181 protein-coding genes and 8 tRNA genes (1 of these 189 cut by a window edge) are annotated in these 230,686 nt (G+C 59.6%); 62 read left to right on the top strand and 127 right to left on the bottom strand.

The window, feature by feature from the left end; genetic code table 11:
• Together DXD39_RS06540 and pyrE are read right to left on the bottom strand one after the other, a co-directional pair.
• A protein-coding gene (locus tag DXD39_RS06540) for a helix-turn-helix domain-containing protein (protein ID WP_055250846.1) crosses the window boundary here: on the bottom strand, positions 1 to 555 show its 5' portion. 66 nt of this gene lie to the left of the window's left edge; only the first 555 of its 621 coding nucleotides appear in the window; the start codon lies at positions 553 to 555; its stop codon lies beyond the left edge, outside the window.
• Positions 556 to 962: 407 nt separating this feature from the next.
• Positions 963 to 1,643 carry an orotate phosphoribosyltransferase gene (gene pyrE, locus DXD39_RS06530; RefSeq protein ID WP_089573524.1) on the bottom strand — a complete coding sequence of 227 codons (681 nt, stop codon included), beginning with the start codon at positions 1,641 to 1,643 and terminating at the stop codon, positions 963 to 965.
• A gap of 435 nt (positions 1,644 to 2,078) precedes the next feature.
• On the opposite strand from pyrE, the gene mgtA reads away from it, so the two are divergent.
• Positions 2,079 to 4,847, top strand: a complete 2,769-nt coding sequence (gene mgtA / locus DXD39_RS06525; protein WP_117803541.1) for a magnesium-translocating P-type ATPase — start codon at positions 2,079 to 2,081, stop codon at positions 4,845 to 4,847.
• Positions 4,848 to 4,928: 81 nt separating this feature from the next.
• Here the strand turns inward: mgtA and DXD39_RS06520 are convergent, their stop codons facing one another.
• From DXD39_RS06520 to DXD39_RS06490, 7 genes are all read right to left on the bottom strand, one after another.
• Positions 4,929 to 5,615, bottom strand: a complete 687-nt coding sequence (locus tag DXD39_RS06520; RefSeq protein ID WP_117634529.1) for a hypothetical protein — start codon at positions 5,613 to 5,615, stop codon at positions 4,929 to 4,931.
• 35 nt (positions 5,616 to 5,650) lie between these two features.
• Entirely contained in the window at positions 5,651 to 6,388 is a 738-nt protein-coding gene (locus tag DXD39_RS06515) for a hypothetical protein (RefSeq protein ID WP_117803540.1), read from the bottom strand.
• A 76-nt stretch (positions 6,389 to 6,464) separates the two neighbouring features.
• Positions 6,465 to 8,024, bottom strand: a complete 1,560-nt coding sequence (locus DXD39_RS06510) for a zinc ribbon domain-containing protein (RefSeq protein ID WP_147347899.1) — start codon at positions 8,022 to 8,024, stop codon at positions 6,465 to 6,467.
• Between the two features lie 20 nt (positions 8,025 to 8,044).
• On the bottom strand, positions 8,045 to 8,494 hold the full coding sequence (locus DXD39_RS06505; RefSeq protein WP_117803538.1) for a hypothetical protein: 450 nt from the start codon (positions 8,492 to 8,494) through the stop codon (positions 8,045 to 8,047).
• Between the two features lie 145 nt (positions 8,495 to 8,639).
• A complete protein-coding gene (locus DXD39_RS06500; RefSeq protein WP_158565466.1) occupies positions 8,640 to 10,142 on the bottom strand; it encodes a helix-turn-helix transcriptional regulator in 1,503 nt (500 codons plus the stop codon).
• A 381-nt stretch (positions 10,143 to 10,523) separates the two neighbouring features.
• Complete coding sequence (locus DXD39_RS06495) at positions 10,524 to 11,837, bottom strand: DUF4038 domain-containing protein (RefSeq protein ID WP_117803536.1); 1,314 nt, start codon at positions 11,835 to 11,837, stop codon at positions 10,524 to 10,526.
• A gap of 209 nt (positions 11,838 to 12,046) precedes the next feature.
• Entirely contained in the window at positions 12,047 to 13,474 is a 1,428-nt protein-coding gene (locus DXD39_RS06490) for a PTS transporter subunit EIIC (RefSeq protein WP_117803535.1), read from the bottom strand.
• Between the two features lie 490 nt (positions 13,475 to 13,964).
• Here DXD39_RS06490 and DXD39_RS06485 point away from each other — a divergent pair, with 490 nt between their 5' ends.
• Positions 13,965 to 15,302, top strand: a complete 1,338-nt coding sequence (locus DXD39_RS06485) for a prolyl oligopeptidase family serine peptidase (RefSeq protein WP_117803534.1) — start codon at positions 13,965 to 13,967, stop codon at positions 15,300 to 15,302.
• A gap of 79 nt (positions 15,303 to 15,381) precedes the next feature.
• Positions 15,382 to 16,893, top strand: a complete 1,512-nt coding sequence (locus DXD39_RS06480; protein WP_117803533.1) for a nucleoside hydrolase-like domain-containing protein — start codon at positions 15,382 to 15,384, stop codon at positions 16,891 to 16,893.
• A gap of 285 nt (positions 16,894 to 17,178) precedes the next feature.
• On the opposite strand, the gene DXD39_RS06475 is transcribed toward DXD39_RS06480, so the two are convergent.
• Complete coding sequence (locus DXD39_RS06475; RefSeq protein ID WP_117803532.1) at positions 17,179 to 18,600, bottom strand: PTS transporter subunit EIIC; 1,422 nt, start codon at positions 18,598 to 18,600, stop codon at positions 17,179 to 17,181.
• A 158-nt stretch (positions 18,601 to 18,758) separates the two neighbouring features.
• The gene (locus tag DXD39_RS06470) at positions 18,759 to 19,601 is read right to left on the bottom strand and encodes a PRD domain-containing protein (protein ID WP_158565464.1); all 843 of its coding nucleotides are present in this window, start codon (positions 19,599 to 19,601) and stop codon (positions 18,759 to 18,761) included.
• Positions 19,602 to 20,188: 587 nt separating this feature from the next.
• Here DXD39_RS06470 and DXD39_RS06465 point away from each other — a divergent pair.
• From DXD39_RS06465 to DXD39_RS06450, 4 genes are all read left to right on the top strand, one after another.
• Positions 20,189 to 20,926 carry a DUF4428 domain-containing protein gene (locus tag DXD39_RS06465; RefSeq protein ID WP_117758603.1) on the top strand — a complete coding sequence of 246 codons (738 nt, stop codon included), beginning with the start codon at positions 20,189 to 20,191 and terminating at the stop codon, positions 20,924 to 20,926.
• Positions 20,927 to 20,950: 24 nt separating this feature from the next.
• On the top strand, positions 20,951 to 22,273 hold the full coding sequence (locus DXD39_RS06460; protein ID WP_117803530.1) for a hypothetical protein: 1,323 nt from the start codon (positions 20,951 to 20,953) through the stop codon (positions 22,271 to 22,273).
• 48 nt (positions 22,274 to 22,321) lie between these two features.
• Positions 22,322 to 23,563 carry an SPFH domain-containing protein gene (locus DXD39_RS06455; RefSeq protein WP_089573532.1) on the top strand — a complete coding sequence of 414 codons (1,242 nt, stop codon included), beginning with the start codon at positions 22,322 to 22,324 and terminating at the stop codon, positions 23,561 to 23,563.
• Positions 23,564 to 23,643: 80 nt separating this feature from the next.
• The gene (locus tag DXD39_RS06450; protein ID WP_117803529.1) at positions 23,644 to 24,483 is read left to right on the top strand and encodes a hypothetical protein; all 840 of its coding nucleotides are present in this window, start codon (positions 23,644 to 23,646) and stop codon (positions 24,481 to 24,483) included.
• A 111-nt stretch (positions 24,484 to 24,594) separates the two neighbouring features.
• On the opposite strand, the gene DXD39_RS06445 is transcribed toward DXD39_RS06450, so the two are convergent.
• The 16 genes from DXD39_RS06445 to DXD39_RS06370 all read right to left on the bottom strand — a co-directional run bounded on the left by DXD39_RS06445 (position 24,595) and on the right by DXD39_RS06370 (position 43,936).
• Positions 24,595 to 25,215 (bottom strand): response regulator transcription factor, encoded by a 621-nt coding sequence (locus tag DXD39_RS06445; protein ID WP_117803528.1) that lies wholly within the window; start codon positions 25,213 to 25,215, stop codon positions 24,595 to 24,597.
• The gene (locus DXD39_RS06440) at positions 25,212 to 26,705 is read right to left on the bottom strand and encodes a sensor histidine kinase (protein ID WP_117803527.1); all 1,494 of its coding nucleotides are present in this window, start codon (positions 26,703 to 26,705) and stop codon (positions 25,212 to 25,214) included. Before DXD39_RS06440 ends, DXD39_RS06445 begins: the two co-directional genes overlap by 4 nt.
• 2 nt (positions 26,706 to 26,707) lie before the next feature.
• Positions 26,708 to 28,591: a histidine kinase N-terminal 7TM domain-containing protein gene (locus DXD39_RS06435; protein ID WP_117803526.1), complete on the bottom strand. Its 1,884-nt coding sequence runs from the start codon at positions 28,589 to 28,591 to the stop codon at positions 26,708 to 26,710.
• Positions 28,592 to 28,930: 339 nt separating this feature from the next.
• On the bottom strand, positions 28,931 to 30,361 hold the full coding sequence (locus DXD39_RS06430) for a 6-phospho-beta-glucosidase (protein WP_117803525.1): 1,431 nt from the start codon (positions 30,359 to 30,361) through the stop codon (positions 28,931 to 28,933).
• A gap of 349 nt (positions 30,362 to 30,710) precedes the next feature.
• Positions 30,711 to 31,355, bottom strand: a complete 645-nt coding sequence (locus DXD39_RS06425) for a DUF4867 family protein (RefSeq protein WP_117803524.1) — start codon at positions 31,353 to 31,355, stop codon at positions 30,711 to 30,713.
• A 123-nt stretch (positions 31,356 to 31,478) separates the two neighbouring features.
• Positions 31,479 to 32,459, bottom strand: coding sequence for an alpha/beta hydrolase (locus DXD39_RS06420; RefSeq protein WP_117803523.1), 981 nt, complete (start codon positions 32,457 to 32,459; stop codon positions 31,479 to 31,481).
• Between the two features lie 105 nt (positions 32,460 to 32,564).
• A complete protein-coding gene (locus tag DXD39_RS06415) occupies positions 32,565 to 33,935 on the bottom strand; it encodes a PTS transporter subunit EIIC (protein ID WP_158565462.1) in 1,371 nt (456 codons plus the stop codon).
• A 68-nt stretch (positions 33,936 to 34,003) separates the two neighbouring features.
• Positions 34,004 to 34,843 carry a PRD domain-containing protein gene (locus DXD39_RS06410; protein WP_117646431.1) on the bottom strand — a complete coding sequence of 280 codons (840 nt, stop codon included), beginning with the start codon at positions 34,841 to 34,843 and terminating at the stop codon, positions 34,004 to 34,006.
• 200 nt (positions 34,844 to 35,043) lie between these two features.
• Positions 35,044 to 35,532, bottom strand: a complete 489-nt coding sequence (locus tag DXD39_RS06405; RefSeq protein ID WP_117640520.1) for an S-ribosylhomocysteine lyase — start codon at positions 35,530 to 35,532, stop codon at positions 35,044 to 35,046.
• 152 nt (positions 35,533 to 35,684) lie between these two features.
• The gene (locus DXD39_RS06400) at positions 35,685 to 37,175 is read right to left on the bottom strand and encodes a glycerol kinase GlpK (RefSeq protein WP_117803521.1); all 1,491 of its coding nucleotides are present in this window, start codon (positions 37,173 to 37,175) and stop codon (positions 35,685 to 35,687) included.
• 142 nt (positions 37,176 to 37,317) lie between these two features.
• A complete protein-coding gene (locus tag DXD39_RS06395; protein ID WP_117803520.1) occupies positions 37,318 to 38,259 on the bottom strand; it encodes a transketolase family protein in 942 nt (313 codons plus the stop codon).
• Positions 38,252 to 39,088: a transketolase gene (locus DXD39_RS06390; RefSeq protein ID WP_197736868.1), complete on the bottom strand. Its 837-nt coding sequence runs from the start codon at positions 39,086 to 39,088 to the stop codon at positions 38,252 to 38,254. The genes DXD39_RS06395 and DXD39_RS06390 overlap by 8 nt, the downstream gene beginning before the upstream one ends.
• A 2-nt stretch (positions 39,089 to 39,090) precedes the next feature.
• Positions 39,091 to 40,491: an L-fucose/L-arabinose isomerase family protein gene (locus DXD39_RS06385; protein WP_117646434.1), complete on the bottom strand. Its 1,401-nt coding sequence runs from the start codon at positions 40,489 to 40,491 to the stop codon at positions 39,091 to 39,093.
• Between the two features lie 257 nt (positions 40,492 to 40,748).
• Positions 40,749 to 41,759: a LacI family DNA-binding transcriptional regulator gene (locus tag DXD39_RS06380; RefSeq protein WP_117803519.1), complete on the bottom strand. Its 1,011-nt coding sequence runs from the start codon at positions 41,757 to 41,759 to the stop codon at positions 40,749 to 40,751.
• A gap of 203 nt (positions 41,760 to 41,962) precedes the next feature.
• Positions 41,963 to 42,937, bottom strand: a complete 975-nt coding sequence (locus tag DXD39_RS06375) for a nucleoside hydrolase (RefSeq protein WP_117803518.1) — start codon at positions 42,935 to 42,937, stop codon at positions 41,963 to 41,965.
• A 27-nt stretch (positions 42,938 to 42,964) separates the two neighbouring features.
• Positions 42,965 to 43,936: a ribokinase gene (locus DXD39_RS06370; protein WP_117803517.1), complete on the bottom strand. Its 972-nt coding sequence runs from the start codon at positions 43,934 to 43,936 to the stop codon at positions 42,965 to 42,967.
• A 186-nt stretch (positions 43,937 to 44,122) separates the two neighbouring features.
• Here DXD39_RS06370 and DXD39_RS06365 point away from each other — a divergent pair, with 186 nt between their 5' ends.
• A complete protein-coding gene (locus tag DXD39_RS06365; RefSeq protein WP_117803516.1) occupies positions 44,123 to 46,339 on the top strand; it encodes an acyltransferase family protein in 2,217 nt (738 codons plus the stop codon).
• A gap of 546 nt (positions 46,340 to 46,885) precedes the next feature.
• Here DXD39_RS06365 and DXD39_RS06360 read toward each other — a convergent pair.
• From DXD39_RS06360 to DXD39_RS06325, 8 genes are all read right to left on the bottom strand, one after another.
• A complete protein-coding gene (locus DXD39_RS06360; RefSeq protein WP_117637211.1) occupies positions 46,886 to 48,082 on the bottom strand; it encodes an Nramp family divalent metal transporter in 1,197 nt (398 codons plus the stop codon).
• A 74-nt stretch (positions 48,083 to 48,156) separates the two neighbouring features.
• A complete protein-coding gene (locus DXD39_RS06355; protein ID WP_117803515.1) occupies positions 48,157 to 50,001 on the bottom strand; it encodes a magnesium transporter in 1,845 nt (614 codons plus the stop codon).
• 328 nt (positions 50,002 to 50,329) lie between these two features.
• Complete coding sequence (locus DXD39_RS06350; RefSeq protein WP_233502635.1) at positions 50,330 to 51,736, bottom strand: polysaccharide deacetylase family protein; 1,407 nt, start codon at positions 51,734 to 51,736, stop codon at positions 50,330 to 50,332.
• 72 nt (positions 51,737 to 51,808) lie between these two features.
• Complete coding sequence (locus DXD39_RS06345; protein ID WP_117803514.1) at positions 51,809 to 52,564, bottom strand: PRC-barrel domain containing protein; 756 nt, start codon at positions 52,562 to 52,564, stop codon at positions 51,809 to 51,811.
• Positions 52,564 to 52,953 (bottom strand): YtxH domain-containing protein, encoded by a 390-nt coding sequence (locus DXD39_RS06340; RefSeq protein WP_117803579.1) that lies wholly within the window; start codon positions 52,951 to 52,953, stop codon positions 52,564 to 52,566. The genes DXD39_RS06345 and DXD39_RS06340 overlap by 1 nt, the downstream gene beginning before the upstream one ends.
• A gap of 136 nt (positions 52,954 to 53,089) precedes the next feature.
• Positions 53,090 to 53,929, bottom strand: coding sequence for a hypothetical protein (locus tag DXD39_RS06335; RefSeq protein ID WP_233541127.1), 840 nt, complete (start codon positions 53,927 to 53,929; stop codon positions 53,090 to 53,092).
• 24 nt (positions 53,930 to 53,953) lie between these two features.
• Positions 53,954 to 55,327 carry a hemolysin family protein gene (locus DXD39_RS06330; RefSeq protein ID WP_117803513.1) on the bottom strand — a complete coding sequence of 458 codons (1,374 nt, stop codon included), beginning with the start codon at positions 55,325 to 55,327 and terminating at the stop codon, positions 53,954 to 53,956.
• Between the two features lie 110 nt (positions 55,328 to 55,437).
• On the bottom strand, positions 55,438 to 56,121 hold the full coding sequence (locus tag DXD39_RS06325) for a hemolysin III family protein (protein WP_199572137.1): 684 nt from the start codon (positions 56,119 to 56,121) through the stop codon (positions 55,438 to 55,440).
• Positions 56,122 to 56,307: 186 nt separating this feature from the next.
• Between DXD39_RS06325 and DXD39_RS06320 the strand changes: the two genes are divergently transcribed.
• A complete protein-coding gene (locus DXD39_RS06320; RefSeq protein WP_117803512.1) occupies positions 56,308 to 57,273 on the top strand; it encodes an alpha/beta hydrolase in 966 nt (321 codons plus the stop codon).
• Positions 57,274 to 57,524: 251 nt separating this feature from the next.
• Here DXD39_RS06320 and DXD39_RS06315 read toward each other — a convergent pair whose 3' ends face one another.
• From DXD39_RS06315 to DXD39_RS06290, 6 genes are all read right to left on the bottom strand, one after another.
• Positions 57,525 to 58,730 carry a DUF362 domain-containing protein gene (locus tag DXD39_RS06315; RefSeq protein ID WP_117803511.1) on the bottom strand — a complete coding sequence of 402 codons (1,206 nt, stop codon included), beginning with the start codon at positions 58,728 to 58,730 and terminating at the stop codon, positions 57,525 to 57,527.
• 201 nt (positions 58,731 to 58,931) lie between these two features.
• The gene (locus DXD39_RS06310) at positions 58,932 to 61,598 is read right to left on the bottom strand and encodes an ABC transporter permease (protein WP_117803510.1); all 2,667 of its coding nucleotides are present in this window, start codon (positions 61,596 to 61,598) and stop codon (positions 58,932 to 58,934) included.
• 8 nt (positions 61,599 to 61,606) lie between these two features.
• Positions 61,607 to 62,320, bottom strand: coding sequence for an ABC transporter ATP-binding protein (locus tag DXD39_RS06305; protein ID WP_117803509.1), 714 nt, complete (start codon positions 62,318 to 62,320; stop codon positions 61,607 to 61,609).
• A 255-nt stretch (positions 62,321 to 62,575) separates the two neighbouring features.
• A complete protein-coding gene (locus DXD39_RS06300) occupies positions 62,576 to 63,781 on the bottom strand; it encodes an ABC transporter permease (RefSeq protein ID WP_117803508.1) in 1,206 nt (401 codons plus the stop codon).
• Positions 63,768 to 64,955, bottom strand: coding sequence for an ABC transporter permease (locus tag DXD39_RS06295; RefSeq protein WP_117803507.1), 1,188 nt, complete (start codon positions 64,953 to 64,955; stop codon positions 63,768 to 63,770). Before DXD39_RS06295 ends, DXD39_RS06300 begins: the two co-directional genes overlap by 14 nt.
• Positions 64,956 to 64,964: 9 nt before the next feature.
• Positions 64,965 to 65,903, bottom strand: coding sequence for an ABC transporter ATP-binding protein (locus DXD39_RS06290; RefSeq protein ID WP_055251488.1), 939 nt, complete (start codon positions 65,901 to 65,903; stop codon positions 64,965 to 64,967).
• A 196-nt stretch (positions 65,904 to 66,099) separates the two neighbouring features.
• Between DXD39_RS06290 and DXD39_RS06285 the strand changes: the two genes are divergently transcribed.
• Together DXD39_RS06285 and DXD39_RS06280 are read left to right on the top strand one after the other, a co-directional pair.
• Entirely contained in the window at positions 66,100 to 67,245 is a 1,146-nt protein-coding gene (locus tag DXD39_RS06285; protein ID WP_117803506.1) for a sensor histidine kinase, read from the top strand.
• Positions 67,242 to 67,871: a response regulator transcription factor gene (locus DXD39_RS06280; protein WP_117803505.1), complete on the top strand. Its 630-nt coding sequence runs from the start codon at positions 67,242 to 67,244 to the stop codon at positions 67,869 to 67,871. Before DXD39_RS06285 ends, DXD39_RS06280 begins: the two co-directional genes overlap by 4 nt.
• A 798-nt stretch (positions 67,872 to 68,669) precedes the next feature.
• Here DXD39_RS06280 and DXD39_RS06275 read toward each other — a convergent pair.
• The 12 genes from DXD39_RS06275 to bilR all read right to left on the bottom strand — a co-directional run bounded on the left by DXD39_RS06275 (position 68,670) and on the right by bilR (position 93,220).
• Positions 68,670 to 69,011, bottom strand: a complete 342-nt coding sequence (locus DXD39_RS06275) for a 4Fe-4S dicluster domain-containing protein (protein ID WP_117630030.1) — start codon at positions 69,009 to 69,011, stop codon at positions 68,670 to 68,672.
• Between the two features lie 7 nt (positions 69,012 to 69,018).
• Positions 69,019 to 70,107 (bottom strand): nickel-dependent hydrogenase large subunit, encoded by a 1,089-nt coding sequence (locus DXD39_RS06270; protein WP_117803504.1) that lies wholly within the window; start codon positions 70,105 to 70,107, stop codon positions 69,019 to 69,021.
• A 5-nt stretch (positions 70,108 to 70,112) separates the two neighbouring features.
• On the bottom strand, positions 70,113 to 70,826 hold the full coding sequence (locus DXD39_RS06265) for an NADH-quinone oxidoreductase subunit C (protein WP_117803503.1): 714 nt from the start codon (positions 70,824 to 70,826) through the stop codon (positions 70,113 to 70,115).
• Positions 70,826 to 71,413 carry an NADH-quinone oxidoreductase subunit B family protein gene (locus tag DXD39_RS06260; protein ID WP_117803502.1) on the bottom strand — a complete coding sequence of 196 codons (588 nt, stop codon included), beginning with the start codon at positions 71,411 to 71,413 and terminating at the stop codon, positions 70,826 to 70,828. The genes DXD39_RS06265 and DXD39_RS06260 overlap by 1 nt, the downstream gene beginning before the upstream one ends.
• A 12-nt stretch (positions 71,414 to 71,425) precedes the next feature.
• On the bottom strand, positions 71,426 to 74,308 hold the full coding sequence (locus DXD39_RS06255; protein WP_117803501.1) for a proton-conducting transporter membrane subunit: 2,883 nt from the start codon (positions 74,306 to 74,308) through the stop codon (positions 71,426 to 71,428).
• Positions 74,309 to 74,595: 287 nt separating this feature from the next.
• Positions 74,596 to 74,991, bottom strand: a complete 396-nt coding sequence (locus DXD39_RS06250; protein ID WP_089573462.1) for a helix-turn-helix domain-containing protein — start codon at positions 74,989 to 74,991, stop codon at positions 74,596 to 74,598.
• A gap of 729 nt (positions 74,992 to 75,720) precedes the next feature.
• Entirely contained in the window at positions 75,721 to 86,454 is a 10,734-nt protein-coding gene (locus DXD39_RS06245; protein ID WP_117803500.1) for a hypothetical protein, read from the bottom strand.
• 40 nt (positions 86,455 to 86,494) lie between these two features.
• Entirely contained in the window at positions 86,495 to 87,439 is a 945-nt protein-coding gene (locus tag DXD39_RS06240; RefSeq protein WP_117803499.1) for a hypothetical protein, read from the bottom strand.
• Positions 87,440 to 87,453: 14 nt separating this feature from the next.
• Positions 87,454 to 88,293: a hypothetical protein gene (locus DXD39_RS06235; protein WP_117803498.1), complete on the bottom strand. Its 840-nt coding sequence runs from the start codon at positions 88,291 to 88,293 to the stop codon at positions 87,454 to 87,456.
• Positions 88,294 to 89,352 (bottom strand): hypothetical protein, encoded by a 1,059-nt coding sequence (locus DXD39_RS06230; protein WP_117803497.1) that lies wholly within the window; start codon positions 89,350 to 89,352, stop codon positions 88,294 to 88,296. It abuts the gene before it with no gap.
• Positions 89,353 to 89,628: 276 nt separating this feature from the next.
• Positions 89,629 to 90,933: an ATP-binding protein gene (locus DXD39_RS06225; protein ID WP_117803496.1), complete on the bottom strand. Its 1,305-nt coding sequence runs from the start codon at positions 90,931 to 90,933 to the stop codon at positions 89,629 to 89,631.
• A 256-nt stretch (positions 90,934 to 91,189) separates the two neighbouring features.
• Entirely contained in the window at positions 91,190 to 93,220 is a 2,031-nt protein-coding gene (bilR, locus tag DXD39_RS06220; protein WP_233541126.1) for a bilirubin reductase, long form, read from the bottom strand.
• A 735-nt stretch (positions 93,221 to 93,955) separates the two neighbouring features.
• Here bilR and DXD39_RS06215 point away from each other — a divergent pair.
• From DXD39_RS06215 to DXD39_RS06185, 7 genes are all read left to right on the top strand, one after another.
• Positions 93,956 to 95,212, top strand: a complete 1,257-nt coding sequence (locus tag DXD39_RS06215; RefSeq protein ID WP_117646182.1) for a site-specific integrase — start codon at positions 93,956 to 93,958, stop codon at positions 95,210 to 95,212.
• Between the two features lie 1,596 nt (positions 95,213 to 96,808).
• The gene (locus DXD39_RS06210; protein ID WP_117646180.1) at positions 96,809 to 97,018 is read left to right on the top strand and encodes a hypothetical protein; all 210 of its coding nucleotides are present in this window, start codon (positions 96,809 to 96,811) and stop codon (positions 97,016 to 97,018) included.
• Positions 97,011 to 97,877, top strand: a complete 867-nt coding sequence (locus tag DXD39_RS06205) for a DnaB-like helicase C-terminal domain-containing protein (protein ID WP_117646179.1) — start codon at positions 97,011 to 97,013, stop codon at positions 97,875 to 97,877. Before DXD39_RS06210 ends, DXD39_RS06205 begins: the two co-directional genes overlap by 8 nt.
• A 48-nt stretch (positions 97,878 to 97,925) precedes the next feature.
• Positions 97,926 to 98,408 (top strand): hypothetical protein, encoded by a 483-nt coding sequence (locus DXD39_RS06200; protein WP_117646178.1) that lies wholly within the window; start codon positions 97,926 to 97,928, stop codon positions 98,406 to 98,408.
• Between the two features lie 58 nt (positions 98,409 to 98,466).
• Complete coding sequence (locus DXD39_RS06195; RefSeq protein ID WP_117803494.1) at positions 98,467 to 98,925, top strand: hypothetical protein; 459 nt, start codon at positions 98,467 to 98,469, stop codon at positions 98,923 to 98,925.
• Positions 98,918 to 100,273 carry a hypothetical protein gene (locus tag DXD39_RS06190; RefSeq protein WP_117803493.1) on the top strand — a complete coding sequence of 452 codons (1,356 nt, stop codon included), beginning with the start codon at positions 98,918 to 98,920 and terminating at the stop codon, positions 100,271 to 100,273. Before DXD39_RS06195 ends, DXD39_RS06190 begins: the two co-directional genes overlap by 8 nt.
• Positions 100,270 to 102,228 (top strand): type IV secretory system conjugative DNA transfer family protein, encoded by a 1,959-nt coding sequence (locus DXD39_RS06185; protein ID WP_117803492.1) that lies wholly within the window; start codon positions 100,270 to 100,272, stop codon positions 102,226 to 102,228. Before DXD39_RS06190 ends, DXD39_RS06185 begins: the two co-directional genes overlap by 4 nt.
• A 177-nt stretch (positions 102,229 to 102,405) precedes the next feature.
• Here the strand turns inward: DXD39_RS06185 and DXD39_RS06180 are convergent, their stop codons facing one another.
• The 3 genes from DXD39_RS06180 to DXD39_RS10170 form a co-directional block, all read right to left on the bottom strand.
• Entirely contained in the window at positions 102,406 to 103,005 is a 600-nt protein-coding gene (locus tag DXD39_RS06180; protein ID WP_255413572.1) for a DUF1648 domain-containing protein, read from the bottom strand.
• Positions 103,006 to 103,488: 483 nt separating this feature from the next.
• Positions 103,489 to 104,085 (bottom strand): hypothetical protein, encoded by a 597-nt coding sequence (locus tag DXD39_RS06175; RefSeq protein WP_117776610.1) that lies wholly within the window; start codon positions 104,083 to 104,085, stop codon positions 103,489 to 103,491.
• A gap of 4 nt (positions 104,086 to 104,089) precedes the next feature.
• Positions 104,090 to 104,389 (bottom strand): DUF2958 domain-containing protein, encoded by a 300-nt coding sequence (locus DXD39_RS10170; RefSeq protein WP_158549349.1) that lies wholly within the window; start codon positions 104,387 to 104,389, stop codon positions 104,090 to 104,092.
• Between the two features lie 318 nt (positions 104,390 to 104,707).
• Here DXD39_RS10170 and DXD39_RS06165 point away from each other — a divergent pair, with 318 nt between their 5' ends.
• Positions 104,708 to 104,902, top strand: coding sequence for a hypothetical protein (locus DXD39_RS06165; RefSeq protein WP_117776608.1), 195 nt, complete (start codon positions 104,708 to 104,710; stop codon positions 104,900 to 104,902).
• A gap of 34 nt (positions 104,903 to 104,936) precedes the next feature.
• Here DXD39_RS06165 and DXD39_RS06160 read toward each other — a convergent pair whose 3' ends face one another.
• The 5 genes from DXD39_RS06160 to DXD39_RS06140 all read right to left on the bottom strand — a co-directional run bounded on the left by DXD39_RS06160 (position 104,937) and on the right by DXD39_RS06140 (position 108,004).
• Complete coding sequence (locus DXD39_RS06160; RefSeq protein ID WP_117641068.1) at positions 104,937 to 105,869, bottom strand: DUF4268 domain-containing protein; 933 nt, start codon at positions 105,867 to 105,869, stop codon at positions 104,937 to 104,939.
• On the bottom strand, positions 105,856 to 106,560 hold the full coding sequence (locus DXD39_RS06155; protein ID WP_117641069.1) for a hypothetical protein: 705 nt from the start codon (positions 106,558 to 106,560) through the stop codon (positions 105,856 to 105,858). The genes DXD39_RS06160 and DXD39_RS06155 overlap by 14 nt, the downstream gene beginning before the upstream one ends.
• Positions 106,561 to 106,575: 15 nt before the next feature.
• Positions 106,576 to 107,499, bottom strand: a complete 924-nt coding sequence (locus tag DXD39_RS06150) for an exonuclease domain-containing protein (RefSeq protein WP_117776606.1) — start codon at positions 107,497 to 107,499, stop codon at positions 106,576 to 106,578.
• Between the two features lie 15 nt (positions 107,500 to 107,514).
• Positions 107,515 to 107,697, bottom strand: a complete 183-nt coding sequence (locus DXD39_RS06145) for a hypothetical protein (protein WP_117803490.1) — start codon at positions 107,695 to 107,697, stop codon at positions 107,515 to 107,517.
• Between the two features lie 230 nt (positions 107,698 to 107,927).
• Positions 107,928 to 108,004 (bottom strand) — tRNA-Met (locus tag DXD39_RS06140).
• Positions 108,005 to 108,200: 196 nt separating this feature from the next.
• Here DXD39_RS06140 and DXD39_RS06135 point away from each other — a divergent pair.
• Positions 108,201 to 108,974 carry a type III pantothenate kinase gene (locus DXD39_RS06135; RefSeq protein WP_158565460.1) on the top strand — a complete coding sequence of 258 codons (774 nt, stop codon included), beginning with the start codon at positions 108,201 to 108,203 and terminating at the stop codon, positions 108,972 to 108,974.
• A gap of 197 nt (positions 108,975 to 109,171) precedes the next feature.
• Here DXD39_RS06135 and DXD39_RS06130 read toward each other — a convergent pair whose 3' ends face one another.
• From DXD39_RS06130 to DXD39_RS06120, 3 genes are all read right to left on the bottom strand, one after another.
• Positions 109,172 to 109,873: a hypothetical protein gene (locus tag DXD39_RS06130; protein WP_117759348.1), complete on the bottom strand. Its 702-nt coding sequence runs from the start codon at positions 109,871 to 109,873 to the stop codon at positions 109,172 to 109,174.
• Positions 109,874 to 111,604 carry a dihydropteroate synthase gene (gene folP / locus DXD39_RS06125; RefSeq protein ID WP_117803488.1) on the bottom strand — a complete coding sequence of 577 codons (1,731 nt, stop codon included), beginning with the start codon at positions 111,602 to 111,604 and terminating at the stop codon, positions 109,874 to 109,876.
• Positions 111,605 to 111,699: 95 nt separating this feature from the next.
• The gene (locus DXD39_RS06120; RefSeq protein ID WP_117803487.1) at positions 111,700 to 112,452 is read right to left on the bottom strand and encodes an NAD-dependent protein deacylase; all 753 of its coding nucleotides are present in this window, start codon (positions 112,450 to 112,452) and stop codon (positions 111,700 to 111,702) included.
• Between the two features lie 135 nt (positions 112,453 to 112,587).
• Between DXD39_RS06120 and DXD39_RS06115 the strand changes: the two genes are divergently transcribed.
• Positions 112,588 to 113,406 (top strand): exodeoxyribonuclease III, encoded by an 819-nt coding sequence (locus DXD39_RS06115; protein WP_117803486.1) that lies wholly within the window; start codon positions 112,588 to 112,590, stop codon positions 113,404 to 113,406.
• Between the two features lie 535 nt (positions 113,407 to 113,941).
• On the opposite strand, the gene DXD39_RS06110 is transcribed toward DXD39_RS06115, so the two are convergent.
• Genes DXD39_RS06110 through DXD39_RS06100 form a run of 3 tightly spaced genes read right to left on the bottom strand, consistent with a single transcriptional unit; the run spans position 113,942 to position 117,259 of the window.
• The gene (locus DXD39_RS06110; protein ID WP_117803485.1) at positions 113,942 to 114,655 is read right to left on the bottom strand and encodes a DUF6580 family putative transport protein; all 714 of its coding nucleotides are present in this window, start codon (positions 114,653 to 114,655) and stop codon (positions 113,942 to 113,944) included.
• A 4-nt stretch (positions 114,656 to 114,659) separates the two neighbouring features.
• Positions 114,660 to 116,303, bottom strand: a complete 1,644-nt coding sequence (locus tag DXD39_RS06105; protein ID WP_117803484.1) for an ABC transporter ATP-binding protein — start codon at positions 116,301 to 116,303, stop codon at positions 114,660 to 114,662.
• Positions 116,303 to 117,259 (bottom strand): energy-coupling factor transporter transmembrane component T, encoded by a 957-nt coding sequence (locus tag DXD39_RS06100; RefSeq protein ID WP_233541124.1) that lies wholly within the window; start codon positions 117,257 to 117,259, stop codon positions 116,303 to 116,305. Before DXD39_RS06100 ends, DXD39_RS06105 begins: the two co-directional genes overlap by 1 nt.
• A 126-nt stretch (positions 117,260 to 117,385) precedes the next feature.
• On the opposite strand from DXD39_RS06100, the gene glmU reads away from it, so the two are divergent.
• From glmU to gltA, 6 genes are all read left to right on the top strand, one after another.
• The gene (glmU, locus tag DXD39_RS06095; RefSeq protein ID WP_117803483.1) at positions 117,386 to 118,798 is read left to right on the top strand and encodes a bifunctional UDP-N-acetylglucosamine diphosphorylase/glucosamine-1-phosphate N-acetyltransferase GlmU; all 1,413 of its coding nucleotides are present in this window, start codon (positions 117,386 to 117,388) and stop codon (positions 118,796 to 118,798) included.
• Positions 118,799 to 118,989: 191 nt separating this feature from the next.
• The gene (locus DXD39_RS06090; protein ID WP_089573682.1) at positions 118,990 to 119,976 is read left to right on the top strand and encodes a ribose-phosphate pyrophosphokinase; all 987 of its coding nucleotides are present in this window, start codon (positions 118,990 to 118,992) and stop codon (positions 119,974 to 119,976) included.
• Positions 119,977 to 120,432: 456 nt separating this feature from the next.
• On the top strand, positions 120,433 to 121,560 hold the full coding sequence (locus DXD39_RS06085) for a hypothetical protein (protein WP_117803482.1): 1,128 nt from the start codon (positions 120,433 to 120,435) through the stop codon (positions 121,558 to 121,560).
• 371 nt (positions 121,561 to 121,931) lie between these two features.
• Positions 121,932 to 122,561 (top strand): aminoacyl-tRNA hydrolase, encoded by a 630-nt coding sequence (pth, locus tag DXD39_RS06080; protein WP_187364989.1) that lies wholly within the window; start codon positions 121,932 to 121,934, stop codon positions 122,559 to 122,561.
• 361 nt (positions 122,562 to 122,922) lie between these two features.
• The gene (locus tag DXD39_RS06075; protein WP_117803481.1) at positions 122,923 to 123,762 is read left to right on the top strand and encodes a sulfide/dihydroorotate dehydrogenase-like FAD/NAD-binding protein; all 840 of its coding nucleotides are present in this window, start codon (positions 122,923 to 122,925) and stop codon (positions 123,760 to 123,762) included.
• Positions 123,753 to 125,162 carry an NADPH-dependent glutamate synthase gene (gene gltA, locus DXD39_RS06070; RefSeq protein WP_022094914.1) on the top strand — a complete coding sequence of 470 codons (1,410 nt, stop codon included), beginning with the start codon at positions 123,753 to 123,755 and terminating at the stop codon, positions 125,160 to 125,162. The genes DXD39_RS06075 and gltA overlap by 10 nt, the downstream gene beginning before the upstream one ends.
• A 393-nt stretch (positions 125,163 to 125,555) precedes the next feature.
• Here gltA and DXD39_RS06065 read toward each other — a convergent pair whose 3' ends face one another.
• Positions 125,556 to 126,728, bottom strand: coding sequence for an LPXTG cell wall anchor domain-containing protein (locus DXD39_RS06065; RefSeq protein ID WP_117803480.1), 1,173 nt, complete (start codon positions 126,726 to 126,728; stop codon positions 125,556 to 125,558).
• A gap of 205 nt (positions 126,729 to 126,933) precedes the next feature.
• Entirely contained in the window at positions 126,934 to 128,550 is a 1,617-nt protein-coding gene (locus DXD39_RS06060; protein ID WP_147327463.1) for an LPXTG cell wall anchor domain-containing protein, read from the bottom strand.
• 215 nt (positions 128,551 to 128,765) lie between these two features.
• Here DXD39_RS06060 and DXD39_RS06055 point away from each other — a divergent pair, with 215 nt between their 5' ends.
• A complete protein-coding gene (locus DXD39_RS06055; protein WP_158565458.1) occupies positions 128,766 to 130,172 on the top strand; it encodes a LuxR C-terminal-related transcriptional regulator in 1,407 nt (468 codons plus the stop codon).
• Positions 130,173 to 130,224: 52 nt separating this feature from the next.
• Here DXD39_RS06055 and DXD39_RS06050 read toward each other — a convergent pair whose 3' ends face one another.
• The 11 genes from DXD39_RS06050 to DXD39_RS06000 all read right to left on the bottom strand — a co-directional run bounded on the left by DXD39_RS06050 (position 130,225) and on the right by DXD39_RS06000 (position 139,157).
• On the bottom strand, positions 130,225 to 130,848 hold the full coding sequence (locus DXD39_RS06050) for an AAA family ATPase (protein ID WP_055251542.1): 624 nt from the start codon (positions 130,846 to 130,848) through the stop codon (positions 130,225 to 130,227).
• A 48-nt stretch (positions 130,849 to 130,896) separates the two neighbouring features.
• Entirely contained in the window at positions 130,897 to 131,535 is a 639-nt protein-coding gene (locus DXD39_RS06045) for an amino acid ABC transporter permease (RefSeq protein ID WP_117803477.1), read from the bottom strand.
• Between the two features lie 3 nt (positions 131,536 to 131,538).
• Positions 131,539 to 132,285, bottom strand: coding sequence for an amino acid ABC transporter permease (locus DXD39_RS06040; protein WP_035136546.1), 747 nt, complete (start codon positions 132,283 to 132,285; stop codon positions 131,539 to 131,541).
• A gap of 25 nt (positions 132,286 to 132,310) precedes the next feature.
• Positions 132,311 to 133,186 carry a transporter substrate-binding domain-containing protein gene (locus DXD39_RS06035; protein ID WP_082435536.1) on the bottom strand — a complete coding sequence of 292 codons (876 nt, stop codon included), beginning with the start codon at positions 133,184 to 133,186 and terminating at the stop codon, positions 132,311 to 132,313.
• Positions 133,187 to 133,194: 8 nt separating this feature from the next.
• The gene (locus tag DXD39_RS06030; RefSeq protein ID WP_117803476.1) at positions 133,195 to 133,926 is read right to left on the bottom strand and encodes an amino acid ABC transporter ATP-binding protein; all 732 of its coding nucleotides are present in this window, start codon (positions 133,924 to 133,926) and stop codon (positions 133,195 to 133,197) included.
• A 247-nt stretch (positions 133,927 to 134,173) separates the two neighbouring features.
• Positions 134,174 to 134,617: a GatB/YqeY domain-containing protein gene (locus DXD39_RS06025; protein ID WP_006235801.1), complete on the bottom strand. Its 444-nt coding sequence runs from the start codon at positions 134,615 to 134,617 to the stop codon at positions 134,174 to 134,176.
• 54 nt (positions 134,618 to 134,671) lie between these two features.
• Positions 134,672 to 135,895: a peptidylprolyl isomerase gene (locus tag DXD39_RS06020; RefSeq protein WP_117803475.1), complete on the bottom strand. Its 1,224-nt coding sequence runs from the start codon at positions 135,893 to 135,895 to the stop codon at positions 134,672 to 134,674.
• A gap of 187 nt (positions 135,896 to 136,082) precedes the next feature.
• Positions 136,083 to 136,550: a PTS sugar transporter subunit IIA gene (locus DXD39_RS06015; RefSeq protein ID WP_117803474.1), complete on the bottom strand. Its 468-nt coding sequence runs from the start codon at positions 136,548 to 136,550 to the stop codon at positions 136,083 to 136,085.
• 65 nt (positions 136,551 to 136,615) lie between these two features.
• A complete protein-coding gene (locus tag DXD39_RS06010) occupies positions 136,616 to 137,083 on the bottom strand; it encodes a PIN domain-containing protein (protein ID WP_199572139.1) in 468 nt (155 codons plus the stop codon).
• Positions 137,080 to 137,424 (bottom strand): type II toxin-antitoxin system RelB/DinJ family antitoxin, encoded by a 345-nt coding sequence (locus tag DXD39_RS06005; protein WP_117803472.1) that lies wholly within the window; start codon positions 137,422 to 137,424, stop codon positions 137,080 to 137,082. The genes DXD39_RS06010 and DXD39_RS06005 overlap by 4 nt, the downstream gene beginning before the upstream one ends.
• 266 nt (positions 137,425 to 137,690) lie before the next feature.
• The gene (locus DXD39_RS06000; protein WP_117803471.1) at positions 137,691 to 139,157 is read right to left on the bottom strand and encodes an ATP-binding protein; all 1,467 of its coding nucleotides are present in this window, start codon (positions 139,155 to 139,157) and stop codon (positions 137,691 to 137,693) included.
• A gap of 479 nt (positions 139,158 to 139,636) precedes the next feature.
• Between DXD39_RS06000 and DXD39_RS05995 the strand changes: the two genes are divergently transcribed.
• Complete coding sequence (locus DXD39_RS05995; RefSeq protein WP_117803470.1) at positions 139,637 to 140,203, top strand: Crp/Fnr family transcriptional regulator; 567 nt, start codon at positions 139,637 to 139,639, stop codon at positions 140,201 to 140,203.
• 10 nt (positions 140,204 to 140,213) lie between these two features.
• Here the strand turns inward: DXD39_RS05995 and DXD39_RS05990 are convergent, their stop codons facing one another.
• The 7 genes from DXD39_RS05990 to purF all read right to left on the bottom strand — a co-directional run bounded on the left by DXD39_RS05990 (position 140,214) and on the right by purF (position 147,229).
• Positions 140,214 to 140,732 carry a zinc ribbon domain-containing protein gene (locus tag DXD39_RS05990; protein WP_117803469.1) on the bottom strand — a complete coding sequence of 173 codons (519 nt, stop codon included), beginning with the start codon at positions 140,730 to 140,732 and terminating at the stop codon, positions 140,214 to 140,216.
• A gap of 597 nt (positions 140,733 to 141,329) precedes the next feature.
• Positions 141,330 to 141,692, bottom strand: coding sequence for a hypothetical protein (locus DXD39_RS05985; protein ID WP_158565456.1), 363 nt, complete (start codon positions 141,690 to 141,692; stop codon positions 141,330 to 141,332).
• Entirely contained in the window at positions 141,670 to 142,005 is a 336-nt protein-coding gene (locus DXD39_RS10085) for a zinc-ribbon domain-containing protein (RefSeq protein WP_147347894.1), read from the bottom strand. The genes DXD39_RS05985 and DXD39_RS10085 overlap by 23 nt, the downstream gene beginning before the upstream one ends.
• A gap of 928 nt (positions 142,006 to 142,933) precedes the next feature.
• On the bottom strand, positions 142,934 to 143,320 hold the full coding sequence (locus DXD39_RS05980; RefSeq protein ID WP_117803467.1) for a hypothetical protein: 387 nt from the start codon (positions 143,318 to 143,320) through the stop codon (positions 142,934 to 142,936).
• 289 nt (positions 143,321 to 143,609) lie between these two features.
• Positions 143,610 to 144,308: a phosphoribosylglycinamide formyltransferase gene (gene purN, locus DXD39_RS05975; RefSeq protein ID WP_117803466.1), complete on the bottom strand. Its 699-nt coding sequence runs from the start codon at positions 144,306 to 144,308 to the stop codon at positions 143,610 to 143,612.
• Positions 144,298 to 145,401: a phosphoribosylformylglycinamidine cyclo-ligase gene (gene purM, locus DXD39_RS05970; RefSeq protein WP_055251557.1), complete on the bottom strand. Its 1,104-nt coding sequence runs from the start codon at positions 145,399 to 145,401 to the stop codon at positions 144,298 to 144,300. The genes purN and purM overlap by 11 nt, the downstream gene beginning before the upstream one ends.
• A 157-nt stretch (positions 145,402 to 145,558) precedes the next feature.
• Positions 145,559 to 147,229 (bottom strand): amidophosphoribosyltransferase, encoded by a 1,671-nt coding sequence (gene purF / locus DXD39_RS05965; protein WP_117803465.1) that lies wholly within the window; start codon positions 147,227 to 147,229, stop codon positions 145,559 to 145,561.
• 285 nt (positions 147,230 to 147,514) lie between these two features.
• On the opposite strand from purF, the gene DXD39_RS05960 reads away from it, so the two are divergent.
• Entirely contained in the window at positions 147,515 to 148,744 is a 1,230-nt protein-coding gene (locus tag DXD39_RS05960; protein WP_117803464.1) for a putative ABC transporter permease, read from the top strand.
• Positions 148,745 to 148,834: 90 nt separating this feature from the next.
• Here the strand turns inward: DXD39_RS05960 and DXD39_RS05955 are convergent, their stop codons facing one another.
• The 10 genes from DXD39_RS05955 to DXD39_RS05910 all read right to left on the bottom strand — a co-directional run bounded on the left by DXD39_RS05955 (position 148,835) and on the right by DXD39_RS05910 (position 161,795).
• Positions 148,835 to 149,251: a molybdenum cofactor biosynthesis protein MoaE gene (locus DXD39_RS05955; RefSeq protein ID WP_117564036.1), complete on the bottom strand. Its 417-nt coding sequence runs from the start codon at positions 149,249 to 149,251 to the stop codon at positions 148,835 to 148,837.
• Positions 149,252 to 149,317: 66 nt separating this feature from the next.
• A complete protein-coding gene (locus DXD39_RS05950; RefSeq protein WP_117803463.1) occupies positions 149,318 to 150,322 on the bottom strand; it encodes a class B sortase in 1,005 nt (334 codons plus the stop codon).
• 35 nt (positions 150,323 to 150,357) lie between these two features.
• Entirely contained in the window at positions 150,358 to 150,822 is a 465-nt protein-coding gene (gene purE, locus DXD39_RS05945; protein WP_006235810.1) for a 5-(carboxyamino)imidazole ribonucleotide mutase, read from the bottom strand.
• A gap of 217 nt (positions 150,823 to 151,039) precedes the next feature.
• Positions 151,040 to 157,453: a discoidin domain-containing protein gene (locus DXD39_RS05940; RefSeq protein WP_158565455.1), complete on the bottom strand. Its 6,414-nt coding sequence runs from the start codon at positions 157,451 to 157,453 to the stop codon at positions 151,040 to 151,042.
• Positions 157,454 to 157,967: 514 nt separating this feature from the next.
• A complete protein-coding gene (locus tag DXD39_RS05935) occupies positions 157,968 to 158,408 on the bottom strand; it encodes a MarR family winged helix-turn-helix transcriptional regulator (RefSeq protein WP_158550938.1) in 441 nt (146 codons plus the stop codon).
• 104 nt (positions 158,409 to 158,512) lie between these two features.
• Positions 158,513 to 158,839, bottom strand: coding sequence for a hypothetical protein (locus DXD39_RS05930; protein WP_117803461.1), 327 nt, complete (start codon positions 158,837 to 158,839; stop codon positions 158,513 to 158,515).
• Positions 158,840 to 159,035: 196 nt separating this feature from the next.
• Positions 159,036 to 159,863, bottom strand: a complete 828-nt coding sequence (locus DXD39_RS05925) for a PTS system mannose/fructose/sorbose family transporter subunit IID (protein ID WP_117646152.1) — start codon at positions 159,861 to 159,863, stop codon at positions 159,036 to 159,038.
• Complete coding sequence (locus tag DXD39_RS05920) at positions 159,863 to 160,720, bottom strand: PTS sugar transporter subunit IIC (protein ID WP_089572605.1); 858 nt, start codon at positions 160,718 to 160,720, stop codon at positions 159,863 to 159,865. The genes DXD39_RS05925 and DXD39_RS05920 overlap by 1 nt, the downstream gene beginning before the upstream one ends.
• 72 nt (positions 160,721 to 160,792) lie before the next feature.
• Positions 160,793 to 161,281, bottom strand: coding sequence for a PTS sugar transporter subunit IIB (locus DXD39_RS05915; RefSeq protein ID WP_117803460.1), 489 nt, complete (start codon positions 161,279 to 161,281; stop codon positions 160,793 to 160,795).
• A 79-nt stretch (positions 161,282 to 161,360) separates the two neighbouring features.
• Complete coding sequence (locus DXD39_RS05910; protein ID WP_089572603.1) at positions 161,361 to 161,795, bottom strand: PTS sugar transporter subunit IIA; 435 nt, start codon at positions 161,793 to 161,795, stop codon at positions 161,361 to 161,363.
• Positions 161,796 to 162,103: 308 nt separating this feature from the next.
• Between DXD39_RS05910 and DXD39_RS05905 the strand changes: the two genes are divergently transcribed.
• Entirely contained in the window at positions 162,104 to 162,886 is a 783-nt protein-coding gene (locus DXD39_RS05905; RefSeq protein WP_158565453.1) for a GntR family transcriptional regulator, read from the top strand.
• A 219-nt stretch (positions 162,887 to 163,105) separates the two neighbouring features.
• Here DXD39_RS05905 and carB read toward each other — a convergent pair whose 3' ends face one another.
• The 12 genes from carB to rpsF all read right to left on the bottom strand — a co-directional run bounded on the left by carB (position 163,106) and on the right by rpsF (position 177,877).
• The gene (gene carB / locus DXD39_RS05900) at positions 163,106 to 166,420 is read right to left on the bottom strand and encodes a carbamoyl-phosphate synthase large subunit (RefSeq protein WP_117803458.1); all 3,315 of its coding nucleotides are present in this window, start codon (positions 166,418 to 166,420) and stop codon (positions 163,106 to 163,108) included.
• A 1-nt stretch (position 166,421) separates the two neighbouring features.
• Positions 166,422 to 167,861 carry a glutamine-hydrolyzing carbamoyl-phosphate synthase small subunit gene (gene carA / locus DXD39_RS05895; RefSeq protein ID WP_117803457.1) on the bottom strand — a complete coding sequence of 480 codons (1,440 nt, stop codon included), beginning with the start codon at positions 167,859 to 167,861 and terminating at the stop codon, positions 166,422 to 166,424.
• Between the two features lie 207 nt (positions 167,862 to 168,068).
• Positions 168,069 to 169,034, bottom strand: coding sequence for a hypothetical protein (locus DXD39_RS05890; RefSeq protein WP_117803456.1), 966 nt, complete (start codon positions 169,032 to 169,034; stop codon positions 168,069 to 168,071).
• A 19-nt stretch (positions 169,035 to 169,053) separates the two neighbouring features.
• A complete protein-coding gene (locus DXD39_RS05885) occupies positions 169,054 to 170,826 on the bottom strand; it encodes an ABC transporter ATP-binding protein (RefSeq protein WP_117803455.1) in 1,773 nt (590 codons plus the stop codon).
• A 225-nt stretch (positions 170,827 to 171,051) separates the two neighbouring features.
• A complete protein-coding gene (locus DXD39_RS05880; RefSeq protein ID WP_199570719.1) occupies positions 171,052 to 171,747 on the bottom strand; it encodes an NUDIX domain-containing protein in 696 nt (231 codons plus the stop codon).
• A gap of 21 nt (positions 171,748 to 171,768) precedes the next feature.
• The gene (purD, locus tag DXD39_RS05875; protein WP_117803454.1) at positions 171,769 to 173,073 is read right to left on the bottom strand and encodes a phosphoribosylamine--glycine ligase; all 1,305 of its coding nucleotides are present in this window, start codon (positions 173,071 to 173,073) and stop codon (positions 171,769 to 171,771) included.
• A gap of 118 nt (positions 173,074 to 173,191) precedes the next feature.
• Complete coding sequence (locus DXD39_RS05870) at positions 173,192 to 174,478, bottom strand: adenylosuccinate synthase (RefSeq protein WP_117803453.1); 1,287 nt, start codon at positions 174,476 to 174,478, stop codon at positions 173,192 to 173,194.
• A gap of 93 nt (positions 174,479 to 174,571) precedes the next feature.
• Entirely contained in the window at positions 174,572 to 175,969 is a 1,398-nt protein-coding gene (gene dnaB, locus DXD39_RS05865; protein WP_117803452.1) for a replicative DNA helicase, read from the bottom strand.
• A gap of 219 nt (positions 175,970 to 176,188) precedes the next feature.
• The gene (gene rplI / locus DXD39_RS05860) at positions 176,189 to 176,728 is read right to left on the bottom strand and encodes a 50S ribosomal protein L9 (RefSeq protein ID WP_089572584.1); all 540 of its coding nucleotides are present in this window, start codon (positions 176,726 to 176,728) and stop codon (positions 176,189 to 176,191) included.
• Positions 176,729 to 176,743: 15 nt separating this feature from the next.
• Positions 176,744 to 177,010: a 30S ribosomal protein S18 gene (gene rpsR / locus DXD39_RS05855; protein ID WP_006235829.1), complete on the bottom strand. Its 267-nt coding sequence runs from the start codon at positions 177,008 to 177,010 to the stop codon at positions 176,744 to 176,746.
• A 72-nt stretch (positions 177,011 to 177,082) separates the two neighbouring features.
• Entirely contained in the window at positions 177,083 to 177,535 is a 453-nt protein-coding gene (locus tag DXD39_RS05850; RefSeq protein WP_006235830.1) for a single-stranded DNA-binding protein, read from the bottom strand.
• A gap of 48 nt (positions 177,536 to 177,583) precedes the next feature.
• Positions 177,584 to 177,877, bottom strand: a complete 294-nt coding sequence (gene rpsF, locus DXD39_RS05845) for a 30S ribosomal protein S6 (RefSeq protein WP_006235831.1) — start codon at positions 177,875 to 177,877, stop codon at positions 177,584 to 177,586.
• Between the two features lie 505 nt (positions 177,878 to 178,382).
• Between rpsF and DXD39_RS05840 the strand changes: the two genes are divergently transcribed.
• From DXD39_RS05840 to DXD39_RS05820, 5 genes are all read left to right on the top strand, one after another.
• Positions 178,383 to 178,473, top strand: a tRNA-Ser gene (locus tag DXD39_RS05840).
• Positions 178,474 to 178,521: 48 nt separating this feature from the next.
• Positions 178,522 to 178,612: transfer RNA gene (locus tag DXD39_RS05835), tRNA-Ser, on the top strand.
• A 273-nt stretch (positions 178,613 to 178,885) separates the two neighbouring features.
• On the top strand, positions 178,886 to 179,893 hold the full coding sequence (locus DXD39_RS05830; protein WP_117803451.1) for a hypothetical protein: 1,008 nt from the start codon (positions 178,886 to 178,888) through the stop codon (positions 179,891 to 179,893).
• Between the two features lie 221 nt (positions 179,894 to 180,114).
• On the top strand, positions 180,115 to 180,786 hold the full coding sequence (locus DXD39_RS05825; RefSeq protein ID WP_117803575.1) for a trimeric intracellular cation channel family protein: 672 nt from the start codon (positions 180,115 to 180,117) through the stop codon (positions 180,784 to 180,786).
• Between the two features lie 106 nt (positions 180,787 to 180,892).
• Positions 180,893 to 182,038 carry a polymer-forming cytoskeletal protein gene (locus DXD39_RS05820; RefSeq protein ID WP_117803450.1) on the top strand — a complete coding sequence of 382 codons (1,146 nt, stop codon included), beginning with the start codon at positions 180,893 to 180,895 and terminating at the stop codon, positions 182,036 to 182,038.
• Positions 182,039 to 182,167: 129 nt separating this feature from the next.
• On the opposite strand, the gene typA is transcribed toward DXD39_RS05820, so the two are convergent.
• The 14 genes from typA to DXD39_RS05750 form a co-directional block, all read right to left on the bottom strand.
• Positions 182,168 to 184,006 carry a translational GTPase TypA gene (typA, locus tag DXD39_RS05815; protein ID WP_117803449.1) on the bottom strand — a complete coding sequence of 613 codons (1,839 nt, stop codon included), beginning with the start codon at positions 184,004 to 184,006 and terminating at the stop codon, positions 182,168 to 182,170.
• Between the two features lie 117 nt (positions 184,007 to 184,123).
• Positions 184,124 to 184,573, bottom strand: a complete 450-nt coding sequence (locus DXD39_RS05810) for a hypothetical protein (RefSeq protein WP_089572580.1) — start codon at positions 184,571 to 184,573, stop codon at positions 184,124 to 184,126.
• Between the two features lie 30 nt (positions 184,574 to 184,603).
• Entirely contained in the window at positions 184,604 to 184,960 is a 357-nt protein-coding gene (locus DXD39_RS05805; protein WP_117638157.1) for a hypothetical protein, read from the bottom strand.
• 30 nt (positions 184,961 to 184,990) lie between these two features.
• Positions 184,991 to 185,491, bottom strand: a complete 501-nt coding sequence (locus DXD39_RS05800; RefSeq protein WP_117769724.1) for a bifunctional nuclease family protein — start codon at positions 185,489 to 185,491, stop codon at positions 184,991 to 184,993.
• 184 nt (positions 185,492 to 185,675) lie between these two features.
• Positions 185,676 to 185,752: transfer RNA gene (locus DXD39_RS05795), tRNA-Ile, on the bottom strand.
• 4 nt (positions 185,753 to 185,756) lie between these two features.
• Positions 185,757 to 185,832: transfer RNA gene (locus DXD39_RS05790), tRNA-Ala, on the bottom strand.
• A 67-nt stretch (positions 185,833 to 185,899) separates the two neighbouring features.
• Positions 185,900 to 185,976, bottom strand: a tRNA-Ile gene (locus DXD39_RS05785).
• 298 nt (positions 185,977 to 186,274) lie between these two features.
• Entirely contained in the window at positions 186,275 to 188,986 is a 2,712-nt protein-coding gene (gyrA, locus tag DXD39_RS05780; protein WP_117803574.1) for a DNA gyrase subunit A, read from the bottom strand.
• 208 nt (positions 188,987 to 189,194) lie between these two features.
• Positions 189,195 to 191,225, bottom strand: coding sequence for a DNA topoisomerase (ATP-hydrolyzing) subunit B (gene gyrB, locus DXD39_RS05775; RefSeq protein WP_117803448.1), 2,031 nt, complete (start codon positions 191,223 to 191,225; stop codon positions 189,195 to 189,197).
• A 105-nt stretch (positions 191,226 to 191,330) separates the two neighbouring features.
• Positions 191,331 to 191,894, bottom strand: a complete 564-nt coding sequence (locus DXD39_RS05770; protein WP_117803447.1) for a DciA family protein — start codon at positions 191,892 to 191,894, stop codon at positions 191,331 to 191,333.
• A complete protein-coding gene (locus DXD39_RS05765; protein WP_117803446.1) occupies positions 191,881 to 192,987 on the bottom strand; it encodes a DNA replication/repair protein RecF in 1,107 nt (368 codons plus the stop codon). The genes DXD39_RS05770 and DXD39_RS05765 overlap by 14 nt, the downstream gene beginning before the upstream one ends.
• Positions 192,988 to 192,995: 8 nt before the next feature.
• Positions 192,996 to 194,099 (bottom strand): DNA polymerase III subunit beta, encoded by a 1,104-nt coding sequence (gene dnaN / locus DXD39_RS05760; RefSeq protein ID WP_117647803.1) that lies wholly within the window; start codon positions 194,097 to 194,099, stop codon positions 192,996 to 192,998.
• 238 nt (positions 194,100 to 194,337) lie between these two features.
• On the bottom strand, positions 194,338 to 196,062 hold the full coding sequence (locus DXD39_RS05755; protein WP_117803445.1) for a DnaA ATPase domain-containing protein: 1,725 nt from the start codon (positions 196,060 to 196,062) through the stop codon (positions 194,338 to 194,340).
• A gap of 15 nt (positions 196,063 to 196,077) precedes the next feature.
• Complete coding sequence (locus tag DXD39_RS05750) at positions 196,078 to 197,406, bottom strand: ATP-binding protein (RefSeq protein WP_117803444.1); 1,329 nt, start codon at positions 197,404 to 197,406, stop codon at positions 196,078 to 196,080.
• A 345-nt stretch (positions 197,407 to 197,751) separates the two neighbouring features.
• On the opposite strand from DXD39_RS05750, the gene rpmH reads away from it, so the two are divergent.
• The 9 genes from rpmH to DXD39_RS05705 all read left to right on the top strand — a co-directional run bounded on the left by rpmH (position 197,752) and on the right by DXD39_RS05705 (position 202,792).
• Positions 197,752 to 197,886, top strand: a complete 135-nt coding sequence (gene rpmH, locus DXD39_RS05745) for a 50S ribosomal protein L34 (RefSeq protein ID WP_019127408.1) — start codon at positions 197,752 to 197,754, stop codon at positions 197,884 to 197,886.
• Positions 197,887 to 197,906: 20 nt separating this feature from the next.
• Positions 197,907 to 198,245, top strand: a complete 339-nt coding sequence (rnpA, locus tag DXD39_RS05740) for a ribonuclease P protein component (protein ID WP_006236191.1) — start codon at positions 197,907 to 197,909, stop codon at positions 198,243 to 198,245.
• On the top strand, positions 198,242 to 198,466 hold the full coding sequence (gene yidD, locus DXD39_RS05735; protein WP_117584026.1) for a membrane protein insertion efficiency factor YidD: 225 nt from the start codon (positions 198,242 to 198,244) through the stop codon (positions 198,464 to 198,466). The genes rnpA and yidD overlap by 4 nt, the downstream gene beginning before the upstream one ends.
• Before the next feature lie 29 nt (positions 198,467 to 198,495).
• The gene (locus tag DXD39_RS05730; RefSeq protein WP_117803443.1) at positions 198,496 to 199,266 is read left to right on the top strand and encodes a YidC/Oxa1 family membrane protein insertase; all 771 of its coding nucleotides are present in this window, start codon (positions 198,496 to 198,498) and stop codon (positions 199,264 to 199,266) included.
• 45 nt (positions 199,267 to 199,311) lie between these two features.
• Complete coding sequence (locus tag DXD39_RS05725; RefSeq protein ID WP_117786710.1) at positions 199,312 to 199,881, top strand: R3H domain-containing nucleic acid-binding protein; 570 nt, start codon at positions 199,312 to 199,314, stop codon at positions 199,879 to 199,881.
• Between the two features lie 96 nt (positions 199,882 to 199,977).
• Positions 199,978 to 200,715, top strand: a complete 738-nt coding sequence (gene rsmG / locus DXD39_RS05720; protein WP_233541123.1) for a 16S rRNA (guanine(527)-N(7))-methyltransferase RsmG — start codon at positions 199,978 to 199,980, stop codon at positions 200,713 to 200,715.
• 134 nt (positions 200,716 to 200,849) lie between these two features.
• A complete protein-coding gene (locus tag DXD39_RS05715; RefSeq protein WP_117803441.1) occupies positions 200,850 to 201,650 on the top strand; it encodes a ParA family protein in 801 nt (266 codons plus the stop codon).
• Complete coding sequence (locus DXD39_RS05710) at positions 201,643 to 202,548, top strand: ParB/RepB/Spo0J family partition protein (protein ID WP_199572141.1); 906 nt, start codon at positions 201,643 to 201,645, stop codon at positions 202,546 to 202,548. Before DXD39_RS05715 ends, DXD39_RS05710 begins: the two co-directional genes overlap by 8 nt.
• Positions 202,538 to 202,792, top strand: a complete 255-nt coding sequence (locus DXD39_RS05705) for a hypothetical protein (protein WP_117716217.1) — start codon at positions 202,538 to 202,540, stop codon at positions 202,790 to 202,792. The genes DXD39_RS05710 and DXD39_RS05705 overlap by 11 nt, the downstream gene beginning before the upstream one ends.
• 198 nt (positions 202,793 to 202,990) lie before the next feature.
• Here the strand turns inward: DXD39_RS05705 and rlmN are convergent, their stop codons facing one another.
• A complete protein-coding gene (gene rlmN, locus DXD39_RS05700; protein ID WP_117803440.1) occupies positions 202,991 to 204,043 on the bottom strand; it encodes a 23S rRNA (adenine(2503)-C(2))-methyltransferase RlmN in 1,053 nt (350 codons plus the stop codon).
• Positions 204,044 to 204,128: 85 nt separating this feature from the next.
• On the opposite strand from rlmN, the gene DXD39_RS05695 reads away from it, so the two are divergent.
• Positions 204,129 to 205,094: a D-alanine--D-alanine ligase gene (locus DXD39_RS05695; protein ID WP_117803439.1), complete on the top strand. Its 966-nt coding sequence runs from the start codon at positions 204,129 to 204,131 to the stop codon at positions 205,092 to 205,094.
• Positions 205,088 to 207,982, top strand: a complete 2,895-nt coding sequence (locus DXD39_RS05690; protein ID WP_117803438.1) for a helicase C-terminal domain-containing protein — start codon at positions 205,088 to 205,090, stop codon at positions 207,980 to 207,982. Before DXD39_RS05695 ends, DXD39_RS05690 begins: the two co-directional genes overlap by 7 nt.
• Here DXD39_RS05690 and DXD39_RS05685 read toward each other — a convergent pair.
• Together DXD39_RS05685 and DXD39_RS05680 are read right to left on the bottom strand one after the other, a co-directional pair.
• On the bottom strand, positions 207,979 to 208,902 hold the full coding sequence (locus DXD39_RS05685; protein ID WP_117803437.1) for a YafY family protein: 924 nt from the start codon (positions 208,900 to 208,902) through the stop codon (positions 207,979 to 207,981). The genes DXD39_RS05690 and DXD39_RS05685 overlap by 4 nt on opposite strands.
• Positions 208,883 to 209,905 (bottom strand): YafY family protein, encoded by a 1,023-nt coding sequence (locus DXD39_RS05680; RefSeq protein ID WP_117803436.1) that lies wholly within the window; start codon positions 209,903 to 209,905, stop codon positions 208,883 to 208,885. The genes DXD39_RS05685 and DXD39_RS05680 overlap by 20 nt, the downstream gene beginning before the upstream one ends.
• 198 nt (positions 209,906 to 210,103) lie before the next feature.
• Here DXD39_RS05680 and DXD39_RS05675 point away from each other — a divergent pair, with 198 nt between their 5' ends.
• Together DXD39_RS05675 and DXD39_RS05670 are read left to right on the top strand one after the other, a co-directional pair.
• Positions 210,104 to 213,187 carry a hypothetical protein gene (locus tag DXD39_RS05675; protein ID WP_117803435.1) on the top strand — a complete coding sequence of 1,028 codons (3,084 nt, stop codon included), beginning with the start codon at positions 210,104 to 210,106 and terminating at the stop codon, positions 213,185 to 213,187.
• Between the two features lie 22 nt (positions 213,188 to 213,209).
• On the top strand, positions 213,210 to 213,428 hold the full coding sequence (locus DXD39_RS05670) for a hypothetical protein (RefSeq protein ID WP_117803434.1): 219 nt from the start codon (positions 213,210 to 213,212) through the stop codon (positions 213,426 to 213,428).
• Positions 213,429 to 213,493: 65 nt separating this feature from the next.
• Here the strand turns inward: DXD39_RS05670 and DXD39_RS05665 are convergent, their stop codons facing one another.
• Positions 213,494 to 216,925 (bottom strand): SpaA isopeptide-forming pilin-related protein, encoded by a 3,432-nt coding sequence (locus DXD39_RS05665; RefSeq protein WP_117803433.1) that lies wholly within the window; start codon positions 216,923 to 216,925, stop codon positions 213,494 to 213,496.
• 297 nt (positions 216,926 to 217,222) lie between these two features.
• On the opposite strand from DXD39_RS05665, the gene DXD39_RS05660 reads away from it, so the two are divergent.
• The 13 genes from DXD39_RS05660 (at position 217,223) to DXD39_RS05600 (ending at position 230,054) form a co-directional block, all read left to right on the top strand.
• Positions 217,223 to 217,297 (top strand) — tRNA-Gly (locus DXD39_RS05660).
• A gap of 555 nt (positions 217,298 to 217,852) precedes the next feature.
• Complete coding sequence (purB, locus tag DXD39_RS05655; RefSeq protein WP_117803432.1) at positions 217,853 to 219,199, top strand: adenylosuccinate lyase; 1,347 nt, start codon at positions 217,853 to 217,855, stop codon at positions 219,197 to 219,199.
• A 180-nt stretch (positions 219,200 to 219,379) separates the two neighbouring features.
• Entirely contained in the window at positions 219,380 to 220,177 is a 798-nt protein-coding gene (locus tag DXD39_RS05650; protein WP_158565451.1) for an ABC transporter substrate-binding protein, read from the top strand.
• Positions 220,174 to 221,973, top strand: a complete 1,800-nt coding sequence (locus tag DXD39_RS05645) for a diguanylate cyclase (RefSeq protein WP_117803430.1) — start codon at positions 220,174 to 220,176, stop codon at positions 221,971 to 221,973. Before DXD39_RS05650 ends, DXD39_RS05645 begins: the two co-directional genes overlap by 4 nt.
• Before the next feature lie 113 nt (positions 221,974 to 222,086).
• Positions 222,087 to 222,350: a TIGR03905 family TSCPD domain-containing protein gene (locus DXD39_RS05640; protein ID WP_117803429.1), complete on the top strand. Its 264-nt coding sequence runs from the start codon at positions 222,087 to 222,089 to the stop codon at positions 222,348 to 222,350.
• Entirely contained in the window at positions 222,350 to 223,561 is a 1,212-nt protein-coding gene (locus tag DXD39_RS05635) for a twin-arginine translocation signal domain-containing protein (RefSeq protein WP_117803428.1), read from the top strand. The genes DXD39_RS05640 and DXD39_RS05635 overlap by 1 nt, the downstream gene beginning before the upstream one ends.
• Before the next feature lie 153 nt (positions 223,562 to 223,714).
• Positions 223,715 to 224,437 (top strand): response regulator transcription factor, encoded by a 723-nt coding sequence (locus tag DXD39_RS05630; RefSeq protein WP_117735814.1) that lies wholly within the window; start codon positions 223,715 to 223,717, stop codon positions 224,435 to 224,437.
• 12 nt (positions 224,438 to 224,449) lie between these two features.
• Complete coding sequence (locus DXD39_RS05625) at positions 224,450 to 226,015, top strand: HAMP domain-containing sensor histidine kinase (RefSeq protein WP_117803427.1); 1,566 nt, start codon at positions 224,450 to 224,452, stop codon at positions 226,013 to 226,015.
• A gap of 118 nt (positions 226,016 to 226,133) precedes the next feature.
• The gene (locus DXD39_RS05620) at positions 226,134 to 227,012 is read left to right on the top strand and encodes a phosphoribosylaminoimidazolesuccinocarboxamide synthase (RefSeq protein WP_035136481.1); all 879 of its coding nucleotides are present in this window, start codon (positions 226,134 to 226,136) and stop codon (positions 227,010 to 227,012) included.
• Positions 227,013 to 227,588 carry a hypothetical protein gene (locus DXD39_RS05615; protein WP_117803426.1) on the top strand — a complete coding sequence of 192 codons (576 nt, stop codon included), beginning with the start codon at positions 227,013 to 227,015 and terminating at the stop codon, positions 227,586 to 227,588. It begins immediately after the preceding gene.
• 89 nt (positions 227,589 to 227,677) lie between these two features.
• Complete coding sequence (locus tag DXD39_RS05610) at positions 227,678 to 228,958, top strand: aminopeptidase (protein ID WP_117803425.1); 1,281 nt, start codon at positions 227,678 to 227,680, stop codon at positions 228,956 to 228,958.
• Positions 228,959 to 228,986: 28 nt separating this feature from the next.
• Positions 228,987 to 229,062, top strand: a tRNA-Lys gene (locus tag DXD39_RS05605).
• 194 nt (positions 229,063 to 229,256) lie between these two features.
• A complete protein-coding gene (locus tag DXD39_RS05600) occupies positions 229,257 to 230,054 on the top strand; it encodes a TraX family protein (RefSeq protein ID WP_117803424.1) in 798 nt (265 codons plus the stop codon).
• The last annotated feature ends 632 nt before the right edge of the window (positions 230,055 to 230,686 follow it).

Raw genomic sequence — 230,686 nt, 5'->3', positions numbered from 1 at the left:
CCCGGTAATATGGAAGCGCGGCTGCACCGATTGCTCTGGATAGAGCTTCTTAAAGCAGATACCGTCCATAGTCGCATATGCCACAAAGCTAATGTAGTGATCCTTGGTCATGGGATGATCGAGCGTGACGTACCAATCGTCCTCGATGCGCTCGATGGAAAAGGCGTGGTCCGCGTCCGGCTCTTCGGCCTCCTGGGGAAACATCGTGGAGCCACAGCAGCTAAAGCTGCCTTCTCCGAGCGCGTGCACAACGTTTCCGCAGATAGGGCAAACGTAAAAGACGCCTTTGAGCATATTGCCTGCACGGTTGGCGTTGGCCCGAATGTCACCAGCCAAAAGCTCGGCCACGCTTATGCCGAGTCTCTGGGCCAAAGGCTCAACGAGGGAAATGTCGGGAAGGCCGCGGCCGGATTCCCACTTGCTGACGGCTTTATCGGTCACGCCAAGGCTTTCCGCCAGGGCGCGCTGGGTGAGGCCGCGCTCTTCGCGCAGCTGCTTGATGGCATGCGCTGCCAAAAAAGTATGGGAGGCATTGGTTTGCCGTGTCTGGTTCATGGGCTGTCCAATCAAATTGAAGAAATGGAGTGAACCGGTTCGACAGTCAGTATCCATTTGAAGGCCAGGCTCGACAACCTACGCTGCGTAGACATGCGCCAATCGAACGAGCGCGGATTTTTGGACGCTCATCTCGAGCAGTCATTTAAGAACGTCCCCAATGACCACCCCAACAAGGAGTGTCCCAAACTGCCGGCAGAAAAGGAACGTCCCCAAGTGCCGCCCCTTGCCAGCAACGGGAGTGCCGATGTCTTGGCAACGACAGCGAGCGGGTCGCATTTGAGACAAGGTGACGTGAAACGAAAGGGCGCTGACCTTCTGGTCGCGCCCTTGAAGTTGAACGTCAGATTGTCCAAATGCGGCCCGCGCAGCGTCGAGCCGTTACGGCGTTTGGTAAAACGCCGTAACTAACGAGCTCCGTACTGCTCGTAGTAGGCGTCGATAGCGGCCTTGAGCTCGTCATCGATGACGACCTTGCCGTCGATCTCGTGGTTGTAGAGGGTCTCGACGACCTCGGCCATGGAGACGATGCTCGCGACGGGGAAACCGTACTTGGCCTCGATCTCCTTCTGCGCGGTGGTCACGCCACCCTTGCCGACCTCCATGCGGTTGAGGGACACGATGAGGCCCTTGATCTCGACATCGGCAGCAGCCTTGACCTTGGGATAAGTCTCGTCGATGGACTTACCGCTGGTGGTGACGTCCTCGACCATGACCACGCGGTCGCCGTCCTGGGGCTCGTAGCCCAGCAGGTTGCCCTTGTCGGCGCCGTGGTCCTTGGCCTCCTTGCGATCGCAGCAGTACTTGACCTCCTTGCCGTACAGCTCGTGGTAGGCAATTGCGGTCACGACGGCCAGCGGAATACCCTTGTAGGCCGGTCCAAACAGCACGTCAAAGTCGTCGCCAAAGTTATCGTGGATGGCCTGGGCGTAATACTCGCCCAGCTTTTTGAGCTGATAGCCCGTCACATAGGCGCCGGCGTTCATAAAGAACGGGGACTGACGGCCGCTCTTGAGCGTAAAGCTGCCGAATTTAAGAACGTCGGACTCAACCATGAACTTGATGAACTCTTGCTTGTAAGCCTCCATGCGGGCTCCTCTCGTAATCGCGTACGTGCCTTCCAGTTTAGCGCAGGCAGGGCGCGTTGCGGGCGCGCTTTGGGGCCTCGGCATTCTGTAAAGGCTTTGTCAGGGGCAATGGTTTTCCAAACATTGGGGTTGACACGGCAAACCCCCTCATCAAGAATACGGGCGGATTGTAACGGGTACGAGATACCCAAAGCGCGCCGCGCCCGGCCTTAAGGAGGTGTGCCATGGAAGGCAGTCATAGTCGAAAAACCTGCATGTCGCCCTCGGCACGCCGCGAGGATTCCGCGCACGCATAAGCGCCAACAGCCGATCGTCAAAACCACCACAAAGGTGCCTGTCCCTTTGTGGCGGTTCGAAAGCATGACGTGAGCGACATCTAGGTTTTTTGAAGCACATACGACACGTACGCTAACTCCCTTCAACAAGGAGGACCCTATGCTGATGCTCAAAACCGCCACGGTACTCGAAGCCATCTCCAAGCGCCGCCACACGGCGCGCCCCGCCGCTCATACCGGCATGTCCAAGAACACCATATTCGCCGCCACCCATAGCGCCGAGGATGCCCTCGTGCTGCTCGACGCCATAGCCGACGGCCTCACCGCCGAGCACGCCGCCGAGCGCCTGAGCGCCGTCGGCCCCAACACCATCGAAGCGCCGACCAAGACGCTCGCCCGCCGCATCGCCGACGCGTTCGTCGATCCCTTCGCTGGTATCCTCGCCGCCCTCGCACTGGTCTCGCTCTACATCGACGTGCTCGCCGTGCCCGAGCTGCAGCGTGACCCCTCCACGGTCATCGTCATCGGCATCATGCTGCTGGTATCGGGCGGCATGAAGTTTATCCAGGAAGCCCGCAGCGGCAATGCGGCCGAGGCCCTTAAGGACCTGGTCTCCAACACCTGCTGTGCCCTGCGCGACGGCGAGCGCGTCGAGATCCCCTTCGACGAGCTCGTCCCCGGCGATGTGATCCGCCTCTCTGCCGGCGACATGGTGCCGGCAGATGCCCGTATCATCACCGCGCGCGACCTGTTTGTGATCGAGTCCGCACTCACCGGCGAGAGCGAGGCCGTCGAGAAGACCGCTGCCATCACCGTCGTCGAGGGTGCCGACGGCTCCGCGCTACCACTCTCTGCCTGCAAGAACATCGTCTTTACCGGCACCTCCGTGCAAAACGGCACCGCCATGGCGCTTGTCGTTGCCACCGGCTCGGACACCTACCTGGGCGGCATCGCCAAGATGCTCAACGGGCGCGGCGAGAAGAGCGCGTTTGACCGCGGCGTCTCGAGCGTCTCCATGCTGCTCGTGCGCCTCATGCTCGTTATGGCGCCGGCGGTCTTTGCCATCAACGCCGCCACCAAGGGCAACGTCATCGATGCGCTGTTGTTCGCCACGAGCGTGGCCGTGGGCATCACGCCGCAGATGCTTCCCGTCATCGTGACCACGAGCCTGTCGCAGGGCGCCAAGGACCTCGCCCGCCGCCAGGTTATCGTCAAGGAGCTGCCGGCGATCCAAAACCTCGGCGCGATGGACGTCCTGTGCTGCGACAAGACCGGCACCCTCACCGAAGACCGTATCGTGCTCGAGCGCTACCTCAACACCGACGGCAACGAGGACGTGCGCGTACTGCGCCATGCGTTTTTGAACAGCTTCTTCCAGACCGGCCTCAAGAACCTTATCGACCTGGCCGTCATCGACCGCGCCGACGTGACGCCCTCGGCCACAGCACCCGGCTCCATGCTGGGCCAGAGCCTGCGCGACCGCTATACCAAGATCGACGAGGTGCCCTTCGATTTCTCGCGCCGTCGCCTGAGCGTCGTTGTCGCCGACGCCCAGGGCAAAACCCAGATGGTTACCAAGGGAGCTGCCGAGGAAATGCTCGAGATCTGCTCCTTTATCGAGGTCGATGGCGCCGCCCAGCCGCTCACCGAAGACAAGCTCGCCCAGATTCGCAAGCAGGTCGCCGGGCTCAACGCCGAGGGCCTGCGCGTGATTGCCGTGGCGCAGAAGACCAATCCGCGCTGCGTGGGCGAGTTTGGCATCGCTGACGAGTGCGACATGGTGCTGATGGGCTTTTTGGCCTTCCTCGATCCGCCCAAAGCAAGTGCCGCGGGCGCCGTCGCTACCCTCGAAGCCAAGGGCGTGGCGGTCAAGGTTCTGACCGGCGACAACGACCGTGTCGCCGCCACCGTTTGCGAGCAGATCGGCATCGACGCGAGCAACGTCTTGCTCGGCTCCGAGATCGATGCGCTCGACGACGCCGAGCTTGCCGAACGCGCCGAGAACACCCACCTCTTCGCCAAGCTCTCGCCGCTGCAGAAGGCGCGTCTGGTGCGCGTCATGCGTGAGCCGCTCGACCACACCGTGGGCTTTATGGGCGACGGCATCAACGACGCCGCCGCCATGCGTGCGAGCGACTGCGGCATCTCGGTCGATTCGGCCGTCGACATCGCCAAGGAATCCGCCGATATCATCTTGCTCCAGAAAGACCTGGGCGTGCTCGAGCGCGGCATCATCGAAGGCCGCCGCACCTACGGCAACCTGCTCAAGTACCTCAAGACCACGGTGAGCTCCAACTTTGGCAACGTGCTATCCGTGACCGTCGCGAGCCTGTTCTTGCCATTCTTGCCCATGAGCGCTCTGCAGTTGGTGCTGCTGTCGCTGGTCTACGAGATCGTGTGCATCGCGCTGCCGTGGGACACCGTCGACGACGCCTGGACTGCCCGTCCGCGTGCTTGGGACGCCGCGTCCATCAAGGGCTTTATGCTCGAGCTGGGCCCCGTGAGCTCACTGTTTGATATCGCGACTTTCGCCGCGCTCTTCTTTGTGGTGTGCCCCGCCGCCGTGGGCGCAAGCTGGGCAGAGCTTGCCGCTATAGGCGACGTCGCAGGCATGGCGGCCTTTACGGCGCTCTTCCAGAGCGGTTGGTTTGTCGAGTCCATGTGGTCGCAGACGCTCGTGATCCATATGCTGCGCTCCCCGTGCCTGCCGAGCCCGCGCGACCACGCCGCGCCCGCGCTGTGCGTCCTCACCGTGCTGGGCCTGGCGCTCGTCACCTGGCTGCCGGCAAGCCCCATCGCCGATGCGCTGGGTCTCATGCCGCTGCCGCCAATCTTCTTCGCGCTGCTCATCGGCATTGTCGCTGCCTACATCGCGCTCACCCAGCTGGCCAAGCGCCGCTACATCGCCCGCCACGGTGAGCTGCTTTAGCACGGTGAGCCGCCACAGTAGACAGCCCAAGGGCAAAACCACCACAAAGGCGCCTGCCCCCTTTATGGTGGTTTTGGTGCGCTACGAGGCATTGGTCAGGCGGCTCCAGAGTTCGTCAATATCGATTTGGTCGCCGCCGCTCAGATAACCGGTGTGAATAAAAGACTCACTATAGATATAGATGTCATGCGCGCTGTCGCCATCATCTTCGGTGTCGTAGGCCGAAATCACGTAACGGCTGCCGTCGAGTGCCTTGACCAGCCAATACACGGAATCGTCGATTGTGCACTTCTCCTGCACTATCGCCGCATCGCCGATTGCGCCGGTGAGCGCACGATTGCCCGTCGTATAGCCGCCCACCGAGAGCAAAATCGCCACGCTATCGTCTCCGCCGCCCGGCTCAAGTTCCTCGTACTCGGACTCCGAAAGCGGTATCGCGCTGTTCGCAAGTTCGTCCACGTCATCCGAAATCTTAGAAAAGGTAAAAGCGAAAAGTCCCGCGTCATCGGCGGCACCGTAGCCCACGCTCTCGCCTTGCCACTCATAGTTTTGATGCTTGAGCAGGCGCACCAGGTCGGCGCCGTCCAAGTTGATCGCAGCATAGACCGTCACGTTGGCGTTGTCGTCTACACAGGCGGCGTCCGCCGTGGTCGCCTTCTTGGCACCGCCCGCGCCGCCCAATCCGCCCGAGCAGCCAGCCAGCGCACAAGCCAGCGCACCCGCGCCTGCCACAAAGGCCGCACGGTTCATCGTCACTTCATTCATCATGTTCGTTCCTCGCTATGGTATTGGCCACGTCGCACCTAGCCGAGCGCGCGTCCAGTCTTTTCCTGCCAAAATTCGTCTATCGTCGGAGCACCGCCGCCCTGGGTAAACCTACCGGTCTTGATAGCCTCCTCGGTAATGAGATCCAAGCGGTAGTCACCGTTTTCCATCGGACTCGCCATGGCAACGTGCCGCGCCATGTTGGAACCGTATACGCACGCGATCCATGAGCCCGAAGTAATCTGCGCCCGGTCCTCGACCGGCACGGAAAAGCCCGCGATAACATCCTCGCAGCTCGAATAGCCCGAAAGTTGCAGCGTGAACATCACGGTGCTTCCGGTGCCGCCCTTGTCGAGCTTTCCGATTTCGTCCTCGCCGAGCCATTCGGTCGCGCCGTCCTTGCTGATATTGCAGACGCTGAGCACGTGTCCCGCCTCGTCCTCGTACATCTCGAGCGCGTCTTGCCAGGCATAGCCCTGCTGCGAGGCAAACTCCTGCAACTGCCAGCCCTTAAGCTCGAGGAGCGCCGCGATGCTGATGTTGCGGTGCGCATCCCAGCAATCATCCGACCACGTATCGAACGCATCCGCCGAGCCGCTGTCCGCGTCGCCGGAATCGCCCGACGTCGCACCCGCATCCATCTTGTCCTTTACCGGGCGGTCGTCGTTAAAACCCGTCGCATCCTGCGTCCGCTGTCCGCCGCACCCCACAAGCGTCAGCAGCGCCGTTCCCGCCGCCGCGACAAATGCCGTGCGCGAAAGTACCGTCTCCCTCATCATTGTTCCTTTCCCGTTCTTTATCACCATGCCGAGAAACACATCCGGCATCGATTCACACATAACCCGCCTCACGCTATTGACGAGGCAGCTCCGTCCAGCCAAAACCGGGTTCAAAACCATCGCGTGTACCGATCACATCGCCCGAACCGTTGACCCAGGCCTGGTCGGCCATCACCGAGACCTCGACATCGGTGCCGTCGGGTCTGGCGTAATGGTTGACCCCGCGAATGGCATCGGAATACGAGGCGGCGCCCGTCCCCACGCCCGCGCTGGAAAAATTGGCGGCGCTGGCAGCCATATTCGCGGCGTGCTGACGGTCGCTGCGATCGAACCACGCCTGCTGGTAGCTGTCGAACGCCGCCTGTTGCCAGGCATGCATCTGTTGCCAGGCTGCAAACTGCTGTTGCTGCTGGGCAATGTTCATCTGCGTGCGTTGGCGCTGCTCAAGCACCATCTGTTGCTTTTGAGCTGACGCCTCGCGTGCAATCGCCGGATTGAGCCGCAGAGTCGACGCCATTGATGCAAGCGCCGTGGAGGCCGCCTCGTCCAGGCGACCTTCTGGCGCAACCAAACAGAAGCTGTCCCTGATACGCCACTGCAGCAGGTCGGCCGCACCCAGCTCGAACGACGCTCCGTCCGGGCAACCGCCTCGACCCGTGGGCTGTTCTTGCGCGACGCCCTGTCCCGCCGCTGCCGCCGCCTGGCGCTCGCGCAGGCGCTTGCCCAAAACACCGCCGATCAGCCCACTCGAAAGGCCCGCGCCCAGCAGCGCCTCGGCCCCAGCGGCAACACCTTTACCCATAGAACCCGCGACGCCGCCGATTGAAAACATATAGCCCTCGACTTTGGCCGCCACCGCGAGCTCGGTGGGCACTGGAGCGCCCGTGAGCCGATATCGACGCATGCGGCACTCATAGACCACATCACTCGGTTCCATCGAAAAGCCCTGGATTGCAAAGTCGTTTGCCGCCTCGCGCTTTACGCGGGCACGCTCGCGCTCGATATCGACCGCCGCGCTCGATGGGTACGGTTGCTCGGCAACAACCTCTGCCCGCGCGCCCAGCCGTGCTGCACAGGCCTGAGCCAGCTCGTCGCAAGCTGCCTCCACGTGCACAAACACCTTGCGTTCGGTTTGCGTGGGGATACGCTTGGCAACGGCGCCCGCATCCACGTAGCAGAGCTCGGAGCGGTACATAATCCGCTCACCCATCGGACCCGCCGCCGTCACGCCAACCGAAATCGGGCAGTCGAAACTGCCGCTGCGCTCAAGATGCGCTTCTTCGATATGCCAGTCCCGCGGCAGCACCACCTGCGCGAGTGCCTGGCCGCCAGAGGTATCGCATGCGGCATGAAGCTCAAGGTCACCGATGTGAGGCGCATCCGTCGTGGCTGCGTCACGAGACGACGCGACGCCGGCAGTCTCCACCGGCGCATCGGCCGGCGCGTCCACACTCGGGTCGCCGCCTTCGTCCGCATCGTCATCGGCAGTCGCCCCATCTGTAGCCCCCACGGCGCCCGAGTAGCCCACAACGCCCTCAAGTCTGACGCCGCACCCCGGGCAAAATCGCACCGGCACGCCGGCGACCCGAGGCAGCTGCGCCCCGCACGCCGGGCAGAATCTCAAGTCACTCATCCCGTACATCCCTAATTTCGTTAGCTGTTTTTGATTGCGGCAAGCTGCCGCCATAACTCATCGGCACCGTTAAGTCGATACGCCGTCTTATCGAGCACGATGTTTTTGCCCTCAAGTTCTACCGATTGCTCCGAGCCATCCGCATAGACAAAGACGAGCGTTCGGCCGGCATCGCTCGTCCGCTCATCCACCGCATCCCCCACGGTGCAGCCATCGAGCGCGGCAAAAGTCGATGCGACCAGTTCGGCATCGTCGGTCTCATAGGCCGTCCGCGCCTCCCCGTCCTCGATAAGCTTGACCGCCACCGGAACGACAGCGCAATCGTTGAGCGACACTTGCGCGGCAGTCTTTCCCTGAGCGCCATGGTCGCCGGCAACGTAAACTCGCATGAGTGTCACCGCCGCGGCAAAGACCACCACGGCGATAAGCGCGCCCGCAATTTTATTAGACGCGCAACCCCGAGACGCCATAGGTGCACCCCCTCCGTTCTGCTCTGCTCAGCATCACATTCATATGCCTTTGAGCACCAAAACGGCAGGTGACAAATGTCTCATATTCATATTTTTGCAGGTAAAAAACCACCACAAAGGTGCCTGTCCCCTTTGTGGTGGTTAGCTAGTCTTGGGGTGTCCAGGACCAGAAGAAGTTGATGAGGGCTACGCGCGAGGAGGCACCTGTCTTTTTGTTAATCGAAGCGATGTGGCGATAGAGCGTGGAACGCGAAAGGAAGAGTGCCGCCGCCACGTCCTGCACGCTGTCGTCCGAAACGACCAGTGCCTCCAGAACATCGCGCTCGCGCTTGGTGAGCCCAAAGGCGGCAACGAAGCCATCGAGCCGATCGTCAAACGAAAGCTCCGGCGCCTCCAGGGGCACCGTGTCGGCCTGGCCGGGCTCACAGCTCACGCCAAGATCGTCGGTGGCAAGCGCCAGCCTGCCGCGCGTCGCCTCGCCCTCACCGTCTTGTCCAAACTGTCCCAACAGCGAAATCGCGATGCCGACAAACAGCACGAGCACGACGCTCACTGCCGCCAGCACGTTTTGACTCGAGATAATCGCCACTGCCGGAGCCGTCACGAGCATCGAGCAAACGTTGTTGATAACACGGCCCATGCACGGCCACAGATACGCCCAGCGGGCATACATCGAAATCGCGGCGAACTTCGCGGTGAAGAACACCACGAAAAAGCCCGTGCCAAGGTAAAAGATAATCGTGGCGGCAAGCGTGTTGCCACCGTTGCCATCGGTGATAAGTACAAAGAACGAGAGCGTGGACAGCATGGCGGCGCACGTCATGATGATATTCATATACGAACGCCCACGCAGGTCATACAGGACGCCGGCGGCAAGGGCGCTCACAACCAGCAGCAAGCGCGGCCAGTCGCCCAGATCGATAGCGCCAGCGGCATGCGAGGTCGTAAGGCCGGCATTGAGGGCCGCGAACACGCCGGTGAGGCAAGCGGTCGCCACCGTCAGACGCACCACGGCACCCTGAAAGGCCGCCTTTGCCTCGGGGTCATCGTGCCACCTGGCGCCACGCTCCGACGCATCGACCGATAGCTCGGCAATCTCGACCTCGAACTCGGGCGCAGGCTCATCACGCAATTTAGCGCGGCGGACACCGTGAAGCAGCCCCACCAGCGCAATCGCACAGGCAATGAGAACAGACTGCTGGGGAATGCCCGCAGGCATCACCATATGGTTGAGCACCTGCACCAAAATGCCCACAGCATAGGAAACCGCCACGGTGCGCGCCAGGCAGGGCGTCTGCGCAAAACGCCGCGCAAGATTGGCATGGGCGGTCGATCCGCAATAGCCCAGGGCGCAGCACGCCACCAGGCCGCCGGCAATTACTACCTCAAACCGCACTGCCATAATCATCAGCAGCAACGCCGATACCAACAGCACGCCCGTAATATCGCTCGTCGCATCGATCGTCTGGGGACGGCGATAGTACAGAAATGGGCGCACGAAAAAGCCAATCACGCTCGCGCCGACAACGATGCTCTCGTAGATGACGACCTCACTCGATGGCACGAACTCGGCCATGCGCGCATCAAAGAAATACTCGCACGCCAAAAACGTGAAGAAGAACAGCGCTAGGCACAGAATCTCCCGCATGCCCCGGCGCAAATATGCGGTTGTGTCTCCCAGGTCCCTCATGGTAACCCCCACCCGCTTTGTTGTCCGGAACACCATTTTAATAAAGAACCAATCTCAATATCGAAGCCAAGTTCGAAATGTTGCAAATTCGACCCCAGCCGTCCGCATGACGCCGCGATTTTGAGCCGCATGACCCAGAAGGGGCGCGCGCAAGCTCCAACTCGGCAAGGAGTATCCCCCAACTGCCACTCATTTAAGTACGTCCCCAATGAGTACCCAATGAGTAAGCAAAGGGTGCGACGGAATGGCTCCCCCTTGGCAGCTTGAAGCCGTCATGCAGGAACCATTCCGTCGCAGCCTAATGAAAGGGACTGGGTTGTAAATGTTGGAGAAGAGCCGTTAGCGCCCGGGGGCCAGGATCACCAGCGCGTCGTGCTCAAAGGGATGCTGAGCCACGCGCACGGTGCCGTCACCGTTGTCACGGACGGGCAGCTTTGCGATGCGCTTGTCCTCCATGTCGAGGACCGTCGCCGTCCAGCCACGCGCGCCGTCGAGCTTAAACTTGAGCGCCGTGGTACGCGGCAGGTACGCGACGATGCGATCGCCAGCGCGCGCCACACGGATGGACTCGCGCGCGTCGTCGAGGAGCTCCTGCGCCGGAACCACGGCAAGTGCATCGTCGGCAGCCGTAGCGCCCAGGGCGGCAAGCACGTGCTCGATCGCGCCAAAGTCCCACACACCCGCAAACTGCAGGCACTCTTGCCAGCGGAAGGGCATGTCAAAGCCCTCGCCCAGGACCGAACCCTGGCTGCGCGATGTCTGCCAGTTCCACACGCCGTGTGCGCCATAGGTCACGCCGGCACTGGCGCCGGCAAGAATCGACGACCATACGCTCGCGCGGCAATCCTGCGCGGTAAAACGCCAGTACACGTTGCGCGACGCGCCCATCTGCTCGTAGCAAGGCTCGGAGTTGACCATCGGCTTTTTGGGATAGTTGGCGATAAAGTCCTGCGGCAGACGCCATGCCTCGGGCTGGCCCTCGTAGTTGTGGCCGGGCTGGAACATATAAAAGTCCAGACGGTCCAGATACTGCGCCGGAATGGTGCGGTTACCGCGGTTGATATGCATGGTGCGCAGTGCCTCGGGCGCGCGCTTGACGACCTCGTCGAGGGCGTCCTCGTAATAGGCGATCGCCTCGTCGCCGGCAAAGTCGGTATCGCCCGTCACCACGTAGACGGGGTCGAACTCGCCCAGGTTCTCGACGACGCGGGCAACGTGGGCGCGGACCTCCTCACGCGGCATAACCTCGGCACCGCAACGCTCGGCGATCTTGGCACCCCAGGTACCGGGCACGTAGTTGCACCACATGAGCACGAGCGCCGGGCGGATGCCGTGCTCGACGGCCGCGCGGCACATGGCGGCGGCGCGGTCCCAATATGCCTGGTTGGGACGGGACCAATCAAAGTGCACGCCGTCCTCGCTGGCATAGGGCCAAATGCCCAGGTCGGGGCAGCAGCGATCCCACTGCGGCAGCGTGTTGATCTGCAGTGCGTTCATGCCCTGCTCGGCACGGCGGGTCAGGTAGTAATCCCAGTCGTCCTCGGCGATGCTCGTAAAAGCGCTCCAGCACGTATCGGCAAACCAGAAGAACGGTTTGCCCTCGCACAAAAAGCCGTCCTGGCGACCGTTGACGGTCAGCTTTCCCAAACTCATCTGCATGTCCTTTCATTTGATAAAGGATTTGCGAACCGCCGGGGGCTTTCGCGGTAGCCCCGCGCGAAAGCCCCCGCCGCTTGGCAAACCCTTGCGGGCGAATCTCGCCCGCCTCCATCAGTCTACCTTGCAAGAAGGGCCCCGCCGGGCTTACGCCTGACGGGGCCCTGTCGTGTAGGTGAGGTCATATGTGACCGAACGGTTTGGCCTTAGGCCTCCATCTCGGCGAGTTCCTCCTTGGAGAAGCCGCAGGCAAAGACGACGGCAGCGGCGATGACAAAGGAGATTGCCATACCAACGATAGCCCAGACGGTGTTCATCTGGCCACCCTGCAGGTAGTTGGTGAAGACCAGGAAGTTGGAGGCACCGCCTGCGAGGTAGTAGGTAACACCCATGAGGCCGGAGAACACAGCGCCGATAGCACCGCCGATGAACATGCCAAACATGGTGCGACGGAAGCGCATGAGGATGCCGAAGAGCGCGGGCTCGGTGACGCCGCCGGCGATGGCGGAGATGACGTAACCGATGGCGAGAGACTTCTCGTCGGGGTTCTTCATCTTGAGGAAGGCACCGAAGGCGCAGCCCCAGACAGCGGCCATAGCGCAGTTGGTGGAAACGAAGACGAAGGGATCGTAACCGGCAGCGATGATCTGAACCTGGGCGAGCAGGATGACGGGCATGTGCATGCCGCAGACCACGAAGAGCTGCCAGAAGGCGCCGAGGACGGCCATGACGATCAGAATACCGATGCCGCCAAGATCAGCAAGGCCGAAGAGCGCGTTAGCGATCAGCGTACCGATCTCGTTGCCGATGGGGGCGAGGACGATGAAGGCGATGGGGATGGTAACGATCATGGTGCAAAACGGCGTGAAGACCGTGGAGAGCACGTCGGGCATGACCTTCTTAAAGAACTTCTCGACGAAGTAGAGGACAGGCACCGAAAGGATGATCGGCAGGACGGACTGCTGATAGTTGGCAGCAGCGATCTGGATGCCGTAGACGGAGATGATGCCGCCACCCTCCTGCGTGGCAGCCGTCACTACGGACGGAGCCATGAGGGCGCCACCGAGCAGCATGCCGAGCACGGGGCTGGCGCCGAGCTTCTTAGCCGCGGCATAACCCAGGTAGATGGGGATAAAGGTGAACGTGGCCTCGTACAGCGTGGTGTAGAGGAACGTATAGGTCGGGTCGTCGGCCGAGAGCACACCGAGCATGGTGGGGCCGAGGACGGCCGCGATGGTACGGAACAGACCGCCGGCCATGAGCAGCGGGATGAGCTGGGTCATGGAGCCCGACAGATAGTCGAGGATGATATTGGGCAGGTTCTTGAGCTCGAACTTCTCCTTGGGAGCATCGAGGTTCTCGTTGACGGCCTCACCCTGCTTGACGCCGGAGATGGCGACGAACTCGGCGAGCACCTTGGGCACGTTCTGGCCGATGATGACCTGGAGCTGGCTGCCGGCGAACTGGCAACCCAGAACACCCTTGACCTTCTTGATCTTCTCCACGTCAACCTTGTTGTTATCCTTGAGCGTCAGACGCAGGCGCGTCATGCAGTTGGTGGCGACGGTGACATTCTCCGCACCGCCCACGAGCTCGAGGACATCGGTGGCAATCTGCTTGTTATCTACTGCCATGGGACCCCTCCCCATATCTTCGTGTGCCAGCCCCCTTGGGCTTAGGCACGCCTTTGGCCCGGCGACTATAACCCCTTACGGTTGCCGGACCCTTGGATACGCTGTCGTAAACAAAGTGTTTACTGAACGTTTACGAGCTTTAGTTTACACGGAGCGCCTCATTTGTGGCAATTTTACCGTGCAGAGTCCGGCGAACGGTAGGAAATCGGGGGTGAACGTATTCCAATGGTGGGAGATGGTCTCTTTGACTGTCTATTGATATATGGCTCTTTACGTGGGCTTTTATTTTGATTAACACCTCTATGACCTGTTAACTCATCAACAGAAGCCCTGCTAGAAGCTAATAAACATATGTTTAGTAGTTCATGGCGTGTTCAATTTTGCCGTTTACCGAGTTCATCTGGTTATTCTTCAATTCTAGATTACACTAAACATGTTTAGATTGTATTGCCGCTTTTGTTTCCCACTAGCGGCGCAAGGGAGGCAGCTCATGGAACTCAAATTGTGTACCTACGCAACCGTCACCACCTTGGGCGACTTTGGCCCCTGGATCAGCAAGGTCTTACTCGACCTGCCCTGCACCGTGCGCGCCAACGACATCGACACGAACACCTTCCATATATATGTAGAGCGTCACGAGCGCTCGGGCGAGGTTCTGATGCGCAAGGAGCGCGGCGCCGACCATGCCGCGCCCTCCGTGGGTTACATCGACATTCTCGCCGCATATCCGTGCGACGAGAACGGACGTAAGCTCGCCGTGGGCACCCATGTGGCACTCGAGGTCGCCGAGCAGCGCCTGACCAAAAAGATCGAAGGCGGCGTCATGGGCTCGCGCATGCTCGATGACCAGCTGCACATCACGCAGCTCGCGGCTCTTCCCGGCAATGACGGCGACGATCCCACCTGCGGCCTGGTCTTCGACACCTGCCGTGGCGATATCTGCCCCGCGCTCAAAGGCTGGAGCAACGCCACGCAAAAGACCGCCGTCGACGGTATCGCGCTCGAATACGGCTTCTTTGAGCCCAGCTTTAAGGCCGAGGACTCGGCATGCTTCAACCCCTTTGCGCCCGAGGCCACGGCCATGCCCCAAAAGGCACCGCTCGTGGTGTATCTGCACGGCGCCGGCGAGGGCAAGGGCGCCACGCAGGGCGAAGGCGCCACGCGCGCCTATATCGGCAACCGCGTGACGGCCATCAGCCAGGCGCAGATCCAGCGCTACTTTGGCGGCTTTGCCTGGGTGCTCGTGCCGCAGTCGCCCACGTTTTGGATGGACAACGGCGTCGAGCAACTCGGTCGCTCCAACCAGAGCATCTACTCCTCCGTGCTCAAGGCGCTTATCGACGAGTTTGTCGCCGAGCATGCCGACCGCATCGACACCGACCGCATCGTGGTCGCCGGTCTTTCCAACGGCGGCTTTATGACCCTGCGCCTGTGCGCCGACTACCCCGATTTCTTCGCCGCGGGCCTTCCCTGCTGCGCCCCGTGGTACAACGCCACGGACGAGGACGTAGCCGCGCTCGCCAAGACGCCGCTGTGGTTTACGCACTCCAAGGGCGACGAGCTTGTGTCACCGCAACAGACCGTGCTGCCGCTCACGGCGCGCCTGCGCGATGCCGGCGCCAACGTGCACCTCACCTACTTTAGCCATGTCGAGGACCTGACCGGCGTGTATCGCGAGGCCGACGGCTCGGCCAAGAAGACGTTCAACCACGGCGTGTGGATCCACCAATTCAACGACCTGTGTTATCAAGACTTCGACGGGGGCAACGTACTCATCGACGGCGAGCCGGTGGGCTGCTGGGAGTGGTCGGCCAGGGTCGACCGCTAAGCCCTCCCATCGCGGGGACCGGGGTTTAGTCTTGCCTTGCGCGTAACTGGCTGAATTGATTTTGATTGGAGCTGTTCCTATGTCCCAGAAGTTGACTCGGGTGATTGTTACCACTGATATGGAAGTCGATGATATGAACTCACTTGTTCATTTGGCTCTGTATCTCAACTTGCTTGATGTTCAGGCTGTGGTGTATACGGCTTCGCAGTATCACTTTCTTGGGGATGGGGTTCATACGCTCGGCGAGGTGAATTCGCATTGGCGGACCAAAGGGCGGCGCTCTTATGAGTGGGCTGTTGTGCCTCATGAGCCCGATCCGCTAGCCGGCGAGCTTCGTGAGTATCGGCCGTTTCCCGAGCATTGGATTGAGAGTCTCTGGAGTAATGAATATGCCCAGGCTTGGCCGCAGTTGCAGGCAAATGCGGCCGCTGCCGGTGAGCCGCCGTTTCCCACGCCCGCCCAGATGATCGAGCGCACCTTTGTGGGAAATGTTGCCTTTGAGGGTGATGTGACTGAGGAAACTGAGGGGTCTCGCGTAATTGCGCAGGCGATTCTGGATGATGATCCGCGTACGTTATGGTTGCTCAGCTGGGGTGGTATGAATACGATCGTTCGCGCCCTCATGAGTATTGCCGAGCGCTATCGCGCCACGCCCGAGTGGCCCGCCGTGCAGCAGCAGGTCTATCAGAAGGTGCGCGTGATGGGCGTTGCCGATGGCGTGGGACAGGACAACTCGTGGCTCGACCATGGGCGCGAGCTCTTTCCCGAGCTCATCTTTTGGCGTACGCCCTATATGTATGGCAACTATTTCGACGCCAAAACAGCTCAGCCCGATACGCTGCCGCTGTTTAAGGCTCCCTGGCCCGAGCAGAATCTCACGCAGGGCAACGGCCCCCTCATGGCACGCTATATGCTCTATGGCGATGGTAAGGTCTACGAAAACGAGCCTGAGCGCTTTCAGTTTGGCAAGCATGCCCGTCTGGATTGGGGCCTGGAAGGCATGCCCGCGATGCAGTTTGAGCGCGGCGATTTTATGGCCGAAGGCGACAGCATGACCTATATTCCGCTGCTGCCGTTTGGCCTGCGCGGTATCGACGACCGCGGCTTCGATACGCTGCTGGGACGCATGTTTTTTGATGGGCATCCCGATGCGAACGCGCCCGCCGGTTTTGCCTCCATCGGCACGCCCGCAGACGACAATCTCAATCCCTATCTGCGTGCCTATCAGGAAGACTTTGCCGCCCGCGCGCAATGGTGTGCCCATGATCCGGCCATCTGCTCGCATCCGGCGCATGTTGTCGAGGTCACTGCCGACCGCAGCGCCACAGCCGGCGAGCGCGTCAACCTTACAGCGACCATCGTCGACCCCGACGGCAAGGGCTTCGATGCACATTGGGATGTGGCCGTAGACCCATCGAGCTATGCAGGCGTCCAGGATCTGTCGATGTGGCAAGAATGCACGGTAGACACCGCTTTCATCGTGCCCGCCGACGCGCGACCCGGCGACCGCCTTGTGCTCACCCTCACCGTCCAGACGCGCGCCGAGCGCCCCTGCAGCCGCTACGCCCAGGTCGCCGTGACTGTGGCATAGCAAGGGCGACGCCCACATTCGACAAAGAGTGTCCCCAGGCGCCAAACGAGCGGGGATTTTTGGACACCCAAATGACGAGAGTGGAAATCTCCCACTTTGAGCCCACAAGCAGGCCAAAAACGGGAGATTATCCACTCTCATTCTACGGGTACTCATTGGGGACGTACTTAAATGACTAGTCAGACAAGAACGTCCAAGTGCCAAAAAGGAGCACCGTCGGAATATCCCGGCGGTGCCCCTTGCGCTGAACTGTCCCCCAGAGGAGAAAAATACCTGTAGGAAGCGTTACTCCTCGTCAAGCTCGGCCTGGTCGGCCTCGGTGATGCCAAAGAAGAAGGCGAGCACGGCGGAGACGATAAAGGCCACGGCAAAGCAGATGCCAAAGTTGATGAGGTTGCCCATGCCCGGGGTGAGGTAGCCCAAGAACACCAGGAAGTTGGAGTTAGCACCAGGCATGCCCAGCGTCACGCCCAGAATGCCGGCGAGCAGACCAGAGATGGCGCCGCCGATAACCATGCAGGGAATCATACGCTTAAAGAGCATGATGCAGCCAAACAACGCGGGCTCGGTCACGCCACCGAGGATAGCCGAGATGACATAACCAAAGGTCAGGGCCTTCTCCTCCTTGTTGCGAATGCGCAACGCGGCTCCAAACACAGCACCCCACACAGCAATCATGGCAAAGTTGGACGCAACAAAGATGAACTTGTCCTCGCCCAACGCCATAAAGGTGGCGAGAGCCGGCATGATCACGGCGATGTGCATACCGGTCAGGACAAACAGCTGCCACAGGCCGCCGACGATGGCCATGGCGATGTAGAAGCCGATACCGGTGCCCGCCATACCAAAGAGGACGGCGGAGAGCAGGTTACCGAGCTCGTTGCCGATAGGGCCAAGCACGATAAGCTCGATGGGCACCATAACGACCATCGTAAAGAACGGCGTAAAGACGGTAGACAGAACGTCCGGCACAATCTTCTTAAAAAACTTCTCGACCCAGTAGAGTGCGGAGACCGAAAGCAAGATCGGCAGGACGGTCTGCTGGTAGTTCTGCAGCGGAGCGCTGATGCCATAGACCGTGAGCGAGGTCTCGCCGCTCTGGGCGAGCGCCACGATGTCGGGGCAGATGAGGATACCGCCGCAGAACATGCCGAGCACCGGACTCGCACCGATCTTCTTGGCCGCGCTGTAGCCCAGATAGACCGGCAGCAGGTACATGGCCGCGTCAAACAGGTAGGTGTAGAACAGCAGGTAGGTGGGATCGGTCTCGGGCACCAGGTTAAAGACCTGCGGACCGATGAGCGTGCCGATACACTTGAACAGACCACCGGCCATCAAGATGGGGATCAACGCCACCATGGAGCCGGACAGGTAGTTGAGGATGTTGTTGCCGATCACCTTGGGCGTGAGCTTTTGCTTAGGTGCATCGAGGTTCTCGTCGATTGCGGCGCTCTTGGCAAAGCCGCCCATTGCACACACCTCGTCATAGACCTTGGGCACGTTCTGGCCGATGATGACCTGGTACTGGCCGCCCGACTCCTGGGCGCCGATGACACCCTTGATCTTCTTGACCTTATTGGTATCGGGGATACCGTTGTCCTTGAGCGTGAAACGCAGACGCGTCATGCAGTGCGTCACACCCGAGACGTTCTCCTTGCCGCCGACGGCTGCAAGCACGTCCTCGGCAATCTTCTTGTTGTCGGCCATAATGACCTCCTTTTCTCGCGGGACCCGCCCGCCGGCACCTCTACGGCGCCCTCAACAACCCGTCGCCCGGCTGCCGCGATTTGTAAGGGGTATGGGGAGCTTCGCGGCGGCCTCAGGCCGGTTTACCTGCAGCGATAACCGACGCTGCTGCGGTATATCTACACCCGGGGGTGCGAGATACGATGAATGTGCATGAGCACGTATAGCTTCTCGGAGTCGCTGATCTGGCATCCAAAATGTTCCTCGATAAGCACGCAGGCGTAGTCGAGAACCTCAGCCGAACGGCCCATCTCGCCGCGCACGGTTCCGTAAAGCTCCGCGCCGTCGGTGTTCATGGGCTCACCGGTACGAATGCGCCCAAACAAATAGTGGATATGGGTAGCGAAGCGTGCAAACTCAAAGCCGTGGCGGTCGACCTCGATTCCGTAGGTCTTCTCGATCCTTGCGATGATGGCGCCAATGAGACGTTCATCGTCGCGGGCCTCGGCGTCGGTTTCGGCCTCGTTCTCGGGCGCCAGACGCGCGTTGAGCAGGCACATGGCGATCCCCACGCCCTCGCTCTCTGCAAGCTCCACATTGAGGCCATCGAAGATACGCCTGAGGGCAAAAACGCCCACCTTGTACTCGATGGGATACATCTGCGCCACGTCATAGGCGAGCGGCATCTGCACGGTAATGCCGCGCTTGGCGCGCTGCAGGGCAAAAGTAATGTGGTCTGCAAGGGCGAGCACGGCGTTGTGACTGAGTTCGTAGGGGAGCTCCAGGTCGGCGGCTTGAATGATTTCGGCAGAGACCGCGAGCACGCGGGGCGATAGCTCTTCGAGAAGCGCCAGGTAATGTTCGTCCACGTTGTAGAAGGTGCGCTCGATAGCGGCGAGCGGCAGGTCGCCCGTCTCCTTGTCGATAGCGAAGGCGATTCCCTTGCCAAATGCAACGACGCTTCGACCCTTTGAGTCGGTGCACATAACTGCGTTGTTGTTGATTCGCTTGACGACCTTCACAGTTCTTCCCTTCGGCAACGGCGTTCTACGGCGGCGCATGGCGTGCATGCGCGGGCGCAAATCGACGAGCCGCCCGATCATGCCTCGAAGGGAGTCGCACTCAAGCTGAGCTCTTTATAGTATTTAAGCGTCATTGAATCGCTTTAATAGCGGAATTGTGGCCGCGCTTGGCGAACGGTCGGCATTAATCGGTGAACGGTCGGCCCCCTGCGCGGCCGACACCGTCTCCCGTTTAGAGGTAGCCCCCAGGCAAGGAGTGTCCCCAGGTGCCGGCACAAAAGGAACGTCCCCAAGTGCCAAACGAGCGGGGATTTTTGGACACCCAAACAACGAGAGTGGACAATCTCCCACTTTGAGCCCACAAGCAGGCCAAAAATGGGAGATTATCCACTCTCGTTCTGCGAGCACTCATTGGGGACGTACTTAAATGAGTAGTTTCACTCATTTAAGTACGTCCCCAATGAGTAGGAAAAATGGGCCATGTGTCCCAGTTGTGGAGACTCGTTGAGCCGTCTGGGTATCGTGAAAGGCTGCGCACTCCCCCATCATCAAAAGTGACACACGCTACCAGTTGATGGGAGGCAGCCATGGGCTTCTTTGACAAGATGTTCGAGAAGAAAGAGTGCGCGATTTGCGGTACCGAGCTGGGACTTCTAGGTAAGACAAAAATCAATGAAGGCTACCTGTGCAAAGAGTGCGCCGGCAAGCTCTCCCCCTACTTTCACGGCTATCGCTCCAGCACCGCGGACGATATCCGTGAGCAACTCGCCTACCGCGAGGCCAACGCCGAGCGCCTGGCGTCGTTCAACCCCACGCGCACGCTTTCTGCCGGGCGCACCAACATCATGCTCGATGAGGACGCGGGCCTGCTGATCATCACCTCGCAGAGCCGCTGGCGCGACGCCAATCCCGACATCATCGAGTTCTCGCAGGTACTCGGCTGCGATATGGATATCGACGAGCATCGCACCGAGATCTATCGCGAGACCGAGGACGGCGAGCGCGAGAGCTACAACCCGCCGCGCTACGACCTGGATTACGACTTTAATCTGACCATTCACGTCAACACGCCGTACTTTACCGAGATCAACCTGCGCGTAAACGACTCCACCATCGATCAGCGCGGCTCCATCGAATACCGCGAGGCCAAGCGCCAGGCAACCGAGGTCCGCGACGCGCTGGTGCAGCTGCGCCAGGAGACACGCGACAGCGTCGTGGCCGCCAAGGCCCCCAAGACCGCGGTGACCTGCCCCTTCTGCGGAGCCACCACCATTCCCGATGCCAGTGGGCGCTGCGAATACTGCGGCGGCGCCATCGGCGCATAGCCTCCGGCACGGAAAGGACCGATCATGGCCTTCGAGAGCGTCAACTATCAGTGCCCCGCGTGTGGCGGCCCCCTTCACTTTGCCAGTGCCGAGCAAAAGCTCGTCTGCGACTACTGCGATTCGCGTTTTGAAGTCGAAGAAGTCGAGGCCCTCTATCGCGAGCGCCAGGACAAGGCAGATGCCAAAGCCGATGCGGCAGCCGCAACGCCCAAGCCCGTCGCCGACGACGCGGTGCAGGAGCTCGCCCAAAACGCCGGCTACATCTGCTCGTCGTGCGGCGCCGAGCTCGTGTCCGACGGCACCGTCGCCGTCACCACCTGCCCGTACTGCGGCAACTCTGCCGTGGCGCCCGGCCAGCTCTCGGGCGACTTCTCGCCCGACCTGGTGATTCCGTTTAAGCTCGGGCGCGACGACGTCACGGCCGCACTCAAGGAACACTACAAGGGCAAAATCTTGCTGCCCAAGAGCTTTGTCACCGGCAACCACATCGACGAGGTCCAAGGTGTCTACGTGCCGTTTTGGCTCTACGGCGCCCGCGTTGACGGCGAAGTGTACTTTGACGCGACCAACGAGACCGTGACCGAGGAATCCGACCGCACCGTCACGACCACCGACCACTACGACGCCTATCGCAAGGGCAATATCTCGTTTAAGCGCGTGCCCGTCGACGGATCGTCCAAGATGCCCGACGGCCACATGGACGCCATCGAGCCGTTTGACTACGACGCACTGCGTCCGTTCTCGGTCGCATATATGCCCGGCTACATCGCCAACCGTTACGACGAGGACTGCGAGACCTGCAAGGCGCGCGCCGAGCGCCGTATGGAGGAGAGCACGATCTCGGCCCTGCGCGAGACCGTCGTCGACGAATATGACGATGCCACGGTCGAAAGCAAGCAGCTCGACTACACCTGGGAAGACAGCGACTACGCCCTGTTCCCCGTCTGGATGCTCTCCACCTCGTGGAACGGCAAGAGCTACCTGTTTGCCATGAACGGCCAAACCGGCCGCTTGGTCGGCGAGCTCCCCTGCTCCAAGCCCAAGCTCGCTATTGCCTCGGTGCTGTTCTTTGTGATCGGATTTATCCTCTCCCAGATTCTCTTTATGGGTGAGAACGCCTTCGATCCGGATTACCTCGCCTTTGATATCGAGGGCATCCTCATCAACATCGTCGCGCCGCTGATCATCGTGATTATCGGAGACGTGCTACTGGTAGGCCAGCTCAAGACGGCCAACGAGGCCACCCACGCCGACGAGTACTGCGGCGAGCTCGACCTGACCGAGAAGCACGACACCTTCAACCACACCGAGACCACCGTTGTCATGAAAGACGACAAGGACGACTAAGCAATCCGACCAATACCACCCGGCCTTTGACGAGAAAGGAAGATCACCATGGGACTCTTGAAAGCTGGATTGGGAGCTGCCGGCGGCGTCATGGCCGACCAGTGGAAGGAATTTATCTACTGCGAATCGATGCCTGCTGACGTCTTGGCCTGCAAGGGCAGCAAACGCACCGGTGGCCGCAGCTCCAACACGCGCGGCGAGGACAACGTCATCTCCAACGGCTCGGTCATCGCCGTCAACGACGGCCAGGGCATGCTCGTGGTGCAAAACGGCAAGATCATCGAAGTCGCGCTGGAGCCTGGTGAGTTCGTCTTCGATACCGGCAGCGAGCCGAGCGTCTTTAGCGGCAACCTGGGCGATTCCATCAAGGAGACCTTCGCCAATATCGGCAGCCGCTTTACCTTTGGCGGCGACGCGGGCAAGGACCAGCGCGTCTACTTCATCAACACCAAGGAGATCATCGGCAACAAGTACGGCACCGCCTCGCCCGTGCCCTTCCGCGTGGTCGATAACAACATTGGCCTGGACGTTGACATCTCCGTGCGCTGCAACGGCGAGTACTCGTACCGCATCACCAACCCGCTGCTGTTCTACACCAACGTGTGCGGCAACGTGACCGATAGCTACACGCGCGACAAGATCGACAGCCAGCTTAAGTCCGAGCTGCTCACCGCCCTGCAGCCCGCCTTTGCCAAGATCTCGGAAATGGGCATCCGCTACAGCGCCATCCCCGGCCACACCACCGAGCTCGCCCGCGCGCTCAACGAGGTCCTCTCTGCCGACTGGCGTGACCTGCGCGGCGTCGAGATCGTGAGCTTTGGCGTCAACTCCATCGCTGCCTCGCAAGAGGACGAGCAGATGATCAAGGACCTGCAGAAAGCCGCCGTCATGCGCGATCCCACTATGGCGGCAGCCAACATTGCCAGCGCCCAGAGCGACGCAATGCGCGCGGCAGCCGCCAATCCCAACGGCGCGATGGCAGGCTTTATGGGCATGGGCATGGCAGGTGGCATGGGCGGCATGAACGCCAGCCAGCTGTTCGCCGCCGGCCAGGCACAGCAGCAGGCCGCCCCGCAGCCGGCTCCGGCACCCGCTCCCGCACCGGCTCCTGCCGCTGCCCCCGCGGCCGGCACATGGACCTGCAGCTGCGGCGCCACCAACACCGGCAAGTTCTGCTCCGAGTGCGGCAGTCCCGCACCCGCCCCGGCACCGGCCAAGTGGTTCTGCCCCAACTGCGGCAGCGAAAACGGCGGCAAGTTCTGCAGCAACTGCGGAACGCCCCGGCCCTAGCCCCTCTATCTGGTAATTGACGGGGGGTCCGCCACCCCCGCATTTGCTTCTATGGGTTTTCACACAAGAAGGAGGACACCATGAAGACAACGTTCAAAAAGTCCGCGCTCGCATTTCTGACATGCGTCTTGGCGCTCGCCTTTGCCCTCACGGGCTGCAGCGGCGGCAAAGACCCCAAGGCCAACTTTGTCGGCAGCTGGAAGCTCTCGGGTGGAACCACGGAGGGCGAAGAGCTGACCGATGAGTATATGGATATGTTCGAGGAATGGGGCATCAGCTGCATCTTGGTCCTGGACGAAGACGGCACGGGCAGCCTCGATTTGTTCTCCGAAGTTTCCGACCTAAAGTGGGAGGCCAAGGACGCTACCACCGCGAGTATCACCGTCGACAAGGAGACGACCGACGTGAAGCTCGAGGACGGCAAGCTTGTCCTTGAGGACGGCGAGGACAAGCTCATCTTTAGCAAGTCCGATAAGGACCTATCCGGTACCGTGAAGAAGGATCGCGAGGCCGCCGAGAAGGAAGAGGAAGTCGAGGAGGCCGTCGAAGACGGCGATGTCCAGAGCGTCGAAATATCCCCCGCCGTCACCGTCGCCGATGACGATCTGTGCACCATCACCATCACCGAGAAGTTCCAGGACGACTGGGGCGACATCGGCTTTGTCGTCAACATCGTCAACAAGAGCGACAAGGACCTGACCTTCTACGCTCCCACCGGCAAGACAAACGTCAACGGCACCATGAAGGAAGCCTGGTTCTCGGCCCACCTGATGCCCGGCACCAACGCCACCGAAGAGTTCACCTTCTCGAAGGGCACGCTTGACAGCTTCGACAGCCTGGTCAACACGACCATCGGTATCGACGCCTACCTGACCGATTCCTACGAGGACGTTGCCTCCTACAGCGCAACCATCGCGTAACGGCACGTAACATCAGCCGCGGATTGGCGGACACATCCGCGCACATGTCAGGCGGGGCCGCAGGAGATAATCCTGCGGCCCCGTCGCTTTTATGCCGATGCGTAGCGAGCGTTAGCGCTCCATGTTGGGAACGATGCTACCCTCGGTCACCGCATGCACGGCCAGGCGCATGATGTTGTCGTAGCCGGTCTTGCTCAGGATCTCCGAGATGCGGCGCTTGATGGTGCCCTCACTCATAAACAGCTCGGCCGCGATCTCGCGACGACTTTTGCCCTCGCAGGCAAGGCGCAAAATCGATAGCTCGACATCGTCGAGGGCTGCTGTACCCGAAAAAATGCTCTCGGGCGGCTTGGGAAACGTGCAGTAACCCGCCAGCGTGGAGCGCATCACGGCGAACAGCTCGTCGATACCGACGTTCTTGTACACAAAGCTATCGACGCCCGCCTCGCGGGCCTGATCGACAAAGGTGATCTCGGGCATGCCTGTCATGATAATGATGCGACACTCGGGCAGCTGCTCCTTGATGCGTGCCGCCGCCACGATGCCGTTGGAATCGTGCTCGGTGCACACGTCCATCAGTATCATGTCCGGGCGCTCCTTGAGTACGACATCGAGGGCTTCGGAAGCATCGGCGATTGCGGCGACAACGGTCATATCGGGCTGGTCGCCAACGGAACGCGCGAGGCTCTCGCGCAGAATGGCCTGGTCTTCGACAATTAACACGCGGATCATGAGCTTCTCCTTTGGGAGGTGTCGTTGGCGTTAAGCGGAATGGACACCGTAAGCGTAAAGGGCGGGGCGGCGTGGACCTCTAGGCTGCCACCCAGATCTTGCGCGACATGCCTCATACCTGGGATACCCGTTCCCTCGCGATACGATACGGGGGCCGGGGACCCGTCGTTAGAAATCGTCATGTGCGCGACGGCGTCAGCATCCGTCCTCTCCTGCCACAAGCGCACATGGACCCGATGCGCCTGCGCATGCTTGGTGGCGTTGGTCGAGGCCTCGCGGATAATCTGCAAAAAGGCGGCGGCGACACGCGCGTCCTCAGGCAGCGCACCCTCAACATCGATCTGCACGCTCACCAGGCCAAAAGCATGGACGATATCGCCCAGTTGCTCTGCCGGTTCGGTGTCGCCCCCGCTGCGCAGATCGGCAGCGATTGAGCGCAGCAGCGGGTCGATCTGCTCGAGCGACTCGTCGTCCAAGCGCCCCTCCTCCAAATAGCGATGGAGGATGGACAGACGCTGCCCGATCACGTCGTGCACGCGAGCGCGCATACGCAGATAGGCCGCATTGTCAGCAACCTTTTTGACTTCTTCGATCTGGGCCTGGAGCTCTTGGCCCGCAAGCTCAAGCAGGTGGTTGGCCTGCGCCAGGCGGTCATGCGCATGCGCATACTCTGTCACATCCAGACCGATTATGCGCTCGAACGAACGGCCCGAGACCATAACGCCATCGCACACAAACAGGCGAATCTCGGCGGGAGAAACCTCGACCACCGCACGCGCCTCACCAAAGCGGTCCAGGTTGATCCGCACGCGGTTCTTACCGCCTTCGGGCATTTGCATGCTGAGCTTGCGCAGGTCGTTCCATGTACCGCTCATATCGCCTAGGTCGGTGGGCATATGAAGCTCCACCAGGTTTTTACGCATGCAGCGGTTCATGAGCAGTGGACGGCCCCTCGAGTCCAGATACAGGATGCCCACGGGAATCACGTTGATGGTTTCGATCGTCGAGAACGCGGTGATATCCTCCTGGCGGTTACGGACGTCCATCAAGAGCGCCGCGACGGAACGGAACAGGAAGAACGCTCCCTCTGCGATAAGGACAACGGCCCACACCGAGCCCATGGCAAAAACCACCGGCGGTGTCACGGCGCCAACAAGCAGCAGCTCGGCCAGCATGACAGGGCGACGATAGTGCACCATAAGGACCACGCCATAGGCAAAGATCGCGGCATTGAGCCACAGCACTCCGCCCATTGCCCTGGCGCAAACGTCAAGCGGCGCCACCAGATACGAGCCAGACGACGCGAATAAGATGAGCGCCGAAATCATCAGGTGAAGCACAAGGCTCGTCTCGTAGGCGCAAATCACCTTACGGTTATAGGACGAGCGGCGCGATGCGATGAGCGGGAAGTGGATCATCTGCAGACACGCAGCCAGGGCAAAGACAACATCGAGCGCAACGATTTGGGGAAGGATGAACGAAATCTGCATCGTCACTCACCCGCCCTCGGCATCAAGACGATCATACGCAGCTGGCCGGGCTCGCCCTCAAGGCGGTATGCCACGTTGCGCCCTTGCAGAGCGCTTTCGAGCTCTTGCGCAGCGGGCGTCTGCGAAAGATCTTCATCATCGTTGGAAAATAGCGTGGCGCGCAGCTCGACACTGCACCGGTCATGGTCGCCCAAGTGATACATAAGCGCCGGATGGTCGGTGGTGTAGGCAAAAAACGCAAAGTCATACACGCAGTCGTACAGGGCGCTTACCGTACTGGCGTGCATCGGGCGCCGTATGGCGATAATCGAGGCGCAATCGACATCGATGGTGCGCAGGTCACTTGCAAGCTCGTTGGCGATGAGCTGAATGCGGTCGCGGTCAAAACCGCTCTCCCCGTGCTGTGCCAACGTGAGCGACCCCTTGCGTTTGCAATAGGCGACGAGCATCTTGGCGCGCTGCAGCATGCGGTAACGCTCGTGCGAAGATGCCTCATCGGTCAACGGCGGCAGCGAGCTCAGCAGGTCGTACATCCCTTCGAGCGCACGGGCAAGCGCTTGGTCCACGTCTTGGACCAGTAAGGTCTCGGCCTCTTGGTCTGCCAAATGTGTCTTAAGGTCGTAGTCGGCGGCAAGCAGCTCATTTTGGCGTTGCAGCTCCATGCGACGATGCGCCAGTTCGCGATTGAGTTCGTTGAGCTCCGAGACGTCCTGGGCAAGGAGAGCCGATCCACCCAGCAGCGGAAAGGCGCGATACATTACATCGGGATCGGACGCCACGGCAAAGGCGTGAGCGTGCCCGTGCTCTTGGGCCCGCAACTCCTCACGCACGCCTACCGGCATTGGCTTTGACACCGGCGTGACATAGACTTCCTGCAGGTCACGCGTTAGAACTTTGAGGTCAAGCGGCAAGGTGCCGAAAATACCGGCGATATCGTGGTACGACGGGATGACACCGCAATCGAGACAGATTTCCATCGCCACCACGCACAGGACGCAGTAGACAAGTGAAAAATTAAGCCTCCATGCCCAGGGCACACGCAGCGCATATGAAATGGCAAAGAACGCGCCGCCCAATAGGACAAGCGCGGCCGTGCCCGAGAAACGCTGAATACGAAAAGACGAGGACCGTCCTACCAAGATAAAAAAGGCAACGAAGTTAAAGGCTGTCCATACCAGAACGGTACCGTAGCCCCAACCATATGTGTAATCGTTGCTCCAGGTTCCACTCGATCGATCGAAATGGAAGACCTGCTGATGAACATCGTTAGTAAGCACAAAGCCGATAAGCAGGACAGCCATGACCCACAAAACGGTGCGGTACCGACGCCCCATACGATGCTGTTCCAAACCCGCGAGGCGCAGACCGCACAGCTGGTAGATCAGCGGAATGAGCGTCATGGGCACGTAGTACAGGTACCACAGCACGGTGGCATAGAACGGCGTGAACGACTTATATTTGAGGATGACCTCGATCATCCACAGGGCACAAATGGCGGCGATGGCAACAAGGCGGCGGCGCAAGACGTAGTCCAAGCAGCGTAGGTACGCCAACACACCCCAGATTGAAAATGCAATTGCAGCGACAAGCAGCGGGAGAGAGCTCGAGTGGACGAGCGCATCCACGACCTCTTCGGACACCTCGCTATAGGCGGGCACGGTGTTGGAAAGCTTGGGGTCGGAGGCGAACAGTGCCGGCAAGACTGCCAAAAGCATGAGGAACAGCACGGTGATGGCGCCGGCGATAGCAAAGACGCGGTGACGGTACACCTGATGTGTTATACCAACAAGGAATCGCGGCATGGCGAAGAGCCTGCCGCCCTTGGGATCCGCCACGGGTGCGGATCGGGCGGCCGCGTGGCCGATATGTCGCTCGCGGGTACCCATAGTGCTTTTAGTGTACCGACAGGCGGGCCCAAAAAGCGGGCCACATGTCCCAAAATCCGCAGACGGCAAAGGGTGTCCCCAGCGACTAGCCGTTTAAGAACGTCCCCAATGACTAAGACAAAACGAGCGAGGATTTTTGGACGCCCAAATGGCGAGAGTGGATAATCTCCCACTTTGAGCCCACAAACAGGCTAAAAACGGGAGATTATCCACTCTCATTCTGCGGGTACTCATTTAAGTACGTCCCCAATGAGTGCTTTCACTTCTTAACAAAACGCCCGGCGGGCATTAACTGCTCGCCGGGCGTTTTGGTTAGGAGGCTATGGTTGTTGGGAAGCCTTAGGCCAGGTCCTCGCCGTTCGTCTCGATGACGTGTTTGTACCAGTCGAAGCTCTTCTTTTTGGAACGCTTGAGGGTGCCGTTGCCCGCATCATCGCGGTCGACATAGATAAAGCCGTAGCGCTTGGACATCTCGCCCGTGCCGGCAGACACCAGGTCGATCGGACCCCAGGTAGTGTAGCCCAGCAGGTCAACGCCGTCCTCGGTCACCGCATCGCGCATCGCGGCGATATGCTGGCGCAGGTAGTCGATACGGTAGTCGTCGTTGATGGAGCCATCCTCCTCGACAACATCCTTGGCGCCCAGACCGTTCTCGACCACAAACAGCGGCTTCTGATAACGGTCGTACAGGTCGTTGAGGGTGATGCGGAAGCCCAGCGGATCGATGGCCCAGCCCCACTGGCTCTCCTGCAGGTAGGGGTTCTTGGCGCCGGCGAAGGCGTTGCCCTGGGTGCGCTCGACATCGGGGTTATCGGCACCGGCGGAGCAACGGGTGCTGTAATAGCTAAAGCTGATGAAGTCGACGGTGTTGGCGGCCAGGATCTCGCGGTCCTCATCCGTCATGCCCACATCGATGCCCAAACGCTCGAGCTTCTTGACGGCATAGGCCGGGTAGTAGCCGCGGCTCTGAACGTCGACGAAGAAATAGTTGCTCTGGTTGTCAATCTGCGCCTGGCGCACATCGCCCGGACGGCAGCTGTAGGGGTAGTAGCTACCTGCGGCAAGCATGCAACCGATCTTGACCTCAGGGTCGATCTCGTGAGCGATCTTGGTTGCCCAAGCGCTGGCGACGAGCTCGTTGTGGGCGGCCAGGTACTCGACGGCCTCCTTGTTCTCGCCCTCCTCAAAGACCAGACCGGCACCCATAAACGGCAGGTGCAGGATCATATTGATCTCGTTGAAGGTAAGCCAGTACTTTACCAGGCCCTTGTAGCGGATGAAGATCGTGGCCGCGAGGTTCTTGTAGAAGTCGATGAGCTTGCGGTTGCGCCAGCCGCCGTACTCCTTGATGAGGTGGACGGGGCAGTCGAAGTGCGTGATGGTCACGAGCGGCTCGATGCCGTGCGCCTGGCACTCGCGGAACACGTCCTCGTAAAAGGCCAGGCCGGCCTCGTTGGGCTCGGCCTCGTCACCGTTGGGGAAGATACGGGTCCAGGCCAGGCTCATGCGAAAGGTCTTAAAGCCCATCTCGGCAAAGAGGGCAATGTCCTCCTTGTAGTGATGGTAGAAATCGATGCCGGTCTGCGCGGGATAGTAATAGCCGTCCTCGAAGTCGAGCATCTTGCGCTGGCCGGAGACCACCGCGTAACGCTCCGGGCCGTGCGGTGCCACATCCACGTTGGCCAGGCCGCGACCGTCAACGTTGTACGCGCCCTCGCACTGGTTGGCAGCCGTCGCGCCGCCCCACAGGAAGTCATTACGGAAAGCCATGCATCGATCCTTTCACACGCTGTTTGTCGTGGCTTCAGTATCCCCGTAAGCAGCGCGCCACTCAACGGCAACGGCGCAGGTCGGCACTTCTTTTCGCGCACAGGCGCCCCGCAGCCGCCCCCGTCTGACACTTTCTGATACCGCCGCCCCACACCACCACAAAGGGGACAGGCACCTTTGTGGTGGTTGGGGACGGTTTGTCTCGATCTGTAACAGGTAGGCAGCCAAAACCGGGCTTGGTGTTACAGATCGAGATTTTCGGGCAGCCCCCCGCAGTTTGTCTAAATCTGTAACAGGTAGAGACGATTTAGCCCGCTAGATGTTACAGATCGAGACAAACAGGAAGCCCCTAGTCGCAGGTGATGTCGAGGTTTTTGCCGATGAGGCCCACGTAACCGCCCTCGGCCGCCTTGGGGCTGTCGGCGTGGCAGAGGACCCACTTGTCGGCCTTCCAGTAGCAGTAGCTGTCACCGGCGGCAGGCATGTCGGCTGCAGCCTCGGGGCGCGGGCCGTTGGTGCCCGCCGGCAGCGCCACCATCACCTGAAAGCCGCCGTCGTCGACCATGCAGGGCGTGTAGTGAAGCGTGGTGGCGTAAACCTCGACGAGCGTGCCGGCGGGCGCGCGAAAGGCCTTGACCTGAGCGGTGTCGAGCTTGCCGTCGACAATTTGCTCGCGCTTGGCCAGCAGCAGAATAAAGTCGCGCGCACCCAAATTAAACTCACTGGCACGGTGATACTCCAGACAGTTGAGGCGCGTGTTGTGGCCGTTGCACCAGCCCGGCTGGAACGGACGGCCGCCGTACATGAGCAGGCCGAGCGTGTCGACACCCTCAACCTGCTCGAGCTCGGGTGCGGAGGCCACGTACTTGGTGCCCTCGGGAATGGGAGTAGCCGCAAGCGCCTCGACAAGCGGGGCGGTCAGGTTGGACGGCACGTCGTCCCACACGCGACCATAGGATTTGAACTCGGGATCTGATACAGAGTAGATATGCATGTTCGCTCCTGTTCGTTTATGTGACAGTATGAACATTCTAGAACATCATTCATCCACGACCACGATCAATACCGAAAACATTGCATGACGAAATCACCCGCTCAAAAAGCGACATGCAGCTTCCTAGTCGAGATAATCTTTAAGAAACTCAATAACGCTCATACACCAGTAGTCGGTCTCCGGCGCATGGGGCTTCATCAATGCGTGCCCCCCTTCTGAATACATGACTCCCTCATGGTGTACTCCAGCTGCATCCAGAGCATCGACCATCTTTTCATAATTGTCGGGCGATACAATATCATCGTCAGCGCATTGCCAAAGATATGTCGGAGGATACTGCTCCCACACATGCTGATTAATACAGAAATCATCGAGCGAGTCGCGACCAGCCCCGCCGCACACCGAATCAAGAAATCTATTGTCTGATGCGTTCTCAAAGCCACGAAGATCAATCGGTGCATAACACAGGACCAAGGCTTTGGGTGCCTCGCATCCGTAGGACGCAAATCCCTTGTTGTCCGTCCCCCACTCGGCAGTTAAATGCGCACCAGCAGAAAAGCCGATAACTGCATAACTTTTTGCGACATTAAATTTCGCTGAATTATCGAAGACAAAACGGACAGCTCGATTTAAATCGTCGATTGGACGCGGCATCAAAGGCTCGACCCTCACCCTGTATGACAGCACGAACACGTTATAGCCCGCATCGTTGAGCTCGGGGGCAACGGGAAAGCCTTCCATTTGATGACAAACGCTCTGATAACCTCCGCCCGAAACCGCAATGATAAAGGGAGCCCCGGGTCTCCCGGGAAAGAAGAACAGTTTCGTGTTGCGTCGAGTCGGATCACGGATGCAGTCGGCTTCATCCCATATATCGTAGGCAACTTGCCTCCCGTCATCCACGAGCTCGACAATCCGATTCAATCCACGCAAAACGCGAGTAGTTTCATATGGATTAGCATCAGAATTCATATGAGACCCGATGGGTTTATTCCACATGCGCTCCCAAGTTGAAGGCCGGCAAAGCATAAGGTGCTCGCCAAAGCCAGCGAACTCAGGAAGGAGCGCGATTTCGCCAAACGTCATATCGGCTGTAATTGTCATAGCTAGTCACTCCAAAAATGAGGGTGGGCTCGCGTGAATCAACGGCAAGCCCACCACATGCAATCTGCCGCGGGGTTTTCGGCAGCTTACATCCCAAATAATTGTCTACTCCACTACTGCCTCTTCATCAGGGCGATACAGGATGTAAACGAGAACGAAGTTAAGAATTAAACCGACGACATTGCAAAGAATTGCGCCGATGAGGCTGCTCATATCACCAGAAGGATCCATATAACCGGGGAAGCTAAAAATGCCGCTCGACGTCATAACGAACGTACAGGTGTTGAAAATCGCCGGGATAACAGCACTGATTGCTCCGGCGACCATGGAAGCGATAATGATCTTCTTGTGCTCCAAGATGATGCCGTACAGCGCCGGTTCCGTAATCCCGAAAAAGCCCGTAATGGCACAGCTGAACCCAAGACTCTTTTCACTCGGGTCCTTCGAGCGGAGGGCAAACGCCAAACAAGCGCCGACAACGCCCATGCTGCAGCAGAGAAGTCCAAGGATAGGATCGGAGCCGACGGTCATAATATTGTTGATGGAAAGCACGATCAGGGCCCAATGGAGTCCAAGGGGGATCATAACGAGACCGAATATCGGCCCGAGAATAACGCCGCAAAGGACAGGGCTGAACTGATAGACCGCCAGCACTGCAGTCGCAAGCAAAGAGCTCGCCTGCTGAATAACGGGGCCGATCACAAGGAGCGAGACGGGGGCGGCAACAGCAACCGTCAGGAACGGGACGAGCGCAAATGCCACAACATCGGGAAGAACCGCCCGCAGCCACTTATTAAGAACGGATGCGAACCAAGCCGCCACGATAGCAGGAAACACCGTGGAGGAATAGCTCACCATTGTGAACTTCATGCCGAGCAAATCCAGCGCATCGCCCGCTCCGGCCGCAGCAACGAAAGTCGGATAAATCAGGATTGCACCGAGTACCGCACCGATATATCGATCGGTTCCAAAGAACTGAGCAGCAGATGATCCGACAAGAACGGGCAGAAAATACATGCAGGCATTTCCCATGCCGTACAGCAGAGTGTATATTCCGCTCTCGGCGGAAACAGCACCCGCCGTCGTCAGAATACTAAGGACGGCGTTTATCATTCCGCATGCGATCAAGGCAGGAAGAACGGGCATCATGATGCCGCTGATGAGCTTCATTAGCTTTCCCAGAAAGCCCTTAGTCTCTCCTTCGCTTGCCTCGGAATCTCCGGCATCAATCCCGGTTTCCTTGGCAACGATTTCATAGACCTTATCGACCTTAGGTCCCACAATCACCTGATATTGCCCCGCGGAATGGCGAATGTCGATCACGCCATCAATCGCCTTGACTTTTGCATCGTCTACGATGCTTTCGTCCTTAAGGTTGAACCTTAAACGAGTCATGCAGTGAGCTACAAATGTAACGTTGTCTGCGCCGCCCACCATCTCGAGAATCTCGGCAGCGAGCTTGGTTGTATCTGCCATAAATACCATTTCTCCCATGTTGAGTTTTATATGTAACCATCAGCAAAGCGCGCGCCTTTGCCAACTAATTACCTTGTTTTCGATGCAATTCGATTGATGTGCATCATGAGGTAGAGTCTTTCTTCGTCTATAAGTTCCCGCCCCGTCAGTCGGCTGAGAACAGAAGCAATATCATCGGCGCACATTGATGCCACCGGATATTCTTTTTTGAGCGAGAGGTACATCTTGCGGTTGTCGCTCACGATGCTTTCGCCAGAGTTCAACCTATTGAATAAGTACTGAAGATGGGTTGCGAACCTTGCGTAATCGAAACCTTCCCGATCAACTTGAATGCCAAGCCGATTTTCAACAGCAACGGTTGACTCCTCCAGAACACGATCGTAGATATCCGCGCTAAACTCTTTAACTACTTCGCATGAGTCCGAATCGGCCATGTTATTGATAAACGCCATGGCAATTCCAACTGCCTCATGAGCTGGAAGCCTAACGTTAAGACGTTTCCTGATTATCTTAAGTGCATACTCGCCGATTCTAAATTCGACGGGATATTGTTGGCGGACATCAAACGATAAAGGCATGCGGACAACGATATTTTGCTCTTTGCGCTTAACCGCATACGCGATATGGTCCGCAAGGATAAACGGCAAATTAGGGCTCACCTCATAAGACAGCAAACCTGTCGACATATCAATAACATCCGAGGTAAGCTCGAGAAGCTCGTCGGGGACCTCGTCAACGAGAGCGATGTAGCGAGAGCTAACGTTATAAAACGTTCGTTGAATCTCCGAAAGAGGGACCTCGTCTCCGACATTCTTAAACCCCAGACCACGGCCGAATGCAACCAACTGTCTGCCATTTCCATCGACGCAGAGGACAGCGCTGGTATTAATTCGTTTAACAATTTCCATGCGTCCCCCCCTAAACAGAACAAGGCTCCCGAAGCAGAATCCGACAATCAATGTCGACAGATGCTGCTTCAGGAGCCTTGCCTGAATATCACTCTGAGGACTAGTTTAAGCGAGCTAGTGCTAATGACCTCGAATAAACACTTCTAAACAGTTAAACGGTCGATATCTCCGTGTGAACGGTTTGGAGGCAGAGGGCGGCCCTATGCCTGCTGATAGTGCAGGTGCTTCTCGTCGATATCGGCCAGGTCGCGGTCGAGATAACGACGCGCAAGCCAGTTGGCCATGGGGAGGTTCTGGTCCAGGTAGTTGCCGCACTCCTCGGGAGCAGCGCCGGGGATATCGCCCTCAAAGCCAGCAACAAACTCGAACAGCTCACGCACAAGCGGCAAGATTTCCTCGCTCGTCAGCTCACCAAAAACGACGAGGTAAAAGCCCGTGCGGCAGCCCATGGGCCCAAAGTAGACGATACGGCTCGACCACTCGGCATGGTTGCGAAGGAAGGTGGCGCCCAGATGCTCAATGGTGTGGCACTCGGCCGTGTTCATGACTGGCTCCTTGTTGGGCGTGGTCAGGCGCAGGTCAAAGGTGGTGACGGCGGCGCCGGTCGCCGGATCGCGGTCGATGCGGCTCACATACACGCCGGGCTCAAGCAGCAGATGGTCAACGGAAAAACTTGCAATGCGCTCCATGGCAGTTCCTCTCGGTAGTCAATTTGGGACGGGGCTCTTTTAGCTGGTTCGAATGGTCGCACCAATCATACCAGTCAAAAAAGCCCCGTCCCAAATGAGCTGCCCGGGACGGGGATCAATGAGTTTTTAATCCCCGTCTCAGAATAATCATGCTAGGCGGTGTACGCGATTGTAGATTTCACGGCATGGCGCCAGCCGGCGATCTTTTTGGCGCGCTCGTCGGCGGACATGGTGGACTCCACGATGCCGCGGGCGCCGTAGACGTCGACGACGTCGCGCGTGTACATGCCCAGCGCAATGCCGCAGGCCCAGGCCGCGCCCAGACCGCTCATCTCGTCGTTGCTCGCGATGCGAATGGGCGAGCCAACCAAGTCGCTCTCAAACTGCATCAGGTACGCGTCGCGCGTGGGACCGCCGTCAACACGAAGCTCGGCCAACGCCGCGCCCGAATCCTCGACCATCGCATCAATCACGTCGAAGATCTGATAGGCGATCGACTCGTCAGCGGCCTTTACGAACTCCGCACGGCCCGTGGTGCGCGTCATGCCAAAGATGCAGCCCTCGGCATCGCTCGCCCAGTGCGGCGCGCCCAGGCCAGTGAACGCCGGCACAAAGTAGACACGGCTTGCCGGATTGGCGGCGTAGCACAGGTCGGTGACTTCCTCGGGATTGTTGATGAGTTCCAGGTCGTCGCGCAGCCACGTCTTGACGGCGCCGGCGTAGCTCACGTTGCCCTCGAGAACATACTCGGTCACACCGTCCATACGCCATGCGAGCGAGCTCGAAAGCCCATGCGAGCTGGCGACGAACTCGTCGCCGACGTTCATCATGACCGAGCTTCCGGTGCCATAGGTCGCCTTGGCCATGCCGCGGCTATGGCAGCCCTGGGCAAACAAGGCGGCATGGCTGTCGCCGAGCACGCCGTGAATGGGCACGGGCGCCGGCAAAAAGCCGCCCAGGTCCGTTGTACCGAACAGGCCATCGGAATCGGTCACCTGCGGCAGACACGCCGGATTGACACCAAAGGCCTCGCACACCGGCTCGCTCCAGCAGCCACGGCGCAGGTCAAAAAGCTGCGTGCGGCTGGCATTGGACCAGTCGCAGCGGAACTCCGCGCCGCCCGTGAGCGTCCAGACCACCCAGGCATCGATGGTGCCCAGGCACAGCTCGCCCGCCGCCGCGGCCTCGGCAGCCGCGGGAACGTTCGCGAGGATCCAGGCCATCTTGCCCGCCGGATAGTAGGGCGAGAGCACCAGACCCGTCGTGTCACGCACCAGCTCGGCCACGCCTTCGCGCGCAGCCAGCTCGTCGCACAGCTCGCGGGCGCGGGCGCACTGCCACACCACGGCATCGCACAGCGGCTCGCCCGTCGTGCGATTCCAGGCAACGGTAGTCTCGCGCTGGTTGGAGATGCCGATGCCGGCGACGTCGGCCGGATCGACCCCGGTCTCCTCCACCACGGCGCGCGCCACGGCCAGCACGTTGGCGGCGATCTCGGCTGGATCATGGCTCACCCAGCCGGCCTCGTTGACAATCTGGCGATGCGAGCGGTCGGCGCGATGGATCAGATGGCCGCCCTCGTCCACCAGCAGCGCCTTAGTACCCTGTGTGGACTGATCGATTCCGATGATGTATTTGCTCATGTACTCTCCTGTCTCCCCCGTCGATTCAAAACTAAAACCCGACGGACAAGGAGCGAGTGGCCGACCGGCTCATGAGAGCGCAGCCGGCCTGCTCAAAATTCAACCTAAAAGAATTGGTGCAAACCTGTCCCCGATGCACCAATTACTCTGCGGGAAGGAACTCGACGACCGTCTTGGCGATTCCCTCGCCCGTCAGGCCGTAGTGCGCAAAGACCTCGGGGCTCGTACCGGTGATGGCCGGCGCATCGGGTAGACTCAGGCACTTGACCGGACGCGGGCAGTGCTCACCCACGACCTGCGCGACCATGGAACCCAGGCCACCGAAGGGACTGTGCTCCTCGACGGTCACGACGGCTCGCGTGGCACCGGCGGCCTCGATCACGGCCTCGGCGTCGAGCGGCTTGACGCAGTACATATCGAGCACCGTTGCCGAGATACCCTGCTCGGCCAAAAGGTCGGCGGCGTCCACGGCGTGGCGGACCATCTCACCGGTGGCGACGATCGCCACATCGGTGCCGCGGCGCACCCAGGTGGCGCGGTCCATCTGGAACGGGCACTCGTCCTCGGTGTACACGTCCTCCACCGGGTTGCGGCCCACGCGGATGTAGGCCGGCTTGTTGTCGGCAACCAGGGCGCGCACGAGCTCGGCGGTCTGGAAGCGATCGCTCGGCAGATACACGCGCATGTTGGGAATCGCGCTCATGGCAGCGATATCCTGTGCGGAGTGATGGCTCATACCGAGGGCGCCATAGGAAACGCCGCCCGAGATGCCGATGAGCTTGACGTTGGTGTTGGAGTACGAAACGTCGACCTTGCACTGCTCATACGAGCGCGTGGTCACAAAGGACGCCGGCGAGGCGGCCCAGGCCTTCTTGCCGCACGAGGCCATACCGGCGGCGATACTCACCAGGTCCTGCTCGGCGATGCCGACCTCAATGGACTGCTGGGGATACTGATCGAAGAACGGCGTGAGCGATGCGGAGCCGCGGGAGTCGGAGCACAAGACGACGATGTCTTTATCGGTTGCGGCGGCCTCGAGCAGCGTGTCGCAGATAGCCTTGCGGTTGGCGATCTTGTTAGCCATTGATAGCCTCCTTATGGGCAGCGAAATCGGCGATGATCTGGGCATATTCCTCATCGTTGGGCAGGTGATGATGCCAGGCGGCCTTGTCCTCCATAACCGGCGAGCCGTAGCCCTTCACCGTGTTGAGGATGATGACCGTGGGCTTACCCTTGGTCTCGGCGGCCAGCGTCAGCGCGGCGTCGATGGCCTGGACGTCGTTGCCCGGAATGGACAGCACGTTCCAACCGAAGGCGGCCCAGCGCTCCTCCTGCGAATCCTGCTTCATGACGTCCTCGGTGCTGCCGCTGATCTGCAGGCGGTTGCGGTCCACGAGCGCGCACAGGTTATCGAGCTGGTAGTTGCCGCCGCTCATGGCGCCCTCCCAGACCGAGCCCTCGGCAAGCTCGCCGTCGCCCATGATGGTGTAGACGCGGTAGTCGCGGCCATCCATCTTGCCGGCAAGCGCCATCCCGACGGCCACGGGCAGGCCATGACCCAGCGAGCCCGAGTTCATCTCGATGCCCTTGAGCTTGTTGTTGGGGTGGCCGATGTAGGGGCTGCCGAACTTAGAGAAGCGGGCCTTGACGTCGTCGAGGTCCAGATAGCCCTCGTGGCAGAGCACCGCGTAGTAGGCCTCCATGGCGTGGCCCTTGGAGAGCACGAAGCGATCGCGGTTGGGATCGTCGACGGTCTCGGGAGAAATGTTGAGGTGATTGGCGTAGAGGGTCATCAGCGCATCGATGACCGACATGTCGCCGCCGATGTGCCCGCCGGCGCCAGCCATGATGATATCGACGCAATCGCGGCGAAGGTCCCAACGCAGGGATTCAAGCTCTTCGATAGTTGCCATTTCTACTCTCCTCGCAGGTAAGCTTTGACGTCTTCTTCGATGGGGTCGTACAGGTCGGGGACAATGCCGATGTACTTGCACGCCTCGTAGAGCACCGGCACCACGTTGGCGTGAATGGCGACGCAGTGGTGGATGTAGGGACCCTCGACGATCTTGGCCTCGAGGCGCTTGAGGTTGTCGACCTCGACCCACAGGTAGGTGCCCATGCCGGCCGGGCCGTCGATGCCGCGGGCGTTGCCCAGCAGCAGCGAGTACTCGCCGTTGTCGCCGTCAAAGCGGGCAAGGGTGAGGTCGCCGTGCTTGGCCTCGGCCGTCAGCGCGCCGGGGTGATCGAAGGCCAGCGGGTAGGTGAGCTTGGGCTTGACGGCCGCGCAGCTGCAGGGCCAGGGGCCGCAGTGCTGCAGCAGCTCGCCGTTCTCGTTATCGGGATGACGCACGGTCCAGTCGGCGAACATGCCGCGGTGACGGCCCAGGTCGGCGGCCTCGACCATCAGCGCGGTGATAGCGCCATGGATGTCGGTCTCGCAGACGATGGGGATGCCCATCTCGTTGAGGATTGCGTTGGCGGCGCAGGGCATAATGCCCAACTCGTCCTGCAGGGCGTTCCAGCACTGGATGGCGCCGGCGTTGCAGCCGTACTTCTCGACCAGGCGCTTCATGGCAATGGCGAGTCCTGCGACCGCAGGAACCTTGTCCTCGGGGATGCAGATCTCAAAGCTGTCACCAATGTGGGCGAGCATGGCTGCCATGGCCTGCTCGTCAGCCTGGGCGTCGCGCACGGCCTGGACAAGCTCGGTCATGGGGATGGGCGAAAGCTGGATGTTGAACTTCTCGAGCAGCTCGCCCTCGTTGCACATGGTCGACCAGAAATCGAACGGACGGGTGGCCATCTGCAGGATGCGGGTGTGCTTGAAAGTCTTGACCACGTTGCACACGGCCAAAAAGTCCCAGACACCGCGCTCGAACTCGGGATCGGTCAGACGGCAGTTGGTCATGTAGGTGAAGGGAACCTGGAAGCGGCGCAGGACCTTGCCGGTGGCGAACAGACCGCACTGGCTATCACGCAGACGGGTGCCGTCGGGCTCGGGGCGCTCGTCGCGCGGCCCCCACAGCAGCACGGGCAAGCCGAGCTCGCGGGCAAGGCGGGCGCAGACATACTCGGTACCAAAGTTGGCGTGGCAGAGCATGATGCCGTCGACGCCCTCGGCGCGGAACTTCTCGACGATAGGCGCGATATGGCTGTCGTCGAACAGCAGGCCCTCGTCGTTGATGTCGTCGATATCCACAATCTCGACGCCGATCTCGCGCAGGCGATCAGCCGTCAGACCGCGATACTTGATCGCGTCCGGCGCGCTAAAGATACTGCGGCGCGTGGGCACAAAGCCGAGCTTGATCTTGTCCATGTACGTCCTCCCCTAGTCACATGTTCAGTAAACAGACGCATGTTTCGTTTTGTTCTGTTTACTAAATGTTTTACTCTTTTGTTTAAAAGTTTAGCGCGAAAGTCTCGTAAACGGTAGAGAAATCAGCCTAAACGGTATGTAAACAATCTGAACATACAAGGGCAACAAAAAGAGGGCCCCGAAGGACCCTCTTTTGAATAGCGCTATGTTTACTGCCCTAGCGAGCTTTGGCACGCTGCAGGCGATGCCGTCTCTGCCTAGATTTCGCGCACGCTCTGGCGCTCGACAAAATAGGTCGACACGGCCGTTTTGCAGGTGTAGCTCTTGGGATTGCGGATGTTGCCCACCAGGCGGCGCACCGCGATCTCGCCCACCTCGTGCTTGGGAACGTGAACCGTGGTGAGCGGCGGGTTGGAGAAAGCGCCCAACGATAGGTCGTCAAAGCCGATGATCGAGACATCCTCGGGCACGCGAATGCCGTGCTCGTTGAGCGCGCGCATGGCACCCACGGCGAGCACGTCGTTCTCGGCAAAGAAAGCCGTCGGCAGGTCGTCGCGTGAGACGCTGTCGAGCCATGCACCCATATCGCGATAGGCACCTTCGAGCGTGGTGCCCAGCGTGACGCGCCATACCGGGTTTGCCTCGAGGTCCGCATCCTCAAGCGCCTGGCGATAGCCGCGCTCGCGATCCTTAAAGTTGCGGATGCGAAGGTCGCCTGCCAGATAGCCGATTTGCTTGTGGCCTTTCTCGATAAGGTAGTCCACGGCACGCAGCACCGAATCGGTGTTGGCAATGACCACGGCATCAAAGTATTGACGATCGCTCCAGCCATCGAGCACAATCAGGTGGGCGGCAGCGTTGGCGAACAGGGCGTAATCTTCCTCACCCAGCTCGGTGCCCATCAGCACGATGGCGGCAGACGGGTCGGCGATCAGGCCCTCGACCTGCGGACGCACGGCGTCTAGGTCGCTAAAGTCGAGCGAGACAAAGCTCGTGCTCATGCCGTGGCGACGCGCCTGGCGCTCCACGCCCTCGATGACCGCGGGGTGGAAGGTGCTCTCGTCCAGGATGGCGCCCGTCTTGCGCGCGAGCACAAACTGGATGCTCTCGAGCTGCGTCGACTGCTGATAGCCGAGCGACTGCGCGCACTCCAGGATGACTTTGGCGGTCTCCTCGCTCACGCTGCGCTTGCGGTTGAGCGCGTTGGACACGGTCGCAGGCGAAAAACCGGTGATGCGGCTGATCTCGCGAACACTTGCTTTGGCCATTGTTCCCCCTAGTAACGGTCGCGGTCGAGCATCGTGGCCTGACCGCCCCGTGACTCGACAACTAAACGACCGCAAATTCAATCTAAACAGAATAGTAAATGTTTAATAGATAGTTTAGCCTGTTGTCAAGCGAAGCGACGCGACTATTCCCCCAACGGGCGTATTTACTCGGTAGCTAATCTGGAACGGGGCACAGAAACCGTTTAGCCAAGGATGCGAGCCATGCGTGCCTTAAACTCCACGAGGAAACGTGGGGCGTCCACGGTGAGCGCCACGAGCGCGCTCTTATCCGGATCGGACAGACGGTGCTCGTCACAGATAGTGCGGCCGCGGTACTCGCCCAGCAGGTCGACACGAAGATTGCAGCCGAGCGCACCCACGAGCGTGGGATCAATCGCCACGGCAACCGCCAGCGGATCGTGCAGTGCGCAGCCGCCCAGGTAGGGTGCGTTCATCTCGTACGAGCCAATGTAGTGCTCGACCATGCTCGCAAATGCGCAGCCCGCCATGGTGCCCGAGCCCGTCCAGTCGGCAACATCGCGGCGCGTGAGCACCACGCGATGCGTCACGTCCAGGCCCACCATGGTGAGCTTGCGACCCGAGCGCAGCACGGCGTCGGCGGCCTCGGGGTCGCTTGCCATGTTGGCCTCGGCACCCGCGCTCACGTTGCCGGGCACGGTCAGGGCGCCGCCCATCACCACCACGCGGCCGATAGACATCATCGCCGCCGCATCACGCTCCAGGGCAAGCGCCAGATTGGTGAGCGGGCCGGTCGCCACGTAGACCAAATCGGGGCCATAAGTACGCGCGGCATCGATCAGATAATCGACCGCAGCGTTGCCATCGGCCGACGTCGCCCCCACCGGCTCGTAGGGCGACGCGGGTACGCTCGCACCGCCGATGCCGTTCTTACCGTGGATGAGCGTGGTGGACGCCGGCGGCGTGTAGGGTTCGGTCGCCTTCATGGGACGATCGGCGCCCAGGTACACCGGCACCTCGGGACGACCCAACAGGTCGAGCACCGCCAGGCAGTTGTGCGCCGATTGCTCGACGCGCACGTTGCCAAAGCACGTGGTGATGCCCACGAGCTCCACCTCGGGGCTTGCGATGGCATAGGCAAGCGCCATCGCATCGTCCACACCCATATCCAGATCAAGGATCAGCTTCTTAATCGCCATAGTTCTACTCCGCTTCTCCGTCTTGTACTAATCGTCTAAACCAAACATGCGCTCAACTTCGGCATGCGTGGGAATCGACTGCTGCGCGCCCAAACGTGACACCGTCACCGCCGAGGCGCGTGCGCCCGCCGCCATGCACTCAAAGAGCGGCAGGCCCTCCAGACGAGCCGCCGCAAGCGCGCCGATAAACGTATCGCCCGCAGCCGTGGTGTCGACCACCTCGCTCGAAAGCGCCGGCATGCGCAGCAGCTCACCGTCATCACCAAGTGCAACTGAGCCGGCGCCGCCTAGCGTGATGACCGCAGCCCCGGCGCCCTTGTCGAGCAGCGCATTGAGCGCGGCGGCGCAACTCGCGTCATCCGTGGGCAGAATGCCCGTCAGCACCTGGCACTCGGTCTCGTTGGGGCAGACCAGGTCGACCGCAGGCCACGCTCCTGCCGGCAGGTCGCAGGCGGGTGCCGGGTTAAAGATCGTATAGAATCCCAGCTCGTGAGCGCAAAAGAGCGCCGCGGCCGTTGCCATCAGATCACATTCGCCCTGGACGATAAAGACGCTTCCGGCAGCCGGGGCAATCTCGCTGGCGTCGCCGTCGAGCTCGTCGCACACCAGGCGCCTCAGTGCGCGGGCAACGTCCTCGCCCGCAAGTGCATGGTTGGCGCCCGGCGACAGCACGATGCGGTTGTCGCTCTCGCAGCGAATGATAGTCGCGGTACCGGTCTCCACGCCATCGAGACGTGTCACAAACTCAACGCCCACGCCGGCATCCTGAAGCCCCGCCACGAGCACATCGCCAAATGCGTCGCGCCCAACAGCGCCAATCATGCACGTGTGCGCACCCATGCGCGCGGCGGCGACGGCCTGGTTGGCGCCCTTACCGCCGGCGTTGGTGATAAAACCGCTGCCACCGACGGTCTCGCCCGCGCGCGGCATGCGCTCGCACGCCACCGAAAGGTCCATGTTCATGCTGCCGAACACCGAAACGATGCAGTGATCCGCCATGGAAACCTCCTCGTCCGTGGGCTCTGCACCCGCTGTCGGCCGTCAATCGCGTGCTCTCGCACCTCTATAACTTTAGTTCACTTTGATGTGAACACGCGCTTGAGCTTGCGCCAGCAGCAAGCATTCACAGGAGCAGGCAGCTACAATGAATGTGTGCTGATTATTCTCGTCATTGGATGATGTTTTATGGAACAATTCTCGCAATCGGGCTCGCGCGGTCGACGCCGCACGGGCAACGAGCCGGCACCGCACGAACGCGTGAAGGACGAATGCCGTGCCAACGAGCCGCAACGCACCGCGAGCCCCCATCGCGCTTCCGCCAACAGCGCGGGCCGTGCCAACACTCCCGCCACGGAGCAGACGCCTGCTCGCCCCAAGTCCCGCTACATCCCTGCCCTTGACGGCCTGCGCACGCTTGCCGTCGTCGCGGTGGTGCTCTATCACCTCAACCTCACGTGGGCGCAGGGCGGTCTGCTCGGCGTCACGATCTTCTTTGTGCTTTCGGGCTATCTGATCACACGCCTGCTACTCAACGAAGTCGCTAAGACCGGCCGCATCGACCTCAAGAGCTTCTGGATCCGCCGTATCCGTCGCCTGGTCCCCGCCGTGGTAACGGTAGTGTTCGTGACCTGCGCTCTGTGCACCATCTTCAACCACGTGATGCTCACCAAGATGCGCCCCGACATCCTGCCATCGTTGCTGTTCTTTAACAACTGGTGGCAGATTATGCAGGACGTCTCGTACTTCAACGCCCTGGGCGACCCCTCGCCGCTTACGCACTTTTGGTCGCTCGCCATTGAGGAACAGTTCTACCTGGTTTGGCCCCCGCTGCTGCTCGCTATGGTATCCATGCACATGAGCAAGCCCAACACGCGCCGCGTGGTTCTGGGCCTGGCTGCTGTCTCCGCCATCGCCATGATGGTGCTCTATAACCCTGCCGCCGACCCCAGCCGCGTGTACTACGGCACCGACACCCGCGTCTTCTCGCTGCTGCTGGGCGCCTGGATGGCCTTTATCCCCGATCGCGACCTAGCTCCGGTGCGTCTCGCTCGTCGTTTGGGGCTCAATCGCCTGGCTGGCGCCTCCAAGCACGGCAAGAACGCCGAGAGCAAGCCTGGCGAGAAGGCCGACGAAGCAGCCGAGACCGCCCCGGCACAGCCGAGCGCCCTCGTGCGTTTTTGGTCCTCGCCCGCATCCATCGATGTGTTGGGCGTCGTGGGTCTGGTTGGCCTTGCCGCCATGGTCGCGCTCACCAACGGCTACACCGCGTTCCAGTATCGCGGCGGCACACTGCTGTGCTCGATCCTCACGCTCATGGTCATCGCAGCCTGCGTGCAGCCCCAGGGAATGGTTGCCCGCGCGCTGTCCGCCGAACCGCTCGTGTGGGTCGGCAAGCGCTCGTACAGCATCTACCTGTGGCACTATCCGCTGCTGTTGCTCATGAACCCGGTCGCCAACATCAACGATACGCCGTGGTGGCAGTACATTTTGCAGGTGTTGTTGGTGGTCGCCGTGGCCGAATGTTCGTATCGCTTTATCGAGACGCCGTTTAGAAAGGGCGCCTTCGGCCGCACCGTCGCCGAGTTCCGCGACGGTACCACCACGCCCGCCAACTGGGTGCGCGCGCATATTCCTGTGTGCGCCACTTGCGGGATCGTGCTTGTCATCGCGCTGGGCGGCCTGGTCTTTGTGCCGGAGACCTCCGCGCTGAGCGGTGAGGGCGCCGAAGTCCTCAACAAGGAAGCCAAAAATACCGCGCCCACCGACCAGCAGGCAGCCGACGACACCGACAAGGACAACGACGGCTTCCCCGATGGCTCCTACGACCTGCTGATGATCGGTGACTCCGTGTCGCTGCGCGCCGTCGATTCCTTTGACGGCGTGTTCCCCCACAGTCACATCGATGCCGAAAAGGGCCGCCAGTTTGATGCGGGCCGCGCGACATTTGAGGGCTATCTCCAACAGAACCTTGCCGGCAAGATCGTGGTCTTTGCGCTGGGAACCAATGGCTTGGTAACCGACGACCAGATCGACGCCATCATGGCCGATGCAGGAGATAAGCGTATTGTGGTGTTTGTGAACACGCGCAGCCCGCAGCCGTGGGTTGGCTCTACCAACCAGGCCATCGCCAACGCCGCCACGCGCTACAAGAACGTGCGCGTTATCGACTGGTACGGATACAGTGCCAATCGCAACGACCTGTTCGATGGCGATGGCACGCACCTGTCGACCACTGGCGTGACCGAGTACCTCAACTTGATCCACGATGCAGTCAAGAAGGACCTGCCCGTGCATCCCGAGGATCACGTCAACGATCCGCAGCCGGCGGCCGTCAAGTCTGCCACCGACGCGCTCGTCAATGCGCTCGCTCTCAAGCCGCACAAGCTGGGCACCGACAAGTAACCTGCAGCGCAAACTTCCCACATCCGGAGGGGGTGCCTGCCACGGCAGGCACCCCCTCCGGCAGTTAGGGACGTTCCTTATGTGCCGGCACCTAGGGACACTCCTGGCACAGCCGAGGAACGCCCTCCTTGCGACCGAATTCTGGGCGCCTCGCCACCCCGAGCGTTGTTTCCAAGCCCCACATCCGCAGCAAACAACCCAAAATCACTCTTTTCGAGCCGACTCCAAGAGGTCGTGGACAAAAAGTGGCAAATATGAGTACTGTTACAATTTTAGTAGCAGGCAAAACCACCCAAAATGGCGCCCCTGCGGTAGCGCGCGACCCTTCCAGTTGACCAGAATGGCCGGCTTAGGACTTGGAGACCCGCTTTTAATAAACAGATTCTTAACTATGTTCATTATTTTCTTGGTCGTAAATGCTATCGGCAAGGCAACAGTACTCATATTTGGCATTTTTTGTCCACTGCCATATAACTAACGCCCTATAGCGGGCAAAAAACAGGCCGCAGTCCATCGCTGCGGCCTGTTTGGAGTCCAAAAGAGGCGCTAAGCGCTGTAACCCATCGCCTGCAGAACAAACATGACGACCGTCAGCACCGTAATCACACCGATAGTCGCCCAAGTGAGCACATTCCACACGCGGCCGTTGCGGTTAGTGCCCATAATGTGACGGTCAGCGGCAATAACTACCTGGAACACCAGAACCACGGGCAGCAGCACGCCATTGATGACCTGCGAGGTCATCATAATCTGGAACAGATCGACGCCGGGCATAAGCACCAGCACGGCAGAGATACCGATGATGGCCGTAATGATGCCGCGATAGACCGGGGCCTCGTCCCAGCTGCGGTCGGCACCGCGCTCCCAGCCAAATGCCTCGCAGATAGCGCTCGACGTAACGCCCGGCAGCACGCAGGCGGCCAAGAAGCTCGCCGCGACCAAGCCCGAGGCAAACAGTACCGTGGACCACTGACCCGCAATAGGCTCCAGCGCGCGGGCAGCATCGGCGGCATCGCTAATCTGAATACCCGCCGGGAACAACACCGTACCGGTCGTGATGATAATAAAGCCGGCAATGACATCGGCAGCAAGCGAGCCGCTCACGGTATCAATACGCTGCAGCACGATGTCGTCCTCGCCCGCGTTCTTATCGACCACGTTGTTCTGCGCCAAAAAGATCATCCACGGTGCGATGGTGGTACCGATCGTTGCGACCACGAGCGACACGTAGCTGGGGTCGTTTTGAATATTGGGCACGACCAGGTCGACCGCGACCTCACCCCAGTTGGGGCCAGCCATAAACGCGGCGACAATATAGGTCACGAAGACGCAGCTTACCAGCAGCAGGATCTTCTCGATGCGCTGGAAACTACCCGACATGGTAAGCATCCACACCAGCAGCGCCACCAACGGCACCGAGATGCTCGCCGGCACGCCAAAGAGAGCAAGGCCGCTGGCGATGCCCGCAAACTCCGAAATGGTCACAGCCGTGTTGGCGATCAACAGCGCCGCCATAGCAAGTACACTCTTGCGCACGCCAAAGCGCTCGCGAATGAGCGATGCCAGGCCCTTGCCCGTGACGCAGCCGCAGCGCGCCGCGGTCTCCTGCGTCACGATGAGCAGCACAGTCATGACGGGAAGCATCCAGAGCATCTTATAGCCATAGCTGGCGCCCGCGCTGGAATACGTTGCAATGCCGCCGGCGTCATTGCCCGAAAGCGCCGCCAGCAGACCGGGACCCATAGCGCCAAAGATGGCCGCGATGGTCAACTTTTGCTTGGTGCCCGACTTTTGCTTGGTATTTTGCACGCGACCACCTAACCCATGACCGACATGGTGAGCAGCACCGCAGCGACGCAGTACGCTACGCACGAGATCATGACGGCAATAACGTTCATGGCGGTGCCCGACGTGTTGAGGTCATGCTCGTCACGCCAGAACAGCACCATCAGGTAAATCACGGCGCTCATGTTGCCAATCAGACAGACGATGGCCGCGATGTTAAAGCACCCGGTAAAGAGTTGCTCCTCAAACATGGACGCATCGGGGAACGCAGCGGTGCGCACCAGCTGGGCGCACAGGTAGGTCACGAGTGACAGAATCAGGCCCATGCCCGTGCTCTGGAAGAAGAACCCCAGATACGGCTTGGGCTCATCGTCGTGACCGTCATACTCCAGGAAGTAGTTCTTGACGAACGACACCATGCGCGAGGCCGCCAGCAGCACGAGCGGCATGGCGCACATGGGGAACACCACCAGATGCGCGGAGCCGAGCGCCGTTCCCAGCACGGTCGCCATGATGCACGACGCGATGCCCCATACAACAACCCAGTACTGGCGATGCACGAACCAGCTGAGCACGTTCGTCGAGTCGTCCGACGCGCTATCGCCCGAGCCGACACCGGCGATCTGCAGGTCCTCCTGATGCTCCTCGGCAATAACGTCCATGGCGTCGTCGAAGGTTACGATACCCAGGATATGACGGTTCTCGTCGCAGACAGGGATGGCAACCAGGTCGTACTTGGTCATCTCGTCCGTTACGTCTTCCTGGTCCTCGTCGGGCGACACATAGACCAGGTCGCGATAGGCCAGCTGACCCAGCGTGGCGTCGCGGTCGGCTACGATCAGCGTGCGCAGCGAAAGCACGCCGGTCAGCATGCCGCTCGGATCCTCGGTATAGACGTAGTAGACGCTCTCGAAGTCCTCGTCGAGCTCGCGAATCGCCTCGATGGCGTCACCGACCGTTGCCGTGGCGGGCAGGGAGACAAACTCCGAGGTCATGATGCGGCCGGCGGTGTTGTCTTCATACCCTAGCAGGTTACGAATCGCCTTCTCCTCCTTGACGCCCATCAGGCGCAGGAGCTTCTCGGCCTTCTCGTAATCGAGCTCGTCGATCAGGTCGGCTGCATCGTCCGGGTCCATCATGGCCAGCATCGACGATGCGTCCGTATCGGACAGGCCCTCGAGCATCTCGGTCATAAGCTCGTCGTCATCGAACTCCGAGATGGCCTCGGCGGCCTGGGCAGTATCGAGCTGCGCAAACACCTGCGCACGTAGACGCGGGTCGAGCTGCTCGATAATGTCGGCGATGTCGGCAGGGTGCAGCTCGCCGAGCGTCTTGTGCGACACCGAGAGTTGAATGTTCTTGGTCGAGCGGTCGAGCAGGTCCATGTAGGACCAAGCGATGATATCCTCACTGAGCGGCTTGCCCAGGTGCTTCATAAAGCCTTCAACGATATGCTCGAGCGCGGGGCTGATGGCGCGTAGCAGACCGCGGGCACCGACCTCGGCGCCCAGCAGGCGCAGCTGGTTTTCGCCCGACATGGAAAACTTGATGTCGTTTACGCGCACGACCTTCATGCCCTGCGTGTCGACAATCTGCTTGTTGAGCACGTCGCGGGCAAGCAAGAGTTCGGTCGGCTGCAGGTACGAAAAACGGATTTCGGTGGCCGACGCCTTAAGGTACACGCCCGTCTCGTCGATACGGTCGACCCATTTGCGCCAGCTGATCATAAACGGCGTCTTGCCGGGGCCGCGGAACGCGAGCGACGTCACGTGCGGAAAAACTTCGCCGGTAGCAATGCCAAAATCGTTGACCACGCCGAGCTTTTCGCCGTCGACGTCCAAGACCGGCAATTTGAGCATCTCACTCAGATAATTCAATGGTGCTCCCCATCATTATTCCTCCGGACGCGGCCGCGCGTGCGGCGTCCGGGGGCTTCTGGATATGTATACGCATGCGCGGGCGGCACGCCGCTCGACGCTTACACCCCGTGCATGCGCAAAAAGCACCTGCATGGGGTCATCGACTGTATGGTCGAGGTTTGGATTTCACCTGTAACCTTTCTCTTGACCCTCATTAACCGCAGTAACTATAGCATCAGCATCGCCCTGCGGCATCGAATTTATGCGCTGCACATTGCAGGCATACCAAACGCTGACGTATCCGTGACATAGCCCTTGGGGACGTTCTTAAACGACTACCCAATGACTACTCTGTGGTGTCATCGTCCTCGGCAAGTTGGGGGAACACGGCGTCCTTGGGCATGGTGACCTTCGTCAGCGAGGTGAGCTTTTTGCTGAGCGATGTGTCCGTCTTGACCAGGTCGCTGAGCGTCACGATCTTGTATCCGTCGGCGACAAGACCGTCGATAATCTGCGGCAGCGCCTCGAGCGTCTGCTCGGCGCATTCGTCTCTATCGGTGAGCAGCACGATATTGCCCGGCGTCACCGAATCGAGCACCGTTGAGACCTGCTCGTCGGCACCGTTGAGCAGCCAGTCGCCCGAGTCAATATTCCACGAGACCACGGCGGAGACCAGGTCCATCGCATCAATCCAGTTTTGCTCGTCAAAGGCAGCGTAGGGAGCACGCAGCAGCATCGTCTTCACGCCGGTCGCCGACTTAATCGCATCGGTGCCTTTCGTGATCTGTTCGCGTACCGTCTCACGGTCCTGACCCTTGAGCGAATCGTCGCTGTAGCTGTTGGATCCGATCTCGCACCCGGCATCGACAATCGCTTTGGCAGTAGCGGGCGAGGCTTCCGCGGCATCGCCCGAAAGGAAGAACGTCGCGGTAACGCCCTTTTCCTTGAGCACCTGCAAGATCTGTTTGGTGGCGCCGCTCGGACCCTCGTCAAACGTCAGCGCCACGTACTTTTTGTTGCCCTTGGGCGCCACGCTGGCGCACGCAACGACGCAATCGGTGGCGGGCACAACCTCGCCGCGGTCCTGCGTCTTGCCCGACTGCTCACCAACCCACACCTCGGAGCGGCCCTGGACACCCCATGTCTGCACATACTCGATAGCGCCCGTGCCCTCGACCTTGAGCTTGGGCTCGATAACCGTAGCCTGAACCTCGTGCTTCTCGTAGGTGTTACGGCCATCCTTGACCGTCACCTTCTCGCCGCCCTCAAGTTCGCGGCTATCCCATTTGCCCTGTTTTATGCGCTTGCCGTCCACCTTAACCGACAGCTTTTCGCCGCCATGGCGCTTGAGCACGCTGTCATCGACGGCCAGCAGGTCGCCTGCGTCGTAGGTATCGGTCAACTCCTGGTCGTCGATGAGATTCTGCAGCGTAGAGCCCACGCGCACCGCGGTCTTTTGCCCGTTAAGTTCCACGTCCACGCTGCGGTTGACGTAGCCCACGACGGCAGCGATAAACAGCACGAGCGCACAGCCCACGGCAATGAGCGCATAGGGCAGACGGGACGGTCGGCGCGGCGAGCGCCCGTTGCCGATGCGCGCGCTGCGGTCGCTAAACCCGCGGCTATGGTTGAGGTACATCGCGCCGGGCTTACGGCGGCGACGGCGCTGACCGCTGGGCAGCTGCCCCAGGTCGCGGCGCGCCGTCGGACGCGCACCCGAACGCCCGTTTAAGTTGGATCCGTTTTGGCGCATGTGCCCTCCCCCATAAACACAGCAAGCCGGAGCAACAGGTCTCCGGCTTGCCTCCCATCATTTGGTACGTCGCTATTTTGTAGCTTTTGACGAGCCCCCGCTCGCCTTTTGATATTCGTCCTTAAAGGCCTTGAACATACCGCGCGTCTTGCCGAGCTGCTTGCCCAGTGCGCGGCTGCCTTTGTCCACGGCGACCGATCCCTTGTCATCGAGCACCTTGGCGCCCTTCTTGACCTTATCGCCCACCACGACACTGGCCTCGGCAGCCTTGGCGGCCGCGCCGCCCGAATACCCGAGCGTCTTGACCTCGTCCGAGACAATCATCGCGCCGTTCTCGTAGCCGCGCAGCATCGTCGGCGGCACCTGCGTGTCGCCCACCAGCACACTCGAAGCGGCACCGGCGGTCACGTAGAACATCTGCACAATACCCGAGCGCGGCTTGAACTCAACGTCCGAGCAGTAGCCCACGACATCGCCCGATTCCGTGCGCACGTCCATGCCAACCCAGATGATGCAATCGTCCAGGTTGATATCGAGGCGCTTGGCCGCGGCGGCATCGTAGGTGCCCTTGACGTCCTCGACCGCGACAGCACCCTCATAGACGCCGATGGCATCGAGCGCCACAAAGCGGTCGGGACGCTCGATCATACCCGCGATATCGGACTGGCGGACCATAAAGCCCACCACGCGCGTGCCGCCCGGGGTAAAGACGGGAAAGTGAATCTTGCCGAGCTTTTTAGGGCTGCGCGGCGTGCCGTCCTTTTTGGTGCGCTTGTCTTCGGCAGGCTTACGATAAACCTTGACGCCGACAAAATCCCCTGCGCGCATTATGCCTCGGTCGAGGGCTCCGTGGCCTCGGTGTCGGCCTCGGCGACGTTCTCGACCACGACGTCGGCAGCGGGCGTCACGTTGCCGCCCGAGATGGCATCGTTGAGCTGCTCGCGAAGCTGGTCCATGCGCTCGCGGGCCAGGTCGACCTTGGCGCGCAGGTCATCGGTCTTGGCGTCGACCATCGGACCAAAGTCGTTGACCGCGGCACGAGCCTCCTCGGCACCGTGCTCGTAGGTGTCACGCATGTTGTCCCAGGCATCGTTGGCGATATCGGCGGCCATGGCGCGGGTCTCGGCACCCGAGCGCGGGGCCAGAGCAACGCCGATGATAGCGCCGGCAGCAGCACCAAAGAGCGCACCGGAGACAAAGCTGAAAGTCTTTCCCATGATCATTCCTCTCCTGCGGGCACCTCGATGCCCACCGTTTGAATGCTGTCCATTATACCCGCAGCGCAACACTTGCCGTCGCGCTCATCTGCGTACGGTAAAAGCGCAGGTACATGATGGTGATAAGCGAGTGAGCCTACTCCTGAGGCGCAGCCGGCATGGCGACCGTGGCGGCCGGATCCTCGCCGGCGCCATCGACGAGCGGCAGGTTGCCCTCGTGCGCCGAGCCGGACGGAGCCGTTGCCGCACCGCCAAAGACGGCCGCGGGGGCCTCGTGGTTCTCGGCGACCGCACCCTCGGTATCGATTGCCTCCTGCGGCTCGTCGTCAAAGCTCGGGACACCTTGGGGCTCCGCAGACTCGGGCTCAGCAGGCGCGTCGGCAACGGGCTCGGCGTCGGCGTCGGCCTCGGCAGGAGCGTCGCCCTCGGGCGCATCCTCGGCCACGTCCTCGCCGTTCGCAGCGGCAACGGCCTCGTGCGGGTCCTTGCCCTCGGCCTCGGCACGCATGCCCAGCACCAGGTTGCGCAGGCCCGCGACCGTGCCGTCCACATCGGGGGCGGGCTGGTCGGCGTGCAGATAGGCCCAATCCATCATAAAGGTGGCCGAAGACAGCGCGCCGATAGCCAGCGCGTCGTCGGGGCACGAAAGCTCAACCTCAAAGACGCGCTCGTCGTGCTCGCTTACGCGCGTGCGGCCGCACGAGATGCTGCCGGCAAGACCGGTCTCGTTCATGAGCTCGACCGTCACGTGCTCCAGCAGGTGGCAAAGCTCGGTCTGGCCCATGCAGTCCTGGAACTCGCGGCCGGAATCGCCCAGGCACAGGTGCTTGGCAATCGCGGGCACCAGGTAGTACACGCGCGCCGTGGCCTCGATATCCTCCGAGGTCATGAGCGGCATGCCGGGGTTCACCAGCACGTGCGCGCAAATCTTGTCCTCGCTGACGGTGACCTTAAGGATGTTGAACAGGCCTGCCATAACTCTCCCCTACTCGTCCTTGCCCTACTCGTCGCCGTCGTGCGGGTCCGCAGAGCCCGCACCCGACGCCGCCGGCTTCTCTGCCGAGGACTCGGAATCCTTCTTATCGGTTTCGGCCGGAGCGATCACGCGAATGAGCGAGATGCGCTGGCCACGCATCGACTGCACCTTGAACTTGTACCCCGCGACCTCAAACACCTCTCCGATGTCGGGCACCGAGTCGCAAAGCTCCAAAATCCAGCCGGCGATAGTCTCATAATCATCGCTTTCCTCGAGCGGCCAACCAAGCTCAATCGCGTCATCGCACGAAAAACGCCCATCGACAAGCCACTCGCGGCGCGAAAGGCGTGTGAGGTACTTGTTGTCGGGGTCGAACTCGTCCTCGATCTCGCCGACGATCTCCTCGACGATATCTTCGATGGTGATGATGCCGGCCGTGCCGCCGTACTCGTCCACGACGACCACAATCTGGTCGTGCGAAGTCTGCATCTCGGACAGCAGCGGCAGGATGTCCTTGGTGTCGGGCACAAAGGTGGCATCGCGCAAAAAGTCGGCAATGGGCTGGTCGCCCTTGCCGTCGAGCGCGGGCTGGATCAGGTCCTTGATGTGCGCGATGCCCGCGACGTTGTCGGGGTCCTCGTGATAGACGGGGATGCGACTGAAGCCGGTCTGGCGCATGGTGGACAGCACGTCGGCGACTGTCTCGTCGTCCTCGCACATGGTGGTGTCCACGCGCGGCACCATGACCTCGCGAGCCACGGTGTCGCCCAGGTCGAAGATCTCGTGGATCATGCGCTTTTCCTCGTCGAGCAGGTCGTCCTGCTCCGAGACCATGTACTTGATCTCTTCTTCCGAGACGTTCTGACGGTCGTCGGCGCTCTTGATGCGCAGGATGCGGGCCAGGCCGTCGGAGCAGGCACCGGTCAGCCACACGAGCGGGCGGGCGATCTTTTGGAACACGGAAAGCGGTCCCACGACCTGCTTGGATACGCCCTCGGCGTTTGCGAGGCCGATGCGCTTGGGCACAAGCTCGCCGATCACGATGGACACAAAGGCGACCGCGACGGTGATGATGACCGGCGCCAGGCCGCGCGCGATGGCGGAAAGCGGCGCGATGCCAAAGCTCATGAGCCATGTGGCGAGCGGGTCGGACAGGCTCGTCGAGGCGACGGCGGACGAGGCGAAGCCCACGAGCGTGATGGCGACCTGAATGGTGGCGAGCAGCTGGTCGGAATCGGCAGCCAGCTTAATGGCACGCTCGGCGCGCTTGTCGCCTTCCTCGGCCTCATGCTCCAGCACGGCGCGCTTGGCCGTGGTGAGCGCCATCTCGGACATAGAGAAGTAGCCGTTGATGAGGGTCAAAACGAGGGTGGTGATAAGGGAGATGGTTATGTCCATCGGGAGTTTCTCGAACCTCCAAGATTCGGGACGTCAGGTCAAAACGTTGATGACGGATACGGCAATTGCACCGGCGCCCAAACGAGGACGCGGGCGCGCAGGCGCGGTCGCTAGATTACGAAGAGAATCACCGCCATGAACTGGAAGATGCTGCCGGCGAGCACCCACAAGTGAAACACACTGTGCAGGTAACGCACGTTTTTGGCGATGTAGAACGGCACGCCCACGGTGTAGCACACGCCGCCGACAGCGAGCAGAGCAAGTGCCACGGGGTTGAGCAGCGACACGAGCTCGGGCAGCTTAAAGACGACGAGCCAGCCCATCAGCAGGTAGACCAGGCCGCTTACCCAGTGCGGCTGGCGCTCGCGCATAAAGCATTCGAGGGCAATGCCGATAATGGCGATGGCCCATACGGCAAAGAACAGCGCAGGGCCGCCGTCGTTTGCGAGCGTGATGAGGCAAAACGGCGTATAGCTACCGGCAATGAGCAGGTAGATGCAGCTGTGGTCGATGATGCGAAACACGCGCTTGGCGCGCGCGGGCTGAATCGCGTGGTAGAGCGTAGAGGCTAGGTATTCGAGGATAATGCTGACACCATAGACAATCGCCGCGGCCATGTGGGCCGGGCCTCCGCCGCGCAAGGCAGCGAATACGATCAGGAGCACCAGGCCCGCGATACCCAGCAGGCAGCCGACACCATGGGTGACGGAGTTCATGATCTCCTCGCCCACCGTGTAGTGTGGAACGGCCGCGGTCTTGGGTCGCGGCTTAGAACTGTCGCTCGAATCGGACATGCCGGTTACATCCTCCAACGTAAAGAGTTCTCAACACTATATCAAAGCGTCTGGGTGCGTGCGAAATTTGCACCATACGTGACCCTTTGTTTACCCATTCTTTGCCTGTTGACGCATCAACGGTGAACGTCCATAATGCGCTTGCATTAAATGTTGATGTATTAACATCTTATAGGAAAGCTTCTTATGTCTCAAAACGCACGTTCCCATCGAAAGCTTAAGGTAGCCGGTGTTGTTGCGCTGGTGCTCGTTGTCGCGCTGCTGGGGTTTGCCGGCAACTTCTTGTTCGACTTTGCCCTGAATCCCCAAGCGCCCTACACCATGAAGATGATGCAGGACGGCAAGGACGGCAAAAAGGGCGAGCAGATGGATGCCGAGGCAGTCGAGGCGCGGGCATGGTTTATAGAAAACCGCGAGAGTAGCAGCCTCACCGCAGATGACGGAACCGAACTTGCCGCCTGGTATTTTGCCGCCCCAGAGAGCACGCACAATTACGCTATCTGCCTACACGGATACACCGATGAGCCCATCGGTATGGCCCGATACGCCAAGAGATTCCACGACCGCGGCATGAACGTGCTCGCACCTGCCGCCCGCGCCCACGAGCGTTCCGGCGGTGACTACATCGGCATGGGCTGGCCCGAGCGACTCGATGCCGTCGCGTGGATCGGGCGGATCGTTGCGGCCGATCCCAAGGCGCGCATCCTGGTCTTTGGCGAGTCGATGGGCGCGGCGACGGCCATGAATGTCGCGGGGGAATCTCTGCCCGCAAATGTGAAATGCATTATCGAGGACTGCGGCTACACGAGCGTCTGGGACGAGTTTTCTCTGCAGCTCAAGGACGTGTTCGGCCTGCCCAGCTTTCCCTTGCTCGATGTAGCAAACTTGGTGTGCAACGTGCGCGCGGGCTACGACTTCCATAAGGCAAGCAGCGTGGATCAACTCAAACGTGCAACAGTTCCCATGCTTTTTATCCACGGTGACCAAGACACCTTTGTACCGTACAGCATGCTCGACCAAAACTACGAGGCGTGCGCCAGCAAGGTTAAACAGAAGCTCACTATCCACGGCGCCACCCACGCCAAGAGCGCGCAAGTCGACCCCGAGCTCTACTGGAAGACGGTCGACGACTTCCTCGGAAAGAATTTTTAGGCAAAAAGCAACGTCCGGGGCTTTATCTGACCCCCTATTTTCGGAAGTATGCGGCAAAATCTGGAACTGCCGACCAGACCGCAGTTTTATCAACAATTTATCAGGGGTTTTGTTGCCAAAAAACGTCGTGTGCTCGGCGGTCTCGAAATTTGCCGCATACTTCCGGAAATCCGCCCGCGAGCGCTGTGCTCGCGGGCGGCTTTTGCTCGACTTACGCCACAGAGGCGCTTGTTTTGTCCAATAGCTAGGTGTTACTTGACCTCGATGAGCTCATACTTGCTCGTGCCCAGGCCGATCTTCTCGGCATGCGCGATGCAGGAGCGCCAGTCGGTGTCGGGGTGCGTGATGCAGAAGGGGTCCTTAGCCTGCTCGCCCTTCAAATGCTCGTGATTGTGCTCCATTTTGGCCGCGCTGTCGGTAAGCACGGTGTTGGGCAGCGGCTCGGATGCCAGGACGGCATCGGCACAGGCCTGATCGATGGCGACCGGGTCGAAGCTCGCGAACATGCCGATATCGTTGACGATAGGCGTGTCGTTTTCGGGATGGCAGTCGCAGTTGGGGCTGATATCCATGGCAAGCGAGATGTGGAAGCTCGGGCGGCCGTCGACGACGGCTTTGGTGTACTCGGCGATCTTGTAGTTGAGTACGTCGGCCGCGGCATCATAGTCGGGCTTGATGCAGTCCTGGTTGCACGCCGCAATGCAGCGTCCGCAGCCCACGCAGCGATCGTGGTCGATAGCGGCAACGTGAACCGTACGGGTTTTGCCGTTGGCAAGCTCGCGCTCACGCGTACCGTCAAACGTGATGGCGCTGTGCGCGCATATCTTCTCGCAGGCACGGCAGCCAACGCAGTTGGTGGTATCGACGCTCGGCTTGCCAGCGGCGTGCTGCTCCATCTTGCCGGCACGGCTACCGCCGCCCATACCCAGGTTCTTCATGGCACCGCCAAAGCCGGCCTGCTCATGGCCCTTAAAGTGGGTGAGGCTGATCACGATGTCGGCATCCATGAGCGCCTGACCGATCTTGGCCTCGCGCACGTACTCGCCACCCTCGACCGGGACGAGCGCCTCGTCGGTACCTTTGAGACCGTCGGCGATGATGATCTGGCAGCCCGTGGCATACGGGGTAAAGCCGTTCTGGTAGGCGGTATCGATGTGCTCGAGCGCATTTTTGCGGCTGCCCACATAGAGCGTGTTGCAGTCGGTGAGGAAGGGCTTGCCGCCCAGCTCCTTCACCACGTCGGCGACGGCGCGGGCGTAGTTTGGGCGCAAAAAGCTCAGGTTGCCCAGCTCGCCAAAGTGAATCTTGATGGCGACAAACTTGTTCTCAAAGTCGATCTGCTCAATGCCGGCGCGGCGAATGAGGCGCTTGAGTTTGTCGAGCTGGCTCTCGCGAGCATGCGTGCGCAGGTTGGTGAAGTACACCTTTGCCGGTGCTGCGGGTGCGGTTGCGGTCATAGATATATCCCCTCGGTCTATATGGCGTTACAGACATAGAGGATGGTACCCGTTGAAGTGGGGTTGAAGTCAAGCGCAACGCCGAGTCGCTAGGCACTCATTGGGGACAGACTTAAATGAGTGCTTGCCGCCCGGCCAGCGAGCCGGCGATCCGGCAAAGACTGTCCCCAACGACTAGTCGTTTAAGAACGTCCCCAATGACTACTCCTGCACCTTGAGGGCTTCGGCCAGGCTGACGCGCTTGATAGAGCGCGTGTGTAGCAGCGCCACGACCAGGTAGGTCGCAAAGCCGATGCCGACGCATGCAGCCATGGACCAAGCGGGCACGTAGATCTCGATATTGCCGTTGTAGGCGAGCAGCATCGAGCGAAAAATCGCGGTCAGCGAACCAATGATCACGGGCAGGCTCAGCACGAGTGACACCGCCACGCACAGCGTGATCGAGCGGATGTACAGATGCGAGATCTCGCCATCGCGATAGCCAAAGACCTTCATGTAGCTGATCGACCGGGCGCTATGGTCGATAACAGCCTTGGTCAGCAGATACATAAACAGCAGGAAGATAAACACCGCGAGCCCGACCATCATGCCGATCAATTTGCTCATCATGCCGATGAACTGGTCGCCCACGGCGCGCATGTCGTCGGGCGTGGTGTCGCCGGCAAAGTAGCGCGCATCGAGGTCGAGCTTCTCGTCGCTCACATAGCCGTTAAAGTAGGCGGCGTCGTTGCCGAACAGCTCGTTAAAGTCGTCGATGCTCATATAGACATTCATATCCGACTTAGAGCCCCAAACGCAGTCCTTGCCCGCGTACTTAAAGGAATGATTCTCGCCTTCATACTTGTCGCTGAGCGTGACCTTCTGACCCTCGCTCCAGCCAAACTTATCGAGCAGACCGCCGCCAAAGACGACGCGCCCATCGCCGACGTTGAGGTCTTTCCAATAACGCGAATCGGATGAAATACCGTAGACGGAAATCGTCTCCTCGCCATTACCATCGCCGCGGTCGCATTGCAGCTGGTAGACGGCATATTTCTCGGCCTGCGCGATTGCGCCCGCGCCGTTGTCGGTCGAATTGACCGGGTGGATATCGTCGTTGTCAGTGTCGATCTTAGAGGCCTTGTCGATCAGGTCGATAGCCTCGTCGCGGTTGCAGCCGAGGGCATCGGCAAGGTCATCGAGGCGCGCATAAAGCACATCTTTCTTGTCCTGGACCTTGGCAAGCGCATCCTGCGCTGCGGTCAGGCTCTCGGCAGACGGAGATGCGGTCGCGGCATCGGCTGCCGTCTGCGCCGCATCGGCCGCGCCGTCAAGCTCGTCATCGGCATCCTGGGCGGCAGAAAGCAGCGCGCCGTCAACCGACTGCAAGCGCTCGAGTGCCGACCACTGCTCGCGCTCCTCGGTAGTGCCCTCGAGCTCCAGCGGCGCCTTGAGTGTGTACTGATGCTCGGCGACCAGGCTCGTCTCGAGGTTGTCGGCGTAGTGCGTCATCGTGGGCAAAATCGCCAGGCCAAAGAGCAGCAGCAGCGAGGCGAATGCAATGCCCACGAAGAGCGTGGCGAAGTTGCCCAGGTTGCGCAGGAAGACGCGCAGGCGGAAGCGCGAGACAAAGCCCATGCACTCCGGCAGCTGCAGGCCGCGCTTGGTGCCCGATTTGCCGCTCGCCTCGTGACGAAGGAACTGCAACGGCGTCTTGCCCATCTTGCGAAGCAGGCCCACCAGCGTGATGAGGATGAGCGCAGCGGCGGGGACCACGGCACACTTCACGAAGATCTCCCAGCTCCAGTACACCTGGAAGGGCGGCAGGCTGTACGAGCCGTAGTAGAGACCGCGCATGGGCTCGGTAAAGAACGCAACGCCGAGCGCGGTTCCCAAAAGTGCCGCGAGCACGCCCACGATGGCGGGAAGTGCCAGGTAATGCAGCACGATCTCGCGACGGCGATAGCCGCTGGCGAGCAGCGTGCCGATAATGGCGCTCTCCTCCTCGATGGTGGCGTCGGTAAGGACCACAAAGACAAACGCCATGATCACGATGATAATGTCGAGCAGCGTCATCCACATCATGGAGTCGCCGTCGACGTCGTCGCGCGCATAGCCAATGCCCTGATTGGAATCGGCATCGATCAGATCGTCCACGCGCGCATCGGCATCGGCCAGCGCCTCGACCATATCCTGCTCCGTATCGATGCGATCCGCGGTGGGGAGGTCGCGATCGGTAAAGGTAAAGGAGTAGGTGTAGGCAGGCGCGCCGCCGGCGTCCTCAAGCGCGGCAAAGCCGGCGTCGGTGACCTCGGCCACGCCGTACGTGATGGTGTTCACCGTAAAGTCCGAATTGTCGAGGAACAACGCCTGGCTATCGGGCTGGGTCATGATGCCGCAGATGGTGTAGGTGCGGCCCTCAAGCTCGACCTTATCGCCCACGGCGAGGTCGTTGTTGGTGGCGAAGACACGGTCGATTGCCACCTCATCGTCCGTCTTGGGCTGCCTGCCTTCGCAGTAGGACGCAATGTCAACCTTGGAGCGATGCGCGTAGGTGCGCAGGGTGCGCTTGGTGCCGTCGTCGCCAGCCGCCTTTTTGATGATGGCGTCGATAGAGAAGTTCTTGTAGAACGTAACGCCGCCGACGTCGCCGGCTGCATCCTCGGCGGCCTTGAGCTGGTCTTTGGTAGCCTCGAAGGAGGTGGTCACGCGGCCGTCCTCGATCGTGTACTCGTCGCGCATGTCGTCGATGAGGCAGCCGATGGAATGCGCCGCGAGCAAAAAGCCCGAGGTAAGGGCGATGCTTCCGCACATAAGCAAAAAGATGCCCAGGTACTTGCCGATATTGCGGCGCAGCTCGCGCGGGAGACGTTTTGCGAGAGGTGTCATGGCGCCGCCTACCAATCGAGCTCGGCGGCCGCGACGGGTGACTCGTTGAGCTCATCCTCGACGATGCGGCCGTCGCGCAGGCGCAGCACGCGGTTGGCCATGCGGGCGATGGCGGCGTTGTGGGTGACGATGATGATGGTGCAGCCGTAGGTGCGGTTAACATCCTCCATGAGCTGCAAGATTTCCTTGGATGTCTTGTAGTCAAGCGCGCCGGTGGGCTCGTCGCACAGCAGCAGGCCCGGGTTTTTGACGAGTGCGCGGCCGATGGCGCAACGCTGCTGTTGGCCGCCCGAGACCTGGCGCGGGAACTTGTTGCGGTGCTCGTAGAGGCCCAGCGAACGCAGCAGGTCGTCGACATTGAGCGGGTTTTTGGACAGGTGCGCCGTGACCTCGATGTTCTCCTTGATGGTGAGATCGGGCACCAGGTTGTAGAACTGGAAGACAAAACCCAGCTCACGGCGGCGATACTCGCCCAGATCGGTAGGTTTGAGCACCGTGAGGTCGCAGCCGTCCACCATGATGGAGCCACCGTCGGCATCCTCCAGGCCGCCGATCAGGTTGAGAAAGGTCGACTTGCCCGAGCCCGAGGGCCCCAGCATGACGCAGATCTCGCCGCGGTTGATGGACGTGTCGATGCCATCGAGTACCGTCAGGCGCGCATCACCGTCGCCGTAGTGTTTCTTGAGCCCTTTGACCTGGACATAGGCTTGCTTTGTCGCCATGTTATCCCCCGTTGTTAGCCTTCTGCTACTTTTCTAGGGTAATAGTAAACCTGGGCGAACTATTTTTAAGCGACGTGCGCGACTTTTTTCCAACCTACTCATTGGGGACAGACTTAAATGAGTGAAATCGCTCATTTAAGTCTGTCCCCAATGAGTGCCGGCAGGAAAGGAGCGTCCCCAAGTGCCGACATATTGGGACAGTCCCTGCCAGCCCTGCCGGCGAATCGGCAAAGACTGTCCCCAATGACTAGGTGGCTAGGCGTGGGATTTGGCGTGTGCGAGGGCTAGGCCTACGGCGGCGATGGCGGCGGCGAAGAGCACGGTGACGCCCAGGTCACAGACGATGTCGCCCAACACGGCAGACGTCAGGTCCGAGGCAAGCGCCTTGCCGATTGCGTCGTTCACCCAATACGTCGGCACAAAGTGCGCCACCGTCTGCACGGCCGAGCCCATGAGCGACAGCGGCATCCAGGCGCCGCCCAAAAACGTCATGAGCATGCCGAGCAGGTTGCCCACACCGTTGAGCAGCTCCTCGCGCGCGCCCAGGCTCGACAGCGTAAAGCCAACGGCCAGCGGCGTGCACGCCAGGGCAAACGTTGCCGCCAGCGCCAGGCACACGCGGCCCACGCCGACCTCGGCAACCGCGCCGGCAAAGCCCACGACGCCCATCATGCTCGACACAAGCCAGATGCAAACGGTGAGCACGGCGGCGGCCGCGAACACAGCGAGCGAACGCTGGCGCTCAGAGACCGGGCTGGCATCCATGCGGCGCACGCGCTCGGGCTCGTTCATGCCCGAAAACACCAGTCCCACCGACACGATGACCGACGAGATGATCGCGTACGCGCCAAAGTTGAAGTACGACTCGAGCGTGGTAGCAGCAGTCGAGTCGACCTTGACCTGCTCGATCTGGACCTCCGCGCGCTTTGCGGCCGCGTGCTCGGCGGCCCTTACGACGTCACCGTTGGAGGCAGCGGGTTCAAGCGCCGCCGCAGCGCCCGCGAGCGAGATCCAGCGCGAGGCCTCGGCGGACGAAAGCGCCGCCGCCATGGTGCCGGAACCATAGGTCACGTCGAGCTTGGGCAGGGCCTCCCCCGCACGGGCGGCTGCAACAAGATCGTCCTCAAACCCCTCCGGGATAAAGAACACGCAATCGGCACTGCCCTTGGCGCTGTTGCTCTTGGAGAGCGCGTCGGCAAGGTCGTATGTGTCGTCGCCGACGCCCGTGACCAGGTCAAAGCGTGAGCCCAGGTGCTTGGTAAGCGCCCGCGAAAGGTCGCTATTGTCGCGGTCGACCACGATCACGTTGGTGTCGTAGGGCTTGTACTCGGTAAGCTGCGACGAGTTCCAGCTCACCGAAGCCGCGATGAATACGCCCATGAGCGAGATGAACACCGTATAGATGAGCAGGTAGAACGGGTGCGCCAGCGCCATGCGAAGCGCGGTCTTAAAGGTGCTCATAGCGGCTCCTTCCAAAGATCAGCGTAGCGGCGGCGACAAACACCAGGGCCATCAGGACGAGCGCGCCGGCGCGAACAGCGAAGGGCCCCAGGTCCTCAAAGAAATACAGGCGATTGAACATGTCGCAGATGAGCTTGACGGGGTTGAGCCAGCACTCGACCGGACAAGCGCGGGCGACGTCATCGGCAAGCGCCATCGCCGGCTCGCCGTAGAGGCCGGCGAACAGGGCGCACGTGGTGGCAAAGCCCGTGAGGATGCCCGACTTGGATGCCTTGCCGCCCTTAACGGGAAGCGTGCCCACAAAAAGCCCCAGGCCCGTGGCGGCAAGCGCGGATGCAGCCCCGCCCAGCAGGCACAACCCCTCGCGCCCGCCAAAGTCGACGCCCACGACCAGGCGCACGTAGCCGATCGCAACCGCCATCGATGCAAAGGAAACCAGCCACGAGCCGACAAAAATGCCGGCCAGCGACGCCGTCTTGGAAAGACCGCCCACGCAGCGGCGCGCGCCGAGGCCGGACAGATTGGGCTGCAAATCGACGACGCTCAAAGCGGCAAACTCGGCAGACATCATCGCGACCAGGCCAAAGAGCGCGTAGTAGTAAATGACCGTGCCATCGGGCGTGGCACGAGTCAGGCTCACGCGGCGGGTTCCGCCCTCGAGCGACAGAGCGCGCGCAACCGCCTCCGGGTCGGCAAGGGCGGCCGGGTTGTCTTGGGCAATCTGGGACATGAGCTCGGCATTTTGCGTATACGAGCTTGCCACCGTCTCAAGGATGCTGCGGTCGGTAAGCACCGTCGACGCACGCGAGCTGTCATAGCTCGAAAGCAGCGTGAGCCTGGGCGTGCCCGCGGCATCAACCGTATAGATGCCCGCGACCTCGCCGGCCTTGAGCGCTTTGCGCGCGGCAGCCAAGTCTTCGTACTCGCTCACATCGAGCAGCTGATCGTCGCCTGCCTTGGCAAGCGAAGCTGCCACATCCTTAAAGGTCGAGGCATCCCAGGCCTCGTCCGCCACGACGGCAACCGGCACCGGGTCGACCGTGCCGTCGGAGCTGAGGTTCGCAAACATAAACATGAACATCGTGGAAAGCGCGATAGGAAAGAGAGCGCCCCAGACCCACGTGCTCGGCCGGCGCAGCAGCGTCTTGACCGTGGTGATGATGGTGTTGAACATGGCCGCCCCCTAGTCGCGCAGCTCGCGGCCGGTGATCTCGAGGAATACGTCGTTGAGGGTCGGCGGTTCGGAATAGATGCGGCCGAGCGGCACGTCATGCGAGCGCAGCGCATCGAGAATGTCCGTCAGGTTGTGCGGGCTCGCTTCGCACGAAAACGTGAGTTGTCCCGCCGTTGCCGAAAGGTCCAGAACGTGCGGCAGGCTTGCGACGGCACCGAGCGCCGCACTCGGAACCTCGCCGACCTCGATTACAATCTTCTCGCCCATCTGAATCATGCGCTTGAGCTCGTCGTTAGTGCCCTGCGCCAGCACGCGCCCACCGTCCATGATCATGATGCGGCTGCAGATCTGCTCGACTTCCTCCATGTAATGGCTGGTATACACCACCGTGGCGCCCTCGTCGCGCAGGCGGCAGATGCCCTCCAGGATGGCGTTGCGGCTTTGCGGGTCGACCGCCACCGTGGGTTCGTCAAAAAAGATGAGCTCGGGCTTGTGCGCGATGCCGCAGGCAATGTTGAGACGACGCGCCAGGCCGCCCGAGAGCTTGCCGGGGCGGAACTTGGTAAAGTCGCCCAGGCCGACAAAGTCGATCGCCTCGTCCACCAGCGCGCGGCGGCGCTTGCGGTCGTTGACGTAGAGACTGCAGAAATAGTCGATGTTCTCGCGCACGGTGAGCTCGTCGAACACCGCCACCTGCTGAGGCACCACACCGATGCGGCGCTTGAGGTCGTAGCGGGCGGGCGTCATGCGCTCGCCGAACAGCTCGATGGTGCCTTTGTCGTAGGCGAGCAGCTGCAGGATGCAGTTGATGGACGTGGTCTTGCCCGAGCCGTTGGGGCCCAGCAGGCCAAAGATCTCGCCGGGGGCGATACTCAGGTTAAAGTGGTCGAGCGCAATAAGGTCGTCGTAGCGCTTAACGAGGTTTTCGACGTGGACGATGTCTGTCATGAGGCGGCCCTTCTGTTGCTTGCGGCCCGGTACGATTGCATCATCGCAGGAGCTGACGGCGCGCACCAGTGAGCTTTGTCACGAGTGCGGGGCGGTCGCGTAGCCTGCTGACGCGACCGCCCCGCCGCGTGGGAGGAATGTCACGGTTGCCCCGGGCGGCGCCTCCCCCGCGCGCGGCTTCGCGTACAATACCCGTATGAACAGGCTTTTCGACAAATCGATCGTGCTGGCGTGCTGCATTGCGGCCGCCACGGGCCTTGCTGTGGACGCTCGCCTGGTCGCGGCGTTTTGCCTTGGCGTTATTGCCACCTCGCTGGCCGAGCTCGCACAGAAGGAACGCACGAGCCGCACAAGCGAGGCCGCGAGCTACGCTTACATCATCGCGGCTGTCTTCGTGCCGCCGTTTGTGCCGTTTGCGCCCCTCGCCCTCTATGACATCGCGCGGCGCGTGCGCCGTGAACGCGTTTGGGTCGCGCTGGGCATTGGCGTCGCCTTTGTCTTTGCACTCGTCGCGGACCTTCGCGCCGACGCGCTTGCCGCTCGAACGCTCCTGCTGACCGCCATCCTTTCAGTCGCCGCCACCCTACTGTCACTGCGTACCGCCCAGTTGGAGCGCGAGCAGCAGCGCATGCGCCGCATCCGCGACGAGCTGCAGGAACGAGCCCTCGCGCTCGAAGCGCGCAACCGTGACCTTGCCGACCGCCAGGACTACGAAGTCGAGCTCGCGACACTCGCCGAACGCGCCCGCATCGCGCGCGAGATCCACGATAGCGTTGGCCACCAACTTACACGTGCCTCGCTGCAGACCGAGGCCCTGCGCGTCGTGCACGCCGACGAGCCCAGGGTTGCCGCCGATTTCGCCGACGTCAAGCACACCGTTGACGAGGCGCTCCAACTTGTGCGCGCCAGCGTCCACGCGCTCAATGACACTGCCGCCGACCTCTCCGTACAGCTCGAGTGCATCGTGGAAGGCGCGTGCTCAGATGGCGGCCCGCAGATTGAGATTGAGGTTTTGGCCGAGCATGCGCCCGCCAACATCACCAACTGCTTTGCGGCGGTCCTGCGCGAGGCGCTCTCCAACACCATACGCCACGCCCATGCCAAAACCATTACCGTGCGGTGCATGGAGCATCCGTCGTTTTACCAGCTCATCGTTACCGATGATGGCGCAGACGCGACCCCGGCGAGCAGCAGCAACGTCGCGGAAGGCATGGGGCTCGGCTCCATGCGCGAGCGCGTCGAGGCGCTTGGCGGCACCTTCACCGCCGGCCCGCGCGCCGGCGCCGGCGGCTGGCGTGTGTTTGCCACCGTTCCCAAACAGCAAGGAGATGAGGCCCGATGAGGCTCATAGTTGTCGACGACGACCGTTTGGTGGTCGATTCGCTCAAGATTATCCTGGGCGCACAGCCGCAGATCGAGGTGGTGGGTACCGGCGCCAATGGCGACGACGCGGTCGCGCTCTACGCCGAGCACGCGCCCGATATCGCGCTACTCGACATCCAGATGCCGGGGCGCGACGGCCTTTCGGCGGCACGCGAGATCCTCGAGCGCGACCCTGCGGCGCGCGTGGTGTTTCTGACAACATTCTCGGATGACGAGTACATTGTGTCGGCGCTCAAACTGGGCGCCCGCGGCTACCTGATCAAAACCGATGTCGCCGCCATTCCACCGGCACTGGCGCAGGTCATGGACGGCAAACGCGTGCTCGAGGGCAAGGCGATCGAGGACATCGATTTTGACGGGACAGGCGCCGATGCCAGCACGCCTCGCCGACCCGCCGCCTTTGCCAGCCTGACCGACCGTGAGTTCGAAGTCGCCGAGCTCATCGCCCGCGGCCTCGATAACAAGGAGATTGCCGCCGCCGCTTACATGGGCGAAGGCACCGTACGCAACCACATCAGCTCGATCCTTGCCAAAATGGGCCTACGCAACCGCACGCAGATCGCCATCGCCTACCTGCGAGGGTAATTGCCCAACAACCGACCACCCCGGCATAGCAAAATGGCTGCTATCGATTTAATGCCATTTCAAAACTATGCCGGTTTACTACGATGAATCGCCCACCTTCGACCACGGCAAATTGCACGCTTCCAAAACCGCAGGTAGAACGCTTGCGATATTTAGAAAAATGCAGTCATGGTCGGGAATGTCGAGTTCATCGTAGTAAACCGGCATAGTTTTGTTCGGGCGGCCCTGCGCGAGTGCCTCCGCAAGCCTTGCGAGACCAAAATGATCTGCTTTCTTCCGCCCGCGGAGATCGGCTGACGGCGCCCGCCACGAAATGGGCCCATCTACTACGTTTGACCCGATACCCCTGACCATAGCCGCGTTTCATGAAAAATCGCAGGCGTTCTACCTGCGGTTTTCATTTCACATTACTTGCCGTGGTCGAGGGCTGCCGCCTAAACATAGTAGATGGGCCCATTTCGTGGCAGACGGGTCACGCGGCAGCCCTCGCAAGGCAAAAATGATCCGTTTCCCTCTGTCCACGGGAGATCAAAGGCTGTTACTGATATGGCGCCATTTCAAAACTATGCCGGTTTACGGGGCTAAAGTCGGAGCCCTCATCCATACCCCCTATTTTTGAAAAACAGCAAGCAGTCTACCTGCGGTTTTATTATCTTGGTTTTCGATATGGTCGGAGGTTCGCTATCCAGTCCCGTAATCCGGCATAGTTTTGTTCGCAGCGGCACAACCGCGCGCTCACGCGCGGGGCCGGCGGGGCATTTTTGCCCCGCCGGCCCCTATTCCAGTTCTACCCCTGCGCTACTCCGGCTTGGTTTCTACTGTGGGAGTCTTGTCCGCTGCGACTGGGGTGCGGGCGGTGTCCATAGTCAGGCAGTGCTTGGGGCAGCTCTCGATGCACTCACCGCACACCACGCAGGCATACGGGTCGATCGACCACGTTCCACCCTTGCGATCGACTGCGAGCGCGCCCGCCGGACAGCGACGCGCACACATGCCGCAGCAGATGCACGCGTCCATGTCGTTGACGATATGCCCGCGCAAGCGCTCGGGTGCCGCGAGCTTCTCCTGCGGATAGCACACCGTTACCGGCTGCTTGACCATAGAGCCCAAGGCCGTCTTGGCAAATGTCAGCAAACTCATGCCGCGCCTACCTTTCCGTGCAGCTAATGCAGGGGTCGATGGTCAGGATAATCATGGGCACGTTGGCAAGGAGCACGCCCTGCAGCGCATGTGTCAGACCCGCCAGGTTTTGCGATGTCGGCGTTCGCACGCGAAAACGGTCCAGGTTCTTGGTGCCGTTGCCGCGTACATAGTAGTACGCCTCGCCGCGCGGCTGCTCAATCACAACTTCGCCGCGCGCGCCGTCGGCCGGCGTAAGCTTGGTGCGCCCGCCGATGCCGTCGTGTGGAATCTTACCGACAAGCTCCTTGATGATATCCATGGCCTGCGTGACCTCGGCGCAACGCACCTGGCAGCGGGCATAGCAGTCGCCGTCGGTTGCCACGATGGGCTCAAACGCGGCCAAATCCGCATAGGCACCGTCGCCAAACATGCGCACGTCGTAGTTCACGCCCGAGGCGCGACCGAACGGGCCGACCATCGAAAGCTCCAGTGCGTCCTTCTTGCTGATCACGCCCACGCCATGCAGGCGCTCGCCGCAGCTGTCGTCGTCCAAAAACGTATGCACCAGGGCATCGTAGTCAGGACGCATGGCATCGAGCGTCTGGACAATGCCCGCCAGCTCGGAATCCTCGATATCGTGCTTAAGGCCGCCGATCTCGTTAATCGACAGGATCACGCGACCGCCGCACGTGCTCTCAAAGATCTTGAGAATCTGCTCGCGCAGCGTCCACGAACGATAGAACAGCGCCTCAAAGCCAAAGGCATCGGCGAGCAGGCCCAGCCACAGCAAATGCGAGTGAATACGCGAGAGCTCGTGCAGAATGGTGCGGATATACTGCACGCGGCCGGGCACCTCGATGTCAAGCATGCGTTCGCAGGCGCTGGCATAGCCGCAGCTGTGGCCCACGGCGCAAATGCCGCAGATGCGCTCGGCGATGTAGCCAAACTGATGCATGTCGCGCTTTTCGGTGAGCTTCTCGAGTCCGCGGTGCACAAAGCCGATCTGCGGAATTGCCTCGATGACGCGGTCGTCCTCGATTACCAGGTCCAGATGAAGCGGCTCGGGCAGCACCGGGTGCTGCGGGCCAAACGGAATTACGGAGCGATGAGCCATGGACCTTACGCCTCCTTTTTCTGCTTGTCGCGGGCGGCCTTGGCGGCAAGCGCCGCGCGGACCTTGGCCGCTTTCTCGGGATCCATGGCGGCGAGCTTTGCCTCCATCTCGGCGACCTTGAGCGCGGCCTTCGCAGCAGCCTCATCGTGCTGAACATCGGAGCCGGCAGCCGCAGCAGGCCGAGCAGCGGCGCCCACGGCATCGCCGGCACTCGCAGCACTCTCCCCTGCAGCAGCCGCCGCGGCGGCCTTTTCGGCCGCGGCCTTGCGCGCCTTGGCCTCGGCGGCAGCGCGGACCTTCATGACTTTCTCGCGCGCGGCCTTCACCTCGGGCGTGATGACGCTCATGGGCTCGGCGGTCGAGACCTGGTAGAAAAAGCCCTTAAAGTCGATCTGCATGTCGGTGATGGCAAGACCAAACAGGTCGTGGGCCTCATTTTCAAACGGGAACACCGCGGGGTAATACGAGCTGATGGACGGAATCTCCTGGTACTGATCGATGCCCTCAACTACCAGGTTCTCGATCGCATAGCTGCCGTCCTGAGCGATCTGCTCCTGTGCAGCACGGACGTTGATAAACGTGTAGACCAGGTGATACGATCCGTCGTCGACGTTGCGCTCGGCGTGCATCTGCACAAAGCGCGCGCCGGCACCCTTGAGCGCCTGCACATGCGGCAACAGTTCATCGATCCCGACGGTGGTATAAATTGCCTTTTGCATTACTTGGCCTCCTTTGCAGCGGCGGGCGCAGCAGGCTTCCCGGCAGGCGCGTCACCGGCACCGTCAGTCCCGGCCCCCGCAGCCACAAACCCGTCCTCGCCCAGCTCAACGCCACCATCCCAAGTAGCAGCGCCGCCCACGGTAAGCGGATCGCCACCGGCGCGCATCACGGCTTCCTTCTGGTCCAGGATGCCGCACGCCTCCACAATGGCATCGATCACCGTCTCGGGGCGAATGGCGCACCCGGGCGCGTACACATCCACGGGAATCGCGCGATCCACGCCGCCGATTACGTTGTAGGCATCGCGGAACACGCCGCCCGAGCACGCGCAGATGCCGCAGGCCACCACGCACTTGGGCTCGAGCATCTGGTTGTAAATTTGGCGCACGACGGGCAGGTTCTGGGCATTAACCGAACCCGTCACCAAAAAGATGTCCGCATGCTTGGGGTTGCCGGTGTTGACCACGCCAAAGCGCTCCGCATCGAACAGTGGGGTAAGCGAGGCCAGCACCTCGATATCGCATCCGTTGCAGCTCGAGCCGTCGTAATGAATAACCCACGGCGAGCGCGACATTTTATGATCCATGAATGCCGCCTCCTAAATAAACACGTCGACGAGGATGGGCATAAGGTTGAGCAGGCCAAACACCAGTGCCACGCCCCATCCGAGCTTAAAGCAGCTGCGCCAGGTGCTACGTGCGAAGGTGTTGTCGATCAGCACCTCGACAAAGTACGTCGTGGCCATCACGACCAGGGCTACGACCCAGCTCACCGGGTTGTCCCAAACAAAGAACATGCCCACCCACATCAAAAACAGCACGGTCTCGCACCAGTGCATAAGGGTCATCTTGGCCAGCGTGCCGCCGCTCATCTCGGTGGCGACGCCCTGGACAATCTCCTGATGCGCGTGATGCGAGTACGAAAGATCGAACGGCGACTTGCGCAGCTTGATGGTAAGCACCGCGAGCAATGCGAGGAAAATGGGCGCGCTGTACACGATGATGGGGGCCGACTGCCCCGTCACGGCGATGGAGTCGAAGCTGTCGGTGGCAAGGTACAGGCCCACACTCATCAGCAGAACGGCGGGCTCGTAACTCATAACCTGCAGCAGCTCGCGATCGGCGCCGACCTGCGCAAACGGGCTTTGCGTCGAGGCGGACGCCAGCACCACAAAGATCGCGGCGAGCGTCACCATAAAAGCGCACAGCAGCGTGTTGGAACCCGACACAAAGATGCCGCCGCCTACCACGGTAAAGATGAGCGCACATGCCATATAGGTATCGTCCATGGTGTTTACGCTGGCAGGGGCCTTGCGCAGCAGTTTGGCAACGTCGTAGAAGGGCTGCAGCAGACGCGGACCCACGCGGCCCTGCATGCGAGCCGAAAGCTTACGGTCAAGGCCGTCGATCAGGCCGCCCACAAGCGGCGCCAGCAAAGCAAACGCCACGGTGCCAATAAAAATGCCCACGACGCCCGAGCCTTCGAAATACTTGCCGCGCAGCACCGAGGGCGCGCTCATGGCAAGCCGCTCGGGCCCAATCCACGCGCAACACAGCAACGCAAACAAGATAATGCTGCAACACACGACGCTACCCGCGGGGCCAATACGCTTCTCGCCAAGGGCGTCCTCCGAGTACCAATTGCGCTTTTCGGCCTTCACCTCGTGTCCCATCGAGCCACGGAAATGGCGATATTTGTCGGTCCCCACACCCGAAAGGTACACGTTGACGTGCGGTTTGTTGCTCACGCGGAATGAAGTCAGCAGCACCACGGCGATAAACGCCACGATAACCACCATCAGATACATGGAGTCCTTGCCAATAACGTACGGCACGCGGCCAAACACCATGGCCAAGTAAGGCGACACCAGGCCGCTCGAGATGAGCGGGAACGCCACGCAGCACAGAATCAGCAGCGCGGCGATGGTGTTGAGGGCCATCCATTCGGTCTTATGGACATTGACCTCAACGTTTTGAGCCGTGGGGTCGACGCCCGAAAGCTTGGCAAGCCACTTGCCCCAGAAGAAGAACGTCGCGGCCGAGCCAAAGGCAAGCACCATGATCATGAGCACGTTGCCGGTCTGCGCGAACGCCACCAGGGCGCCCCACTTGGACACGAGCATGCCAAACGGTGCCACGAACATGCCCATGATGCCCAGCATCATCAGACGCGTAAGGTGCGGCATGCGGCTGAACATACCGTCCATGTCCTCGATATTGCGGCTGCCGATATGATGCTCGGCCGTGCCCACGCACAGGAACAGCAGCGACTTGGCCACCGTGTGGAACAGGATCAGGAAGATGGCGGCCCATACGGCCTCGGGCGCGCCGACACCCAAGCAAGCACTGATGAGGCCCAAGTTGGAAATGGTGGAGTACGCGAGGACGCGTTTGGCGTTGCTCTGCGAGATGGCCATGAGGGCAGCGAGCAAAAACGTGATGGCACCCACGCTCGTGACCATAAAGCCGGTCACGGGATAGATGGCATAGAGCGGGCTGAGCTTGACCATCAGGAACACGCCGGCTTTGACCATGGTTGACGAGTGCAGCAGGGCACTCGTGGGCGTGGGGGCAACCATGGCACCCAATAGCCAAGTGTGGAACGGCATCTGTGCGGCCTTGGTGAGCGCGGCAAGCGACAGCAACAGGACCGGCATCACCAGCAGCGCGGATTGCGCGGTTCCGGCGCTGGAAAGCTCGATCATGCCCGAGATGGTCAGCGGCATGCCGTTAACGTGCAGGTACATGAGTCCGGCCAAAAACGCGATGCCGCCCAGCATGTTGAGGATGATCTGGGTGAAAGCGTTTTTTATGGCCTCGGGCGTGCGCGTGTAGCCAATCATGAGGAACGAGCACACGGTGGTGATTTCCCAGCCACAGAACAGCCACTCAAGGTTGTCGCTTGTCACGATGACGAACATGGCCGAGAGGAACAGGAACATAAGCGCCAGGAACTGCGGGCGTCGGTCAGGCGCCGTCTGCCCGCGCAGCGCTGCCTCGTGCTCGTCGTGGGCCTGGAAATCCTTCATGTAGCCCAGGGCGTACACGCAGATAAGGCTGCCGACAATGCCGACGGCAAGCACCATGATCACGCTCATGTAGTCAAGGTAGAGTGGCGTTGCCGTGACGGCTTCGGTCGCGGGCAGCGTCATAGCTGCAAAGGTGAGCGAGCCCACCAGCTGCACCACGCCGAGCACCGTGGTGAGCGTGCTCTTATATTTACGCGCGTTGTACAGGATGACGGCGCACAGGATCACGTCGATGACGGAGCTGATGATCGAGAGCACATGCGAGGTGCCGGGGGCAACCTCGAAGCTCTGCGGGCCCGTGCCAAAAAACATGACGGCGACTACAACCGTCACCGCCATAATAATGCCGGAGCCTACAAGCCCTACCGCATCGCGGGCGCGGTCACCGCGCGCGAGCAGCATGCCCAGCGCCGGTACCAGCGGAAACAGGGTAAGGAAATACAGTAGCGTCATACCATCACTCCCCCATGCAAAAACGCTGCAATTGTTTAACGTTATAGCTCAGTTGAGGAGTAGCGGCGGCGGGTTTTCGGTCAACTGGGGAGTTTTAGGCGTACGGGGTAACGAGTCTGTCCGCTTTGGAGCAGAGAGGCGACGCTCCCCCTATCGCGGCGGCGGGCGCACGGGCCACTGCGCGCGGTTTATTAACCACTTTGGAGGATGTTCCAGTAGGCTCACGACGGTCCAAAAAGTTGGCGCGGCAAGAAAAATGCGCCCCTGTGGGCGCACCATCCCGTTCGCTATTCCGCCTTTTTAACGCGCGGCTTGCGACCGCGCGGCTTATCAACCAGCGCGGACTCACCGCTCTCGCGATACTGGCGGCACCAAGCCTTGACCGAAGACTCGCTGGGAATCTTGTGCTTGATCATGGCCTCGCGAACCGTTAAGCCGTTTTCCAAGCGGTCCTTGACCACGGCGAGCTTAACTTCGTACGAATAGGTGTGATGATGCGAACCGGCGTTGAGAACGGCGTCGGCACCGCCTACGGCATACGCGCGGGCCCACTGACGAGCCGTGGCCTGGGGAATGCCAAGCTCCGCGGCGAGGGCGCGATGACCGACCCCCTCTTGGAGGATCTCGACGGCGCGCTGCCTAACCTCGGGCGCATGCGTGCGAGTCCTAGTTGCTTCCGACATACCTGCCACTTCTTAGCCTTAACCGTTAATCTGCTTTCTTACGTGCAAGTTAGATAGTAGCATTTTACTGTTTGCTCAAAGCAGTTAATTAAAATAGACGCGGCGTTATCTGGGCATTTGCCATTTATTTGCGACAGTTCTTTACATTTAATTTACGCAGCTAGTTAGCTCGCAGCTCATTGAGCGTGTTTTACCAACCAGATTGGTATCTTTTTGTTTCGCTTGGTATGGTCTTCATAATTATTAACCCCTCTAGCCTCTGGGCTAGCATGTCAGTCTTCCGCGTACTTTCCAGCTTTCCACTTAACATTCCAGCTTTCCACTTAACTTTCCAGCTTTCTACCCAGCTTTCCACCTTAAGTGTTAAGTTAAGTGGGAAGTTGGAAAGCCTGGTGGAGGGGTCGGGAGAGCTAAAACACCTTTCTCCAACGGCGGCTGGACAGTTAGTTCAGATACGTATTTTTCTATGCTGATAAAGCTGCGCTATGGTCCCCGGAGAGGGTTCTTTGGCGACTCATTGCACGCAAATCGAGCCCAGATAGCTACCGAATCCTAGTTTTGAGCCCCTTTCTTCCCCAAAACGAGCGCCGGATGCGCCTGCTGCGGTCTGGAATTATACGTATCTGAACTAACTGTCCAGCGGAGTCCAAGACTGGGATCGCGCAGACTAGAAAGGGGGCGGCAACCGGGTGGTTGCCGCCCCCTTTGCGAAGCCAGTTGGCTTCGGAACTAGTGGTCGATGCCGTTGAGGTTCACCCTCGTGAGCGTGTAGGTCACATAGTCGGGCGATTGAGGCTTTGCGCTCGCCACGTCACCCTTGACCAAGCTCGCTGTCATCACCAGACGATAGTTCGCGTAGAACTGCTCACGCTGTTCAACCTGCGTGTTGACCTTAACGGTAAAGGGCAGGCTAAACGTCGTATTACCGTTCTTCGTTTTGAACTTGCCGTTCTCCTTCGAGTCAGTGAAGGTGATCGTGCTACCGGAGGGAGCGACCGCGGCAAGCTTACTCTCCGTCACTGTTACGTAGTTGGAGATATCATCCGTTACGCTCTCATACGTGCCGTCGGTTCCGCGGCGCTGAAGCGCGAGCGTGTACACAACAGAGTCTGCGTTCGCAATTGCCTCGGCGGCGTTGCTGAGTCCACCCAGTTCATACGTGGCACCCAGACCAATCGTGCCATTCGCGATCGGACGCAGGTCGTCCACGTTAATGCCAAGCTGCGACTTCTCAGGCGCCGATAGCGTAATGGTCGTATCACCCGTGTCCATGCGATAGTATCCAACGTTGCCGCGCTTCGTCATCGCCAGGCTCGAGGTGGCAAGACCAGAATCGCGCGTCGAAAGCTTGGCGGTATAGGACATCTTGGTACAGGCGTCCTCGCCAGACTGCTTGGACAGGGAGATAACCTTGTTGCAGCCGTCCGGCGTAAGGCGAATCTCTTCCACTACCGTACGCACGGTAAAGGATCCGCCCGCTGCACGCTTGCGGATTCCGGCAAGGTCATGGTCGAGCGTGAGCCTCAGTGAGTCATCACCCGTATCCGTCACAATCTGTGTAAACGCAGGCGTCGAAGCGTCATACGGCTCCCAATCGCTGCCATTCCACCTGTAGTTCTGATTGCCGATGGCAACATAGAACTTCGCAATCGCCGAAGTTCCGCTCGGGAAACTGCTTACTCCCATTAGGTTGTTGTTGGCGCCATAGCGACACAGCGATGTATCGAGCTGATAGAACAGATGGTCGCTCTCTGTATAGTATTGGCTCGGGCTAAACGTAACCGTATCCATGACATCGAGAGAAAGAACGTAGGCGGCACCGTCCTCCGACTTCGAAACCGGAATGCACGCCCCATCTTTTTTGTCGACTACATTCTGCTCATAATTGGACAAGATACTGTATGTCGATGCCGTACTGTTTTGAATATCGTCGCTGCCATCGGTGCGTAAAACATGATGCAGATTCCAAGATATGCGGGCACCCGAAGAATTCGAGTCAATAGACGAAGCCGTAAAACCGTTGATATTAGCTTGCGTCACGCCGTCGCCCGACTTGGGCACGTTGACAACTAGGTAGACGCTCTCCGACGCACGCTGCTCCTTGCCGTTATCCTTAGGCACCTCTAGCGTATAGCGACTGTTGCTGGGAACGTCAGCACCCGCAACCTTAAACAGCGTCCACTTGCCATCGAGTTTCGCTTTAGCGGTCGCCTCTGCCTCGTTATCACACACGGTCCATGTGCCGGCGCCATCCTGTGTGGCCGACACATCCAAAATCTCGCTCAGCCATCGCTCCTGATATGGATTGCCCGCAGAATCCTTAAAGCCGTCGTTTCCGCTCAGGGAAACGCTCGTTGCTCCGCCTTCGCCCACCGTATAGTGATACTCTCTGCCACCGGCCCGGCCGTCAACGTTCGCATCGATGAGCGCAAGCTGGCTGCCCTGGGGCAACCTTCCGTCGGCACCATTGAAGAGGATGCTCTTACCGAGCCCCTTCATCGAGCCGCCAGCAGCCATATAGCTGTCCCAGCCAAAGTCGACTTCCTTCCCATTGGCAGAATTGTATGTCCAGGTAAGCAGACCCGTCATCGGCTCGCCAAAGCTCGTAAGCACGTGTGCATCTTTTCCAAGGTTAGCGTAGTCGCTTTCTTTAAACTTAGTGCCGTAATCATACGTTGCAGTGAAATCGATCTCGAGCTTGCGCTTAACGATGATCGGCACCTGAACGTTGTAGCTCTGACCCGCCTCGGTAAAGGTGACGGTCAGGAGCGTAAAGCGACCCTTGCCGTTATCCCAATCGGAGCTTGGGCTAAACGACATGTTGTTCTTGCCGTTGTTCACCACGCGAAGCGTGGGATTGTTCGACGCGTCATCGTCCTTAACGAACACACCGTCCTTGAGTTGGAAAACCTCTGCTTTGGCCGTCACGTGCGGATTGGTGCCATTCTCGTTATTCAATCTGCAGGCATCGGAGAAGCCGCCGTTCGTGACGATGTTTAGATAGCTCTTGACCGTCGTGTTGTCGTTGCCAGAGATCACCAAAACGGAGAAATCCGTTGTGGCTTGGTTGCTGCTTGTATCATTATTCGAATTGAACTTACTGGCCACGGATGAGGCATCGTAGCTCGACTTATTTTGATAGGCGCCGTTGTCATTAATGCCGCCGATATTCGTGTAGGTGTAGCGATCGGCAACACCGGTGCCTGCCTCGCTCTGGACGGTCGCCGCGGTGTCGATGGTGGCGCCGTCGCCAAACAGGTAGCGATCGGTGGTGTCGTTGTCGGAGGCACGCACCGCCAGCGTGCTTACGGGGCTCGTGGTCACGTACGGGCTTGCCGCCGTGGTAGCGGTATCGTCCGCACCGTAGAGCGTGGTGCCCTCGTCGGGCGCGCGCAGCGTGTCCTTATAGTCGCCGAACGCGATGTAGGTCTTCCTGTTTACGGCGGCCGTATTGGTCGTGTAAACCATCGGCGGCAGATCACGCGTGGTCTTGCCGTTGCCGAGCTTTACGTTCACGCCCGCTGCGGAGAGGCTATAGCCGTTTGTGTCAACCTCGCCTAAGAGCACGCCCTGCTTAGAGCCCAATTTGTAGGTATTGCTGTCCATGAGCACGTTTACCAGATGGAACTGGCCGCGTCCGTCGCCCGCAATGCCGCCGTTGGAGGTTCCGCCAAACGTTGTGTTAGATACCTTTGTGTTGGTGACGTTGATGACGTCGGCACCGCTGTTAATCGCGCCAAGTAGACCGCCGCTCCACCTGCCCTTGATCGTGGCGCACTCAATCGCGATATTGTTGCAGGCTATGTTCACATTGCTGAAGTAGTAGCCGATAAGTCCGCCCGAGCATTGGTCGGTGCCGGCAATGTTGATATTCTCGACGCTACAGTCCTCAAACCAGTACGTGTTGGGGCTGCCACTGCTCGTGACCTCGCCAATCAAGCCGCCCGCATTACGGATGCTATTGTTCGTTCCGGTGGCATCGCCGATGATGGCGCTCTTGGCATCGCCTCCGGCATCAATGCGCACGTTGCTTATAGAAATAACGCCTCTATAGGCGCTTCCGACCACACCGCCGGCGCCCATGTACTTATCGGTGTTCGACCCGGTGGCGAGTACATTTACCCCAGAGATGACTGCCGTGCTCGATGCGACGGCTTCCGTGATGCCAATTTTGGTGTTCACCGATACGTTACTGGAGGTATAACCGAACACGCCGCCCACGTAGGGTGTTGTTCCCGTGGCGGTTATGGTCGAGTTTTTGCCAATAGTCTTCTCGTATACCCCCGTGGCCGCGGTTGTCCACACGCTGCACGGCGAGGCGATCGCACCCACATAGCCGCCAACGTACTTCTCGCCCGTGACGCTAAGGCCAGTGTATGAGCAGTCATAGAGATTCGCGGGCGCCTGCGTGCCGGAGCCGAAATTGACCATATAGGTCACGTCGTTATCCGTCCTTCGGCTGGTACGGCCCGAGCTGCCAAGAAGCCCTCCTACGCTCTTTGCGCCCAACACGGTGCAGTTCTTCATCTGTACGTTGCGGTAGACGCCACGCGTGTTGCCGTCGTAGTTGGCCGTTGCGCCCGCCAATAGGCCGGTGCCGATGAGGTCGTTCGATGCCGGTCCCGAGGCAATGCTACCGTTGGCGTCTTTGTACGTGAGCGATACGTTGCAGTTACTAAAGGTAAGGTCTTTGACCTGAGCGCCGTCATTCGCGGTGACGCTCTGCCCCACATTGGTTGAGGTGAACATCACGGTGCTGAATAGGCCGCCCACGCCCGAGACCTTATAGTCGTCATCGGCATATTCGACGACGCCGTAAGTGGCATCTTTGGCGCCTACCGTGATGGTGGCCCCGTTGCCGTCGATCGTTGCCACGTGCGGCGTGATGCGGTCGCGATCGGTGGACGCCTCGTTCGAGCTGCAAGCATTGGAATAGTAACGGCCGCTAAGGCCCACGTATCCCGTGCCGTAGCCGGTCATATCGTAGGTGGCATTTTCCTTGAACTCCAGGCTCATGCCGATAGATTTCGACGCGCACACGTAGCCCGTTTGGTAGTCGGCAGCGTAGGACGCCACCAGGTAGGGCGAATTTACATCGTCATCATGGTCGAGCGGGCCGTGCCACCCCTGTTTGCCCGGGGCCTTCTGGTCATCGTTTTTGGCGGTTTCGAAATCGCCGGCAGCGCTCGCAGGCTTGCCCACGCAGTCGTAGCTGGCATTTCGCACCTTACCATATTCCTTGTTGCCAAACAGGTAGCCGTTTATCGCCGGGTCCTGCTTATCGCTGCCCCAGTACGCCTTGGAGCCGCGGAACACGCCATAATTAGCGTAGTCGGTATGTGCCGCTCCAGCACCCGCACCCGAGCTAATGATGGCCGAGAGCACCAAAAGGCCCTGGGCGTTTTCCACCGTGGTCACGGGTGCCTCGGCATCAGTGCCGATATACTTGTTGTCGGTGCCCGTGGTAGTGACGCAGGCGGTTCCCTTGTTTGTGAGCTCGTTGATCTTGTAGCTAGCGTTACCGTTTTCGACTTTGCAGCCCTCGCTAAAGGCATAGCCATCAATCACACGGCCAACGTAGGGATTGTCGTACTGCCGGAAGTTGCCCGTTCCAAGCCCCTGAGACTTGTCGCTGGTTCCAGCGCGCCAAGACGTCCCTGACATATTGCGGAAGATCACACCGCCGCCCGCAATGGCACCAACGTAACCGCCGACGGGAACAAGATGTGACTTAGTTCCGCCACCAGTAACCGTAAAGCCAGTTGTGGGGTTATCGGCCGTCGCCCCATTTACGACCACGCCATCGATAATGTTATCGCCACCAAGGATGCAGCCGATAACGCCACCAAAGAACGCCGTTGGGGCACCGTCGGCGTCCTTGGCAGAATAAGTAATCGCCGCCGACTCGTTCACATAATTGATGTTGAGGTTGCGTACCACGCTGCCATAGCTATAGGGAACCAGGCCGCGAAGCTCGCCCTTGTTGTTTTCAATCTCAATTGTTGCAGTCGAGGCGCCCAGATCGCCAACGATAACACCGCGGAACGGATTGGCCTTGTTGCCAAACCCGCCAAACGATGCCGCATCGACGGTAATCTTACTATCTTTGTCAGGCTCTATGCTGTAATACGCACTCTGTATATAGCGGCGCACGGTTTCGTCGCTCAGCGTCTGCTCGGGATCGGTCTTATCGCCGATCTTCCTCTCCCATTTTTTATCAGTACCGTTTGCCTGCTTATAGACGTACGTAACCTCATTGTTGGTCGATTGGTCGCTGCGGCGAGTGCAAAGCGCACTCTGGTCAGCGGCAATGGTGACTTCCCAGCCATCCAATGCCACGCTATTGTTGATGTAGTTGGCGATGGCGTTCATCTCCGTCGCGTCCTTAACGGTATACGGATCGCCATATGTACCACATCCCGTTATCAGCTTTGGAATACGCTGGTTGACTTTTATTTCGTGGTACTGGACATTGCTCTCGGTGGCCTTCCCCTTATAAACATAAGGAAGATAGTCACCGAACACCGGGGCATCGACATTCGCCGTCTTATCCCCAGCCTTCACCAAGCCGTTAGGGGTGCCATACGTCGCTTCATCGTAATACCAAAGCTGCTTGCCGGAGTACTCCGTGCCTTTCCTATCAATTTCGGATCCGTAGGTCACCTTGTCATTTTGAGCGGCATCTGCTGTAAAGGTATAGTCCGCCGAGCCCGTGCCGCCGGTCGCGTAGCCAAAGCTCTCCAGCAGGCTCGCGTGGGTAAAAATCGAATTGTCCGTTTGGCTGGGCAAGCTTATTTTCTCAAACTTCGCTATGACCTGATTGGCCTTATCTCCCACGCCGAGCTCGCCAAACAAGCTTGTAGCTGCAATCTTTTTTTTCGTACCGTTATTGTACGAATCGGTTACCGAGATATTCTTCGCATCAAGGTTTACAAGGGTCTGCATCTGGTTGATTAGCAGTGGAGCGTATTGGGTGGCGTTCGTCACACCATCGACCGCAAGACCATCGAGCACTAAACCGTTTATCGTGATTTGTGCCACATTGGTTTTTTTGACGGGTCCGTAGATATAGCGACACACAAGCGCGCCAGACGAGCTTCCCCAATCGCTCACAACAGAGCCCACGGTACCAGCAAGCGTGACATTCTCAACCTTAAGATCGCCCGTGTGAGTTCGGATGAGAGCGCAGTGCATATTCTCGTGCTGCGTGGCTTCGTTATTCTTTTTATTGCCTTCTTGCTCAGCTTTAATATCGGAATAATGGAACGTAATGGTTGCGTTTTTTACCGTTACCGTGGAATTACTGGTGGGGTTGGTGGGGTAGAAGCTGTATCCCTCTAGGTTGATAGCCACGCCCTCGGAACCGTTCGTACCAATATTGTTTCCTTTGAAAATCTCACGATTTCCCGGAATGATATAGCCCTGAATTGCAGGCGGGGCATACAGGCATGCACACCAAAGCAACAAGTACTCCGGGCGGTCCATCCAGCTGCTCGCACTACTATTTTTTGAGTTGCTGCCTACTACCGTATACGCCTTGTCAAGATTGTAGTAATACCTCGTCCAAGCGTTGGTTTTGCGTGAGTTGCCGAAATCCGTTCGATTGTGATAGCTGTTATCGCTTCCCGGATTTCCGCTCATGTCGAGCTTGCCATTATTAACGTCGTCTTTGGTGTGAAGTGAAACGACAGTGTTCCATTCGGCATCGATTAGCTTGCTGCCTGGCTTCCTGCCGTCGCCAACCCATTCATCAAACTTCTTTATGGACTTAGCTTCCGCAACATGAATGCCTTCGACCCTATAGGCAGTACCCCAATAAGCCTTATCTTCTAGATATAATCCCGCATACGGCTCGGAACCGTATATTCCGTCGGCTACCCTGCTGCCACGGCCGACGAGCAAGCCCAACATCTCGGCGTTGCTCGCGTTAATGGTTGCACCCGAAAGGTCGATGGCATAGTCGTTGATGACCCAGTGGCCACTAGCGGCGTATACAAGACCGCCGAGCTCCTTGGAATTCTCCGCAGTTATTGAGGCCTTGGTTGTTCTCAGAGCATAGGAGTTTACATCCTTGTTAACGCTGTTATCTCCGATAGTTACGACCGCGTTGCCCCAGCTATAACCCAAGAGACCGCCCGCGCCATTGAGCTTATCGCCGTTTTTGCCGACGCTCATGGCGAACGAATCGAACACCAACCCTGCGATGTTGACGGTCGCCACATTGGTCTTGTTTGTCACGTTTTCTTGTTTACCCTGTGCGATGCAGCCGATAAGGCCACCAACTTGGGCAATCTTGCCGCTGGCGCAATTGCCGGTTTCGATTTTGCCGCCGGCTTCGAGACCCGTAACATTGAATGTCGAGGCATAATCGCCCACATAGCCGATGGCGCCGCCAATGCGAATATTGCCGTTAAGCGTTTTAGTTGCAGCGATGGTCGCTTGAGCCTTGCTGCTGCCCCCAAACGTAACCGTGGAAGCTGTCGACACGCTGCCCGCAATACCACCAATGTTCACATCGTTAATGTTCACATCGTTAGCGAACGTATCATCGCACGCGATATTCGTTTTGCACGTTGCGCCAGACAGCGTCAGACCGCCCGCAATGGTGCCCGCAAGCGATCCGGCATCAATGGCCGCGCCGTTATCGAACTTCATAGAGCCGGCGATTGTGACGTCGGAGACAGTTGCGCCGTTGATTGCTGCGAACAAGCCCAGGCGGCCGTGGCGATAGATTTTGCCGTTGCCATCACTGGTGGCACTGACCTCGCTATTGCCGCGCATGCCGTAAGGCTCGCCCACCGCCAGACTTATGGTGTGACCGTTGCCGTTGAGCGTGGCGGTAAAGCTGTGGTTGTTCTCGTTAACGCCGGCTTGCTCTTTGGGCTGTCGGTCTTTGGTAAGGCCGGTAAGACCTGTGCCGGAAAGGTTGATGTCTGCAGAGAGCGTGATGTTCGTCGAAGGAATCTGAGCGAAATTGTCATCCGCAACGTCCTCCACGGCGGAGAAGTACCCGCTCGTTTGCCAGGTGATCGCCAGCTTTGCGAAATCGTCGACGCCTGCCAGCACAAAGGCGCCACCAGTTTTTACGAGGTTCGATTTAAAGATACACTGGTGCGAATCGTTGATGGTGATGAGATCATTGCTCAGCCCACTGCCCAGGCGAATGACCTGACCATAGCTGTAGATGTCATCAATCTTGACCTGAGTGGTGGGGCGCTTGTATTGCCATTTTGTGATATCGCCTGCGGTGGCACCGCCGTCGCTTCCGCTACCCGCGGCAAAAATGAGTGAGTTGAAGTTCTCATAGACTAGCTGCGCGGTGTGGTCGTTTTCCGCGAATCTGGCGTCCGACAGATCGGTGACACCGCTGAACTTAACGATGCCGCGCCACGACGATCCGACGACTCCGGCAAAGCCGCCGTTCGAGCCGCCGATGGTGGCGTTGCCGGCGGTTTCGACCTTTAGGCCGCGCACTTCTAGAACGTTTTTTGTGTCCACGACGCCCACGGCACCGCCATACTTGCCACTATTGCTGGCGTAGCCCGATGTTGCACATGTCACCGTTGCGTCATCAATGACCACGGCAGACTCGTTGGGACTCCCGTTGCCTTCGCCAAGGTAGCCTACCAGGCCGCCCGCATAGGTGAGCTTGCCGTTGGAGCCCACGCCAAACGACACCGCGGCGCCATCCTGCACCGTGAACGCACGCAGTGCCTCGCCATCCTTCCTGCCCCACAGCTTGCCCACCAAGCCGCCGTAGTTGCCGCGCACGCTATTGTTGTTGTCCGTTCCGTTTTGCAACGTACTTGTATACGATCCGCCGCTGACGGTCACATCGCCGTTCGAGATGTCGAGCTCGCCGAACAGTCCGCCGGCAGAAGGAGCGACGCTCGTGTTGGATACGCTGAGATCCACGCCCTCGCCAAAGTCGAAGATGTCGCCATTGATGGTGAACTTGCCGGCAAACGAGGCGTCGCCGATAAGGCCACCTGCATACGTGCCGGCCGATGATGACCCAACCGCGCGTGCAGGCTTGATGGTGATGGCATTGCCCGAGGCGTCTTTTCCGCTGTTATCCGTACCCACGGTAAGCGTGAGGTTGGCTGCCTTGCCGATAAAACCGCCGCTGGCGGTGGTGCCCTTGACGGTGAGCGCGTGTAGGTCGAGAGCCTCCGTGACGTTGACCATGGCACCTGCACTCGAGCCAACGAGGCCTACAACGCCACCGGCAAAGCCGCTCGTGGACTGGACGGTGGCGGCGGGAACATTGGTCAGGGTGCCGACGCTCAGGGTCGCACCGTCCTTGACTTCGCCTACGAGCAGCCCAGCGTTGTCAGAGCTCGTTTCGACGGTTCCGCCTGAGGCCAGATCGTTGGGGAACGTGACGGACTCAACCGTCAAGGCCCCGCTTTCGACCGTGTTACCAATCAAGCCAATGTTGCCCGTCGCATTCACCTTGAGAATCTTGTGGGAACCGGTGAAGCTATAGGTAACTTTCGCAGCAAGATAGCCCGTCGTCTCACCCAGGAGGGGTGCCGTCAAGACGGAAGTCGTATCATCCTTCTTATCAACGGGACCCGCGATGTCAACCGACGCGTTAAGCGTCTTACTCTCTTCGCTGTTTTCCGCACCGCTGACCTTCGAAGCGACCATCGGCGCGCTATAGCTAGTCGCGCCCACCCACTTCATCTTGACCATATTGTTTTGGTCGGTCAGCTTGAGGCTATTAAAAACCGTCCGATCAGTCGTGAGCTCGACGGGACTATCAGCGCCATTCAGCGACCTATAGATCCTGCCTTCAAACGGATGCTCATCGCTGCCAAAGCCCTGGAAAGACATGCCGTTATTAGCCGACTCGGTGAGCTTCGCATCGCCCGTGATGATAACCTTGATCTGCGCATCATAGTAAAGCGAAGCGTCGGCGTTAGACAGGGCGGCGAACGCCTCCGACGACTTGACATTGAGGCTTTTGATTCCACTGTTATCTTCTTTGAGCACGATGTTTTCCGCACCATTAGCCTTGAGCAGCTCGACAAGCTTTTTCAAATCCGTGATCGTCGCACCCGCCTGGGCCTCAGCGTCCTCCGAAGTCGCATCATCGGCATCTTGCTCGGCGTCGTCAGCGGCGGCATCGTCAGCGGCATCGTCGCCTTCCGTCTGGTCGCCCGTGGAATCGGAACCCATGGCGCTATCGGTGGTATCGCCTGCTGCAGCGTCATCCTTCGCCGCGTCATCCCCAGCACTGTCGCTGTCGGCACCGGTATCACTCGACCCAGACCCGATCGTGACATCGCCGTTGGTCTCGCCGCCCTCGGCAGTATCCAACGCCTTCGCAGATGCGGCAGCAATCTCGTTCGAGATGTTCTGCCAGCCTGCCGCCACAGCAACCACCGTGGGCGAGCATGCTTGGAGCACCATGACCACCGTCATGAACTCTGCGAGTATGCGCTTTGCCGTTCTCATCGATTCCGTACCTCTTATCCTAAAAACTCCGCTTCCAGAGTTATTGAGTCTCCGTCGTGCCCGTCAGGGTAGTTCCGCTCACGCTAATGCCCAGGTCACCCCAGCCACCGGGCGTTTTGCCGTCCGCTCGGTAAAAGTTGACGACCATCGAACCCGGCTCCATGGTGAACGTAGCCTTGCGAGCTGCAGCATCCACCGTCGCGCCATGGTTGGTCTCGAAGAACGGATCGATCTCCACGTTCTCCCCCCACGTGAGCGTGACGTTTGCCGGTGCGCCCGTAACCGTCACACGGTAGTTGTACGCAGCGTAATCAGCAAACTTGCCAGCCTCATCAACCAGCGCGCCCTCAACCGCAGCGGTTTTGACCTCGGCCTTCTTTGACGGCACGACTTTCGCCGCCAGACAGGTGAGCTCGGTGCCGGGGCTCTCCTTCGAAACAACCATGGCCTTAATCACAAAGTAGGCATGTCCCAACTTGTCCTCAGGAAAGGTCACGGTGTAATCGTTCTTGGTAGGCTGATTCTCCGGAAGCTTGACGTTTCCGGCGGGTTGGGGCGCATAGCTCCACGTGGCACCATCGAGCCCATACCCCTCGACCGTCAAGGTATACGTCACGTTTTTATCGTTGCAGAAGTTGCTGTTGCTCAGCAAATAGTTATAGATGCTAAAGGTGAAGCTGCACTGCTTGTTGTTGGGATATACCGTAACGGAGCGCTGGGCGCGGTCGAGCTCGTCGTTGCCAGGCGCACTCATATAGCCCGTGAGCAGGTCGCTCGCAAACAGGCTCTGCGCGGTGCCCGTTGCGGCGACGGACTTTAGAAATCCGTTGGCGGTGTAGGCGGAATAGGTAAAGTAACCACCCGTCACGAGCGCCACGGCGCAAGCAAGTGCGATTGCTGCCACAACCAGCTTATTCTTGGCTAGGCTCTTGCTTTTTGCCAGCTGCTCGCGCTCGGCATCCTGCTGCTTCTCTCGCTTCTCCATGTGCGCCCCCTCTCCTACTTACCGCTCGTGTTGCGCGCGATCAGGTAGATCACATCGGTCTCTTTGGCGCTCTCGTCCCACGAAAGCTTGATGATAAAGTTGAGCGTGTCATTGTCAGTCGAGCCGTCGAGCGTCTTAGCGTTGAGTTCGCTCTTGCCGAATTTCTTGTATCGGTAGAGCGGGCGCGCGTTGCGCTGGACGTTTTGATAGTCCTTGAACGTAGGGTCGCTTGCGCCCTCGCCCGGCACGGCTGCCAGACCGTCGTTCTCCTTGTTGATATATTCGAAGCTCGTAAGCAGGTTCTCTCCGGTTGCTTTCCAGCTATAAGATTTGCCGTCTGCGGTACCGCTCACGTCGGGCGTCTGGAGCGCAGACGTGTTCTCGGCTCTGTACAGCTCAATAGTGAGACCTGTAATGTTGGTCGTATTCGCGAGTTGCAGCTCAAAACCGTCACCGCCCGTTTGCACGCAAAACGCGCGCTTGAGCGTCACCGTGTTGCCAGTCTTGGTATCGCCGTATTCGGGGTTGTAGCTCAGGTCGATCTGCTCTGTTGCCGTAGCGTTGGGGCCCAGCACTTTGAGCTCTGCCGGCTCCTTGATCTTGCCGACGGTGGAGCCGCGATTGGCATCGACGAACCATCCGAGCGTCAATCCCAGCAACACGAGAAGCACGGTAAGCAAGCCCATGATGGCAAGGGATTCGCGACGGTGGCCGCTCACCCAAGCCTTGATACGCTCGATGCGGCCAGCCGGACGCGCTTCGCCGTGCGAGCCGAACCCGTTGCCGCCGGGGTTTGCCGCTCCTTCGTTGTGTTTGATATCGCCCTGCTCGCGGGCATTAAGCTGCTCGTCCATTTATTTATCCGCCTCCTTGGCGGTAAAGCGCACGCGAATGTACTTGACGTTCTTGCCGATAATCTCGTCGGCGTTGTTGTAATAATTGGCGCAGGTTTCCACATCCGCAGAGGACATGCCGGCTCCGACAGGCGGAACCGCGCTAGGCGCCTGACCTGGCACGCTCGTGCTATCGGCGCGGAAATAGCACGCGTGGTTATTGTTGATGTCGCCGACGAGGGTCGTGTATCCCCCCTCGTCGCCTGTGTTAGCGAAAAGGTTGCCACCGTAGCCGGCGTTGCCCGTGCGAACATAGCTCTTGAACTGCTCCGGCCAAATCCAGTAGAGGGTTTTGGTGACGGTTTCGGTCGTATTGTTTGAGCCCTCAGCACGAAAGCTCTTCGCCGGAATGGTAAAGCTCTGTGTGATGACGGTGACGCTCGCTCCGTCCTGGGTCACCGTGGTTGTCGTGGGAACCAGCGGATTGGAGTAAAAGCCAGAGGTGTCTTTGCCCTGGAAAACCAAGATATGGCCGCGCACCAGATTTTTAAGCGAGTTGATGATCTCTTCATTTTTCGATGCGTCCGTAGCAGTGCCGTCCGTGCCCGCAACGCTCGTCTGGACAGAAATCTCCCAGGTCATCTCCACCGTAATATCGTGCAGGTCGTTGCAGAGCGGCTTGACGTTGAGCTGAAGCTGGCCCGCCGACCCCGGAGAAAGACTGCCATCGGCACTCATGTTATTGAGGTTGAAAAGATTGTTCACGGCAAGGCTTGTACTGTCCGACGCGTAGTTGTCCTGGGCGTCGTACTTACCTGCCGTGCCGCCCTGCGTTCCCGAGAGCACAAACCGTGGGCCCTTCGCCCCGATCGTACTCCCCGTGGCACTCACTCGGTTATTCGCGGCAAACCAGGCCAGGCATGCAAAGATGGCAACGATGGCGGCCAGCACAAACAGACCGCTCACCAGGAAATCCTTCCAGAAATCCTTGAGGGTCCGCGCGTGCTCGTCGGCAGCTTGGCGGTACTCGGCCGCCGTCTTGTGCTGCCGGAGCTCGCTATGTCGGTCCATGCCACTCATCGCTTGCGTTTGCCCTGCTAGCGGGCGTGCCATCCTTTCCGCTTGGTCGCGATCAATCCGTTGCTCGTAGGCATAGAATTCAGGCAGAATACAACACCATACGATAAGGTAAAAGAATAGCATTGACCTGCGGTTTGCTCCACAGCGCAAGCCTTAATGATGTCTTAAAGATTACGAATAGCAGCTTCTTCCATATGCCAAGGACATGGTGCAAACAAACCTGACCACTTGCACCAATCCGCAGCACCGGGCAGCGGGCACACGGCGTGCCGCCCCTTAACACCCCAACGCGCGCACGGGTATCGCGTAGATACCGTCCTCGACCTCGCGGGCGTACTCACCCACCCCCACAATCACGGCCATAAACTCCGGTTCGCGTGTGCGTGAACGAGGATTTCCACAGACCTTCTTGCGAACGCGCTTGAGGCTCTCGACGCCGGCGCTCGCTTTATCTTCACTCACCTTAATCTCAAAGGCGGCCCACCGTCCGTCGGCTAGCTGCACGATAGCATCGCACTCAAGGCCCGAATCGTCGCGATAATAGCGCACGGGCGTGCTATCCAGCAGGTCGAGCGAACGTGCGTAGACCGAAAGGTCGCGTATGACCAAATTCTCAAACACCAGACCAAATGTCTGCCAGTCGGCAAGCAGCGCCTGCAAGGACATACCTAGCAAGGCGCAAGCAAGGCTCGGATCTGCCAGATAGCGCTTGGGCTTGACGGTAAAGCGTCGTTTGTCGCGCGCGGCGGGAACCCAACCGGGGACCTCCTCGAGAATGAACATGCCTTTGAGGGCATCCAGGTACCTACGCACCTTGGTCTCGTCGGCAAACGCTGCGGGCTCCTCCTCGGCACCGAACATATCCATAAGAATCGTTTTATACGTGGTTGCCTGTCCCAGATTGCGCGCGATCGATGCAGAGACTCGACGAGCAATATCGGGGTCGAGACCGACCGCCGGAAAGCTGCTCGAAAACGTGGTGTTGAGATATTCGCGGGCGATGAGCTGGGCGTCAGCCGAAACCATATCGATCGCCTCGGGCCAGCCGCCGCGGCAAGCGGCTTCGACAAGCCCCGGTGTATCGCCATTGCACCGACAGGGCTCAAAACGATGCTCAAACAAGCCCGCCAGGCTCACCTTGCCGTTGGACTCGCCTGTCTCGGCAAGCGTCATGGGGTGCATGCGGACGCGGCCGATGCGGCCGGCTCCACTATGCGCGGGCGCCTCCCCCTTTGAGCCAAACGCAGGCGTGGCGGAACCCGTGAGGATATAGGCGCCGCGCGCACCCCGGGTGCGGTCAACCTCGTGTCTAACGTAGTCCCAAATTTGGGGAACGCGCTGCCACTCATCGATAATATGCGGACGGTCTCCCAGCAACATCATCGCCGGGTCGGCACGCGCGAGGTCGAGATTCTCGTCGACATACGAGACGGACGCCCCATGCTCAAGCGCGGCCCACGTCTTGCCACACCACTTGGTGCCTGCAATCTCGACCGCGCCAAAGACGTGAAGGTAGCGCTCGATTTGCGCATCCACGATACGTGGGATGTATCCGTCCCGATGTAGCCTCTCACCTGCCATGAGCCACCCCCGCAGATTTCCAGGTCCTGCTTTCTGATTCTTCTATTCCACTGTAGCAAATTCGGATTTTCGGGTAGTTGCGATTCGGATTTTCGTGTTCACATAGTTCGGATTTTCATGTTCTAAGGATTCGGATTTTCGGGTGCTCAAGATTCGGATTTTCTGAACCCGCTGATCAGGGACACTCTATTGGCAAAAAGGCGGGGAGCACCGATACGGCACTCCCCGCCCACTCAATACGCGATAGCTTTCTTGCTTAGAGCTCGTTGGCCGCGTGATACGCCGTGCGAATGGCGCTCGCAATATCGGCGGTACGCTCGCCCGAGCAGTCGCCCACGCAGGTCACGGGCACCGTCACGCCGTCCAGGTCAAACGCGTTGGCCTTGGAGCCCACGGCCATCACCACGTAATCGCAGGCGATCTTCACCGGCTCCTCGGCGCCGTCCTCGGTGGTGCGAATGGCCTCCACGCCCTCGTCGGTAATGGCGGTCAGGCGGGTCTTCACGTGCTGCTCCACGTTGTGCTCGGCAAAATCGCTCATGATCAGTGGCAGAATGGTCTCGGACTCGCCCGCGGCAATCTTGTCGAGCATCTCCACGATCGCCACCTCGCAGCCGTGCTGCAGCAGGTACTCGGCAGTCTCGGTGCCCACCAGGCCACCGCCAATGACGGCGACGCGGCCCGTAAGCTCCACCTTGCCGGCCAGCACGTCCCAACTCGAGACGACCTTGTCCGAATCGGCACCCGGAACGGGGATGACCACGTCGTGCGCGCCCACGGCCACAATCGCAGCGTCGGCGGCGTTGAGGTCCGCGGGGCTAGCGGCATGGTTGAGCTCAACCTTCACGCCCAGGCCGGGCAGAATCTTCTCGTAGTACTCGACCGAGCGCATGATCTCGTCCTTGCGCGGGGGCGCGGCCGCCAGCACAATCTGACCGCCCAGATGATCGCTCGCCTCGTAGACGGTCACGTCGTAGCCGCGCTTGGCCGCCACGCGCGCGGCCTCCAGGCCGGCAATACCGCCGCCCACCACGGCAATCTTCTTGTCGCCCTCGCCCGGCTTAATAGCGATGGTCGCCTCGTCGCCGTTCTCGGCATTGAGCACGCACGAGATGTACTGGCGGTTTTGAATCGCATCGACGCAACCCTTGTTGCAGTTGAGGCACTCGCGGATGGGCTCACCCGTGGCGGCCTTGAGCGCAATGTCGGGGTCGCACATGAGCGAGCGGCCGTACGCGACGATGTCGGCCGAACCGTCCTCCAGGATCTTCTCGCCGGCCTCAACCGAGACAACGCGGCCGACGGTTGCCACCGGCACAGAGACCAGGGCCTTGACGCGCTCGGCCACGGGCAGCGTCCAGTTGTAGGGCATGGCGCCCATGGGCGGAATGGTGTCGCCCATGTTACCGGTGTGGTTGGCCTGCGCGACCTGGATCATGTCGATGCCCGCGCCCTCGAGCAGCTTGGCAAACTCGCAGGCCTCGTCGGGCTGCAGACCGCCCTTGCCGCGCGGCGTGCCGTCGGGGTTCTCCATGATCACGGGGAGCTTGTACTCCACCATCAGCTGCGGCGCGGCCTCCTTAATGGCGGCGACGACCTCGAGCGCATAGCGAACGCGGTTCTCGAACGAGCCACCGTACTCGTCGGTACGCTTGTTGAGGATGGCAGAGCACAGCGAACCCACCAGGCGGTCGCCGTGGACCTCGATGGCATCGATCCCAGCCTGCTGTGCGCGGGCGGCCGAGGCGGCGATGGCCTCCTTGATCTGGGTGAGTTGCTCCACGGTGGCCTCGTTCACAAAGTGCTGCATGTCGTGGTGCAGCTTGGCGTAGGCCTGCTTGCGGATCTCGTTGGACTCGGCCATTTTGGCGGCAAAGGTCTCCTCGTCGCCGGCGGCCTTGGCCTCCTGCGCAGCTTTTGCAGCGGCCATGGAGCCCATGACCATGCGGCCGACGCCGGGCACGTCATACTCGGGGTGGAACAGCTGCAGCGCGACCTTGGCGCCGTGCTTGTGAACAGCGTCGGCCAGGGCCTTAAACGTGGGGATCTGGGTGTCGGTCGCCAACTTGGGCGTGGGGCTTGCGGTCATAACGGGAGCAACGTCGCCGATGACGATGTAGCTCACGCCGCCACGGGCCAGGCGCTCGTAAAAAGCCAGGCTGCGCTCGCCGATGGAACCGTCGCGCTCCTCGTAGCCGGTGGTCAGCGGCGGGAACATAATGCGGTTTTTGAGCTCAAGGGGGCCAACCGTAATGGGCTGGAGCAGCTTGGATGCAGGTGCGGTCATGGACATTCCTCTCTTGTAGGCGCGGCGGCGATGATGCCGCGTAGTTGTCTAGAGGATATGGCATGGGAGCACAGTGGCGCAACGGAAATCGGCGAATATCAGGTGGCGGCAGGTGGATGGGGCGGGGCGACCCGTCGGTTTGTCTCAATCTGTAACAGTTACTTGGCAAAACCGGGTCTTACTGTTACAGATCGAGACAAACGGGACCCGTCTGCAAGAAAATCTCGATCTGTAACAACAACTCGGCAAAATCCGTCCCTCGTGTTACAGATTTAGACAAACGGAGACCGTCCTGCCGAAACATCTCAATCTGTAACACCTAGCCGCCCAAATCGGGTCTAGATGTTACAGATCGAGATTTTGTTTGAGATGTTGGGAATTGGGCTGAGAGAACAGTCCCGGAATAACAAAAAAGCTCGCCGGCTAGGCCGACGAGCTGCAAGTTCTTGGTCGCGGGGGCAGGATTTGAACCTACGACCTCCGGGTTATGAGCCCGGAGTAATTACTGTTAATCATAGTAAATGAATTCTAATTATAGAAAAGAAAATAGCAGGTAGCGAGTTATTTTTGCTTGTGCTTTATTTTGATTTACAAAAAGTTTCACCCGCAATTCACCCGCAGAATTTCACTTGTGGGTGAATTTCTTTCACAATTCGGGATACGATACTCCCTGCCCGTGCCTTTAAAGGCACGGGCAGGGAGTATCGTATCAACCCCGTCAGCAGGAGACGCCCTATGGCCATCGAAAAGGGTCGCAAACCCAACACCTGGCTCATCACCTTTAACCTTCCGGAAAAGGATGCCAGTGGAAAATATAAGCGTGCACCCAAGCGAACCATACACGGGCTTAAATCGGATGCCAAAAAGGAACTTGCCCGTTACCGGGTCGAATACGAAAGCGGGCAGGCAGCTGGGTCGAAAAATACAGTCGCAAGCTATTCGAGCAAGTTCCACGCCCAACATAAGTTGAACTCACCCCTCGCCTACGACCGGGAGGCCTTGGAAATCAAAAAGATCGAAAGGCTATTCCGTGGCGTAGCACTCACATCCCTGACTCCTTCGAGGATCCGCAATGCATATTCGGCAGAACGTGCAAGGCGTGCAGTATGGACGGAAGGGTGCGGAGACGAAAGGCCCCTTTCAGAAAACGGCCTCTACAAGGTCCATGTCAAACTAAGACAGGTGCTTAAACAGGCATACCGAGATGGGGAAATCCCCAGCAATCCCGCCGATATGGTCGATTTTCCAAAACCGCCTCAGGAGAACAAAAGAAATAGCCTCACCCTCTCTGAGGCCCGACGGTTCAGAAAGGCCATCCTACGCAAAATTGAGACAGAGGGGGACGCAAAATACGTCGGGATCCTCATCATCCTCGGAACGGGCTGCCGTCGCGGAGAGATGCTGGGGCTAAGCTGGGGTGATATTGATTTCGCCAGCAATACCATTACGTTTTATAACCAATACGCAAAGGACAAAGTCCTTCGTAATCCCAAAATGAGCTCAGCGGGCCGACGCGTCTGCATGGACGATACCCTGGCACGAATTCTTGCTGTCTGGAAAAACAGCCAACGCCTCAACCTGGAGCATATCAACGGCCTTCGCCTGAAGCATTCCATGGAGCCTTTGGCTCTGGACAGCCTCATGCCGGTCGTTAACGGAAAATACGGGCAGAGGATTGACCCCGACGGTTTTGACAAGTTCTTCCGCAACTTCTGCGTCGACAACGGATGGGGCGAATATACGAAGGACGTCGTCACCAAAACCTATGGTGGGAGAACCTTCACGCGGGGAAAGGGTTATCAGGGCCTAACGGTCCATGAGCTTCGGCACACCGTCGCTAGCCTTCTCGTTGCCGAGGGCCTGGACGTCAAGACCGTTCAGACCCAGCTTGGCCACAAGTCTGCCTCGACCACGCTCAACATCTACGCCCATGCCTTCGAGGAGCGTTCCCGCGAGGCCGGTAACACCATCGGCCGCCTGCTGAACGGGTAAGCATGCATTAGCTACGAGATATCCGTCGCCCTTGATCGCTTTTAGGTTATTACTCCGCTTGCTTTCTGCGAGATATGCAAGCGCACGATCGATCTCCGATATTTCAAACATACCCTCGAGGGGCTGTTTGTAAATTAAATCGCGCGCCCGAACGATATCGCCAACGTTGCAGTTGGTCTTAACCGCCTCAGCCACCAGAGAGCGAGCCTTCCGCTTCCTGTTCTTGTCGTCCTCGTCTTTGCGTACCTTGCACTCCTTCACGGGATCGAGCTTGCAGTACTTCATATTGCTAGGCTCCGGAATGAAGGCACGCCCGCAATAAGGACAGATGCGGATTGTTCCATGGGAAAGGTGGGAGGCAAACCCCGCCCACAACCTTTCCAGAGTAGAGTTATAGGTCACGGCAGCACACTTGTCGACCAACCTCGTCATCACGGCATGAGTGCCATGACAGCCGATAGTGCTATCGAGAATCCCGCGAAGCAGCGCCGTTGCGATCTCGGCCAGCCTTTCGTCTTCCATCATGAAACGCGGCGTGATATCCGTGAACGGCGCAGCTTCGAACCTCGGGTCAATAAAGTCAGCTGCCATCTGGGTTTTAAGCCTGGTGATGCCGTCCCCTGTTTTCAACTCGCAGGTAATATACGAGCCCGCCCCATTAAGCCCGATCAGACGCGAAACGCCATCGGTTTGGTCGATGACGGCACTCCCGTGAACGGCAACTTGCGCCCCCATGTCTGTGGTAGCGATATGGCCAGACTCGAGCCAGAAGGATTCCTGCGAGGCGCGTTCCAGGAGTTCAGCATATGCAGGGGTGAGCCCGTCATCGATTAAATGAGAACACGTCCACATCGAAAACTGGCTTCCGTCGGCTTTGGATGCAATCGCTTCGGAGAAATGAAGATCGTCAAGAAGAGGAACCGCATCGCGCCCATCCTTGAGGAACGCGACAAGCCTGCTCGCGAACAGAGCAAAGCCGGCAGCGGCAACCCATTCCGCGATGGGCTCCCTGACCACATCTCCATCGACATAACCGACTTGATCGCCATATAGCCCAAAGAGCGGCCCCACGCGCTTCGCGAGCCGTAGCAGGCTTCCGTCGTCGCGCAAACAGTACTGCCCGTCTTTATGGCGAATCATCCGCATGCCGTCGTCGGGCCCCGCCAAGAGATATGGCGGCCAATCGGCACTCTCGGGATACCTCTCTTTATGCTTGTTGTCGACTAGGTCCGCGAGGGCGACGAAACAATCCGCATCGTCGACAGTAAGCCTTCCCCTTTCGGCAATCTTATGCTGAGACATCCCTGTCGACTTATCCCAATCGTCCGCATCTTTAAGCGGCCTCGCCCCCTTCGCCCATATCGGCGCATCCAAATCGGTCGAACGGAAGCCGAACACAAGGCATCCGTCAGCAAGACTGCCTTCGACGCGGACATCAAAGTCACCCTTAAATTGTCCAGTCGTCCCATCTAGCTGCATAAAGATAATCCAATCACGTTGTCCGCGGAGTTACCCCCTCTTTTCGCTGAAGCAATCACGGGAAACTACAGTCAGCTCGAGCACAGCACTTATACCCACGAATAGAAGGGAGCTGCCATGGTCAATCAAGTCGCCCATCGTGACGGCCCGCTTTATTGGTCGACCGATCGCGTCATGGCGGAGCTGGGCGTCAGCCGCCCTACGGCTTACAAGTTGATGCACGCCTCCGGCGCGTGCATCAAGGCCATGCGCCATATCCGCGTGTACGCGCCCAGCTTCATCGCTTACGTCAACTCGATTAACGACAAGGAGAGCCACGATGCCTAGCCCCAACCATCCCCCCGCCGTGCCCCCGGCCTTCCGCGGCGGCATCCGTCCCCTGCTCGACTGCCTCGATGCCGTCTTCATTGGTACCGACGGCCGCGTTACCTTCGAGCCCGCTCCGCTCAGCGCCGAGCTCAACGGACTCGGTGAGGAGCTCGTGCTCCTCACCGGCGTCGCCGGCGGCGGCAAGACGGACCTGATCTTGAACATGGGCCTCTCCATGGCGCGTCACCGTCACGTGGTGATCGCCAGCTACGAGATCGCCCGCGCGGCCTGCGTCCGTCGCATCCTTCCTGCCGCGTCATGTCTCATCCCCGGTGGCACACCGCTCACCGAGGCCGACTTCGCCGACGAGAGCAAGCGTGAGGTCGTCGATGACACTGTCGCGGCCGTCCGCGCCATCTCAGACAACCTCATCATCGTTGACGATCTCACGATGGACGACGTGCGCGGCCACAGCATCGAGTGCCTCACCGAGGCAGTGCACGCCATCGCCATCCGCGATGGCATCCCGCCGGCGGTGATTGTCGACTACGCCCAGCTCGTTACCGTGTCCACACCGGCATTCTCGACGACGGATATCCTCGACCGCGTGTCCTTCGGCCTCGCACAGATGGCGCATCACGAGCGCACCCCCGTCATCGCCGTCGCCATCACCGGCAAAGACGGCAGCTTCCGTGGCACCGCCAAGCTCGAGTTCGATGCGGACATCATCCTCTCGATCATGACCGACCGCGAGGATGCCGAGAACGGCAGCCGCGATCTCCATGTCGACATCAAAAAGAACCGCAACGGCGCCGCGGGCGGCCGCGTCGACCTGACGTACTGGCCTGCGTACCACCATTTCGCCGCCACCGAATAGCAATCTGCGGGGCGCAAATGCGCCCCGCTCAACCCCAAGGAGTATCACATGAGCACCATCAAGAGCAGCAACAAGATCGTCCAGAAGGGCTACGGCCTTCCTCTTGTTTTCGATATCGCTAACCGCCGTTACACCTACCGTGCCGCCGACGACCCCCGTTTCCTCAACCTCGACTCTATCGCGACCGCAAAGAGCGCTTGGGTTCTGCGCTTCAAGAACAAAATCGATGGGCTTCCGCAGGCCTATATCGTCTTTAGCCAGACCGAACGCCCGCTTGACCCCATCGAGTATCTCGCTGACATTGACGAGCTCTACGGCATCCCCGACGATGAACTCATCAAGGTCGCGGCACGTTCCTATATCGTCGACGGCTACGGTGAGGCGCATGACACCTTCTGCGATCGTTATATGCGTCGCCTTGAAGACATGGGGCAGGAACTCGGGATCTTCGCCGCAATCCCGGCCCGCTTCCTCAAAATTATCCCAAACAACACCTTCACCTACCAGACTATCGAAAACATTGACGACTAATCCGCCACGCGCCGCCGCCTACACAGGCGGCGGCCTTTTCTTTAACGGAGAAGGAAAAATGACAACGAGAAATGTCAGCGTAAAAATCGACCACAAGCTCTACACCGCCCTCAAGACGCGGGCGGAGCTCGACAACTCCAACGTCAGCGACGAGATCCGCTCGCTCCTGCGCTCGGCGCTCGCCGCGGAGGAGCTCGACCTCTACGGCAACGAGGTCGCGGGCTTCATCCGCGGCGTCGTCGACGCGCGGATGGACGTCGCCGCGCTCGACATCGAGCGCAAGCTCGACGCCACCGAGGACCGCATCGCCGCGGTCCTCTCGCGCCCCATGACCGCCGCCATCATGGCCGGCCTCATGTCGGCCGACGTCCTCAAGGCCTCCTACGCCTCGCTCGACGACGTCCCCGTCGCGGACATCTGGAAGAACTACCTCGCGCAGGCCGGCGAGCTCAGCCGCGCCGGCCTCGGCCGCATCGACGAGGTGAAGCTCCACGCGCGCGAGCGCGCCGATGGCTAGCCCGCCCGTCATCGTCAACCACTCCGTCGTCCGCGCGGGGGCGTCAGCAAGGGCGTCCGCCGCGGGCCTTGCGGCATACGCCGGCACCCGCCGCGGCGTCGTCATCGAGGTCAGCGAGGCCGACGGCAGGAGGCTCGGCGTGGACGGCATGGCCGCCTACGCCGCGAACAGGACCGGCTCGACCGGCGGCCTCTGGGGCGCGGACGGCCCGGTCCCCGTGGCGGAGGCCAGGCGCGCCATCGCCCAAAACGGCGGCGCGGTGCTCACTACCGTCGTCACGGTCCCGAACGACATCGCCCCCGGGGCCGGCCTCGACCGCCTGGACGCCTGGCAGGCGCTGGTGCGCTCCGAGTGGCCGAGGCTCTTCTCCGAGATGACCGGCGTCCCCGAGAGCCGCGTGGAGTTCTACGCGGCGATGCACGTCAACGGCACGAGCCACCACGTCCACATCCTCACGGTCGACCGCGAGGGCGACTGGGACTCCCTGCTGCCCAAGGGTAGGATGGAGGCGGCGCGGCTCGAGATCTCCTCGAAGGCCATGGCGCCGCTGCTGCGGAAGGCCTACATCGAGCGCGACCTCGCGAGGGAGGCCACGCTGGACGCCGTCGCCCGCATCGACCGAAACCGTTTCGATATCGAGCTGCCCCCGGACGGAAGGATCGAGGCCGCCCACCTCAGGCGTTTCCACCCGGAGGCCTCCGCCGAGCTGAGGGAAGCCCTCGACCGGGCGGCATCCGGCTCCCCCGAGCTCGCCGGCGCGCTGGAGCGCCACAGGAAGGCGGTCGAGAGGTGCGCCGACCTCAAGTGCCTGACCGGTGAGGCGCGGGATGTCTACACCCGCAAGGCGGCCGCCGACCTCGGCCTCCGGTGCGAGAACGCGGCGCTGCGGGTCATAGTCCCGGACAGAACGCCGGCTCGCGAGGAGGTGCCGACACGGCGCGCCGCGCCCCAAACCGGCCCCGCGACGGAGAGGCGGCGGGAAGCCGGACTCGCCACCGAGGCCCGCTCCTGCATCCCGAAGGCGCGCCTCGAAAGGATCGCGCGAAAGGTCGCGCACGGCCGGGACCTCGAACCGGCAGACCTCAGAGGGTGCCCCACGGCAGATCGGGCCTTCAGGCATGCGCCGTCGCCCGGTCCGGCCCTCGGACGGGCAGCCGCGATGGCGGCACTGGTCGCCAGGGAGACCACGCGGGACGCCGGCGGGCGCGACATGGGGGACGAGGCCGGCGAGAGGGCGCTGAGACTCATCGCCGCGACCCTGAGGGTCCTCGCCTCCGGCGGCACCGGGCCGTCGAGCGTCCGCGCGCTGAAGATAGCAAACAGGATAGAGAGGACGATCACGAGATGAAACCGAAATCCTTCAACCGCGACATGAAAAAGGAACTCGCCGGCACGCTCGCGGCCCACGGCGTCGCCGCCGTCATAGCCTGCGCCGCGACCGCCAGCGCCTGGGACTACGCCAGGTGGTGGACCCTATCCCTCATCTCGGGCCTCTCCGTCCTGCTGCGGCTGCCCACGGCCGACCCGGGCCCCGAGCCCGCCTACGTCTTCCGCGGCCCCCTCGAGGCGGCCGCCGACACGGCGGCGTCGGGCCAGGCGGGCGAGCTGCTCGCGGCGCTCGCCCTCGTCGCGGCCTCCGTCCTCGCGCTCGGATTCGTTTCTTGGGGCCGCTCATGGGCGAGACTCCACGACGGAACGTTCGCCGGCGATCGCGCGCCCACGCGCACGCACGGGGACGCCTGGCTCGAGTCGAGGCCCTCCAGGGTCGCGAGGCGCTGCCCTCCTTGGGACGGGAAGGCCGCCGCGGAGGGGCTCGTGGCGGCCGGCTGCATCGGCGGCGGGATCGCGATGGTCCCCGCCGTCCACTGCCTCATAAGGGCGGGCAGCGGCGCCGGCAAAAGCAGGCGCGCGCTGGCGCCATCAATTGCGGCTGCGATCGACCGCAACGCCCACGGGGTACCGACCTCCGTCATCGTCCACGACCCCAAGTCCGAAATCCGCGCATGGACCGAGCCGCTCGCCAGGAAGGCCGGGATGGAGGTCGTCGCCATCCGGCTCGACGAGCCCGTCAAGTCGGCGAGGCTCAACCCCCTCGACCGCGCCATCGCGGCACTCGGCGCCGAGGGCGTCGCCGGCGCCGTGGCCGAGCTCCGCGAGCTGTCGGCGGCCATCGTGCCCGACGCCTTCTCCTCGGGCCAGAGGTTCTTCACGGACGCCAGCCGCAACCTGCTGACCGGCCTCTGCCTGCTCGCGATTACGGACGGGCGGATCCCCGACGGCGCGCGGAACCTCTCGACCGTGCTCGCGCTCCTGGAGCCCCGTGACGGGAAGAGCGCCGTGAAGTCGCTGGAGGAGCTCGCCGCGGACCTGCCGGCGGGAAACCCGGCGCGCCAGTTCCTCCTCGTCGCCTCGTCGAACGGCGGCGGCGGGGAGGCCCTCGTCTCCACCGCGCGCAACTACCTCATGTCCTTCTGCGACGACAACGTCAGCCGCATGCTCTGGGGCGGCGAGGTCGACCTCGCATCGGTCGGGCGCAAGCCGACCATCCTCTACATCGCCAGCGCGGCGGACCGGGGCGACCGCGGCGCGCTCGTCTCGTGCATCTTCTCGCAGGCGCTCTCGGCGCTGCGCGAGACAGCGCGCCTGTCCGGCGGCAGGCTGCCGGCGGAGACCCTGCTCGCCATCGACGAGGGGTCCGGGATCCCCAAGATCCCCCGCCTCCTCGGCGACCTCGCGGAGGTCCGGAGCATCGGGCTGCACGTCGTCTTCGTGCTCCAGAACACCCATCTGCTCGAGGCGCGATGCGGTTACTCCAGGGCGGAGTCGGACGCGCTGCTGGCGCTGCTCGGCACCCAGGTCGTCCTCTCGGTGGAGTCCGTCGGCGAGGCGGAGGAGATCAGCAAGCGTCTCGGCGACTACAGCGTCAAGACGACCGGGCAGAGCTCCACCAAGGGGACGCAGAGCTCCTCGTCCGGCAAGTCGTTCTCCGTGGCGCGCCGGCCGCTGATCACCCCGTCAGAGCTCATGGCCTGGAGCGCGCGCGAGAACGGCGCGCTCGTGATCGACGCGGAGGGCCCGATGGCACTCGCCAGCCGCGACATCACCGAGACGTTCCTGGGACCGCTGCTCGGCATGACGTCGCCGGAGGCCGAGGGCGCGCTGCTCGCGCGGGCGCTCGAGGGGGAGGTCCGGAACACCTCCCCGGCACCGGTGTGGCGCATCCCGGAGAAGCCGAAAAAGCCCAAGGGGTCGCCGTCCGGCGGCAGGAAGCGCAAGGTATCCGCCGCGCCCGACGGGTTCTGATGCGTCATACGGCCCTGCCTGCGAAAACGGCCCGCCGTCATACGGCGCGCGAGGCGCGTATGACGGCGGGCCGTGGCGGTCTTTCGGTTTATCTTTCCACGCTACCAGCGGAAACGAACTCGGCACGCCGAGTTGCGCCGCAAAATCCCGGGCGCCCGTAGTGCGCCCTTATCCTGCTCATAAGGACCGGCTATCCCTTACCTGTGACACAATCTCAAACGCACAGAACAGAATCATCAGTCCAATCATCGCATAAGAGGCAGCCGAACCTTCAAGCACTATTCCACAAAAAACAATCTCCGCGCCGCCAATAAGAACTGTTATCAGGCGCTCTGCCTTTTTGCTCTCGCCGCTCGCATAAAAAGGCGGCAAGGCGCACAAGATCACATATAGCCCGGGAAGGGAATACAGGATCGATAGTCCAAGTCCCCCATCAACCGCGGTGTTTTGCGCAAGAATCAACTGAACCCAAACGACAATTATCACTGAGCAGGTTGTCGATAAAAGAAGGCTAGAAATATAGCACGCAACAAAGTCCCGTCGCATTCGAACAGAGAAATCCGCGAACTCTCTTCGCCGCGTGGAAACAATAAGGTACACAGAAATTGCAATAGAACCAATCAGAGAAAACAGCGGAACAACCAGCAATTCAAGCTTATTACCCCATCGATCAACCACACCCCCACTCCAATGAGCGGGAATTGTATCAGGGAGGACTGACCAAGCCGCCCATAGAATCAGAAATGGAAGAATAGAGAGGATGAAGGATGATAACACTGCGGTAATTTTTTTGAGGCTCTCATCGATTCCGCATCTCCTTGCGCGCTCACATTCCACTCCGCCTTAAATCAAGTATAAATACACAGTCTTTCAAGACAGCTATTCAACATTGGTGGTCACCGCTATGGACAATGTGAACCACCTAAACGAACTCTCAATACAGTCCCAGCTTAGCACCCTTGAAAAACTGGTCGCGGACGCGGAACAATCTACCGACGCAAGACGCGATTTCGAAGCTCAGCCTCGTGCCGTATTCCAGAAATATGGAATTACAGACCTCCAAATCAAAGCGGGAAATCGAAAAGTCTCTGTACGAACTGGTGGAGTCAACCGAAAAGGAGGCGCGTGTCCCCGTTGCACGCGCAGTATATCGTCGTATCCAGCTCCCACCGTCCAAGGCACTTGGACGGTGGGAGTTCCGCATCCCCGGGAAAGGAAAAGCGCGGCCCATCCGGACCGCGCCCGCGCCCTCCTCCCATTTCACCCCGCGACGTAAACCGTCCGGCCCGTCTCGCAGTCGATGGTCTCGGCGTCCCCGAAACCGACCCGGACGGCAGCCCATCCGCCGGCGACCGCCAACGCGTCGGCCTCGGACCTCGCGGCGGCGATGAGGCGCTCGAGCGCGGCCGAACCCGCCGGTGCGGTCCCCACCTCGAACGCGCCGCCGTCGCCGCCCGACTCGTACTCGACGACGACCGTCGAGCCGAGAGCCTCCTCGAGGGTCTCGCTCAGGCCGCCCATGCCGTCGAGGGCGTGCCCGGCGACCGTGGCCAGCGGGTAGCGGGCCATCCCGGACGCCACCGAGCGGACGGCCATGCGAAGCAAGCCGGCGGCCTCGAGCGCCTCGATGAGCGCCGCGGGGACCGCGGCGTCGATGGCGATGTTGCCGTGCCCGCGGCACCACTCGGCCGCCGACGGCACGTTCGCCGTGAGCACGCCCCACCCGGCCATGTAGCCCTCGGAACGCGGGTCCGTGGCGTCGAGGAGGAGGACGGCCAGGCCGCCGCCCACGTACTCCCCGGCCACGAGGGCGAGGCGGACCGCCTCGCCCATGGAGTCGAACTCGACCGTGACCATGCGGCTACCTCCTCCTGACGGCGCTGAGCGGCTTCGGGGAGAAGTGCTCGTCGCGCTCGACGGCGGCGAACCCCATCTGGCGGTTCAGCTCGGCCATCTCCTTGATGCTGAAGTAGCCGAGCTCGTCGTCGTAGCCCTCGACGAGGCCGAACGCCTCGTCCGTGCCGTCGAACTCGAGCAGCCACCAGTCCCATCCGTTCACGCACGAGAAGTAGTGGGCGTAGACCGTGGGGTCCTCCGCCCCGTCCTGCCCATAGAGCCCCGGCACCGTCTTGGCGATTTCCACGGTCATCAGCTGCTGCATGTCTTCCTCCGTTCCGGGCACGTGGCCCTCAACATCTCGCCCCTGCGGGCAAAGCCGAATGGCGACGCCGCGCGTCGTCGTCGGCTTTGCTCCCTGCAAAGCCGCACCGGAGTGAAGACGGGTCAAGGGAGGTCCATGACGACCTCCACCAACCGGAGCGGAGCGGAGGTTTGTGCGGGGTCTCATGGGCCCCCTTGACGCGGCGTAGCGGAGGTGCCACCCGGCCGCGGAGCCGTGGCCGATTCACGGCGGACGCCGGCAGCCCGCGTCCAACATCGATACCATTTAAGGCCCTATTTACTTTTTGAAAGGAGTCGCATGGAACTCGAAGACATCATTTACGAGCTCACTTGCCTTCATGAGTCGATGCTTTTCTGCTGCGAGGACCGATTCGGTAAGGAGGACCCGGTCTTCGCGCATTACCGCATGGCGCTGGGGAGGATCGTCAGGGACCTCGAAGAAACCGAGCGGCGCATTCGGACCGAAACGGCCAGTGCTAAATCACGTCAATAAGAAACGCCCCGGCAATTTACTGCCGGGGCATTTTTTAGAGCTCGATCTCCGCGATTATTTTTTTCATCTCGAGGGCCCATCCGAGCTGCTCCTCGATGTACCCCGGCCATGCGTCCTGGTGGCCCTTGATGGGGTGGCCCGCCTTGTAGAAGCGCAGCCCCGATGCCTTTTTCGCATCGAAGGGTGCCGCTGTCAGCCCGAGGTGCTCCTCGAAGACCCCGCTGTTGGCGATGGCGCGGTGCCCGATCTCCTTGTCGTCGTCCACGTACAGCTCGATGCCCGTGCGGCCCCTTTGCGTATCGATGAGCAGGGCGAGATGGTATGCCGAGACCCCCAGGCGAAGCGTCGACCAATGGTCCTTGCTGGGCTTCTGCGGGCTGAACTCCTTGAGGAACTCCGGATGGCCGCCCGCCACATCGCGGTAGGCCGTCCAGTACGCCAGCTTGACCTTTTCGGTCTCGCTGAGCCCCTCGGAGAGCTTCACGGTCTTGGTCCACTCGTTCGGCTGCTCGACCACGCCGAAGCGCGGGGCGGGCAGGGAGTCCCCGATCTTCCAGAGCTCGACCTCGACCAGGAAGAACCCGAAGTCGCTGTCGGTGTGCTGGTTGAGCCACTCGATGGCCTGGCGGTGCTCGTCGCGGGCGCGCGCCACGACCCAGATGACGACCTCGGCGCCCTTGCCGGCGGCGTACGTGATCACCTTGCCGAGATGGTCGTGGTTGGTGTCCTCGAGCTGGTTCTCGATGATCACCTTGCGGCCCGTACCGGACTCCTGCGCGTAGATGTCCACGTTGAACGATCCGACCGAGGACTCCGTCTCTATGAGCTCGAGCTCGATTCCGACCGCCGTCCCGAGGGTTGCGAGGTTCTGCTCCTCGGCCAGCCACTTGGTGAAGTCGTGGGCCTCATGCGGCCACACCTCGCGCAGGGGGACCTTATGGATGGTGTCCAGGTTATAGGTCTTCATCCGCCGCCCTCTCGACCGATAATCCAGTGCCGTTGTAGAGCCTCTCGCCGTCAAACGAACGCAGCAGGAGCCCACGACGTTCGTCGACGTCCTTCAGCTCGCACGGATACACGAATAGCAAAATGTTTTGTCGGTACTTGTAGTCAGCGTAGACATCCGGATCGCCCAATCGCGTAGGTATGGACGCGATATCGTCCGCCATACGCTCACTTGACCCCACGTATATTCCGAGATAGTCGCTGAAGTTCTTATCGTGGTCATGCCTGCGGTATGTCGCGATGAGATAGCAGCCGGGCATATCGTAGCCGTTGAACGCAGCTTCGGAGGCTTTGACCTGCTGGCAGATGAACTCGTGCAGGGGCATCACCGTCGACGCGCCTTCAAATATTGATTGCCTGGCGGCATCGATCTTCTTGCGAGCCTCCGCGGCGGCCCTTGAGTCCTGGAACGCCTTCGTGGCATCCCCCAACGCGCCGGCTGCCGCGCCGACGCCTTCCGCCGCCGCACCAAATCCCTTGCCGATGCCGTCGGCAACAGCACGCGCGCCGTTGGTTGCCCCGTCGGCAGCGCTTTTCACGGCTCCATCGACATCGAAACCGAGCTGCTTTGCCCCATCGACAACCCCGGCGGCGGCTAAAACCCCCGCTGCAAGATTCACCGTGTCTTTTACGGTTTTCAAATTGACGGCCATATCGAGCCTTCCCTTCTATTCCGCCTTGCCAAATCGGTTCATGACCTCAAGCAACTCGCCCGTCGTGACGATTTTTGCCTGCGAGTTGCCGCTGAAAACTGCGTCGAGCTTGCTTCGTCCCACGTTGTCGCCTATTGCGAGGTACTTCGTGCTCTGCGCGGGCTTGCCATCGGTCGCTTTCATCCCGCATTCCTTAAGTGCGGCAAGGATCTCATCGCGATTGTAGCCCGGAGTAACGCCGGATACCTTCACCTTGAGTCCGACCGGATCAGTGATTTCGCCCGGATCGCCCCTGTGGCCCGCCTCCTCGGCTTTCGCCAAAACCTCTTCGATGGTTTCCTGCGACCCGTTCACCAGTCCCAAGCCCGTGAAAACACGCTTGCGGCCATGATGGGAGGAGGCATTCGGAGCCCAAACGGCGGGCTCGAGCGCACCGAACTCGCCGACCAGCCCACGGAAAACCCCAAGGCACGCCTCGGCGTCGCTCATGGCATCGTGGTGGCTATCAAGATGCACGCCGTAATGCTCGCAGAGGTCGACAAGCGCTCCGGGCAGACCCTTCTGCTTCGCCACCAGCATCGTATCGATTACTTCGATCTCGGGCATTTCGATGTCGTAGGCAGCCAGACTCTTCTTGATGTGGTGGATGTCGGCGCCGTTGGCGTTATGCGCGACCAGGATGTGGTCTCGCAGCAAATCCGCCAGACCGGCATCCTCCCAGAAGCGGACAAAGGTCGGCATGTCGTCCAGTGAGTCCCAATCGATTTCCAGATGAGACCTACTCCACCAACCAATCTCGCTCTCAGGATTGATCACCCGGCAAACCGGGTCGCCCAGGCAGTTTCCCTCAAGATCCGTGAGGATATAAGCGACCTGGCATATCCTCTGCTGGGGATTCGCCGTCTCGCTGTCCCAGAAGATATATCCCTTTTTCGCCATACGGCTTCCTTTCCCTTAGAACAAACTGTTATCCCATTCGGGTGCCTGGGTTATCGTCCCGACACGGGAAAGGAACAGCACGTAGAAGGGGTCGTTCTTGAGATAGTAAACGCAGGCCGCCTCGTACTTGTCGCCCTTCTCCTTGGTCGTTGCCGACCCGTTGACGATAGGGTCAAGGGCATCGTAGACGGTCTTCATATAGCGACTCCCTTGTTGTTATTCAGACGTCACTATTTTAGCTAAGGACCGCCGGGACTCCTCCCAATTGGAGTTTATCGGTCGATAAGTCAAGCCGACCGGTCCGCGATTATCAATGGTTTATCTGCTTCACATAATAAATTGACTCAGGATTCACCCGCAATTCACCCGCAAGGTAAACCGATAAAGAAAAAGCTCGGAAGCAATTTTGCTTCCGAGCTGCAAGTTCTTGGTCGCGGGGGCAGGATTTGAACCTACGACCTCCGGGTTATGAGCCCGGCGAGCTACCAGACTGCTCCACCCCGCAATGTCTGGGCGCCTCATGTGCGCAAGAAAGAATATTACGCGGGAGTTCGGTAAACGGCAAGGAAAATCTCGTAGAGCATAATTCCTTCATATTTAAACCCCTCAGCCCCTATCACCGTAAACGAATCGCAGCCGAGCGCCGTCGACGGCACGTATACAATGGTGCGCGTCCTTTTATGCCAACACCGGGAGTAGACATGCTGCTCGCTATCGATATGGGAAATACGCAGACGGCCATGGGCCTGTTTGACGGAGACGAGCTGGTGCAGTCGTGGCGTATGCCCACCGATCGCTCCTATACCGCCGACGAGATCCACGTGCGCCTGATGGGTTTCTTTAAGATGTACGGCCTCTCGCTCGATGCGGTTGACGCGATCGCCTTTGCGGGCGTGGTGCCGCAGCTCTCGCGCGAGTGGCACGCCGTAGCCGACCGCATTGCCGCGGACGCCATCGTCATCGGGCCGCAGACGGCCGCCGTGACCAAGCTGCGCGCGGCGCGCCCCCAGGCCGTGGGCGCCGACCGCGTCGCCAACGCCGTTGCGGCCGAGACTTTCTACGGCGCGCCGGCAATCGTGGTGGACTTTGGCACCGCGACCAATATCGACGTCATCGATGAGGACGGTTATTACATTGGTGGGGCGATCGCGCCGGGCATCCGCATCTCCATGGACGCGCTTGCCACCCGAGCCGCCAAGCTCGCCAGCGTGCCGCTCGAGGCGCCCGAGCACACCATCGGTCGCGATACCGAGGAGTGCATTAAGGTCGGCGCCGTGGTGGGCGCTGCCGCCATGGCCGAGGGCCTGGTCGCGCGCATGAAGCGCGAGCTGGGCCGCGAGGATGCCACCGTTATCGCCACGGGCGGTCTCGCCGGCATCGTCGCCGATTCGACCGACGCCTTCGACGTGGTCGACGGCCAACTCACCATCAAGGGCATCTGCGAAATCTACCGCCGCATGCAGGAGCTGGGATAGAGCAGGGGCTTAAGTCGAGCACGCCCGATGTCACAGCCCCGCAAACGTTCGCCAAGCCTATTCCTCAAAACTGAAAAATTTTCAATTTTGAGGAATAGGGCGCTGGCAACCCATTCACCAGATAGGCGAAACCCTCCCCGGCACAGGCCGAAGAGGGCTTCGTTGTCATCGTTATCTTTGAGCGCGGGCGCCTCGCGTTACAGTCCGCGAATCCGTACGGCCTCGGGCGGAAACTCCTGCTCGCCGGCATCGGTCTTGATGGTCGCGCGGCCCCAGATGTCCAGGCCCGCAAACACACCGACTGCGAGCGGCAAGCCGTTGGGCGACACCGCCGCGACCTGACGACCCAGCAGTGGCACCATGTCAAAGTACTCGCCCAGCACCGGAGCCAGCGGGCCGGCAGCGCCCTGCGGCGTGTTGGCGGCAACCGCCCAGGCGTCAACGCGGGTCAGCACAGCGGCGGCCAATGCCTCGATCAGCGCCTCATCTGCCATATCCACGCCAAGCTCACCCAGCGCCGCACGCTCAATATCAACCGTCACCGCGGCAAACATGCCCGCAGCACCGGCACCGCCGTTCACGGCAACACGCGCGAGCGACGCCTCAAACGCAGGCGCACCGCACACGATATCGCTCGGCCACTGGATACCCACTTTACCGGCAAGGCCCAACCCCGGCGTCGAAGCCGTGCCCACGAGCGCGTCCATCATGCCCATCGCGGCCACAAACGGCAGGCCGTGGAAGGCATGCATGTTCACATCGGGGCGCACAACCAGCGAAAACGTCAGCGAAGCATCGCCCACGCTCCACGCGCACCAGCCCGCGGACACGCCCTCGCGGCCCGCGTCACGCGCCGCGTCGAGCTCGGTACCGGCGACAACAGCATTCATCTCGATCATCTACATACGCCCCAATTCGCCCACGATATGGCCCACGCGATCCTCGGGTTCCTTGACCTCGACACCGTTATAGCGGAAGAACCGCGCCGGGTCGTGCATCAGGTCCTCGAGCGGCACCAGCACAAAGTCACGCTCGCCGATCAGCGGATGCGGCAGGCGCAGCTTTTTGCCGCCGTGGGTCTCGCCGTCCATCCACAGCAGGTCCAAGTCGATGGTGCGCGGACCGTTGGCCTTGGCCTTTTTGGAGCGGTCGCGACCCAGCTCGGCCTCGATCTTCATGAGCTCGTCGAGCAGCACCAACGGCGCCAGCTCGGTCTTAATCTCGATGACGGCGTTGGCAAACGCGTCCTGGCGCGTCTCGTAGGCCGGCTCGCTCTCGTAGATCTTGGAGGAGTTGGACACGCAGGTGAGTGGAATCTCGGCGATCATGTCGCGTGCGGCGCGGATGTTGTCACAGCGATGCCCCAGGTTGGAGCCCACGGCCACAAACGCGCGGCGCGGCTGCGGCTTGGCAACCGCCCAGTAGCCGTTCAGGAACTGCGCAAAGCCCGCGGCGTCGTGCACGCGCACGATGTTGGCACCGGCCTGGATGGCGCCCAGGCACACGCCAAACGTAGCGGCATCGCGCTCGGCGGCCTCGGTCACGCCCGAGACGGCGCCCACAAAGCGCTTGCGCGATACGGCGCACATGAGCGGATAGCCCAGTGACGCCATCTTGGCAGTCTCGCGCTGGATGACGATGTCCTCGTTGGCCGTCTTGCCAAAGCCCGGACCGGGATCGATGCAGATGCGGTCGCGCGACACGCCGGCGTGGATGAGCGCGCGGGCCTGGTCGGACAGAAAGCCCATGACGCGGCGCATGATGGGCGCCGAATCGGGCAGGGTGAAGCGGCGGAGCTGCGAGGTGGGCACGTAGGCCTCCTCGCGGCGGGCGCTGCGGCGCATCATGGCCGCCAGGTGATCATTGGGCTCCGGAGCGGCCTCGGTGGCCTCGGGCGCGGGCGCGACGGTCTCGGCAGCAGCAGCCTGCTCGGCGGCCGGCGTCTCCTGCTCGCTTGCAGGCTCGGTCGCGGGCTCAGGTTCGCCAAACGGCAACGAGGGCTGCACCACGCCGCCCGGAAGCTTGGCCTCCGGCTTAGGCTCGCCCAGCAACTTGCCGCGACGGCGACGGGCCGGCTTCTCGGCCTCGCGCGCGGCCTCGGCAGCCGCTTCGCGTGCCTTCTCGGCAACAAACGCCGCTGCCGAGGTATCGAGCTGCACCGTTGCGTGCGTGCGCGCGGGCGCGGCGACCTCGCCGGCATGCATCACGATGACGCCGCAGGTGCTCGTCTTAACAAACTCGACCATCTTGGGGTCGGTGAAGCCGGTCACGTCGTTGACGATCGAGGCGCCGCAGCGCACGGCCGCCTTGGCAACCGCCACATGACGCGTGTCAATCGAGACGATGGCGCCCTCTTTGGCCAGCGCGCGCACCACGGGCAGCACGCGGCGCGCTTCCTCATCGGAATTGACCGGGGTAAAGCCGGGGCGCGTGGACTCACCGCCCACGTCGATGATGTCGGCGCCGGCGTCGAGCATCGCCAGGCCGTACTCGATCGCGGCATCCGGGTCGAAGTGCTCCCCGCCATCGCTAAACGAATCGGGCGTCACGTTGAGGACGCCCATGATGCGCGGGCGGTCAAAGCTGAGCTCATACTTTCCGCACCGCCATGTCTTGCTGTCGTTCGCCATGAACATCCTCCTAAAATGCCCACGCCGCCGAGCTTGGGGAGCTGGCGGCGGGGTCGCTTTGCACTCAGTCTTTCTATTGTATCCGCGCACGCGGGCTAGAACGCAAACGCGGCCGCGATGTCGCAAGAAATCAGCAGGTCGGCATTTGCATCCTGATCGGTAGGCGCCAAATTGCAAATGGCCAGCGTATCGCCGGTAAAGTAACGCGTAAGGCCCGCCGCCGGATACACCACGAGCGAGGTCCCACCCACAATGAGGGCATCGGCCGCGGCGATGGCGGCAACGGCACCGGTCAACACATGCTCGTCGAGCGGCTCTTCGTAGAGCACCACATCGGGCTTGATGCGACCACCGCACGCAGGGCACACGGGCACGCCCGCGGCGTCCTCGTGCTCGCGCGAGCAAATCCACTCGGCGCTATAGACCGCGCCGCACGACTGGCAAATGTTGCGATGGACCGATCCGTGCAGCTCGAACACGCGCTGCGAGCCCGCCATCTGATGCAAGCCGTCGATGTTTTGCGTCACCACGGCATCAAGCTTGCCGGCGCGCTCCAGCTCGGCCAGCTTGGTGTGACAGCGGTTGGGCTTAGCGTTAAGCGCGATCATCTTGGTGCGGTAGAAGTCGAAGAACTCGGCCGGATGCGCCTCGTAAAAGCTATGCGACAGCATGGTCTCGGGCGGATAGGCAAACTGCTGGTGATACAGGCCGTCCACGCTGCGGAAATCGGGGATGCCACTTGCCGTGGAAGCACCAGCGCCGCCAAAGAAGACCACGCGCTTGTGGGTATCAAAAAGCTCCGCCAGCGCGGCGGAGGCCTGCTTGGGATCCGATATTGCCTGCGTCATATGAGCCCTCCGTCCTTGTTGATCGGGCGGCGTCGGGCGATGTCCCAGCATGCGACCTTTAAGTCAGCATGCGCGGAGCCCACCCCGCCCCTGTTGCGCTAATCTTAAGCCTGCCAACCCCGTCGAAAGGACACCATGCCTCAGACTTACACTTTCGCCTCGTGGAACGTCAACGGCCTGCGCGCCGTGCTCAAAAAGGACCCGAGCTTTATCCAGATCGCGCAAGAACTCGACGTCGATATCCTGGCGCTGCAAGAGACCAAGTTGCAAGAAGGCCAGGTCGATATTGACCTGCCCGGCTATCACCAAACCTGGAGCTACGCCGAGCGTAAAGGCTATTCGGGCACTGCGGTCTTTAGCCGCCAGGAACCGCTGCGCGTGCTGCACGCCGACGCGCTGTTACCCTACGCCGGCGAGGACAAGGCGGCCGCACTCGTCACCCAAGCCGTAACCGAGGGCCGCGTCTGCGCGCTGGAGTTCGACAAGTTCTGGTTTGTGGATGTCTACACTCCCAACGCGCAAAACGAACTCGCCCGCATCGACGTGCGCATGGCTTGGGACGATGCCTATCGCGGCTTTTTGAGCGCGCTTGAACGCGAGACCGGCAAGCCCGTCGTGACCTGCGGCGACTTTAACGTGGCGCACGAGGAGATCGACCTTAAGAACCCCAAGTCCAACCGCGGCAACGCGGGCTTTTCGGACGAAGAGCGCGGCAAGTTTACCGAGCTGCTCGACGCCGGTTTTACCGATACCTGGCGCGCGGCAAACCCCGACGTCGAGGGCGTCTACAGCTGGTGGAGCTATCGCTTTAATGCCCGCAAGAACAACGCCGGCTGGCGCATCGACTACTTCCTGGTAAGCGACGCAATCGCCGACAACGTACGCGACACCGGCATCCGCAGCGACATCTTTGGCAGCGACCACTGCCCCGTCACCCTCACGCTAGAGCTCTAGCCCCAACTGATCCCCTGGGGACGGAGGAAAACGGATCATTTTGGGCCTCGTGAGGGTATCCGCGTGACCCATCCGCCACGAAACACGCCCATCTACTACGTTTAAGCCACCACCCTCAACCACAGTGAACAACGCAAAAAGAAAACCGCAGGTAGAAAGCCTACGGTTTTTCATAAAACACGGTTGTGTTTGGGGGTGTCGGGCCAAACGTAGTAGATAGGCCGATTTCGTGGCGGGCGAGTTCAGCTGATTCCCCGGGGGCGTCTGGAGACGGAAGAAAACGGATCAATTTGGCTCTTGAGGGTCACGACGCCCGTCATATCAGCCAGCCATTCCAAAACTATGCCAGTTTACGGGGCTAAATCGCGAACCCCCAACCATACGCAATTCCGAAATAATAAAACCGCAGGTAAACGGCTTGCTCTATTTCAAAAATAGCCGGCATGGTCTGCTTGTGCCAATCTGGCCCCGTAAACCGGCATAGTTTTAAAATGGCACTTCTGCAGTATTGATTCCCGCCCCGGCGCAACCAGCCCTACAGTCCGTACTTCACGACGACTCGGTTGATGCGGCGACACCAAGGCTTGTACAGGGCGACCAAAAACACGCAGGTCGCAAGGCCGTGCGTGATATCGAACGGTACGGCGGTGGCAAGACGCGCCATGGCACCCGCCCACGTGAGCGGTTGAACAAAACCGATAATGTCGTAGGCGTTGATCACAACGCCGTACAGCAAACCCGAAGCAAAGCCGTAGGTCAGCAGCGCCAGCATACGCACGGTGCCATCGGCGCGATCAAAAGCGCCGGCATGCGCCAGCGCACCGCCAACGTATCCCACGAGCCCCCAGGCATACATCTGCCACGGCGTCCACATGCCCTGTCCAAAAAAGAAATTGCTGGTCAGCGCCGCCAGCGCGCCAACCATAAAACCATTGCGGCGGCCAAGCGTCGCCCCCGCGATAATGGCGATGGCACTCGCGGGTTTAAAGTCGGGAATGGGGCCAAACAAGATGCGCCCCGCCGCGGCCAACGCCGCCAGAACCAGCGTTGGCATAATCTGGCGCAGGCCCGGTCGCGACGCCTCGTAGCCTGCAAAGAACAGCGCAAGCACCAGCGCCACCACGACAAGCATGGCGAGCGCCGCCTGCTCAACGCCCGCCAGCAACGCCGCAGCCATCACGGCTGGCACCGCCAGCAGCAGCGGTATCTCCAGTTTTGCGAGTAGGCGCACGATGCGATAATCCGTCATCCCATCACGCCCTATAAAACACGTTGTCGGCAAAGAAGTCGGCCGGGGGCTCCATGCAGGCAATCTCGCCATCGAACATCATGGCGATGTCGTCGGCGACCTGCTCGGCAAAGTCCAAATCGTGCGTAGCCATGATGACGGTGCCGCCAGCCTTCGCATGGTCACGCAGGGCGCGGGCGATGATGCGGCGGCTCTCCAGGTCCAAGCCCTTCGTGGGCTCGTCAAGCAGCAGCAGCTCGGGGCCAATCAGCAGCAGCTTTGCCAGCGCGAGCAGCTGGCGCTGTCCGCCCGAGAGGTCGTAGGGGTGACGCGTCTCCAGGCCGTCCAATCCCAGTTGCGCCGCACGCTCCCGCGCCAAGTTCTCGTCATATCCGCAGGTCGAGGCCCATTCCATCAGCTCATCGCGAACCGTCTCGGCAACCAGCAATGCTTTGGGATTCTGAGGCAACAGCGCCGCCGAGGCCGCTCCGCGCACCATGCGGCCGCGCTGCAGCTTGGCGGTCTTGGCCAGCACCGAAAGCATCGTCGACTTGCCGCAGCCGTTTCCGCCCACGACTGCATGCACCGCGCCAGCCGAAAACGACGCATCGAGCCCGCGCAGCACCCAACCGCCCGCGCGATCGTAGCGAAACCAGCCTTCCGACAGGGTGGTAGCCGACCCAGCGTGCATTTTTTGGAGTATTCTGCTTCCATTCGTGCGCGGGAAGGCTTCCGAGCCGTTCTCGAGCGACGTTTGCGCCACAAATTCGGACGATTTGTCCAATCCCGAACTTTTTTTCGCGCTCGATACGTCCCCGGGCGGCTCCAGAGAGCCCAAATTGTCCTCACGCCTGCTGAATACTCCGTTTTTTGCACATCGGACGGCACCCCACCCCAACATGTCGTCGGAAAACAGCGATTCTCGGCGTCCCAAAGAAGCCATATCCGCCACCTCGCGCACGCGACCGTCCTCAATCCGGTACGCACACGTCGCGTATTCGAGCATTGGGCGCGGCTGATGCGTCGCCACAACAACCGTGCAGCCCAGCTCGCGATTCACACGAAACAGCGCGTGCAGGAAATTCTTCTCGGCAACGGGATCGAGCTGAGACGTGGGCTCGTCGAGCAGCAGCACGCGCGGGCGCAGCGCCAGAACGGCCGCCAACGACAGCAACTGTTTGCGACCACCCGAAAGCGTGTCAGTATCGCGATGAAGCCAGTCCTCCAGACCAAAGAAATAGCTGGTCTCAGCTACGCGACGGCGCATCTCATCACGTGCTAGCCCCAAGTTTTCCAGGCCAAACGCCATCTCGTGCCACACGGTTTCGCACACGATCTGGTTCTCGGGATCCTGGAACACATAGCCCACGCGCTCCGCCGATGCCCGCACGTCCATGTCGGCAACGTTCTCGCCCAGCACGCGCGCATCACCAGTGCGCTCGCCCGCCGGCGCGATCTCGGGCTTGAGCAGCGACAGTAGCGTCGACTTGCCCGAACCGGTACCGCCAACAAGCAGCGCAAATGCACCTTGGGGAACACGCCAATCAAGCCCCTCGAGCACCGGTGCCCCGGCCCCGGGATAGGCAAAACTAAGGCCCTGCACCTCAATCGCCGGAATATCCGGGCCGCACGCCGCGCCCGACACCGGGCCCCTATCCAACCGAGACATCAGCCAAACCTCTTCTCATCAATCGCATGCAACGCGCAAGGCAGCACCATCCAGGCAGCGTACACGACATAGCCCGGCCACGGCGCCGGCACCGAGAGCTGCGGATAAAACGAATACTGCGTCGTCGCGGTCCACGCCACTGCCGCCGTGGCCACGCCAAACAACGCAAGCCCAACCAGCGCGGCAATGTCGCTGCGCCCCAGTCGATACCGCGCATACGTCGTACGACGCGTCGCGGCACCCCACCCGCGCGAGCGCATCGCGTCCGCGCGCTCCAGCGAATCTTCCATGCCCCAGCCCATCAACACGCTCGACGCCCGCAGGCGCGAGCGTACGGGGTCGGCCGGCGCGCGGCCCGGCACATCAATCGCATCCTGCACCGCCAGCACCGTACGACCGCGGCGCAAAAACTGCGGGATAAGCCTCATGCACATCGAGATCATGAGCGCAATCACCGGTGCGGCATTACCCAGCAGCGCGAGCACCTTGTCGTATTCGAGCATCGACGCCGCGGCCCCAAACCACAGCACGCTCGCCACAAACAGCCCGCCCATGCACAGGCCGTATACCATGCTCTCCAGATACACCGCGCGCATGCCAATACGGAACAGCTCCGTCGAGCCCGAGGCGCTAAACAGAGGATTGACCAGCGCGATAATCAAAATCACCGGCAGCTGCCAGCGAAGCGCCCCCAACGTGCGGGCAGCCCCACGCGTCGCAAATCCATACGCCAGCCCGCCCGCAAGTGACAGCGCAATCAGTACCGGCTGCATCGAGAACATAGTGAGCCCCAGCGTCAGCACTATATAGAGTGCCGGCACAGCCGGATGCGACATCGAGAATGCCGCGACGGGCTCGTTGCCCGATTCCTCTCGCATGATATCCACGGGCACCCCATCCCCTCGCTCAAACGTCAACGCCGCAGCGCCGCCACCATACACAACCAGCGCAAACACCGCGTCAACGGCACCGACATCGGCGGCAATGCGTCAATCGTTACGCGCTCGTCATATGCCTGCGGTATCATATTGCGCCGTGTATCGTTTCCAAACACACGTCTCTATAACGTAACAGGAGATCACATGGACGCAACCGCAATTATCCTCGCTGCCGGCGAGGGCACCCGCATGAAGTCGAACCACTGCAAGGTTTCGCACAAGATCCTGGGTAAGCCCATGGTCCAGTGGATCGTCGACGCTACCATCAAGGCCGGCTGCAGCCGCGTCGTGGTTGTCATCGGCAGCCACGCCGACGAGATGCGCGCCCTCATCGACGGCGCCTACGCCAACAGCGCCACCAAGGTCGAGTGCGTCGAGCAGACCGAGCGTCTGGGCACCGGTCACGCCGTGAAGGTCGCACTCGAGGCCTGTGGCATCACGCAAGGCCCCGTCGTGGTGCTCAACGGCGACCTGCCGCTCATCACCGCCGACACCGTCGCCAAGTTCGCGCAAACCGTCGCCACCGGCGAGCTCGCCTGCACCGTCATGACCATGACCCCGCCCGATCCTTTCGGCTACGGCCGCATCAAACTGGGCGACGACGGCCAGATCGAGCGCATCATCGAGCAGAAGGACTGCACGCCCGAGCAGGCCGCCACGCTGCTGGAGTGCAACGCCGGCTGCTACGCCTTTGACGGCGCGCAGCTCGCCGCCCACATTAACGAGATCGGCAACGACAACGCGCAATCCGAGTACTACCTGCCCGACATGCTCGAGATCCTCAAAGGCCACGGCCAGGCTGTCTCCATCTTCCACTGCGACGACTACCGCGACGGCCTGGGCGTCAACAGCCGCATCCAGCTCGCACAGCTCACCGCCATCGCGCGCGACCGCATCAACGAGCACTGGATGGCCGAGGGCGTTACCTTCATCGACCCCACGCAGGCCTGGATCGGCCCCGATGCCGTTATCGGCCGCGATACCGTCGTGTGGCCGCAGACGCACCTGATCGGCCACGTCACCGTGGGCGAGGAGTGCCAGCTCGGCCCCAACAGCCGCCTCACCGACACCACCGTCGGCAGCGGCTGCGTCATCGACGAGACCATCGCCATCGAGGCCGTCATCGAGAACGGCGTCGACTGCGGCCCGCGCGCCTACCTGCGCCCGGGCACCCACATGCTCGACGGCTCCAAAGCCGGCACGCACGTGGAGATCAAAAAGTCCACGATCGGCGAGGGATCCAAGGTGCCGCACCTGTCCTACATCGGCGACACCACCATGGGCCCCGGCGTCAACGTGGGCGCTGGCTCCATCACCTGCAACTACGACGGCGTGCACAAGCACAAGACCGTCATCGGCAAGGATGCCTTCATCGGCTCCGACACCATGATGGTCGCGCCTGCCCAGATCGGCGACGGCGCGCTCGTGGCCGCCGGCTCCGTCATCACCGAGCCGGTCCCGGCAGACGCACTCGGACTGGGTCGTGCCCGTCAGGTAAATATTGAGGGCTGGGCCGCCGATTATCGCCGCCGTCTGCACGAGGACGACGAGGTATAACGTTTTATCAAGCATCTAAGGAGCTGTTCCCATGGGGACGGCTCCTTTTTCTATGCTGACCTGCGCGACCGGATGAGTGGTCGGTTCGTGTCCGTTGACGGTAAAGACGTTATCAAGACTCGATAAACCCCGCCGCGCGGTTACAATGCAAGAAGGCATCTATATGGCATTCGATATAAAGGAGAAGGGTAATGCCGATTAATGATCCCGAGAAGTCGGAGAATATGCGCAAGTCCATCCGCGTGTATTCCGGTTCCTCCAACCGTCCCCTCGCTCAGAAGATTGCTGAGTACCTTGGGGTCGAGCTTTCGGGCCTTACGCTAAAGCAGTTCGCCAATGGTGAGATTTACGCCCGCTACGACGAGACCGTCCGCGGCGCCGACGTCTTCCTGATTCAGTCCGTGGCCGGCGGCAACGTCAACGACATGCTCATGGAGCTGCTCATCGCCACCGACGCTGCCAAGCGCGCATCCGCCCGCTCCATCACCGCCGTTATCACCCACTACGGCTATGCCCGCCAGGACCGCAAGGCCGGCCCGCGCGAGCCCATCACTGCCCGCCTCGTCGCCAACCTGCTCGAGCGCGCCGGCGTCAACCGCATCATCACCCTCGACCTGCACCAGGGTCAGATCCAGGGCTTCTTTGATATCCCGGTTAACCACCTGTCCGCGCTGCCGCTGTTTGGCCAGTACTACAACGACATGCACTTCGACACCGACAACCTGGTTGTCGTCTCCCCCGACGTGGGTCGTGCCAAGGCCGCCAAGAAGCTGTCCGACATGCTCGGCTGCGACCTGGCCATCGCCCACAAGGGCCGTCCGCGCCACAACGCCGCCGAGGTCATGGGCATCATCGGTGACATCAAGGGCAAGACCTGCATCATCAACGACGACATGATCGACACCGCTGGCACCCTGTGCGCCAACGTCAAGGAGCTCAAGGCTATGGGTGCCGGCGACATCTACGTGTGCGCCACCCACGGCATCTTCTCCGGTCCGGCCATCGAGCGTCTGAACGACGCCCCCATCGTCGAGTGCGTCGTCACCGATGCCATTCCCGTCGAGGTCGGCGGCAAGATTAAGACCATCTCGGTCGCCGAGGAGTTCGCTCAGGCCATCTCCGCCGTTTACCACGAGGAGCCCGTCTCCACGCTCGTCGGCGGCGACTTCGCGCTGTAATCCAACGCACATCGCATCATCTTTGATGTTTCAAAGGGGGTCGGAAGTTCGCTTCCGACCCCCCCTTCTATTCCTCGCCAACCCGCCTTGGACAGTTAGTTCAAATTTGTATTTTTCTGAGCGCTCACACGGGTCACTTGATACGCCAAAAGCCCTCTTGTCGGCATAATATTGGCCAATCTCTCTTCTGGCGGACGTCTTCACTATGTCATTTGCTCCATTTTGCCCACTGAACCCTTCAGTAATGGCAAAATGCCCCGGTCGTTTTATACAAATCTGAACTAACTGTCCAGCACCCATCTCGGTCCATACCTTCAAGGCCAAACCAGCGCCCCGCGCTCCGTTTTTCAAGGCCCCTCGCACAATCGCGCTACCGTCCGCGGCACACGACGCTCCTTTGAGCGAAAAGAACGGCACAGCCATATCATTTCGCCAACGGCTGAGTACCTTATAGCTATGACCGCCGTGATCTCACATTTCTCCGCCCTCCGCGCAATTCGCCGCGCTCGACGGGTGTACTCTGCGCTTCCCTGGAGCGCCATCAACGCCGAACAACAAGCACAAGCCCTTGCGGGCTGCGTTCCCAATAAAGACGCCATAGACTTTGCGGCTCTTTCGATGCTTGATGCCTGGAACGAAGACGACTCCGAGCGCTTAGACCTCCTTGTTGCGGATGGTAACAACAGACGCCCCGACGAACGCCTTCTCCAGCACTCCATCACCGCCCCGCTTCCCGCAGGGGCAATCATGCACATCGAAGCCGACATCTACGCAACGTCTCCCGCCATGACAGCCATGTTGTACTCTAGGAATGAGCCCGTAGCCAAGGTCCTGATGCTTCTCATGGAGCTACTCGGCTCTTACTCCCTCCCGCCCGAGGCAACCTATCCCATCGCCCATGACGACACGTGGCCCAAGGCCGATAGCTTCAAAGTGCTGGACGATCTTGATTGCCAGGGCGACCAACCGGCAGCCGAAAAACAAAACGAAACCCGCTACGAGCAGGCACACTACAAATGCGAGCCTGCTACAACCATAAAAGAGCTCGAGGCAGTCGCACAGTTTGCCAAAAGCAGCTCCTACGCCTCGTTTCGCACGGCCGTCAGGCTCGCCCGAGCCGGATCCGCATCCCCAGCGGAATCCTTAATGTTCGCCGTCCTAGGCGCACCCATGCGTTTTGGCGGATTCGGATGTTGCAGCCTGCCCATGGGAGGTCTGCTGCTCAACTATCGAATCGACTTCGACACCCTTGCAGTCAACATGTCCTCGGGCATCCCCTATGCCATCTGCGACTTATATTGTCCGGCCGCAGGAGTCGACAACGAATACAACGGAATTGGACACGAGCTCCAGAACGCTCGCATCCACGACGGAAACCGCAACAACGGCCTTAAAGCCATGGGCGTTCACGTTCTGGTTATCAATCGCGACCAAATGAAAGACCTTGTTGCACTCGAAGCCTTCGCCCAGACGATGCATCGACTTGCCGGTATTCGATTCCGCTATCGCATCAAGGGCTATCGCAAGCGTCAAGCTGCATGGCTCAACGCTCTTCGGGCCGGAATCGGCCTCGCGCCGGTCTAGAAAGCGTATCTCGACAACATCGCCGAGCAAGGCTGGACAGTTAGTTCAGATTTGTATAAACAGACGGCTTATTTCAAGGCGCTTTGCTGCCATCTCGGGGCCAATCACCTCATTTAAAGGCTCGAATGGCTTCGAAATAGCGCAAAACGTGCGCCCCAAAGCACCGAAACGGCTCCATGTCTCCGATTTTGGCAGCCGAGAGCCTCTTGCTTTATACAAATCTGAACTAACTGTCCACCCCGGTTTCCTGCAACCGCTCAAACGCCCTCAACTCACCTCAATCGCCCTCAACTCACCTCAATCGCCCTCCATTTGACAGCGGCAACGGGGTCGCTCACCATAGCAGACGATAAATCGACGAAAGGAAGCACATGGCAGCTGCACAGCCGCTTAAGATTCGCATGGTTGCCGGACTTGGCAACCCTGGCGAGGAATACGCCGAAACCCGCCACAACGCTGGCTTTAAGGCAATCGACGAGCTGGCCCGTCAGGCCGGTGTCACGTACTGGAAAAACCAGGCCGGCGCCGAGGTCGCACTCATCAACATCAACGATCCCGAGGAAGAGGGTGGCAAGCGCCAGATCGTGCTGGTCAAGCCGCAGTCGTATATGAATACCTCGGGTGGCCCCATCTCCAAGCTCTGCCGCGAGTACAAGATCAAGGCCGAGGAGCTACTCGTGATTCACGACGAGCTCGACATCCCCGCCGGTGACGTGCGCGTCAAGGTGGGCGGTGGCCACGCCGGGCACAACGGCCTGCGCTCCATCATCGACAAGATGGGCAGCCGCGACTTTAGCCGTATCCGCACCGGCATCGGCAACCCTCCCGGCAAGATGGCCGTGGCAGACTATGTGCTCAAACAGCTGCGCGCCCGCGAGGCCGATGACTTCCAGGACACCTGCGCCCGCGCCGCCGACGCCGCGGGTCTCGCCATCGTGCACGGCGTGATCTATGCCCGCGACCACGTCAACGGCGCCGCCTCCGCCAACGGCAAGCACTAAAACCTATCATTTAGGGACAGGTTTATTTTGGCGGCTTTTATCTGCGGAAACGCCGCGGTGGCCGCATTGCAATAAACACGCTGCCACCATACATGCATAACGCTCCAAAGGGGGCCGGCCTCACCAAAGCGCGAGGCCGGCCCCCTTTGTCGTTTTGCCTGATAAAACCTACCAAAATAAACCTGTCCCTTTTTTGGCAGGTCACTTTTCCGCCTGCCGAAGATACACGTAAACAGCATGTCCATGAGGGTATAATTTGCACCGTATGTCTGCACAACGCCTGTGCGCGTACGGTTTTATTCGGGCTACCGTCCATTTCCGTGGAGGCACGGTTCGGCGGCCCTAACAAGAGAGGGGTTCTATGTATAAGATCCTGGAGAAGACGCAGTTCTCGGAGAAGGTGTTCAAGTTCCGCATCGAGGCGCCCGCTATCGCCAAGCATGCGCACGCTGGACAGTTCCTCATGGTTCGCGCCAACGAGACGGGCGAGCGCGTCCCGTTTACCCTAGCCGGCTGGAACGGTGACGAGGGCTGGGTCGAGTTCATCTTCATGGTGATCGGCAAGACCACCGAGATGCTTTCCACCTACGAGGCCGGCGAGTCGCTGCGCGACGTCGTGGGCCCGCTGGGCGTTCCCACCGAGATGGCCGAGGGCCCCTGCGCCGTCATTGGCGGCGGCGTCGGCCTGGCAATTGCCTTCCCGGTCGCCAAGCACCTGGTCGAGACCGGTCACGAGGTCCACGCCATCATGGGCGCCCGCACCAAGGACCTCCTGCTCATGGAGGACCAGTTCCGCGAGCTCCTCGACGAGGACCACATCCACATCACCACCGACGACGGCTCCTACGGCGAGCAGGGCGTTGTCACCGCTCCGCTGGAGCGCCTGCTGCAGGACAAGGACGTGAGCCAGGTCTTCTGCGTCGGCCCCGTTCCGATGATGAAGTTCTCGACCCTCACCGCCCAGAAGTACGACACCCCCATCACCGCGTCGCTCAACCCCATCATGGTTGACGGCACCGGCATGTGCGGCTGCTGCCGCGTCGAGGTGGGCGGCGTGACCAAGTTCGCTTGCGTCGACGGCCCCGACTTCGATGCCACCCTGGTCGACTGGGATGACCTTCGTGCCCGCCAGGCCGCTTACCGTTCCGAAGAGGGCGCGTCCCTCAAGGCCTATGAGGAAAAGAGCTGCGCATGCCACTAGTTAACGGTCGTTTCGTTGCCGATATGAAGTCGCCCCGCACCCCCGATAACGAGGAGCCGGCTGCCGAGCGCGCCTGCGACTTCCGCCCCGTCGACAAGGGCTTCACCGAGGAGATGGCGCTGGCCGAGGCCGAGCGCTGCCTCAACTGCAAGAAGCCGTTCTGTGTTGAGGGCTGCCCCGTCAACATCAACATCCCCCGCTTTATCGAGCAGATCCGCGCGAAGGACTTCGGCGGCGCCCTCGATACCATCCGCGAGGACTCCATGCTTCCCGCCATCTGCGGCCGCGTCTGCCCGCAGGAGAACCAGTGCGAGGGCAAGTGCATCCGTGGCAAGAAGTCCGAGCCCGTGGCCATCGGCCAGCTCGAGCGCTTCCTGGGTGATCGCCCCGAGCTCGCCTCCACGCCCAAGATGGCCCCCAAGAATGGCAAGAAGGTCGCCGTCGTCGGCTCCGGCCCGTCCGGCATCACCTGCGCCGGCGAGCTCGCCCGCAACGGCTTTGACGTTACCGTCTTCGAGGCATTCTTCACCGGCGGCGGCGTGCTGGTCTACGGCATCCCCGAGTTCCGTCTGCCCAAGGCAGTCGTCAAGCGCGAGATTGACGGCCTGGAGGACATGGGCGTCAAGTTTGAGTACAACTCCGTCGTGGGCAATATGGCCACGGCCGAGGAGCTGTTCGAGCAGGGCTTCGACGCCATCTACGTGGCGACCGGCGCAGGCCTGCCCAAGTTCCTCAACGTCCCCGGCGAGAACCTGCCCAACGTCTTCTTCGCTAACGAGTACCTCACCCGCGTGAACCTGATGAAGGCCAACAAGTTCCCCGAGTACGACACCCCCACCAAGCACGGCAAGAACGTCGTCGTCTTTGGCGGCGGCAACGTGGCTATGGACGCTGTCCGTACCGCCAAGCGTCTGGGCGCCGAGCACGCCATCATCGCCTACCGTCGTACCGAGGACGAGATGCCCTGCCGTCGCGCCGAGCTGCACCATGCTAAGGCCGAGGGCGTCGAGGTTCTGCCGCTCGTCTCCCCGCTCGAGTTTGTCGCTGGCGAAGACGGCTCCGTGTGCGCCGTCAAGGTCCAGAAGATGGAGCTCGGCGAGCCTGACGAGTCCGGCCGTCGCCGCCCGGTGCCCATCGAGGGCGCCATCGAGGAGATCCCCTGCGACGTCGCCATCTCGGCTATCGGCACCAACGCCAACCCCTTCGCAAAGAAGATCGGCGGCAAGATGGAGCTCAACAAGTGGGGCTACATCGTCGCCGACGAGGAGACCGGCCAGACCACCGATCCCCGCATCTGGGCCGGCGGCGACATCGTCACCGGTGCCGCTACGGTCATTCTGGCGATGGGCGCCGGCAAGAAGGCCGCTGCCTCCATCACCAAGAGCCTGCTGGGCGAGTAATCACCCTCAGCGCTAGCCACCAAACGGCAAAGTCCCCGTCGAGCACACGCCCGGCGGGGACTTTTTCTATGCCGGCCGCCCAAACCACCACGATGGGGCAGGCACCTTTGTGGTGGTTTGGGACTTGCCCGGTCGTTTTGTCTCAATCTGTAACAGTTGGAGTCCGTTGAGCCCTGCAGTTGTTACAGATCGAGATATTGTGCCGGCCGCCCACGCCGCATCTCAATCTGTAACAGTTAGAGACCAAATATGCCGCCTGGTGTTACAGATCAAGACGTTGGGCTGACGGCCGAACGGTTCATCTAAATCTGTAACAGTTAGAGGCTAAATATCCCGCTTGGTGTTACAGATTGAGATTGTGCTGAAGCCGAGGATGGGCGCCGTCGCCAAAACCTAACGCTTGCGGCGCTTGGTCGCAGCGATGCCTGCCGCGGCAACGGTTGCGCCGGCGATGCCCAGGGCGGCGACCGTCATCGCGGCGCTATCGCCCGTGGCGGCCAGGGCGGTGTCGGCTTTCTCGGCCGGAGCGGCCTTGGCGACCGTTTTGGTCACCGTAATCGTCTTAGCTGACGTTACGGCAGGCTTGACCTCCGGTTTGATCCCCGGCTTCTGCTCGGGCTTCACCTCGGGCTTCACCTCGGGCTGCGGCGCCGGCATCTCCGGGTCGACCGGGACCGGCTTAGCCTCGGGCGTAAACGTCAGGTCGGTGATTAGCCATAGCGTACGGAACAAGCCGGGAACAGGCGCATGCTCGCTTGCCTTATCCACCCGATAACTGCACTCCACGCCATTGACCATCAGTTTAATGTTAGACGTAAAGAAGAAATCCCACGCCGGCTTAAAGTACAGGCCATAGCGATAGGTCACACCAGATTTAAAAGCGTCGATGTGGTTGGTGATTTTCCGGTCCCAGAATATATCGGAGTTCACTTCACTGCCATCGCTGCCCGTCCAGAACTCACACTGAAGAATGGAGTTCGAGCCCGCCGGAGTGTCTGCCGTAAAGTCCGGTTTATCGCCCGCCCTAAAGATGGTGGTGGCGTCGTCAATCTCGATAACGTCGATAGTTTGCCAATCATCAACCGGCTGCTCGCACAGCATATTGGCCGCATTGGGCGCAAACACGCCATCGACGGTCTTATCTGTCACGTCGGTCACACCATGCGACGTAATGGCGTCGTTTGCCGGCGCGGCGGCGTTGTCGCTGGGATTGTTTTGTTCAGCGGGTGCCGCATTGTTAGACTCATCGGCGGCGTCAGCCGGAGTCGTCTGCTGAGGTTCGGCGACAGTTTGTGCCGCCAGAGCAGCGTCGGTTGCAGGCGTGGTCGCCGGAGCCGCATCCTCCGCAACTGCCGGCGTCACCAGAGCCGCGGCAACCTCGCCCGTCGCGGCGGCGGAATCCGCGCACTCGGTCGCGAGCGCCACGCTCGGCAGCAGTAGCTGGACGATCATGAGTGCGCACGCACCGACGCTGGCAATCTTCACGCCCACGCAACGCCAAGTACCGTGAACGAGCGAGCAAGCGCGCTCGCGCTGGGTTTGCTTATCAAAGTGGCTTCCGTTCATAACGGCCTCCCTAATCGAAGGATTAACGCCACTACAAAGGCGCCTGTCCCTTTGCGGTGGTCCTGTACAACCAAGATGCGCCAAATGGCCCCGTACGCCTAGGTTCGTACATGCGAGCCCAGGCTGTTACCTACGAAAATACAAAAAGCTGCCGCGAAGACACTTATGCCCACACAGCGGATGAAAATGGCTGTGAAAGCTAATGCTAGCTGCTGCGGCGCTTGGACGCGACGAAGCCGGCGCCGATGACGGACGCACCGGCAATGCCGAGGGCCGCCGCCGTCGTCGCGGCGTTGTCACCCGTGGCGGCCAGAACACCGGAAGTGTTTTTGGCTCCGGCAGCAGTCTTGGTCGCAACGGTCGTGGTGGTCTTTGCGTCCTTATCTACGGGCTTGAGGTCAGGCTTCTGCTCGGGACTTGGCATGGGATCGGGCTCCGGAGTCGGCTCGGGGTCCGGCGTCGGCTCCGGCTCCTGCCCGTCTCCAAAACCAATCACTACATCATGGGCGACCTCAGAAGAACCGACGATATCCGTAATCGCAGACGAACCGGCAACACCGACGACCTGCCCGTTCTGGGAACTCGGCCATTGCCCTGCATCGACAACCTTTTTCACATCGCGCACGGCACCATCCATCGGAGTCGTAATCGTCGCGCTCCCGCGCAAATCGTTCACGCTCAAATCAATCATCGCGGCACGGAACAGTGTCGCATTCGCGACGTTGCGGTTGATCGCATAGATTCCCGCAGTCGCGCCCGAAGCTTCAATTTTCGATTTGCGAATCTTGATACGAGGCGTTTCTGAACCGGTGTTTGCCTCTGCCATGATTCCAAAACTTTGATTGCGGGCGGCATCGATGCCGTTTGCAGCAGACAGGCTTCGAGACGTAAGATTCGACTCCTCGACAAGCATCCACACCGCACCGCCTTGCGAACGTGCGCTGATGCCCGCCGAGAGCGAAGCCGCACTGCCGGCGGAAAGCGCGACATCGGCTCCGTTGATAATTTTCATGAGGGTATTCTTCTTGATACCGACCGTATTGATGCACGCGGAAACCTGCCAGGCATCGGCTGTCTTGATCGACAGACTGGCGGCATCGATGGTGACATCGGCACCGCGCTCGTAAGCGGAATCCGGCTCTTCCTGCTCGCCTTCCTGAGCAGCGTGTCTGTTGGGAATGTTATCGGCAAAGATACCGTAGATGCCCTCCGCTGGACGCCAAGATCCTTCTGCCGATTTTGCCTCGATTTTGACATCGGCGCCCTTATCGATCGTCACGTTGCCGGCCGTCGCGCGAATGCCCGTCGCCTTGCCCGCTGCGCCCGAAGCCGTCACGTTGACGTTGGCGCCGCTAATGGTCACATCGCCGCCCGCATTGCCGTCGCCTTCCGCCGCAATCACATCGGTCTGAGCCGTCGCATTCAGGGTGCCGTCGCCGGTAATGGCAAGGCTACCGTTCTTAACAGCAATGGCACTCTGCCCGGCGTCGGCCGTGATGGTGTTATTGCCAGCCACGCCGATAGTGAGGTTTCCCTGAGCACTGATGCCAGCACCGTCGTAGCCGTTGAGCTTCATGTCGTCGGCGCCGTCCCAGGACCAGGTTCCGGCATCGTCGCCGGCGGCAGTGCCCCTGTTGTACTGCGTGCCGCCGACGCTGACCCACTCGGCGGCGAGCGCCACGCTCGGCAGCAACAACTGGCCGACCATGAGCACACAGGCCCCCGCGCAGGCGAGTTTTACGCCCACGCGGCGCCATGTTCCGTGGGAGAGCGAGCACGCACGGGCGCGGTCGATTGGGTTGTCATGGATTTGCTTTCGCATGTAAGCCTCCTTGTCGTAAGGGGTGCTTCTGTAACACCATGTTACGGGAAGATAGCCGGATCCCGGGGCACAAATTCTCAAGTGGCGCATCTGCCAGCGCAAAAGGCAACGAGCATGCGATTGCCAGGCGCACCCCGCCCCCCCCGAAAGGCCCGCCCCTACCGCCATGGTCTACAATCGAGGGCACAATCATTCGTCCATCCAAAGGACCGTCCTTGAACCTAAGCAAGCCTAAAATCAACGCGCTTCTGGCACTCGCGCTTTTTACCTTCGCCTTTCTTTCCGCCGAGTTTCGCTTCGACATCAATGTCGGCCTGCTCGCCGGTGCCGAACGCGTTGTAATCGCACAGGGCTTTATTCTGGGTGCGAGCGTGCTCGGCTTTATCGGATACGCGCCGCTGCTCGGGCTCGCACAGCGCAAAGGCCACTCACTGGCAGCCGTCAACGCCGCCGCCGTCCCTATCGTCATCGTGGGCCTGACCCAAATTCAGCTCCCTACAGCCCCGCTAGTGCTCGAGATTCTGGGCTGCGTGGCGTTCTTTGGACTCGGCCTGCTGGGCGCCGCCGCTCACCACGCCTTTTCGTTGGCATTCCAAGACGATTCCAAGCTCGCCACCGGCGCGGGAGCAGCCTATGCCGCGGGCATCCTGATGCAGTTCGCCGTCAACCTGCTCAATTGCGGCAGTATCGTCGAGCCCATCATCCTGGGCACCGCAACAATCATCATCTCTGCCCTCAGTGCCGTTCCTCAAGAGACCGCCGAGAGCCCGAACTCCCGTATCAATCCCTTTGTTGAGCCCTCTCACGCCCTCGCCAAACAGGCATGCTGGAGCATCGCGCTCGTCATGATTCTTGCCTGCTTGTTCTCGACCCTCGACAACGTGGTCACTCTCTCCAACGCCCACGGCACCATTGCCGTGCAAGCATGGCCGCGCCTCTTTTTGGCTGCAAGCGGCCTTGCCGCCGGTGTTATCTTTGATCTTGCCGAGCGCCGCTACATGGGACTTGTCATGCTCGGCATCGCCGTGCTCTCGACTATTTCCATCCTGGCCGTGGAGGCCGGCGCCGATCCCAACCTGGGCCTTGTCGTCTTTTACCTGAGCTCGGGCTTTTTTGTCACGTTCTTTACCGCCACGTTTACACAGCTGGCAACGCGCATGCATGCGCCCGCCCTCTGGTCCGGCATGGGACGCGCCGCCAACAATGCATGCGCATTCACCACATCGGGCATCTCGCTTGCCCTCGTGACCTCGGGCAACGTTGCCCTCATCATGATCGGCGCGCTCGTTTTGCTCGTCGCCGCCTGCGCGGCATTCGTGGCAGCCGGCTTGTTCCGCCTGCCCCAAACCGAGCAGGAGCGCAAACATCAACAGCTTGCTGAGGAAGCGCTCGCCGCGCCCACCGTCGAGGAGCAACGCCAGGCCTTCATCGCCAACCACGCTCTCACCCCGCGCGAAGTCGACGTGCTCATAGCCGTGACCCAGGACGAACGTCCGCTCAAGCAGGTCGCCGAGGAGCTTGGCATCTCGATGCGCATGGTACAGCGCCACCTGAGCTCCATCTACCAAAAGACCGACACGCAAACGCGCGCCGGTCTCACCAAGGCCTTCCCCTCGGCCTAAAACAAAAACCACCACAAAGGTGCCTGTACCCTTTGCGGTGGTTTTTGGTCGGCTAGCCTTCGAGTTGAGCCACTTTGTAGCGGTAGGCAGCGGCTATGACGTCTTTGCAGCCTTCGCGGCCCAGCTTGGCGCGGTTGACGACGATATCCTTGCCGCTCGTCATCTTCCACTTTCCGGCACTGTAGCGCTTATAGAACGCCTCGCGCGCCTTCTGCTGCTGCTTGACCAGCTTGGCGCCCTTCTTTTTATTAAGGCCACGCTTCTTGCGCACAATCTCGACGCGGTCCTCAAAAGGAGCGGTCACCAATACGGCAATGTGGTTGGGGTTGTTACGCAGCAGGTAATCGGACAGGCGGCCTTCGATAATGCAGCTCTCGGTCTCGCCCAGGTCCAAAATCACCTGGCTCATCTTCTGGAACAACTTGTCCGAGTACGAACGCGCGTCGTAGCGGTCGGGCAGGAACGCCATGTTCTCCACGGCCAGACGCTCGTCGTAGGCGGCCATCTTGTCGAGCGACTCGCCCGCGCGCAGCGACGCACGTACCAGCAGCTCGTTATCGTACAGCGGAATCCCCAACTCGTCGGCAAGCATGCGACCAATCTCGTGGCCCTCGGCGCCAAAGTCGCGCGCGATGGTAATGACCACAGGATTCTTCTTATTCTCCAGATCGCTCATCGCGATTCCTTTCTCTATGTGACAAAGGGACAGTCCCTTTGTCACATTCTACGCTGCCACCATTCGCCTCTGATATGCGCGAACCAGCAGCGAGATACCAAAGTTGAGCACAAAGTACATCGCAAACACCAGGCCGTAGAGCATAAGCACCTGCGACAGGTCGATTGCGTGGGCCATCACGACGTTTGCCGTGTACATGAGCTCGGCCACGTTAATACCCGAAAGATACGAGCTGTCCTTGATGACGGTCGTGCACTGGCTAAACAGCGCCGGAATGATCGTCTTAAACGTCTGCGGCAGAATGATGTAGCGCATGGTGGCAAAGAAGCCAAAACCCTGGCTCTGCGCTGCCTCAAACTGGCCGCGCGGAATCGAGTTGAGACCGCCGCGCACAATCTCGGCCATAACAGTGCTGGTAAACAGCGTAAAGGCGATGGTCGAAATCACAATGTCCAAACCCTGCACCGTAAAGTAGATAAACAGAATCCACAGCAGGTTCGGCGTGCAACGGAACAGCTCGATATAGGCGCTCACCAAAATACGGAACGGACGGGGCGCATAGCTTTTAACAAGCGCCAGCACCGTGCCAAAGATGAGCGAGAAAAAGATCGACAGCGCCGAGATCTCGATTGTCTTAACAAAGCCGCCCCAAATGTAGAGCAGGTTGGTCGCGTTGAAGATTTCCATGCGCTAGGCCTCCTCTACGTTGTCGAGCCCCAGCTCGGCCAGGCTCACGCCACGCGGACGCTCCTTGGAGCGGCGCTCGAGCCACTGCACCAGCATGGCGAGCGGAAAGCAGATGATGAAGTACATAAGGCAGCAGACGATGTATCCCTGCAGGTAACCGTACAGACTCACAAAGTTGTCGGAACGGTACATAAGGTCGCCGCCGGCCACAAGCGCCAGCACCGACGTGTTCTTGACTAGGTTGAGTGCCTGGTTGCACAGCGGCGGCAGAATGATCTTGAATGTCTGGGGCAGCACGATGTACCAGTACGCCTGCGCACGGGTGAAGCCCTGGCTCTGCGCCGCCTCCATCTGACCGCGCGGAACCGCCTCGATACCGGTGCGGATGACCTCCGAGATGTAGGCCGCGTGATACAGGCCCACGCCCAAGAAGCCCAGCACGAACGGCGCGATGCGCACCGGCTGGTCGGCACCGGTTATGGCCTGCAAAAACTGCGGACCAGCCATGTACATAAAGAGCACCTGCACGGGCAACGGGGTGTTCTGGTAAAACTCCACGTATACGCGGCTTATGGCGCGCAGCACGCGCGAACGGGTGGTAGAGAACACACCCAGCAACGTGCCCAGCACCAGCGACAGCAGCAGACCGGCAACGACCACCTGTAGCGTCACGCCAAAGCCCTCCCAGAAGGGCCCCATGTTTTGAAATGTCGTCGACCAACGGTCGGCGTCAAATAATCCTTCGAGCATTTGATTCCTTCCTTGGACGATGCGCCTATACAAGACCCCAGGTCTTGACCTCTTGGTCGAGCCAGCCATCGGCCAGGCGATCGCAAATCACCTGATCGACCACGGCCGAAAGGTCGCAGCCCTTCTTGGTCGCCACGCCGTAGCCCTGCTCGCCAAACTTGACCTCGGGCTGCAGCAGCTCAACGGTCTCGTTCATGTAACCGGCCAGCGTGGAGCGGTCCATGGCAAAGACGTCGATATTGCCGGCATCGAGCGAACTCTTGATGATGGGGTAGCCGCTAAAGGCCCTAAACTCGGGCTTACAGCTAAAGCCGTTGTCCTTGATCATCTGCTCGATCAGGCCCTGCGTGGTGGCACCCTGGCTCACGCCAATGACCTTGCCGTCCAAGTCCTCAATCGAGGTAAAGCCCGAACGCTTCTTGACCATGAGTCCCACGTAGTCGGTGCGGTACGGCGTCGAGAAATCCCAGCTCTTCTTGCGCTCGTCGGTGATGGTGTAGGTCGCCGCGACCACGTCGAGTTGGCCGTTATCGATCAGCGGGCCGCGCGTCTTGGGCGTTACGTCGGTAAACTCGACAAGCTCCTGGGCGCGGGCCTCCTTGTAGCTCACGCCAAAGACGGCAGCGGCGATCTGGTAGCACAAATCGACTTCCATGCCCTCAAAGCGGCCCTTGGCGGTGTCGTAATAGCCATAGCCGGGAACGTCCTTCTTGACGCCGGCATTCAGATGTCCACGCGACTTAATGGCCGCAAGCTTGGACCCCTTGTCGGAGCCCTCGCCGCTGGTGGAGTTGCCGCAACCGGTAAGCGCGGTCCCCGTCAGCGCAAGCATGCCGGCGCCAGCCAGCTGCAAAAAGTGACGGCGCGACACGGCCGCCCTCGTCATATCCGTCATGTCCATCACCGCGCCTAGTGCAGAATCTTGGACAGGAACTCGCGGCAGCGCGGGTTCTCGGGGTTATCGAAGAAGTGCTCGGGCGTACCCTCCTCCAGAATGCGGCCGTCCTCCATAAAGATGACGCGGTCGGCCACCTGGCGCGCAAAGCCCATCTCATGCGTCACACAGATCATGGTGATATCCTCCTGCGCGAGCTCAATCATAACGTCCAGGACTTCCTGGACCATCTCGGGGTCGAGCGCCGAGGTCGGTTCGTCAAACAGGATGATGGGCTGCTTAGTGCACAGGGCGCGGGCGATGGCGATACGCTGCTGCTGACCGCCCGAGAGGTTCTGCGGATACTCACCGGCCTTATGTGCCATACCGACGCGCTTGAGCGCGGCGACGGCGATCTCGGTCGCCTCCTCCTTGCTCTTCTTTTGCAGCTTGATGGGCGCGAGCGTCAGGTTGCCGAGCACCGTCATGTTGGGGTACAGGTTGAACTGTTGAAACACCATGGAGCTGTACTTGCGAGCCATCTCCAGGTGATTCTTCTTGGTAAGCGGCGTGCCGTCGATAATGACCTCGCCCGACGTGGGCTCCTCAAGATAATCGACGCAGCGGATGAGCGTCGACTTACCCGAACCAGAGGGCCCGATCATTACGAGCTTCTCGCCGCGCTTGACGGTGAGATTGATATCTTTGAGCACATGCAGGTCGCCAAAGTACTTGTTGAGATGCTTGATCTCGATCATGTCTGCCATGAATGTCCCTTCCCTGCGTTTACACGAGTTGAACTATTGTACGGAAAGAACGACGTTTCCGCAGCCCACACTACATTCCCGTAAAGAACCCGCAACCTTCCACCCACTCATTGGGGACAGACTTAAATGAGTACCTGCTCATTGGGCACTCATTTAAGCCCGTCCCCAATGAGTGCCCAGCCCAACAAAAAAGGGGCGCGACCGCGATGGTCACGCCCCTCAGCATCGGCTATGTGTCGGCCGGCACTTACGCCAATTTTGCGCCGACGATCTTTGCCGCGGCCGGCTTATCGAAGTTGCCGCCGGTGGCCTTACCCAGAGCGCCCATGACCTGGCCCATCTGCTTCTTGGACGTGGCACCCAGCTCGGCGATAACTTGCTCAATCAGAGCCTCGAGCTCCTCGCCCGAAACCTGCGCGGGCAGCAGGCTCTCCAGAATCTTGACCTGCTCGGTCAGGTTGTCGGTACGCTCTTGGTCGGTGCCGGCCTTGATGGACATCTCCAGCGTCTCGCTCGTCTGCTTAATCAGACGCTTGATCATGCTGTTGACGTCTTCCTCGGTCACATCGCGACGCTCGTTGACCTCGATGTTCTTCACTTCGGCCTTAACCTGGCGAATGATGGACAGGCGAACCTTGTCCTTGGCCTTCATGGCCGCGATCATTTCCTTCTGCAGCTCTTCGTTGGTCATCTTCAAATCCTCCTCAATAGCGTGGGCGGCACTCGCGCGAGCACCGCCCCATGATTACTCAGTCGTCGACGAATCGTCGGTCGAACTCTTGGTGACGCCCTTCAGGCTCACGTTATAGGGTACGTCCTTGGGCATGGGGTTGACGGTAATGTCGGCGTCCTTCTTGTACTGCTCCAGCCACTCACTGTATGCAGTGCTGGCCGCCTGCGTCTTCACCACGTTGGAGACATACTTCTTGATGGCCTTGGGCACCTGGTTGATGTCATCAACCTGATTATCGACATGGAAGTAGTCGGTGCACTTGATGATGTGGTAACCATAGGTCGACTCGACGACTTCGCTCACGTCGCCCTTGTTGAGCCCCTCGAGTGCCGTCTGGTAGCTGTCGACGAAAGTGGTGAGCTTATCCCAGCCCACATCGCCCTTCTTCTCCTTGGAACCGGTGTCCTCGGAGTACTGCTCAACGGCGTCCTCAAAGCTCAGCTCACCGGAGTTGATCTTGTCCAGGCACTCCTGCGCTTTGGCCTTGGCGGCGGCCTTGTCCTCGTCGGAAGCGTCGGAATCGACCTTGATCAGAATATTCGACGAGCGACGGGCGTCATTGTAGTTGGACAGGTTCTCGTTGATGTAATCGACAATCTCGCTGTCCTTGGGCTTGCTTGTGGGCGCCACGGCATCTTTGAGCTTTTGCTGCGCCAGGCTCTCCTTGAGCGAGCTCTTATAGGTGTCTTCGGTGTAGCCGTAGGTCTTGAGGGTCTTCTTAAAGGCCTTGGCACCGCCCGCGCTCTTGCACGCGTCCTTCCAAGCCTTCTCGACTTCCTCATCCGACACCGTCACGCCGTTTTCCTTCTGCGCCTGCTGAAGCAGAATCTGCTGCGTGTAGGAATCGATGAGCTGCTTGCGGTACTTCTTGGGCGTAAGGTCGTTGTTGACCAGGTACTGCGCCCAATCCTTGTCCTTGGTATAACCATAGGACGTGCGCATGCTCATGATCTGCTTGGTCACGGTGTCCTCGGTGAGGTTGGTGCCGTTGATGGTGGCAGCCACGCCACCAGTGAGCTTATAGCCCGAGCTGGCGCTTTCGGTCTGCGACATCAGGCCGGAGCACGCCATGGCCGAGACGGAGAGCAGCATCGCCAGCACGCCGATGACCACCAGGACAATCTTGACGGTCTTGGACACATAGGTCTTGCGCTGCTTCTTGCGAGAGCTAGAGGCGGCGCGGGACCGTTGCTCGGACGCCGGCGCGACCTCGGGGTTCTTTTTCTTATTTGCCATGTTTGGCCTTTCGCATCACGAATCGAACAAACGCCATTGTGTCACAACGCAGCCCCCGCGACACGCCTGGTGCATGGGAGACGGGTTAATCTGCACCATTTTGGTGCAAAGGGGACAGGTCTGGCAGTTGACAGTTAGGGACGTTCCTTTTCTGCCGACAGTTAGGGACAGCCCCCAAGTGCCGGCCTTAAAAGTGGCGGCGGATGGCGTCGACCATGCCCTGCGGCGTGGTCTGGCCGAGTACATCGGCTGCAGCGTCGGCATCCATAAAGATATTCATAAGCGCTTGCAGGGCCTCGACCTGGCCGCCCGGCTCGGCAATGCCCAGATTGATGATAATCTGCGCCGGCACCGGGGCGCCCATACCCGCCATCGCGCTGAACGTCACAGGTGCAGCGGGCTTTACCACCGCGATATAGGGCTTGGCCACAAATCCCGGATCGGTATGCGGAATGGCGATGTTTGCCGCCGGCATAGCGAGACCCGTGGGATAGGCGTCCTCGCGCGTGCGGACGGCGTCGAGCCAACCCTCGGCAATGTAGCCGCGCGGAGCGAGCTCGTCCTCGAGCTGCGCAAACACCTCATCCGGCGTCGCACACTCCCAATCAAAAAACACCAGCTCGGGCGAGAATAGCATCTCGGCGTTATCCGCCATACCGTCCTCCAAAGTTGCATGAGGTTCACAATGCCCCATATGATAGCGAAACGAGACAGGCAAGGTTAGTCGAGGATCCCGATCATCTCGAGAGCGCGGGCAGGCGTCAGGCAAACTTCGGGCATCGCCTCCAGCATGCGCCGGTCGCTCGTGACCACATAGTCGACATCTGCCGTCTCGCCCGAAGCAATGATGAGGTTGTCTTCAAGATCCGGCATGTGCTTGCCAAGCATGCGCGCCATTTCGCACTCTGCCAACGAAAGCGGAGAGGCCGTCGCCACCTGCATCATGTGCTCAATGCAGGCCCACGACGCCGAGGCAAACGACACGTTAATCCCATTCGCATTCCGCCGGGCTAGGCGCCGAGGCAAAATGTAGAACACATCCTTTGCCGTCGTCGGCGCGTACAGAAGGTCAATCTTTCCCGCCTCGGCAAGCTCCACCAGGCGCTTCGCTTCGTGGAATGCCCCCTCTTGCAGGTAATAATCAAGCCACACATTCGTATCCACAAGCAGGTGCTTTGCCTCGATCATCGGCAATTCGCCTCCATGTCGGCAATCATCGCGTCATACATATCATCGCGTACGGCATCCCAGTCTTCCACAGACGATTCAGCTGGCGCAAAATCCGAAGCGCTTAGCCCCAACGAGGAAAAAACTAGGCCACACCCCTGCTCGGCCAGGCTCTCCGCACGGGGCGCCTCGCGCTTATCCGCCACCATAAATCCCGGCAACGTTTGATGCTCGACAAGATAGACCCACAGCGCGCGAATGGCATCGCTCGCCCCCAATCCATTGCGAGCCAGGACCGCGTCGCCACCAGCTTTGAGCATAGGATCGATTCGTGTGTTGAGCTGCACCGTTGCCGTACCCATAGCGGCTCCTCTCTACCTGCTAGCAGTATAGCAAACATGAAAGGCCACGCAAAAGGACCCCGCCCGCACACGGACGGAGCCCTATCGGATTTCTTGGGATGCAAATAACACCCGTCACGTTATCCAGGGTCCAAACTCAAAAAGGCAATAAAAGCTGAGGGGGCACATGTGATTCCATATGCCCCCTCAGCTTTTTCGATAGTTAAGTCACAAAAGCGCTTCGTCATTAACAAACACAAGCTGTCTCATTTTCCCACTTCTGCCCTTTAGGCCCAATACGGAATATACCTTCGATATTTGGCGCCCGCATCCTCGTCCTCTTCCTTTATCAATGTCTCTTCCAGGCACTCTCTGATTAGACGAGACATCGCCACCGTGTTTTTCTTTTCATCGGAAAGTCCAAAACGCTCTCGCAGTGACTGATTGCTCATCGACTCGCCTTGGGCGTACAAAAGACAAGCATGCCAGTACACAGCATTTTTTCGTTCGCTTTTTTTCATTCGAGTATATGGGCAATCGCAATAGAGCGTCACGAGTGTTCCCAGCCCGCCCTCACTCTTGATAACCGGTGAAGGCATGCCGGCTTTTTCGAGCGAATCTACGATTAAATCCCAGCCCGTACCGCCTTCTTCGCAAAGATCCATTTGGCGCATGAGAGACGCCATCATCGAATTGCGCGTTTTCGGCTGCGCGTTGAGCACGCGTTCTGCCGGAATAAGCGTTGTCCCGGGATTAGAAAACTCGATGCGATTGTCGTAAATCGCAACAAGAGGCCCCGCCGTATTGTCAGCAATGTCTTGATGGATCACGGCATTTGATAGCAGTTCGCGAATCGCCCTTTGGGGGTAGGCCGTCTGGATGCGTCGAAATGCGCCATCCAACGTCTCAACAGCCGGAATCATCGACATGATCAGTTGCTCAGCCTGCGGGAGCGCTAAAGCGTAACCCTTATCGATTTCAGTATCACCAATAATGTCAAAGCTGCCTTTTCCCGCATATCGCACAATTCGCAGCATGCGTTTTCTGAGCTCCGGATAGCGAGAGAGCCTCTTTCCCACCAGAAGCACCCCCAAGCGCGTCGTGCTATAACGGCCGTTGTCTTGGCGATGAATCAGCTCTTGCTCACAGAGAGCAAGAATTACTCCGTCCAGATCGACGGGTCTCCTCAATCTGCACAGCTCAAAATATGCATCAATATCCAGAATCTCGGCGACCTCTTGAGGCGTCAGATCGCTCTCAACTACAGCAAGCTCCGCGTTCCCCGCCTGCAAGCGACGCCACAGCTCCGCCTCTCGCGCACTACCAGGAAGCAGTTCTGCCGTCGAAGATCCCTCTCGGATGTAGGCGGTCTTATCAAAATAGACCGGCTGAGCATTCGCGGCGTGCACTTTCAGCACCACAAAGTGCTTTGTCTCATGGTCAATAACCGCAAACTCGTAATTCGCATTGTTTGAGAGCGCAAGCTTGAGCCACATCAAAAGCTCTTGGTTTCCCTTGCCCTTTGCGTGATATGGGTTGAACTGGGTACCCACAAGCTCATGAGTATCGTCGCTCACGCCCCAGATCTTATAGGCATATGCACGGCCGCAGTAAGCGGCGGCGTTGGCAAGCGCAGAGATGTCACGCCCCGTTCTAATGGGGTCGCTATTACTCTCTTTAAACTCAAGCCACTCGGTTTCATCAGGATAGCCGATAAGTGAATAAATCAGCTCCATGCCATCTGCTTCACCCATTGAGCCTACCTCCTTGCGCTCATTTTGATAACAAAATGATAAATAGATGATAAATAGAATTCTGCGCAATTTGAAGCTGAAGGCCAAGTTTTCTGATCGTTTTCCCAGATAATCTCAATGCTGGAAGCTTTGTTCTCTGCGAAAGAGTCGACTACCGTAATTGACAGGCAAGAAGATCTGGCCCCGGCGTCAAAAGGAACTCAAGCAGCAGGGAATGTGATTAAACTAGTGACTATCGCCAAGTAAATGGGCGTTGTCCTTATCCAGCATCATGTCCTTCGAACAAATCGAGCGGCAGCGGCACAGCAACGAAAAACACAGCTGGCAAATAGTGGCGCAGCGGCACTCCATTTTTATGTATTTCTGAAATTTCCGAAAAAGCCAGAATCTCATTAGCATTTGATAATGCCCCCCCCCCGACGACGTATCTTATTCTTGGTTAGCATTTGTTAACGATATGTGCCCGTTGGAGCGATTCCGTGTCCCTAGATCCGAATTTTTTCTGTCAGTACGCCCCTTGCGACAACCAAAACCTATTAGCCGAGCTAGTGGCAATGGCTTCAATCCAGCAATTTCAAAAAAGGGAAATTATCCTTGAAATGGGTACCCAGCAAAAATGGTTTTACCTTTTAAAACAGGGGGTAGCCTGTTCGTATTCTCTACAAAGCGATGGTTCGGAAATCACTGACTGCATAATGGCGGAACCGGGCATGCCTGTAATGCCTAGCCCCGAGTTTGACATTCCATCTCCGACTTATATTGAAGCTTTAACAGACTGCACGCTCGTTCTTCTTAAGATAAGCGATGTTCAAAATAAAGCCCAATATAATCCAGGACTTGCAACTCTCATTAACCGATATCTATCAAGGGCTTGGCACGATCATTATAAAACCGAATCCGCGCTTAGGCTGCTGCCGGCTCGCGACCGCTACAAATGGTTCCTCGAAGAGTATCCGGGGGTTATCGATAGGGTCCCCCATTCGCGCATCTCATCATTTTTGGGTATGTCGCCGATCACGCTTTCGCGCGTAAGGGCAAACATATAGCAGCGAAACGCTATTTCCTTTTACGTTTTATCTCGACGGTTATTGCTGAGCCGCATTCAGGACAAAAGTTAATCTCTCTACTGTATGCAACCCTACACTTCTTGCAATAACGCCATATGTCGCCCATATCAATAGGGCTAGCGCATACTTTACAGAATTGAGCATCTATCTCGTTTTTTGTACCGCAGCATTGGCATTCGATCTCATCGCAGCAATTGGGACGTTTTTTCATTGGAGGGATCGGACAAGGATGACGTCTTGGCACCAAGTCTTCAATTTGGGCATAGCAGAGGCGCTGGCTCTCTTTGATGTTTATCAGCATGCCGATTCGATGCTCGATACTCGACCGTATTTCATCTTCGCCCTCGCTTTTAACGATATCGTCGCATAACGCATCCACTAGAACCTGATAGTCATCTTCAAGTCTTCGCGCTTCTTCTTCAAGATCATAAATCAACTCAATGCGCGGCGTGGATCGTTCACCTGCATCAAGATGGAATGGCTCATGATCAACTGGCAGCAGTGGCATATATCCTCCTCATAGCCCGCCTGTTAACTATCGCAATCAATTACTAACCAGCCATTGTCGCAAAAGGCGATGGCGGTCTGGTCCCCAACATACAGCACCCCAGCAGACATAACATGTCGCTGCGGCACAATGACATCATCTGTCTTGCGCCACGCATTAAGGCCTTTCGTTTCAACCGCGCAATCTCGACACAGCTACTTGCGGCCTCCGTTCCGAATTTCCCAGTATTTAATGTCATCCAACGTTTCTTGGATCCGATCCATCTTGGCATCACGCAATAAAAAAGCCATGCCCTGACGTCACTCGCGACAAAAATTGCATGCCCGTATCAAGCCAAGATGAATCACGGCCAACCGAAGATGGTGGCATATCCATATTCTTCGCTTGACCTTTACCATCGATCACTTGCCACTTAACCTAAGTCTTTCCAGAAGCCAATGGCGGCCGAACATCGTTGACTTAAAGCTTGTTGGCAAGATAAACGAAATCACCGGGTGTCCAAATTAAATCGGGCACCCGGCTACCAGTATTCTTATATTTCTGGCCCAGCTATGCATTTCAGTCATCAATAAACGCTATATCGCTATCTAATGCAGTCTAGACAATGCTCCTGATTGCACCCTCCGCTTGGGACAGGAGCCCTTTCATCTTTTTCTTTTGCATCCAGCCATTAACGCCCGTTAAATCGGATTCGCCCAAGAGAGCATCGCCCATCCATCCCTCAAGCACAATTTCCCTTTCGCCAAAAGCGATCGTAAAATTACGCTGCAGCATTAACACGCCGTCGCCCTTCGACCAACAAGGTTCACCCTTAATTAGTTTCTGTTGAAAACCGGCGCCCTCAATAATGCTCTTCCAAATCTCTAAGACCCTTGGCGTATCAATTTGACCGTGCGCACAAATCGTTATCGTTGTCCTCGGCATCTCAAGCCCCTTCTTATTGACCCAACTCTTGACCACAGTTCGGACAATGTTTTGCATCTCCTATAATCCGGGTTTGGCAATAAGGACATACTTTGCCTTTATTCCGCGTCGAATCAATATCAACCACATTCTTGGATGCATAGCGCACACTTAGAAATAGAAGCGCACCGACAATCAATAGAACGAATCCGATTCCAATAATTGCTAAAACCGAAAGCTCCATGCTGGTAAGAGGGGCTTTAAACGTATAACGATGAGATAACATCGCTTTTGTTATTAGCCCGTAGACCAGCGCAAAAAGACCCAAGCCAAATGACAGCAATGCAACGGTTTCCTTTTTTGGTTTCATTAGCCCCACCCTCCAACGAGACAATTAACCCTTCAAAATCTCGCAATCGATATGGCCCCACCGTTCAAATTTCTAGAAAACATGGTGGCTTTAATGCCATAGCCCTCGTTTGGGCTCGAAATCAAACACGAAATTTTTTAGACGGATTTTATTATCCACGCTGGCAACAAACAGGCATTAGCATTTGATAACGCCCCTGTGACAGACCGCAGTCGAAGCACCATAATTGTCGACGGAAGAACCGCTTTGAAGTTCCACAAGCTGCCCGCGAAAAAGGATCGAAAATAATTGATTTCGGCCAAAACAAACTTGTTTTCACTTATTAGAAAAGGGCATAGCCAGAGCGTATGGCCTCTCAGCCGACGGAGATGAAGTAACCGATTGTCTCGTCTTCGTTCCCGGCACTCCGGTTATGCCAAGCGCAGACACAACAATGCCCTCTCCTGAATGTTTCGAAGCTTTAACGGATTGCACTCTCATTAAGCTTAAAATTTCGGATTTCTGCAGAGCAGTAGAAAGCATCCCTCAACTTTTGTCCATTTATAATTCGTTGCTTGAGAGTGCATGACACAATCACTGGAAAGTCGAAAACGTCATCGGGCACCTCAGCGCAAAGAATCGATATGAATGGTTTCTGAGGGAATATCCTGGACTGATCGATGCTATTCCCCATAGGAATAGCATCGATTTCTCGAATGACTCCGGTAACCCTGTCTCGTGCGCGAAGTCAGCATCGGACTCAATCGGCATCTGAGCAACAACCGCACTAGCAGCAAACGGCTCAATCTGAGCAAAAAGAGGATGCGGACTGGTGAACAATTTTTACTTTAATGTGTGCCGGGCTCGTGACAATGATGTTTGTCACGAGCCCGGCACGGTATTCATCTATGGCATTCCCCATCTTCACACGGTCGGCGTGCCTTAGCTCTCATTCTCTCGTGTACGTTTCGTTGTTGATAACAAGCTCATCCCCATTGAGAAAATAGAGCCTATCATCCGCCTCTTCAGCTTCCTCTTTGCTGCTGGCTTTCTTCCAATGTTGAGAGCTGATATTTCCTTGACTGCTACTTAGAACCAATGTCTCGTCTTCTTGAATCGTATAGCGATCGCAGCTTTCCAGCCACGCACCGTTATAGGTAAAAGGAACCGAACAATCACCATTCTCATCAAATTGGAGAATTTCGTCTCCGTCGTCGTTTGCCCAAGTTCCAACAATCGACTTCTCACCACATCCAACTAGACCAATCAGCGGGACAGAAGCCGCGGCAACGGCCATTTTAATTGCTGTTCGTCTCGAAAATAATTGTGCACCCATCTTTGCTCCCAACAGACAGCACCCGTACAAAAGATAATTTGATTATCCCCATAAGATTATTTAGCGCATTATCATTTGATTATGGTCCGGCGTATCCCGAGCACAAAGAAGAGCAAATGGCTCTATTAGGCTAAATTAATCTCTTGCCGGAGCGCGCCTCTTGGCGAAGCAATTGGACTATGAACATCAAGCTGTAGCGATTGTTTGCCTCAAACAACGTAGATCGCAATGCATAAAAAATGGCGGCTAAGCGCACCTCTAACGCTTAACCGCCAACACGAACCAACGACTAACGCGCCGCATCAATTGCGACCTTGCCGCTCTCCAGCACGTGGACGCGACCGTCGGCGAGCATTTGCACGACCTCGGGATACAGCACGTGCTCAATCGCGTGGATGTGCTCCTCGAGCGTGTCGACATCCCAGCCCTCCTCAACAGCCAGTGTGCGCTGGGCGATGATGGGACCGTTGTCGTAGATCTCGTTGGCAAAATGCACGGTCACGCCAGTTACCTTGACGCCGCGCGCAAAGGCATCGTCAATCGCATGCGCACCGGTAAAGCTCGGCAGCAGCGCCGGATGCAAGTTGACCACGCGGTTGGGAAACGCCGCCAGCAGCGGCGTGTGCACCATGCGCATGTAGCCGGCCATGACCACATACTCGCAGCCGCGCTCGAGAAGCTCGTGCGCGATGATCTCGTCGGCGGCAATAGGGTCGGCGTAGACATCCTTGGACAGCGTGAGCGTCTGGATGCCCGCGCGCTCAGCGCGCTGCAGGCCCTTGGCCGAAGGACGGCTCGACACCACAAGCTCAATCGAAGCGTTGAGCTTGCCGGCGGCGATCAGATCGATCAGCGCCTGCAGGTTGGTACCCGAACCGCTGATGAGCACACCGATCTTGAGCGGCTCTGCCGTATCGGTGCCGGTCGGACGGGTGTAGGGCACAAAGCCCAGGCCCTCACTAGCAGCCATCTGCTCGTTAGCGCTCATCGGAGTACACGACCTTACCGGAACCCTCAACGCACTCGCCCACGCGGAACGGCTTCTCGCCCAGCGCAACCAGGGCCTCGGTAACCGCGGCCTCGTCCTCGGGGGCGACGATCAGGCACAGGCCAACGCCCATGTTGAAGGTCTTGCATGCCTCGTTGGGCGCGAGCTCGGCCTGGCGCGACACGTAGGTGATGACGGGCGGAACGTCCCAACCCATCTCGGCACCGTTGCGGGTGACCACAGCGTCGACGTCGTCGGCGAGCGCGCGGTTGAGGTTCTCGGTAATACCGCCGCCAGTGATGTGGGCGATAGCGTGCACGTTGGCGCCGCCGCGCAGCAGCTCCAGAATCGGCTTGACATAGATGCGCGTGGGGGCCAGCAGAGCGTCTGCCAGCGATGCGCCGCCGAGTTCCTCGAGCGGACGGCTCAGCTCCTCGGCCTTAGCGGCGGCCTCGGGCGTGCCCGGCTTAATACCGTCGACGCCGATGACCTTACGCACGAGCGAGTAGCCGTTGGAGTGCACGCCGGTGGAAGGCAGGCCCAGGATCACGTCGCCGGGGCGGACGTTCGCGGGGTCGAGCATCTTGGGACGATCGACGACGCCCACGGTAAAGCCGGCGAGGTCGTAGTCGGCCGGAGCCATAACGCCCGGGTGCTCGGCCATCTCGCCGCCCACGAGCGCACAGCCCGCGAGCTTGCAGCCGTCGGCCACACCCTTGATGATCTTTGCCATGTGCTCGGCCTCGATGTGACCGATGGCAACGTAGTCCAGGAAGAACAGCGGCTCGGCGCCCGAAGCCAAAATGTCGTTGACGCACATAGCGACCAGGTCCTGGCCCACCGTCTCGTGACGGTCCATGATCTGGGCGAGGACGAGCTTGGTGCCCACGCCGTCGGTACCGCTAATCAGAATCGGGTCTTCCATATCCTTAAGCGCGGCGGCCGAGAATAAGCCACCAAAGCCGCCGATGCCGCCGATAACCTCGGGGCGATTGGTGTCCTTGACCATCTGCTTAATAGCGTCAACGGCGCGGCCGCCCTCGGCGGTATCGACGCCGGCATCCTCATACGTCACATGCTTGCTGTCGCTCATCTGAGCCTTCCTCTCCCATTACCGTGGCGCCGCGCGGGCGCCAAACGGTGCTCATAGTTGCGTTCATTTCGGCGCGCGCCATAACAGCACGCGCCGTCATATCAACAAAACAGCAGGTGAAACCTACCAAAATAAACCTGTCCCTAAATGGCAGGTTTTAGGCCTCGCCGTGTTCCTCTTCCCAACTGCGGTCGTCGTATTTCTCGACCACGGCGTCGTCGTCAAAGTGAAGCGGCTTGTCCAGGTTGCGGGGCTTAAAGCCCTCCATGAACTTGTCGCGGCCAAAGCTCTCGGGAATCGCCACGGGGTAGCGTCCAGTAAAGCACGCATCGCAGTAGCCGCCCTTGGGCATGACCTTCAGCAGGCCCTCGACCGAAAGGAAGGCCAGCGAATCGGCGCCGATATACTCGCAAATCTCGTCGACCGTCTTGTTGGCGCTGATAAGCTGCGACTGCACGTCGGTATCGATACCGTAGAAACACGGCCAGATGACCTCGGGCGAGTTGATGCGGATATGAATCTCCTTGGCGCCAGCGTTGCGCAGCATCTTGACGAGCTGCACCATGGTGGTGCCGCGCACGATGGAGTCGTCGATGACGACCAGGCGCTTGCCCTCGATATTGTCGCGCAGCGGGTTGAGTTTCATACGCACGCCCATGGCGCGCAACTCCTGCGTAGGCTCGATAAACGTACGGCCCACGTAGCGGTTCTTGATAAGGCCCTCGCCAAAGGGAATACCGCTCTCGTGCGAATACCCCTCCGCGGGCGGCAGGCCGGAGTCGGGCACGCCGATGACCAGGTCGGCCTCGACGGGCTCCTCGTGTGCCAGCTGGCGACCCATGTCGTAACGGCAGGCATAGACGCTCTTGCCGTTCATGATGGAGTCGGGGCGGGCAAAGTAGACCTGCTCAAAGATGCAGTTGGCGGGCTCTTCGGCTGCAGGCACGCCCTGCTCGGATACCAGGCCCTCGGCGCTGATGCGCAAGATCTCGCCGGGACGGACGTCACGGACGTACTCGGCACCCACGATGTCGAGTGCGCAGGTCTCGGAAGCAACGACCCAGCCGCCGGCGCGCGTGACACGGACGGCGGAGTCGACCGTTGCAGCGCCGTCCTGCGACGGCAGCTGCGAAACGGCTGCGGCATCGGCCTGGTCCAGACCCTCGTCCACCAGCTTGCCCAGCACGAGCGGGCGAATGCCGTGCGGGTCGCGGAAGGCGTAGAGCGCCTGCTCGTTAATGAGCGTCATGGCGTAGCCGCCGCGCACGAGCTCCATGGTCTTGCGAATGCCCTCGCGCAGATGGCCCGTACGCTGGGTAAAGTAGCCGATGAGTTTGGTCGCGACCTCGGAATCCGAATTGGAGAGGAATGGCACGCCCAGCTCGATCAGCTGGCGGCGCAGCTCGTCGGTGTTGACCAGAGTGCCGTTGTGTGCGAGCGCGATAATGACGCTATTGATGGTAGAAAGATGCGGCTGCGAGGCTTCCCAGCTCTTGGCACCGGCGGTGCCATAGCGCACGTGGCCCACGGCCAGCTGACCGGAGAGCGTCGACAGGTCGGCGTTGGAGAACACGCGATCGAGCAGTCCCAGGTCTTTGCGAACCATAACCGTGCCGCCGTCGCCCACGGCGATTCCCGCCGATTCCTGGCCGCGATGCTGCAGCGCGCGCAGACCAAAGTACGTCAGTCGAGCCACATCGCGATCGGGTGCCCACACACCAAAAATGCCGCATTCCTCATGCAGCTGGTCGGAGTCCGGATCATACGTCGACATGGTCTTCACCTGTCCCGCGGCGCGCTCGGCCGCGTGGATGGTTTCTTGAGACATGGCATCCCCTCAGAGCCTCGTTATTTGGCGTTACCTGCCCTATTATACGCACGGCAAGACAAGCACTCCCGCGCATGAACAGCGCTTTTTAAAAGCCCACCGAGCTAATAATCAGTTTTGTTGCCAAACATTTTATCGGTCTGTCCAGTGCAAGCGCCCGCGCCCCCAGATGGCCGCCGCGTCCACCGTTGGGGATTACAAAGTTGCAATTGGGACGTTCGTCCTGTCTTTTGGCAGGTCGGCGGCGTATCCTTATAACCTACAACAAAGCGAGAAAGGTTCTGTATGGATCGAAACGAACTCGACCCCAGCGTCCCCAGCGCCACGGAGGTCAAGAAGATCCCCCTCATCATTAAGGTGTACGCCGTCCTGTGCATCCTGTCCGGCGTGGGCACGCTCCCTTCGGTCGGCGCCTTTATGTGGCAGGTCATCACCGCGCTCATCAACGGCAACGCCGCCGCCAACCTCGGCGACAACACGCTCGTCGCAGTCGGCCTTATCGTCGCCGGCATCATGCTCTCTGCGGCAAGTGCCGTCATCCTAATCATCTTTGGCCTGGACCTTATCAAAAACCAGCGCCGCAACGCCGCCCGCCTGTCCTACATCCTTATTGCATTCACCGTCGTCGAGCTTTTGGTCGACGTGATGCTCCAGGGCATCGGGCCCTTCCTGCTGCGTCCCGCGATCCAGCTCGGCATCCTCGTCGCACTTTCGGCAACCGTCGACCCCACGCTTCGTCAGGAGCGCGAACTGCAGCGCCGCCTGCAGGAGATGCTCGACCGCGACGCCGCCGCCGAGGGCATGCTCGGGCGCGATGAAACCGGCGAAGGCTACATCAAGCTCAACTACTTCAACCTGTTCTGGGTATTCTTTGTCTGCTGCGTGCTCGGCCTGATCGCCGAGGACATCTGGCACATGACGGTCGACGACCCGGGCGTCTACCAGAACCGCGCCGGCATGCTGTTTGGTCCCTTCAGTCCCATCTACGGATTTGGCGCCGTGCTCATGACCATGGTGCTTAACCGCTTCTACAAAAAGAACCCCATCATCATTTTCCTGGTGAGCGCCCTGCTCGGCGCCAGCTTTGAGGTGTTCGTGGGCTGGTTTATGCAGACCGCGTTTGGCGTGGTCTCGTGGAGCTACTCGCACATAACGCTGTTCGGTTTGCCCGATCCGCTCGTGGTCCTCACGGGCGGACGCACCTGCACGGGCTTCGCCTGCCTGTGGGGCCTGGGCGGCCTCATCTGGATCAAGCTGCTGCTGCCGAGGCTGCTTAAGCTTATCAACAAGATCCCCTGGAAGAGCCGCTACTCGGCCACCGTCATCTTTACCGTTATCATGCTGGTCGACGGCGTCATGACGCTGCAGTCGCTCGACTACTGGTACCAGCGCGTTAACGGCACGGAGCCGGACATTCCCGTCGCACAGTTCTACGGAGAGCACTTCGATAACGAGTACATGGAAAACCGCTTCCAGAGCATGACCATGAGCCCCAAGGATGCGACGCGCGTGTAGCGCCCACCGCGCCCAAAACGCAAAATGCCCGCCGGTATCACACGTACCGGTGGGCATTTTTATAAACGATCCTTCTACCGACGCAAGCCTCTACGCCTCGCGCTCGACCTCACTCACGCATTCGTTCTTAATGGTGCCAACGAGCGCCTGCAGCGCATCGACCACGTGCGGGCGAATGTCCCCGCCGATGAGCACGAGCATGATGTCGTCACCTACGGCAAGCTCGCCGCTTGCCAGCCACACACGCACATAGCCGATACCCGGCATCGCACGCGTCGCCTCGATAGCAGCCTGCACCTTCTGAGCATCGAAGCCAAACACCATGCCGCCCACCTTATGCCCAGGCGCCACGCCATCGGTCTCGACTCCGCGCACCTCAGCCTTGGGCGTCGCGCGCACCACACCGTTATGCGTCAGATACATCCCACAGCCTGCCGCCGAAGCATCGGCCTTGGCCTCGCGCAGCCAAGCATCAATCGAAGGCATCAATTTGCCACTCTCGAGCATCATTTCTCCCTTACCGTCGTCGAGTAGCCAATTTGGGACGGGCCTTTTTAGCTACTCTCGAACAACTTATTCCTCGACCGGCGTGAGCACCATGACGGCACGTGTGTTGCTCAGCGACAGCGAACGACAGGTCACAAGCGTTACAACCTTAGTTGCCGAAGCGGCACGATCGGTGGCATCACTCGCCACGGCAGAAGCGCCGTCGAGCATCTCGGACAGGTAGTTCTTGAGTCCGTCATCGCCCTCAAAATTGGTCGTGCGCGCCTTGGCATACGTGTCCTCGACCACCTTGGTCGCCAGCGGACGCAACTTATACGTCGCATCGCGCGTGATGTAGTACACATATTCAATGCTATCGAACGTTGCCTGGTCAGTCGTATCCGAAATCACGTTGAACATCGACCCATCGTTCATATGGTGGCCGTAGATCGTGGTCTGCTGGTCGACCATTCCCGGCGCGGTGTCATCGCTATCCAAGAAGATGGCACCCGAGGCGTTAGACGTGCCATCGAACAGCGTGTTGAGGTATTTGGAGTTGTTGTTGGTCTGCACCACGGGATAGTTGATGTTGGTTTCCGGCACGTAAATCCAACCCACAATCTCGGGGTTCGTCTGAGCAAGCGCATCAAAGTCGATAATCGGCACGCCGCTGGCGTCCTTATCGCTTACATATTGCTTCTCGATTTTCTGATACGAATCGCTCGCCTGCTTATAGCCAATCTGAGCATTGATAAAGATGGCAGCGGCGGCGACAATCAGACCGATGCCCACGATGATGAGCAAGATGGGAATGATGGATCGGCGTTTCTTACGCGGCTGCTCGGCATAGTTGGACGGCGCGTCACTCAGCTGCCTCGTCGTCCGAGCCTGCTTCTTTGCCGTGCCATATGACGAAGGGCGATACGCAGCCGGCGTATCCTGGCGGCGATGGGACGTCGGCGTTACGGAACGCGGCGCGCGCGGCTGCTGAGGAGAGGATGTCCGACCCTGCTGTGCCGCATGGGCAGCACCCGGCTTCGACGGATCGGGAATCTGAGAAGCCTTGAATCGTTTTCCCTGATAATCGGACATGGCTCTCCTTATACTGCGGTGAAACGGCGGAACGCCTAGGCGTCGGCCATCTCCTGCTTCATCTTCTCGATAACCTTGCGGTACTCGGGGTCGCATGCGCCCAGAATCTGCGTGGCGTAAATGGCGGCGTTCTTGGCGCCGTTGATGGCAACGCAGGCCACGGGCACGCCCGAAGGCATCTGCACCATCGACAGCAGCGAATCCATACCGCCCAGGTCACTCGTCTTCATAGGTACGCCGATAACCGGCAGCGGCGTAAAGGCGGCCACGACACCACCCAGGTGAGCGGCCTTGCCGGCGGCGGCGATAATCACTTTGATACCGCGATCGGCAGCAGTCGAAGCCCACTCGTGGACCTTCGCCGGTGTGCGGTGTGCGCTCGCAATGACGAGCTCATAGGGCACACCGAGCGCCTCGAGCTCGGCGGTGCAGCCTTCCATAACACCCAGATCGGACTTGGAGCCCATGATGATCCCGACAACCGGCTTTTGATCTGCCATAAACAAAGACCTCCTGTTGAGAGCGGTGACGCGGCCAATCCGCGACCCTTAACTGCAAATAATTCAAGTATAGCCGCCGATGCTGATGTGTTCGGCGGGAGACGGAACGCTTTGCGAGATTAAGGCCGAAGGGTCGGAGCTTTCTGCCTACATTCAAAAAGCGTGCCCACCGTCCTTGGGTGGGACGGCGGGCACGCTTGCTTAGCTGTTGCTGGGGCTACTTAGCCTTGCTGCGACGATGGAAGAAAGCGCCGATCGCGGCGATGATGGCGCCAAGACCACCGACGGTCGCGACGGTCGCCGCCGTCTGGTCTCCGGTATTGGGAATCGCCGAACCGTTCTTCTTGCTGCCCTGGGCCTTGTCGCCTGCGGGCTTGCCCGCCTGGTTGCCGCCGTTCGAGCCATTGCCGGAACCCTGGTTGCCCGAGCCGCCCTGGTTGCCGGAATCGGCATCCTTGAGGCTCTCAATGGCCAGCTTGAGCTGGCTATAGGCCGCCTGGATCTGGGTGTCGGAAGCATTCTCATCACCCAAGACGTCCTCGGCGTAGGTAATGGCATCCGTCAGGGCCTTGACAGACTCGGCCGTCTTGCCCCTGGTGTCAGTCTCCTTCGCCTGCTTGACCAGGGCCTTGAGCTGCTTCTTAGTCGGATTCTCGACCGGGACCACCGGGGTCTTCTCGAGCGCGTCGCGGGCGCTCTCGAGCGCCCTGAGCGCCTGGTCGACCTCGTCCTGCGTGGCATCCTCGTCGCTCAAGATGGCGCGGGCGCTCGCCAGGGCGTTCTTGAGCGCCGTCCAGGAGGCCTCGGTGTAGTCGCCGGCCTTGAGGTCGCCGGCGGCAAGCTCGGCATCAACCTTTTCGATCGCGGCAGTGAGATCATCCTTCGCCACCGGATCGGGGACGGCCGTACCGTAGAACTTGAGCTCCGCCATGCTGCAGTAGGCATCAACGTCGCCCCCGCCGGCGTGAATCACCTTGACGGTCACGTAGCGACCGCGCGCGGCGCCAAAGCTCATCTGTTTCCAGTCGCCACGGTCGGTGAGCACGCGGCCATCGTTGTCGAAGGCGAACGTACCCATCGACGCGGCGGTGCCCTTCTCATAACCGTCGGCAGTGTCGGAGACCAGTATCTCGGCCTCGAAGATATCGCCGTTAGTGCCGCCGTCCTGGCGCGGCAGGAATGTAACGTCGGTGAGATCGTAGTCGCGGCCCAGGTCGACACTCAGATACTGGGGCATACCGGTCCCATGGGCCCAGTCGCTGTGCCAAAGCGTCCGCTCGTCGCCGTCGAGAGCGTTGACGGCGTTGCTGCCCTCGTAGTCGGCCTCACTCGAGAAGCCGGCCACCTTGACGTTCTTGCGGTTCTCGGGCGTGTTGATGAGAATCTTCTCATCAACAGGGCGCATCTTGAGGCCGTCGATTGCCTTCTCGATCTTGGCTGTGGCGTCTGCGACATCCTTCTTGCTATAGCTGCCCTGGCCGCTGTCGAGGAGCTTCTGAGCCGCCTCGACCGCAGTGGTGAGAGCTGCATAGGAATCCTTGGTGTAGACGGACTCGCTGTAGCCCGCGGCCTTGGAAAGCGCTGCTACGAGCGCAGAGGTATCGACACCAGCCTTGACCTCGACCTCATAGGATGCGGTCTTGGAGGGGTCGAGTACCGACGCCACCGTGATCTTTGCCTTGCCGGCCTTGTTGGCACGCAGGTAGTAGCTCACGCTATCGCCAGCCTGAACAGCGGAGACGCTTACCACAGAGGGGTCGGAGCTCTCGACCGTCACATAGGGGTAGCCAGCGCTCTCAGGCGTAGCCTTGGCGTCGACGGGCGTAATGTCGCCTTCAAAGAACTCGGTCTGGTTCTTGCCTAGCTCGACACCCTCGATGGCCTCGACACCCTGCGTGTAGTTGAAGTTGACCTCACGCAGTGTGAGCATCTGGTCACCCGATGCCTCAAGCGGCGTGACCTCGACCTTGGTCGCCTTCTTGCCCTTGTTCTCGGCAGAGAGGTCAAAGGCGTAGCGAGCCAGGAAGGAATCGTACTCCCCGCCCGCGAACTCTTGGGTCGAGCCATCCTCGAACGTCACGACAGCCTTGATCTTCTGCACGGTTCCGTTGCCACCGTTGCGGTTAACGACCTCGACACTATCGAGTTTCGACGGCGTCTTAAATGCGAATGTCATCGTGGTGGGAAGCTTCACGTAACTCGGAAGCTTACCCTCGCTGTCCCAGTTGCCGCTCCAGTTCCATAGGAACTCAAAGCCGTTGTCGCCCTCGTTATTATCGAACAGCGCGTTATAGCTCTTCTGCTGGATAAGTTTCTCGACGTTGGTCCCGTCGTCGGTCGTGAGCTCATCGTTGGTCATCGTGATGTTGAAGGCGTCCTGACCGTACTCGGCGACCGTTGGCTGAGGAACATCCGGCATCGTCACCGTGCCGTCGCTCGCAAACTCAAGTGCGTCGCATGCCGGACCGATGAGCCAAGATGTCGAGGGCAGTTCGACCTTGCCGGCGGTCTTGGCCTTGAGCTTGAAACTCGCCACCGCGCCGGTACCGTTGTAGAGCTTGCCATCGCCGCGGTTGGCAAAGGCGAGATTGATAGTCTGCGTTCTGTCCGCGAACTGGACCTTCTCGCGAGACAGGTTCTCCATGCCGGCAGTCGAGCCGTCCTGCGCGATGCTCTCGGACACAAACTCGAACTGGTCGCTCTTGAAGTTGACGAGAGCGCCCAGGGCGTTGACGTTCTTGGCGTCGGCCGCATAGACATCAACGGTGATCTCATCACCGGCCTCGACCTCGGTCTTGCTCGGAATCACCGCGAGCGAACCTGCGACCTTTCCCTTTTGTTTAGTGCCGCCGTCAAGACCCGCCATGGTGAACGAGTAATCGTAGACGTCGTAAACGCCGTTATCGTTGAGGTCGGCGAAGTGGTCGCGGATCTGCGAACCGAACGTCGGGGTATCGGGCTCGCGATTCTCGAGGCCCAGATAGTTCTTCATGTTGGAGTAGTCTCCGTCGGAGATCGTGGCCTTGTTGAGGTTGGAGCCCACGGCGAAGCCATCCGTGCCGTCGGTCTTGTAGATGGCAATCTCGGACGCGGAGAAGAAATTGCCGACCGAGGCGAGCGGTGTCATGCGCACGTAACGGGCGGCCACGGTGCCGTCAAACGCTACCGTCTTACAATCAGCGGAACGTGCCCAATCGACCTCCTGGCTCGTCCAGTGGACGCCATCGAGACTCGTCTCAACACGCATCTTGGTCACAGTGCCGTTGCCGGCGTCATCGCGCGGATAGTACTCGAGCTTATCGAGCTTGTAAGCGCGTCCATAGTCAACGGTAAGCGCCTTGCCCAGATCGTTGCCACCGGAGTGGAAACCGCCGTCGCCCGACTGGAACTCATGGTCGAAGGCGAGCTCGGCCTTATGGCTGCCGTAAAGTGAGCCCTCCCAGGTGATTTGCTCGGCGTCGGGGACGTTCCGCCACGGATCGAGTGCGGAGTTCGCCTCGAGCACATCGCTCCAGGCGGAGTAGCCCTCGGCGTTGCGCGAACGAATCTGGTAGGTGTGCTTGCTATTGTAGGCGAGGTCGGTGTGCGTGAACTCGGCCGCATCACCCACGGCGAACACGGTGCCGTCGACCTTAAGGTCGTAGGAGGTAGCACCATCGACCTTTCCCCAGGTGAGCTTGATGCTCGTTGGGGTCGTGACGTCCTCGGGGGCAGCAAGGTTCGTGGGTGCGGAGAGGCTCTCGTTGAGGCGATCGGCTGTGAGCGTGGCGTCGGCGTTCACGAAACCGCCCAGCTCGAGCGTCTGCGCCGCCGCAGCAACATCGGTCTTCGCGAACTTGACGTAGACCTTGGGGTTCGTGGTGATCTTGGTGTTGTTAAAGCTCTCGCCCCGCTCGGCCTCGGTGCCGTCCACATCGCTGCCGTAGTGGTTGAGGTTAGGGGTCTCGCTGTAGAAGTAGACCGCCTGGCCGGCCTCGGGGGTCGCGGTGTCAAAGGTCTCCTGCGAGTCGACCTCAACCACGTTGAGCGCGGATCCGCCGTTCTTGGCGACGACGCTCATGGGCTTGGCGGACACGTTGGCCACGAAGGTCGTGGTGCGATTGGAGTCGTAGCCGTTGTAGCCACCCTGCGAGGCTTCGGCGGTAAAGGTCGCGGTGCCGCCTGCGGCCTTGGATCTGTAGACGGTGCTCACATGCTCACCGTAGGAGATATTGTCGATCGTACCGTAGGAATCGTCCTCAGTCGTGTTGTTCTCGATGGAGGAGCCGTCGTCCTCGTACTGCGTAAAGGTGCCGTCGCCCTCGGTGGCGAAGAACTCGACGATACGCTGGCTGCGGTCGGTACCCTTGGTGTTGGTGTCGCTCACGGCCTCGGGGTTGTTGTTCTCGGCGTACATCGGCACGATAGCGTTGGCCTTCACAAACAGCGGCAGCTTCCAAAGCGGAGCCTCGTAGTTGTTGAGAACCTGGCCGCCGCGATACTGCTTACCCGAGAAGTAATCGATCCAGATGGTGGGATTCTCGTCGGTGCCGTAGTTGGGGAGGTAAATCCCATTGCGAATGTCGTTGCCGTTCTCGTCTGCCTGGGTATCCTGATACACCGGTGCCACTAGGAAGTTCTCACCGAACATATACTGGTACTGCGTCGAGGTGCTTGCGGCGTACTCGGAGTTATCGGAAAGCAGCATGGCGCGGATCATGGGCAGGCCGGCATCGCCGTTACCCGTGTCGATGTTGGCCGCCGAGGCCGCGCTCGTGTAGATATAGGGCATGAGCTGCGCCTTGAGCTTGAGGTAGAAGCGCGAGATGCCTGTGTAGGGATCGCCGTGCGTCATGGGCGATTTACGGTAGGTGCCCCAACCGTCCATGTCGAGCATAGAGGGCGTGAACGTCTTCCACTGGTAGTCACGCGCAGAGATGATGGGGTCGCCGCCAAAAATGCCATCCATGTCGGAGCCGATGTTGGGGTTGCCCGAAAGACTCTGACCGATATACGTGGGGATATGGAAGCGAATGTACTCCCAGTTACCGCCATACTGGTCGCCGGTCCAAATGCCACCAAAGCGCTGCGTGCCGGCCCAACCATCGAGCGTGATGATGTTGGGGCGCTTGTTAGCGCCGGTCGTCACCGTGTCATAAGCTGTCTTGATGCCATTAAGACCAAAGGAGTAGCCAGATCCAACCCAGGCAACGTCGGTCTTAAGGGTAGTGATGCCTCCCGTCTTGACCTCGGCGTCGAAGTCGCGAAGCAGATGCCACGGGGTCTCAGGGTTGCTGTCGGGCTCAAGGTTGGACTGGGTCCACAAGCCCGTGCTCACACCCTTTGAGTTGGCATACTCGGTGAACTTCTTAAGGTTGTCGACGTTGGCACGCACAGCGTTAAGACGGTCGGCCGAGCTCGCTCCGTCGGAGTTGACGCCGCCGGTCTTGTAGTAACCGTTCTGGCCATAGCCGGCGCCGTAGCCGTCGTTCGGCAGGAACCAGCCGAGCGGCATGTCGCTGTCCTCGTAGTCATCGATAACCTGCCGAGCAGAGAACTGGCGGTCAAAATCGGTCGCTTTCATGTTCTCGGTATCAACCGTAGGGCCCTCACCGTTGAGCGTCTCGGCCGCAAGTGTGCCGTCGAGCTTGTAGCCCGTCGACATGCCAGACTCGTACTTAACGTCGCCCTTCTCGCTCGAGGACTTGCTGCCCTTGGTCTCCCACTTCTTTTGACCCGAGGTCGTTGACCAGCCATCACGGTTATAGGCATTAAGATGACCAAGGTAGAACCCGTACTGGGGCAGCAGTACCGGGTTACCGGTCACCTTGTAGTAGTCCTGCAGCATCTCAGTTGCCACGTTCGAAGCTCCCTCGTTGGTCGCCACGAAGTAGTAGGCATCAAACTCATTCTCGCTGTGCAAAGTCGTGACCGTCGATGAGTCCGTGGAACCGAAGTCGTAGGAACCCTCTGCAAACGTGTTTCGGAGCACGCCGTAGCCGTCACTCGTCCAATAAAACGGGTTGGGCGAGGCAACGCCGCCATCGGTCCAGTTGTTCGTGTTGGAGATGGCGATGGTCTGGTTGGTGTGCAGGAAGCGTCCGTTCTGGGTGCCGCCGCCAAAGAAGTTCTCGGACTTCTCCTTGGCGAGCGTCTGGACGGTACCCTTCTTATCAAGGTCGAGGGACGCGGACTCGGAAACCACGACACGGTCGCCTGACTTGATACTCATCTTGCCAGTCGCCTTGTCCAGGATCACGGTCGCCTTTCCGCCGGTGATCTCGATAGTGTCGCCCTTGTCGGCAACCGTCGCACTCGGCTTGCTGTAGGTGTCCGAGGTATCGGGCTGAGCCTGGATCTTAGCCGTGTGGGACTTACTGCGCGGCGTGGCGTACTCGGAAAACTCACCCTTGGGGTCGACGTTATAACGGAAAATACCGTCCTCGAGGAACGTAATACGGCCCTTGATGCCGTCAGCGAAATCGATGTCGACGACATTCGAGGCAGACTGGGACACGGTCGCCGAGTCGACGCCCTTGAGTGGCGTGGCAATCGCCTGCTGGGGATTGGCAAACACGAGCGTCGCTGCAGTGGCAACGAGGACCGCGCTTCCCTTCACCCACCGTTTCGTAAAAATGGAATTCCTGCGCATCTGGTCTCCTTTCTTCCGACATGCTGAGGTGCCGAGGACGCCCCCCCCCGGCAGCATGGGAAAACGTATCAAACGGAGATGTTCGGTACATTCCGCACAATGGGGGCCACCCGTTACCAAGGGGCCAACTGGTAGTAACCAGATAGCCACCTACTAGGTCATATCAACATATGGGAGCACTTGCGCACCCAAGTTCGGAATTCTCCCAGCGGCAGCAAAATAAGCGTCAACGGCAAGGTGGGCTTAATAAGCCATACCAATTGGTTCTTCAGTCAAATACCAATCTAGCAAAAATGTACTGTTTATCTGGTATTACACAGACCATACCTTTCCCTCGGGAACTGGGCTTCGCGAAGTTTCCCGAGGGAAAGGCTCAGCCGCCATCCTGCAACCTACCGGGGATTGCCATGACGTACGTTGGCTGATTTGGTTTGGAATGAGATGTTGACGGTGGCTGATGGGCACAATTGCCCCGGATGCATTTCATGATGCACCTAAATGTCTGCCTTCATCCTTATAGATTGTCCAGGTAATCGTCGGCATCATAGGTAAGGCTATAGGCTTTATTCAGAATGCGCACGAGCTCCTGGGCATCGTGCTCGCCGAGCGCTGAGAGCTGCTTCGAGAGCGATGCCACACTCTCGGCATTTTTTTTCGCCGCGAAATCACGGCCTTCCTCGGTAATGCTCACCAGCACACGCCGACGATCGTTTGGATCAGTCCTGCGCTGAACGTAACCCTTGCTCTCGAGTGAATCCAAGATATGCGACATGCGCGCACGGGAGAATTTCAGCTTCTTGGCAATCTCGGAGGGAATGACATCACCGTCAATACCCGATAGATACTGTAAAACCGGTGCCTCGCCCACACTGGCGCCGCCGGCAGCACTCAAGGATCCCTTGGCAAGGGAACGTGAGTACACGATCAGTTTTCGAGCGACGTCATCGTAATCCACTGGGGATATTGTCCTTTGCAACTCTAGAAGGGCCATAAAACCGTCATTTGCCGTACATTAGTTAACATTCGCAACAATTATTTATGATACCCCAACGCGGAAGTCTATTGCACGTCCTTCTTGCGTCGCATAAGCTCCTCAACGTCGATACCCGCGGCCTCAAGCATACGCTCAACATTCTTTTTGGCGTTGGTCGTGCCAACCTTAAGCACGATCGAAAGCGGAGTGCCCACCACCAGGCACACGATGCCCACGGGGACACCCCAGCCGGGGCCGCCCTGCATACCCCACATCCCCATCAAAAAGCCAATCGCCACGAGCGAATAGCCCAGGCGCAGCCAAACGTTGAGCCGCTGAATAGCATCGGTCTGCATCTTTGCCTCGCGGATCAAGTCGTCGCGCGAAAGGTCGTGTCCGTGTTTCTCGTGCATATGGGTCCTCCTCGTGCAAAGCGTGCATCATGCGCAAGTGCATCGTTTATCGAATACGTCATCTTTCAAGAGCAATATAGCGGGTGTCGTGTAGGCGATGGAGGTCGCTGGCCATATTGCCCTTGAAGGGCAGCGCAAAATCAGAAGGCCGTGCGGTTGAGGCCGCACGGCCTTACAGGGGGCCAGGGGATGATGACTAGTAGCTCAGCGCCGGATCGAAGAAGCCAATGAGAACGCCCACAAATGCGATCACGACGAGAATCAGCATCATAACGATGGGGTTGACCTTCTTCTTGGTCATCATGTACCAGCAGAAGATGATGAAGATCATCGGCAGCAGGTGCGGATAGATGCCATCGAGGGTGTCCTGGAACTTACCGCCGCCGGGCAGCACCAGGTTGGGGCTGCAGGTGATGGAGACCCAGGTAGCACCGACTGCACCGATGACCATGGTACCAACCATCACGATGGAATCGCGAAGAGCCTTTGCCTTGGGGCCGACGAGGGCCTCGACCGCCTTGCCGCCGAGCTCATAGCCCTGGTTGTAGGCAAAGCGCATGCCAAGGAACATGAGCAGGTTCCACACGACAATATAGAAGATGGCACCGAGCGGAGAGCCGCCGGTCGAGAGACCGAGGGCGATACCGAGCAGGATCGGGATCAGGGTACCGACGATCAGCGAGTCGCCAAGGCCGGCGAGCGGGCCCATGAGGCCGGCGCGGATGCCGTTGATGGCGTCGTCGTCGATGGCCTCGCCGTTTGCGCGAGCCTCCTCGAGGCCGGCGGTGACGCCGACAATCATGGTGCCGATCTGCGGCTCGGTGTTGAAGAACGCGGAGTAGGTCTGGAGGGCCTGCTTCTGCTCCTCGGGCGTGTCGTAGAGCTCCTCGACAATCGGAAGCATGGCGCACAGGTAACCGAAGGTCTGCATGTGCTCCTGCGAGAAGCAGGTCAGGTTGCCATAGGACCAGTTGCGGAACGACTTGGCAAGCGTTTTCTTAGAGAGCTTTTTCTTCTCTGCCATTAGATGTCCTCCTCTTCCTCATCATCTGAGCCCGAGGCGATAGCTGCCTTGGGAGCGTTTGCGAGGTCGATCTTGAGCGAAGCGATCTCATAGTTGATCAGGGCGAAGAAGCAGCCGATGCCGGCAGCGGCGATCAGGTTGCAGCCCATAACAGCGGACAGGGTGAAGCCGAAGAAGAACGTCAGGAAGTCCGTGGGCTTAGAGATGACCTGCTTGAGCAGGATGGCGATACCGACGGTAGGCAGCAGCGAGCCGACGGTGAACAGCGTCTTCATCGCAATGCCGTCCATGGGCATGTAGGTCTTCATGAGGTCGACCATGGCGGTGCCGCCCATGGTGATGATGAACGTCGGGAGGAACGAGCAGACGATGTGACCGATCCAAGGCAAAACGTTGTTGACCAAGTAGAGCTTGTGGAGATCGCCCTTCTCGAGCCACTTCCAGCCCATGCCCTGCCACACCAGGTTGATGGTGGCGGTGCCATAGAAGAGCACAGTGCCGAGCGTGCCGACGGCGGCGCCGAGGGATGCGGCCATGCCGGCAGCCTCAGCGGAGGCGGGATCGATGCCCGAGTTCTTGATGGCGAGGATCGCCAGCGGGATACCGATATAGGACACGGCGCGGACGTCGGCGGAGACGGTTCCGCCGGGGGTCACGAGAGCGATGTAGACAACCTGGATGGCAGCGCCGACGAGGATGCCCGTCTGCATATCGCCCATGATGATGCCGACGATGAGGCCGGCGACCAGAGGACGACCCAGAGTGTAGTTGCCGATCGTCGTGCCGCCCATGCCAGGCAGCGATGCCAGGCAGGCGAACAGGCCGAACAGCGCGGCTTGGAATGCATTGATTGCCATGCTTTCCCCTTTCTTTATTCCTCAGCCCCTTTCACCAAGGGCTGTAGATACCAAAATGCGGCTGGCGCCTAACTAGAAGCCAAACTGACCGCGGAACTTGGGCCACTCACCGATGGACTTCTCCTTGATAAGGGCGAACTCGACCGTGTAGCCGGCGTTGGTGAGATCCTCGAGCGCCTGGGCCTCTTCCTGCGTGATCGACTGGTTGTTGCCGAGCTTGGTGGTGCCGGGACGATCGTTGCAGGGACCGACGATGATGCGGTCCATGCCGGGCTTAAAGCCAAAATCGACGAGAAGTTCCTTCATGTCGAGCGGGTTCTTGGTGATCAGGAAGTACTTGGTGTCGGACTTGAGAACCTTCTCGGAGACCTCCTTGAAGTGCTCCTTGGTCCACACGAACGTCTTCTTGCCCGAGGCACTCTTGTAGGCCTCCTTGAGCACGGGGCTGGACGCTGCAGCGTCGTTGACGGCGATAAGACCGTCGCAGGGATACTCGAGGGCCCAACGGGTAACGGTCTGTCCATGGATCATACGGTCGTCAATACGGATGAACGAAATCATGCGTTCTCCCTTTCTTTATCACCGGGGGTCTTTCCTCTTAACCCCCGCTCCATCACGAAAATTTGGGCGGATGCGCTGCCTAGATGTCGTCGTCCTCGTCATCGGCGTCATCGGTCGGGACAACGAGCTCGGACATACCGTTCTTGCCCTCCTGCAGCATCATCTGCTTGAGGGAATCCAGGTCCATGGTGGCAAGCCCCATCATGGCGGTCATAGCCATGGGCAGGTTCATGCCGCCGAAGGCAATGGTGTGGGCGAGCAGGCCCTTCTCGGCCAGCGTGTTCATGGCATTGGTGAGCGGCGATCCGCCCAGGATGTCACCAAGCAGGACAACCTCGTCATCGGCGGTAACGGGAGCGAGCATCGCCTTGACGTTCTCGACATACTCGTCAGCGCCCATGCCGTCCACGAGACTCGTCGACAAGATGTTCGGGGCGTCATTGCCGAGCATCTTGAGGACACTGTGCAGTCCGGGAGCGAGCGTTCCGTGACTGACCATTACCAGATACCGCATGCGGTCTCCTCTCGACCTGCCGTGTGTCGCACGGCTTTGCTTTTTGCTGAGATTATTGTTGCGCCGGGGCATGTTCGGTACAAAAAAATAGTTGCGAACGGCAACTATTCATCGGTTAACGGTAGCAGCTATTTTTGTGCCTAAATTATTTTTTCTTCTAATTATTTTTAAAATAGCAGGTAGATTGTCTGATAAATGTTTTATGTTCCTTATGCACCATACATACCAGCAAGAATCGGGCCTGGCATCTCCGGTTTGCCCCGCAGTGTCAGACCATGTCACGTACGCCCACGACATGGAGGTACCCCATGGATATGATCTCGTTTCTCGCCTCCGAACCCTTCGACCGCAGCGGTGATACGCCGCTCTATGTCCAACTTAAACATCGAATCGCCCTGCTTATCGCCAGCCAGGCGTTCGACACCAAGACGCCGCTGCCGCGCGAGCTCGAAATCTGTGAGCGGCTGGAGTTATCGCGCGCGACCGTGCGCCGTTGTTTCCAAGATCTCGTCATCGAGGGGCGCGTGGTGCGCAAACGTGGGCAGGGCACGTTCATCAAGCCCCAAACCTCAGCACCCGGCATCGACCTGGCCCTGAATTTCAGCGCGCGGATGCGCGAAGCGGGACGGGTTCCGAGCTCGCAGATTCTCGCCTTTTCAAGCATACCGGCCGTCCGCGGCATCGCCTCTGGGCTCAAAGTGCCCGAAGGGACACCCGTCTGGGAGATTCGCCGCCTGCGTCTCGCCAACGACAAACCCATGGAGCTCAACTACGTCTATATCCCCGTGTCACTTTGCCCCGAGCTCACACGCAAAGACGTGGATGGCTCGCTCTACGCCTACATCGCGGAAAAGACCGGCATCCTGCCCGCAAGCGTCGATGCCGTCTACGAGACGGTCAACCTCGACAAGCATGAGGCGCGCCTTTTGGGACAGAACGCCGGTAAGGCGGCGATGCGCATCGTGCGTTCGACCTACGACAAGACGGGAACCCCGTTCGAGGTAGGCGTGCTCATCAGCTGCAACGGTCAGGCAAAGCTGCACGTGCACATCGCCGCCGACAAAACAACCTTCACCGCCACAGCCCAATAAATCCAAAACGTGGGCGCCGTCGTTCAAACGAACGACGGCGCCCACACTCAATTTTATTCAGCCCTAGTCATCGCGCAAAGCCCCTTCGGCAGCACACGGTGCGGCCAAGTCACCGCAGGCCGGGGCGGGAGGGGCCGAGTTTCCTCCTGAGCGACTCTGCTTGCAGCCGGAGCGAAAGGGGGAAATCTCGGCCCCTCCCGCCCCGGCCGGCCAGGTCAACTACACCGCGTACTGCGGCAGGTCCTGCAGGGCGATGACGTCCATGCCCATGTCGTTGGCGCTGCCGTGACCCTGCTGGTCCTCGCGCACCGCCTCGATGGCACTCACGTACGTGTTGGCCGCAGACATCGCCGTCACGCAGGTCACGCCGCGGCGCACGGCCTCGGTACGCAGCAGGTAGCCGTCGCCGCGCGAACCCGGACCATACGGCGTGTTGATAATTACCGCGATCTTGCCGTCGGCGATGAGGTCGCCGATGTTGGGACGCTCGCCGTCGTGCGGGCCGCTGATCTTTTCCACGATTTCGCACGTCACGTTGCCGCCGCGCAGCACGCGCGCCGTACCCTCGGTGGAGCAGATATCAAAGCCCAGGTAGCGCAGGATACGGGCAACCGAAAGAATATGCCGCTTATCGCGGTCGCACACGCTGATGAACACCTTGCCGGCGCTCGGGTCGGGCAGCTTGTAGTCAATCGCCAGCTGCGTCTTGGCGTATGCCTCGGGATAGCTCTTGGCAATACCCATGACCTCGCCCGTCGACTTCATCTCGGGCCCCAGGATAACGTCGGCTCCCGGGAAACGGCCCCAGGGCATAACGGCTTCCTTCATGCAGAACCAATCGAGCTGACGTTCGTCGCTCGGCAGGCCCAAGCTCGCGATGGAATCGCCCGCCATGATACGTGCGGCACACTTGGCGAGCGGCACACCGGTGGCCTTGGAGATAAACGGCACGGTACGGCTTGCGCGCGGGTTGGCCTCGATCACGTAGACGGTCTCGCCCTTGATAGCGTACTGCACGTTGACCAGGCCGCGGACTCCCAGCGCCATCGCGATGCGGCGCGTGGTCTCGCGGAGCTTCGCCTGCAGGCTCTCGCTAAAGCTGAACGGCGGGATGCAGGTCGCAGAGTCGCCGGAGTGAATACCGGCCTCCTCGATATGCTCCAGAATGCCGCCGATGTAGACCTCTTCGCCATCGCACAGGGCGTCGACATCGGACTCGATCGCACCCTCCAGGAAGCGGTCCAGGTATACCGGGTAGTCGGGGCTAATGCGCGCAGCCTCGGCCATGTAATCGCGCAGATGCTCGGCATCGTAGGCGATCATCATGCCGCGGCCGCCCAGCACGTAGCTCGGACGCACCAGCAGCGGGTAGCCGATGTGCGCGGCTACGGCCTCGGCCTCCTCAAACGAGGTTGCCTGGCCCGCCGGCGGATACATAATGCCCAGCTTGTCGAGCAGGGCGGCAAAGCGCTCGCGGTCCTCGGCAAAGTCGATGGCATCGGGCTTGGTGCCCATGATGTTCACGCCGCTTTCCTCGAGCATGCGCGCCAGCTTGAGCGGGGTCTGGCCACCGAGCGTCACCACGACGCCGTCGGGACGCTCAACATCGATGACATCCATGACGTCCTCGTAGGTAAGCGGCTCAAAGTACAAGCGGTCCGAGGTGTCGTAGTCAGTCGAGACGGTCTCGGGGTTGCAGTTGACCATGATGGTCTCGAAGCCGCGGGCCGCCAGCGCGTAGCTCGCGTGCACGCAGCAGTAATCGAACTCGATACCCTGGCCAATGCGGTTGGGGCCGGCGCCCAGGATCATCGCCTTGGGCTTGTCCGCCGGCGTGGTCTCGTCGGGAGCCACGCACTTCTTGGCATCCGGGCTCGTGCGGTAGATGTTCTCGTACGTCTTGTAGTGGTACTCCGTGGCGCTCGAGAACTCCGCAGCGCAGGTATCGACCGTCTTCATGCTGGGGACCACGCCCAGACCCTTACGGTAAGCGCGCACAAAGCGCTCGTCCGAGCCGGTCAGCGCGGCAATCTCGGCATCGCTCGTGCCATACTGCTTGAGCAGGCGCATCGCATCGGCGTCAATGTCCTCCACGCGCAGGCCGCGGATGCTCTCCTGAACCTGCACCATATCGTTGATACGGTTGAGGTACCACGGATCGATACCGCAGATGGCATGGATGCGCGCGACATCCCAGCCACGGCGCAGGGCCTCGACCACAAAGCAGATGCGGTGCTCGGTCGGGGTGCCCACGGCCTGGGCGAGCTCGTCGTCGCTCAGCTTGTCGGCACCTTCCTTGCCACCGGTGCAGATGCCCTGGTGACCGTCCTCCAGCGAGCGCATGGCCTTGCCGAAGGCCTCCTCAAAGGTGCGGCCGATCGCCATAATCTCGCCCACGGCCTTCATGCGCGTGGTGAGCGTGGGGTCGGTACCCTTGAACTTCTCGAAGGCAAAGCGCGGCACCTTGACCACGCAGTAGTCAATCGTGGGCTCAAAGCAGGCAGGCGTTGCCTTGGTAATGTCGTTGACGATCTCGTCGAGCGTGTAGCCCACAGCCAGGCGCGCGGCGGCCTTGGCGATGGGGAAACCCGTGGCCTTGGAGGCCAGCGCGGACGAACGGCTCACGCGCGGGTTCATCTCGATGACAATCAGGCGGCCGGTGTTGGGGTTCACGGCAAACTGCACGTTGGAGCCACCGGTCTCGACGCCGATCTTCTCCAGAATGGCGAGCGAGGCCACGCGCATGCGCTGATACTCAAGGTCGGAGAGTGTCTGCGCCGGCGCCACGGTGATGGAGTCGCCGGTGTGCACGCCCATGGGGTCGAGATTCTCGATGGAGCACACGATGATGCCGTTGCCGGCGTGGTCACGCATGACCTCCATCTCATACTCTTTCCAACCCTCGATGGACTCCTCGACCAGCACCTCATGGGCAGGCGAGAGCTCAAGGCCCTGGCTCACGATGGAGACGAGCTCCTCGTGGGTGTGTGCGATGCCTCCGCCGGCGCCGCCGAGGGTAAAGCTCGGACGCAGCACGCAGGGATAGCCCACGCGCTCGGCGATAGCCTCGGCGTCGGCCACGCTGTAGGCATAGCCCGAGCGCGCAACCTCCAGGCCGATCTCGGCCATGGCCTCGTTAAAGAGCTTGCGGTCCTCGCCGCGCTCGATAGCGGCCAGGTCGCAGCCGATCATCTCGACGCCGTACTTGTCGAGCGTACCGTCTTTCGCCAGCTCAACAGCGGCGTTCAGACCGGTCTGGCCACCCAGCGTGGGCAGCAGCGCGTCCGGATGCTCTTTCTTGATTACGCGCTCGATAAACTCGGCGGTGATGGGCTCGACATAGGTGCGGTCGGCCAAGCCCGGGTCGGTCATGATGGTCGCCGGGTTGGAGTTGACCAGGATGACCTCAAAGCCATCCTCCTTGAGCACCTTGCAGGCCTGGGCGCCGGAGTAGTCGAACTCGCAGGCCTGGCCAATAACGATGGGGCCCGAACCAATAACGAGGATGCGCTTGATGTCAGTACGTTTCGGCATGTTAGTTCTCCTCGGTCGCAGCGTTCTCGGACTCGGCGAAATTCCAGCCGGCGAGGCGGTCCTTCGCGGTGTCGATGTCCAGGTAGTTCTCCTCGCCGTCCATGAGTCGCGTAAAGGCGGTAAAGAGATAGTGGGCATCGGTGGGGCCAGGCGAAGCCTCGGGGTGGTACTGGACCGAGAAACACGGGGCGTCGAGCAGCTGGATGCCCTCGGCGGTGCCGTCGTTGAGGTTCACATGTGTCAGGCGAATGCGACCAAAGCGCTCGTTCATCACGACCGGCGCGATGCCGCGACGCACCCAGGCGCGCAGGTCACCGTCGGCCGCATACTCGGTTTCGCCGCCGGAAAGCTCCGGAATCAGTTTGCCCAGACTGGGGAACAGCAGGCCAAAGCCGTGGTTTTGCGCGGTGATCTCCACGCGACGGCTCACCAGATTCATGACCGGCTGGTTACCGCCACGGTGACCGAATTTAAGCTTTTCCATTTGGGCGCCGCAGGCCAGGCTGATCATCTGGTGACCGAGGCAAATGCCAAAGACCGGCACCTTGCCGATCAGCTGCTGTACCTGCTCATAGGTCTCCACCACGGCATCGGGGTCGCCGGGGCCGTTGGACAAAAAGACGCCATCGGGATTCATGTCGAGCACCTGCTGGGCGGGCGTATCCCACGGCACGACGGTGAGATCGCAGCCGGCACGGACCAGGCCCTCCAGAATACCGCGCTTCACACCGCAGTCGTAGGCGACCACTTTGTGACGGGCAGGAGCGGCAGCCGCAAGCGCAAAGTCATGCGTGGCAGGCAGGTCGGCGGCCACAAACTCGTGAGGCGCGGGGCAACTTACGGTCTTGACCAGGTTCTCGCCTACCAGCGTGGGCGCAGCGGACAAGCGCTCGGCAAGCTCGTCGACGTCGAAGATCTCGGTCGAGATAATGCCCATCTTGGAACCATTGTCGCGCAGATGGCGCACCAGAGCGCGGGTGTCGATACCCTCGATAGCGACGATGCCGTGAGCGCGCAGGTACTCCGGCACGCTGACGGCCGAGCGCCAGTTAGAAGGCGTGGCGCACATATCGCGAACGATCATGCCGCGCATAGCCGGAGCGCTCGCAGGGCGCACGGCGTCGCCGGGGAAGGCCGACTGGACATCGGTCTCGTCGATACCGTAATTGCCGATCTGCGGATAGGTCATGGTTACAATTTGGCCGGCATAACTCGGGTCGGTCATGACCTCAAAGTAGCCCTCGAGCGAGGTGTTGAAGCAGACTTCGCCGGTCGCGGTGCCCTCGGCGCCGCATGCACGTCCATAAAAAATGGTCCCATCCTCAAGATACAGGATACAGGGACCGCAGGTGCCCTTGCTGGTTTTGGCCAGCATACGCTGGCAAAGCTCGCTGGGCGCGAAGGTGCAGGCGGCAGCGCCCGCGGTATGGTTGTTCGCCATAATTCTCCTTCCCGGTCTCACAGGACCGGCTTAAAGGTGTGTAGTTAGGCCTCGCGGTATTGTAACCGCAAGCATGCCTCATGGCGTTAATTTCATCAAATTGTTTACGAAATGATAATTATGACTTTCTATGCATAATGATTATTTAATCCCCGTCCCAGAAAAATCATCCCGCGGGGCTTGTGGCTCACGCGGGATGATGGCGTCTTACTTTTTCTTGTCCTGTTCCAGCAGATCGGACGGTGAGCGATCGGGCTTGCCGCCGCGGAAAATCTCGCGGCCATGCAGACGATGCTCCAGGTCACGTTCGGCCTTTTCCTCGTCAATCTTGGTCTGGCTCACCACCGGGTCCTCGATCAGCGACGAAACCGAGTTCACCTGTTTTTGAATGCGCTCGGCAATGGTGTCGTCCATGCTTACGATGCGCATCTTCCAGTCGATGCTCGTGGCGTTGGATGAGCTCTTGGTCCACACAAACGTCAAAATGGCGCTCTGATGACCCCGCGCGGGAAACATGCCAAAGAAGGAATCGTGCTGAATGTTGCTATCCTCGTCGATATAGGCGTGAACGTTATACACCACGCGGTCGATCTTATCGTTGAGCAGCGCGTTGGTCGCAAGCGCAGCGGCCTGAATCTGCCCGTTGGACAGCAGCTCGAGCTCGTTGGCAGACGATGTGTCCAACACCGTCACCTCGACCGTGCCCGTACGCTCATCAGCTTCATCGACGGTAAAGTCGAGCGGGAACTGCGTAAAGCCGTTGCCCCACTCAAGGCCGCCCTTCAGCGCCGTCGAAACGGTATCCAACGAAACGCTCTCGGACAGGTTGGCGGTATTCAGACGGCGCATCACGCCGTAGCCGATCTGCATGCCCACGATCAGCACCAGAATACCGATGACCACGGCCATCGCGGTCTTCGTAATGGTATGGCTCACCTGCGAGCCCGAAGGATCGTCCTCGGACAGCGGGTCGATATGTTTTGCCTGGCTCGCGCGGTCCTCGCTGCGCAGCTGCGCTAGCGCCGCTTTGTCACCGCGCTTGGCCGCAGCCTCCTTCTCACGCATGCGCTCGGTTCGCTTTTTGGCAAGCGTGGGATCCAAGACACCGGATGCATCGATTTCGGAGAATAACTCCGTCACTTCTTCCGGAGTCAAAGGGTTCTTGTCAGCCATAAACTTCCTGTCATATCAATCAGTCGAGCTCGTGCGCACGCGCACCTTCGAACTGCATTCGATAGTAACGGGCATAGGTGCCGCCACGGGCGAGAAGCTCCTCGTGCGTGCCACGCTCCACAACGCGACCATGCTCAACGGTCGCAATCTCATCGGCATGCTTAATAGTCGAAAGACGATGGGCAATGATAATCGTGGTGCGGCCGCGTGCCAGCTCTTCGAGTGACTCCTGCACCGCCTCCTCGCTCTCGTTATCCAAAGCACTCGTCGCCTCGTCCAAAATCAGGATCTTGGGGTTCTTGAGAAACACGCGCGCAATGGCAACGCGCTGCTTCTGTCCACCCGAAAGACGGCTGCCGCGCTCGCCCACCACGGTGTCGTAGCCCTGAGGAAGCGATTCGATAAAGGTATCGATATTGGCGCGGCGGGCAGCCTCGGCAATTTCTTCCGCCGTAGCGCCCGGCTTGCCGTAGGCGATGTTCTCGCCGATTGTTCCGTCAAACAGGTAGACATCCTGCTGCACCAGGCCGATGGCGCGGCGCAGGCTCTGCTGCGTCACATCGCGCACGTCCTGACCGTCGATGCTAATGGATCCGGCAGCCACGTCATAAAAGCGCGGCAGCAGCGAACAGGTCGTGGACTTGCCACCACCCGAAGGGCCAACCAAAGCGATGGTCTGCCCGGGCTTGATGGACAGATTCATATGGTCGATAACGGGACGCTCTTCGGCATCACCCTCGCCCAGCTCAACATCCTCGTAGTTAAAGCACACGTCGTGATAATCCACGGCGCCGGCAGTCACCTGCAGATCCGTAGCGCCCGGCTTGTCCTGGATATCCGGCGCGGTCGAGAGCACCTCGTCCATACGCTTAAAGCCGGCGATGGCCTTCTGATACGTTTCGGCCGAATTGACGAGTGTCTCGAGCGGCGTGCAGAACAGCGAAATATAGAGTGCAAAGGTCGCCATATCGACCGCCTGCAGCTGTCCCTGGGCGACCAGCCAGCCGCCCAGCAGTACCACGATCACATAGAGCACACCCGAGAGCAGGCCATACGTCGCAGTATAGACGCCCATGGCGTGATACATGTTCTCCTTGGACGAAAGATAGCGATTGTTGGAGGCGCGGAACTTAGAGCGCTCGGTCTCCTCATTGGCAAAGCTCTTGACCACGCGCATGCCCGCCAGCGAATCCTGCAGCTGTGCATTGATGCCGCTGATCTTTTTGCGATTGTCGCTAAAGACCTCGCGCATGCGCATGTTCTGCCAAAACATGATGACCGAAAACGCTGCTGTCACCGCAGCCATGGCAAGCGCCAGCACCGGGGCGATGGTAAAGAGGATCACAAACGAGCCGATAATCTCGATGCCGCAGATGATGATCCACTCGGGCACGTGGTGCGCCGCCTCGCAGATATCGAACAGGTCGTTGACCACGCGGCTCATCATGTCGCCCGAGCTGTTGCGATCGAAGTACGCAAAACTAAAGCGCTCGTACTGGTCGAACAGGTCCTCGCGCATCTTGGACTCCATGCGCGCGCCCATCACGTGGCCCCAATAGCTCACAAAATAGCGGCAGGCGCAGCGGACGGCATACATCAGCACCAAGCCCACCGCGATCATGCCGAGCGCCTGCATAATGGCAGCCTGACCCTGAGTAAATAGCCCACCGGTCAAATTGCGCAGGATAATGGGGAACGCCAGGTCAATGGCGGCAAGCACCAGAGCGCAAACAGTATCAGCAACAAAAAGCCCCATCTGGGGCTTGTAGTAAGAAAGAAACCTCTTCAGCATAATCACCTTACGCGGTTTTACCAAACCGCGTTTCGTCTCGACGCTGCAAGTGCTCCATTTGGACAATCTGGCCTTCAATCGTCGGTCGCGTATATCCATACGCTTCCCTCCTCTTTTAGGCCACCTTGTCTCAAATGGAGCACTTTCGCTGACTCATACAAACCTGCGGGATCATAACCCCGCTTCAACAAAATTGGCTAAATGACCCAGGGGCCATCCCGCTCGTTACAGTTCGGCTCCACCAAGTCGATGCGCGATGCTATCGCAGGCCAAGGCGCCCACGACGGTCTTGGCATCTTCGATCTTGCCGTCGAGCACGGCGTCGATCAGCTCGTGCAGCGGCACCAGGTCAACGTTGACAAACTCGTCATCGTCGGGGTTGGGCGCATCAAACTCCAACTTGGTAGCCAAGTAGATGTGAATGATCTCGTCGCAAAAACCGCAGGACGTGACAATCGACGTCAAAAAGCGAATGCGATCAGCCCTAAAGCCCGTCTCCTCATGCAGCTCGCGTTTGGCGCAATCGAGCGGGTCCTCGCCTGGATCGAGCTTGCCGGCGGGAATCTCGACCGTCACGCGGTCGATAGCGGTGCGGTACTGACGCACCAGTACGATCTTGCCGCTCTCGGTCAGCGCTACAACGGCCGCCGCACCCGGATGGCGAACGATATCGCGGGCGCTGCGGCGACCGTTGGGCAGCTCAACCTCAAGACGGTGGACGTCGAGGATCTTGCCCTTCCAGGCGCACTCCTCCGAAAGAATCTTCTCGTGCAGCTCGGCATCGTGCGGGTCGTCGTCGCCCAGCACCAGCGCCGGCTCGTCAGCGACCTCGCCGCCAGGCTCGCCCTCGGCGTGCCCATACATGCGGCTGCCCTCTTCAACGATCTGCGCATCCACGAGCTCTTCGTTCTTCTCGTCCATCCGTCTCATTCCTCTCGGATTTTAGGCATCCCAGGCGTCGCGGCCGCGCAGCGCGCGCAGGCCGATGTCGTGGCGCAGGGTCTTGCCTTCAAAATCAATCTTCTCGCAGGCCTCGTAGGCAAGGTTGCGAGCGTTCTCGAACGTGTCGCCCAGAGCGGTCACGGCAAGCACGCGGCCACCATTGGTCACGAGCTGGCCGTCCACCATGGCAGTGCCCGCGTGGTACACGGTCACGTTCTCCATGGCCTCGGCGTCGGCGATACCGGTGATGACCTTGCCCTTCTCGTAGCTGCCGGGATAGCCCGCGCTCGTCAGGACAACGGCCACAGCCCACTCGTCACGCCAGTCGAGCTCAATCTGATCGAGCTCGCAGTTGGCGCAGGCCAGCATGACCTCAACCAGGTCGTTCTTAAGGCGCGGCAGCACGACCTGCGTCTCGGGGTCGCCAAAGCGGGCATTGAACTCCAGTACCTTGGGACCGGCAGGCGTGAGCATAAAGCCGCCGTACAGGCAGCCGCGGTAGTCGATGCCCTCGGCGGCAAGCTCAGCCACGGTCTGCTCCATGACCGCCACCATGGTGGCGTGTTCCTCGTCGGTCACGATAGGCACCGGGCTGTAGACGCCCATGCCGCCGGTGTTGGGGCCCTTGTCGCCCTCGAGCGCGCGCTTGTGGTCCTGCGAGGTGGCCATGGGGCGCACGGTCTTGCCGTCGGTAAAGGCCAGCAGCGAGCACTCGGGACCAACAAGCATCTCCTCGATGACCACGGTGTTGCCGGCATCGCCAAAGGTGCCGCCAAAGCACTCGCGCACGGCCTCCTCGGCCTGCTCAAGTTCGGTCGCCACGATAACGCCCTTGCCCGCGGCAAGGCCGTCGGCCTTGACGACCAACGGAGCGCCCTGCTCACGCACGTAGGCGAGAGCCGAAGCCTCGTCGGTAAACGAGCCGTAGGCTGCCGTCGGAATGCCCGCACGCCCCATGAGCTGCTTGGAGAACAGCTTGGAGCCCTCCATCTGGGCGCCCTCGGCACCCGGGCCAAAGCAGGGAATACCCGCCGCGCGCACGGCGTCGGCCACGCCCGCCACGAGCGGAGCCTCGGGGCCAATTACCACGAGTCCGCATCCGTGGCTCTGCGCAAACGCCGCCACGGCCGCAGGATCGCAGTCGTCGAGAACAACGTTCTCGCCGCAGCTCGCGGTGCCGCCGTTGCCCGGCGCGATGTAGAGCTTGCCGGCGCGCGGTGATGCTGCGAGCTTAGCTGCCAAAGCATGCTCACGGCCGCCGCTGCCCAACAACAGGATGTCGATGGTTTGAGTGTCCGCCTTCAAGGGTGCCTCCTCTATGGATGAATGGCCCGCTCCGCGCGAGCCCTTTGCAAGCAAATATACCCCTCAGCCGCCCACTTGGGCTGCAAAGGGGTATATCGCAATAACCGAATGGTACCGATTACTTCCAGAATCGGTTGATGATCTGCTCGCGACCGGCGCCGACGCCAATGAACGTCACGCGGGTGTGTGCCAGATCCTCGATAAACGCCATGTAGTCCTGAGCCTCCTGCGGCAGCTCGTCAAAGCTGCGGCAACCGGTGATGTCGCACTTCCAGCCAGGGAGCTCCTCGTAGACGGGCTTGGCATGCTCAAAGCGCACCTGATGCTCGGGCACGCTGGTGTAGCGCTCGCCATCGACGTCGTAGGCCACGCACACCTTGATGGTGTCGAAGGCCGAAAGTACGTCGAGCTTGGTCACGGCGATGTCGGTGAGGCCGTTGACGCGCGAGGCATAGTTGGCGATAGGGCCGTCAAACCAGCCGCAACGACGACGGCGACCGGTGGTCACGCCGTACTCATAACCCTCCTCGGTCAGCGTGTGGCCAGCCTCGGACTCATAGGAAAGCTCGGTGGGCATGGGGCCCGAACCGACGCGGGTGATATAGGCCTTCATGACGCCCAGCACGCGGTCGACGTTCTTCATGCCCACGCCGGAGCCGGTGATGGCGCCGCCGGCGGTGCAGTTGGAAGACGTCACGTACGGATAGGTGCCGTGGTCGATGTCGAGCAGCGTCGCCTGGGCGCCCTCAAACAGCAGATCCTTACCCTCATCGATCATGTTGTTGAGCAGCAGGCTCGTTTCGGTGATGTAGGGACGCAGGCGCTCGGCCATCGGCAGGTACTCGTCGCAAATCTGGTCCGCGGTGTAGGTGGGCAGGCTGTAGATGAGCTCGAGCTCGGGGTTCACGCGGGCGAGAGCGGTCTCCAGCTTGTCGCGGAACAGCGCCTCGTCCAGCATGTCCTGCATGCGCAGGCCAATGCGGGCCATCTTGTCCTGATAGCATGGACCGATGCCGCGCTTGGTGGTACCGATATTCTTCTTGCCGAGCTTCTGCTCAAAGGCACCATCCAGATCGATGTGGTACGGCATGATGACATGCGCGTTGCCGCTAATCTTGAGGTTCTTGGTGGTGATGCCGTCGGCCTCGAACATGTCGATCTCCTCAAGGACAACCTTGGGGTTAACGACGCAGCCGTTACCGATCACCGACACGTGGTCGGAATACATGATGCCGGAGGGCACCTGGTGCAGGCCGTACTTCTTGCCGTTGACGACGATGGTGTGACCGGCGTTGTTGCCGCCCGAGTAGCGCACGACGGCATCAAAGTCGCCGGCGACCAGGTCGCAAATCTTACCCTTGCCCTCATCGCCCCACTGGGCACCGACCAAAACGGTTGACGGCATGTTTACTCCTTACATTCATGGACTGTCTGCGCGCCACGCCGGCACGCAGAAGCACAAAACATTCCCAGTATACCCGTGCAACGGGCGCCTGTCCTACTCCTCGGCATGTGCCCCATCAAGCTCATAGAACTTGGTGGATGCCGGCAGGAACATCAGGTCGACGTCGCCGATCGGGCCCGAACGGTTCTTGGCCACGACGATACGCGTAACGCCCTCGTCGGGTCGATCGTCGCGCGAGGCCTCGGCCTCGTCGGCGGAGCGGTCCAAGAACATGACGATATCGGCGTCCTGCTCGATGGAGCCCGATTCACGAAGGTCGGAAAGCTGCGGGCGCTTGCCGGTACGGGATTCGACCTGACGCGAGAGCTGTGACAGCGCGATGAGCGGGATCTTGAGCTCCTTGGCCATGATCTTCAGACCACGCGACATCTCCGAAACCTCGACGGTACGGCTCTCGGAGCGGCGTCCCGGCGGAGGACTCACCAGCTGCAGGTAGTCCAGGATGATGATGGCCTTCTCCTTGTTGTGGAGCATACGGCGGCTCTTGGCGCGGATCTCGGTCACTGTGGTGCCGGGCGTATCGTCAATCAGAATATCGAGCTTGGACAGCGTCTGCGTGGCCTCGTTGATATTGGCCCACTGCTCGGGGCTAATGCGGCCCATGCGAAAGTCACTGATCGAGATCATGGCGTAGGCGCAGGTCAGACGCTGGGCAATTTCCTTGCCCGACATCTCCAGCGAGAAGAAGCCGACGGTATAACCAGCGGCGGCAGCGTTGAGCGCCAGATTCAAGGCGAACGACGTCTTACCTACAGCAGGACGGGCGCCGATAATGATGAGCTGGCCCTCGCGAAAACCCATGAGCATGCGGTCGAGCGACGGGAAACCCGTGGGCACGCCCGCAGCCTGGCCGCCGGCCTGGCATACTTCCTCGGCCTCGTTATAGGCCTCGACCATAAACTCGGTCAACGTCTTGTAGCTCGACTTGACCTCGCGCGCCGTGACCTTGAGCAGCTTGCTCTCGGCCAGCTCCACGACCTCCTTGGTGTCGGTAGGGGCGTTATAGGCCAGCGCGTTGATCTCGTTGGTGGCACCGATCAGCTCGCGCAGCATCGAGTCGCGACGGACGATGGCGGCATGGTGCTGCCAGTTCACGAGCGACAGGGTCTGACCCATCAGCTCCAAAATGTAGGCCTCGCCGCCCACGGCATCGAGCTTGTTGATGCTGCGCAGGTAATCGATCAGCGAGATGGAGTCGATGGGAATGCGGCTGTTGTACATATCGACCATCGCGGTATAGATGGTCTTATGAATGGGCCGGTAGAAGTCATCGGGCTGCAGCTCGACCTGGGCCTCCTCGACCACCTCGGGCGATAGCAGCATAGCGGCCAGTACATTGGCCTCTGCATCTTGGTTTTGGGGAAGACCCAACTTTGAGCCGCGGTCCTCGACCGTCAGCCCGGTCTCCCTATCGTCATATGCCATGAGCATCCTCATTCATATCGCTTGCGAGCATCCATAGTATCAGCCACGGTCCCAAAACGCGCCGCGCGCCGCCAATCATTACCGAACCAAACGGATGAACGGTCCTGTATATAGGACTTCGACGCAATGTTCACCATGACACTCACTCAGCGCAAAAAAACAAAAGGGCGCCCTGGTTTCCCAGAGCGCCCTTCTTAGAACAAGATTGTTGCGTTGCAGCAAATGCTACTCGGCAGCAGCCTCAGTCTCGACCTCGGCGGTCTCGGCCTCGGCGACCTCAGCGGCCTCCTCGACCTCAGCCTCGGCAGCGAGCTCCTCGGCGGTAACGCCGACGAGAACGACAACCTCGGCCTTGATCTCGCGGTACAGCGAGATGGCAACGGTGTGGGCACCGGCAACCTTGATGGGCTTACCGAGCTCGACGCGCTTGCGGTCGATGTCCATACCGAGCTGAGCCTTGATGGCGTCAGCGATCATAGCGGCGGTAACAGAGCCAAAGAGGATGCCCTCGTCGCCGACCTTGACGTCAACGGTGACCTGCTTGCCCTCGAGGGCAGCCTTGGTCTCGTTGGCGGTAGCCAAACGGACGGCCTCGCGCTTGGCGATGTTGTTGCGACGCTCGTCAAGCTGCTTGAGGTTGCCCTTGGTGGCGGCAACAGCGAGCTTCTTGGGGAACAGGAAGTTCTCAGCGTAACCCTGAGCGACCTCTACGACGTCACCCTCGCCGCCCTTGCCCTTGATCTCATCGAGAAGAATAACCTTCATGATGCGTCTCCCTTCTTAGCCGCGGTCGCGGTTGCCACGAGAGGAAACCACGGGGACGGTGTACGGCAGGAGAGCCATCTCGCGGGCGCGCTTGATGGCGTTGGCGATGTCATGCTGATGCTGCGTGCAAGCGCCAGTGACGCGACGGGGCTTGATTTTGCCGCGGTCGGTCATGTACTTACGGAGAAGCTGAGTGTCCTTATAGTCGATGAACTCAGTGTTCTCCTTGCAGAACTGGCAGTACTTACGACGCGGCTGACGTGCAGAAAAATCATTAGCCATGTCAAAATACCTTTCATTTGGCAACTTCGGCGAACCGAAGCCGCCTCTCACTCAAAAATAGGTGAACAACCCTTAGAACGGGATGTCCTCATCGTAGACGTCGACCGCGGGCGGCGTAGCCACGGGTGCGGCAGGACGTGCTGCGGGCGCGGGAGCTGCGGGGGCGTAACCGCCCTGATCGTAGCCACCCTGGCCACCGCGGGAGCTCATAAACTCGATCTCATCGACGATGACCTCAAGCTTGCTCCGGCGCTGACCGTCGCGCTCCCAAGAGCTGTAGCGCAGCTTGCCCTCGATCGCGACCTTGTTTCCCTTTGCCAGGAAACGGCTCACGGCCTCGGCGCGGGTGCCGAACATGGTGCAGTCGACAAAGTTGGGATAGTCCTCCCACTCGCCAGTCTGCGCGTTGCGGCGACGATCGTTCACGGCGACGCCAAAGGACAGAACCTGGGTTCCGCCGGCGGTGGCGCGCAGCTCGGGATCGCGGGTGAGGTTACCGGTGATGTTCACTCGATTGATGCTCATAACTCACTACTTCCTCTTGGGGCACAAGCCCAGTCCAAAACGACAGTCTTACTCCTGGTCGTCACGACGGACGATCATGTGGCGGACCACAGCGTCGGTGATGCGCAGGACGCGATCAAGCTCGGCGATCTGGGTAGGATCTGCGTGGAAGTTGATGAGGGTGTAGTCACCATCGGTGAGGTCGTTGATCTCGTAGGCGAGCTTGCGCTTGCCCCACTCGTCAACGGAGTCGACCTTGCCAGCGCCCTCAGCGATCGTGGTATCGATACGCTTCATAACAGCGAGACGAGTCTCGGGGTCGAGCGACGGGTCAACAAAGAACAGCAGTTCATAAGCCTTCATATTGTCACCTCCTCTGGGCAAATGTGGCTTCAGGTCGTGAAGGTGCGCCTGAAGCAGGAAAAGACTTGGTAATAATATCTTTCAACCTCCCAGGCCGCAAGAATATGCAGCTACAACCTCATGACCTCCACATATGTCCATGCTCACACGGCACTTCATGCGCATTCCAACCAAATGCTGACCAAATGCTTGACGGATCTGTGTTCAAGATACGGTGCCGTGGGGACAAGCTGAGCCAAGCCGCAGGTCAGCGGGCACAAGGCTGTGGTCGCAAAATGCATACCAGTGGCCCACAGCACCACCCAAAGATTTTTAAATTCATTGCCAAGTCGCTTATGAATACCCTTTTTTGAACAATTGAGTTGATCAACCACGCTGGTCGGAAGCCGTTTTTTGGGACCTCAAGCCCCACTGCAGCGCCAAGCACGGCCAAGCGTTTTAAAAAATGCCAACTTTTCTGTTTGCACTTTGCGATTCCTCGTGTATACTGACTTTCGCATTTAACGGAGAGTTGTCCGAGTGGCCGAAGGAGCACGATTGGAAATCGTGTAGGCGTCAAAAGCGTCTCCAGGGTTCAAATCCCTGACTCTCCGCCAGTTAATTCCAAAGCAGGCCTTTGAGCCTGCTTTGTTTTTACCCCACGCGGAGGGGTGGCAGAGTGGTTGAATGCGGCGGTCTCGAAAACCGTTTGGCCTGTATAAGGTCACGAGGGTTCGAATCCCTCCTCCTCCGCCATTTTGGTTGAGAAAGCTCCCGAAAACGGGGGCTTTTTTGTTTAGAGTCCCTTACAAGCAAATACGGCGGAGGAGGAGGGATTCGAACCCGCCCCTCCCTCAAAAACATGTACATCACCCTCCAAAAACGACATTTCTCGACATCTTTGGAGGCTGGTGTACACCTTTGCATATTATGCTCGGCGGACGATCGACCGTTTTGCCTGCATCCGGTATATTTCCCCACCTCAACGGACATAAGAGTTGGGTATCGACTCAGAGCGAGAGGTCCCCAATGGATACCCCTGTTCTCATTTCGCATAAAACTGCATGGCTCGTCCATCACGCGCCACAAGGCCTGGTTCAAGCGGTCGCGCAACACGACTACCAGATAGGCGCAAGAGGTCTCTCCACCCAGCAACGCATCGCGCGCATACGACAGGCCCTCACCGACTGCGGCATTCCGCCCGATATGTTCAAGACTATCGATATCTCCGTAGTGTTTGCTTTCGAGCGAATTCGCACCAACGGTGTCACTTGCCATGTTCTCGGCCAAAGCCTACCCTACGGCCATATTGACGAGCTTACGCCCGGCATCTTTATCACCGACGAAGCCTTCACCTTCGTGCTCGCCGCCGAGTGGATGGATAGAATCGAATACCTCGAGTATGGCTACGAAGTTTGCGGCGACTATCGCATGGGCCTTAATCCCTCTGACCCTTATACCGAGCAACCAGCAACCACCTCCAAGGATGAAATTGTCGAGCTGCTCGATCAATACCCCGGCAAACCCGGTGCCACACGCGCGCGACTCGCGCTCAGACATGTCTACGACCACTCGGCCTCGCCTATGGAGACTGCATCGGCAATCGCCCTTTCACTTCCGACAAGCGAAGGCGGCGTTGGCATTCGAGGCATCGAGCTCAACCGACCGCTCGAGATCCCTCAACGTCTTTGGCATTGCACCAAAGCCCAAACACTCAAAATCGATGCCCTCATTACCTATAAGCGCAGAGAGCTCGGCATCGAATATAAGGGTGGCTTTCACGACGAGACTGGCCGTAAGGGAGCAGATGCGGAACGCGAAGCTGTGCTCGCCCAAATGGGTTATCGCATTGTCACACTCACCTCAGCGCAATTTGCCAGTCAACTCGCTTTTCACCGTGCCATGAACAATATCCGCGAAGCACTCGGTATGCCCCGCTGCACGGATGCCGAGTATCAGCGAAAGCAAAACGAACTGCGAAAGGCACTTATCCGCAACTGGAAGGGCACGAAGGACATAGAGACGCCCTCCGAGTAACGTCGCCCGCTCGGCGCGCGCCAAAACATGTACATCATCCGCCAAAAACGACATTTTTCGACATCTTTGGAGGCTGATGTACATGTTTGGTACCCATGACCGTTCCCAGTCCCGACCGTTTACCGAGCAATAGGGTCGCCACGCCCGCCAACCATGTACTATGTACGGGCATTGTCTAAACCCGCAACCAAAAGGACCCCATCTTGCCCGTCGTCGCCGCTATGACCGTTACCTCACACGCCACGGATGCCATGGTCGCTATTCCGTTTTGGCTCGAGATGTTCGCTGTTGTCGCTGCATCGATCTCGGGCGTGCTGGTCGCGCGCGAGCACAAACTCGACCTGGTAGGCGCCGTCGCGCTCGCTGTGGTCTGCGGACTGGGCGGCGGTCTTTTGCGCGATATGACGCTGCAGGTGGGCAACGTCTACATCCTCAACCAGCCGATGGCGCTCCCGCTTTCCATTGCCACGGCGGCCATCATCTATATTTTCCCGGCAATCGTCGACAAACCCGAAAAACTCATTCCCCTGCTCGACATCATCTCAGTCGGCATCTACGCCGCCACTGGAGCAGACAAGGCGCTGGTCTACGGCTTTGCGCCGGCGGTGTGCATCATGATGGGCTTTTTCACCGCGGTGGGCGGCGGCATGCTGCGCGACAGTTTTATGGGCGTGGTACCGGGCATTTTCCAGCGCACCAACTTCTATGCCATCGCAGCCATCGCCGGCTCGGCGAGCTATGTATGCCTTGTCATGAGCGGCATCGTCAGCAACATCACCGCGTTGATCGTATGCGTTGCGGTAACCATGGGGCTGCGCTGGCTGTCGCTGCGTTTTGACATCAAAAGCCCCACCGAAGAGGACATCGCGCGCTTTTTGCACCACAAAAAGTAGATTGCGCGGGCTCATCCTTCGAAATGCAACCGAGAGGTTCTTTTAGAGCGCCCACGCGTTGGGTACCCTGTTAGGTGCATATCGAGCATCTGACGAAGGATTCACTATGCCCCACAATCAATTCCCGTCGACCCAGCGCCGTAAAGCGTGGGGCCGCATCACCATCCTATTCGCGCTCATCGCTCTGGCGCTCACCGCGCTTCCCACGGCGTCGTTCGCCGGCACAGACACCGCAGGCAACGTGCTTGCGACCGACAATGACGCCAATTCGTCCGGCGTCGAAGGTGACCTGTACTGGGCAGGTCAGGCCCTCAACTTGGACGATGCGTCCATCGGCCGCGACATAATTGCAGCAGGCGAGAGCCTCTCCATCCGCGACTGCACGGTGGGCGGCGCCGTCCGCTTGGCGGCGCGCACCATCGACATTGCCAAGACTACGGTTGATGGCAGCGTGACCGTTGCCGGCCAGCATGTCGTGCTCAATTCCGACAGCACCGCCAACTGTTTCTATGCGATAGGCGAGACGGTCGCCCTGCGCGGCTCCGCTAAATCGGCGGCGCTCGCCGGCGACACCGTTACCATCGATGGCACCGTCGATGGCGATGTTGAGGTCTGGGCCGACAAGCTCATCCTGGGCAAAAACGCCTGCATCACCGGCACGGTGAGCGCCCACGTCTCACAGGATCCCGAGCGGGCAGAGGGTGCCCAGGTCGGAGCCCTCAAGATCGACCGCACCGAGAACGAGAACACCTCTACGGTTAACGACACCATCGGCGGCATCGTCGCCGCAGCGCTCTCGACCTGCTTTATCGCCCTGTTGCTCGAGCTCGTCTTTCCGCGTGCGACCGCCAGCGCCGCCGGAATGCTCCACCAACGTCCCACGCCCCTGTGGGTGAGCGGTCTTTTGGGCACGATTGCTATCGTCCCCACCGTCCTACTGCTGATTATCTCTATCGCCGGCCTGTCGCTTGCCGGAACCCTCATGTGCGCCGTGATCGGCATCGCGCTGGTCTCCACCGCTTTTGCTGGCTGCGCGATCGCCCGCATGGTCGGACACAACCAGAACCGCTATGCCATGGCAGCCGTCGGCGGTGTGGCCGCAGGCGCCCTCACAGGACTCCCCCTCATCGGCGACTTCATCAGCGGCGTGGCCTTTGTCTTTATGCTCGGCTACGTCATCCAGATCATCTGGCGCAACGCCCACCTCAAGCCGCAGCAGCCGGCTAACACGCCAGGACTCCCCACCGCCTAACCACCAATCACCGCAAAGGGGACAGGCACCTTTGTGGTTGTGAAGGCCTTCTCAATCCCCGTGCACCAAAAAGGGCGCCGACCATTGCGGTCGACGCCCTTTCTTATTGGCAGTTATAAGCCCCAGCGCTTATTTGTTGACCTGACCGGCACGGACGGCGGCCTTCTTGCGGTCGGTGGCATTGAGCAGACGCTTGCGCAGGCGAATATTCTTGGGAGTGATCTCCACCAGCTCGTCATCGGCGATGTACTCCAGCGCCTCCTCCAGCGAGAAGGTGCGGGGCGGCACCAGCTGCACGGAAATATCGGAGGTCGAGGAACGCTGGTTGCCCAGGTTCTTGGTACGGGCGATGTTGACGACCATGTCGCCGGCCTTGCTGCGCTCGCCCACGATCATGCCCTCGTAGCACTCGGTGCCCGGCTCAACAAACAGCTGGCCGCGCTCCTGCAGCGTGCCCAGGGCATAGGCAACGGCCTTCTCGGTGGTCATGGAGATCATGGCACCGTTCTGACGGTTGCCGATCTCGCCGGCGTAGGGACCGTACTCCAGGAAGGTGTGGTAGAACACGCCCTCGCCGTGGGTGACGTTCATGATGCGGTTCTTAAGGCCCATGATGCCACGCGTCGGGATCTTAAACTCAAGGTGCGTCACGATGCCCGAGGTATCCATGCTCGTCATGATGCCGCCGGAGGTGCCGAAGACCTCAACGACCTTGCCCGAGTACTCGTCCGGGCACTCGACGACGGCCTGCTCGACAGGCTCCATCTTGTTGCCGTTCTCGTCCTTCTTAAACAGAACGCGGGGACGGCCGACCTGGAACTCAAAGCCCTCGCGGCGCATGGACTCCATCAGGACGGACAGGTGCAGGATGCCGCGGCCCGAGACCTCGACGCCGCTCTTGTCCTCGAGCTCCTCGATCTTCATGGTCACGTTATTCTCGGCCTCGTTGAACAGGCGCTCCTTGAGCTGGCGGGCGCCCACGATGTCGCCGTCGCGGCCGACGAGCGGGGAGGTCGAAGCCTCAAAGACGATGGACAGGGTCGGCGGGTCGATCTCGATGGGCTCGAGCTCGACGGGGTTCTCGGGGTCGGTGTAAACATCGCCGATATCGGTGCGGTCGATGCCCACAACGGCGGCGATGTCGCCGGCGCCGACTTCCTGGCACTCGGTGCGGCCCAGGTAGTCGAAGGTGAAGAGCTGCTTGACGGTAGCGCTGGCGCTGGAGCCGTCGTTCTTCACAACCAGAATCTGGTCGCCCTGGTGAATGGCACCGGAATACACGCGACCGATGCCGATGCGGCCAACGAAGTTGGAGTGGTCGATGGTCACGCACTGCATGGCCAGCGGGGCGTTCTCGTCAACCTCGGGCGCGGGCATGTCGTCGATGATCATGTCGAGCAGCGGATACATGTCCATGTTGCCGTCGTTGGGGTCAAGGCGGGCAAAGCCGTTCATGGCGCTGGCGTAGACGACGTGCTCCATGGCGAACTCGAGCTGGTCGTCGGTGGCGCCTAAGTCGGCCATGAGGTCCAGGCAGTCGTTGTAGGCCTTCTCGGGGTTGGCGCCCGGACGATCGATCTTGTTGATAACGATCATGATCTTAAGGCCGGTGTCGATAGCGTGACGCAGCACGAAGCGGGTCTGGGGCATGGGGCCCTCAAAGGCGTCGACCAGCAGCAGGGCGCCGTCGGCCATACGCAGCACGCGCTCGACCTCGCCGCCAAAGTCGGCGTGGCCCGGGGTGTCGATGACGTTGATCTTGACATCCTTGTACTCGATAGAGATGTTCTTGGCGAGAATCGTGATGCCGCGCTCGCGCTCCTGGTCGTTGGAATCCAGGACACGGTCCTCGACCTGCTGGTTGGCACGGAAGGCGTCCGTGGCACGCAGGAGCTTGTCGACCATCGTCGTCTTGCCGTGGTCGACGTGGGCGATGATGGCGATGTTCCTCAGATTGTCTACGCGCATGTAGTTCCCCTATCTTCTATCCATATACAAACGGCACGCGTATGCGGCCCGCCCAGCGATACAACGCTCAGCGGGAATATTGAGCCTTTTACCGAAAACTCGTTTATTTTAGCGATTTTAGATGAGAGGGGTTTCCTCACCTGCAGGTTCAGGGTCGCTCCACATAAAACCATCGCCGGCACCCATGCCCTCATACAGCACATATGCCGAAAAACCGCTCTCGAGCGTCGTCTCAAAGAAACTCACGAGCAGAGCGTCGTGGTAGCCGCCGTCAATCTCGACACAGCCGGTATAGCCGATGGCATAGCGGGCGATACGGCCCAGGCCCTCGTCCTTAAGACCCATCTTGTGCTCGGAGATAAAGTTGGTGGCGGCCTCGAGGCATGCCTCCTCGCCATCCTCGTCAAGCGCGGCCAGATAGCGGTTGGAAGCAGCGTCCTCGATCGCCACAACTACGCCCGGATTCTCACCGGCGGCAAGGTCGTCCAAGAACGCACCAATCAGGTCACACACCATGGCGTCGAGCTCGGCGGAGACGTTGCCGGCGTCCTGCATATCCTGTGCCATCTCTAGACCTTCCCATCGAATCCGGCGTCGTTACAGTTCTTGTGCCTCGGCAGCGATCTTGGCGGCAGCGTCGCGGGCGCGCACCATATCCATTGCGCGCTTGTCGAGTACCTTGATCTGGTTGGTCAGCATTACCGCATCGACCACACCCCAGATTACCAAGCCTGTTGAAATCGAAAACCCAAGCGCACCAACTGTACCACGAAGACGAGAACAGATTACCGCGACAAGGGCGGAGATGATAACCATCTTGATATAGGAGCCGCGGCGCTCGCGAAGCGTGCGGGCCTGCGTCACATAGGCGATGCGAGCCGCCTCGGATGCCTCCGAGCGCATCTGGGCTTCACGCGCGATGGCGGCCGCTTCAGCCGATACGCGGGTACCCATCAGCAACCTCTCCGCTCGCGTGCCAGACATTTAGAAATCATCGGGGGAGAGCGTATGGACGAACTCGTCGAACTTCTCGAACTCCTGCTCGTCGTCAACTTCCTCGGCATGGGCAGAAACGGTACCCAGGCGATTCATGATGTCGTCCTCCACAAACATGGGGGCATTACTGCGCACGGCAAGGGCGATGGCGTCGCTGGGGCGGGCGTCAATCTTGCGCTCGTCACCATCGACCAGCACGACAATCGTCGCATAGAACACCGGCGGCTCGGCACGAACGATCTCGATGCGCTCGAGCTTGGCGCCCAGGGCATCGACGGTGTCAAGCAGCAGGTCATGCGTTATCGGGCGCTCGGCGCGACCGCTATCGATGCCACGGCTAATTGCCGCGGCCTCAAACGAGCCGGTCTGAATGGAAAGCGAACGCAGCGGTGCCGTCGAATCCGACTTGCCGCAGCGCTCGCGAAGCACGATAAGCGATGGCACGGGACCGGCGGCCATGACGATGGTCTCTATGTCGACGCGAACCATGGAACACCTCCGGTACGTAGCGGTTAACACGCGGCAGGGTCGCCGCATTGAATAGCTATACTACCCAATCTTTCGCCCAGCACACAAAATCAAAGTAGTTAATTTGGGACGGGGCTATTTTGACTACTTTTGTTGGATAAGAAAAAAGCCCCGAGGCAATGCCCCAGGGCTCTTAACGTTTTGATGGTGGACCTGACAAGATTCGAACTTGTGACCTCCCGGTTATCAGCCGGACGCTCTAACCAACTGAGCTACAGGTCCATCATGGTGGAGGTTAGGGGGATCGAACCCCTGACCTCAGGCTTGCAAAGCCCGCGCTCTCCCAGCTGAGCTAAACCCCCACGGAGAAAGTAATAAACACCCCAGCGGCGACTCGGCTCTCGCTGGGGTGTTTATTGCGAAAGAAAGTGGTGGACCTGACAAGATTCGAACTTGTGACCTCCCGGTTATCAGCCGGACGCTCTAACCAACTGAGCTACAGGTCCATCGCGCAAGGGATATATTAGACGAGTCGTTACGCGCGCGTCAACAACTTTTTTGAAAATCTTTGAGGGGTGTGTCAGACGGCTGGGCGAGATAGGTTAGGTTTGCTGCTCGGGCAGTCCTGCGCAAGACGAAGGCCACATTAAGTGGCCTTCTTTGCGTGCGGAACTCGCGACAAACCTAACCCATCTCGCCCAGCCGTCTGACACGGGGCTCCAAGCTTGTCAAAAAAGCGGTCGGCGCGCAGGTGCGCCGACCGCCGATATATGGGGTCTGATATTTTCTACCAGCTAGGGCCTCTTACTCGTCTAGGAGATCCTCTGGCATGTCGTTGCCGTCGCCTAGGTCGACTGGGGCCTCTTCGGTGTCGGCTGCGGCCTCGGCGCCTTCGCCTTCGGGTTTTTCCTTGGCTGCCGTCATGCGGGCTACGGCGCAGATGCGGTCGTTGTCGTCGACGGTCATCATCTTGACGCCCTGGGTAGCGCGGCCAGTCTGGCTGATCTCGTCGGTCTTGACGCGAATGACCGTCGCGCCCTCCGTCACGATGAACAGCTCGTGCTGCGGGCCCACCGTCTTCATGGCCGCGAGGTTGCCCTTACGCTCGGTCATTTGGATGGTGTAGACGCCCTGGCCGCCGCGATTCTGCTCCGGGTAGTCCGCGACCGGCGTGCGCTTGCCGTAGCCGCGCTCGGTGATGACGAACAGATCGCCGTTGCCGTTAGTGACTTCCATGCCCAGAACGCTCACGCCGTCCTTCATACCGATACCGCGAACGCCGCTGGTATCGCGACCGGTGGCGCGCACCTGGTCCTCGGGGAACATAATCGCCTTGCCCGCGGTGGTTGCCATGATGATCTTGTCACCCTCACGCACGCGGCGTACAGCGAGCAGCGCGTCGTCGTCCCTCAGGTTGATGGCGATCAGGCCATCACGGCGGCTACGGTCGTAGGCGCTCATCACGGTCTTCTTGACCATGCCGCTCTTGGTGGCAAACATCAGATACTCGTCGGCGGGGAACTCGCGGCAGCTGATGACACTCGCAATCTTCTCGCCCTCCTCGAAAGGCAACAGGTTGACGATCGCGGTGCCGCGCGCCTGGCGCGTACCCACCGGCAGCTCGTGCACCTTCAGGCGATAGACCTTGCCCTTGCTCGAGAAGAACAGCACGTACTCGTGCGTGGACGCGATAAACATCTCGTCGATAACATCGTCCTCTTTGAGGTTGACGCCCGACACACCCTTGCCGCCGCGCTTCTGGGCGCGGTAGGCGGCCACCGGGATGCGCTTGACATAGCCGGTGTGGGTGATGGTCACGACCATGTCCTCGTCGGCAATCAGGTCTTCGACGTCCAGGTCCTTCTCCACATGGCTGATCTCGGTGCGGCGCTTGTCGCCGAACTTCTTGGAGATCTCGCGCATCTCTTCCTTGATGACGCCCAAGATTTTCTCCTCGTGCGCCAACAGGTCCTCATAGTAGGCGATGGCGCGGCGCAAACCGTCCAGCTCTTCCTGAATCTTGTCGCGCTCCAGGCCGGTCAGGCGGCGCAGCTTCATCTCGAGGATGGCCGTGGTCTGCTCGGGCGTAAAACCGAAGCGCTCGATTAGGCGACTGCTGGCCTCAGAATCGGTCTGCGAGGAGCGGATGATGCTGATGACCTCGTCGATATGGTCGAGAGCCATCAGGTAGCCCTCGAGGATATGGGCACGCGCCTGGGCCTTCTTGAGATCAAAGCGGGTGCGGCGGGTGACTACGTCGACCTGGTGGTCGATGTAGTGCTGCAGCATCTCGCGCAGGCTCAGGCATTTGGGAACGCCGTTGACAAGTGCCAGGTTGTTGGCGCCAAAGGTCGTCTGCAGCGAGGTGTACTTATACAGATTGTTGAGCACGACCTGCGGAATGACGCCCTTCTTGAGTTCGATGACCAGACGGATACCCTTCTGGTTGGACTCATCGCGCATATCCGAGATGCCCTCGATGCGCTTGTCGTTGACGAGCTGGGCGATCTTCTCCTGCAGAGTGCCTTTGTTGACCATGTAGGGAATCTCGGTAAAGACCAGGCGGCTACGGCCGGTCTTGGTGGACTCCACATGAGCCTTGGCGCGCACGGTGATGGAGCCGCGGCCGGTCTCGTAGCTCTGCCTAATGCCGGCACTGCCCATGATGATGGCACCGGTGGGGAAGTCCGGACCGGGCATGATCTGCATGAGCTCGTCGACGGTGGCGTCGGGGTTGTCGATCAGGTAGCACGTGGCTTCGATCGCCTCGGTAAGGTTGTGCGGGGCGATGTTGGTGGCCATGCCGACGGCGATGCCCTGGCTGCCGTTGACCAGCAGGTTGGGGAAACGCGCGGGCAGCGCCTGGGGCTCGGCGAGCGACTCATCGTAGTTGGGCTGCCAGTCGACGGTATCCTTCTGCAGGTCGCGCAGGAGCTCCATGGCGGGCTTTGCCAGGCGGCTCTCGGTGTAACGCATGGCGGCGGCGCCGTCGCCGTCGATGTTGCCAAAGTTGCCGTGACCGTCGATGAGCGGCGTGCGCATGGAGAACCACTGCGCCAGGCGGACCATGGCCTCGTAGACCGCGGAGTCGCCGTGCGGATGGTACTTACCGATAACTTCGCCGACCGTCCAAGCGGACTTCTTGTGCGGACGGTTGGGGTAGATGCCGCTCTCGTTCATGGCGTACAGGATGCGACGGTGCACCGGCTTTAAGCCATCGCGCACGTCCGGCAGGGCGCGCGCCGTGATGACCGACATCGAGTACTCGATGAACGACTGCTTCATCTCGCGGCCGAACTCCGAAATCTGGAGCTGACCGCCGTTGATATCCTCGCCGGCCGAGGCGCCACGGTCGACTTCGCCAAAGCTCTCCTCGAGCTCGGCATCGTCGTCTTCTTCCTCATCATCATCGGCATCGGGGTTATAGGCATCCGGATCGCCGTCCTCGCCCTGCTCAGCGCGGGCAAGCAGGCGCTTCAGATCATCGGGCATACCAGCGTCGCCGGCCTCGTCCATACCCTCGTTGTTGTTGATATCGTCTGCCACGTTACCTCCTCATGGTTTGCGTGGTCCATTAGTTCCCTACCACGGAGACGGATTACCGGGAATGCCGGATAACCCTCCTAGGTTTTCCAGGTGCCCCAGGTTGCCCTGAAGGATGAGGGCGCACGCCTTGCGTGCGGCGCCCGAAATCCTGAAGGGCAAGATGGGGTGCCTGGGAAAGCTAGGCGTCTAAGAATCGTGCGTCGTGGGCGTGCTTCTCGATGTACTCACGGCGATAGCCGACCTCGGAACCCATCAGTTCGCGCACGGCACGGTCCGCCACCACGGCGTCCTCGATCGACACGCGCTGCAGGATACGGGTCTTGGGGTCCATCGTCGTCGAGGCAAGCTGCTTGGGGTCCATCTCGCCCAGGCCCTTGTAGCGCTGGACGGTATAGCCTTTGCGCTTCTTGGTAATTTTGCCGTCCTTGGCCTTGCCGTCCTCGTCGTTGTCGTCGGGGTTCAGGCCCAGGCTCTGAATGGTGTCGCGCAAAATCTCGTCTTCGGGCTGGCGGCCGTTGGGATACACGTAATGGATCTTGTTGCGCACCTTAATACCAAAGATGGGCGGGCAGGCAACATAGACATAGCCGGCATCGATCAGCGGGCGCATGTACTTGTAGAAGAACGTCAGCAGCAGGATGCGGATATGTGCGCCGTCAACGTCTGCATCGGTCATGATGATGATCTTGTGGTAGCGCGCCTTGGTAATATCGAAGTCGCCGCCGTCGCCGGCGCTCGTCGTGACGCCGCAGCCGATCGCGGTGATCAGCGACTGGATGGTGTCGCTCGAGAACGCGCGGTGGTCGCCCACGCGCTCGACATTCAGAATCTTGCCGCGCAGGGGCAGAATCGCCTGGATGTCTCGGCGACGGCCGTCCTTGGCCGAACCGCCTGCCGAGTCGCCCTCTACGATAAAGAGCTCGGTCAGCTCGGCATCGCGCACCGAGCAGTCGGCGAGCTTGCCGGGCAGCGAAGCCGTCTCGAGCAGACTTTTGCGGCGGGTCGCCTCGCGCGCCTTGCGAGCGGCGTTGCGGGCCTTGCAAGCCTGCTGGGCCTTCTTGACGATCTCGCGGGCGGGCTTGGGGTGCTCCTCCAGATAATCGGTCAGCCCATCGGTCACAATCTTGAGCGTGAGCGCGCGCATGTAGGAGCTGCCGAGCTTGGCCTTGGTCTGGCCCTCAAACTGCGGATCGGGCAGTTTGACCGAGATGACGGCCGATAGGCCCTCGCGCACATCGTCGCCGGTCAGGTTGGCGTCTTTTTCCTTGAGCAGATTCTGCTTGCGGGCGTAATCATTAATCACGCGGGTGAGCGCGGTGCGGAAGCCCTCGAGGTGCATGCCGCCCTCGGGGGTGTAGATGTCGTTGGCAAACGACATGACGTTCTCGCCGTAGCCGCTATTCCACTGCAAGGACACCTCGACCTCGCCCATCTTGGTCACGGGCGCATCCGGATCCGATTTGCCCTCGATATAGATGGGCTCCTTAAAGGCCTCGGGGACATCCTTGCCCTCGTTGAGGAACTTGACGAAGTCGATGATGCCGCCGGCATAGCAAAACTCCTCCACATGGGGAGTCGCCTCGCGCTCGTCGGTCAGCACGATCTTGAGGTTCTTGTTGAGGAATGCCGTCTCCTGCAGACGGTTGTGCAGCGTGTCGAAATCGTAGATGCAGGTCTCGAAGATCTCGTCGTCGGGCCAGAAGCTGACAGTGGTACCCGTCGTCTCCGAAGTGCCCACGACCTCCATCTTCTTGACGGTCTTGCCGCGCGAGAACTCCATCTCGTAGATGTTGCCGTCGCGGCATACCTGTACGACCACACGCTTGGACAGGGCGTTGACGACGGAGATGCCCACGCCGTGCAGTCCGCCCGAGACCTTGTAGGCCGAGTTATCGAACTTACCGCCGGCGTGCAGGATCGTCATGACGACCTCGAGCGTCGGGATCTTTTTGATAGGATGCTCGTCGACGGGGATGCCGCGACCGTTGTCGACGACCGTGATGGAGTTGTCGGCGTGGACCCTCACCTGAATCTCGGTGCAGAAACCGGCCATGGCCTCGTCGACGGAGTTGTCAACGATCTCCCACACCAGGTGATGAAGACCGCTGGCGCTCGTCGAGCCAATGTACATGCCCGGGCGCTTACGAACGGCCTCGAGACCTTCGAGAATCTTAATCTCGCCGCCATCGTAATCGTTTTCGTTTGCCACACGTCCTCCTTCAGTTAAGAAAATGTGTATAGCCTTACTAGTTTATCGTAAAAAAATACCCTCGGGGACGATGGTATTTGGCTCTACAAGGCCACCAGATGCGATTTAAGGCTCTTTTTTGCCCTGCACGCCCTTGGCCCACTCGGCACTGGCTCTCATGGCGTTCTCGAGGGCCTCGCGCAGTTTTTGGTCTTCGATGGGCGCCACTTGGCGCTCAATCTCGGTGCGCTCGGCCTCACTTAGGTCGGCGTGCGGGGCCGGCGGGCGCTCGGTCGTCGCCGGGCGCAGGCGCTCCTTGGCGGCGGGCGGTGTGTGACCGGGTGCGGTGGTTTTGAACACCAGGCCGTCTACATGCGCACCGGCGCGCTCCATGCGCGCGCGGATGATCTCGCGCAACAACGTCATTTCCTGCGTCCACGAGGGCGAGTCGAGATACACCAGCAGCTCATTGGACTCGGGCAGGTAACGCAGCCCCGTCACATGCCGCCCCTCGCGCGTGCCCGAGCACACCGCATTCCAGGCGCGATAGACCGCACGAGACTCCTCTGCAGCCTCCATCTGCGCACGGCGCTCGGGTGTCGCGGCCGTCAGGATGCGCTGACGCTCGGCATCCAAAAAGCCGCCAAAGGCAACCGTTCCGTTCTCGCGCTCGTAATTAGCACGTCTCACCCATGTTCACCACCTTGGCTCGATCAAGCAGGTCATCGGTAAAGTACCCCAGGTTGGTCGTGGTTATGACCGTCTGGATATCATCGCCGATCAGCTGCAGAAAAGCGCCTCGACGCCCGGCGTCAAGCTCGCTCATCACGTCGTCCAAAAGCAGCAGCGGTGCGGTGCCCAGGATATCGCGCGCCACGGCCACTTCTGCCACCTTCCAGGCAAGCACCAACGTTCGCTGCTGGCCCTGGCTGGCAAACGAACGGGCCGATCGACCCGCGACGGAAAACTCAATCTCGTCGCGATGCGGACCGACGAGCGTCACGCCGCGGCGGATCTCCTCGTCGGCGCGCTCATCGAGCGCCGAGAGCATGTGCTCATACGCCCAGCCCCTGAGCTCGTCGCGATCCTCGGTGCCAGGCAGGTCGCCAAGCGTGGACACATAGGACACGCCGGCGGGCTCGCCGGATGCCACGCGGCCATAGGCATCGCGCACATGACCCGACAGCCGGTCGAGCAGGGACAGACGATGCACGAGCAGGGCCGAACCGGCGCGGGCGATAGATTCGTTCCAGGCGCCGAGCATCTCGCGGCAGCACCAGGTCTCCTTGAGCAAGGCATTGCGCTGGGTCACGCAGCGCCCGTAGGCACTGGCCAGATCGGCATAGCGCGCACTCAGCTGAACGCCAAAGTCATCAAGTGCGGTGCGGCGCACGCTGGCGCCCCGCTTGACCATATCCAGGTGGTCCGGGCAAAACAGCACGCTCGGCAGCACCCCGCGCACGCCGGACGCAGCGCAGCGCTTGCCGTTGCGGCTAAACGAACGCTTGCCGTCTTCCACGCTCAGTCCCATGTCCAGCACACGCCCATCACCTTCGAGCCTCAGCTCGACCTTGCATGAGCCCGTGCCGTCGTGCACGAGCTCTGCTGCGGTCGGATGCCTAAACGAGGCGCCGCTCGTCAGCAGCTGCAGCGCCTCTATGAGGTTGGTCTTTCCCGCCGCGTTGGGACCCGCGAGCACTGTCACACCGTCGCTCAGGGCAAGGCGATAGCTGTCGAAGCTGCGGTAGCGCGCAACGGAAAGATCGCGTGCGAACATAGTCATGGGCAGTGCTAGATGCGTACCGGCATGACCAGGTACAGGTAGTTGATCTTGTCGTAGGACTTGAAGATGCCAGCCTGCGAATAGCTCTTGAGCTCCAGCGTGATCTCCTTCTCCTTGGACAGGGCATTGAGGCAGCCAAAGATGTAGTGGTAGTTGAAGGCGATGGTGCCCGACTCGCCCTCGGCCTCGACATCGATCGTCTCCTGTGCCAGATCCTGGTCGTTGGAAATGGAGGACAGGCCCATCTGGCCGTTCTCGACGTCAATCTCAAACTTGACAGCGGGGTTGGCGCTCGCGATAACGGCCACACGCTTAAGGGCGGCGTTAAAGGCGGCTACGTCGATCTTGACGCTCGTCACGCACGAATCGGGGATGAGCTGCTTGTAGTTGGGATATACGCCCTCGATGCGGCGCGACACGTAGGTGGTGTTGCCGGCCTCAAAGACAACTTGGGTGTCGGTGGCGCCGATCATGATGGTAGCCTGACTCGCCATGATGCTCAGCGCGTCGTTGAAGGCGTCGGCAGGCACGTTGAGCTCAAAGGAACCTTCGAGGGTCGAGGTCTCGACCTGCGTATCGCACACGGCCAGACGGAAGGAGTCGGTCGCCACCAGGCGCACAGTGTTGTTCTCGACCTTCATGTGCACGCCACCCAGGATGGGGCGGGCCTTGTCAGTCGAGGTGACACGCCATACGCGACTTACCATTTCGGACAGGATATCGGTCGGCAGCTCGACGGCGCTCTCGATGGCGTATGCCGGGAACTCGGGAAAGTCGTTGGCATCGAGCGTGTTGAGGCGGAAAGAGCTCTTCTCGCAGCCAATCAAAACCTGACGCTCGGACAGCTCAAAGGTGACCGGGGCATCGGGAAGGGTCTTGGTGATGTTGGAGAGCATCTTGCAGGGAATCACCATCTCGCCCTCCTCTTCGACATGGGCCGCAATGCGATGACGAATCGAGATGGTGTAGTTGGAGGTCTGGAATTCCAAGATGCCGTCTTGTGCCTTAACGAGCACGCCCGACAGAATGGGAAGGGTGGATGCCGAAGCGACGCCTTTCATAACGACGCCGATGGCTTGCGTAAGCGAGCTCTGGCTGACGGTGAACTTCATCTTTTAATACCTTTCTATAGATATAAATATCTTAATAATAGTAATAGTACTGACGAAACTGTTGATTACTCCTAAAAGTGCAGGTCAGCCCTAAAAAGAGAATCGACAGGAACCTGTGTGCAACCGGGCATGTTTTCCACGTTCAAAACCTGCGCAAAACTTTTCATCACCGCGGCTCGAGTTTTCGACATCTTATAACCGCCGTTTCGACAAGTTTTCAACAGCTGTGTCCATTTACCTACGAGCGCAGTGTAATTTTATCGCGCAACGACTTGAGATCTTCGGTGACAGTCCGGTCTTCCTGAATCATCTTCTGAACCTTTTTATAGCTCGTGCTGACGGTCGAGTGGTTGCGGTTGCCAAACTCGGCGCCCACGGCCGTCGTCGTCATCTCGCACATTTCGATCGCCAGGTAGATAGCGATATGGCGCGCCTTGGCGATATTGGCGTTGCGGCGAGGCCCGATGAGTTCCTCGTGTGTCACACCGTATTGCTCCTCGATGACGGACTGGACCGTCTGCACGTTGATCTTCTTGGCCGATGTGTCGAAGTACTGGTTGGCGATGGCGTCGATGTCGTCAAAGGTGAGCTCCCCGCCCTCGCGCTCGCGATCGCCCGCTTCGCCGGCACAACGCTCGCAAAAGCTCTCGAGCTCGCGAATGTTGGTGCCCGAGACCTCGGCCATGTGTTTGAAGTGCGCGTCGGTCAGATGTCCGCCGTCGCCCCCGTAGGCCGCCAGCAGCGAGTCGTTGCCCGCCTCGGGTGCGGCGGCGATCGTGTTCTCGTAATAACGCTGCAAAATCTTGTACTTCATTTCGTAGCTGGGCTCCGCCACCAGGCACAGCAGACCGGCATTAAAGCGACTGGTCAGGCGCTCATCCATATTAAGGTCCTTGGGGGCGCGGTCGGCGGCGATCACGACTTTCTTGTTGTTACGGATAAATTCGTCCATCAACTGGAAGAAGTAATCCACACTCGCGCGCTTGCCAATGATGTTCTGGATGTCATCGATGATAAGCACGTCGACGCCGTGGTACGCCTGCATAATGGGGGCGTTGCTCTTCTTTTGGCGGTCGAATTCCGTCATCAAGTCGTCCAGATACGCCTGCGAGTTGGCGTACTTCACCTTGATCTCGGGCGATTTCTCTGCCAGCTCATTTTTGATGGCGAGCAGCAGGTGCGTCTTGCCCAGGCCCGATTTGCCGTAGATGAACAGCGACGTGCAGGTACCGGGCGTGTCTGCAAGCATGGCGAATTTGAGTGCCGATCGGTAGGCAAGGCTGTTCTCCGGTCCGAAGACGAAGTTTTCAAACGTGAATTTCGAATTCGCTGCGAGGGGCGCCCCGTCCGCGTTTTTCTCGACTGCCGCCGGGGCCGCCGCCGAAGGTGCTGCCGGCGCTGCGGACGAACTCGCGCTTTTCGCCGGTGGCCTGCCGTTCATTTGGGTCATCATGCGGCGGAAATCGTCAGCGGACAACGTGTTTTTGATTGCAATGCCCGATTCCTCGCCGGGTGTCGCCTCGTGTGCGACGGGCATATGCGTTGCGGTCGGGATGGGCGAGGGGGCTGACTCTACCGCCGGTGCGAACGAAGCGGTCGGCTGCGGCGCCATGGTTTCACGGGAAACATCGTCGCGTCGAGCCTCGGGCACCGGCGTCGCCGCTGCGGTGGCGGTCGCTACCGGGTGAGTGTCCGGGGCCGTATTTGCCGAGGCACCTTGCGGTGCCACGATATTGAGCGCAATCGGTGCAAAGGCGATTTCTTCTAGGTACGCCTCGATGGTCGGCTGATGCTTTTTGAGCTGAGCGATGGCAAAGCGTGAAGGGGCCTCAATCGTCAGAGTGTCCTCGGTCAGGCTCACGGCGCGCGATTGTCCCAGCATATTGATGAGGCGTGCATCTTGGCCGTCGCGCTGACAAAAGGCGATGGCATCTCCCAGGATGATGCTTGCTTCCTCGTCCACTGTCTCTCCCGTTCCTTAGCTTTGGGCTCGCACGCGAGCGCTGCCTATTTCGGTCAGATGATATTTCTGGCCATGTTTGATTACCAAGCCGGCCTGTGCCAAGTCGTTGAGCGTTCGCGACCACGTGGGCGCTGAGTTTCCAAACGCTCGTGCCAGGTCGGTTGCGCCACACTCTTGGTTTTGAGCCAGATAGCCCAGTGCCGCTTCGCCGCGCTCGCTCACAAATACGTCTTGCTGCGGCTGTGCATATTGATTCGCCGCATTAGGATACATCATTTGAGCTGCTGGTTGTTGAGAACTCTGCATGGGCAGCAGCTGCTGTTGAAAACTTTGCGGCCACTGTTGATAAGGCTGCGGAGGCATCTGCTGGGCCCATGGGTTGTACTGCGCCTGGGGCATTTGTTGGTATGGCTGCTGGTATCCCTGAGGATACTGTTGGGGATACGGCTGGGCGTATCCCTGCTGCGGCATATATTGGGGAGGATACCCTTGCGGGTACGGTTGATAGCCCATTTGCGGGGCGTTTGACATGGCCGCCGCCTGCTGCACGGTGCCTGTGTCCAGATCTGCCGAGCCTATGCCCTCCGGCATGTTTTGCATTGCGTTGCCCAGCGGTGCCTGGGGGTCTTGCATGGGAAAACTTCCAGGCTGCTGCATCTGCTGCGCCGCGGGCTGCTGTGCAAACGTGTTGGTTAGGGGATATGCCTGCTGCTCTGCTTCGGGTCGCACGGCTGCCCCGCGCCCGCCGGCACGCTCGATTTCCTGCACGCGCTTGGGGTTCAGACTTACCGTCACGACGGTGCCGTTGCCCATGTTGTCCTCGATGGAGACGGCGCCGCCGGCGTTTTCCAAGTACTCCTGTACCATGGGAAACCCGGCTCCGGTACCGCGGATATACCGTTTCATCTTGCTGTTTGCGCTGGTTACGCCAAAATCGAAGGCACGCTCTTTGTCGTCGATGCCCGGACCCTGATCGGCAAAGCGGATGGTATCGCCACCGTCGAGAATCGAGATGATGGGCTCTGCAAAATGCGCGTGGATAAAGTTTTCGACAATCTCGCGGATAACCATCAGCGAGATGCGTCCTCCCTGCTCTTTCATGCACTGGTAGACGGTGTTGGTTGTCTCTTCCAAGTAGGTGCGCACGTCTTGCGGTTCGATGACGATGACGCGCGGTGTCGACAACATGTCGTCGTAGACCGCGATGCGCGCTGCATACATGGCCTTTGGTGCTTGTGCGGTGACCTGCTCACCCTCGTTGCGTTTTTCGCGCACGCCGGTGATGTGCTCGTTGTCGGGTGCCGGATCACCGGAATCGACCATGGTGTAGAAGTCGTCAGACATGCCGCTCGCAATCTTTCAAAAGGTTTTGAACAAATAGTAGCTCACCGCGCAATGTTTCTCATCTTTCGACAAGTTTTCAAAACCTGTTGAAAACTTTGGAAAACGGACGAAAAGTTCTCAACATTTCCAACACGACCTGTTGAAAACTCGATGAAATTTCGTGAAAAGTTGCCTGCAGCCTCAAATGCCGGTTCTGCTTATGGGGGAACCGTGTACTCTTTGCAACCTTTTACCTTTGATTTCTTGACATTTGAACATTGATTTCCCTACAATCTTCAAGCTCACGTGTCTATATCTGCGTCCGCGTCCCCGCGGACACTCGAAATGCAGCAGGAGGAACTTAAGATGAAGCGTACGTATCAGCCTAATAAGCGTAAGCGTGCCAAGACCCATGGCTTCCGTGCCCGTATGGCCACTAAGGGTGGTCGTGCCGTGCTCGCCCGTCGTCGCGCCAAGGGCCGCAAGCGTCTCACTGTCTAGCAGCGATACACACATCTCGCATGAAGACTATTAAGTCTCGGCAAGATTTCGAGCATGTGTTCAGTCAGGGGCGTCGTTTCAATCACCCTCTGATTCGAATGACCATATGTGAATCGGTTGGCGAAGGCGACTCCGGAAGGGTCGCCTTCGTTGGTGCTAAACGACTCGGTTGTGCTGTGGTGCGCAACCGATCTAAGCGTGTGATGCGCGAGGCCGCTCGCAGCTGTGGATTTCCCGTTGCGGGTTATGACATCATCTTGTTCGCGACTCCCAAAACGAGGGTTTCCTCGCCGCAGGAGATGGACAAGGCGTTGCGTTCGCTTATGAAACGCGCCGGCGTTGCCGGGGAGGAGCGATGAGCAATCACGTTTTGCGACGTGTTGCCATCGCTCCTATTCGCATATATCAACAGGTTATTTCGCCCTTATTGCCTGACGCCTGCATTTATTACCCAACGTGCTCGCAATACGCTATCCAGGCGATTGAGAAGTACGGTGTTTTGAGAGGCTGCTGGCTTGCCGTGAGGCGCATCGCTCGCTGCAATCCCCTGCACGTCGGCGGTTATGACCCTGTGCCTTAGCGGGCACTCGCTATCGGAGGAAAACTTACATGTGGGATTGGATCGTTAACATCCTTTTTGAGCTGCTCAAGCTCATCCAGACCTTTGCGGTCGACTGGGGCCTGTCCATCATCATCCTGGTGGTCATCATCCGTCTGCTGCTGACGCCGCTTATGCTCAAGTCGACCAAGTCGACGGCTCGCATGCAGGTGCTGCAGCCTAAGATGCTCGAGATCCAGGAGCGCTATGCCGACGATCCCCAGCGTCAGGCCGAGGAGATGCAGAAGTTCTACAGCGAGAACAAGTTCAATCCGCTGGCCGGCTGCCTGCCGCTTCTGATTCAGATGCCCATCCTTATCGCCCTGTTCACGCTTCTGCGCAACCTGCCGCAGTACTTTAACGAGGGCACGTTCTCGTTCTTTAACATCCTGCCCGATCTGACCACCACGCCGAGCGCCTCTTTTGCCGATGGCTTTATGGTTGCGCTGCCTGCGCTGATCTGCCTGATCCTGTTTGCTGTCTTGACCCTGATTCCGCAGCTGTATATGTCCCGCAATCAGACTGGTCAGCAGGCCCAGAGCATGCGCATGATGGCTGTCGTCATGACCGTCATGATGCTTTGGATGGGCTGGAGCCTGCCCGTCGGCGTTCTGCTGTACTACGATGTGTCTTCTGCCTGGCAGGTTATCCAGCAGATCTTCGTGACGCAGAAGGTTATCGACAAGGCCAAGGCCGATGAGGAGGAGCGCCTCAAGAACGCTCCGCTGCAGGTCGAGGTTACCCGTCGCGAGAAGAAGCCGCGTCCGCACAAGAAGAAGTAGTCGGGATATCAATCTTATTTAGGTACCTAACTTTTGGAGTACGTTATGTCTGAAGAGATCATCGAGGATATGCTTGAGGAGGTTGCCCCGCAGATTGCGGGCGATTATCCCGAGATTGCACAGCGCTACAAGGCCGGTGAAGAGCTGACCGATGAGGAGCTCGACACCATTGCCGATGTTGCGATTTCCATTCTGCGTTCCATCCTTTCGCACTTCGATGCCGCCAACTCTCCTATTGATGAGTACGAGGGCGACGAGGGCGAGCTGATTTTGGATGTTACCGCTCCTGATCTTGCTGTTCTCATTGGCCGTCATGGTCGTACCCTTGATGCTCTTCAGGTCATGTTCTCTTTGCTGGTGAGCCGCAAGCTCGGCTTTAGGTATCCGGTTGTGGTTGACGTTGAGGGCTACAAGAGCCGTCGTCAGGACAAGGTTGCCTCAATGGCTCAGTCGGCCGCCGAGCGTGCCATCCGTACCCATAAGAGTGTTTCGCTTCCGCCCATGAATGCCTATGAGCGCCGACTGGTTCATATTGCACTTCGTGGCAATGATGCCGTCGATACCCATTCTGAGGGTTCTGACCCTGATCGCCATGTGGTGATTGTTGCTCGATAATCTACTCGAGCTTATGCTAAGGGGGCGTGGTTTCCACGTCCCCTTTTTTTGTCAAAAGTTCTCGATACACTGATTTTTGTCAGAAAGGAGCTTCTGTTGTTTGTACTTACTGATCAGCAGGCTGACGAGATGCTCAGCCGTCTAACTTCCTATTGCAAAGAGTATTCCTTGAGCGTAACTGATATTGAGCTAAGGAAATGTATTCAGCATTTGGATTTGGTTCTGGAAACAAATAAGACAACCAATCTCACTCGTATTCTTAACGTTGAAGATGCTGCGGTACTTCATATCCTCGACTCACTTGTTTTGCTTCCTTATGTCAATAAGGCTCCTGATGGAGCTTTGCTCGATATGGGAACAGGCGCAGGCTTCCCTGGTATTCCATTAACGCTAACCACGCATCGTAAAGCTACTTATATTGACTCTGTTGGCAAAAAGGTTGATGCTGTCAATTCTTTTGCTCATGCTCTCGGATTGAAATATGGTCATGCAGTCCATGATCGCCTTGAAGAATATGCTCGAAGCCATAAGAAGCAGTTCTCTGTCGTAGCCGCCCGCGCACTGGCTCCTCTACCGATTCTTGTTGAGTATGCGGCTCCGTACCTCAAGGATGGAGGGCTATTTGTTATCACGAAGGGCAATCCATCGGATGAGGAGCTTGCTTCCGGCATGTCAGCAGCTAAGATCTGCGGCTTCACTTTGCTTCTGAATGACGCAATCGATTTGCCTGAGGGCTTGGGCCACAGGGAGTTCATTGTTCTTAAGAAGAGTCATCCGGCATCCGTTTCATTGCCTCGTGCAAATGGCATGGCAAAGAAGAATCCGCTTGCCTAGATGTTTCACGTGAAACATAATGGATATTAACAGCTTGTGGTGTTTCACGTGAAACATGGCGGTTGATATCGAATCGGAATGTTTCACGTGAAACATCCTCCGTTTGACAGCTTTAATACACACCAGGAGGGACCGTGGGATTTCGCGACGTTAAGCGTTCGAAGAGCGCAAAAGACACGCGTGTTATTGCAATCATCAATCAAAAAGGCGGCGTCGGTAAGTCAACGACGGCTGTAAACCTTGCAGCAGCGCTGGGTGAGCAGGGTCGCAAGACACTGATTGTCGATTTTGATCCGCAGGGTAACAGCACCAGTGGATTTGGAATTGAAAAAGAAGACCTCGATCAGTGCATCTATGATGCATTGCTGAATGACGTGCCGGCAGAATCGCTTGTTCTTGATACAAATTGCAAAAAGGTATTCGTTATTCCGGCGACAATTCAACTTGCAGGCGCCGAAATTGAGCTCGTAAGCGCAATTGCTCGTGAAACCCGCCTCAAAGATTTGCTTGAGCCGATTCAGGACGAGTTCGATTTTATATTCATTGATTGCCCTCCTTCGCTCGGCTTGCTTACTATCAATGCTCTGACCGCAGCAGACAGCGTTTTGATTCCGATTCAGTGCGAGTATTACGCACTCGAGGGAGTTACAAAGCTGCTTGAGTCAATGAAGATGGTCAAATCGCGCCTGAACAAGGGCTTAGACACTTACGGCGTGCTTATGACGATGTTTGACTCGCGTACTTCTCTGTCTAATCAGGTTGTTGAGGAGGTTCAATCGTACTTTGGTGATAAGGCATTTAAGACGCTGATTCCTCGTACGGTTAAAATCTCCGAAGCTCCGTCTTTTGGAGAACCGGTAATTACCTATGCACCTCAAAATAAGGGTGCAAAAGCGTATATGAACCTTGCAAAAGAGGTGATCAAGCGTGCCTAATGCAAAGAAACGTGGAGGATTGGGACGTGGACTCAATGCTTTGGTCTCAGAGGCAGAGTATGAGACCGGTAGTTCGGCTGCATCGGCTTCAAATGCCGCATCTGAAACTAAACTGCCTATTGAGGATATCGTTCCCAACCCTAATCAGCCGCGAATTCATTTTAACGAAACTGAACTTCGAGAGTTGAGCGAGTCGATTCGGGAACATGGGGTTTTGCAGCCTCTGTTGGTTCGCAAGCATGGAAACGGCTATGAGATCATTGCTGGTGAGCGCCGTTACCAGGCGTCAAAGCTTGCTGGTCTTGAGGAACTGCCTGTCATCATTAAGGAAGTTAATGATGAGGAGATGCTCGCTCTTGCTCTTATCGAGAATCTTCAGCGTTCTGATTTGAATCCCGTCGAAGAGGCGAAGGGTTATCGTCAGCTCATTGATGCCAGCGGTATGACACAAGAGGCGTTATCAAAGGCTGTCAGTAAGTCTCGTTCTGCAATTACAAATTCACTTCGTTTGCTAGATCTTCCCGAAGTCGTACAACAGATGATTTTCGAGGGCAAGCTTACTGCGGGCCATGCGAGAGCGATTCTTGCAGTTCCATATGAAGATGCCAGGATTCGACTTGCTGAGAAGGTTGTTGCAGAAGGTCTTTCCGTTAGAGCGACAGAAAATCTTGCTCCGTTGTTTTCTGCCGGAGAGACGCCAAGGACTCCGAGGCCAGCAACACCTCAGTCATTCAAAAAGGCCGCTCGAGTCCTTCGTCAAGTTTTCAACACGAATGTTCGTGTGAAGAGCTCGCGTGGCAAGAACAAAATTGAAATCGAGTTCAAAGACGAAGAAGAGCTCTCCCGTATCCTTGGCGAGATGATTCAATTTGGGCAGGAGGATCAGGATGAAGAGTAAGGTTCTCGCGGTCATTGCGTTTGCAACCACCGTCGCCGCCGGTGCTTTTGCTGGTTATAAGATTGCGACAGATGATGAACTGCGCGGTCGACTGCTGCGCGGAGCTCAGGATATCGTCGATACATCTAAGAAGAAAATGGATGTGATGACCGAAGATGTCGCTATGCGCACTGCTCAGGTGACTAAGAATCCCAAGATTAACCAAGACTGGGTTAACCATCAGTGGGAAAATGTTGGTTATTAGGTACCTAACAATTATTTGCCTGTTTTAAAGGGGTCCTTGTCTGATTTGGGAGACAAGGACCCCTTATTTTGGCCATAAAACTAACCTTATGTAAATCAAATTCAATAGTATAGATATAAATGAAACAGTCCTGGTTGCATTATTTGCAACCAGGACTGTCGGATGTTTCACATGAAACGTTATGGGGTACAGACTCCCCTATGCGTTCTTCTGGACCTTGAAACGTTGCTTCAGCTGACCGCAGGCGGCATCAATATCATTGCCGCGAGAATTACGGATCGTGGTCTCGATACCACGAGACTCAAGGCGGCGCTGAAGATCCTCGACCTTATGAATCGGCGACGGCTTGAGCGGGCTGCCCTCGATGTCGTTAAGCTGAATCAGGTTAACGTGGCACAGCGTTCCCTCGCAGAAGTCGCAGAGTGCCTGCATCTCGGGATTCGTATCGTTGACGCCTTCGATCATGGCATATTCATAGGTCGGGCGGCGGCCAGTCTTTTCGGTGTAGAGCTGAAGCGCCTCGTGAAGGCGGAGCAGCGTGTACTTCTTAATACCGGGCATGAGCTTGTTGCGCGTCGACTGGATGGCGGAGTGCAGGGAAACGGCAAGCGTGAACTGCTCGGGGATGTCGGCAAATTTGCGAATACCGGGAATAACGCCGCTGGTAGAGACGGTGAGGTGACGGGCGCCGATACCGATGCCATCGGGGTCGTTGAGGATACGCAGTGCCTTGAGAACCTCGTCGTAGTTGGCAAACGGCTCGCCCTGGCCCATGAAGACAACGCTCGTGGCACGCTCGCCAAAATCGTTGGATACATGAAGTACCTGGTCGACGATCTCTTGAGCGGTCAGAGAGCGCTTGAGGCCGTTGAGACCGGTAGCGCAAAAGGCGCAGCCCATGCCACAGCCTGCCTGGGTGGAAACGCAGACGGAAAGCTTGTTACGACGGGGCATACCGACGGTCTCGACGGAAATGTCGTCGTGGTACTCGAGCAGATACTTGCGAGAACCATCTTTAGAAATCTGCTTGGTGAGTTCAGTCGGCGTGTCAAAGGCAAAAGCCTCTTTAAGCTGCTCGCGGAAAGCCTTGGGAAGGTTGGTCATATCGTCAAACGAACAAACGTTCTTCTCAAAGACCCATTCGATGAGCTGCTTTGCGCGGAAGGCGGGCTGGCCAAGTTCGGCCACAAGCTCGCGAATATCGTTTTGGCTCAAGTCGCGAATGTCCTGAGATTTAGTCCTGGGATTCATGGAAGCCTTTCGATTTTGGGGAAACGTAGAGGGTATCGCTACAATATGGTATCAGCTGCAGAAATTATAGAGGAGGAGTCTGCCCATGCCGGGTAAAAGCCTAGAGAACATGCACGTAGCGGTCTTGGCGGGCGGTCATTCCGCTGAGCGCGAGATTTCGCTCAATTCGGGAAAGAACGTCGTGGCGGCCTTGAAGGAGGCCGGCTACACTTCGGTGGAGCTGCTCGACACGGCTGCCGATGACTTTATGGTAACCATGGCGACCGGTGGTTTCGACGTGGCGTTTATTGCCATGCACGGTGCCGGCGGTGAGGATGGTGCCATGCAGGGTGCCATGGAGACCCTGGGTATCCCCTACACGGCCTCGGGCGTGCTTGCCAGCGCTTGCGGTGCCGACAAGGAGGTCTCGAAGCTCCTGTACGCCAAGGCGGGCATTCCCATTGCCCCCGGCCTCGCGCTCGAGGCGGGCGATGAAGTCGATATCGATCATATCGTCGAGGTTTGTGGCGAGCGCTGCTTTGTGAAGCCGGCCGTCAACGGTTCCAGCTACGGTATTTCCCTGGTCCATGAGCCCTCCGAGCTGCCCGCGGCAATCGCCAAGGCGTTTGAGTACGGCGACAAAGTGCTGGTCGAGAAGTGCATCGAGGGTACCGAGATCACCGTCGGCGTATACGGCGAGGATGACGTGCGCGCCCTGCCGATTGTTGAAATCCGTAAGCCCGAGGACTGCGAGTTCTACGATCTGGACGTGAAGTATGTCGACCCTACGGACATCCATCGCATTCCGGCGCAGATTTCACCCGAGAACTACGCTCGTGCTCAGGAGCTCGCCTGTGCTGCCCATAAGGCACTCGGCTGCCTGGGTATCTCGCGCAGCGACTTTATCGTGAGCGAGGATGGCCCCGTCATCCTCGAGACCAACACGATTCCCGGCATGACCGATACATCGCTGTATCCGGATGAGATTCGCCACACCGATGACATGACGTTCCCGCAGGTGTGTGACAGTCTGATTCGTATGGGACTTCGTCGAGCGGGCGTTGCATGCTAATCGAGGACGCTGTTTCGTCGGGAACGCCGCAGTTTGTCATCGACTCCTATGCCACGCTTGCCGAGCGCGCCAAAACCCAATCGTTTGGTCTCATCGAGGAAGATGTTATCGTCCTTGATACCGAGACCACGGGTCTTTCGGTGCAGGACAACGAGCTTATCGAGATATCAGCGGCCCGCCTTTCGGGCCGCGAGGTTGTCGATCGGTTCGATACCTTCGTGCATCCCAAGCAGCTGATTCCCGCCGAGATTACCGAACTCACGAGCATTACAAACGCCGATGTGGTGGATGCCCCATCGGCCGTCGAGGCCGTGGCCGCTCTCGCCGATTTTGTCGGCGGCTGCCCGGTGATTGCGCATAACGCCACCTTCGACCGTTCGTTTATCGAGTCGGTCAAGGGCGGTGTCAACGTCAGCGACATCTGGATCGATTCGCTGGCGCTGTCGCGCATCGCGCTTCCGCGCCTGGCTTCGCATAAGCTGTCTTTCATGGCCGACCTGTTTGGCTGCGACTCGGTATCGCACCGCGCCAACGCCGATGTCGACGCCCTGTGTGGTGTGTGGCGCGTGTTACTCGTGGCGCTCACCGACTTGCCTCAGGGCTTAATGGCGCGCCTGGCCGACATGCACCCCGACGTACCCTGGTCCTATCGTCCCATCTTCTCCTTCTTGGCGGGACAGAACCCCGGTTCTATCTTCTCTCTCAGCGCCGCTCGTGCTGACGTTCTCAAGGCCGATCGGGCCGATGATCGCGTTGATGCGGACGAGCTACCGGTCCTTAAGATGCCGAGCCGCGAGGAAATCGAGGCGGACTATGCGCCGGGCGGCCTGGTTAATCGCATGTATCCCACGTACGAGCCGCGCGATGAGCAAATCGCGATGGCGCTCGAGGTCCGTGACGCGCTCGTTACGGGAACGCATCGCGTGATTGAGGCGGGGACGGGCGTCGGCAAGTCGATGGCTTACCTGGTGCCTTTTGCCGAGGCCGCGCGCCGCAACAATATCACGGTTGGTATCGCGACTAAATCGAATAATCTTGCCGACCAGCTCATGTATCATGAGCTGCCCAAACTTGCCGAGCAGCTGGACGGCGGCCTATCGTTTTGCGCCCTTAAGGGCTATGACCACTATCCATGCTTGCGTAAGCTTGAGCGCATGAGCCGTGGCCAAGTCGAAATTACGACTAAGCGTGATCCTTCCGACACGCTTACGGCAGTCGCGGTCATCATGGCGTACGTGTGTCAGTCGGCCGATGGCGACCTCGATTCGCTCGGCATTCGCTGGCGCAGCGTCAACCGTCCCGACTTTACGACGGCCTCGCGCGAGTGCGCCCGTCGCCTCTGCCCGTTTTTCCCCGATAAATGCCTGGTCCACGGCGCCCGCCGTCGCGCGGCGCATGCCGATGTGGTGGTCACCAACCATTCCCTGCTGTTTCGCAATGTTGCGGCCGAGGGCAGAATCTTGCCTCCGATCCGTCACTGGGTGATCGATGAGGCCCACTCCATCGAGCGCGAGGCACGCCGTCAATGGGCGCGCGTGGTGTCGGCGGATGAATCGCGCGTTCTGTTTGAGCGCCTGGGTGGCTCGAGCACCGGTGCGCTGAGCCAGGTTTCCCACGATTTGGCAACCTCGGAGGGCTCTACGCTCTACCTGGGTCTTACCGCCAAGGCGACGTCGACAGTTGTGCGTGCGAGCATGGCAATCGCCGACGTGTTCGATGGCGTTCGCGAGCTCGGCCGCCGTGCCCGTGGGGGTTATGACAATGCCAATCTATGGATTGGCCCCGAGTTGCGCGAATCTGACGACTGGCATGATTTCTTACAGTCGGCCTACACAGCCATCGACGCATTGGAACAAGCTGACAAAAGCGTCGAGGCGCTGGTGCAAGCCGTCGCCGCCGACAAGCCCGAGGTTGTTGTCGACCTGGGTGATATCTCGCGCCGCCTGCACGAGCTGGTCGAGAACCTCAAACTCATCATTGATGGCACCGATGAACACTACGTATATTCGCTGCAGGTCAATCGCAGGTTGCGTGCCGGCGGAGAGTCAGTGACCGCAGAGCGCATCGACATTGGCGAGGCCTTGGCAACCGAGTGGCTGCCCGAGGTTCACACGGCTATCTTTGCCTCGGCAACCATGACGGTGTCCAAAAGCTTTGAGCACTTCAACCATGCTGTCGGCCTCGATCGTATCGGTGCCTCGACATCATCGTCGCTGCACTTGGATTCGAGCTACGACTTCGATTCGAATATGGCCGTGGTCGTGGCTGGGGATATTCCTGATCCGCGCGACCGCGAAGGCTATCTTACGGCGCTCGAGCGCGTGCTGGTCGACGCTCATCTTGCCATGGGCGGATCGGTGCTCACGTTGTTCACCAATCGGCGCGACATGGAAGACCTGTACGCCCGCGTTGAGCCCAAGATGGCCCGTGCGGGTCTGGAGCTCAACTGCCAGCAGCGCAACTCATCTCCTCGTCGCCTGCGCGACCGGTTTATCAACGAGCCGACCTCGTCGCTTTTTGCGCTTAAGGCCTTCTGGGAGGGGTTTGACGCCAGCGGCGAGACGCTGCGTTGCGTCATCATTCCCAAGCTGCCGTTCTCGAGCCCCACGGACCCGCTCTCGTGCGAGCGCAACCTGCGCGAAGACCGCGCTTGGGCGCGCTATTCGCTGCCCGAGGCGGTGCTCGAGGTTAAGCAGGCGGCCGGCCGCCTTATCCGCTCGTCGACCGATTGCGGCGTGCTGATTCTGGCCGACCCGCGCCTGGTGACGAAGGGCTACGGGAAGAAGTTCTTAACGTCGCTGCCCACGAGCTCCTACCAGCGCATCGAATCGGCGCAGATCGGGCACTATCTGCAACTGTGGCGCGCACGTCACGAGCGGCGGCGCTAAAGCGGACAGACGAGGGTTTTTGCCATATCGCACAGACGCTTTGACAGGGCGGGGTCATCCAAGATGCGGATGGCTCCGCCCGCTGCGATTATCTGGCTCAGTAGCCAACGCTCGGAGCCGTAATGCACGGTTACCGTTGCCGTGTCTGCCCCGCCGCGCTCGATGAGGGTGATGCCGGCCCAGTCCAGATGCTCCGCCATATCGAATGGCATCAGGAGCTTTGCGCTACGCTGCGTCCGGGCAAGGGAATCGTGGAGGGATGCGACGTCCGGTGCGTGAGGCACGACGGAGTCTTCCGTCAAGGTGAGTCCCTCGATTTTATCCATGCGATAGGTGCGCTGCTCATCGACCGCGATGTCCCAGGCAATTAGGTATGTTTGGTCGCCGTTTACCGTAATGCGCAAGGGGTCGACCAGACGCTCGCGTGGCCGCGCATCGTCCATCGAGCGATACGAGATGCGGCAGCGAACGCCGTCCTGAATGGCGCAGCTCAGCTGCTGCCAGTGCGACCCGTGGTTGACGGTGTCAAAGACGCGCTGGTTATAGCCGAGCTCTTCGGGCAGAAGAGCATGTCGAATCCGAGCCGCCGCCTGGGGCTCGATCCCCAACGATTCAAGTTCATGGTTGAGCACAGCGCCTTCGGCGGCACTCAGGCGCAGCGGTAGCACACGCCCGGCGTCACCGGTGAGGACCACACGCTCGCCGCGGCATTCGCAGATGATGCGCGCGCCCGATTCTCGGTCCGCGAGCGTCGAGACGATCTCGAGAATCTCGTCGAGCGACACCCCCGTGATGTCAAAGCGGCTGCAAATCTCGGTTCGTGTCATGCCGTTCTCGCCGGCGGCGTAGAGGGCCTCCATGATGTCGATGGCGCGCGAGAGTCTCTGCTCGCTGGTGAGTTTACGCACGGGCATGCTCATGCACCGTCCTTTCAATGAGGTGGTTCCACGCCTGCTTGAGCGATTTGGGGGCCATGGGCCTCATGCCGTCCGTGGCGTGGGCCATGCAAAATGAGGCGGCGGCTTCAAGGTCACGCACGTCAACGGTCCAGGTCCATCCCGCATCGGTGTGTGCGAGCTCACCTCGCCCGCGCGTGAGGCCGTTGATCATATCGATCTGCGTCTGAGGGGCGAACGAGAACGTGGCTGCAACGGGCGGTCGGTCGGCAAAATCGAATTCAAAGAACAGATAGTCGTTGAGATTGAAGTCCGCGGGGATGGCGTAGGCCTTCGAAGGACGCCAGGCGCGAACGATACGGTCGCAGCGGAATGTCCTGATGTCGTCGGTGACATTGTCGAGGCCGCAGAAGTACGCCACGCCCTCGCGCTCGAACATGCCGTAGACGCAGACGGTACGTTCTTTCTGCTCGCCGCGTCCGTTCTGATATAAAAATCGCAGCGCGCACCGCTCGGCAAAGGCGCTCCATACCGCATCGACGGTGGGAGAGCGGCGGATCGGTGCATCGTCCACCGCCGACATGCCGGTGAGGTAGGCAATCTTGGAGCGAATATCGGCAAGCGGCGCGGCAAAGGTGGATGAGCCGGCCGCTAACGTCTGGTCGATGGCGTTGAGCAGGATATCGGCGTCGTCTGCGGTGATGAGGCCGCCTGCAGCAAACGTGTGCTCGCGGTCGATTGTCCACGAGCTTTCCTCGGTCTCCTGCGCACTGGCGGGGCGAACCTCCTTGATTAAGATGCCACGCTCGAGCAGTTTGTCACGATCGCGCCGAAACTTGCGCTTATCCGAGTCGATATTGCCCGAGCCATATCCCAGGTCAGAATCCAAGACGATCTGCTCGGTCGTCAGCGGTTCGGGGGAGCTGTTGAGCACAAAGAAAAGATTGAGGATGCGCTGAGCCGTTTTATCGAAACTTGGCTCCGAATTCCCCTTTTTAATTGTCGCGGTCGCGTCGCTTGCCGTCATAGAGTCCTCGCATGAGAAGGTGGTTTGCTGCCATGATTTTAGTCCGATATGGAGATTAGGCTATATCCTTGTCCGCTCGGGGCGTTAAGATGGCCCGAATTCGGTCGTTTGCGCTCGCTCGGGGTATACTTTCGACTATATACGGTTCTAATGTGCAAGCATTGGGCCTATTTGTCGGATTATGGATGTGGAGCGCACATGGCGAACACCCAGAACTATATTAACCACCTGCTGCAGAACACCGGCATTACGCCGGCATGCAGCGAAGAAGAGCGCTTGGCTGCCGAGGATATCGCTCAGATCTTCCGCAACCACGGCTTTGATCCCGAGGTTCAGGAGTTCAATGCCCCGGCGCCCAGCAGGTTGGCATTTGCCGTTACCGGTATTCTTGCGTTTGCCGGCGCCCTGCTGATGGGCATCGGCGGCGGCATCGGCTTGGTCGGCACCTTGCTGGCCATTGTCGGCGCCGTTCTTTACGTGCTCGAGCGCACGGGCCACCCCGTGGTTTCGCGCCTGGGCAAGACGGGCGTGAGCCAAAATGTCATCGCCTACCACAAGGCCTCGGGCCCGCTCGCGTCTCCGCGCAACCGCCCGGTGGTCGTTGTCGCACACTACGACTCTCCCCGTGCCGAGCTGCTCGCCCGCGAGCCCTATGCTTCGTATCGTGCGCTCATCGCCAAGCTGTTGCCCGTTGCCACGGTTGCCCCTGCTGCCGTTGCCATCTTGCGTATCCTGCCGCTCCCCGGCGCGCTCAAGGTTCTGCTGTGGATTGTCGCGATCCTCGCTTCCCTCGTTGCGCTCGCCAACGCGGCAAACATCATTTCTAACCGTTTTGTGCTTCCCTATACGTCCGGCGCAGTGTGCAACAAGTCTTCTGTCGCCGCTATGCTCGGCGTTATGGACAACGTTGCTCCCTTCCAGGGCGAAAACGAGTTTCCCGACGATGTTCCGTTCGATACCTATTTTGGGGAGCAGAAGCGTCGTGCCGAGGAGATGGCGCGCGCAGCAGCGGAGTATGCCGCGGCCCAACAGCAAAACGACTACGGCAACACCATCGAGTATGAAGAGCCTACCTACGCCGAGGACGAGTTCGGTCAGCCGATTGCTCCCGACGCTCAGACCGAGCCCGAACAGGGCGAGGCTTTCGACGAGCAGATCGAGGGCTTTGAGGGTGCGTCTGCCGACGAGACGCTGATTGGCGCCATCGTGCCCGAGGATCAGAATCAGGCTGTCCAGGCCGAAGAGTTCAATGACGAGGTTCCCACTGCCGAGCCGGCGGAGGAGCCTGTCGCGGCCGAGCCCGAGCCCAAGCTCTATCGCAATGCCGCCGGCAATGTCCGCTTTGGTTCGGATGCCATCCGTGCGCTCGGCATGCTTCCCGAGTCCTGCACGCTTGATTACGAAGAGGGCGAGGAGCCGACGTTTGAGCCGGAGCCTGCTCCCGTTGCACAGGAGCCTGCGCCCGCGGCCAATACGGCTGTTGCTCCCGCCGAGCCGGTCGCTGCCCCTGTTGCTGCCGCGGAGTCTGACGCAAAGCCCGCGCTCGATTCTGCAGCCGGTCTGGATATTCTGGCGCCTGCCGCTCCGGCACAGGTTGAAGACGAGACTGCCGACGAAGACTATGACGAGTATCCGCAGCGCGTGTCCTATGAGAGTGACACCGATTTCTCGGCCGAGCTTCCCTCGACAACGCCCCATGCCGATATCGCTTCCGCGTTCTCCTCGATTGGTGCCAGCGCTTCTAGCTTCTTTAAGGGTGCCTTTGCGAAGGGCAAGAAGTTCGTCGATGACTTTGAGGAAAAGCGCGCCGCTGCCCGCGAGGCCGCCGAGCGGGAGGCCATCGTCCAGCAGCAGGCCGCCGAGGCCGAACGTGAGCGTGCGGCACAGGAGTTCGAGCAGAGCGAGGCCGAACAGCCGGAGCCTGTCGATGTCGCCGACGCCACGACGTCCTTTGATGCGCAGCAGCCGGTCGATAACACCATGTCATTTGATGCCACGATGACATTTGAGAAGCAGGGCACCGCAATTGCCGAGCCCCTTCCCATCTCCGATGATGCCCAGGGCGCCGCCGATGATTCGGTTATCGACGAGGCCGACTCCGTTGAGGCTAGCGCGCCCGAGCAGGTCGAGGCTCCTGCGATGGAGCAGGAGTCCCCTGCGGTTGACGAGGCTCCCAAGACGGATGTGTCCAGGCCTTATTCTACGCAGATCTTTACCATGCCCGCGCCGAGCGACCCCGGCGCCACGGTGGCCAATGTCGCCCCCACGCAGGACGAGACGGTTGACTCCCTCATGGCGCAGATTTCGTCTCAGGTGCCTCCGCGCCAGCAGATGAATATTCCCGATCCGGCCTCCGCGCCTGCACCCTCTTCGTCGCCGCTGGCCTCGGTCCCCGATCCGTCGCTGCCTTCGATGCAACAGGCCAACGTCGCGTCCCGCACGTCGCTGTTCGATTTTCCCGATCCTTCGGCACAGACAAATGATCCCTTTGCGACGGCGCAGGGCCCCGAGCCCACATCGGCACCGGTCGCGACCCCCATGCCCATTTCCTCGGGCGCACAACCGCTCGAGACCATCTCGGCTCCTGTTTCGACGGGCGCCAAGCCGCAGAAGCGTGGCCTGGGTGGCTTGTTCGGTCGCAAAAAGAAGAACGAGCAGGACAGCATGAGCGACTGGCTGGGCGTCGAGGACGATTACGATGCCAAGAAGTCTGGCCGCGGCATTGGCTCGTGGGATAACTTCGAGGATGACGACGACGGTTGGAAGGGTGGCGCCACCTCCTCCGATGGTGCTTCTGCCGAGGATATGCTCTCGGCCGTTGCCTCCATGGGTGACGATGAGCTACTCGGCCACGATATCTGGTTCGTCGCAACGGGCGCGTCAGATTGCGACGGCGCCGGCATGAGGGCCTTTTTGGCCTCGCATCGTGACAAGCTCCGCGGTGTGTTCTTCATCAACCTCGAGTCTATCGGTGCCGGCAGGCTTTCGGTGGTAACGGTCGAGGGCGAGCAGCAGCTCTTTAAGGGCGATCGCCGCATCATGAATCTTGTCAGCAAGGTGTGCAAGTCGTTCCACGTCGATTGCGGTACGTTCGAGATGCCCTATGCAAAAACCGATGCATCCGCAGCGCTCGAGGCGAGCCGTCGCGCCCTTACGATCGCCGGTGTGGACGGCCCGCGCCTTGCCTGCGCTCGCACCGAGGATGACCTGCCGTACAACGTCAATCCGACCAATATCGCTACGGTGTCCGAGGTCGTGACCGAGGTCATTCGTCGTTCGTAGACAGATCCGCTAAGGAGTCAGCGTGTTTTCGTACATCAAGCGCCATTGGCCCATCTATCTGATCTTGACCCTGATCGCAATCGCATTGGGCTTTGGGGCCGCGTATGTCGTTGGCGTTAAGGGCTCGACGCCCGAGACAACAATGAACGAAGAGGTGGAGCAAGAGCAAAGTTTGGGTGCCGACGGTATTTCCGAGTCCGATCAGGCAGCCATCGATGGCGGTTCGTCATCTGCTGAATAGCCGATTCATCGTTTATGCCCAAGGCGGGCGAGCCGGGAGACTGGCTCGCCCGCCTTTTTATCGTGCTAGCGCTTCCTTGTGACTGACCTAAGGCGAGCGAACCATATGGCTGCAGTGCCCGAGGTCAGGAGTGCGGTGATGCATGCGGCGATGGTAGCAGATCCCGTTGCCGGCAGGTTCTGAGGCAGGGCGCATCGTTGGATGACGCGGTCCTCGTCATGCGCCTCGAGTTTATCGCCACCGCCGTTGCGGCAAAGATCGACGCGCGCACTGTTGGCAAGTGCGGTTTGGGGCGTATAGGACGACCTTGCCTGCATATGCACGACTGCGCCTCGGGCATCCGAGTTAAGGGCCGCCTTGGCATCGTCAAGATCGTCGTGTTCGTCTTTAAGGTCATCCCGGGTCCAAGAGCCCGCCTCGCTTCTGGTTGTAAAGTCGGCGGCTGCCGCACCGTATTCAAAACGGATGCCCGTGATGACGGCGTTGTCTGCAAGATCAATCTCTTTCGTATCGAGCGTGACGGACTTGTCCGTCGGGATATCTGCTTTCCATAGGTGCCACCCGTCGTAATCGACGAGACGCACATCGTTGCCCAGCAGCTTTGTAACCTCTTCCGTTTCGAGCCAAGGATTGCTGTGCCCGTCGTCAAGCGTTGCATTGACCTGCTTGCCCGTATCGCTTGTTCCTGCCGGAGACGTTCGATACCACACGTTGCACAGCCCGTTTAGATCGCCGACCGCAATAGGGGTTTCAACGGCAACAAGTTTCGCTGCGCCATCTTTGGCGCACTCGAGGTCGTCGGTGATGGTCAACTCGTCGACCCAGGTGCTCGACTCATTTTTGGCGTCGATGGTATAGCAGAAGGTGCCTTGCGTATTGGCCCGTGCTTTGGCTCGGTTTTTACCGTCGCCGTTTGCAACGAGTTTGCTTACGACTGGCTGTGCGATCTCTTGGCGCTTATCGACGCTTCCCCTGATCTCGATGGGGGTATCCTTCATTGCCATGGTTTGAACTTCTCCCGTGGCCTTCACTTCAAACGTTATCTCTTTGGCGAGGTCGTAGGTACGCGGAGACATCGTTTCGCGCAAGGTGTAGGTGCCGGGTGAAAGGTGCTCAATGCGGTGCGGTTTGCCGAATGAAGTCCAAGAATCGATTTCGTTGCCATTGGAGTCGCAGAGGACAAGCTCGGCGCCTGTCACTTCCTGATCTCCGCACGCGTCGACTTTGGAGACATCGAGCTTGGTGTAGTCGTTGGAAATGTCAAGGTGCACTTCAATCACGGGTGTTTGCTGATCAGCGTACGACAACTTCACGGTATGTGGGGTCGGGTCGAGCAGATAACCTTTGGGCGCTTGTGTCTCGACGACCTCGTAGGTGGCGGTACCGCATCCCAGCGAAAGGTGGTTGACTCGTGCATGCCCCTGTTCGTCGGTTGTAACGGTGGCGACGGTTTCGCCATCCAGGGCGACGATGCTGTCGTCGGCTCGTACGATGTCGCCGCCAGCGCGGATGTCAAACGTGGCTCCAGCGAGGGCGTGCCCATCTACGGCACCCGTCTTAATGATTTCGATGCTTCCGGTTGCGGCGTCATCATAGAACGAGGCGACGGCGACCGGTGTCAGATTCCTGTCGGCGGGAATCGTTATCTCTAGGTCTTCTCCGCGCAGATACGGTTCCTTGGCCGATGCCTCGTGCACGTAGTATGTTCCGGGATTAAGTGATTCGGGCAGCGTGACGGCGCCGGCCGTATCGGTTGTGAAGGTATTCATTACATTGTGGGCCGGATACCAACATGTTTGCGAGACGGGCTCGTGGTGGCTATCGAGCAGCTGGAACGTAAAGCCGGCAAGTGGTACGGTGCCGCCGGTCTGAGCATCGCGCTTTACGATTTGAAGGTGTGTCGATAGGGCGTGGTTGTCAATGATGTACTGAAGCTCGGCGCCGTCTGCGGTCTGCTCTGCTGTGATGGCCCATTCCCCTGCTTGCTTAAATCCTTCAGGGACCGTTCCTGCGACCTCGCGAATGGTGTAGCCCGCGCGGTCGTAGGGAATGGCACCGTGAGCGCCGGCGGGTCGCTTGCCTGCTCCAAACCACGCTTCGGGCTGGTCTTTGGTGGAGGCAAAGCCGTAAACGTTTGTGGTCAACGTGCCGACGACTTGTTGGGAGCTATTGCTGACAACCTCAAAAACGACGCCTCCCGCCGGCTGCTCAAGGCCGGACTCATCGTTATCGCCATGGTCCTTAAACTTCGAGATTTCAAGGTCAAAAGCGATGGGGGTGTTGGGAATACGGCTTTCGAGCTCAACGATGCCCGTATCTCCGAGCTGTTCGGCACCGACGGTGTAGCTCCAACAGTCGTTTGAAATCAGGTAGCCCTCGGGTGCTTTCGATTCATAGATGGTAAAGGTGCCCAGAGGAACGTCATTGAGGATCGCCCGTCCGTTTTCGTCGGTCGTAAGGGTGCGAGTCCAGCCGGGAGTGGATTGCGAGACGCAGGTGAATTCAGCGCTCGCAAGCGACGCCCCAACCTGGGCGCCGGCATTCGTGGCGGCATCGATTTTTGCAATACGCAAGGTGATGGTGCCGGGCTGCTCGTTGATAGTGACATGTTCGCCGCTGTTTTGTGTGGTGAAGGCTATTCGGTCGCCTCGAGGGATATAGCCTGCCGGGGCTTTGGTTTCGACCAGGTAATATACCGTATTGGGCAAAAGTGTTGCTTGTGCACGCCCGTTTTCGTCCATCTGGATAGTGCCGACCCGCGCATCGCCCGCACTTTCAAAGATATCGAAGGTTGCACCACCGAGTCTGTAGGTGTCGTTACCGGCGGTGATGTCAGCCTGGGACGATTGTTTTTGGAAAGATACGGAGACGGCGGGCAGAACATAGAGCATGTCCTGGTGTCGACCCTCGCCCGAGACCGGGCCGTGATAACGCCTGGCTCGATGTGGGGCCGCCTTAATGGATCCGGACTTAGCGCTGTCGTAGAGCCAACGTGCAGCCGCTACGGCTTCGGCGTTTTCGTAAAACCTACCGCTCCTGGCAACTCCCTTGCTATTTGTATACGAATAGGTGCCGTCGGGGTGCGTGGTTCCGTTGAGCATCCACACGGCAATCTGGGTGGCGGCACGGGCGAGATCGGGCGACAGATTGTGGCCGCCAAAGGATGTACTGGAGGGGTATCCGTGACAGACGATGGCGGCGAATTCGTCATCGAGCCATGTCCAGCCCTGGTCATATGTGCGCCATGGTCCTCCCGGCTTGCTGGGACCGGGGCAGTCTTGATTCATGCAGTACGAAATCGAAGTGTCCTGTGCCTCGTATTTACCGACACCGAAGGGGCCGCAACCGTCGCTTATGGTGCGGAAATTAAGGGCGTCACTCCCGTCGACGGCGAGTGCGGCCTCTGGGGCCAAGCAGCCGATCAGAAAAAAGAGGAGCAGGAGCAGCGGACCTGTTGCGATTGCGCTGTGGACAGAGTGCGTGGGTGCGTTGGACATGGCTGCTCCTTATCCCTCGTGCGCCGCACGGGGAGGCCGCGGCGCTTGGGGTGAGGCTACCGCCATGGTTCATGCGGGTAAGTACCAGAAGCTGACCAAAAGCTTGCCCGATTTCTGACAAACCGGGCTCAAATACAACAATCAGATAAAGGCGCAGGTAAAAGATAGTAAGGAAAGAAAGACAAAGGTCCTCATCTCCACAATTGGCGTAGTTTTCAAACGATTCTCCACAGCTAAAACAAGCATCGACACCCTTGTATCGAACAAGACAACCGCGTTATACTAGCCAACACACAAGCGGGCATCGCCAAGTGGTAAGGCATCAGCTTCCCAAGCTGACACTCGCGGGTTCGAGTCCCGTTGCCCGCTCCAGTAAAAAGCACAAGCACGGCGCCATCACGGTGCCGTGCTTTTTTCAATAAAGTGCCGGGACTCGAACCCGCCAGGGTGCGAGCGTTAAATAAACGCGAAGCGTTTATAGCGAGCAGGCAAGGTCGCCGATAGGCGACCGCAGCCGGTGCGGATTTGCGAAGCAAATACGCGGATGTCCCGTTGCCCGCTCCATCGACCAGGGCGGATTTTGGGAAAAGCGGATTCAACCGACGTTAACGCCGCTTCCCCGGACCGGGACATGCCGCCTGAAGCCGGTGCGGATTTGCGAAGCAAATACGCGGATGTCCCGTTGCCCGCTCCACCGAGCACGGGAGACCTCGGGAGCGTCGGATTCAACCCATTTTGCCCGCGCATGGGCGTAGGTCCGGGTGTGTCGCCGCAGCCGGTGCGGATTTGCGAAGCAAATACGCGGACGTCCTCATGGCCGCTCTTGCGGCAAAATGTTAGGTTAATGCCTGCAGCCCATACTCGCACCCGCGCACGGTACAATGGTTGGGTTACGACCAACGTGCCAATAACCAAAAAGGAGCCGCTATGATCGATCGCTATACCCGCCCGGAGATGGGACACATCTTCTCCCTCGAGAACAAGTACGCCATTTGGCAGGAGATTGAGGTCCTGGCCTGCGAGGCCCAGGCGGAGCTCGGCAAGATCGGCATTTCTAAAGAAGAAGCCCAGTGGATCCGCGACCATGCCAACTTTGAGAAGGCAAAGGTCGACGAGATCGAGGAAGTCACGCGCCACGATGTCATCGCCTTCCTGACCAACATGAAGGAATATATCGACGCCGATGTTCCCGAGGGCGAGCCCAAGCCTAGCCGCTGGGTTCACTACGGTATGACCAGCTCCGACCTGGGTGATACGGCTCTGTGCTATCAGCTTACTCAAGCGTGTGACCTGATTATCGAGGACGTCAAGAAGCTCGGCGTGATCTGCAAGCGCCGCGCCTTCGAGGAGCGCAATACGCTCTGCGCCGGCCGCACCCACGGCATTCATGCCGAGCCGATGACCTTCGGTATGAAGTTTGGCTCTTGGGCGTGGGAGCTCAAGCGCGATCTCGATCGTCTTGAGGACGCTCGCAAGAATGTTGCCTTCGGTGCCATCTCCGGTGCCGTCGGCACCTACAGCTCCATCGAGCCGTTCGTCGAGGAGTACGTCTGCGAGCACCTGGGCCTGGTCCACGATCCGCTGTCCACGCAGGTCATCAGCCGCGATCACCATGCCTACCTTGCCGGCGTGCTTGCCACTACGGCGGCCACCTGCGAGCGCATCGCGACCGAGGTCCGCAACCTGCAGAAGACCGATACGCTCGAGGCCGAGGAGCCCTTCCGCAAGGGCCAAAAGGGCAGCTCCGCCATGCCGCACAAGCGCAACCCCATCACCATGGAGAAGGTCTGCGGCCTGTCGCGCGTCGTGAAGTCCAACGCCCAGGTCGCCTTTGACAACGTCGCCCTGTGGCACGAGCGCGACATTTCGCACTCCTCTGCCGAGCGCGTCGCCCAGGCAGATAGCTTCATCGCGCTTGACCATATGTTCCAGTGCCTCATTCGTGTTATCGACGGCCTGCAGCTGTATCCGGCTCGCATGATGGCCAACCTCAACAAGACTCGCGGCCTCATCTTCTCCTCCAAGGTCCTGCTTGCCCTCGTCGATACGGGCATCACCCGCGAGGACGCTTACGCTATCGTGCAGGAAAATGCCATGGCCACCTGGCACGAGGTGCAGGATTGTGTCTCTGGCCCCACCTTTAAGGAGCGCCTCGAGGCCGATCCGCGCTGCACCGTCAGCCAGGAGAAGCTCGACGAGATCTTCGATCCGTGGGACTTCCTCACCCGTATCGACACGGTCTTCGATCGCCTGGAGCAGCTGAGCTTCGAGTAGGGTTGACCTAATTCGACCGCTTACGGATACATTTCAACCATTGGCGCCTTGCCCGTCTTGGGCAAGGCGCTTTTTTCGCTGTTGCACTGGCCCCCTGGTAATAAAATGAACCTTATCTGCTGTTTCGATGAAAAGAGCCGTGTGCCCAGACGTGTCAAACGAGGCGCCATCGTCTCGTCCGTGCTCATACTCCTTGTTGCCGTTTGTGCGGTCGCCCTGACGTATACCGTTCGGAGCAGCTCTACCTCATCGAGCGAAGCCGATAAAGATCTCCCGGTACTTAAAATCGGCGTTACGGATAACGATCCCTATGTGTATATCGATACCACGGGCGATTACGCCGGTATCGATATCGATATCGCCCGCGAGGCTTGCAAGCGTGCGGGAATCAAGCCGCAATTCATTGACATATCTTGGAATGATCGTGACCGCCTGCTCAAAAACGGCGAGATCGATTGCCTGTGGTGCGACTATTCACCCTGTTATCGCGAAGACGAGTATTGCTGGACTGAGCCGTATCTAACCTTGACGGTTTCGGTTGCCACCAAGAAAACGAGTGGTATCAAGTCCTTGGCGTATCTCGATGGCAGCAAGACTGTTGCGGTGATTGCCGGTTCGGTGAGTGAACGCCGATTGCTTGCAGGCGATCTGGAAATCTCGTCGGACGTGCATATCAAATCATATGGCTCTGCCGAGCTCTGCAAAGCCGCCCTCGTCAAGGGGCATGTTGACTGTTGGATGGCGGACGTCCAATCGCTCGACCGGCTCGTCGCGCAGTATCCCGGTGTTTATCGCGTGTTTGCCGACAACGTTATGACGGTTGACCTTGGCGTCGCGTTTAAGGACGGCTATGAGGGGGAGTACGTCAAAAACCTCAATACCGTGCTGTTCGAGATGGATCGAGATGGCACGATTGAGCGCATTGTGGGCAAGTACAAGGCAGGGGCGACGACGGACGGGCAAGGAGCGGAATCATGACAAATGATGAGCGCCGCTTGCGCCGAAAGGCATTAGTCACCGCGGCTATCTGCGTTGTGGCCAGCGTTGTCTTGTTGGGTCTGCTATACGTGGTCGGCACGCACCGCTGCCTCGATAAAACGCTTGGATTTGGTCAGGAAACCATGGTGTTTTTAAAAAACGCCTGCGAAAAATATGACCGATATGAACAGGGAAGAAAAACCGAGGCGACGCACAATTTGGATGCCGCGCTCGAGTCGTTTTCGACGTTCTTGCCGCCTGATCGCGTTGAAGTCAACGATGATCGTGTCGAGGAGTACGTCCATTCCGAGCACCTTTCGGGAATGTTGGTCATGGACGCCGACGGCCATATGACCGCTCATTACGATATCGACGGTCGCGATCCGCTGATGCTGTGGCGAGAGGAGCTTGCCTGTTCGTCGGTCGCATCGATGTATCGAGGTTCCAAGGTGTCCTACTCGACGGTCGTTGAGCGTCGAGATGTCGACTTTGCCGTGAGTGTTGTTCCGTACGGTGATGGCGTAGCGCTGGGGTATCGATCGCTTGCGCCCGAGCCCGCCGATGATTATTCGTATACGATCGCCGACGTGCTCGTGAACAACACATTCCATCAGAGCCCAACGGTGTTCGTGATGCGCGATGCGCAAATCGTTTCTTCAAACGATTCGACCGTCGATATAGCTCTCGCCCGGCTTCTTGCCGATAGCGGAATTGATTGGAAAGACGAAGGTCTAACACGTGTCGAATATCGGGGAAGTACCTGGTATGCCGTGCGTGCGGCGTATGAGGACTATCGCCTGTTTGCGCTCTATCCCAAATCTGAGGTCATGTCGGGCAGGATTTCATTTATCGCTGTCGGCGTGCTGGCGTTCCTGGTGTTTTTGGTTGTAGTGCTGTTGGTGCGTATCGTCGCCGATCGTCGCAATTTGGCCGAAAAGGACAAGCAGCTCGGCATCATCAATGCCATCAGTACCACGTATGAGTCGACCCTCCTGTTGCATCTCGACACGCTTGAGATCGAGGGGATTAACATGTCGCCATCGGTGGCGAAGATATTTGCCGAGCACGCCGAGGCATATGACTTTTTTGCAACGGTTTGCCGAGACATTGTGAGTCCCGAAAGTCGCGAGGCGGTCATGGAGCTCTTAGATATAAAGACGCTTCGGGATCGTATGGAGGGCGTGCCGTACTTGGATGCCGAGGTACGAGACTGCCGAGGTACGTGGTATTCGCTGCAGGTTGTTCCACAGCGCCGCGATGAGCAGGGTCGACTGGAGTCGGTCGTCGTGGCGACGCATAACATCTCGATGACAAAGCGCGCCGAGGAGCTTTCTTTCCAGGATAAGCTGACGAGACTTCGCAATAGAAATTACCTTGAGTCCCTTGGCGACGACCTGGTGAACGAGTCCCTGCCCGTGAGTGTGATCATGATGGACTGCAATTTCCTCAAGCGTACCAACGATCTCTACGGTCACGAAATGGGCGATGAGCTGCTACGGCGTACGGCGTCTGTATTGAGGCAAACGGCAGGAGAGAAGTTTGTGCCTATGCGCATTGGTGGCGACGAGTTCTTGCTGATTTGCCCTCACACCGATCGCGAATCCGCATGTGAAATAGTGCAAGATCTTCGCCTCAGCCTTGCTGCTGCGAGCGATGAGGTGCTGACAGTCAGTGCGTCGTTTGGCGTCGCGACGGCAGAGGCACCCGGTTATACGCTGACCGAGATTTACCACATCGCTGACCACAACATGTATCAAGAGAAACGAAAAGTCCACGCTCGGGAAGCAGATTGCTAATATTGCTGCCGCTGGTTTGCGCATTGGGGAATGTTGAATCGGTGCCCGCGATACTTTATCGGTTCGGACGGGGATAATAGACGTCTGAAATTGCTTTACGAGAGGGGAATGCAATGATTAGTTTTGATTACAAGCCTCAGGGCGTATGCACTCGCAATATCCACCTTGATCTTTCTGATGACGGCAACAAGGTGGTGGGCGTCGAGTTTACCGGTGGCTGCAACGGCAATCTCAAGGCTATCTCTAAGCTGGTCGAGGGCGCTCCTGCCGATCGCGTCATCGAGGTTCTCGCTGGTAACACCTGCGGTATGAAGAATACTTCTTGCGCCGATCAGCTCACGCGCGCTATCGAGGCCGCTCGCGCCGAGATCGCCTAATGAGTATCGCCGACCAGATCAAGAACGGAATATCGCGCCGCGGCTTTGTGCTCGGAGGGGCTGCCGCGGGCGCTGCCACGGTGCTTGCCGGATGCTCAAAGAAAACGGGTACCAGCGACGACGCCGCTGGCGAGCCACAGGTTATCAAGGACGATTCGAAGATTGTCTCGATCACTGATGAGTACGAAGCTGTCGATATCGATCTTGAGCCCGCGGCCTCGTGGACGCTGCCGCTGGGCACGCTGCTGTACTACTGCGATGGCGACTATGCTGCCGCGATGATGGCGCCTGCTTCTGCCCTGCATGCCAATACGCTTGGTGTGCTCAACCTGGGCGATGGCTCGCTTACCACACTTATCGAGGATCCCGTTGAGGGAACCGGTTATGCGTTTTACGACGTTCGCGCGGGTGATGGCGTGTTCGCGTGGGTCGAGATGAACTTTGCCAATGCGTCTTGGAAACTCTATGCGCAAAACCTTGCAGGCTCCTCCCTTACCGGCAACGCTGTCGAGCTCGACCGCGGTGGCGAAAACTACGATCCGCCGCTCTTCACAGCGTATGGGTCGTCGGTCATCTGGTATAAGATGCCCTCGTCCGGCGGCAGCAAGACGAGTAACGATTCGTACTGCTACCGTCAGTCGCCCAGCGAGTCCAAGCCTGAGACTATTTGGAAGTCAACGGGGCGCTTCGCATCCGCCCCGCGTGTGAGCGACGGCATCCTGACCATCTCGCCCCGCGTGCACAATGATGAGGGCGTCTATTACGGTATGACGGCGATCGACCTGACTGACGGCAACAACACGAAGCGAGCTCAGCTGGTGCTTCCTTCGTCGGTTTCGCCTTTCGAGGCCGTGTATATGGGCGACACCTTCGTGTTCTCCATTGAGGCGACGTATAGCGGTGTGGGTAGCCTGGGCAATATGGGCACCTATATCGGTAACGAGGGTGGGCCGTACCTCTTCCTTTCGCGTGAGCCGCTCGCGTGCGCTGCGGGAAGGAAAAATAAATACCTGGTTAAAGTTCAGGCGTCGCATTTTTTGATTGACACTTCGGCCAAGACCTACGGCTCGCTTCTGTCGCCCGACCGAGCCTTGGAGTATGGCGATTATCCTGCTACGGCGGGTAAATCGAACTCGTTCTTAACGTACGCAACGGTGCGTAACAGCCAGGGAATTCCCGAGACGGTTACCGCTCGCCTGTTCTCTCTTTAGTCTCCGAGGGGTTAAAAAGGCGTCGACAGGGGAATAAACGCGTTGTGACTATGAGTACCGCCCGCCGAGCTGTCGCGTCCATGCGATACCCGGTGGGCTCAGGTGCGTTAAAATGAGCTTGTTCTTAGCTAATTGAGACAGGGGGGCCGTGTTATGGCTTCAGATGCAAAAAAGATTCTGCTGGTCGAGGACGAGAAGGCAATCCGTGACGCCGTCGCTGCCTATCTCGAGCGCGAGGGCTACTGGGTTGTTGGCGTCGGCGACGGCCAGTCTGCAATCGAGGAGTTCGAGAAGCACCAGTTCGACCTGGTTGTGCTCGACCTCATGCTCCCCAAGATTCCCGGCGAGCGCGTTTGCCGCACCATTCGCGACACCTCGGATGTCCCCATCATTATGCTGACGGCCAAGGGCGAGATCGAGGACCGTATTATCGGCCTCGAGCTCGGAGCCGACGACTACCTGATCAAGCCGTTCTCGCCGCGCGAGCTTGTCGCGCGCGTACGCGCCTTGTTCCGCCGTGCCCACCAGGCCGATGAGCCGGCCGTCGAGGTGCTCGACTTTGGCGATCTGGTCATTGACATCTCGGGCCACAAGATTTTGGTCGAGGGCAAGGAAGTCGACCTGACGGCTTCCGAGTTCAAGCTGCTCACCACGCTTGCCCGTCACCCCGGCCGCGTCTACAACCGCATGGAGTTGGTCGAGAAAGTGCTCGGCTACGACTTTGAGGGTTACGAGCGCACCATCGACAGCCATGTGAAGAACCTTCGCGCCAAGCTGGGCGACGACCCCAAGAAGCCCAAGTGGCTCTACACCGTCCACGGTGTCGGCTACCGCTTCGAGGCTCCGACCAAGACCGATAAGTCGGACGAGAAATAAAGGAAATCACATATGACACCTGCGCGCTTTGAAATCGGGCAAAAGCATAAGCAGGAGAACGAGGCGGGTTCCAAGGCTAGTTGGAACACGCCTCGTTCCGATTCACGGCCAACGATGAGCTATCCCTCGCGCATGGCCCTGGCTTTTGCCCTGACATCGCTCATGACGGTACTGGTGCTGGTGGGCGTTGTCTCCGTTGTATGGGGCACGGTTTTTACGGATTACACGCGCTCCAATATTGTCGAAATCGCCAATTCCGCAGCCGAAAAGTTGGCAACGTCATATAAGGAAAACGGTTCTTGGACCGCGGGGGAGTTGCGTGCGGTCGCGACATCGAGCTTGGTGTCCGACGATCTTGGCATGCAGGTTGTCAATAAAAAGGGCGTCATCGTCTACGACGACTCGTGGCCCTCGGCAAGCGCTACTGCCGATGTGCGCGAAAATCAGGCGACGACCGACGGTACGAGCGGAAAGAAGGCATCGCACAGCCCAGTCTCGTCTGCTCCCACCGATTCCAATAGTGTTGCCAACGTTGAGATCGTGACGTCCTCCGGCGAGCACGTGGGTCAGGTCAAATTGTGGGCGATTGGCTCCGATGCCCTGCTCACCAAGGCAGACTCAGCATTCAGAGAGAAGACCTTTAACGCCATGGCCCTTGCCGCGGTTGTGGCCGTCTGCATCTCGGTCGTTATCGGAGCGCTCATGTCGCGCATGCTCACCAAGCCGATTCATCGTATTACCAGCACCGCCAAGCAGATTCGCGATGGAGACCTGTCCGCTCGTACGGGCTTGCGCGGCGATGATGAGATCGATCAGCTGGGAGAGACCTTCGACGAGATGGCCACCTCACTCGAAAAGGATATGAAGCACGAGAAGCGCCTGACCTCTGATGTTGCTCACGAGCTGCGCACGCCGCTCATGGCCATGCTTGCAACGGTCGAGGCCATGCAAGACGGTGTGTATCCCACCGACGACGAACACCTGGAGACAGTCGCATCCGAGACGCGTCGTCTGGCCCGTCTGGTGCAGCAGATGCTCGACCTGTCGCGCATGGAAAACAGTACCGCGCCGCTCAACCTGGAGCCGGTGGATATGGTGCCGTTTGTGCGTTCGATTGTGAATGGCCAGGAGCGCCTGTTTGCCGACCGTGACCTGCGTTTGCGCTTTGCGGATGAGACGCAGGGCCACGATGACGTTGTCGAGGCAGATCCCGACATGATCACGCAATGCGTTATTAACCTCATGAGCAACGCCATGCGTTACACCCCCGAGGGGGGTTGGGTCGTGGTGTCGGTGCTCAGCGACCGCAAGCACGTCGATATCGCGGTTTCGGATACGGGCATCGGTATCGCCAAGGACGATCTGTCGCGCATCTTCGGTCGTTTTTGGCGCGCCGATGCCAGCCGCGCCCGCGAAGCTGGCGGCCTGGGCGTTGGCCTCGCCGTGACCAAGCAGATCGTCGAGCGTCACCATGGCTACATATCCGTGGAGTCGGAGCTTGGAAAGGGTACGACTTTTACAATTCATCTGCCCCGCGAGCACACGGCAGACGCGGCATCTACTACAATGGAGCACTAGCTTTTCGCTATTCGGTGAAGGAGGGGCCGCGTCCCTGCCGCTCCGAGTTTGCGAAAACATGCGGGAAAGAGCCCGCATTTCTGTCGTATTTAGGTAAGGAGTGACTCACGTGACAACGATGGAGCGTCGTCCGGATTCCCGTGGCAAGGTTCGTGATATTTACGATGCCGGTGAAAACCTGCTGATGGTCGCCACCGACCGCATTTCTGCGTTCGACTTCATTCTTCCCGACGAGATTCCGTTTAAGGGAGAGGTGCTCAATCGCATCTCGGCATTCTGGTTCGATAAGTTTGCCGACATCGTCCCCAACCATCTCGTTTCCATCGACCCGGCGGATTTCCCCGAGGAGTTTGCTGAGTACCGTGACTATCTCGCAGGCCGCGCCATGCTGGTCAAGAAGGCCCAGACGATTCCTATCGAGTGCATCGTCCGCGGCTATCTGACCGGTTCGGGCAAGAAGACCTATGACGAGAACGGTACCGTCTGCGGCATTCAGCTGCCCGAGGGTCTGACCGAGGCCTCCAAGCTTCCCGAGCCGCTGTTCACGCCGTCCACGAAGGCCGAGATCGGCGACCACGACGAGAACATTTCGTTCGAGCGTTGCTGCGAGATCGTGGGCGAGGACATCGCCACGCAGATTCGCGACCTATCTCTCAAGATCTACAAGGCCGCTGCCGAGTATGCCGCGACTCGAGGCATCATCATCGCCGACACCAAGTTCGAGTTTGGTGTCATCGATGGTAAGGTTACGCTGATCGACGAGTGCCTCACGCCCGACTCCAGCCGTTTCTGGCCTGCCGCCAGCTACGAGGAGGGCAAGATTCAGCCCAGCTACGACAAACAATTCGTCCGCAATTGGCTCAAGGCCAACTGGGATATGACGGGGGAGACCCCGCACCTGCCCGCCGAGGTCATCGATGGCACGTCCGAGCGCTATCGCGAGGCCTTCCAAATCATCACGGGCTCCCAGTTCACAAGCATGAAGGAGAACGCATAAGTGAGTACCCGCAGCGCCACGAACAAGCGCACGCAATCCCGCGAGGTTACCGGGGTTGCGCGCAAGTCCGCCGCATCCGCTAAGCCCGCCCGTCAGGCAGCGAGCTCTGTTCACGTCGTGCCGGCATCATCCAAGGCACGCCGTAAAGAGCTCGAGAAGGGCGAAAACCTGGAAGGCCTTTCCAAGGAGGAAAAGCGCGCCCGCAAGGCCAAGCAGCGCGCCAAGGAGGATCGTATCTACACGGTGTCGAATATCCTTCTCAAGCAGGATGAGGACTACACCAAGCGCCGCCGTATTTGGTGGGCCGTGCTCGCTATCGGCATGGTGTTCATCGTGGCAATTTGGGTTTCGTTCTACTTCGTTCCCGGCGGCACGGTGTCCAGTCCCGTCCAGATGGTCGGCATCGTTTTGTCCTATGTCATCATTCTGGGTGACTTTATCTACGACTTCGTTCGTATTCGTCCCCTGCGCAACATGTACCGCACGCAGGCCGAGGGCATGTCCGAGAACAAGCTCAACGCTCTTATTGAGCGCGCGGCTGCCGAGGAGGACACGAAGGCCTCCAAGAAGAAGTAGCGCTTGTATCCATACTTATCGCTAAGATATAAGGCGCGTCGTTTTTGCGGCGCGCCTTTTTACTGTTCTATAGATAGATGGAGTGGCACATGATTCGAGCTGCCCTGACGGTCGAAGAAGCTCTGGAGGGTATGAAGGCCCTGGAGCCCAAGATTAAAAACTACGCGCGCCTGATTGTTCGCAAGGGCGTAAACGTCAAGCCCGGCCAGGAGGTTGTCGTTCAGTCTCCGGTTGAGTGCGCGCCGTTTGCGCGCGTGGTGGTCGCGGAGGCTTATGCCGCCGGTGCCGGTCACGTGACGGTTATTTGGGCTGACGATGCCGCGACAAGGCTTACGTACGAGCATGTCGATAAAAGCTATTTTGAGCAGACGCCCGAGTGGAAGCGCATGCAGCTGGATTCGTTGGCCCAGGACGGCGCCTGCTTTATCTTTATCGAGGGTGCGGACCCAGCGGCTCTGAAGGGCATTGACCCCGCCAAGCCCGCCGCGGCTTCCAAGGCAAGGAATACGCAGTGCAAGGTCTTCCGCCGTGGGCTGGACTACAACATCAACCCGTGGTGCATCGCCGGCGCGCCGGTCGTTGCCTGGGCTCGCGAGGTGTTCTCGGGCGATGCGGATGAGGTTGCGATCTATAAACTATGGAATGCGATTCTGCACACCGCTCGTGCCGATGGCCAGGACCCGGAGAGCGACTGGGAACTCCATGACGCCGCATTCGAAAAGAATCTGCGTTTCCTGAACGACAATCGTTTCGACTATCTGCATTACACCTCGGCAAATGGAACCGATCTGACGATTGGCATGACGAAAGGTCACGAGTGGGCCGGCGGCAAGGGCGAGACGCCCGATGGGCACCCATTCTTCCCCAACATTCCCACCGAGGAAGTCTTCACCTCGCCTGATCGTATGCGTGCCGACGGTATCGTGTATTCGGCTACGCCGCTCATTCATCACGGTAACAAGGTTGACGATTTTTGGATTAAGTTCGAGGCGGGCCGCGTAGTGGACTACGATGCCCGCGTGGGCAAGGCGACGCTTGCGAGCATTATTGACACCGATGAAGGTGCCGCTCGTCTGGGCGAGGTCGCGCTCATCTCCAAGAACACGCCGATTCGCGAAAGTGGCGTTCTGTTCTACGATACGCTCTATGACGAGAACGCTAGTTGTCATCTCGCGCTAGGTGTTGGTTTCCCCGAATGTATCGAGGATGGGTACGACATGTCCAAGGAGGAGCTCCTGAAGCATGGCGTTAACGTCTCGAGCACGCACGTCGATTTTATGATCGGCACGGACGACATCGATATTACGGGCATTACGCCTGATGGACGTGAAGTTGTGATTTTCCAGAACGGCCAATGGAGTTGGGAATAGTCCCAGACCGTGGTACAATGCCACCCGCGGGCCGTTAGCTCAGCTGGCAGAGCAGGGGACTTTTAATCCCAAGGTCCAGGGTTCGAACCCCTGACGGCCCACCATAGAATAGAAAAGCGACTGGCGAACGCCGGCCGCTTTTTTGTTGCCGCGCCACGGGTTCGAACCCGTCGGGGCGCGGAGCTGAGTAAACGCGTGAGCGTTTGCCAGCGCAGCGCGCAAGGCGCGAAAGCGCCGCAGCGGCCGCCTGCGGAGCAGGCTGAACCCCTGACGGCCCACCCAAAGTAAGGAATACGAAATGAAAACAAATAGATACGGAATTAGCGGCAGCACATTAAAGATAATAGCAGCCATTTCGATGGTTCTCGATCATGTAAGCAGGATCGTCCTGACCAATGGAATCATGACTCACGCATCGTACAGTCAGATATCAGACGAACAGTGGGCGATTCTAAGCGAGGCTTCGGATGTGCTTCATGTTCTTGGCAGAATTGCATTTCCCTTATTTTGCTTTTTGATAGTTGAGGGATTTTTGCATACTCATGACATAAAGAAGTACCTGCGAAATATGCTTGTCTTCGCAATCATTGCGGAGCCCATATACGATTTCGTTCAAACCGGGCAACTATTCGACCTTCGGCAACAAAATGTTATGTGTGAGCTCCTGCTTTCCTTGGTCTTTTTGATTATTCTGGAAAAGATACGAAGCCTTTCAAAATGGAAGAGATGCATCGCAGAAATTGCTCTGATTGTTTTGACAGCACTGGCAGCTGAATACACTAAACTAGATGGCGGTGTGTATGGCATTCTGCTTGTGGCTGCATTCTATTTATTCCACGACAGCAAGGGCAAGATGTTCTTTGCTGCAGTATGCGCAGTGCTCCTTTCGTCATGCCATATAGTTGGCGGCGGATTTGAGCTTGCTGCAGCTAATGTACTTAATCCTGATGTTGCTGCCGCGGTTGTTTCGTTGCTGCTTATCAATTTTTATAATGGCAAGCGAGGGCTGAGGCTGAAATACTTCTTCTACATTTTCTATCCGGCACATCTTGCTCTGCTTTATGGTGTCTCACTTATTGTTTTGAACTGTCTTTAAAAACTCTCAAACAAGTCTCTGAAAGCAGAAACAAATTGACCCTAAGACTGCTTGTGAATTTCAGGAAGACCTGAGAGATGCGAGGATAGACAACGAGGGCTGCAGAAAGATGCTTCTCAGTTTTCTGGCGGATTGCATGTATCTGTATGAGGATCACTTCCACACACTCATGGATAACAGTGATAAACACGGCAGATCCTCAAAACATGAGGCTGCGGAGGTCAAACGATGCTTCGAAAGCATGAATGGCAGCGAGAAAATGAGTTCGGAAGCACCCTCTGGATGCTCCAGCATAGAATAGAAAGCGATCGGCTCCGGCTGGTCGCTTTTTAGTTGACGGTGCACGGGTTCGAACCCGAACTTCTCTATATATAAGATATATAAGAACGCTTGGCGAACAAAACCCGCCTTTTACCGACGGGAAACAAATAGCTCATGCTTTTGGAGTAAAGTGGCGCTCCAGAGATGACCGATGCCTTAACACCTATAAACCAGCTGGTCATCGCCAATATCAGAAGCTGCTGCTTCGAATGCGGCCTCAGTGAAGCAACTGAGGGTTCTATTCATTTGTGAACAAAATATGGAGTGCGCGATTCCCGCCCACGGCGCCCCTCCGGTCTGGCAATATATCT

This window comes from Collinsella sp. TM04-29 (assembly GCF_003466565.1).
Classification (GTDB): Bacteria; Actinomycetota; Coriobacteriia; order Coriobacteriales; family Coriobacteriaceae; genus Collinsella.
The sequence above is the reverse complement of the archived record's forward strand: the minus strand, read 5'-3'. Positions and strand labels throughout refer to the sequence as shown.

Coding starts and splice junctions, on each gene's coding strand:
- DXD39_RS05675 (WP_117803435.1), top strand. CDS start 210,104: ATGGCGAACACCCAGAACTATATTAACCACCTGCTGCAGAACACCGGC.
- DXD39_RS06490 (WP_117803535.1), bottom strand. CDS start 13,474: ATGGCAGTAGATAACAAGCAGATTGCCACCGATGTCCTCGAGCTCGTG.
- DXD39_RS05910 (WP_089572603.1), bottom strand. CDS start 161,795: ATGCGGTATCTGGTAATGGTCAGTCACGGAACGCTCGCTCCCGGACTG.
- rpsF (WP_006235831.1), bottom strand. CDS start 177,877: ATGAAGGCTTATGAACTGCTGTTCTTTGTTGACCCGTCGCTCGACCCC.
- DXD39_RS05955 (WP_117564036.1), bottom strand. CDS start 149,251: ATGCTCGAGAGTGGCAAATTGATGCCTTCGATTGATGCTTGGCTGCGC.
- DXD39_RS05990 (WP_117803469.1), bottom strand. CDS start 140,732: ATGCCACTGCTGCCAGTTGATCATGAGCCATTCCATCTTGATGCAGGT.
- DXD39_RS06045 (WP_117803477.1), bottom strand. CDS start 131,535: ATGGAAATCTTCAACGCGACCAACCTGCTCTACATTTGGGGCGGCTTT.
- DXD39_RS05680 (WP_117803436.1), bottom strand. CDS start 209,905: ATGACGGCAAGCGACGCGACCGCGACAATTAAAAAGGGGAATTCGGAG.
- DXD39_RS06060 (WP_147327463.1), bottom strand. CDS start 128,550: ATGCGAAAGCAAATCCATGACAACCCAATCGACCGCGCCCGTGCGTGC.
- DXD39_RS06300 (WP_117803508.1), bottom strand. CDS start 63,781: ATGAGCACCTTTAAGACCGCGCTTCGCATGGCGCTGGCGCACCCGTTC.
- DXD39_RS06340 (WP_117803579.1), bottom strand. CDS start 52,953: ATGGGAAAGACTTTCAGCTTTGTCTCCGGTGCGCTCTTTGGTGCTGCT.
- DXD39_RS05825 (WP_117803575.1), top strand. CDS start 180,115: ATGACCGTTACCTCACACGCCACGGATGCCATGGTCGCTATTCCGTTT.
- DXD39_RS05915 (WP_117803460.1), bottom strand. CDS start 161,281: ATGATTTCGTTCATCCGTATTGACGACCGTATGATCCATGGACAGACC.
- DXD39_RS06365 (WP_117803516.1), top strand. CDS start 44,123: ATGGAACAATTCTCGCAATCGGGCTCGCGCGGTCGACGCCGCACGGGC.
- DXD39_RS06150 (WP_117776606.1), bottom strand. CDS start 107,499: ATGGCGAAAAAGGGATATATCTTCTGGGACAGCGAGACGGCGAATCCC.
- DXD39_RS06455 (WP_089573532.1), top strand. CDS start 22,322: ATGGGACTCTTGAAAGCTGGATTGGGAGCTGCCGGCGGCGTCATGGCC.
- DXD39_RS06225 (WP_117803496.1), bottom strand. CDS start 90,933: ATGGCAGGTGAGAGGCTACATCGGGACGGATACATCCCACGTATCGTG.
- DXD39_RS05850 (WP_006235830.1), bottom strand. CDS start 177,535: ATGAGCATCAATCGAGTGAACATCACCGGTAACCTCACCCGCGATCCC.
- DXD39_RS06325 (WP_199572137.1), bottom strand. CDS start 56,121: ATGTCCGATTCGAGCGACAGTTCTAAGCCGCGACCCAAGACCGCGGCC.
- DXD39_RS05625 (WP_117803427.1), top strand. CDS start 224,450: ATGACACCTGCGCGCTTTGAAATCGGGCAAAAGCATAAGCAGGAGAAC.
- DXD39_RS06190 (WP_117803493.1), top strand. CDS start 98,918: ATGGCTAGCCCGCCCGTCATCGTCAACCACTCCGTCGTCCGCGCGGGG.
- DXD39_RS05905 (WP_158565453.1), top strand. CDS start 162,104: ATGGATATGATCTCGTTTCTCGCCTCCGAACCCTTCGACCGCAGCGGT.
- DXD39_RS06320 (WP_117803512.1), top strand. CDS start 56,308: ATGTCTCAAAACGCACGTTCCCATCGAAAGCTTAAGGTAGCCGGTGTT.
- DXD39_RS06315 (WP_117803511.1), bottom strand. CDS start 58,730: ATGACCGCAACCGCACCCGCAGCACCGGCAAAGGTGTACTTCACCAAC.
- DXD39_RS05870 (WP_117803453.1), bottom strand. CDS start 174,478: ATGCCGTCAACCGTTTTGGTCGGTGCCCAGTGGGGCGATGAGGGCAAG.
- DXD39_RS06105 (WP_117803484.1), bottom strand. CDS start 116,303: ATGTCTCGGTTGGATAGGGGCCCGGTGTCGGGCGCGGCGTGCGGCCCG.
- DXD39_RS06025 (WP_006235801.1), bottom strand. CDS start 134,617: ATGACCAACGAAGAGCTGCAGAAGGAAATGATCGCGGCCATGAAGGCC.
- DXD39_RS05665 (WP_117803433.1), bottom strand. CDS start 216,925: ATGTCCAACGCACCCACGCACTCTGTCCACAGCGCAATCGCAACAGGT.
- DXD39_RS06205 (WP_117646179.1), top strand. CDS start 97,011: ATGCCTAGCCCCAACCATCCCCCCGCCGTGCCCCCGGCCTTCCGCGGC.
- DXD39_RS06035 (WP_082435536.1), bottom strand. CDS start 133,186: ATGGACATGACGGATATGACGAGGGCGGCCGTGTCGCGCCGTCACTTT.
- DXD39_RS06145 (WP_117803490.1), bottom strand. CDS start 107,697: ATGAAGACCGTCTACGATGCCCTTGACCCTATCGTCAACGGGTCGGCA.
- DXD39_RS05810 (WP_089572580.1), bottom strand. CDS start 184,573: ATGGCACAGGATATGCAGGACGCCGGCAACGTCTCCGCCGAGCTCGAC.
- DXD39_RS06410 (WP_117646431.1), bottom strand. CDS start 34,843: ATGGAAATTGTTAAACGAATTAATACCAGCGCTGTCCTCTGCGTCGAT.
- DXD39_RS06375 (WP_117803518.1), bottom strand. CDS start 42,937: ATGGCGATTAAGAAGCTGATCCTTGATCTGGATATGGGTGTGGACGAT.
- yidD (WP_117584026.1), top strand. CDS start 198,242: ATGAGCAATCACGTTTTGCGACGTGTTGCCATCGCTCCTATTCGCATA.
- DXD39_RS06440 (WP_117803527.1), bottom strand. CDS start 26,705: ATGCAGATTTCGTTCATCCTTCCCCAAATCGTTGCGCTCGATGTTGTC.
- DXD39_RS06185 (WP_117803492.1), top strand. CDS start 100,270: ATGAAACCGAAATCCTTCAACCGCGACATGAAAAAGGAACTCGCCGGC.
- DXD39_RS06495 (WP_117803536.1), bottom strand. CDS start 11,837: ATGAGTTTGGGAAAGCTGACCGTCAACGGTCGCCAGGACGGCTTTTTG.
- DXD39_RS06475 (WP_117803532.1), bottom strand. CDS start 18,600: ATGGCCGACAACAAGAAGATTGCCGAGGACGTGCTTGCAGCCGTCGGC.
- purE (WP_006235810.1), bottom strand. CDS start 150,822: ATGGCAGATCAAAAGCCGGTTGTCGGGATCATCATGGGCTCCAAGTCC.
- DXD39_RS06240 (WP_117803499.1), bottom strand. CDS start 87,439: ATGGAGAAGCGAGAGAAGCAGCAGGATGCCGAGCGCGAGCAGCTGGCA.
- DXD39_RS06020 (WP_117803475.1), bottom strand. CDS start 135,895: ATGGCAAATAAGAAAAAGAACCCCGAGGTCGCGCCGGCGTCCGAGCAA.
- DXD39_RS06385 (WP_117646434.1), bottom strand. CDS start 40,491: ATGGACAAGATCAAGCTCGGCTTTGTGCCCACGCGCCGCAGTATCTTT.
- bilR (WP_233541126.1), bottom strand. CDS start 93,220: ATGACCGCACCTGCATCCAAGCTGCTCCAGCCCATTACGGTTGGCCCC.
- DXD39_RS06000 (WP_117803471.1), bottom strand. CDS start 139,157: ATGGGTGAAGCAGATGGCATGGAGCTGATTTATTCACTTATCGGCTAT.
- DXD39_RS05880 (WP_199570719.1), bottom strand. CDS start 171,747: ATGGACGAGAAGAACGAAGAGCTCGTGGATGCGCAGATCGTTGAAGAG.
- DXD39_RS06155 (WP_117641069.1), bottom strand. CDS start 106,560: ATGGCCGTCAATTTGAAAACCGTAAAAGACACGGTGAATCTTGCAGCG.
- DXD39_RS06195 (WP_117803494.1), top strand. CDS start 98,467: ATGACAACGAGAAATGTCAGCGTAAAAATCGACCACAAGCTCTACACC.
- DXD39_RS05630 (WP_117735814.1), top strand. CDS start 223,715: ATGGCTTCAGATGCAAAAAAGATTCTGCTGGTCGAGGACGAGAAGGCA.
- DXD39_RS06420 (WP_117803523.1), bottom strand. CDS start 32,459: ATGACAATTACAGCCGATATGACGTTTGGCGAAATCGCGCTCCTTCCT.
- DXD39_RS05890 (WP_117803456.1), bottom strand. CDS start 169,034: ATGGCTGACAAGAACCCTTTGACTCCGGAAGAAGTGACGGAGTTATTC.
- DXD39_RS06090 (WP_089573682.1), top strand. CDS start 118,990: ATGCCGATTAATGATCCCGAGAAGTCGGAGAATATGCGCAAGTCCATC.
- DXD39_RS06115 (WP_117803486.1), top strand. CDS start 112,588: ATGCCTCAGACTTACACTTTCGCCTCGTGGAACGTCAACGGCCTGCGC.
- DXD39_RS10085 (WP_147347894.1), bottom strand. CDS start 142,005: ATGAAACCAAAAAAGGAAACCGTTGCATTGCTGTCATTTGGCTTGGGT.
- DXD39_RS06330 (WP_117803513.1), bottom strand. CDS start 55,327: ATGGACATAACCATCTCCCTTATCACCACCCTCGTTTTGACCCTCATC.
- DXD39_RS06435 (WP_117803526.1), bottom strand. CDS start 28,591: ATGGGTACCCGCGAGCGACATATCGGCCACGCGGCCGCCCGATCCGCA.
- DXD39_RS06400 (WP_117803521.1), bottom strand. CDS start 37,175: ATGAGCAAATACATCATCGGAATCGATCAGTCCACACAGGGTACTAAG.
- DXD39_RS06395 (WP_117803520.1), bottom strand. CDS start 38,259: ATGGCTAACAAGATCGCCAACCGCAAGGCTATCTGCGACACGCTGCTC.
- mgtA (WP_117803541.1), top strand. CDS start 2,079: ATGCTGATGCTCAAAACCGCCACGGTACTCGAAGCCATCTCCAAGCGC.
- DXD39_RS06380 (WP_117803519.1), bottom strand. CDS start 41,759: ATGGCCAAAGCAAGTGTTCGCGAGATCAGCCGCATCACCGGTTTTTCG.
- pth (WP_187364989.1), top strand. CDS start 121,932: ATGGCAGCTGCACAGCCGCTTAAGATTCGCATGGTTGCCGGACTTGGC.
- DXD39_RS05750 (WP_117803444.1), bottom strand. CDS start 197,406: ATGTCTGACGACTTCTACACCATGGTCGATTCCGGTGATCCGGCACCC.
- DXD39_RS05925 (WP_117646152.1), bottom strand. CDS start 159,863: ATGGCAGAGAAGAAAAAGCTCTCTAAGAAAACGCTTGCCAAGTCGTTC.
- purF (WP_117803465.1), bottom strand. CDS start 147,229: ATGTCTCAAGAAACCATCCACGCGGCCGAGCGCGCCGCGGGACAGGTG.
- DXD39_RS05820 (WP_117803450.1), top strand. CDS start 180,893: ATGCCCCACAATCAATTCCCGTCGACCCAGCGCCGTAAAGCGTGGGGC.
- DXD39_RS06085 (WP_117803482.1), top strand. CDS start 120,433: ATGACCGCCGTGATCTCACATTTCTCCGCCCTCCGCGCAATTCGCCGC.
- DXD39_RS05610 (WP_117803425.1), top strand. CDS start 227,678: ATGATTCGAGCTGCCCTGACGGTCGAAGAAGCTCTGGAGGGTATGAAG.
- DXD39_RS06120 (WP_117803487.1), bottom strand. CDS start 112,452: ATGACGCAGGCAATATCGGATCCCAAGCAGGCCTCCGCCGCGCTGGCG.
- DXD39_RS06010 (WP_199572139.1), bottom strand. CDS start 137,083: ATGATCGAGGCAAAGCACCTGCTTGTGGATACGAATGTGTGGCTTGAT.
- DXD39_RS06030 (WP_117803476.1), bottom strand. CDS start 133,926: ATGGCAGACATGATCGAGATCAAGCATCTCAACAAGTACTTTGGCGAC.
- DXD39_RS06370 (WP_117803517.1), bottom strand. CDS start 43,936: ATGGCGGATCACTGCATCGTTTCGGTGTTCGGCAGCATGAACATGGAC.
- DXD39_RS06280 (WP_117803505.1), top strand. CDS start 67,242: ATGAGGCTCATAGTTGTCGACGACGACCGTTTGGTGGTCGATTCGCTC.
- DXD39_RS05635 (WP_117803428.1), top strand. CDS start 222,350: ATGAGTATCGCCGACCAGATCAAGAACGGAATATCGCGCCGCGGCTTT.
- DXD39_RS06360 (WP_117637211.1), bottom strand. CDS start 48,082: ATGGGTCCCGGTCTGCTGGCGGCGCTTTCGGGCAATGACGCCGGCGGC.
- DXD39_RS06295 (WP_117803507.1), bottom strand. CDS start 64,955: ATGTTCAACACCATCATCACCACGGTCAAGACGCTGCTGCGCCGGCCG.
- DXD39_RS06285 (WP_117803506.1), top strand. CDS start 66,100: ATGAACAGGCTTTTCGACAAATCGATCGTGCTGGCGTGCTGCATTGCG.
- DXD39_RS06510 (WP_147347899.1), bottom strand. CDS start 8,024: ATGAGTGACTTGAGATTCTGCCCGGCGTGCGGGGCGCAGCTGCCTCGG.
- DXD39_RS06275 (WP_117630030.1), bottom strand. CDS start 69,011: ATGAGTTTGCTGACATTTGCCAAGACGGCCTTGGGCTCTATGGTCAAG.
- DXD39_RS06050 (WP_055251542.1), bottom strand. CDS start 130,848: ATGAGCGATCTGGAGAATAAGAAGAATCCTGTGGTCATTACCATCGCG.
- dnaN (WP_117647803.1), bottom strand. CDS start 194,099: ATGAAGTTCACCGTCAGCCAGAGCTCGCTTACGCAAGCCATCGGCGTC.
- rplI (WP_089572584.1), bottom strand. CDS start 176,728: ATGAAGGTTATTCTTCTCGATGAGATCAAGGGCAAGGGCGGCGAGGGT.
- DXD39_RS05600 (WP_117803424.1), top strand. CDS start 229,257: ATGAAAACAAATAGATACGGAATTAGCGGCAGCACATTAAAGATAATA.
- DXD39_RS06515 (WP_117803540.1), bottom strand. CDS start 6,388: ATGAGGGAGACGGTACTTTCGCGCACGGCATTTGTCGCGGCGGCGGGA.
- DXD39_RS06235 (WP_117803498.1), bottom strand. CDS start 88,293: ATGGACGAGCAGCTTAATGCCCGCGAGCAGGGCGATATCAAACACAAC.
- folP (WP_117803488.1), bottom strand. CDS start 111,604: ATGGCGAACGACAGCAAGACATGGCGGTGCGGAAAGTATGAGCTCAGC.
- DXD39_RS05620 (WP_035136481.1), top strand. CDS start 226,134: ATGGAGCGTCGTCCGGATTCCCGTGGCAAGGTTCGTGATATTTACGAT.
- DXD39_RS05950 (WP_117803463.1), bottom strand. CDS start 150,322: ATGTCCGATTATCAGGGAAAACGATTCAAGGCTTCTCAGATTCCCGAT.
- DXD39_RS05725 (WP_117786710.1), top strand. CDS start 199,312: ATGTCTGAAGAGATCATCGAGGATATGCTTGAGGAGGTTGCCCCGCAG.
- DXD39_RS06250 (WP_089573462.1), bottom strand. CDS start 74,991: ATGTCGGAAGCAACTAGGACTCGCACGCATGCGCCCGAGGTTAGGCAG.
- DXD39_RS05730 (WP_117803443.1), top strand. CDS start 198,496: ATGTGGGATTGGATCGTTAACATCCTTTTTGAGCTGCTCAAGCTCATC.
- gyrA (WP_117803574.1), bottom strand. CDS start 188,986: ATGGACGAGGCCGGCGACGCTGGTATGCCCGATGATCTGAAGCGCCTG.
- DXD39_RS06160 (WP_117641068.1), bottom strand. CDS start 105,869: ATGAAGACCTATAACCTGGACACCATCCATAAGGTCCCCCTGCGCGAG.
- DXD39_RS05940 (WP_158565455.1), bottom strand. CDS start 157,453: ATGCGCAGGAATTCCATTTTTACGAAACGGTGGGTGAAGGGAAGCGCG.
- rpmH (WP_019127408.1), top strand. CDS start 197,752: ATGAAGCGTACGTATCAGCCTAATAAGCGTAAGCGTGCCAAGACCCAT.
- DXD39_RS06460 (WP_117803530.1), top strand. CDS start 20,951: ATGGCCTTCGAGAGCGTCAACTATCAGTGCCCCGCGTGTGGCGGCCCC.
- DXD39_RS06215 (WP_117646182.1), top strand. CDS start 93,956: ATGGCCATCGAAAAGGGTCGCAAACCCAACACCTGGCTCATCACCTTT.
- DXD39_RS05960 (WP_117803464.1), top strand. CDS start 147,515: ATGGATCGAAACGAACTCGACCCCAGCGTCCCCAGCGCCACGGAGGTC.
- DXD39_RS06415 (WP_158565462.1), bottom strand. CDS start 33,935: ATGGCAGATACAACCAAGCTCGCTGCCGAGATTCTCGAGATGGTGGGC.
- DXD39_RS05640 (WP_117803429.1), top strand. CDS start 222,087: ATGATTAGTTTTGATTACAAGCCTCAGGGCGTATGCACTCGCAATATC.
- DXD39_RS06200 (WP_117646178.1), top strand. CDS start 97,926: ATGAGCACCATCAAGAGCAGCAACAAGATCGTCCAGAAGGGCTACGGC.
- DXD39_RS06335 (WP_233541127.1), bottom strand. CDS start 53,929: ATGGCAGGCCTGTTCAACATCCTTAAGGTCACCGTCAGCGAGGACAAG.
- DXD39_RS05980 (WP_117803467.1), bottom strand. CDS start 143,320: ATGGGTGCACAATTATTTTCGAGACGAACAGCAATTAAAATGGCCGTT.
- DXD39_RS05685 (WP_117803437.1), bottom strand. CDS start 208,902: ATGAGCATGCCCGTGCGTAAACTCACCAGCGAGCAGAGACTCTCGCGC.
- purM (WP_055251557.1), bottom strand. CDS start 145,401: ATGAGCGACAGCAAGCATGTGACGTATGAGGATGCCGGCGTCGATACC.
- DXD39_RS06305 (WP_117803509.1), bottom strand. CDS start 62,320: ATGGCGACAAAGCAAGCCTATGTCCAGGTCAAAGGGCTCAAGAAACAC.
- DXD39_RS06485 (WP_117803534.1), top strand. CDS start 13,965: ATGGAACTCAAATTGTGTACCTACGCAACCGTCACCACCTTGGGCGAC.
- gltA (WP_022094914.1), top strand. CDS start 123,753: ATGCCACTAGTTAACGGTCGTTTCGTTGCCGATATGAAGTCGCCCCGC.
- purN (WP_117803466.1), bottom strand. CDS start 144,308: ATGAGCGCTAACGAGCAGATGGCTGCTAGTGAGGGCCTGGGCTTTGTG.
- pyrE (WP_089573524.1), bottom strand. CDS start 1,643: ATGGAGGCTTACAAGCAAGAGTTCATCAAGTTCATGGTTGAGTCCGAC.
- DXD39_RS06015 (WP_117803474.1), bottom strand. CDS start 136,550: ATGGCGGATAACGCCGAGATGCTATTCTCGCCCGAGCTGGTGTTTTTT.
- DXD39_RS05920 (WP_089572605.1), bottom strand. CDS start 160,720: ATGGCAATCAATGCATTCCAAGCCGCGCTGTTCGGCCTGTTCGCCTGC.
- DXD39_RS06350 (WP_233502635.1), bottom strand. CDS start 51,736: ATGCGCCAAAACGGATCCAACTTAAACGGGCGTTCGGGTGCGCGTCCG.
- rnpA (WP_006236191.1), top strand. CDS start 197,907: ATGAAGACTATTAAGTCTCGGCAAGATTTCGAGCATGTGTTCAGTCAG.
- DXD39_RS05800 (WP_117769724.1), bottom strand. CDS start 185,491: ATGGTTCGCGTCGACATAGAGACCATCGTCATGGCCGCCGGTCCCGTG.
- glmU (WP_117803483.1), top strand. CDS start 117,386: ATGGACGCAACCGCAATTATCCTCGCTGCCGGCGAGGGCACCCGCATG.
- DXD39_RS06465 (WP_117758603.1), top strand. CDS start 20,189: ATGGGCTTCTTTGACAAGATGTTCGAGAAGAAAGAGTGCGCGATTTGC.
- typA (WP_117803449.1), bottom strand. CDS start 184,006: ATGCGCGTAGACAATCTGAGGAACATCGCCATCATCGCCCACGTCGAC.
- DXD39_RS06260 (WP_117803502.1), bottom strand. CDS start 71,413: ATGGATCATAAAATGTCGCGCTCGCCGTGGGTTATTCATTACGACGGC.
- DXD39_RS05690 (WP_117803438.1), top strand. CDS start 205,088: ATGCTAATCGAGGACGCTGTTTCGTCGGGAACGCCGCAGTTTGTCATC.
- DXD39_RS06075 (WP_117803481.1), top strand. CDS start 122,923: ATGTATAAGATCCTGGAGAAGACGCAGTTCTCGGAGAAGGTGTTCAAG.
- DXD39_RS05705 (WP_117716217.1), top strand. CDS start 202,538: ATGAAGAGTAAGGTTCTCGCGGTCATTGCGTTTGCAACCACCGTCGCC.
- DXD39_RS06430 (WP_117803525.1), bottom strand. CDS start 30,361: ATGGCTTTCCGTAATGACTTCCTGTGGGGCGGCGCGACGGCTGCCAAC.
- DXD39_RS05765 (WP_117803446.1), bottom strand. CDS start 192,987: ATGACTATGTTCGCACGCGATCTTTCCGTTGCGCGCTACCGCAGCTTC.
- DXD39_RS06175 (WP_117776610.1), bottom strand. CDS start 104,085: ATGGTCACGGTCGAGTTCGACTCCATGGGCGAGGCGGTCCGCCTCGCC.
- DXD39_RS06255 (WP_117803501.1), bottom strand. CDS start 74,308: ATGACGCTACTGTATTTCCTTACCCTGTTTCCGCTGGTACCGGCGCTG.
- DXD39_RS06135 (WP_158565460.1), top strand. CDS start 108,201: ATGCTGCTCGCTATCGATATGGGAAATACGCAGACGGCCATGGGCCTG.
- DXD39_RS05885 (WP_117803455.1), bottom strand. CDS start 170,826: ATGCTGAAGAGGTTTCTTTCTTACTACAAGCCCCAGATGGGGCTTTTT.
- purB (WP_117803432.1), top strand. CDS start 217,853: ATGATCGATCGCTATACCCGCCCGGAGATGGGACACATCTTCTCCCTC.
- carB (WP_117803458.1), bottom strand. CDS start 166,420: ATGCCGAAACGTACTGACATCAAGCGCATCCTCGTTATTGGTTCGGGC.
- DXD39_RS06480 (WP_117803533.1), top strand. CDS start 15,382: ATGTCCCAGAAGTTGACTCGGGTGATTGTTACCACTGATATGGAAGTC.
- DXD39_RS06405 (WP_117640520.1), bottom strand. CDS start 35,532: ATGGAGCGCATTGCAAGTTTTTCCGTTGACCATCTGCTGCTTGAGCCC.
- DXD39_RS06425 (WP_117803524.1), bottom strand. CDS start 31,355: ATGCATATCTACTCTGTATCAGATCCCGAGTTCAAATCCTATGGTCGC.
- DXD39_RS06390 (WP_197736868.1), bottom strand. CDS start 39,088: ATGGCAACTATCGAAGAGCTTGAATCCCTGCGTTGGGACCTTCGCCGC.
- DXD39_RS06290 (WP_055251488.1), bottom strand. CDS start 65,903: ATGACAGACATCGTCCACGTCGAAAACCTCGTTAAGCGCTACGACGAC.
- DXD39_RS06450 (WP_117803529.1), top strand. CDS start 23,644: ATGAAGACAACGTTCAAAAAGTCCGCGCTCGCATTTCTGACATGCGTC.
- DXD39_RS06310 (WP_117803510.1), bottom strand. CDS start 61,598: ATGACACCTCTCGCAAAACGTCTCCCGCGCGAGCTGCGCCGCAATATC.
- DXD39_RS06520 (WP_117634529.1), bottom strand. CDS start 5,615: ATGATGAATGAAGTGACGATGAACCGTGCGGCCTTTGTGGCAGGCGCG.
- DXD39_RS06265 (WP_117803503.1), bottom strand. CDS start 70,826: ATGCAAAAGGCAATTTATACCACCGTCGGGATCGATGAACTGTTGCCG.
- DXD39_RS05805 (WP_117638157.1), bottom strand. CDS start 184,960: ATGGGTACCCGCGTATCGGCTGAAGCGGCCGCCATCGCGCGTGAAGCC.
- DXD39_RS05930 (WP_117803461.1), bottom strand. CDS start 158,839: ATGCACGAGAAACACGGACACGACCTTTCGCGCGACGACTTGATCCGC.
- DXD39_RS06065 (WP_117803480.1), bottom strand. CDS start 126,728: ATGAACGGAAGCCACTTTGATAAGCAAACCCAGCGCGAGCGCGCTTGC.
- DXD39_RS10170 (WP_158549349.1), bottom strand. CDS start 104,389: ATGCAGCAGCTGATGACCGTGGAAATCGCCAAGACGGTGCCGGGGCTC.
- DXD39_RS06130 (WP_117759348.1), bottom strand. CDS start 109,873: ATGATCGAGATGAATGCTGTTGTCGCCGGTACCGAGCTCGACGCGGCG.
- DXD39_RS06005 (WP_117803472.1), bottom strand. CDS start 137,424: ATGGGTACGGCAACGGTGCAGCTCAACACACGAATCGATCCTATGCTC.
- DXD39_RS05645 (WP_117803430.1), top strand. CDS start 220,174: ATGACAAATGATGAGCGCCGCTTGCGCCGAAAGGCATTAGTCACCGCG.
- DXD39_RS06500 (WP_158565466.1), bottom strand. CDS start 10,142: ATGCGGGAGATTCTGTGCCTAGCGCTGTTCTTCTTCACGTTTTTGGCG.
- carA (WP_117803457.1), bottom strand. CDS start 167,861: ATGGCGAACAACCATACCGCGGGCGCTGCCGCCTGCACCTTCGCGCCC.
- DXD39_RS06245 (WP_117803500.1), bottom strand. CDS start 86,454: ATGAGAACGGCAAAGCGCATACTCGCAGAGTTCATGACGGTGGTCATG.
- DXD39_RS06230 (WP_117803497.1), bottom strand. CDS start 89,352: ATGAGTGGCATGGACCGACATAGCGAGCTCCGGCAGCACAAGACGGCG.
- rpsR (WP_006235829.1), bottom strand. CDS start 177,010: ATGGCTAATGATTTTTCTGCACGTCAGCCGCGTCGTAAGTACTGCCAG.
- DXD39_RS06110 (WP_117803485.1), bottom strand. CDS start 114,655: ATGACGGATTATCGCATCGTGCGCCTACTCGCAAAACTGGAGATACCG.
- DXD39_RS06270 (WP_117803504.1), bottom strand. CDS start 70,107: ATGGCTCATCGCTCCGTAATTCCGTTTGGCCCGCAGCACCCGGTGCTG.
- DXD39_RS05830 (WP_117803451.1), top strand. CDS start 178,886: ATGGATACCCCTGTTCTCATTTCGCATAAAACTGCATGGCTCGTCCAT.
- DXD39_RS06505 (WP_117803538.1), bottom strand. CDS start 8,494: ATGGCGTCTCGGGGTTGCGCGTCTAATAAAATTGCGGGCGCGCTTATC.
- rlmN (WP_117803440.1), bottom strand. CDS start 204,043: ATGAATCCCAGGACTAAATCTCAGGACATTCGCGACTTGAGCCAAAAC.
- dnaB (WP_117803452.1), bottom strand. CDS start 175,969: ATGCTCATGGCATATGACGATAGGGAGACCGGGCTGACGGTCGAGGAC.
- DXD39_RS06345 (WP_117803514.1), bottom strand. CDS start 52,564: ATGCGCGCAGGGGATTTTGTCGGCGTCAAGGTTTATCGTAAGCCTGCC.
- DXD39_RS05695 (WP_117803439.1), top strand. CDS start 204,129: ATGCCGGGTAAAAGCCTAGAGAACATGCACGTAGCGGTCTTGGCGGGC.
- DXD39_RS06040 (WP_035136546.1), bottom strand. CDS start 132,285: ATGCTCGAAGGATTATTTGACGCCGACCGTTGGTCGACGACATTTCAA.
- DXD39_RS06445 (WP_117803528.1), bottom strand. CDS start 25,215: ATGATCCGCGTGTTAATTGTCGAAGACCAGGCCATTCTGCGCGAGAGC.
- DXD39_RS06165 (WP_117776608.1), top strand. CDS start 104,708: ATGGAACTCGAAGACATCATTTACGAGCTCACTTGCCTTCATGAGTCG.
- DXD39_RS06210 (WP_117646180.1), top strand. CDS start 96,809: ATGGTCAATCAAGTCGCCCATCGTGACGGCCCGCTTTATTGGTCGACC.